This is a genomic window from Micromonospora sp. NPDC000663 (assembly GCF_042898105.1).
In the GTDB taxonomy this organism is placed as follows: domain Bacteria; phylum Actinomycetota; class Actinomycetes; order Mycobacteriales; family Micromonosporaceae; genus Micromonospora.
This window is the reverse complement of record NZ_JBIAYR010000006.1, coordinates 170,213-359,962: the sequence shown is the minus strand read 5'-3', so window position 1 is coordinate 359,962 and position 189,750 is coordinate 170,213. Positions and strand designations below refer to the sequence as shown.

General features: G+C 71.7%; 177 protein-coding genes, 3 tRNA genes and 2 pseudogenes (1 of these 182 running past the window's edge). 76 read left to right on the top strand and 106 right to left on the bottom strand.

The genetic code is table 11. The annotated features are described in order from the left end of the window. The first annotated feature begins 563 nt into the window (after positions 1-563). A complete protein-coding gene (locus ACFY1S_RS22250) occupies positions 564-788 on the top strand; it encodes a hypothetical protein (protein WP_364373437.1) in 225 nt (74 codons plus the stop codon). A 4-nt stretch (positions 789-792) separates the two neighbouring features. On the opposite strand, the gene ACFY1S_RS22245 is transcribed toward ACFY1S_RS22250, so the two are convergent. After that, positions 793-1,590: a carbon-nitrogen hydrolase family protein gene (locus ACFY1S_RS22245; protein ID WP_387121071.1), complete on the bottom strand. Its 798-nt coding sequence runs from the start codon at positions 1,588-1,590 to the stop codon at positions 793-795. Positions 1,591-1,629: 39 nt separating this feature from the next. Next, positions 1,630-2,463 (bottom strand): EamA family transporter, encoded by an 834-nt coding sequence (locus tag ACFY1S_RS22240; RefSeq protein ID WP_387121068.1) that lies wholly within the window; start codon positions 2,461-2,463, stop codon positions 1,630-1,632. 41 nt (positions 2,464-2,504) lie between these two features. On the opposite strand from ACFY1S_RS22240, the gene ACFY1S_RS22235 reads away from it, so the two are divergent. Beyond that, a complete protein-coding gene (locus tag ACFY1S_RS22235) occupies positions 2,505-3,131 on the top strand; it encodes a helix-turn-helix domain-containing protein (RefSeq protein ID WP_387121065.1) in 627 nt (208 codons plus the stop codon). Between the two features lie 24 nt (positions 3,132-3,155). Here ACFY1S_RS22235 and clpX read toward each other — a convergent pair whose 3' ends face one another. The 5 genes from clpX to ACFY1S_RS22210 form a co-directional block, all read right to left on the bottom strand. Then, the gene (gene clpX, locus ACFY1S_RS22230; protein ID WP_139588132.1) at positions 3,156-4,451 is read right to left on the bottom strand and encodes an ATP-dependent Clp protease ATP-binding subunit ClpX; all 1,296 of its coding nucleotides are present in this window, start codon (positions 4,449-4,451) and stop codon (positions 3,156-3,158) included. Between the two features lie 211 nt (positions 4,452-4,662). Continuing rightward, positions 4,663-5,325 (bottom strand): ATP-dependent Clp protease proteolytic subunit, encoded by a 663-nt coding sequence (locus tag ACFY1S_RS22225; RefSeq protein WP_121652300.1) that lies wholly within the window; start codon positions 5,323-5,325, stop codon positions 4,663-4,665. A 10-nt stretch (positions 5,326-5,335) separates the two neighbouring features. Further along, positions 5,336-5,977: an ATP-dependent Clp protease proteolytic subunit gene (locus ACFY1S_RS22220; RefSeq protein ID WP_007464111.1), complete on the bottom strand. Its 642-nt coding sequence runs from the start codon at positions 5,975-5,977 to the stop codon at positions 5,336-5,338. Positions 5,978-6,171: 194 nt separating this feature from the next. Further along, positions 6,172-7,518, bottom strand: coding sequence for a trigger factor (tig, locus tag ACFY1S_RS22215; protein ID WP_387121062.1), 1,347 nt, complete (start codon positions 7,516-7,518; stop codon positions 6,172-6,174). Between the two features lie 117 nt (positions 7,519-7,635). Further along, a tRNA-Pro gene (locus ACFY1S_RS22210) sits at positions 7,636-7,709 on the bottom strand. 285 nt (positions 7,710-7,994) lie between these two features. Between ACFY1S_RS22210 and ACFY1S_RS22205 the strand changes: the two genes are divergently transcribed. Further along, positions 7,995-8,068, top strand: a tRNA-Gly gene (locus ACFY1S_RS22205). A 268-nt stretch (positions 8,069-8,336) separates the two neighbouring features. Here ACFY1S_RS22205 and ACFY1S_RS22200 read toward each other — a convergent pair. The 5 genes from ACFY1S_RS22200 to ACFY1S_RS22180 form a co-directional block, all read right to left on the bottom strand. Continuing rightward, complete coding sequence (locus ACFY1S_RS22200; RefSeq protein ID WP_387121059.1) at positions 8,337-8,861, bottom strand: hypothetical protein; 525 nt, start codon at positions 8,859-8,861, stop codon at positions 8,337-8,339. 8 nt (positions 8,862-8,869) lie between these two features. Next, positions 8,870-13,402, bottom strand: coding sequence for a DUF6531 domain-containing protein (locus tag ACFY1S_RS22195; RefSeq protein WP_387121056.1), 4,533 nt, complete (start codon positions 13,400-13,402; stop codon positions 8,870-8,872). Between the two features lie 152 nt (positions 13,403-13,554). After that, positions 13,555-13,848, bottom strand: a complete 294-nt coding sequence (locus tag ACFY1S_RS22190) for a WXG100 family type VII secretion target (protein ID WP_357080017.1) — start codon at positions 13,846-13,848, stop codon at positions 13,555-13,557. 18 nt (positions 13,849-13,866) lie between these two features. Beyond that, positions 13,867-14,202, bottom strand: a complete 336-nt coding sequence (locus ACFY1S_RS22185; protein ID WP_167517510.1) for a WXG100 family type VII secretion target — start codon at positions 14,200-14,202, stop codon at positions 13,867-13,869. A gap of 65 nt (positions 14,203-14,267) precedes the next feature. Further along, entirely contained in the window at positions 14,268-15,137 is an 870-nt protein-coding gene (locus ACFY1S_RS22180; RefSeq protein WP_387121052.1) for a hypothetical protein, read from the bottom strand. A gap of 60 nt (positions 15,138-15,197) precedes the next feature. On the opposite strand from ACFY1S_RS22180, the gene ACFY1S_RS22175 reads away from it, so the two are divergent. From ACFY1S_RS22175 to ACFY1S_RS22165, 3 genes are read left to right on the top strand one after another with little or no spacing between them, the layout of a single operon-like run. After that, positions 15,198-15,491 carry a hypothetical protein gene (locus ACFY1S_RS22175; RefSeq protein WP_387121049.1) on the top strand — a complete coding sequence of 98 codons (294 nt, stop codon included), beginning with the start codon at positions 15,198-15,200 and terminating at the stop codon, positions 15,489-15,491. A gap of 9 nt (positions 15,492-15,500) precedes the next feature. Further along, a complete protein-coding gene (locus ACFY1S_RS22170; protein ID WP_387121047.1) occupies positions 15,501-16,220 on the top strand; it encodes a hypothetical protein in 720 nt (239 codons plus the stop codon). A gap of 47 nt (positions 16,221-16,267) precedes the next feature. Next, positions 16,268-16,618, top strand: a complete 351-nt coding sequence (locus tag ACFY1S_RS22165) for a hypothetical protein (RefSeq protein WP_387121045.1) — start codon at positions 16,268-16,270, stop codon at positions 16,616-16,618. A gap of 25 nt (positions 16,619-16,643) precedes the next feature. Here the strand turns inward: ACFY1S_RS22165 and eccD are convergent, their stop codons facing one another. Continuing rightward, a complete protein-coding gene (gene eccD / locus ACFY1S_RS22160) occupies positions 16,644-17,966 on the bottom strand; it encodes a type VII secretion integral membrane protein EccD (RefSeq protein ID WP_387121042.1) in 1,323 nt (440 codons plus the stop codon). A gap of 116 nt (positions 17,967-18,082) precedes the next feature. Here eccD and eccCa point away from each other — a divergent pair, with 116 nt between their 5' ends. From eccCa to ACFY1S_RS22145, 3 genes are all read left to right on the top strand, one after another. After that, positions 18,083-22,105 carry a type VII secretion protein EccCa gene (gene eccCa, locus ACFY1S_RS22155; protein WP_387121039.1) on the top strand — a complete coding sequence of 1,341 codons (4,023 nt, stop codon included), beginning with the start codon at positions 18,083-18,085 and terminating at the stop codon, positions 22,103-22,105. Positions 22,106-22,225: 120 nt separating this feature from the next. Then, positions 22,226-24,373 (top strand): M14 family zinc carboxypeptidase, encoded by a 2,148-nt coding sequence (locus ACFY1S_RS22150; protein WP_387121036.1) that lies wholly within the window; start codon positions 22,226-22,228, stop codon positions 24,371-24,373. A gap of 120 nt (positions 24,374-24,493) precedes the next feature. Next, entirely contained in the window at positions 24,494-24,760 is a 267-nt protein-coding gene (locus ACFY1S_RS22145) for a hypothetical protein (protein WP_387121033.1), read from the top strand. Positions 24,761-24,896: 136 nt separating this feature from the next. Here the strand turns inward: ACFY1S_RS22145 and ACFY1S_RS22140 are convergent, their stop codons facing one another. Next, positions 24,897-25,442 (bottom strand): hypothetical protein, encoded by a 546-nt coding sequence (locus ACFY1S_RS22140; RefSeq protein WP_364373487.1) that lies wholly within the window; start codon positions 25,440-25,442, stop codon positions 24,897-24,899. Positions 25,443-25,555: 113 nt separating this feature from the next. Here ACFY1S_RS22140 and ACFY1S_RS22135 point away from each other — a divergent pair, with 113 nt between their 5' ends. Beyond that, the gene (locus ACFY1S_RS22135) at positions 25,556-25,900 is read left to right on the top strand and encodes a hypothetical protein (protein ID WP_139586722.1); all 345 of its coding nucleotides are present in this window, start codon (positions 25,556-25,558) and stop codon (positions 25,898-25,900) included. Positions 25,901-25,911: 11 nt separating this feature from the next. Here ACFY1S_RS22135 and ACFY1S_RS22130 read toward each other — a convergent pair whose 3' ends face one another. The 4 genes from ACFY1S_RS22130 to ACFY1S_RS22115 all read right to left on the bottom strand — a co-directional run bounded on the left by ACFY1S_RS22130 (position 25,912) and on the right by ACFY1S_RS22115 (position 29,127). Beyond that, positions 25,912-26,379, bottom strand: a complete 468-nt coding sequence (locus tag ACFY1S_RS22130; RefSeq protein WP_387121029.1) for a ribose-5-phosphate isomerase — start codon at positions 26,377-26,379, stop codon at positions 25,912-25,914. An 88-nt stretch (positions 26,380-26,467) separates the two neighbouring features. Further along, positions 26,468-27,667 (bottom strand): DUF1015 family protein, encoded by a 1,200-nt coding sequence (locus ACFY1S_RS22125; protein ID WP_387121026.1) that lies wholly within the window; start codon positions 27,665-27,667, stop codon positions 26,468-26,470. A 90-nt stretch (positions 27,668-27,757) separates the two neighbouring features. Next, positions 27,758-28,306, bottom strand: a complete 549-nt coding sequence (locus tag ACFY1S_RS22120; protein ID WP_387121023.1) for a hypothetical protein — start codon at positions 28,304-28,306, stop codon at positions 27,758-27,760. Between the two features lie 194 nt (positions 28,307-28,500). Next, positions 28,501-29,127 carry a disulfide bond formation protein DsbA gene (locus ACFY1S_RS22115; RefSeq protein ID WP_387121020.1) on the bottom strand — a complete coding sequence of 209 codons (627 nt, stop codon included), beginning with the start codon at positions 29,125-29,127 and terminating at the stop codon, positions 28,501-28,503. Between the two features lie 224 nt (positions 29,128-29,351). On the opposite strand from ACFY1S_RS22115, the gene pepN reads away from it, so the two are divergent. Then, entirely contained in the window at positions 29,352-31,901 is a 2,550-nt protein-coding gene (gene pepN / locus ACFY1S_RS22110; protein WP_387121017.1) for an aminopeptidase N, read from the top strand. A gap of 64 nt (positions 31,902-31,965) precedes the next feature. Here the strand turns inward: pepN and ACFY1S_RS22105 are convergent, their stop codons facing one another. The 14 genes from ACFY1S_RS22105 to ACFY1S_RS22040 all read right to left on the bottom strand — a co-directional run bounded on the left by ACFY1S_RS22105 (position 31,966) and on the right by ACFY1S_RS22040 (position 44,983). Further along, positions 31,966-32,373, bottom strand: coding sequence for a DUF5130 family protein (locus ACFY1S_RS22105; protein WP_357990619.1), 408 nt, complete (start codon positions 32,371-32,373; stop codon positions 31,966-31,968). Beyond that, entirely contained in the window at positions 32,360-32,656 is a 297-nt protein-coding gene (locus ACFY1S_RS22100) for a hypothetical protein (RefSeq protein ID WP_357990690.1), read from the bottom strand. The genes ACFY1S_RS22105 and ACFY1S_RS22100 overlap by 14 nt, the downstream gene beginning before the upstream one ends. A 72-nt stretch (positions 32,657-32,728) precedes the next feature. Further along, the gene (locus ACFY1S_RS22095) at positions 32,729-34,192 is read right to left on the bottom strand and encodes an amidase (RefSeq protein WP_387121013.1); all 1,464 of its coding nucleotides are present in this window, start codon (positions 34,190-34,192) and stop codon (positions 32,729-32,731) included. 134 nt (positions 34,193-34,326) lie between these two features. Then, positions 34,327-35,328 carry an amidohydrolase family protein gene (locus ACFY1S_RS22090; RefSeq protein WP_387121010.1) on the bottom strand — a complete coding sequence of 334 codons (1,002 nt, stop codon included), beginning with the start codon at positions 35,326-35,328 and terminating at the stop codon, positions 34,327-34,329. Next, positions 35,328-35,852 carry a 3-hydroxyanthranilate 3,4-dioxygenase gene (locus ACFY1S_RS22085; protein ID WP_151491805.1) on the bottom strand — a complete coding sequence of 175 codons (525 nt, stop codon included), beginning with the start codon at positions 35,850-35,852 and terminating at the stop codon, positions 35,328-35,330. The genes ACFY1S_RS22090 and ACFY1S_RS22085 overlap by 1 nt, the downstream gene beginning before the upstream one ends. Continuing rightward, the gene (locus tag ACFY1S_RS22080) at positions 35,849-36,271 is read right to left on the bottom strand and encodes a RidA family protein (RefSeq protein WP_387121006.1); all 423 of its coding nucleotides are present in this window, start codon (positions 36,269-36,271) and stop codon (positions 35,849-35,851) included. Before ACFY1S_RS22080 ends, ACFY1S_RS22085 begins: the two co-directional genes overlap by 4 nt. Next, positions 36,268-37,041, bottom strand: a complete 774-nt coding sequence (locus tag ACFY1S_RS22075; RefSeq protein WP_387121003.1) for a 2-keto-4-pentenoate hydratase — start codon at positions 37,039-37,041, stop codon at positions 36,268-36,270. Before ACFY1S_RS22075 ends, ACFY1S_RS22080 begins: the two co-directional genes overlap by 4 nt. A 58-nt stretch (positions 37,042-37,099) precedes the next feature. Beyond that, positions 37,100-38,200, bottom strand: a complete 1,101-nt coding sequence (gene dmpG, locus ACFY1S_RS22070) for a 4-hydroxy-2-oxovalerate aldolase (RefSeq protein WP_387121000.1) — start codon at positions 38,198-38,200, stop codon at positions 37,100-37,102. Continuing rightward, entirely contained in the window at positions 38,197-39,132 is a 936-nt protein-coding gene (locus tag ACFY1S_RS22065) for an acetaldehyde dehydrogenase (acetylating) (protein ID WP_387120997.1), read from the bottom strand. The genes dmpG and ACFY1S_RS22065 overlap by 4 nt, the downstream gene beginning before the upstream one ends. Next, the gene (locus ACFY1S_RS22060) at positions 39,129-39,926 is read right to left on the bottom strand and encodes a 2-keto-4-pentenoate hydratase (RefSeq protein ID WP_387120994.1); all 798 of its coding nucleotides are present in this window, start codon (positions 39,924-39,926) and stop codon (positions 39,129-39,131) included. The genes ACFY1S_RS22065 and ACFY1S_RS22060 overlap by 4 nt, the downstream gene beginning before the upstream one ends. Before the next feature lie 20 nt (positions 39,927-39,946). Further along, a complete protein-coding gene (locus tag ACFY1S_RS22055; RefSeq protein WP_387121137.1) occupies positions 39,947-41,428 on the bottom strand; it encodes a 2-hydroxymuconic semialdehyde dehydrogenase in 1,482 nt (493 codons plus the stop codon). Positions 41,429-41,451: 23 nt separating this feature from the next. Further along, positions 41,452-42,789 carry an FAD-dependent oxidoreductase gene (locus ACFY1S_RS22050; protein WP_387120991.1) on the bottom strand — a complete coding sequence of 446 codons (1,338 nt, stop codon included), beginning with the start codon at positions 42,787-42,789 and terminating at the stop codon, positions 41,452-41,454. Next, positions 42,786-44,066, bottom strand: a complete 1,281-nt coding sequence (gene kynU, locus ACFY1S_RS22045) for a kynureninase (RefSeq protein WP_387120988.1) — start codon at positions 44,064-44,066, stop codon at positions 42,786-42,788. The genes ACFY1S_RS22050 and kynU overlap by 4 nt, the downstream gene beginning before the upstream one ends. A gap of 14 nt (positions 44,067-44,080) precedes the next feature. Further along, a complete protein-coding gene (locus tag ACFY1S_RS22040) occupies positions 44,081-44,983 on the bottom strand; it encodes a tryptophan 2,3-dioxygenase (protein WP_387121134.1) in 903 nt (300 codons plus the stop codon). A gap of 148 nt (positions 44,984-45,131) precedes the next feature. On the opposite strand from ACFY1S_RS22040, the gene ACFY1S_RS22035 reads away from it, so the two are divergent. The 3 genes from ACFY1S_RS22035 to ACFY1S_RS22025 all read left to right on the top strand — a co-directional run bounded on the left by ACFY1S_RS22035 (position 45,132) and on the right by ACFY1S_RS22025 (position 47,138). Next, on the top strand, positions 45,132-45,572 hold the full coding sequence (locus ACFY1S_RS22035; RefSeq protein WP_387120985.1) for an Lrp/AsnC family transcriptional regulator: 441 nt from the start codon (positions 45,132-45,134) through the stop codon (positions 45,570-45,572). Between the two features lie 195 nt (positions 45,573-45,767). Continuing rightward, entirely contained in the window at positions 45,768-46,289 is a 522-nt protein-coding gene (locus ACFY1S_RS22030) for a hypothetical protein (RefSeq protein WP_387120982.1), read from the top strand. 75 nt (positions 46,290-46,364) lie between these two features. Then, positions 46,365-47,138: a class F sortase gene (locus ACFY1S_RS22025; protein WP_387121131.1), complete on the top strand. Its 774-nt coding sequence runs from the start codon at positions 46,365-46,367 to the stop codon at positions 47,136-47,138. On the opposite strand, the pseudogene ACFY1S_RS22020 reads toward ACFY1S_RS22025, so the two are convergent. After that, positions 47,084-47,275: pseudogene (locus tag ACFY1S_RS22020) on the bottom strand (MerR family transcriptional regulator); the annotation flags it as partial. The gene ACFY1S_RS22025 and the pseudogene ACFY1S_RS22020 overlap by 55 nt on opposite strands. Here ACFY1S_RS22020 and ACFY1S_RS22015 point away from each other — a divergent pair. Then, entirely contained in the window at positions 47,225-47,533 is a 309-nt protein-coding gene (locus ACFY1S_RS22015) for a DUF6194 family protein (protein ID WP_387121128.1), read from the top strand. The pseudogene ACFY1S_RS22020 and the gene ACFY1S_RS22015 sit on opposite strands and share 51 nt — an antisense overlap. A 24-nt stretch (positions 47,534-47,557) precedes the next feature. Here ACFY1S_RS22015 and ACFY1S_RS22010 read toward each other — a convergent pair whose 3' ends face one another. Further along, entirely contained in the window at positions 47,558-48,094 is a 537-nt protein-coding gene (locus ACFY1S_RS22010; RefSeq protein WP_074313833.1) for an HNH endonuclease, read from the bottom strand. Positions 48,095-48,358: 264 nt separating this feature from the next. Between ACFY1S_RS22010 and ACFY1S_RS22005 the strand changes: the two genes are divergently transcribed. The 3 genes from ACFY1S_RS22005 (at position 48,359) to ACFY1S_RS21995 (ending at position 51,527) form a co-directional block, all read left to right on the top strand. Further along, the gene (locus tag ACFY1S_RS22005) at positions 48,359-49,417 is read left to right on the top strand and encodes a mechanosensitive ion channel family protein (protein ID WP_387120979.1); all 1,059 of its coding nucleotides are present in this window, start codon (positions 48,359-48,361) and stop codon (positions 49,415-49,417) included. A 232-nt stretch (positions 49,418-49,649) separates the two neighbouring features. After that, the gene (locus ACFY1S_RS22000; protein ID WP_387120976.1) at positions 49,650-51,023 is read left to right on the top strand and encodes an MFS transporter; all 1,374 of its coding nucleotides are present in this window, start codon (positions 49,650-49,652) and stop codon (positions 51,021-51,023) included. Positions 51,024-51,098: 75 nt separating this feature from the next. Further along, positions 51,099-51,527, top strand: coding sequence for a globin (locus ACFY1S_RS21995; protein ID WP_387120973.1), 429 nt, complete (start codon positions 51,099-51,101; stop codon positions 51,525-51,527). Positions 51,528-51,561: 34 nt separating this feature from the next. Here ACFY1S_RS21995 and ACFY1S_RS21990 read toward each other — a convergent pair whose 3' ends face one another. The 4 genes from ACFY1S_RS21990 to ettA form a co-directional block, all read right to left on the bottom strand. Then, positions 51,562-52,146, bottom strand: coding sequence for a YbjN domain-containing protein (locus tag ACFY1S_RS21990; protein WP_357990570.1), 585 nt, complete (start codon positions 52,144-52,146; stop codon positions 51,562-51,564). A gap of 131 nt (positions 52,147-52,277) precedes the next feature. After that, entirely contained in the window at positions 52,278-53,012 is a 735-nt protein-coding gene (locus tag ACFY1S_RS21985; RefSeq protein WP_387120970.1) for a hypothetical protein, read from the bottom strand. Further along, on the bottom strand, positions 53,009-53,455 hold the full coding sequence (locus ACFY1S_RS21980) for a thioesterase family protein (RefSeq protein ID WP_139585602.1): 447 nt from the start codon (positions 53,453-53,455) through the stop codon (positions 53,009-53,011). The genes ACFY1S_RS21985 and ACFY1S_RS21980 overlap by 4 nt, the downstream gene beginning before the upstream one ends. A gap of 12 nt (positions 53,456-53,467) precedes the next feature. Continuing rightward, complete coding sequence (gene ettA / locus ACFY1S_RS21975) at positions 53,468-55,144, bottom strand: energy-dependent translational throttle protein EttA (protein ID WP_364373553.1); 1,677 nt, start codon at positions 55,142-55,144, stop codon at positions 53,468-53,470. Positions 55,145-55,475: 331 nt separating this feature from the next. Between ettA and ACFY1S_RS21970 the strand changes: the two genes are divergently transcribed. Next, positions 55,476-56,876 carry a trehalose-6-phosphate synthase gene (locus ACFY1S_RS21970; RefSeq protein WP_139585604.1) on the top strand — a complete coding sequence of 467 codons (1,401 nt, stop codon included), beginning with the start codon at positions 55,476-55,478 and terminating at the stop codon, positions 56,874-56,876. A gap of 41 nt (positions 56,877-56,917) precedes the next feature. Further along, the gene (gene otsB / locus ACFY1S_RS21965) at positions 56,918-59,479 is read left to right on the top strand and encodes a trehalose-phosphatase (RefSeq protein ID WP_364374257.1); all 2,562 of its coding nucleotides are present in this window, start codon (positions 56,918-56,920) and stop codon (positions 59,477-59,479) included. 127 nt (positions 59,480-59,606) lie between these two features. On the opposite strand, the gene cobA is transcribed toward otsB, so the two are convergent. The 3 genes from cobA to cobC are packed head-to-tail and all read right to left on the bottom strand — an operon-like array spanning position 59,607 to position 63,000. Then, positions 59,607-60,836 carry a uroporphyrinogen-III C-methyltransferase gene (cobA, locus tag ACFY1S_RS21960; RefSeq protein ID WP_387120965.1) on the bottom strand — a complete coding sequence of 410 codons (1,230 nt, stop codon included), beginning with the start codon at positions 60,834-60,836 and terminating at the stop codon, positions 59,607-59,609. Further along, positions 60,833-61,918 carry a nicotinate-nucleotide--dimethylbenzimidazole phosphoribosyltransferase gene (gene cobT / locus ACFY1S_RS21955; RefSeq protein WP_387120962.1) on the bottom strand — a complete coding sequence of 362 codons (1,086 nt, stop codon included), beginning with the start codon at positions 61,916-61,918 and terminating at the stop codon, positions 60,833-60,835. The genes cobA and cobT overlap by 4 nt, the downstream gene beginning before the upstream one ends. Beyond that, entirely contained in the window at positions 61,918-63,000 is a 1,083-nt protein-coding gene (gene cobC, locus ACFY1S_RS21950; RefSeq protein ID WP_387120959.1) for an Rv2231c family pyridoxal phosphate-dependent protein CobC, read from the bottom strand. The genes cobT and cobC overlap by 1 nt, the downstream gene beginning before the upstream one ends. A 121-nt stretch (positions 63,001-63,121) precedes the next feature. Between cobC and ACFY1S_RS21945 the strand changes: the two genes are divergently transcribed. Next, positions 63,122-65,251, top strand: a complete 2,130-nt coding sequence (locus ACFY1S_RS21945) for a transglycosylase domain-containing protein (protein WP_387120956.1) — start codon at positions 63,122-63,124, stop codon at positions 65,249-65,251. Positions 65,252-65,263: 12 nt separating this feature from the next. Here the strand turns inward: ACFY1S_RS21945 and ACFY1S_RS21940 are convergent, their stop codons facing one another. Together ACFY1S_RS21940 and ACFY1S_RS21935 are read right to left on the bottom strand one after the other, a co-directional pair. Beyond that, complete coding sequence (locus ACFY1S_RS21940) at positions 65,264-65,833, bottom strand: GNAT family N-acetyltransferase (RefSeq protein ID WP_387120954.1); 570 nt, start codon at positions 65,831-65,833, stop codon at positions 65,264-65,266. Next, positions 65,830-67,233 (bottom strand): cobyrinate a,c-diamide synthase, encoded by a 1,404-nt coding sequence (locus ACFY1S_RS21935; protein WP_387120951.1) that lies wholly within the window; start codon positions 67,231-67,233, stop codon positions 65,830-65,832. Before ACFY1S_RS21935 ends, ACFY1S_RS21940 begins: the two co-directional genes overlap by 4 nt. Before the next feature lie 173 nt (positions 67,234-67,406). Here ACFY1S_RS21935 and ACFY1S_RS21930 point away from each other — a divergent pair, with 173 nt between their 5' ends. Beyond that, the gene (locus ACFY1S_RS21930; protein WP_387120948.1) at positions 67,407-68,225 is read left to right on the top strand and encodes an SURF1 family protein; all 819 of its coding nucleotides are present in this window, start codon (positions 67,407-67,409) and stop codon (positions 68,223-68,225) included. A 10-nt stretch (positions 68,226-68,235) separates the two neighbouring features. Here ACFY1S_RS21930 and ACFY1S_RS21925 read toward each other — a convergent pair whose 3' ends face one another. From ACFY1S_RS21925 to ACFY1S_RS21905, 5 genes are all read right to left on the bottom strand, one after another. After that, on the bottom strand, positions 68,236-69,828 hold the full coding sequence (locus tag ACFY1S_RS21925) for an ATP-dependent DNA ligase (protein WP_387120945.1): 1,593 nt from the start codon (positions 69,826-69,828) through the stop codon (positions 68,236-68,238). Between the two features lie 86 nt (positions 69,829-69,914). Beyond that, the gene (locus ACFY1S_RS21920; protein WP_139585616.1) at positions 69,915-70,121 is read right to left on the bottom strand and encodes a hypothetical protein; all 207 of its coding nucleotides are present in this window, start codon (positions 70,119-70,121) and stop codon (positions 69,915-69,917) included. Positions 70,122-70,192: 71 nt separating this feature from the next. Then, entirely contained in the window at positions 70,193-71,536 is a 1,344-nt protein-coding gene (locus ACFY1S_RS21915; RefSeq protein WP_387121124.1) for a dipeptidase, read from the bottom strand. 36 nt (positions 71,537-71,572) lie between these two features. Then, the gene (locus ACFY1S_RS21910; protein ID WP_387120942.1) at positions 71,573-72,715 is read right to left on the bottom strand and encodes a M48 family metallopeptidase; all 1,143 of its coding nucleotides are present in this window, start codon (positions 72,713-72,715) and stop codon (positions 71,573-71,575) included. Positions 72,716-72,783: 68 nt separating this feature from the next. Then, positions 72,784-73,431, bottom strand: a complete 648-nt coding sequence (locus ACFY1S_RS21905) for a uridine kinase (protein ID WP_387121121.1) — start codon at positions 73,429-73,431, stop codon at positions 72,784-72,786. 241 nt (positions 73,432-73,672) lie between these two features. Here ACFY1S_RS21905 and ACFY1S_RS21900 point away from each other — a divergent pair, with 241 nt between their 5' ends. Next, complete coding sequence (locus ACFY1S_RS21900; RefSeq protein ID WP_387121117.1) at positions 73,673-74,074, top strand: rhodanese-like domain-containing protein; 402 nt, start codon at positions 73,673-73,675, stop codon at positions 74,072-74,074. A 55-nt stretch (positions 74,075-74,129) separates the two neighbouring features. On the opposite strand, the gene ACFY1S_RS21895 is transcribed toward ACFY1S_RS21900, so the two are convergent. The 3 genes from ACFY1S_RS21895 to ACFY1S_RS21885 form a co-directional block, all read right to left on the bottom strand. Continuing rightward, the gene (locus ACFY1S_RS21895; RefSeq protein WP_387120939.1) at positions 74,130-75,671 is read right to left on the bottom strand and encodes a cobyric acid synthase; all 1,542 of its coding nucleotides are present in this window, start codon (positions 75,669-75,671) and stop codon (positions 74,130-74,132) included. After that, a complete protein-coding gene (locus ACFY1S_RS21890; protein ID WP_387120936.1) occupies positions 75,668-76,696 on the bottom strand; it encodes a cobalamin biosynthesis protein in 1,029 nt (342 codons plus the stop codon). The genes ACFY1S_RS21895 and ACFY1S_RS21890 overlap by 4 nt, the downstream gene beginning before the upstream one ends. Positions 76,697-76,967: 271 nt before the next feature. Beyond that, positions 76,968-77,738: a single-stranded DNA-binding protein gene (locus ACFY1S_RS21885; RefSeq protein ID WP_387120933.1), complete on the bottom strand. Its 771-nt coding sequence runs from the start codon at positions 77,736-77,738 to the stop codon at positions 76,968-76,970. 296 nt (positions 77,739-78,034) lie between these two features. Between ACFY1S_RS21885 and ACFY1S_RS21880 the strand changes: the two genes are divergently transcribed. Next, positions 78,035-78,475: an HPF/RaiA family ribosome-associated protein gene (locus tag ACFY1S_RS21880; RefSeq protein ID WP_387120930.1), complete on the top strand. Its 441-nt coding sequence runs from the start codon at positions 78,035-78,037 to the stop codon at positions 78,473-78,475. 163 nt (positions 78,476-78,638) lie between these two features. Continuing rightward, positions 78,639-79,691 carry an alpha/beta hydrolase gene (locus ACFY1S_RS21875; protein WP_387120927.1) on the top strand — a complete coding sequence of 351 codons (1,053 nt, stop codon included), beginning with the start codon at positions 78,639-78,641 and terminating at the stop codon, positions 79,689-79,691. A 10-nt stretch (positions 79,692-79,701) separates the two neighbouring features. Here ACFY1S_RS21875 and ACFY1S_RS21870 read toward each other — a convergent pair whose 3' ends face one another. After that, positions 79,702-80,397, bottom strand: coding sequence for a hypothetical protein (locus tag ACFY1S_RS21870; RefSeq protein ID WP_387120924.1), 696 nt, complete (start codon positions 80,395-80,397; stop codon positions 79,702-79,704). A gap of 158 nt (positions 80,398-80,555) precedes the next feature. Between ACFY1S_RS21870 and ACFY1S_RS21865 the strand changes: the two genes are divergently transcribed. Next, positions 80,556-80,628, top strand: a tRNA-Arg gene (locus ACFY1S_RS21865). 43 nt (positions 80,629-80,671) lie between these two features. On the opposite strand, the gene ACFY1S_RS21860 is transcribed toward ACFY1S_RS21865, so the two are convergent. Next, positions 80,672-81,382, bottom strand: coding sequence for an SDR family oxidoreductase (locus ACFY1S_RS21860; protein WP_387120922.1), 711 nt, complete (start codon positions 81,380-81,382; stop codon positions 80,672-80,674). 58 nt (positions 81,383-81,440) lie between these two features. On the opposite strand from ACFY1S_RS21860, the gene ACFY1S_RS21855 reads away from it, so the two are divergent. The 3 genes from ACFY1S_RS21855 to ACFY1S_RS21845 all read left to right on the top strand — a co-directional run bounded on the left by ACFY1S_RS21855 (position 81,441) and on the right by ACFY1S_RS21845 (position 84,678). Continuing rightward, the gene (locus ACFY1S_RS21855; RefSeq protein WP_387120919.1) at positions 81,441-81,803 is read left to right on the top strand and encodes a MerR family transcriptional regulator; all 363 of its coding nucleotides are present in this window, start codon (positions 81,441-81,443) and stop codon (positions 81,801-81,803) included. Between the two features lie 222 nt (positions 81,804-82,025). Continuing rightward, positions 82,026-84,107: a PQQ-dependent sugar dehydrogenase gene (locus ACFY1S_RS21850; protein ID WP_387120916.1), complete on the top strand. Its 2,082-nt coding sequence runs from the start codon at positions 82,026-82,028 to the stop codon at positions 84,105-84,107. Positions 84,108-84,210: 103 nt separating this feature from the next. Continuing rightward, on the top strand, positions 84,211-84,678 hold the full coding sequence (locus tag ACFY1S_RS21845) for a DUF3592 domain-containing protein (RefSeq protein WP_387120913.1): 468 nt from the start codon (positions 84,211-84,213) through the stop codon (positions 84,676-84,678). Positions 84,679-84,688: 10 nt separating this feature from the next. Here ACFY1S_RS21845 and ACFY1S_RS21840 read toward each other — a convergent pair whose 3' ends face one another. Together ACFY1S_RS21840 and ACFY1S_RS21835 are read right to left on the bottom strand one after the other, a co-directional pair. Continuing rightward, on the bottom strand, positions 84,689-85,120 hold the full coding sequence (locus ACFY1S_RS21840; RefSeq protein ID WP_387120910.1) for a VOC family protein: 432 nt from the start codon (positions 85,118-85,120) through the stop codon (positions 84,689-84,691). 45 nt (positions 85,121-85,165) lie between these two features. Beyond that, the gene (locus tag ACFY1S_RS21835; RefSeq protein ID WP_387120907.1) at positions 85,166-86,182 is read right to left on the bottom strand and encodes a hypothetical protein; all 1,017 of its coding nucleotides are present in this window, start codon (positions 86,180-86,182) and stop codon (positions 85,166-85,168) included. Positions 86,183-86,289: 107 nt separating this feature from the next. Here ACFY1S_RS21835 and ACFY1S_RS21830 point away from each other — a divergent pair, with 107 nt between their 5' ends. From ACFY1S_RS21830 to ACFY1S_RS21810, 5 genes are all read left to right on the top strand, one after another. Beyond that, positions 86,290-86,685, top strand: a complete 396-nt coding sequence (locus ACFY1S_RS21830; protein WP_387120904.1) for a VOC family protein — start codon at positions 86,290-86,292, stop codon at positions 86,683-86,685. Positions 86,686-86,803: 118 nt separating this feature from the next. Next, on the top strand, positions 86,804-87,982 hold the full coding sequence (locus tag ACFY1S_RS21825) for a sensor histidine kinase (RefSeq protein WP_387120901.1): 1,179 nt from the start codon (positions 86,804-86,806) through the stop codon (positions 87,980-87,982). A 37-nt stretch (positions 87,983-88,019) separates the two neighbouring features. Next, entirely contained in the window at positions 88,020-89,162 is a 1,143-nt protein-coding gene (locus ACFY1S_RS21820; RefSeq protein WP_387121114.1) for a hypothetical protein, read from the top strand. Next, the gene (locus tag ACFY1S_RS21815; RefSeq protein ID WP_387120898.1) at positions 89,135-89,848 is read left to right on the top strand and encodes a response regulator transcription factor; all 714 of its coding nucleotides are present in this window, start codon (positions 89,135-89,137) and stop codon (positions 89,846-89,848) included. Before ACFY1S_RS21820 ends, ACFY1S_RS21815 begins: the two co-directional genes overlap by 28 nt. A gap of 71 nt (positions 89,849-89,919) precedes the next feature. Then, on the top strand, positions 89,920-90,642 hold the full coding sequence (locus ACFY1S_RS21810; protein WP_387120895.1) for a hypothetical protein: 723 nt from the start codon (positions 89,920-89,922) through the stop codon (positions 90,640-90,642). Here the strand turns inward: ACFY1S_RS21810 and ACFY1S_RS21805 are convergent. The 6 genes from ACFY1S_RS21805 to ACFY1S_RS21780 form a co-directional block, all read right to left on the bottom strand. Further along, the gene (locus ACFY1S_RS21805) at positions 90,524-91,504 is read right to left on the bottom strand and encodes a GlxA family transcriptional regulator (protein ID WP_387120893.1); all 981 of its coding nucleotides are present in this window, start codon (positions 91,502-91,504) and stop codon (positions 90,524-90,526) included. The genes ACFY1S_RS21810 and ACFY1S_RS21805 overlap by 119 nt on opposite strands. A gap of 4 nt (positions 91,505-91,508) precedes the next feature. After that, on the bottom strand, positions 91,509-92,117 hold the full coding sequence (locus ACFY1S_RS21800; protein ID WP_387120890.1) for an isochorismatase family protein: 609 nt from the start codon (positions 92,115-92,117) through the stop codon (positions 91,509-91,511). A gap of 84 nt (positions 92,118-92,201) precedes the next feature. Beyond that, positions 92,202-92,954, bottom strand: coding sequence for a lysophospholipid acyltransferase family protein (locus ACFY1S_RS21795; RefSeq protein WP_387120887.1), 753 nt, complete (start codon positions 92,952-92,954; stop codon positions 92,202-92,204). Between the two features lie 93 nt (positions 92,955-93,047). After that, positions 93,048-95,108: a glycogen debranching N-terminal domain-containing protein gene (locus ACFY1S_RS21790; protein WP_387120884.1), complete on the bottom strand. Its 2,061-nt coding sequence runs from the start codon at positions 95,106-95,108 to the stop codon at positions 93,048-93,050. Beyond that, on the bottom strand, positions 95,108-95,479 hold the full coding sequence (locus ACFY1S_RS21785; protein WP_364373641.1) for an SCP2 sterol-binding domain-containing protein: 372 nt from the start codon (positions 95,477-95,479) through the stop codon (positions 95,108-95,110). The genes ACFY1S_RS21790 and ACFY1S_RS21785 overlap by 1 nt, the downstream gene beginning before the upstream one ends. Positions 95,480-95,683: 204 nt before the next feature. After that, positions 95,684-96,100: a CBS domain-containing protein gene (locus ACFY1S_RS21780; RefSeq protein WP_387120881.1), complete on the bottom strand. Its 417-nt coding sequence runs from the start codon at positions 96,098-96,100 to the stop codon at positions 95,684-95,686. 177 nt (positions 96,101-96,277) lie between these two features. Between ACFY1S_RS21780 and ACFY1S_RS21775 the strand changes: the two genes are divergently transcribed. Beyond that, complete coding sequence (locus tag ACFY1S_RS21775) at positions 96,278-96,856, top strand: nucleotidyltransferase family protein (protein WP_387120878.1); 579 nt, start codon at positions 96,278-96,280, stop codon at positions 96,854-96,856. 10 nt (positions 96,857-96,866) lie between these two features. Here ACFY1S_RS21775 and ACFY1S_RS21770 read toward each other — a convergent pair whose 3' ends face one another. The 4 genes from ACFY1S_RS21770 to ACFY1S_RS21755 all read right to left on the bottom strand — a co-directional run bounded on the left by ACFY1S_RS21770 (position 96,867) and on the right by ACFY1S_RS21755 (position 101,245). Further along, entirely contained in the window at positions 96,867-97,340 is a 474-nt protein-coding gene (locus ACFY1S_RS21770) for a PPOX class F420-dependent oxidoreductase (RefSeq protein WP_387120875.1), read from the bottom strand. A gap of 83 nt (positions 97,341-97,423) precedes the next feature. Further along, a complete protein-coding gene (locus ACFY1S_RS21765; RefSeq protein WP_387120873.1) occupies positions 97,424-98,449 on the bottom strand; it encodes an aspartate-semialdehyde dehydrogenase in 1,026 nt (341 codons plus the stop codon). A 163-nt stretch (positions 98,450-98,612) separates the two neighbouring features. Further along, positions 98,613-99,956, bottom strand: coding sequence for a M16 family metallopeptidase (locus tag ACFY1S_RS21760; RefSeq protein ID WP_387120870.1), 1,344 nt, complete (start codon positions 99,954-99,956; stop codon positions 98,613-98,615). Then, on the bottom strand, positions 99,953-101,245 hold the full coding sequence (locus ACFY1S_RS21755; RefSeq protein ID WP_387120867.1) for a M16 family metallopeptidase: 1,293 nt from the start codon (positions 101,243-101,245) through the stop codon (positions 99,953-99,955). Before ACFY1S_RS21755 ends, ACFY1S_RS21760 begins: the two co-directional genes overlap by 4 nt. Before the next feature lie 101 nt (positions 101,246-101,346). Between ACFY1S_RS21755 and ACFY1S_RS21750 the strand changes: the two genes are divergently transcribed. Then, the gene (locus tag ACFY1S_RS21750; protein ID WP_387120865.1) at positions 101,347-102,084 is read left to right on the top strand and encodes a phosphodiesterase; all 738 of its coding nucleotides are present in this window, start codon (positions 101,347-101,349) and stop codon (positions 102,082-102,084) included. Here the strand turns inward: ACFY1S_RS21750 and ACFY1S_RS21745 are convergent. Continuing rightward, positions 102,051-102,266, bottom strand: a complete 216-nt coding sequence (locus tag ACFY1S_RS21745) for a hypothetical protein (protein WP_354822616.1) — start codon at positions 102,264-102,266, stop codon at positions 102,051-102,053. The two genes, ACFY1S_RS21750 and ACFY1S_RS21745, sit on opposite strands and share 34 nt — an antisense overlap. Positions 102,267-102,540: 274 nt before the next feature. Between ACFY1S_RS21745 and ACFY1S_RS21740 the strand changes: the two genes are divergently transcribed. The 3 genes from ACFY1S_RS21740 to ACFY1S_RS21730 all read left to right on the top strand — a co-directional run bounded on the left by ACFY1S_RS21740 (position 102,541) and on the right by ACFY1S_RS21730 (position 104,347). Next, positions 102,541-103,635: a 3-deoxy-7-phosphoheptulonate synthase gene (locus tag ACFY1S_RS21740; RefSeq protein ID WP_387120861.1), complete on the top strand. Its 1,095-nt coding sequence runs from the start codon at positions 102,541-102,543 to the stop codon at positions 103,633-103,635. Positions 103,636-103,904: 269 nt separating this feature from the next. Next, on the top strand, positions 103,905-104,129 hold the full coding sequence (locus ACFY1S_RS21735; RefSeq protein ID WP_387120858.1) for a hypothetical protein: 225 nt from the start codon (positions 103,905-103,907) through the stop codon (positions 104,127-104,129). 23 nt (positions 104,130-104,152) lie between these two features. Beyond that, entirely contained in the window at positions 104,153-104,347 is a 195-nt protein-coding gene (locus tag ACFY1S_RS21730; RefSeq protein WP_387120855.1) for a hypothetical protein, read from the top strand. 53 nt (positions 104,348-104,400) lie between these two features. On the opposite strand, the gene ACFY1S_RS21725 is transcribed toward ACFY1S_RS21730, so the two are convergent. The 3 genes from ACFY1S_RS21725 to ACFY1S_RS21715 are packed head-to-tail and all read right to left on the bottom strand — an operon-like array spanning position 104,401 to position 105,638. Continuing rightward, on the bottom strand, positions 104,401-104,940 hold the full coding sequence (locus ACFY1S_RS21725; RefSeq protein ID WP_387120852.1) for a DUF1360 domain-containing protein: 540 nt from the start codon (positions 104,938-104,940) through the stop codon (positions 104,401-104,403). A 60-nt stretch (positions 104,941-105,000) separates the two neighbouring features. Continuing rightward, positions 105,001-105,333: a hypothetical protein gene (locus ACFY1S_RS21720; RefSeq protein ID WP_364373676.1), complete on the bottom strand. Its 333-nt coding sequence runs from the start codon at positions 105,331-105,333 to the stop codon at positions 105,001-105,003. Then, a complete protein-coding gene (locus ACFY1S_RS21715) occupies positions 105,333-105,638 on the bottom strand; it encodes a DUF6158 family protein (RefSeq protein WP_387120848.1) in 306 nt (101 codons plus the stop codon). Before ACFY1S_RS21715 ends, ACFY1S_RS21720 begins: the two co-directional genes overlap by 1 nt. Before the next feature lie 128 nt (positions 105,639-105,766). Between ACFY1S_RS21715 and ACFY1S_RS21710 the strand changes: the two genes are divergently transcribed. Both ACFY1S_RS21710 and ACFY1S_RS21705 read left to right on the top strand, forming a co-directional pair. Beyond that, positions 105,767-106,195 (top strand): hypothetical protein, encoded by a 429-nt coding sequence (locus tag ACFY1S_RS21710; protein WP_387120845.1) that lies wholly within the window; start codon positions 105,767-105,769, stop codon positions 106,193-106,195. A 26-nt stretch (positions 106,196-106,221) separates the two neighbouring features. Continuing rightward, positions 106,222-106,551: a DUF3817 domain-containing protein gene (locus ACFY1S_RS21705; RefSeq protein ID WP_354822632.1), complete on the top strand. Its 330-nt coding sequence runs from the start codon at positions 106,222-106,224 to the stop codon at positions 106,549-106,551. A gap of 16 nt (positions 106,552-106,567) precedes the next feature. Here the strand turns inward: ACFY1S_RS21705 and ACFY1S_RS21700 are convergent, their stop codons facing one another. Beyond that, entirely contained in the window at positions 106,568-107,089 is a 522-nt protein-coding gene (locus ACFY1S_RS21700) for a DUF6232 family protein (RefSeq protein ID WP_387120841.1), read from the bottom strand. A 493-nt stretch (positions 107,090-107,582) separates the two neighbouring features. Here ACFY1S_RS21700 and ACFY1S_RS21695 point away from each other — a divergent pair, with 493 nt between their 5' ends. Then, positions 107,583-108,560, top strand: coding sequence for an NlpC/P60 family protein (locus ACFY1S_RS21695; protein WP_387120838.1), 978 nt, complete (start codon positions 107,583-107,585; stop codon positions 108,558-108,560). Positions 108,561-108,625: 65 nt separating this feature from the next. On the opposite strand, the gene ACFY1S_RS21690 is transcribed toward ACFY1S_RS21695, so the two are convergent. From ACFY1S_RS21690 to ACFY1S_RS21675, 4 genes are all read right to left on the bottom strand, one after another. After that, positions 108,626-109,615, bottom strand: a complete 990-nt coding sequence (locus ACFY1S_RS21690; RefSeq protein WP_357993907.1) for a sigma-70 family RNA polymerase sigma factor — start codon at positions 109,613-109,615, stop codon at positions 108,626-108,628. A 378-nt stretch (positions 109,616-109,993) separates the two neighbouring features. Continuing rightward, positions 109,994-110,950, bottom strand: a complete 957-nt coding sequence (murQ, locus tag ACFY1S_RS21685) for an N-acetylmuramic acid 6-phosphate etherase (protein ID WP_387120836.1) — start codon at positions 110,948-110,950, stop codon at positions 109,994-109,996. After that, positions 110,947-111,861, bottom strand: coding sequence for a MurR/RpiR family transcriptional regulator (locus tag ACFY1S_RS21680; RefSeq protein ID WP_387120833.1), 915 nt, complete (start codon positions 111,859-111,861; stop codon positions 110,947-110,949). The genes murQ and ACFY1S_RS21680 overlap by 4 nt, the downstream gene beginning before the upstream one ends. Positions 111,862-111,937: 76 nt before the next feature. Beyond that, on the bottom strand, positions 111,938-112,954 hold the full coding sequence (locus tag ACFY1S_RS21675) for an NAD-dependent epimerase/dehydratase family protein (RefSeq protein ID WP_387120830.1): 1,017 nt from the start codon (positions 112,952-112,954) through the stop codon (positions 111,938-111,940). A 104-nt stretch (positions 112,955-113,058) separates the two neighbouring features. Between ACFY1S_RS21675 and ACFY1S_RS21670 the strand changes: the two genes are divergently transcribed. Further along, positions 113,059-113,751 carry an SDR family NAD(P)-dependent oxidoreductase gene (locus ACFY1S_RS21670; protein WP_387120827.1) on the top strand — a complete coding sequence of 231 codons (693 nt, stop codon included), beginning with the start codon at positions 113,059-113,061 and terminating at the stop codon, positions 113,749-113,751. Here the strand turns inward: ACFY1S_RS21670 and ACFY1S_RS21665 are convergent. Beyond that, a complete protein-coding gene (locus ACFY1S_RS21665) occupies positions 113,736-114,503 on the bottom strand; it encodes a dTMP kinase (protein ID WP_387120824.1) in 768 nt (255 codons plus the stop codon). The two genes, ACFY1S_RS21670 and ACFY1S_RS21665, sit on opposite strands and share 16 nt — an antisense overlap. A gap of 12 nt (positions 114,504-114,515) precedes the next feature. Here ACFY1S_RS21665 and ACFY1S_RS21660 point away from each other — a divergent pair, with 12 nt between their 5' ends. From ACFY1S_RS21660 to ACFY1S_RS21640, 5 genes and pseudogenes are all read left to right on the top strand, one after another. Next, positions 114,516-115,253, top strand: coding sequence for a nucleotidyltransferase (locus ACFY1S_RS21660; RefSeq protein WP_387121111.1), 738 nt, complete (start codon positions 114,516-114,518; stop codon positions 115,251-115,253). Next, positions 115,250-115,525 carry a hypothetical protein gene (locus ACFY1S_RS21655; protein WP_387120821.1) on the top strand — a complete coding sequence of 92 codons (276 nt, stop codon included), beginning with the start codon at positions 115,250-115,252 and terminating at the stop codon, positions 115,523-115,525. The genes ACFY1S_RS21660 and ACFY1S_RS21655 overlap by 4 nt, the downstream gene beginning before the upstream one ends. Before the next feature lie 10 nt (positions 115,526-115,535). Continuing rightward, the gene (locus tag ACFY1S_RS21650) at positions 115,536-116,312 is read left to right on the top strand and encodes a metallophosphoesterase (RefSeq protein WP_139583579.1); all 777 of its coding nucleotides are present in this window, start codon (positions 115,536-115,538) and stop codon (positions 116,310-116,312) included. Next, positions 116,303-116,446, top strand: a complete 144-nt coding sequence (locus ACFY1S_RS21645) for a GPGG-motif small membrane protein (protein WP_007464364.1) — start codon at positions 116,303-116,305, stop codon at positions 116,444-116,446. The genes ACFY1S_RS21650 and ACFY1S_RS21645 overlap by 10 nt, the downstream gene beginning before the upstream one ends. 138 nt (positions 116,447-116,584) lie before the next feature. Further along, positions 116,585-116,896, top strand: a pseudogene (locus ACFY1S_RS21640) (TspO/MBR family protein); the annotation flags it as partial. Positions 116,897-116,950: 54 nt separating this feature from the next. Here ACFY1S_RS21640 and ACFY1S_RS21635 read toward each other — a convergent pair. Next, on the bottom strand, positions 116,951-117,724 hold the full coding sequence (locus ACFY1S_RS21635) for a peptidoglycan DD-metalloendopeptidase family protein (protein ID WP_387120818.1): 774 nt from the start codon (positions 117,722-117,724) through the stop codon (positions 116,951-116,953). A 251-nt stretch (positions 117,725-117,975) separates the two neighbouring features. Here ACFY1S_RS21635 and ACFY1S_RS21630 point away from each other — a divergent pair, with 251 nt between their 5' ends. From ACFY1S_RS21630 to ACFY1S_RS21610, 5 genes are all read left to right on the top strand, one after another. Next, on the top strand, positions 117,976-119,322 hold the full coding sequence (locus ACFY1S_RS21630; RefSeq protein WP_387120815.1) for an ABC transporter substrate-binding protein: 1,347 nt from the start codon (positions 117,976-117,978) through the stop codon (positions 119,320-119,322). Positions 119,323-119,392: 70 nt separating this feature from the next. After that, positions 119,393-120,439: a carbohydrate ABC transporter permease gene (locus tag ACFY1S_RS21625; protein ID WP_387120811.1), complete on the top strand. Its 1,047-nt coding sequence runs from the start codon at positions 119,393-119,395 to the stop codon at positions 120,437-120,439. A gap of 1 nt (position 120,440) precedes the next feature. Continuing rightward, on the top strand, positions 120,441-121,409 hold the full coding sequence (locus tag ACFY1S_RS21620) for a carbohydrate ABC transporter permease (RefSeq protein WP_387120809.1): 969 nt from the start codon (positions 120,441-120,443) through the stop codon (positions 121,407-121,409). A gap of 66 nt (positions 121,410-121,475) precedes the next feature. Further along, positions 121,476-122,525 (top strand): LacI family DNA-binding transcriptional regulator, encoded by a 1,050-nt coding sequence (locus ACFY1S_RS21615; RefSeq protein ID WP_364373724.1) that lies wholly within the window; start codon positions 121,476-121,478, stop codon positions 122,523-122,525. 33 nt (positions 122,526-122,558) lie between these two features. Further along, positions 122,559-124,238: a glycoside hydrolase family 13 protein gene (locus ACFY1S_RS21610; protein WP_387121108.1), complete on the top strand. Its 1,680-nt coding sequence runs from the start codon at positions 122,559-122,561 to the stop codon at positions 124,236-124,238. A gap of 128 nt (positions 124,239-124,366) precedes the next feature. On the opposite strand, the gene ACFY1S_RS21605 is transcribed toward ACFY1S_RS21610, so the two are convergent. The 3 genes from ACFY1S_RS21605 to xylA all read right to left on the bottom strand — a co-directional run bounded on the left by ACFY1S_RS21605 (position 124,367) and on the right by xylA (position 128,499). Beyond that, positions 124,367-125,791, bottom strand: a complete 1,425-nt coding sequence (locus ACFY1S_RS21605) for an MFS transporter (RefSeq protein WP_387120805.1) — start codon at positions 125,789-125,791, stop codon at positions 124,367-124,369. Positions 125,792-125,874: 83 nt separating this feature from the next. Continuing rightward, positions 125,875-127,302, bottom strand: a complete 1,428-nt coding sequence (gene xylB / locus ACFY1S_RS21600) for a xylulokinase (RefSeq protein ID WP_387120803.1) — start codon at positions 127,300-127,302, stop codon at positions 125,875-125,877. 9 nt (positions 127,303-127,311) lie between these two features. After that, positions 127,312-128,499 (bottom strand): xylose isomerase, encoded by a 1,188-nt coding sequence (gene xylA / locus ACFY1S_RS21595; protein WP_387120800.1) that lies wholly within the window; start codon positions 128,497-128,499, stop codon positions 127,312-127,314. Positions 128,500-128,577: 78 nt separating this feature from the next. Here xylA and ACFY1S_RS21590 point away from each other — a divergent pair, with 78 nt between their 5' ends. Together ACFY1S_RS21590 and ACFY1S_RS21585 are read left to right on the top strand one after the other, a co-directional pair. Beyond that, positions 128,578-129,816 (top strand): ROK family protein, encoded by a 1,239-nt coding sequence (locus ACFY1S_RS21590; protein WP_387120797.1) that lies wholly within the window; start codon positions 128,578-128,580, stop codon positions 129,814-129,816. A gap of 125 nt (positions 129,817-129,941) precedes the next feature. Continuing rightward, positions 129,942-131,603, top strand: coding sequence for a SpoIIE family protein phosphatase (locus ACFY1S_RS21585; protein WP_387120795.1), 1,662 nt, complete (start codon positions 129,942-129,944; stop codon positions 131,601-131,603). 23 nt (positions 131,604-131,626) lie between these two features. On the opposite strand, the gene ACFY1S_RS21580 is transcribed toward ACFY1S_RS21585, so the two are convergent. Continuing rightward, complete coding sequence (locus ACFY1S_RS21580; RefSeq protein WP_387120792.1) at positions 131,627-132,310, bottom strand: MarR family winged helix-turn-helix transcriptional regulator; 684 nt, start codon at positions 132,308-132,310, stop codon at positions 131,627-131,629. A gap of 58 nt (positions 132,311-132,368) precedes the next feature. On the opposite strand from ACFY1S_RS21580, the gene ACFY1S_RS21575 reads away from it, so the two are divergent. Beyond that, a complete protein-coding gene (locus ACFY1S_RS21575) occupies positions 132,369-133,499 on the top strand; it encodes a PP2C family protein-serine/threonine phosphatase (RefSeq protein ID WP_387120789.1) in 1,131 nt (376 codons plus the stop codon). 9 nt (positions 133,500-133,508) lie between these two features. Here ACFY1S_RS21575 and ACFY1S_RS21570 read toward each other — a convergent pair whose 3' ends face one another. The 8 genes from ACFY1S_RS21570 to ACFY1S_RS21535 all read right to left on the bottom strand — a co-directional run bounded on the left by ACFY1S_RS21570 (position 133,509) and on the right by ACFY1S_RS21535 (position 143,909). Beyond that, positions 133,509-134,993, bottom strand: coding sequence for a sugar transferase (locus ACFY1S_RS21570; protein WP_364373747.1), 1,485 nt, complete (start codon positions 134,991-134,993; stop codon positions 133,509-133,511). 234 nt (positions 134,994-135,227) lie between these two features. Next, complete coding sequence (locus ACFY1S_RS21565; RefSeq protein ID WP_387120786.1) at positions 135,228-136,985, bottom strand: substrate-binding domain-containing protein; 1,758 nt, start codon at positions 136,983-136,985, stop codon at positions 135,228-135,230. 137 nt (positions 136,986-137,122) lie between these two features. Then, entirely contained in the window at positions 137,123-138,160 is a 1,038-nt protein-coding gene (locus tag ACFY1S_RS21560) for a lactonase family protein (protein WP_387120783.1), read from the bottom strand. Positions 138,161-138,293: 133 nt separating this feature from the next. Next, positions 138,294-138,896: an ATP/GTP-binding protein gene (locus ACFY1S_RS21555; RefSeq protein WP_387120780.1), complete on the bottom strand. Its 603-nt coding sequence runs from the start codon at positions 138,894-138,896 to the stop codon at positions 138,294-138,296. Next, positions 138,877-139,269 (bottom strand): DUF742 domain-containing protein, encoded by a 393-nt coding sequence (locus ACFY1S_RS21550; RefSeq protein ID WP_387121105.1) that lies wholly within the window; start codon positions 139,267-139,269, stop codon positions 138,877-138,879. The genes ACFY1S_RS21555 and ACFY1S_RS21550 overlap by 20 nt, the downstream gene beginning before the upstream one ends. Then, positions 139,256-139,678, bottom strand: a complete 423-nt coding sequence (locus ACFY1S_RS21545) for a roadblock/LC7 domain-containing protein (protein ID WP_387120777.1) — start codon at positions 139,676-139,678, stop codon at positions 139,256-139,258. The genes ACFY1S_RS21550 and ACFY1S_RS21545 overlap by 14 nt, the downstream gene beginning before the upstream one ends. Continuing rightward, the gene (locus ACFY1S_RS21540; RefSeq protein WP_387120774.1) at positions 139,678-142,179 is read right to left on the bottom strand and encodes a nitrate- and nitrite sensing domain-containing protein; all 2,502 of its coding nucleotides are present in this window, start codon (positions 142,177-142,179) and stop codon (positions 139,678-139,680) included. The genes ACFY1S_RS21545 and ACFY1S_RS21540 overlap by 1 nt, the downstream gene beginning before the upstream one ends. Before the next feature lie 239 nt (positions 142,180-142,418). Further along, on the bottom strand, positions 142,419-143,909 hold the full coding sequence (locus ACFY1S_RS21535) for a catalase (RefSeq protein WP_387120771.1): 1,491 nt from the start codon (positions 143,907-143,909) through the stop codon (positions 142,419-142,421). A gap of 186 nt (positions 143,910-144,095) precedes the next feature. Between ACFY1S_RS21535 and ACFY1S_RS21530 the strand changes: the two genes are divergently transcribed. The 5 genes from ACFY1S_RS21530 (at position 144,096) to ACFY1S_RS21510 (ending at position 148,290) form a co-directional block, all read left to right on the top strand. Next, positions 144,096-144,692: a hypothetical protein gene (locus ACFY1S_RS21530; RefSeq protein ID WP_387120768.1), complete on the top strand. Its 597-nt coding sequence runs from the start codon at positions 144,096-144,098 to the stop codon at positions 144,690-144,692. Positions 144,693-144,703: 11 nt separating this feature from the next. Then, positions 144,704-145,657, top strand: a complete 954-nt coding sequence (locus ACFY1S_RS21525; protein WP_387120765.1) for a hypothetical protein — start codon at positions 144,704-144,706, stop codon at positions 145,655-145,657. A 184-nt stretch (positions 145,658-145,841) separates the two neighbouring features. Beyond that, positions 145,842-147,500 (top strand): sodium:solute symporter family protein, encoded by a 1,659-nt coding sequence (locus tag ACFY1S_RS21520; RefSeq protein ID WP_387120762.1) that lies wholly within the window; start codon positions 145,842-145,844, stop codon positions 147,498-147,500. 15 nt (positions 147,501-147,515) lie between these two features. After that, positions 147,516-147,824, top strand: coding sequence for a hypothetical protein (locus ACFY1S_RS21515; RefSeq protein ID WP_354822689.1), 309 nt, complete (start codon positions 147,516-147,518; stop codon positions 147,822-147,824). Positions 147,825-147,903: 79 nt separating this feature from the next. Then, on the top strand, positions 147,904-148,290 hold the full coding sequence (locus ACFY1S_RS21510; protein ID WP_387120759.1) for a hypothetical protein: 387 nt from the start codon (positions 147,904-147,906) through the stop codon (positions 148,288-148,290). A 123-nt stretch (positions 148,291-148,413) separates the two neighbouring features. Here the strand turns inward: ACFY1S_RS21510 and ACFY1S_RS21505 are convergent, their stop codons facing one another. After that, positions 148,414-150,195, bottom strand: a complete 1,782-nt coding sequence (locus ACFY1S_RS21505) for a glycoside hydrolase family 6 protein (protein WP_387120756.1) — start codon at positions 150,193-150,195, stop codon at positions 148,414-148,416. 531 nt (positions 150,196-150,726) lie between these two features. On the opposite strand from ACFY1S_RS21505, the gene ACFY1S_RS21500 reads away from it, so the two are divergent. Both ACFY1S_RS21500 and ACFY1S_RS21495 read left to right on the top strand, forming a co-directional pair. Then, complete coding sequence (locus ACFY1S_RS21500; protein WP_387120753.1) at positions 150,727-151,821, top strand: hypothetical protein; 1,095 nt, start codon at positions 150,727-150,729, stop codon at positions 151,819-151,821. A gap of 1 nt (position 151,822) precedes the next feature. Further along, a complete protein-coding gene (locus ACFY1S_RS21495; protein WP_387120751.1) occupies positions 151,823-152,527 on the top strand; it encodes a class F sortase in 705 nt (234 codons plus the stop codon). Between the two features lie 70 nt (positions 152,528-152,597). On the opposite strand, the gene ACFY1S_RS21490 is transcribed toward ACFY1S_RS21495, so the two are convergent. Next, positions 152,598-157,679 (bottom strand): NAD-glutamate dehydrogenase, encoded by a 5,082-nt coding sequence (locus tag ACFY1S_RS21490; protein WP_387120748.1) that lies wholly within the window; start codon positions 157,677-157,679, stop codon positions 152,598-152,600. A 289-nt stretch (positions 157,680-157,968) separates the two neighbouring features. Here ACFY1S_RS21490 and ACFY1S_RS21485 point away from each other — a divergent pair, with 289 nt between their 5' ends. Together ACFY1S_RS21485 and ACFY1S_RS21480 are read left to right on the top strand one after the other, a co-directional pair. Continuing rightward, entirely contained in the window at positions 157,969-159,936 is a 1,968-nt protein-coding gene (locus ACFY1S_RS21485; RefSeq protein ID WP_387120745.1) for a penicillin-binding transpeptidase domain-containing protein, read from the top strand. An 11-nt stretch (positions 159,937-159,947) separates the two neighbouring features. Further along, a complete protein-coding gene (locus ACFY1S_RS21480) occupies positions 159,948-160,688 on the top strand; it encodes an alpha/beta fold hydrolase (RefSeq protein ID WP_387120743.1) in 741 nt (246 codons plus the stop codon). Positions 160,689-160,832: 144 nt separating this feature from the next. On the opposite strand, the gene ACFY1S_RS21475 is transcribed toward ACFY1S_RS21480, so the two are convergent. The 4 genes from ACFY1S_RS21475 to ACFY1S_RS21460 form a co-directional block, all read right to left on the bottom strand. After that, positions 160,833-162,149, bottom strand: coding sequence for an arginase family protein (locus tag ACFY1S_RS21475; protein WP_387120740.1), 1,317 nt, complete (start codon positions 162,147-162,149; stop codon positions 160,833-160,835). A 66-nt stretch (positions 162,150-162,215) separates the two neighbouring features. Next, the gene (locus ACFY1S_RS21470; protein ID WP_387120737.1) at positions 162,216-163,145 is read right to left on the bottom strand and encodes a tetratricopeptide repeat protein; all 930 of its coding nucleotides are present in this window, start codon (positions 163,143-163,145) and stop codon (positions 162,216-162,218) included. Positions 163,146-163,317: 172 nt separating this feature from the next. Further along, complete coding sequence (locus ACFY1S_RS21465) at positions 163,318-165,006, bottom strand: methylmalonyl-CoA mutase (RefSeq protein WP_387120734.1); 1,689 nt, start codon at positions 165,004-165,006, stop codon at positions 163,318-163,320. 95 nt (positions 165,007-165,101) lie between these two features. Beyond that, entirely contained in the window at positions 165,102-165,512 is a 411-nt protein-coding gene (locus ACFY1S_RS21460) for an Asp23/Gls24 family envelope stress response protein (protein ID WP_387120731.1), read from the bottom strand. Positions 165,513-165,668: 156 nt separating this feature from the next. Between ACFY1S_RS21460 and ACFY1S_RS21455 the strand changes: the two genes are divergently transcribed. After that, a complete protein-coding gene (locus ACFY1S_RS21455) occupies positions 165,669-166,235 on the top strand; it encodes a LemA family protein (RefSeq protein ID WP_387120728.1) in 567 nt (188 codons plus the stop codon). 3 nt (positions 166,236-166,238) lie between these two features. After that, positions 166,239-167,942, top strand: a complete 1,704-nt coding sequence (locus ACFY1S_RS21450) for a DUF2207 family protein (RefSeq protein WP_387120725.1) — start codon at positions 166,239-166,241, stop codon at positions 167,940-167,942. A gap of 31 nt (positions 167,943-167,973) precedes the next feature. Here ACFY1S_RS21450 and meaB read toward each other — a convergent pair whose 3' ends face one another. Then, a complete protein-coding gene (meaB, locus tag ACFY1S_RS21445; RefSeq protein WP_387120722.1) occupies positions 167,974-168,978 on the bottom strand; it encodes a methylmalonyl Co-A mutase-associated GTPase MeaB in 1,005 nt (334 codons plus the stop codon). A gap of 55 nt (positions 168,979-169,033) precedes the next feature. Continuing rightward, a complete protein-coding gene (locus ACFY1S_RS21440) occupies positions 169,034-170,233 on the bottom strand; it encodes an acetyl-CoA C-acetyltransferase (protein ID WP_387120719.1) in 1,200 nt (399 codons plus the stop codon). A gap of 62 nt (positions 170,234-170,295) precedes the next feature. Between ACFY1S_RS21440 and mce the strand changes: the two genes are divergently transcribed. From mce to ACFY1S_RS21415, 5 genes are all read left to right on the top strand, one after another. Continuing rightward, the gene (gene mce, locus ACFY1S_RS21435) at positions 170,296-170,772 is read left to right on the top strand and encodes a methylmalonyl-CoA epimerase (protein ID WP_387120716.1); all 477 of its coding nucleotides are present in this window, start codon (positions 170,296-170,298) and stop codon (positions 170,770-170,772) included. A gap of 344 nt (positions 170,773-171,116) precedes the next feature. Next, positions 171,117-172,472 (top strand): crotonyl-CoA carboxylase/reductase, encoded by a 1,356-nt coding sequence (gene ccrA, locus ACFY1S_RS21430; RefSeq protein WP_387121102.1) that lies wholly within the window; start codon positions 171,117-171,119, stop codon positions 172,470-172,472. A 285-nt stretch (positions 172,473-172,757) separates the two neighbouring features. Continuing rightward, a complete protein-coding gene (locus ACFY1S_RS21425; protein ID WP_387120713.1) occupies positions 172,758-174,023 on the top strand; it encodes a DivIVA domain-containing protein in 1,266 nt (421 codons plus the stop codon). 177 nt (positions 174,024-174,200) lie between these two features. After that, complete coding sequence (locus tag ACFY1S_RS21420) at positions 174,201-176,327, top strand: hypothetical protein (RefSeq protein ID WP_387120710.1); 2,127 nt, start codon at positions 174,201-174,203, stop codon at positions 176,325-176,327. A 154-nt stretch (positions 176,328-176,481) separates the two neighbouring features. Next, positions 176,482-177,687 (top strand): AI-2E family transporter, encoded by a 1,206-nt coding sequence (locus ACFY1S_RS21415; RefSeq protein WP_387120707.1) that lies wholly within the window; start codon positions 176,482-176,484, stop codon positions 177,685-177,687. A 4-nt stretch (positions 177,688-177,691) separates the two neighbouring features. Here the strand turns inward: ACFY1S_RS21415 and ACFY1S_RS21410 are convergent, their stop codons facing one another. From ACFY1S_RS21410 to ACFY1S_RS21380, 7 genes are all read right to left on the bottom strand, one after another. Then, complete coding sequence (locus ACFY1S_RS21410; protein ID WP_387120704.1) at positions 177,692-178,489, bottom strand: alpha/beta hydrolase; 798 nt, start codon at positions 178,487-178,489, stop codon at positions 177,692-177,694. A gap of 80 nt (positions 178,490-178,569) precedes the next feature. Beyond that, positions 178,570-178,899 (bottom strand): hypothetical protein, encoded by a 330-nt coding sequence (locus ACFY1S_RS21405; RefSeq protein WP_387120701.1) that lies wholly within the window; start codon positions 178,897-178,899, stop codon positions 178,570-178,572. Between the two features lie 50 nt (positions 178,900-178,949). Beyond that, entirely contained in the window at positions 178,950-180,014 is a 1,065-nt protein-coding gene (locus ACFY1S_RS21400; protein WP_387120698.1) for a hypothetical protein, read from the bottom strand. After that, positions 180,011-180,505 carry a SigE family RNA polymerase sigma factor gene (locus ACFY1S_RS21395; protein WP_387120695.1) on the bottom strand — a complete coding sequence of 165 codons (495 nt, stop codon included), beginning with the start codon at positions 180,503-180,505 and terminating at the stop codon, positions 180,011-180,013. The genes ACFY1S_RS21400 and ACFY1S_RS21395 overlap by 4 nt, the downstream gene beginning before the upstream one ends. Positions 180,506-180,545: 40 nt before the next feature. Next, positions 180,546-182,336, bottom strand: a complete 1,791-nt coding sequence (locus tag ACFY1S_RS21390; protein WP_387120692.1) for a 3-hydroxyacyl-CoA dehydrogenase family protein — start codon at positions 182,334-182,336, stop codon at positions 180,546-180,548. Between the two features lie 126 nt (positions 182,337-182,462). Next, a complete protein-coding gene (locus ACFY1S_RS21385; protein ID WP_387120689.1) occupies positions 182,463-183,536 on the bottom strand; it encodes an alpha/beta fold hydrolase in 1,074 nt (357 codons plus the stop codon). 109 nt (positions 183,537-183,645) lie between these two features. Continuing rightward, positions 183,646-184,062 carry an FHA domain-containing protein gene (locus ACFY1S_RS21380; RefSeq protein ID WP_387120686.1) on the bottom strand — a complete coding sequence of 139 codons (417 nt, stop codon included), beginning with the start codon at positions 184,060-184,062 and terminating at the stop codon, positions 183,646-183,648. A 255-nt stretch (positions 184,063-184,317) separates the two neighbouring features. Here ACFY1S_RS21380 and ACFY1S_RS21375 point away from each other — a divergent pair, with 255 nt between their 5' ends. Beyond that, positions 184,318-185,814, top strand: coding sequence for an aldehyde dehydrogenase family protein (locus tag ACFY1S_RS21375; protein WP_387120683.1), 1,497 nt, complete (start codon positions 184,318-184,320; stop codon positions 185,812-185,814). Between the two features lie 79 nt (positions 185,815-185,893). Further along, on the top strand, positions 185,894-186,553 hold the full coding sequence (locus ACFY1S_RS21370; protein WP_387120680.1) for an SAM-dependent methyltransferase: 660 nt from the start codon (positions 185,894-185,896) through the stop codon (positions 186,551-186,553). A gap of 4 nt (positions 186,554-186,557) precedes the next feature. Here ACFY1S_RS21370 and nucS read toward each other — a convergent pair whose 3' ends face one another. Next, positions 186,558-187,217 carry an endonuclease NucS gene (gene nucS / locus ACFY1S_RS21365; RefSeq protein ID WP_139582662.1) on the bottom strand — a complete coding sequence of 220 codons (660 nt, stop codon included), beginning with the start codon at positions 187,215-187,217 and terminating at the stop codon, positions 186,558-186,560. Between the two features lie 71 nt (positions 187,218-187,288). Between nucS and ACFY1S_RS21360 the strand changes: the two genes are divergently transcribed. Beyond that, positions 187,289-187,906 carry a DUF4126 domain-containing protein gene (locus ACFY1S_RS21360; protein ID WP_387120677.1) on the top strand — a complete coding sequence of 206 codons (618 nt, stop codon included), beginning with the start codon at positions 187,289-187,291 and terminating at the stop codon, positions 187,904-187,906. Between the two features lie 65 nt (positions 187,907-187,971). Here ACFY1S_RS21360 and ACFY1S_RS21355 read toward each other — a convergent pair whose 3' ends face one another. After that, entirely contained in the window at positions 187,972-188,532 is a 561-nt protein-coding gene (locus tag ACFY1S_RS21355; protein WP_387120674.1) for a hypothetical protein, read from the bottom strand. Positions 188,533-189,277: 745 nt separating this feature from the next. On the opposite strand from ACFY1S_RS21355, the gene ACFY1S_RS21350 reads away from it, so the two are divergent. Then, positions 189,278-189,574, top strand: coding sequence for a DUF1540 domain-containing protein (locus ACFY1S_RS21350; RefSeq protein WP_364373853.1), 297 nt, complete (start codon positions 189,278-189,280; stop codon positions 189,572-189,574). A gap of 7 nt (positions 189,575-189,581) precedes the next feature. On the opposite strand, the gene ACFY1S_RS21345 is transcribed toward ACFY1S_RS21350, so the two are convergent. Continuing rightward, positions 189,582-189,750, bottom strand: the 3' end of a protein-coding gene (locus ACFY1S_RS21345; RefSeq protein WP_387120671.1) for a protein meaA. It continues 1,832 nt past the right edge of the window; 169 of the gene's 2,001 nt are visible here — the last part of the coding sequence; its start codon lies beyond the right edge, outside the window; the stop codon is at positions 189,582-189,584.

Sequence of the window (189,750 nt, the reverse complement as noted above, 5' to 3'; positions counted from 1 at the left end):
CGGCCAGTCCGGGGTATAAATCATAATTGGCACTGGCTTTACAAGCACCCTGTTGAGTTCTCAAAGAACAACCACACACCGAACCAAACACCACACTCAGTGGCACCCGTTTCGGGGCAACCGCTCAAACTTACTTGGTCGAACTTTCATTGTCAACCTCGTATCCGAGGTGATCAATACTTGTTCGCCCGGGCCCACGATGACGCACGCCGTATCCGGCGGTCGCTACTGTCGTGGGAAGCCGCAGACCGGCCGATCGCCGCTTCGCGGCTCTCCGCCCGGCTCCTGCCGGCTTCCGAACTCTACCCGGTCGGCTTCGCGTTCGCAACCCCGTACCCGAGGTGTTCCGCACCGCCCGATCCTCAGTCTCGCTCGGCGTTCCCGCCACGAGCCTGGCGCCCGCTCTCGGCCGGTTTGTCCGGCCTCCCCCGTGCAGAGAGAAAGTTACGCGGACGGCCCGGAGAAGGCAAATCAGGGTTCATCACTGGTTCGGGCGATCCCGCTGCAGGACTCGTCGGCCCACCCGGCGACGCGGGACGGCCGGGCGTGCCAGAGTGTCAGGCATGGATGACTCCGGGCCTCGCACCACGGTGGTCGCCGAGGAGGCGCTGCTGGGTCTCCTCCTGCCGTTCTGGCAGGTGGTGATCGGCGCGGTCGTGCTTGTCGTCCTGGTGCTCTCGGTCGGGCGGCTGGCCCGACGGGGTCGATCGCGGATGACCACAGCGCTGCTGGTCACCGCCGCGGCCATCGCAGGGCTCGCGGTGATTGGCGTACTGCTCGAGGGCTGAGGGCTCAGAGCCGGCGGTTGGCCAGGCTGGGCAGTTCACTGCGGATGACCGCGAGCCGGTCGAGATCAAGGTCGGCCGCCACCACCCCCGGCCCGTCCGGCAGTTGCGTGAGGACGGTCCCCCACGGGTCGACCACCATGCTGCGCCCGAAACAGGTGCGGCCGGGCTCATGGTCGCCGGTCTGACCGGCAGCCGCCACGAAACACTGGTTCTCGATCGCCCGGGCCCGCAACAGGACCTCCCAGTGATCCCGGCCGGTGTGCATCATGAACGCCGCCGGGACCACAAGCAGCTGGGCGCCGCCGTCGGTGGCCAGTGCCCGGTACAGCTCCGGAAAGCGCAGGTCGTAACAGATCGACAGACCCACCCGCAGACCCTCGACGTCGACCACCACCGGCTGCGTCCCGGGTGCCACGGTCGCCGACTCCCGGTAGGAGACCCGACCCGGGATCTCCACGTCGTACAGGTGGATCTTGCGGTAGCTCGCGGCCAGGCTGCCGGCCCTGTCGAAGACCAGCGAGGTGTTCCAGGTGCGCTCCGGGTCCGGCCCGGCCTCGTGGAACGAGCCCGCGATCACCCACATGCCGAGCCGGCCGGCCACCCCGGCGAAGAAGCTGCCCACCTCGCCGTCGACCGGCTCGGGCTCCGGCAGCCCGGCGGCAGGGCCGAGATAGTCGACGTACTCCGGAAGGACGGCGAGATCCGCGCCGCCGGCGGCGGCGCGTTCCAGCAGGACCTCCGCGGCGGCCAGGTTGGCCTTGCGGTCATCCCGGGCGTTCAGCTGGCAGACGGCGACGCGCATGAGCCCAGGGTACGACCGCACGGGCCAATGGGGACAGCGTCAGATGCTCGCCAGCACCAGCGCTCCGGCGGCGAACCCGAGCCCGGCGACCTGGACCGGGCGGAGCCGTTCCCTGTCGACGGCGAGTGCGAGCAGCACCGTACTCGCCGGATAGAGCGCGGCGATCGCCGCGATGATGCTCAGGTGACCTCGGGACGCCGCACCCAGGAACAGCGCGTTCGCGGCGCCGTCGAGCAGGCCGGCGACGGCCGCCCAGACCAGTACGCGCCGGCCGAGCCGCAGGCGGACGCCGGTGCCCGCGGCCAGCGCGAGCCCGAACGCTATCGAACTGACCCGCAACGCCGCCACCGGCCACATGCCGGCGCTCTCGTCGGCCTGGCCGAGGAGCACGAAGAAGACGCCGAAGAGCGCCCCGGCGGCGAGGGCGAGCCCGACCAGCCGGGTCGGAGCGGCTCGCCGGCCGCCACCCTCCCCCAGGCTCACAAGCGCGATGGCAAGCACGGCGAGGCCCGCTCCGGTCAGGGCCGGGCCGCCCGGGAAGGTAGCCGTGAACAGGCCGGCGATGATCGGCACCACGGCGGCGGTGATCGCGGTGATCGGCGCGACGACGGCCATCATCCCGCCGGCGAGCGCGCGGTAGAGGAGCATGACCCCGGCCGCGCCTGCCACCCCCGCGGCGAGCCCCCAGACGATGTCCCCGGTCGTCGGGGTGCCGGGCACCAGCAGCACCAGGACGACCAGCAGCGGGACGCTCAAGAGCTGGGAGACCACTGTCACGGCGATCGGGTCGGCACGGCGGGAGGCCTTCCCGCCGGAGAAGTCGGCGGCACCGAACGCGATCGCGGACACTGCGGCGAGGACAATGGGAAGCATCTGTCTGTCGTACCATAATAGTGACCGTGGGGGATAGTTTAATGACCGACACCGGGGGCGACCGGGTGGGCGCGGTGACATCCGCGGTCGCCCGGCAGGTACGCGACCTACGGGCCGCCCGAGGCTGGTCCTTCGAGGAGCTGGCCGGCCGGTCCGGAGTGAGCAAGGGGATGCTCGTACAGATCGAGGGCGCCCGGACCAACCCGAGCGTCGGCACCCTCTGCCGGGTCGCCGACGCGTTCGGCGTCAACATCGCCCACCTGCTCGAACCGGCCGAGGAACACACCGTGAAGATCACCCCCGCCGCCGAGGTGCCCCTGCTCTGGCAGGGCGAGCACGGCGGCACCGGCCACCTGTTGAGCGGACTGGGCGAACCGGACCTCGTCGAGCTCTGGGACTGGCGGATGGCGCCCGGAGAGACCCACCGCTCCCTCGACCACCCGCGCGGCACCCGGGAGGTGCTGCACGTGCTGGACGGCGCCGTGGTCGTCCGGGTCGACGGGCAGGACCACCCCGTCCGCGCCGGCGAGACCATCGAATTTCACGCCGACCGCGAGCACGGATACCGCAACGACACCGACCAGCCGACCCGGCTGATGATGGTGACCGTCACCCCGTCGGGCGAGTGGGACCGCCGAACGCGATCACGCCGGCCGCGTCAGGAGTGAGCGACCGGCGTGACACGGGGAGGATCAGGCCGACTTCTCCTCGCGGTCCCGCCGGGCCCGACGCCCGGTGAACTCGCGCGGAACGATCGTCGGGTTGACGTTCTCCAGGACCACCTCGCGGGTGATCAGCACCCGGGCGGCGTCCGGGTTGCTCGGGACCTCGAACATCGCGGAGAGCAGAACCTCCTCGATGATGGCCCGCAGACCACGGGCACCGGTGCCCCGCAGCATCGCCTGATCGGCGATCGCCTCCAACGCCGGCTCGTCGAACTCCAGCTCGACACCGTCCAGCTCGAAGAGCCGCTGGTACTGCCGCACCAGCGCGTTGCGCGGCTCGGTGAGGATGCGCACCAGGGCGCTGCGGTCCAGGCTGCGCACGTTGGTGATCACCGGGAGCCGGCCGACGAACTCGGGGATCAGGCCGAACTTGAGCATGTCCTCCGGCATGACCTGGCTGAAGATGTCATCGGTCGACCGGTCGGACACCGACCGGAGCCGGGCGCCGAAACCGGTGCCGCCCTGGCCGGTGCGGGACTCGATGATCTGATCCAGACCGGCGAACGCACCACCACAGATGAACAGCACGTTCGTGGTGTCGATCTGGATGAACTCCTGGTGCGGGTGCTTACGACCGCCCTGCGGCGGCACGTTCGCCACAGTGCCTTCCAGCATCTTGAGCAGCGCCTGCTGCACACCCTCGCCGGAGACGTCCCGCGTGATCGACGGGTTCTCCGACTTACGGGCGATCTTGTCGACCTCGTCGATGTAGATGATGCCGGTCTCGGCGCGCTTGATGTCGTAGTCCGCGGCCTGGATCAGCTTGAGGAGGATGTTCTCCACATCCTCACCGACGTAGCCCGCCTCGGTGAGCGCCGTAGCGTCCGCGATGGCGAACGGGACGTTCAACATCCGGGCGAGCGTCTGCGCCAGGTGGGTCTTGCCGCACCCCGTCGGCCCGAGCAGCAGGATGTTGGACTTGGCCAGCTCGACGGCGTCACTGCCGGAGCCCGGCGCACCCGCCGCCTCGGCCTGGATGCGCTTGTAGTGGTTGTAGACCGCCACCGCGAGCGCCTTCTTGGCCTGATCCTGCCCGACGACGTAGTTGTCGAGGAACTGGCAGATCTCCATCGGCTTGGGAAGCTCTTCCCACTTCACCTCGCCGGACTCGGCCAGCTCCTCTTCGATGATCTCGTTGCAGAGATCGATGCACTCGTCGCAGATGTAGACCCCAGGGCCCGCGATGAGCTTCTTCACCTGCTTCTGCGACTTGCCGCAGAAGGAGCATTTCAGTAGGTCGCCGCCGTCACCGATCCGTGCCACCTACGTTCTCCCTGCACTCATCGGCCGGAGACCCGGCCCTGACCTGCGGACGCTGCGCGCCGCCCGGCTTGGTTCGCCACACCGGCCCAACCGGCGAAGCGGTACGGACCCGACGTTACCCGCTGGCGGGACATTCTCCGACCCCCAAAACGGGTGTGTCAGAGGTCGGCCGGGAACGAACGCCCCGGCCAACCCCTGACCCGGTACTGATTCAGCTGGCCGCGTTGGCCGCCAGCAGACCCTTCTTGCGGCTGGTCAGGATCGTGTCCACCAGCCCGTACTCCTTGGACTCCTCGGCCGTCATGATCTTGTCACGGTCGATGTCCTTGCGGACCTGCTCGATCGGGCGGTTGCAGTGGCGGGACAGCATGTCCTCCAGCTGCGTCCGCATCCGCAGGATCTCCCGAGCCTGGATCTCGATGTCCGAGCCCTGCCCGTAGCCGCCCTCGGTGGCCGGCTGGTGGATGATGATCCGCGAGTTCGGAAGAGCCATCCGCTTACCAGGCGTACCCGCCGACAGCAGCACCGCCGCCGCGCTGGCGGCCTGCCCCAGGCAGACCGTCGAGATGTCCGGACGGACGTACTGCATGGTGTCGTAGATCGCCGTCATGGCCGTGAACGAGCCACCGGGCGAGTTGATGTACATGATGATGTCGCGGTCCGGGTCGGTGCCCTCCAGCGTGAGCAGCTGGGCCATCACGTCGTTCGCCGACGCGTCGTCCACCTGCACACCGAGGAAGATGATCCGGTCCTCGAAGAGCTTGTTGTACGGGTTCGACTCCTTGACCCCGTACGACGTGCGCTCGACGAACGACGGCAGAACGTAGCGGTTGTGCACGGCCGCGAACTGGGGCGGCAAGCTCAGATCGGTCATCGTCAGCTCCTCAGCTCAGGGTCCCGGCGCCATCCGGAACCTGAGCGGCCCCGATGATCACCTTGTCGATGAAGCCGTAGTCCATGGCCTCCTGGGCGGTGAACCAACGGTCCCGGTCCGAGTCCGCCTCGATCTGCGACTGGCTCTGGCCGGTGTGGTGCGCGACCCGCTCCTGGAACATCCGCTTCGTGTAGAGCATCTGCTCCGCCTGGATGGCGATGTCGGACGCCGTACCGCCCAGACCGCCGGACGGCTGATGCATCATGATCCGGGCGTGCGGCAGCGCGTACCGCTTGCCCTTGGTGCCGGCGCAGAGCAGCAGCTGGCCCATCGAGGCCGCCATGCCCATCGCCACGGTCGACACGTCGTTGTCGATGAACTGCATGGTGTCGTAGATCGCCATGCCGGAGTAGACCGAGCCACCCGGCGAGTTGATCCACAGGTTGATGTCGCGGTCCGGGTCCTCCGCGGCGAGCAGCAGCAGCTGCGCGCAGATGCGGTTGGCGACCTGGTCGGTCACCTCACTGCCCAGGAAGATGATGCGTTCCTTGAGCAACCGGTTGTAGACCGAGTCGTCGAGGTTGCCAATGGAGTCGCCACCGCGCGCGTCAATCGCCCGGAGCGACTTCTTGGGGATGTGCATGTCGGTCATGGCAGCCCTTCGCTCTCCGTACCGTCTTTCCCGACACTAACCGCTGTGCGGGGCGGCAGAGTCCCGGTCGGGGCACTGTTCGCTCTCAGCGCAGCTGTGTCAGGCGCACCCGCGGCGCGGGCGTCCGGGCGTACCCCGGAACGGATTCGGCCGCCGCCCACCGCGCAGCGGCGGACGGCGGCCGCACCCGACGATCAGTGCTCGTGGTTGTGCTCCGCCTCGTTGGCGGCGCGCAGCGCGTCCAGGGTGACCTCGTTGCCGGCCGAGTCCTTGATCGTGATCCGCTCCATGACGGCCGCGAGCGCCTTGCCCCGCCGCACGTCACCGAAGACCGCGGCGGCCGCGCCGGAGCGCACCAGCTGGTCGTAGTACTGCTGCGGAGCCATGCCGGCGCGCTGCGCCCGGTGCACGATCTCGTGCCCGAACTCGTCGTCGGAGACCTGCACGTCCTCCGCGTCGGCGAGCGTGTCCAGCAGGAGCTGCACCTTGACGCCCTCGGTCGCCGCCTCGGTCAGCTCGGTGTCGATCTGCTCCTCGGTCTTCTCCTCGGCGGCCAGGTACTCCTCCAGGGAGGCGCCGATCCGCTCGAGCTGGTCGACCATCGCCTGCTTGCGGCTGGCGACCTCCTCGCGGACGACACCCTCCGGCGCCGGCACGTCGGCGGCCTCGACGAGCTGGGCCAGGGCCTTGTCCCGGGCGGCGTAGATCTGCTCGACCTGCTTGCCCTGGGTGACCCGCGCCCGCAGGTCGCCGCGCAGCTCCTCGATCGTGTCGAACTCGCTGGCCATCTGCGCGAACTCGTCGTTCAGCTCCGGCAGCTCCTTCTCCTTGACCGTGCGCACGGTCACCGCCACCTCGGCGTCCCGGCCGGCGAAGTCGCCGCCGACCAGCTGGGTGGTGAAGGTGGTGCTCTCACCGGCGGCGAGACCCACCACGGCCTCGTCCAGGCCCGGCAGGAGCTGCTTGCTGCCCACCTCGTGGGAGATGTTGCTGGCCTGGCCGCCCGGCACGTCCTCGCCGTCGACCGTGGCGTTCAGGTCGATCTGCACGTAGTCGCCCTCGGCGGCGGCCCGCTCGACCGTCTTGAGGGTGGCGAACCGCTCCCGCAGGTTCTTCACCTGCTCGTCGATCTCGCTCTCGTCGATCTGCAGCTCGTCGACGGTCACCTCGATGGTGCTCGCGTCGGGCAGCGTGATCTCCGGACGGACGTCGACCTCGGCGGTGAAGTTCAGCGAGTCACCGTCGTTGAACTCGGTGATCTCGACCTCCGGACGCCCCAGCGTCTTCAGGTCGTGCTCGCGTACCGCGGCCATGATGTTCTCCGGGATGGCGTCCTGGACCGCCTCGTTGAGGACGGTCCCCCGGCCCACCCGCTGGTCGATCACCGCGGTCGGCACCTTGCCCCGACGGAAGCCGGGAACCTGGACCTGCGAACCGATCTCCCGGTACGCCTTCTTGAGGCTCGGCTCGAGCTCGACGAACGGCACCTCGATGGCGAGCCGCACGCGCGTCGGGCTCAGAGTCTCGACGGTGCTCTTCACAGGCGTACTCCTTGACGGATCTGGGTTGTGATTCTGGGCCTTCGATCGGCCCATCGAGTGTAGGCGAGCCGGCGCGGCCGGCTGCTAGCGCCCGGGGCGACCGGACGCGGACAACAGTCGGGGTGGCGGGATTTGAACCCACGGCCCCTCGCTCCCAAAGCGAGTGCGCTACCAAGCTGCGCCACACCCCGTGGCGACGTGCAGTCTATGCCGTCCACGTGCCTCAGTAGGTGCCGGGGCATCCCCCACCCGGACAAATCCCCCGAGCCTGCCCTAACGCCGCCCTCGCGCGTCGCCCCGCCCTCGCGCGCCGGCTTCGAGATCCGCGCAACTTCGGGGAAAGTGCTGCTTCCGGACGCGTCGAGGCCACAACATCCCTGATGTTGTGGGGATCCTCAGCCTGTGCGTGGTGCGGCTGCGCGGTCGGCGCCGGGATTGGGTACGCTGTCGGCGCGTCCCGTTTCGGCGGGGTGCACGCGGGCGTAGCTCAATGGTAGAGCTTCAGTCTTCCAAACTGACTACGCGGGTTCGATTCCCGTCGCCCGCTCCACCCTTTCAGGCTGCGCAACGCCTGATCACCGACCGTCGGGCCACTCGACAGCTGTCAGTGCAGCGCCGTGTCGGGCAGCGACGCTCAACTAGGCGACGAGTTGGCGCCGTGGGGGCGCCGAAGAGGCCAGAGTGCGAGGTGGTGCTCTGGATGACGTCGCCAGGCGGCGGCACCAACCAACTCCGCCGGGTTCGCCAAGTGCCTGCGCTACGTTCTGATCTTCCGACTCGCCGACCGGATGTGGGGCCTACCGGCCAGCGACCCTGATTCAGCGGTAAGGGTCGGGGCTGAACTGTGGGTTGGTGCTGGGAAAATCCGGGGGGAAGATCGGGATCTTCAGGGATTTCGTCAGCAGCTCGAAAATCATACTCGGGGATTCGAGGCTAACGATCGAGAATCGCAGCCGACCGGCCTCCAAAACGAGGGTTGGCCACTCGTCCACCGGCCCCGTCGGAATCCAGAGGAGGAGGTCACCGTTGTCGGTCCCACCCCACTGCACGAGCTGGTCGGGAGTGATGTCAAGGCCCGACAGATGCTCCGCCAGGGACTCCGGAAGACCTCTGCTCAGTATCGATCGGGCGGCCCGGGTGTTTTCCTCGATGCTGAGGGCTTCGCGCTCGACACCCTCGCCATAGATCCACAGGAACTCGTCGAAACAGCCCGCCCCGTAGACCGCAAGCATCTGCCGATGACTGGAGGGCAGCTCCACACCCTCGGCAACCGTCGCGCGATGGGATCGATCCACTGCGGTCGGAGGAGGACAGAGGACGAGTAGCTCCGGCAGCCTATGCACCAGAAATCCTAAATGTTGCGCACTTTTTCATACACCGACCATCCGAAATCATCCACCGCTTCAATGATTACATGGCTAGGGACGACCCCACCATTCTCGTATACTGGCGTAACGCTCATGAAAACGCTGTTCTGGCTGCTGCTGACATGCTGGGCGATCCTGTTCTCCACGTCGGCGATCGGCCCGTTGTTCTGAGTCGCGCTCTGCGTGACGAGGTTTCGGATATCTCTTCCGTCGCCTCCGAACTGCCTACCAATCAGGTGGCCGCGAGAATGGCCACTCCCACCTCCGAGGAAGCCTGCCGGACGCATGCTCCGTCCTGCCTCGCTGCCGATCCTCCCCGCAGCGGCGTCGATGAGCGTCTGGGGGGAGACTTCCGCGTAGGCTGCACCCGCCCGACCATTGACGACATCACTGTAAATAGGGCAGGGCACCAGACCCAGGGGGTCGATCCACTGCAGTGGGTTGAAGACATAGCTTTGCGGGTTGAGACTTCCGCCGATTCCCAGTTTGTCGGTGGAAAGGTACTGGGCGGCGTCGGGATCGTAGTAGCGGTGATGGTTGTAGGAGACGCCGGTTTCCGGGTCGTGGATCTGACCGGGAAAGCGCAGCGGGCAGTCGACCCCAGTGGCGCTGACGTGGGTCGGGACGCCCCAGATGGTGGTTCGCTGCTGCCAGGCGACGTCGCCATCCGGGCTGACCAACTCGGTGGGCGTGCCGACCAGGTCGGTCACGATCGCGTAGAAGCGCCGGTCGATTTCGCCCTGCTCAGCCTGCGCATCGATCTGGGTGATGGGGCTGAAGGTGCCGGGGGTGTACTCCCAGGTGCTGGTCCGCCCTCCGCCTGCGCCGCGGTGGGTCTGCTCAATCAGGCGTGGGCCGTCCCAGGCGAAGTCGACCTGTTCGACCACACCGCCCCCGGCGTCGAGGCGCTGCTTGGCGACCCGGCGGCCGAGTGCGTCGTACCGATAACGCCAGCTCGTGCCGTCCGGTGTAGTGACGGCGATCAGCCGGTCCTCGCTGCCCCAGGTGTAGCGCCAGGTCAACGGCTTGCTAGAGCGCTGCTTGACCTGTCGTAGCGTGACCCGACCGGCTGAGTCGTGCTCGTAGCGCACCTGCCCGGCCCGACGGATCAGAGTGCCGGCGTATTCACGCTCGCCCCAGGCGCCATCGCCGTCCGCGCCCGTGGCACCGGGCCAGACCGCGCTGGTGACGTTTCCAGCCGCGTCGTAGGCGTACCGCTCGGTCCAGTCGGCGGCCTGCACGGCGGTGATCCGGCCGGCCCGGTCCACCTCCAGCCGGCGCTCACCGGTGAGCTGGTCGGCGATGTCGCTCAGATAGCCGTCGGGGCGATACCGGTAGGCCCGGTGGGCGAGGAGTTCCGGCACCCCCGTCGGACTGTCCGTGGCGGCGACGAGGATCTGGGAGAGCAGACGATGGTTGGCGTCCCAGCTCTGGGTGAGGGCGAGACCGCCGACCGCCCTTCGGGTCTCCCGGCCGACGGCGTCGTGGGTGAAGCTGACCGTCACGCCGCCGGTGCGCAGCGCCGTGGGCTGCTGACCGGCGTCGTACTCCCAGGCGCTTTCGACCCCAGCCGGGGTACGCCGCAGCGTCCGCCGGCCGAGCACGTCGTAGCACGACCTGACCTCATGACCGTCCCGGATCTCGGCGAGCACGCGGCCCAGCGGGTCCCGTTCGAAGTGGAGATCAACCTCGGGTGAGCTGGCCCGCAGCAACCGGCCGACCGGGTCGTACCCGAAGGTGGTGACGCCCTCGGCGGTGCGCTTCTCGACGACGTTGCCGAGAGGATCGCGGACCAGCTCGATGCTCCCCCCGGCGCCGTCGGTCCGGACGACCAGTTGGCCGGCGGCGTCGTACGAGTACGTCTGTACGCGGCCGTTGAAGTCGGTCTCGGCGACCAGCCGCCCGGCCGGGTCGTAGTCGTAGCACCACGTGAGCCCCTGCGGGTTCGTGACCGTGGTGAGGCGCAACTCGGTGTCGTAGTCGAAGGTCAACCGGCCGCCGTCCGGCCCGCTACGCGCCAGTGGAAGGTCGAAGTGGCCGATCTCGAACTCGGTGGTTGCCCCGGTCTGGTCGGTGTGGGTGACCAGGTTGCCTTCCGGGTCGTAGGTCCACTCCTCGCTCGCCCCGTCCGGGGTACGCCGCCAGGCCAGCCGCCCCTCGGCGGTCCAACCGAAATGGGTGACGCCGCCGACCGGGTCGATGACCTGCGTAATCTGGCCCGCCCGGTCACGCTGGTAGGTGGTCACCGCGCCGGTGGGGTCGGTGAGCTGGCTGATCAGCCCGGTCGCATCGGTGGTCACCCGCAGGGCGTTGCCAAGCGCGTCGGTCACCTCGGCGAGGTGACCGACCTCGTCATACCGGTAGCGGGTGAGCGCGCCGGTCGGGTCGGTAACCATGGTCAGGTTGCCGCGCTCGTCGTAGTCGCGCCGCCAGACCGCACCGTCGACGCCGGTGAGGACGACGGGCTGGCGCAGTTTGTTGTAGCCAGCAACAGCCCGCGCACCGTCCGGGCGGGTGACCTCGACCATGTTGCCGTCGTCATCGTAGGACCAACGAGTGGTCCGCCCGAGAGCATCGGTCTCGGACAGCTTCCGATCGAACCGGTCCCAGGTGAAGGTTGTGGCATGGCCCAACGGGTCGGTGACCCGCTCGATCTGGCCGCGCTCGGTCAGCTCGTAGACGGTGGTGTGGCCGAGCGAGTCGCCCACCGCGGTCTTCCGGCCGACCGGGTCATAACGCAGCCGCGCGGACAGGTATCCGCCGGAGCCGGTCGCGGCCACGCAGCGGCCCTGCTCGTCGTAGGTGTAGGAGTACTCCTGCTCGTTACGGTCCTGCCAGCGGACCAACCGGCCTTCGTCGTCGTAGGCGAACCGCAACGCAAGACCAGACGAGTTGATCACCTCGGCGAGGTGACCGCCCTCGTCGTAGCCGAACCGCACCAGGGTCCGGGCGTCACCCGAGGGCTCCGCGTCCAGCAGGCTCAGCGCCGCCACCTGCCCATGCAGGGTGTCCACAGCGATCCGATACCCACCACTGTGCCGAACCTCGGCGACCGCACCGTCTCGCCAGTCCACGTCGATCCGGTGACCGTTGCGGTCGGTGACGGCAACCAGGGGCAGCACCTGGACGGGCTCGCCCTCGCCCTCCGGAACAGGCTGGTCGGGCACCGTCAGGAAGTGCAGGGCCCGGCCAATCTCGGGCTGGTCGACGCGGTAGCCATCAGGGGTCGAGGTGAGCGGCCAGCGCGGACCCGTCACCGGCATGGTCTGCGCTTCGCCAGCGGCGGGCGTCGGGTAGGTGAGGACCATGCCGTCCTCGGTGACGAGGCAGACCCCCTGATCGTCGACCTCGAGGCGCTGGTCGAGGGTGCAAGCCCAGGACGGCCCGAACCACCGGCCAGTTCGATACGACGACAGGTGACTACGGCGCAGGACAAGCGCGAGCAGGCCGGGCAACTCAACGTCGGTCTGGGTGAGCACGACCTCGCCGCTGGCCACGTCGATCGGGTCAGCCGCGCAGTTGCGGGCTCTCATGGGGATGCTCGGGCGGGGCATGCTCGGCAGCGCCGCGCGCGCCTTCGTCAGGCCCCGACCGAGAGCCGGCAATCCCCGCTTGGCGAGGGCCAGGACCGGTCTGCCGAGCATCGCGAGCCTGCCGATGGGTACGACCGTCAGCACCGTATCGATCAACAGATTGGTGAGACTGCCCTTGCCGGTGGCCGCGTAGAGCGAGGCATCGATGAGCAGGGCGGCGGCGCCGGCCGCGATGGCGATCGGCCCCATGATCGGGGCGAGGATCGGAATGAAGGAGAGTAGACCCGCGACCAGGGAGACGATCTTCAGCGCGCCGGAGAGCTGCGCCAGCAACTCCTGGTTGTCCCGAACGAAGTTGGTGAACTGACCCTTCAGGTCCCACCACTTCGGGTTCTCCTTGAACCGCAGACCCTTCGCGTCGTTGACCACGCGTACGCAGTCGCGCACCGCCGTGGACAGCTCGCCTCGCAACGCGCCCGCCTGCGCCACACACTCGTCCCAGTCCCGCTGCGCCTGCGACAGGGCCGCACCCGCCGCCCCACTGTCGGAGCGGTAGGTGTCCGGCTCCGCCGCCGCCTCCGACGGCCGGTCCGCGACCTCCTGCTCGTGACGCTCATCAGCCTGCTTCGCCCGATCCGACCGCCCCCGCGCCGCCTGCAACGCCGCCCACAGACCCGGGGCGCGCTGCGCCAACGGGCGCATTCGATCCTGCAACGACGACAGCGCAAGCGCGAAGGTCGTCAACCCGGTCGACACCTTGCCGAACGCGTCACCGGTGATCCGGAGGTGCCCGGGCATCTGGGCGTTCAGCCCCTCCCGGAACAGATCAGCTTCCGGCCCCACGAACTGGCTGGTGTCCAGGCCAGTGATCTGCGCCGCAGCCTGAGTGGCCGCGGAACCGAAACCCTGCCATCTCGTCGCCGACGACCGGATCGCCGACGGGTCGCCGTCCATCCTGAACAGATGCGCCGGAAATTCAGCCATCCCGCCCGGACCTTCCCCGTGTCCACGTCTACGAGCCCGCAACCACTCACTGAGCCCCGACACGGGACGACCGCTCGCGCGCCGCCCCGCCCGGCACCACGTACCACGCGCCCGGACCCCGACCGACGCCCGGACACGGCCGCACGAATGGATCAGCCCTGCAGAGTCCCTCGCACCTGGCCGCGCATCTCCTGCACGGACGTCGTGGTCTGACCCAGGGCACCCTTGACGGAGTCGAGGATCTGCTTAACGGTGTCCGCCGCGGTGTTCCACTGCATCTGGATGCCGTTGTAGATCTCCATCTCGTCGCCCTCCCAGTTGGCCTTCACCCGGGTGACGAAGTTGGTCAGGTCATCGAGACTTGCCTGGACCCCGTTGGCGACCGAAGCAATGTCGCCCTGCGCCGACCCGGCGGTCGACTCGTCGTAACTGAAGACGTCGCCCATGATCCCCGTAACCCCCCGTCAGCCGCGGAACTTCGCGCCGTCCCAGTTGGCCGACCCCATGGTCGACTGCAACTGGCTGGTCTGCTCCGAGTGGTAGGTGTCGTAGAGCTGCCCCGCCGAACCGACCCGGCTCGTGATGTCGGTCAATGCCTTGTTGAGATCGGCCATCGCCGTGTTCCACCGCTGCGTCAGCTGGTCCCAACTCTGGAACGCCGCGCCCTTCCACACCGCCGGCAGCGGCTCGATCGCGCTGATGAACGACCGCGCTTGACTGTTCAGCGCGGCGACCGAAGTGTCCAGATTCGACGAGTGTTGGTTGACCGCATTGTCGGTGATCGAAAACTTTGCACCCATCCCAGGCCCCTCCCGTAGACTCGACCACAGTCATCCGAACATAGACGCGCGATAAGACCCAGGTGTTACCTCAGTCGCAAATCTCGCACAGTCTGAGCGGTTATATCGAGAGTCATCTCCCGGGTGCCGTTCGCGAAATCAGCCCATTTCAGCGCACCAGCGGCTCGCAGCGCCGGGTCGAACGGCAGCACGAAGGTCGGAACGTCACCGGGCACACCCGCCGAACGCCGCGCCGCGGGAACGACCGACTGTGCGTCCCGGCTGACCAGAACCTGCACGCCGACCTGGGCGAACGGCTTGCGCAGCAGAGGAGCAATCCACGATCCACATTCGGCCAGCCACCGGGGACCGCGCTCGTCGTTCGAGGCCACGAGCACCACGCGATCGGCCTGGGCCAGCACCGCCGGCACGACCGGATCGCTGGTCAACGGCGGGGTGTCAACGACCCGCACCGGAAACCAGCGACTGAGGGCGGCCGAGACCGTGCCGTACTCGGCTGCCGTCACCGGTCGCTCGCCGTCACCCGGAGGGCCGGCCAACAGCATCGCCCGCTCGGCCAGCGCGAGGTGCTCTCGCAGCCACCGATGACCCACCGCTGGCCGTCGGCCGGCGGTGTCGCCGCGCAGGCCGAGACCGGCCAGCACCACCTCGGCCGAACCATCGGACCGGATCGCCAACCGGGCGTGCAGGCCGCCGCCGTGGCCGGCGTCCACGGCGAGCACTCCCGCGCCCTGGTGGCGGGCCAGCGCCGAGGTCACCAGTGCCGCAACGGTCGAGCGGCCGGTGCCCGAGCCCGGCCCGACCACGGCGATCACGCCCGGCCGGAGCCGGGCGGAGAGGATGTCCCGGCGCTCGCGCTCGGCCCGCACCTGCGCGGTGATGCGGGGATCGAGGGCTCGGACCATTGTCCGGCCGATTTGTCGGTACTGGGTCATCGGGGTCCCCCCGCATAGACGTGAGTTGTTAGCCTTGCTGGGCGAGGACGGGGAGGCGGGATGACGTACGTTCAGTATCCTTACGCAACGCTTGTGAGCCTAGGTGGAAATTTGACCACCCTTTCTGATCAACTGCAGACGGACCATCGCGGGGTGGTCGACTGCGCCGGACTGACCGATGATCATTCCGATATTCAGGGCGCGATCTCCGATTTTCGCGACGAATGGAAAACCAGTCTGCTCGAGCTGATGAACAACATCGGCGAGTGGGGCGGGCTCTCCAGCGCGATCGGCAAGATGGTCTCCGACTTCGACACCCAGACGGCCGCCGCGCTACGACCGACCGAATCGTAGGGGTGGCGCGTGAGCGATCTCTCCATGCTCGATCCGCTGCCCGCCCACGACCTGAAGCTCAATCCCCATGCCCCGCACCCGGACTTTCCGTGGTTCATCGGGGTCCCCACCGACTGGGTGCTGCTCGACACCAACCCGGAGTCCTGGCAGCGCAGCGCCGCCCGGATGGTCGACGACAGGTTCTTCGGCCAACGGCTACGCGCCGCCGAGCGCCGGGAGGTCCTTCAGTTCGTCGAGCAGCTCGTCGCCGACTGTCAACGCGCCGGCGCGTCGCTGAGTCTGGTGCAGCTGGGGCGGATGTCCACCGGTGTCGTCGGCAGCGCCGGGCTGCACCTGGGCTGGTTCAACTCCGCGCCCCAGCCTGCCGGCCTCGCCCTGGTCCGGCAGACCCTGCCGCGCACGGGCACGACGGAGGAGGTCGAGACTCCGGTGGGGCCCGGTGTGCTGCACCGCGATGTGGCGTCCACCGTGCCGCCGGGCGGCCTGACCCGGGTCCGCTCGATGGTGTTGCAGCTGTTCCTGCCGCTGCCCGGCACCACCTGGACGGCCGTGCTCAGCGCCGCGACACCACACGCCGAGATGGAGCAGGTGCTCACCGACGTGATCGTGGCGGTGGCCCAGAGCATCAAGCCCGCCGACCCGGACGACGTGGCAGCCGCCACCGAGGCCGGGCAGGCCACCGACGCCGAGCGGACCACAAACGCCGAGCGGGACGACGACCATGGCTGACGGCCGGGCAGTCGCGACCATGACCGACGACGGGGCTGGGCTCGGCCGTGGCTGACCTCCGGGACCGGGTGGTGGTCGAGGCGCACGCACTGCGGACCGCCACGGCCAAGGCAGCGCTCCTGCACGGTTCGCGGCGCGGCCCGCGCGAGTTGCGCCGTCCCTACGCGACGGTGATCGCAAGCCTGGTCGTCGGTGCCCTGCTGCTGGTGGCGGTCTGGGCGATCACCAGCATCGGCGGGCTGCTCGCCCAGCAACGCCAGAAGCGAGGGCTGGCCCCGCCCGCCGCCACGCAGCCGGCGTCGGACGCGGCGCGCACCGTCCTCGTGCTGACGGCGGGGCCGGCAGACCGGGGCGGACCGGCCACGGCGATCACGCCCCGCACCGCACTGATCGGCTGATCAGCGGATGCGGTCGGCCCTCGGCTCAGCCGGCCGCCCAGTCGAAGCCACCGAAGACCGCGATCACCAGCGGCGCGAGGCTGACCACCGCGAGCACCTCGGTCAGGTCGAAGAGCTGCCGCAACCGGGCCGCACCGACGTCGTCCAGGCGGGGACGACCGGCCCAGAGCACCACACCCGCCACCACCAGGACACCGACCACGGCCAACCAGGCCCGCACCACCTCGTCGGCGTCGGTGAGCCGGACGGCACCGAGCACCGCCACGGCAGCCGCCGTCACCGGCGGGACGAGCATGGGCAGCACCTGACCGAAGCGGGTGAAGACCCGCGACCGCAGCGCGAACACCAGCCCCAGCACCGCACCGAGCAGCACGCCGACCCCGGCCGGGCCGGTCAGCAGCACCACGCAGGCGGCGGTGGCGGCGAGCGCGACACCGACCACGGCACCGGACAGCACACTCTGACCCCGGCGAACCGCCGCCGCGACCAGATGCCGGCCGACCCACTGGCTCTCTTCCTGTCGGCGCAGCAGGTCGACGAGGCGTGCGGAGCCGAGCGCGAGCTGCGGTGCCAGCCCCACCGCGAAGACGACCACGACAGACCCCACCGCCGCCACCTGCTGCGATTCGAGCCCGGCGGCGAGCAGCGCGGTGCCGAGCCCGCCGAGCACCGTCACCGCGAGCCCTCCGGCGGCGACGCCGTACCAACGCTCACCCGCCAGGACGAACAGGGCGGCACCGAGACCTGCACCGAGGGCACCGGCGGTGTACCAGGCCGGCCCGGGCCAATCGGCCGCTCGGGCCGCCGCAGTGCCGGCGGCCAGCCAGGCCGGCACCGCGGCGGTGATCAGGAGCGTGCCCCCGGACGCGCCCACCAGGCGGCCGGCCAGCACCGCCATCGCGGCCACCGTGAACAGCATGGCCGGGACCGCGGCCACCGGCACCGGCATGGTGGTGAGCGCGTACGTGAGGGTCAGCACCACGACACCGGCCAGTGCCGCGCTCCCCGTCACCCGGGCGGTGTCGCGCCACTCGCTGCCATCGCCATCCAAGGTGGTCTGCACCTCGTCGACCACGTCGTCGACCAACGGCGGCAGGGGCGCCTGCTCGGGTGGGGTCAGGTAGAGCGTCTCGGCGTCGATGACGCCCGCCTCGTCCAGGGAGCGGCGCGGGTCCAACCCGCCAGCGGCCACCGTGGACAGTTTCCACCGCCCGGCGGCCTCGGGATTGAGCGACAGCAGCTCGCACACCTGCGGCACGAACTCCAGCACCGGTCGGGCCGCGGGCAGGCTGATATCGAGGCTTCGCCCGCCGGCCACCACTGTCACTCGGGTGAATCGGGTTGCCATGACTCTCCGTCCCCGCGCGGTCGGCTCAGTGTGTCGACCGGTACTACTCTAGGCAGTCGGAGCACTACCGGTAACCCGGCCGGAGCACCGACCGGTCCGGCCCGGAAGGGGTCGCGATGACGCAGCGGGTGATCCACCGACCGGCCCGGGTTCCGCCAGCGGAGCCGGAGTTGACCGCGCTGGACGTGGTCTCACCACCGGCGATGCCCGACGGTGGAGGCGGGTTCGCGGGCATCATGCAGGTCTTCCTCCCGATCATGGGCGGCGCCGGCATGTTGCTCATGATGATGGCCAACCAAAACCCGATCATGATGATCGCCGGGTTCGGCATGCTCATCGCCACGGTGTTCGGAGGGATCGCCGCGTACGTCACCCAGCGCACGGGTGCGGCTCGACGCTTCGGTCGGCAACGGCAGCGCTATCTGGAGTACATCGACCGGGTACGCGACCAGATCCGGGCGGACGCGGTCACCCAGCGGGCCGCGGCCCAGCACCGGCACCCCGCCCCGGAGGTGCTCCCGGACCTTCTCCGTGACCCGCACCGGCGCTGGGAGCGGCGGCTGACCGACCCGGACTTCCTGGTGCTGCGTGTCGGGCACGGCCAGGATCGCCTCTGGCGCCGGGTCACCCTCCAGGCGGACGAGAACAATCCGCTCGTCGATCTGGACCCGGTGACCCTGGCCGCCGCACGCCTGGTGGTCGACCGGGACCGGCTGCTCGACGGCATGCCGATCGCGGTGCCGGTCACCGGCGTTGTCTCGGTGGTCGGCAGCCCGGCCGCCACCCGCAACCTGATCCGGGTACTGGTGGCGCAGCTCGCCACCCTGCACGCCCCGGATGACGTACGCCTCGCCTGGCTCCTCGGCGGCACCGCCGGGCTGGAGTTCGACTGGCTGAAGTGGCTCCCGCACTGCCTGCACCCCAGTGAGTACGACGGCCCGGCCCCGCAGCGGCTGGTGGCTTCCGAGCCGTCGGCGCTGGCGTCGCTGCTGACCGCGGAGCTGTCCCGGCGCGTCGGTGAGGTCAGCCGGGCCCGGCGACTGGGCGACCCGCAGCACCGGTTCCGGGGCAGCCGGCTGGTCGTCGTGGTCGACCAGATCTCGGCCGGGCGTGCCGACCCGCTCGGCCACCTCGAAGCCGGTATCGCCCCCGAAGACCTGGGCATGGCGGTGGTGGTGCTTGTCGACGACCGGCAGCACGAACCGTCCCATGTGGACGTACGTGTGCTCTGCGAGGACGACCGGGTCACAGTGCAGGACCTGCGGAAGGTCACCGATGCTCGGGCGTCGGCGATCCTGGCCCAGCGCGAGCGGCTGCGCGGCGCGCCCGCCGGCACTGTCGACCGGCTCGACCTGGCGGAGATGGAGCTGCTGGCCCGACGGGTCTCGCCACTGCGGCTGGTGGCCGAAACGGTGGACGACGCCCCGCTGGAGGCGACAGTCGACCTGCGTGGCCTGCTCGGCATCGTCGACGAGGCGAGCTACGACGTGCGCTCGCTGTGGGCGCCCCGGATGCTTCCGGACTTCCTCACCGTGCCGTTCGGGTTGGGCCCGGACGGCAACCCCGTGCACCTGGACTTCAAGGAGGCCGCGCTGGGCGGCATGGGCCCGCACGGGCTCTGCGTCGGCGCGACCGGCTCCGGCAAGTCGGAGGTCCTGCGGACACTGGTGCTCACCCTCGCGATGACCCACCCGCCCGAACGGCTGAGCCTGGTGCTGGTCGACTACAAGGGCGGCGCCACCTTCGCCGGGCTGGAACACCTGCCGCACACCTCGGCGATGATCTCGAACCTGTCGGACGACGCCGGGCTGGTGGACCGCCTGCACGACGCGATCCAGGGGGAGATGAAGCGCCGCCAGCAGATCCTGCTCGACGCCGGCCAACTGCCCAACATCACCGAGTACAACAGGCGGCGCGACGCCGGTCGGCCGCTGCCTCCACTGCCCAACCTGATGGTGATCATCGACGAGTTCAGCGAGCTGCTGACCGCCAAACCGGACTTCATCGAGCTGTTCATCGCGATCGGCCGGATCGGCAGGTCGATCGGAATCCACCAGATGCTCGCCTCGCAGCGGCTGGAGGAGGGTCGGCTGCGCGGGCTGGAGTCGTTCCTGTCGTACCGGCTGGGGTTGCGCACCTTCAACGAGCAGGAGAGCCGCACCGTGCTGGGGGTGCCCGACGCGTACCGGCTGCCGCCCCTGCCCGGTTCGGGGTACCTGAAGGTCGACACCACGGTCTTCGACCGGTTCAAGGCGGCGTACGTGTCCGGCCCGTACCGGCCGCCGGCCGGCGAGGAGGTGGTGGACGCCCCACCCGACCCGATGATGTTCCTGATGTACAACGTGGCGCCGCACCCGCCGAAACTGTTGACGACCGATGAATCGGCGGCGGAGACCGAGAGCGTCACGGCGCCGAGCACCCTGGACGTGGTGGTCAACCGGCTGCGCGACCACGGGCGGCAGGCGCACCGGATCTGGCTGCCGCCGCTGCCTGCCGCACTGCCACTGGACGCCGTCGTCGGCCCGTTGGAGACCGATCCGGCGTACGGCCTGGTGGCCCCGATGGAGCGACGCGGACAACTGCGGATTCCGCTCGGCCTGCTCGACCGGCCCACCGAGCAGAAGCAGGAGCCGTTCGTGCTGGACATCTCCGGTGGCGGGGGGCACGTCTGCGTCCTGGGCGCGCCGCAGACAGGCAAGTCGACGCTGCTGCGCAGCCTGGTGGCCGGTGCCGCGCTGACCCACACGCCGCAGGACATCGCGTTCTACTGCGTCGACGTGGGCGGCGGGGCGCTGAACGCGCTGGCCGGGCTGCCGCACGTCGGTGGGGTGGCCGGTCGGCTGGACCCGGACCGGATCCGCCGCACGGTGACCGAGGTCAGCATGTTGATGACCGAACGGGAGGAGCTGTTCGCCGCACACGGCATCGACTCGATCGACACGATGCGGCGGATGCACCGCGAGGGGCGGCTGCCCGAGTTGCCCGCCGCCGACGTGGTGCTGGTGATCGACAACTATCCGGTACTCAAGGCGGAGTTCGAGGATCTCGCCGACCTCGTACAGGACATCGGCGCCCGTGGGCTCGGCTACGCCGTACACCTGGTGTTGACTGCCGGTCGGTGGTCGGACCTGCGGATGCAGCTCCAGGCGGTGATCGGCTCGAAGATCGAGTTCCGGTTGAACGACCCGCTGGACTCGACGATCAAGCGGCAGGCCGCCGAGAACCTGCGCGCCGACACACCGGGCCGCTGCCTGACCCAGGACGCCCTGACCGCGCACATCGCGCTGCCCCGGATCGACGGCAGCGACGACGTGGGCACCCTGCCGAAGGGGCTTGACGATCTGGTGTCCCGGGTGGCGACGGCCTGGACCGGACCGTCGGCCCCGGCCATCCGGATGCTGCCGACGATGATCGGGTACGCCGAGGTGTCCGGCGGGCTCCCCGCCGACGGGCGGGTCCGGCTCGGGCTCGACGAGGCGGAGCTGCGGCCCACCCTGCTCGACCTGTTCGGCACCGATCCGCACCTGCTCGTCTTCGGCGACTCGGCCAGCGGCAAGACGTCCCTGCTTCGCCTGCTGGTCCGGGATCTGACCACGCAGTTCACCGACGACCAGGTGGTCTTCGCCGTCATCGACCTGCGGCGCACCATGCTGGACGCGGTACCCGACGCCTATCTCGGCGCGTACGCCGGCACCGCCACCGCCGCCGCGGGTCTCGTGCAGGGTGTCGCCAGCGAGGTGCGCAAACGGCTTCCTCCGGACACCCTGACCGTCGACCAGCTCCGGAACCGCTCGTGGTGGAAGGGGCCGGAGATCGTGGTGCTGTGCGACGACTACGACCTACTGCCCGGTGGCGGCGCCGGGCCGTTGGCGCCGTTCCTGGAGTTCCTGCCGCAGTCGAAGGACCTCGGCTTCCACCTCGTGCTTGCACGGCGCAGCGGAGGCGCGGGGCGGGCCGTGCACGAGCCGGTGCCGCAGCGGATGAAGGAGGTCGGCTGCGCCGGCCTGCTGCTCTCCGGCGAGCGGCAGGAGGGCCAGCTCTGGCCCCAGGCACACCTCTCCGTCCAGCCGCCCGGGCGGGGACGGCTGGTGCGGCGCGGCCGTCGTACCACCCTCGTCCAACTGGCGTACGTGGAGTAGACCTCCGCGCGCCACTGCGGGAGGGCGGCCCAAAGCGCGCCAACCACACTCCTTGACAGATGCCGATCAATGGACTGGTGTAAGGACCAAGCCACATCGACGTCCGTCACAGGAGGGCACATGATCGTCCGACGACGGTGGACAGCTGCCGCTACCACAGCGATCCTGATCAGCGCGGTGCTGTCCCATCCCGGCTCCGGATCGGCGGCACCCGCCGCCCCGGCCAGCCCGATCACCCTGACCGCCACCGAGACCGCCCTGGTCCGGGTGCAACTACGCGACCAGGCCCAGCTCGACCGGCTCGTCGCCACCGGCGCCGATCTCGCCAACCGGCCCCGGACACGGGACAGCCGGATCCTCGCCGACCTGGTGCTGACCGGCGCCCAACTCGCCGACCTGACCGCGCAGGGCGCCACGGCGGTGCAGATCGTGCAGCGCGCCGGGGACGGCAGCCGGCACTTCGCCGACAGCGTCCGCGCCGCGCAGACAAGGACCAGGGCCGGGCTGCGGGCCCCGGCCGCCGACCAGCGGACGACCACCGCCGCAGCAGTGGACACGCTGCAGGTGCAGCAGGCGTACTGGTGGACCGCCTCCGGGCAGACGTTCCTGCAGGCACAGGTCGCGACCACCGCCACCGACGACCCGGACGTCGAGATCACCGTCAGCTGGCGGACCGCCGACGGGGCCACCGGCTCGTTCCCGCTGTACCGCTTCGAGGACTCCGGCGAATACCAGTACCACTACAACCTTCCCCAGCCGGTGCCGAGCCGGCCGGTCCAGCTGACCGCCACGTCCAGCCTCGGCGGGGTCAGCCGGGTCGTCACGCCGTCGCTCTGGCCGAACGCCACCCCGCCTCCGCTGCCGGCCGGCTACCAGAGGGACTTCATCGACGCGTACCTGACGCCTGTGGACGTGCAGGCGCGGATCAAGCGGTTGGCCCGCCAGTACCGGGACCTGGTCGACGTGATCGACCTGCCGAACAAGACCCAGGGGTACCGGCGTAACGCCGTGGCGTACCTGGGGGACCCGGCGGTCGCCGCCGTGGTGGTCGAGTCGGTGCGCTTCGGCGACCAGGGCATGAACGGCGTGCAGGTGCGGACGGTCGACCCGGGCCGCCGGAACCGGCCGCTCACCGTCACCTACCGCGATCGCGTCCTCACCGTCTCACTGGCCACCGACACCGCCGGCAAGACGGTGAGCACCACCGACGAGGTCGCTGCGGCGATCACCGCACGGCACCCGAACCGGTTCCGGGCCACAGTCGAGGACGGCTCGACGGGTCTGCCGATGCCGGTCGCCGGCCCCGCCCGGCTCGACGACGGCCTCCAGGGCACCGAGGTGCCGGCGAAGCCGTGGACGGTGCAGGCGCTGCGCCTCGGCGTACACCGGGACGGCTCCCGCGTCGGTGTGCTGGCGTACTCGCAGGAACACGCCCGGGAGTGGGCCACGCCGCTGGTGACGCTTGAGTTCGCCGAGCGGATGCTGGCCAACGCCCGTACCGACCCGGCCACCCGGGCGCTGCTGGAACAGGTCGACGTGTTCGTCATCCCGACGGTCAACCCGGACGGGGCGAACTACTCGTTCAACGACTTCAACATGCAGCGCAAGAACCTGGTCAACCACTGCACCGGGGCGGCCCGCGACCCGAAGAACCGCAACTCGTGGGGTGTCGACGTCAACCGCAACTACACCGTCGGGTCCTACTTCGACGGCTATGTGGGTGCCAGCGCGAACTGCCTGTCCGGCACGTACGCGGGCACCTCGGAGTTGTCCGAGGCGGAGAGCCGCAACGTGGTCGCGCTCGCGAAGGCCCACCCGAACATCAAGTTCGCGATGAACGTGCACTCCTACGGCGGGTACTTCATGTGGCCGCCCGGGGCGTACCGGGCCGACGGGCGGGTCACCCTGCCCCGGCCGTCGATCGACGAGTCGACGCTGTTCCTGAACAGCGCCCGGCGGATCGTCGGCGCCATCGCCCAGGAGCGCGGCACAGTGACCTGGCCGTCGCAGACCGGCCCGGTCGCCGACGTGCTCTACTCCGCCGCCGGCAACTCCGCCGACCAGCTCTACTACGAGCTGGGCATCTTCGCCTGGGACTTCGAGGTCGGCAACGACCGCTGGAACGCGGAGACCGGCCAGTGGGAGGGCGTCGGCTTCCAGCCGCCCTTCGACGAGGCGCACGCCGAGTCCCAGGAGTACGCGGGGGGTCTCGTCGAGCTGGTCCGGGTGGCCCGCGACTACGCCGCGGCCGAATCCGCCGCCGGCTGACGCGCGACGGTGCCGCGCCCGGATCCACGGGCGCGGCACCACCGCCGGGCCGACGACGACCGGAGGCTATGGCCGCATTTGGCCCGTTTCCGATTGCGGGTGGCGGGGTACGGCTACGGCATGGACACGACGACAACGGCACACCTCATCGGCGGACCTCGTGACGGCAGCACCCTCGACGTCGGCGGCGACGCCCTCGTCGAGGTGGAGATCGACGGCATGATGCACCGCTACATCAAGACCACCAAGCAGCACGACGACGGTGGCCCGCTCTACAACTACGACGGGATGGTCGCCCCGGACGGCGGCGAGCCCGGCGTCGAGGACCCGGCCGCCCGGGTCGCCTCCCCCAGGGCCGACGCCGAGGGGCACGGCGGCAGCCACTGACGCTCCGCACGCACACGAACCGGCCGGCCACGGATGAACCGTGGCCGGCCGGGTAAGCAGCACCCCTGCCTGGTGGGGAGACGACCGGGTGCACGGGCGGGCGGCCTCGGGCCGACCGCCCGTGCGCGCCTCGTGATCAGTTCGAGGAGATCCAGTTCCAGGCCGAGACGACCCACTCGGTCTGCTGCAACCAGGCCACCCCGAGACCGACGAGGAAGATCGCGGTCGCCAGGTGCGCGCCTCGGGCGCTGCGCCGCACCCGCCCCAGCTGACGCTCCAGCACCACCCGGCCGACGAGCCGCGACAGCGCGAACAGGCCGACCGCCACCAGCAGGCTCAACACGAGCACCAGCAGCGGCCCGGACAGGTCACCTCCACCGGAGAGCGCCCAGATCCCCCAGCACACGAACGCGAACAGGCCGGCCGCCGTACTCCACTCGCCGCCCCGGCGCAGCTGCGCCAGGTGCCAGCTCAACGGGCGGCGCGGCGCCGGCTCGCCCGGCCAGCCCGTGCCTGTCGGCTCCTGCCCGACCACCGGGAACGGTTCGGTGCGCGGTGTGCGCGGCTGACCCACCGGGGCCACCCCACGCCGGAAACCGTCGCGCTGCGGTGGGACCCCGACGCCGGCCTGCGGTGGCACCTCCACGGTCCGCTCCGCCCACGGCTGCGTCTGGTCTGCCATCTCGTCCTCCCCCTGACCGACGGCACCACCACCGCCTGAATTCGAGGGTAGCCACCCGACAAACCCTCCCGCCGACCCCGTCCGAGCCGGGGCCGACAGGGTACGGTCGGCTGATGGGTGACCCGGACCGGCGACGGCGACGCCTGCGCCACCATTCCGACCCCGACCCGGGTGGACGGGGCGCCGACGGCTCGACCGCCAGCACAGCCGGGGTGCACGACGGTGACGAGCCGCCACCGCCGCGGCGTCGAGGCCAGGGCGGTGACGATCGCGACGGCGAACGAGGGCTGCGCGGGCTGGTCGGCTCCGGCTCGTCCCAGGTGGGGTTGAGCGCGGCACTACGGGCACGGGACGCGGCCCGACCCACCGACGACGACCTGGCCGAGGCCGAGGCGCGGGTGGTTGTCGTCCGCCGCAACTGGGTGCCCCGCGAGGACCTGCCCCGCTCGCCGCGCTGACCCGCCCGGTGTCAGGGCAGGTCGGGCAGCTGCCGGGTCCGCTCGTACTCGGCCACCTGGGTGATCCGCCGGGCGTGCCGGTCGTTGCCGGAGAACGGCGTGTTCAGGAACGCCTCGACGATGCCTGTGGCCTCGTCCAGGGTGTGCTGACGGGCGCCTACCGCCACCACGTTCGCGTCGTTGTGCTGCCGGGCCAACTGGGCGGTCTCGACGCTCCAGGCGAGCGCGGCACGGACCCCGGCGACCTTGTTCGCGGCGATCTGCTCACCGTTGCCGGAGCCACCGATGACCACACCCAGGCCGACCCCGTCGGCCACCACCCGGTCACCGGTGTGCAGGCAGAACGCCGGGTAGTCGTCGTCCGGGTCGTAGCTGTGCGGGCCGACGTCGACGACGTCGTACCCCTGCTTGGCCAGGTGGTTGGCCAGGTGCACCTTCAACTCGAAACCGGCGTGGTCGGATCCCAGGTAGACGCGCATACCGCGCAGTCTCTCAGGCCGCGCTCTCCGACGTCGCGGGGGCGGCGTCGGAGAGCCGGGTTCGTCACACGGCCGGGTGGGCGGGTCGTCAGCGGGGCAGCTCGGCGACCACCAGGCCACCGCGCGCCTTCGGGGTGAACCAGGTGCTCTTACGGGGCATCTTCTCCCGGGCCAGGTTCACCGCGACGAAGTCGTCGACGGTCACCGGGGCGATCAGGATGGCCAGCTCGGCCCGACCCGCATCGACCTCGCCGGTGAGCCAGCTCGCCGGGTAGTCCCCACCCACGTAGGTGATCCGCTTGTCGCCCGGGTCCAGGCCCAGCGCGTCCCGCAGCAGCAGCCGCTCGACCAGGGCGTGGTCCAGGTTCTCCAGGCGGCCGGCGGCGCCCGCAGGCAGACGCACCGCGTACCCCTGCTCGGCCAGCCGGAGGTGGACGACGCCGCCGGCGGTCGGGACCTCGACCGGGCCGTCGATCGGCTCGACCTGCGCGCCCGCCGCCCGCAACCGGTCCAGCAGCTCGGCCGGCGTGGTGGTCAGCTCGCTGACCAGCCTGTTGTACGGCTGGATGGCCACCGACGCCGGGGTGGTCACCACCGCCAGAAAGCGCGGCAGCCCGCCGGTCTGGGCGGCCAGGCTGCGGTGGTTGCCGTCGGCGACGACCAGCTCACCGCCGCCCGCCAGGGCGGTGAGCGCGTCCTGTTCCGGGCCGGGGCCGAGCAGCCAGATGGCGTGCGTACGCCCCGCCTGGTCGGTGTCCGTCGCGGCGGGCGCACCGCCCGCGTCGGTCGCCGCCGCGAGCGCGGCGTGCAGCTCGTCACCGCACCCGGTCTGGAGCAGGAGTACGGGTGAGAGCAGGTGACCGAGCGCCTCGGCGAGCGCCACCCGCTCGCGCACCTTGGCGATGAACACGTCCTCGTTGCGGATGACCAGGCCGGGCTCGTCGGCCCGGGTGGAGATCTGGTCGGTGTCCACCATCGCGAACAGCCCGTACGCCGGGGACTCGCCCGGGGCGCTGATCCGGTAGAGCACCACCACCTGCTCGGCGGGGGTGTAGCTGCCGTCCGCCTTGGCCTCGGTGAGGCGGGCCACCGCGTCCGGCAGGGCGTCGAGGAAGGACTTCCCCGCGCTCTCCGGCGCCCGGTGCGGCATCTCGATGCCGAGGGCACTGTGCGGGTTCGCCTCGATGATCGCGGTGATCTCCGCGTCGTCGGCGAACTCGTCGTAGTTCTGCGCGCCAGTGCCGCCAGTGGTGATCCAGGCCCGGTTGATCGGGTGCACGACCGTCATGCCCGCTGACGCTACCGGCGACCGCGTCGGAGCCGACGGGGACCCGCGCAGCGTCCACCAGATGAAAGCCCCGCGAGGGCGGCGCGGTGGTCAGCCAGCGCGGCCCGAGGTGCCCCGGCGGTGTCGGCCCGCCACGGCGGGCCCGCCGTTACCCCTGCGGCCGGTCGTGGCCGGCCCGGTGCCCGCGTTGCGGCGGGGTGACGCGGGCGGCCCCGGCACGGGACGCTCCGGGGGCGGCGCGGGCACGGGCCGCGGGTTCAGCGGCGGCGTCGGCACCGGCCGCGGGGGCGTCGGCGCGGGTGGCGGCGGCGCGGGTTCGGCCGGCGCGGCCGCCGACGACAGGACCGGAGCCGGCGGTACGGACGCGAGGACCGGCGCCATGGGCGGCGTGGGAGCCGTGAGCGACGCCGCCACGTCGGCCGACGCGTCGTCGGCGGGCGGGGTCAGGCGGGAGGTCACCGGAACCCGGGCCACGCCGACCACGATGGGTGGCGCGAGCAGATCCACCACGTCGGCGGGTAGGTCGGGACGGACCGCCGGCCAGCGGGAGTCGTCGACCGACCAGTAGGCCGCACCGGGAGTCTCGATCACCCCCTGCTGGGTCAACTGATCGTCACCGGACGCACGGTGCTTGGCCATTGGGAAAGCCTCCACGAGCTGCGGGGTGCGGCCCTGCGGGTCGCTGCGGCGGACACCGAGGGAAACGACGCCGCCCGCCCACCGGTGACGCCGCGGCCGCCTCCGGCCCCCGCAGCCGCACCAGGCGTCCGACACGACACGCCCCCGCCCGGGCAGCCGACGGTGTCCGGACGGGGGCGCGTGTCACAGGCGGATCAGTCGAAGATCGGCCCCTGCTCGCGGGTGCGCTTGAGCTCGTAGAAGCCTGGTGTGCCGGCGACCAGCAGGACACCGTCCCAGAGCCGGCCGGCGGCCTCCCCCTTCGGAGCGGGCGTGATCACCGGACCGAAGAACGCCACGGGGCTGCCGTCGGGGCCGGGCGCGTGCACGACGGGGGTGCCCACGTCCTGCCCGACCGGGCGCATGCCCGCCTCGTGACTGGCCCGCAGCGCCTCGTCGTACTCCGTGCCGTCGGCGGCCTCGGCCAGCGCCGGGTCCAGGCCGGCGTCGGTGAGCGCGGCCACGTACAGCTCGTGTCCCCGCTCCTCCTTACCGAGATGGATCCTGGTGCCCAACGCGGTGTAGAGCGGGCGCAGGACGTCGGTCCCGTACCGCTGCTCGGCGGCGATGCAGATCCGCACCGGCCCCCAGGCGGTCTTCAGGAACTCCTTGTACTCCTCGGGCAGTTCGTCTCGGCCGTCGTTGAGCACGGCCAGGCTCATCACGTGGAAACGGATGTCCACCTGACGAACCCGCTCGACCTCGAGCAGCCAACGGGACGTGATCCACGCCCACGGGCAGGCCGGGTCGAACCACATGTCGGCGGTGACGCGATCGGTCACTGTGAGATCCCTTCGCGGCGGGGTGCATGCGCCGGCGATCCGGCGTCTGGGGGAATCTTCGCCCCGTGCCCCACCGGTCGGCACCCGAATGGGACCGTGACCTCGGCCACCGCCGGACGCACCGTCATGGAAGACTCGGATCCGGACCGCCGCCACCAGCGGGCGGCAGACGGGCGCCGCCGGGCGTACGGCGAAATGTGGGATGGAGACGAACAGTGCCGGGAGTGCGCAACCTGACGCAGGTCGAGGCCACCGAGCGGTCACATCTGCTCGATGTGACCGGGTACGACATCAGTCTGGACCTGTCGACCGCCGTGTTGGCGGCCGACGGCCGCACCTTCCGGTCCACGACCGAGGTCCGGTTCCGCTGTGCCGAGCCCGGCGCGAGCACGTTCATCGAACTGGCCGCCGAGTCGGTGCGCTCGGCCACCCTGAACGGCACCCCGGTCGACCTCTCCGACTGGTCGGCCGAGAAGGGCCTGACCCTCACCGGGTTGCAGAGCGACAACACGCTCGTGGTCGACGCCGACTTCGCCTACTCGACAAGCGGGCAGGGGCTGCACCGCACCGTCGACCCGGTGGACGGCGAGACGTACCTCTACAGCCAGTTCGAGACGGCCGACGCACAGCGGGTGTTCGCCTGCTTCGACCAGCCCGACCTGAAGAGCGTCTACACCTGGCACGCGACGGTGCCGACGCACTGGCGGGTGGTGTCCAACATGCCGGTGCGCAGCGAGGACGCCGCCGGTGAGGGGCTCAAGACCCTCCACTTCGCCGAGTCGCCCCGGATGAGCACCTACATCACGGCGCTCTGCGCCGGGCCGTACCACGAGGTGCGCGACACCCACGACGGCATCGACCTGGGGTTGTTCTGCCGTGCGTCGATGGCGTCCTACCTGGACTCCGACGACCTGTTCCTGGTCACCAGGCAGGGCTTCGACTTCTTCCACGAGAAGTTCGGGGTGCGCTACCCGCTGCCCAAGTACGACCAGCTCTGGGTGCCCGACTTCAACGCCGGCGCGATGGAGAACTTCGGCTGTGTCACGCACGCCGAGTCGCACTACCTGTTCCGCTCGCAGGTCACCGACTACGAGTACGAGCAGCGGGCCAACACGATCCTGCACGAGATGGCCCACATGTGGTTCGGCGACCTGGTCACCATGCGCTGGTGGAACGACCTGTGGCTGAACGAGTCGTTCGCCGAGTGGGCCAGCCACTGGTGCAACACCCACGCCACCCGGTTCACCGAGGCGTGGACGACGTTCCTGTCCATCCGCAAGAACTGGGGCTACCGGCAGGACCAGCTCTCCTCCACCCACCCGGTCTACACCGAGATGCCGGACATGGAGGCCGTTGAGGTCAACTTCGACGGCATCACCTACGCCAAGGGCGCGAGCGTACTCAAGCAGCTCGTGGCGTACGTGGGTGAGGAGCCGTTCGTCGCCGGCCTGCGGGCGTACTTCGGCAAGTACGCCTGGGGCAACGCCACCTTCGACGACCTGCTCAGCGAGCTGGAGACGGCCTCCGGCCGGGAGTTGCGCAAGTTCGCGGCGCAGTGGCTGGAGACCGCGCAGGTCAACACGTTGCGCCCGGAGGTGAGCATCGGCGTGGACGGCCCGTACGAGCAGGTGGCGGTCCGCCAGGAGGCGCCGTCCGGGTACCCGACGCTGCGGACGCACCGGATCGGTGTGGGCCTGTACGACCTGGCCGACGGGCGGATGGTCCGCCGCGAGCGGTACGAGGTGGACGTGACAGGCGAGCGGACCGAGCTGCCCGAGCTGCGTGGCGTCCGCGCCGCCGACGTGCTGCTGCTCAACGACGACGACCTGACCTACACCAAGCTGCGCCTCGACGAGCGGTCGATGGCGAACGTGGTGCAGCACATCGGTGGTTTCGAGTCGTCGCTGGCCCGCGCGCTGTGCTGGACCGCCGCGTGGGACATGATCCGCGACGCGGAGCTGTCCGCCCGCGACTACGTGGCGCTGACGCTGAGCGGGCTGCCCGCGGAGACCGACATCAACCTGGTCACCGCCACGCTGCGACAGGCGACCACGGCGCTCACCGTGTACGCCGACCCGGCCTGGGCGCCGACCGGCTGGGCCGACCTGGCCCGTACGGCCCGTGACGCGCTCGCCGCCGCCGAGCCGGGCAGCGGGTTCCAGCTGGCCTGGGCGCGCGCGTTCACCTCGGCGGCCCGCTCCGAGGACGACCTGGCGACGCTGCGCGGCTGGCTGGACGGCTCCGGCGCGCCGGAGGGCCTGACCGTGGACACGGAGCTGCGGTGGACGGTGCTCAGCGCACTGGTGGCTAACGGCGCCGCCGAGCCGGCCGAGATCGAGGCGGAACTGGCTGGTGACCGTACCGCAAGCGGCGAGCGGGAGGCCGCGTACGCGCACGCGTTGGTGCCGACGGCGGAGAACAAGGCCGCCGTGTGGGAGTTGCTGACCGGCCCCGACGCGCTGCCCAACTGGCGGCACCGGGCGCTGTTGCAGGGCTTCGCGCACCCGACGCAGGTGGACCTGGTCGCCCCGTACCGGGAGCGGTACTTCGCGACCGTCGCGCAGGTGTGGGCCACCCGGGACAGCGAGCCGGCGCAGGAGTTCGCCCAGCTCGCGTACCCGATGTACCTGGTGGAGGACGACACGGTGGCGGCCAGCGACGCGTTCCTGGCCGAGGACGGGCACCCCGGTCCGCTGCGCCGGATGGTCGCGGAGGGCCGCGACGGTGTGGTGCGGGCGCTCCGGGCGCGCGCGAAGGACGCCCAGCAGAGCTGACCCGGCAGGCAGACCGAAGCCCGGCCCGCGTTCAGCGGGCCGGGCTTCGTCGTACGAGGTTGGGTCAGCCCTTGCCGGCGTGGCTGGCGAGCTGGTCGAGGCCGTTGATGATGCCACCGGCCAGGTCGCCGCCGCTGAACGCGCCGACCATGGAGAGGGCGGCCAGCTTGGCGTACGTGTCGGGGATGCGCTTGCGGGCGTGCCGACCGGTGACGATCTCCAGCTGGCGCTGGTTGGGCGACACCGCGATCAGCACCGACTTGTCGGGGTCGGCGAGCTGGCGGTGCAGCCGCTGGGCGTGCTCACGGATCGGCTCGTCGAGACCGCCGACGAACACCGAGAACACCAGGCCGGTGCCCTGGTCGGCCAGCCGCAGGGCTTCGTCGATGCGTAGCAGCTGACGGGTGGAGAACGGTCCGTCGAGCACCTCGGGCGGATTTTCCGACCCGGCCTGCTTCTCACCAACGGTCACTTGCGCCTCCGGTTCCCCCGGCCGGCGCCTCGACGCTGGCCTGCTCAAGCTTGCTGCTGGTCAGCGCGGGCGCCTGCGCGCCCGCCGTCAGCGCGGTGCCGGCCGAGTCGGCCAGCTGCTCCGGGCGGCCCAGGAACCACACCGGCGTGAAGTCGAAGGGTCGGCCCGGGCGGTAGCGCTTCGCGCCACCGCCACCGCCGGTGGCACCACCACGGCTACCCGCGTACGCCAGGCCGGCGATGACCAGCACTGCGGCCGCCGGGATGCCGACGAAGATCAGCAACGTCTCGGTAACAGACAATCCCAACGCCCCCAGGCGGAAGAAGGACCTCGAACACTCGGGTCGGATGGACGATCATGACGTCGACCTGTCGACTCCGTCTCCATTCACGTTAGCGGAGTCGACGGCCCGCCAGATTGCGGGGTGCCGATCCCATCCGCCACTGGAGTTCTCCAGTTGCGCAGCGGTCGCGATGAGGCGCGCGTCGTCGCCGTACCGGCCGGTGAGCAGCACCCCGACGGGCAGACCGTCGGTGGTGGTGCCCAGCGGCAGGGAGACGGAGGGATCGCCTGTGACGTTGAAGATGGCGCAGTAGGGCGAGAACCGGCGTTGCCTGTCGAAGTCGGCCGCCGGGTCTCCGTCGGCGGTGAACCAGCCCACCGGCGCCTGCGGGACGGCAAGGGTGGGGCAGAGCAGCAGGTCACAGCCGGCGGTGCGGCGGGCACCGAGGCGGACCTGACCCTGCAACTCGCCGAGGGTGGCGGCGAGCGTGCCGGCGGAGATGTCGGCGCCCCTGGCGCGCAGCAGCCGGGTCAACGGCAGCAGCTCCGCCTCCCGCTGCGGGGGCAGCGGGGAGAGCGCCAGCACGTACCAGATGATCTCGAACAGTGGCCACGCATCGGGCCCGAGGGGCGCTGGCACCTCGACCACCTCGTGGCCCGCCGCGGTGAGCAGCGCGGCGGCCCGGTCCACGGCGGCGACGCAGTCGGGGTGGACGGGCTCGTCGGCGAGCATCGGGGTGATGAACCGGCCGATCCGCAGTCGGCCGGGCGCGGCCCGGCGGGCGGCGGCCAGGAAGCCGTCCGGCGGCGCGGGGGGCGACAGGTAGGGCTCGCCAGGCACCGGCACGGCCATGACGTCGAGCAGCGCGGCGACGTCGGCGACGGTCCGTCCGAGTGGGCCGCTGGTCGGCAGGCCGAACGCGCCGGAGCCGACGGGCCCACCGGAGACGAGGCCACGGCTGGGCTTGTAGCCGACGAGGCCGCAGAGCGACGCCGGGATGCGCAACGATCCGCCGCCGTCGGAGCCCTGGGCGACCGGGACGAGGCCGGCCGCGATCGCCGCCGCCGCGCCGCCGCTGGAACCACCGGCGGTGTACGCCAGTTGCCACGGATTGCGGGCCGGCGGCGCGACGCGGCCCTCCGAGTAGAGCGAGCAGCCCAGCTCGGAGGTGGTGGTCTTGCCGAGGCTGACCAGACCGGCGGCCTTGATGAACCGGACCACGTCGGCGTCGACCGGCGGCACGAAGTCGGCGAAGGCTGCCGAACCGAAGGTGGTGCGGACCCCGGCGGTAAGCGTCAGGTCCTTGATCGCGGTCGGCACGCCGTGCAGGGGCCCGCGCTCCCCGACCGGCACGGCGTCGGCCGCACGGGCGGCCTCCCGGGCGAGGTCCGGTGTGACGGTGACGAACGCGCCCACTGTGTCGCCGAGCGCGGCCACCCTGCTCAGGGAGTACTCGACCAGGTCGGCGCTTGTCAGCTCGCCGCGGGCGATCGCGGCGGCCTGCTCCAACGCGGTCAGGTCGTGCGGCTCGGCCATGCCCTCATCCTGCCCGCCGGGACGGGCCCCAAGCGTCCGACACACGCCGGACTTCCCGCCCGCTCGACCCGTAGATCGTGGACAGTTCCGTCGGCGGCGGACGGAAACTGTCCACGATCTGGTGGCGGAGACGCTCAGCCGTGCAGGAAGCGCAGGGCGTTGGTGGTCAGGAGCTTGTCGCGCTGGGCGTCGGTGAGGAAGTCGGCCGCGTGAACCACCGCGCCGGCCGGGCGTTCGCCAAGCGGGTACGGGTAGTCGCTGCCCACCAGCACCCGGTCCTCCCCCATGGTGTCGACAAGCAGCCGCAGCGCCGGTGGCGTGAAGACGACCGAGTCGACGCTGAACCGGTCGACGTAGCTGCTGGGCGGGGCGGCGGACGCACCCCGGACCAGGTCGCCACGGCGGTGCCAGGCGTTGTCGGCGCGACCCAGCCAGAAGGGGAAGCTGCCGCCGCCGTGCGCGAAGCAGATCCGCAGCGTCTCCGGCACCCGGTCGAAGACGCCGCCGAGGATCATCGCCAGCACCGACAGGTGCGTCTCGGCGGGCATCCCGGTGAGCCAACGGGCCATCCAGCGGTCCAGTCGCGGGCCGCCCGGCATGTCCCAGGGGTGGACGAAGATCGGCGCCCCCACCTCGGCGCAGTGCGTGAGGAAGGTGACCACGCCGGCGTCGTCCAGGTCCCGGTCGCCGACGTGGTTGCCGATCTCCACGCCCACGTGCCCGGCGGCCAGGCTGCGGTCCAGTTCGGCGCAGGCGGCGTCCGGATCCTGCAACGGCACCTGGCAGAACGGCACCAGCCGGTCACCGCCGGCGGCGGTGACCTCCAGGGTCAGGTCGTTGAAGATCCGGGCGACCTTCACGGCCTGGTCGGCCGGTCGGTCGTAGCTGAAGAAGACAGGAGTCGGTGAGACGACCTGCACGGCCACGCCGTCGGCGTCCATGTCGGCCAGGCGGCGGGACGCGTCCCAGCACTCGGCGCCGACCGGGCGGAACTCCACCTCCCCCACCATGATCATGGCGGCGCGCTCGGAGTCCACCCGCAACCAGGGCCAGCCGGACCCACCGCACGCGGCGTCGAGGTCCGGCCACCCCCTGGGCACGACGTGCGTGTGCACGTCGACCAGGCCTGCGGGCATCAGCCCTTGCCCGGGTGCAGGGTGCCGCAGTTGGCGCAGGTACGCGCCGCCTCGTCGGCGTAGAACGCCTGGAACACCGGCGGCAGGTCGGCGGCGATGTCGCGGACCTGCAACTCCACCTCGTGCACCTTGTGCCCGCACTCGGGGCAGTACCACTGGAAGGTCTCCAGGGTGCCCTCCTCGCGGACCCGCTCGACGACCACACCTATCGAGCCGGCCTCGGGGCGCTGCGGCGAGTGCGGGGTGTTGCGCGGCAGCATCCACATCTGACCCTCGCGCACGTGCACCGTACGCGGACCCTCCGGGGTCATCAGGTTGATGTGCATGTTGCCCTTGACCTGGTAAAAGAACTCCTCGTACGGGTCGACGTGGAAGTCGGTGCGCTGGTTGGGCCCGCCCACCACCATCACGATGAAGTCGTCCCCGCCGGGGAACATCTCCTTGTTGCCGACCGGCGGCTTGAGCAGGTGCTGGTTGTCGGCGATCCAGCCCGGAAAGCTGAACGGCTCGGCGATCTCACTCACGACTGACCTCCCGAGGGAAGAAGGGCCACGGCCTGGATCTCGATGAGCAGGTGCGGGTGCGGCAGCTGGTGCACCGCCACCGTGGTGCGGGTCGGCCCGGACGCGTCGAAGAACTCCGCCCAGACCTCGTTGTAACCACCGAAGTCGTTCATGTTGACCAGGTACGACGTCACCTGGACGAGATCGGTGAGGTCCGCGCCGACCGAGCGCAGCAGGTCGCCGATGTTCTCGATCACGGCCCGCGTCTGCGCCCGGATGTCGAGGTTCGTGGTGCCGAACTCGTCGACCGACACACCCGCGAAGCTGTTGTCCGGCCGCCGCGACGACGTACCGGAGACGAACACGAACCCACCCGCGACCTTGACGTGCGGAAAAGCCCCCCGAGGCACGGCCTTGCCGGGCACCACCCGGGCGGTCACGCCGACGCCCGCAGGGAGGCCGTGCCGAGCTTCTCGACGACGGCACGGACATGCGCGCCGGGACGCAGCGGAACGGCGGCGGTGGCGGCGCCGGCCAGGAAGACCCAGCCGGATTCGAGCCGCACCCCGTGCCGACCGGCCAGCCGGATGCCCTCGTCGAGCGCCCGGCGCGGGTCGCCGAGGATCGCCGCCGTCGAGCCGACCTGCGCCACCCGACCGTCGACCTCCAGCAGCACGCCCAGGTTGTCCAGACCGGCCGGCACCGGCGACCACGGCCCGACCACGAACGCGGCGGCCGAGGTGTTGTCGGCGATCACGTCCGGCAGCGAGAAGCGGAAGTCCGCGTACCGGGAGTCGATCAGCTCGATGGCCGGGGCGACCGCGCGGACCGCAGTGGCGAAGTCGCCCACCGGCTCACCTGGCTCGGGCAGCCGGTCCAGCAGGAACGCCACCTCCGGCTCGACCCGGGGATGGATGTACGCGGCCGGGTCGACAGCGCCCCCGTCGGGCACCCGCATCGCGTTGGTGAGCCGCCCCCAGATCACCTCGTCCACGCCGACCTGGCCCATCTTCGCCCTGCTGGTGAGGCCCATCTTCAGCCCGACCACCCGCTCGCCCACGGTCACCCGGCGCTGGATCAGGGCGGCCTGCACGGCGTACGCGGCGTCCACGTCGAGGCCGGTCTCGGCGGCGAGCTGCGGGATCGCGGTGGCCGTGTCGGCTGCCGCGCCCAGCTTCTCGGCGATCCCCGCGATGTCCGGTCCGATCATGCTGCGCCACCTTCCGTTCGCGACTGCGGGGCTCGCAAACCCGGCTCACTCCTCGCGCTCACACTGAGCCACCTTCCGTTCGCGACTGCGGGGCTCGCGCACCGGCCTCTGCGCCGGCCAGGTCGAGTGCCACGTCCACGATCATGTCCTCCTGGCCGCCGACCATCCGGCGCCGGCCCAGCTCGACCAGGATCGACCGGACGTCCACCCCGTACTTCGCCGAGGCCCGCTCGGCGTGCCGCAGGAAGCTGGAGTAGACCCCGGCGTACCCCAGGGAGAGCGTCTCCCGGTCGACCTGGACCGGCCGGTCCTGCAACGGGCGGACGATGTCGTCGGCGGCGTCCATCAACGCGAACACGTCGCAGCCGTGCTTCCAGCCGTGCAGCTCGGCGACCGCCACGAAGACCTCCAGTGGCGCGTTGCCTGCGCCCGCGCCCATGCCGGCGAGCGAGGCGTCGACGCGCACCGTCCGGCCGTGGGGCGCGTCCGGGCCGACGGGTGTCGACCCGGAGATCCGGCCGTGCTCGACGGCGAGGACGCTGTTGGCGACGCCGAGGGACAGGTTGTGGTGGGCGTGGATGCCGATCTGCGTCTGCGGTTCCAGCACCTGCCGGTACGCGTCGACGCGCTGCGCCACGTCGGACATCAGCAGCCGACCGCCGGAGTCGGTGACGTAGACGCAGTGCGCCCCGTACGACTCCATGAGCTTGGCCTGCCCGGCGAGCCCCGCCGGGTCGTTCATGTGCGACATCATCAGGAACCCGGCCACGTCCATGCCGTTCTCCCGCGCCCAGGAGATGTGCTGGGCGGAGATGTCCGCCTCGGTGCAGTGGGTGGCGATGCGGACGCTCGTCACCCCGAGCGCCTTGGCAGCCCTCAGGTCGGCGATGGTGCCGATGCCGGGCAACAGCAGCGTGGTCAGCTTCGCCGTGGTGAGCACCTCGGCGGCGGCGGAGATCCACTCGGCGTCGCTGGCCGCCCCGTGCCCGTAGTTGACGCTGGAACCGGCGAGCCCGTCGCCGTGCGCCACCTCGATGGCGGCCACCCCTGCGGCGTCCAGCGCGGCGGCGATGGTGCGCACCTGCTCGACCGTGTACCGGTGGGCGATGGCGTGCATGCCGTCGCGCAGCGTCACGTCCTGGATGTACAGGTCGGTCATGACGCGGCCACCTCCGGAGAGCGCAGGGCGACGAGCCGCTCGGCGGTACGCAGGGCCGCGGAGGTCATGATGTCGAGGTTCCCGGCGTACGCCGGCAGGTAGTGCCCGGCACCGGAGACCTCCAGGAAGACCGACACCTGCAACGCGGTGAGCTGCCGTCCGAGCGTCGGCAGGTACGCCCGCACCCGGTCGAACTGCACGTCCTGCTTGAGCCGGTAGCCGGGGACGTACTCCTGGACCGTCGCGACCATGTCGGCAACCGAGGCGGCGATGGCGGCGGTGTCGGCGTCCGCGTCCGGGCAGAGGCAGTAGACAGTGTCGCGCATCAGCAGCGGCGGGTCCGCCGGGTTGAGCACGATGATGGCCTTGCCCCGCTCGGCCCCTCCGACCACCTCGATGGCCCGCGCCGTGGTTTCGGTGAACTCGTCGATGTTGGCCCGGGTGCCGGGCCCCGCCGACTTCGAGGCGATCGACGCGACGATCTCCCCGTACGCCACGGGGGTGACCCGGCGTACGGCGGCCACGATCGGCACTGTCGCCTGTCCGCCGCAGGTCACCATGTTGACGTTCGTCTCGTGCAGGTGCTCGTCGAGGTTGACCGGGGGCACCACGTACGGGCCGATGGCGGCCGGCGTCAGGTCGACGACCGTGCGGCCGTGCGCGCGCAGCACCTCGTCGTGGCGGCGGTGCGCGCCGGCGGAGGTGGCGTCGAAGACCAGCTCGACGTCGGCGAACTCGGGCATCGCGACCAGCCCCTCGACGCCCTCGGCGGTGGTGGCCACGCCGAGCCGCCGGGCGCGGGCCAGGCCGTCGGAGGCCGGGTCGATGCCGGCCATGGCCACCATCCGCAGGCTGTCGCTGAGCCGCAACACCTTGATCATCAGGTCGGTGCCGATGTTTCCCGACCCCAGCACTGCCACGTCAGTGGTCACTGGCCGCCCCTGTCGCTGAAGGATGTCCGTACCGAGCCGAGACCGGAGATCCGGGCCTCGTACGCCGCCCCGGGCGTGACAGGCACCATCGGGCCGAGCGCCCCGGAGAGCACCACGTCACCGGCGCGCAGCGGGTCGCCGGCGCGCGCGAGGGTGCTGGCCAGCCAGTGCAGGGCGTGCAGCGGGTTGCCGAGGCAGGCCGCTCCCGCGCCCACCGAGACCGGCTCACCGGCGTGCTCCAGCACCATTCCGCACAGCCGCAGGTCGACGTCGGCGAGCCGGCGCGGCGTGGTGCCGAGCACGAACAGCCCGCTGGAGGCGTTGTCGGCGACGGTGTCCACGATGGAGATGTCCCACCCGGCGATCCGCGAGTCGACGATCTCGATGGCCGGCAGCACGTGGTCGACAGCGCGGATCAGGTCGACTGTGGTGATCTGCGGGTCGGCCAGGTCCTTGTCGAGCACGAACGCGATCTCCGCCTCGACCCGCGGCTGGAGCAGCCGGTCGATGGGCACCTCGACCCCGTCGCCGACCGCCATGGCGTCGGTGAGCATCCCGAAGTCCGGCTGGAACACCCCGAAGGTCTCCTGCACCGCACGGGACGTCAGCCCGATCTTCGCGCCGACGCGGCGTTCGCCACGGCCCTGCCAGGCCCGCGCCTGGAGCTGCTGCACACGGTACGCGGACTCGACGTCCCCCTCGGGCAGCAGCCGGCCGCGCAGCGGCGGGCACGGCTTGCCGGTGCTGCGGGCGTCGGCCAACTCCCGGTTGGCGGCCTCGATGTCAGCTTCCATACCCGCTCCCTCGCTGGGGCTCACGACAGGTCCACGCAGACGTTTGTGAGTTCGGAGTAGAAGTTCAGCGAGTGCACGCCGCCCTCACGGCCGATGCCCGACGCCTTCACCCCGCCGAACGGGGTGCGCAGGTCACGCAGGAACCACGTGTTCACCCAGACGATGCCGGCGTCCAGCCGGGCGCCGGCCCGGTGCGCGACCCCCACGTCCCTGGTCCACACCGTCGCCGCCAGGCCGTACTCGGTGCCGTTGGCGAGGGCGTACGCCTCGTCCTCGGTGTCGAACGGCGCGACGTGCACCACCGGGCCGAAGATCTCCTCGCGGTTGGTACGGGCGTCCGGGCCGAGCCCGGTGAGCACTGTCGGCTGCACGTACGACCCGCCGTCGCGGGCGTCGCCGAAGGTGGGCGTGCCGCCCCCGGTCAGCACCTCGGCGCCCTCGGACCGGGCCAGCTCGTACGCGCCGAGCACCTTGGCCCGGTGCTGGTGGGAGATCAGCGGCATGGCGGCGGTGGCCTCGTCGGTCGGCCAGCCGTACGCCAGCTCGCCCGCCCGCTTCGCCAGTCGGGCGGTGAACTCCTCGAAGACCGGCCGCTGCACGTAGATACGTTCGGTGCAGAGGCACACCTGCCCGCCGTTCGTGAAGCTGGACCGCACCGACCCGGCCACCGCGGCGTCCAGGTCGGCGTCGGCGAAGACCAGGCCGGCGTTCTTGCCGCCCAGCTCGAAGCTGACCGCCTTCACCCCGTCGGCGGCGGCCCGCATGATCGCGCCGCCGGTGGCCGACTCGCCGGTGAAGGTGATCGCGTCCACGCCCGGGTGCCTGGTGAGGTGTTCGCCTGCCGAGTCCGGTCCGAAGCCGTGCACGAGGTTGAACACCCCGGCCGGTACGCCGGCGGCGGCCATCACCTCGGCGAGCACGGTCGCCGAGGCGGGAGTCTCCTCGCTGGGTTTGACCACGACGGCGTTGCCGCAGGCCAGTGCCGGGGCGACCTTCCAGGTGAGCAGCAGCAGCGGCAGGTTCCACGGCACGATGACCGCGACCACGCCCACCGGTTTACGCAGCGCGTAGTTCAGCGCCCTGCCGCCGGTCGGCGTGACGGTGGTGAACGACTCGGTGGGTGCGGTCGCCACGATCTCCGCGAACGCCCGGAAGTTCGCCGCGCCGCGCGGGATGTCAAGCGTGCGGGCCTGGGCGATGGACTTGCCGGTGTCGGCGACCTCGGCGGTCACCAGGTCGTCGAAGCGGCGTTCCAGCTCGTCGGCGACCCGGCGCAGCACCTCGGCGCGCTCGCGCTCCCCCATCCGGCCCCACGGCCCGCGCAGCGCGGCCCGGGCGGCGGCGACCGCGTCGTCCACGGTGGAGGTCGATGCCTCGACCACCTCGAACACCGGTTGGCCGGTGACCGGGCTGGCCTTGGTGAACGTCGACCCACCGTCGACGAACTCGCCGCCGACGAAGTTGGGTAACAGTCGCGGCCCGGACGGTGGGTGGCCGGCCATCAGCCGTGGATCCCAGGTGCCGGTCATGGGCGCCTCCCTCGGCTCAGTGCCGCACCGACGGCGCCGATCAGCAGCAGCGCGGCACCGCCGGCGACCGCGCCGAGCACCGCGTGCTGCCGGCGCACCCGGCGGCGCACCTCGGCGTACGGGGTGGTGGAGAAGGACACCAGCTCGTACTGCGAAACGTACCGGTCGGGCAGTGCCCGTTCCAGTGCGTGCTCGACCCTGCGGCGGAGCTGGAAGACCGGCGAGGCGACCTTGTCGCGCATCTCCACGAAGTTGGTGAGCGCCATCTGGGCGATGGCCTCCGCGTTCTCCTGGCGGCGCCGCTGGAACAGCGGCAGCGCCGCCGCCCAGTCGTCGGCGCACTCGTCGAGGCAGCGGTCCAGCTCGACCACGTCCTCGAAGGCGCAGTTGGCGCCCTGGCCGTAGAACGGCACGATCGCGTGCGCCGCGTCGCCGAGCAGGCCGACAGTGCCGTTCACCTGCCAGGGGATGCAGTGGACCGTGCCGAGCACGCCTACCGGGTTGTGCTGGTAGTCGTCGACGAGGGACGGGGCCAGCGGAACCACGTCCGGGTAGTGCTCGGCGAAGTGCCGTTCGATCGCCAGCGGATTGTCCAGGGCCGCGAAGCTGCCGGCGCCCTCGTTGGGCCAGAACAGCGTGCAGGTGAAGGAGCGGTCCGGGTTGGGCAGCGCGATCATCATCGAGGTGCCGCGCGGCCAGATGTGCAGCGCGTCCTCCTCCAGGGCGAAGTCCCCGCCCAGCGGCGGGATCGTCAGCTCCTTGTAGCCGTAGTCGAGGAAGTCCACGCTCTCGCGCAGCAGCCCGGACGCCAGCAACTGCCCGCGTACCACCGAGCCGGCGCCGTCGGCGCCCAGCACCACGGACGCCTTGGCGTCGACGGTGCCCTGCGGGGTCTCGAAGCTCAGCGCGCCGTCGGACGGGTCGAGCCCGACCAGCCGGTGGTCGAAGACGATCCGGACCCCGGGCAGCGCGGCGGCCGCGTCCAGCAACGCGTTGTTCAGCGCGCCCCGGCTGATCGAGTTGATGGCCCGGTCACCGCCCGCGCTGTACGACTGGAACTGCGGCTCCCCCTGCACCGGGTGGATCATCCGGCCGCGCATCGGCAGCGCGTCGGCCATCACCTGCTCGGCCAGGCCGATCCGGCGCAGCGCGTCCAGCCCGCGCTCGGAGAGCGCCAGGTTGATCGAGCGGCCCCGCTCGGCAGTGCCGGTACGAGGGTCGGGCCGCCGTTCGTACAGGGCCACCGGGTAGCCACGCCGGGCCAGGAAGCAGGCGGCCAGGCAACCGGCCAACCCGGCGCCGATGATCGCGATCTCGTCGGGCCGGGCGGTCATGAGGTCACCTGCCCCACCGTCGCGGCGAGCGCGGCGGCGGCCCGCCAGCAGTCGAGGTACGTGGAGTAGAGAGGCACCGGGGCGAACCGGACGACGTCCGGTTCGCGGGCGTCGGCGATGACGCCGTGCTCGTACCGGAGGCGTTTGGTCAGCTCGGCGGCGCTGCCGGAGCCGATGCGCACGGAGAGCTGGCAACCGCGCCGGGCCGGGTCGCGCGGGGTGACCACGCGCAGCGGCCGGCCGGCGGTGACCTCGTCGAGCAGCCACTCCAACCAGCCGGTGAGCCGCTGGCTGCGGGCGCGCAGCGCGGTCATCCCTACCGTGTCGAACAGCTCCAGCGAGGTACGCACCGGACCCATCGCGAAGATCGGCGGGTTGGAGATCTGCCAGGCCTCCACGGTGGCCGGTGGCCGGGACACGGGCGTCATCTCGAACCGGGTCGCCGCCGCGGTGCTCCACCAGCCCTCGAAGCGGGGCAGGTCCCCGTCGCCGAGGTGCCGTTCGTGCACGAAGACGCCCGCCAGGGCGCCCGGCCCGGAGTTCAGGTACTTGTAGGAGCACCAGGCGGCGAAGTCGACGTCCCAGTCGTGCAGCTCCAGCGGAACGTTGCCCACCGCGTGCGCCAGGTCCCAGCCGACCACCGCACCCGCCGCCCGGCCGGCGGCCGTGATCGCCGGGATGTCCAGCAGCTCGCCGGTCAGGTAGTTGACCCCGCCGAGCAGCACCAGCGCCACCCGGTCACCCTCGGCGGCCAGGTAGTCGGTCACGTCCTCGGTGCGCAGCGCGTCCTCGCCGTCGCGCGGGCGCAGCCGCACCACTGTGTCGTCCGGGTCCAGGCCGTGGAACCGGGCCTGGCTGCGTACCGCGTAGCTGTCCGAGGGGAACGCGGAATCCTCGATGACGATGCGGGTGCGGGCCCCCGCCGGGCGGTAGAAACTCACCATCAGCAGGTGCAGGTTGACCGTGAGCGAGTTCATCACCACGGTCTCCGCGGGCCGGGCGCCGACCAGTCGGGCGGCCGGCACCGTCAACAGCTCGTGGTACGGCAGCCACGGCCGTTGCGCCTCCAGGTGCCCCTCGACGCCGAGCCGCTGCCAGGCGTCCAGGTCGGCAAGGAGTTCGTCGCGGGTGGCCCTGGGTTGCAGGCCGAGCGAGTTGCCGGCCAGGTACGCCGCCTCGGGGTGGTCGCCGCCGTCGGCAGGCGGCACATGGAACAGGTGCCGGTGGCCCGGGTCGGTCTCGTCGAGGCGAAGTGCCTCCTGTGGTGGGGTGTGCATGTCTCGCTCTCCGGTCACATCGCGGTACGGGCCGACCACAGCTCCGGGAAGACCACCCGGGACATGCTGCGCTGCAACCAGGCCAGCCCGGCGGAGCCGCCGCTGCCGACCTTGGCGCCCATTGTCCGCTGAACCGCCTTCACGTGACTCCACCGCCAGTCGCCGAACTCCTCGGCGACACCGCTCAACGCCTCGCCGAGCAGCCGCAGGTGGTTGTCCGGGCCCGGGTCCGCGTAGATGCGCACCCACGCCGCCTCGACCGACGGGTGCCTGTCGTGCTCCACCGCCACGTCCCTTCCCAGCAGGTCGGCGGGGACGTCGAACCCACGCCGCGCGAGCAGCGCGACCACGTCGTCCCAGAGGCTGGGGGCGGCGAGCGCCGCCGTCAGCGCGGCGTGCACCTCGGTCTGCCTGCGGAACGGCCGGATCAGCGCCGGGTCGCGGAGCCCGAGCAGGAACTCCAGGTGCCGGTACATGGCCGACTGGAAACCGGAGCCCTCACCGAGCAGGTTGCGGAACCTGTTGAAGTCGGCGGGGGTCATCCACCGCAGGCCCTGCCAGGCGGCGTTCAGCCCCTCCAGGTGCAGGGCGGCGCGGCGCAGCGGTGCCAGCGCGTCCCACACCTGGTCGGCGCGGAGCAGGCGCTGGGTCTCCCGCAGCTCGTGGCAGGTCAACCCGAAGTACAGCTCCATGATCTGACTGACCATGAGGAAGGACATCTCGCCCGGGTCGCTGCTGAGCGGTTGCTGCAACTGGTGCAGGGTGCTGGCCTGCACGTACGCGTCGTACGGCACGCGCTCGGCGAACTCGAGCGTCGGCTCGCCCCCGTTGCGGGCGGCCCGGGCGGCCCGCTGCCTCGGGGTCACCGGTCGCACCGTGGCGGGGCGGTTCGGCGCCCGCCGCTCCGTCTGATCCACCATCGTTCTCCCTCCCCCGGACTGGCCGACATCATGATCCCGCGGTCGGATCGGCCTACGGAATGCCGGATCAACGGCGCTGAAGGGGCTCTGGCTGGCAAGCCAAAGGCAGCTAGGCGAGTCGAGTTCACGAAAGTAAGGTCTGAGCGTGGACGACATGGACTGGGCGCTGCTGCGCGAGCTGCAGGCCGACGCGCGGCTCTCCTTCAGCGAGCTGTCGCGGCGGGTGCACCTGTCCCCACCTGCGGTCGCGGAGCGGGTCCGCCGGCTCGAGGAGTCCGGTGTGATCACCGGGTACCACGCCCACGTCGACCTGACCCGGGCCGGCCGCACCGTAGTCGCGATGATCCGGATGTCCTGCTACGGGGCGCGCTGCATTCTGCACGACCCGACGGTGGCCGGCTGGCCGGAGATCCTGGAGATCCACCGGATCACCGGGGACGCGTGCAGCATGTTGAAGGTGGCCGCCGGCTCCATCGGCGAGTTCGAGAGAGTCATCGACAGACTCGCCCCGTACGGCCAACCGTCGAGCACCATGGTCCTCTCCTCCCCCCTGACCTGGCACCCCCTGACCCCCCAAACCCCCTGACCCCACCCCCTGCACGCGCCGATCTCGCACATGCTGTCGCCCATGTGTCCTCTCCTGCCACGTTCGTCGAGGCGGAAAGTGCAAGATCGCGCGGGGCCGGGGCGAGGTCGGGCGGGGTTTGGGGGCTGGGTGGGGGGAAAGCAGGCGCGTGCCCAGGGGAGGGTTCCGGCGGTCGTCGCCGGTTGGGGGGAAATCATGCAGGGAATCCGCACGATCAACCGCACGCTCTCGTCCGCACTGACACTTGTCGGGCTGGTCGCGGCGTTCGTCCTGATGACGGTCACGCCGGCACGCGCCGGTGAGAACACCTTCGTCGAGGTGACACCTAACAGCGTCCCGGCCGGCAGCCGGGTCACGATCCGCGCGAGCTGCGACAACAACAACGAACGCCAGGCCAACGTGCACTCCGACGCGTTCGGGCACGTGATGCTCAGACCGGACAACGGCTTCCTCAAGGGCGAGGTCACCGTGCCGGGCAACAAGGAACCGGGTGACTACCCGGTCGACCTGCGCTGCCAGAACGGCCAGACGGCCTCCACGATGCTGACCGTGCTGAACATGGCCTCACCCAGCAAGGGACCGGCGACCGGGGGCGGCGGCACCGCCGGGGGCCGGGGCACGGGCTCCCTGCTGGTGCTCGGCGGCGTGGCCCTGGTGGCCACCGCGGTGGCGCTCGGCGTGGCGGGCGGACGGCGCCGGGCCGGAGCCGGCTCCTGAGCCGGACCAACGATGACCCGCAGATCCGCGCGTACGCGGTCGGATCGCCGCGCCCGCTTCCGGGCCGGGCCGGCGCTGCGCGCGTCCGGCCGGCTGGTGGCCCGCGCGTCGCGCCGGCTGCGCCGGGTCGCCGGGCAGGCCGTGTCGGCGAGTGTCGCCACCACCGACCCGGCCGCACGGCCGCTGCCGCCGACGCGGACTGCCGCACCGCCGCTGCTGCGCGGCCGGTTCGGCACCGGACCGGGACTGCCGGTGCTGGCCATCGCGGGGCTGATGGTGCTGATCGTGGCGATGCTCGGCGTCGAGCAGGTCACCGGGGTCAGCATCCTGCCCGACCGGCTCAGCGCCGGCCTGCGGCCACCGCCGAAGAAGTTCCCGGTCCTGCCGGCCAGCCACCCGGTGAGCCTCAGCATCGACACGATCGACCTGCGGGCGCCTGTGCACGACGTGGGCATCGCCGCCGACGGCACAATCGCCGTGCCCGACGCGGCCCGCGCCCAGGAGGCCGGCTGGTACGACCAGGGCCCCACACCCGGGCAGTACGGCCCCGCGGTGATCGTGGGCCACGTCGACACCACGACCGGTCCGGCGGTGTTCCACCAACTGCGTGAGCTGCGCTCCGGTGACCGGATCGAGGTGACGCGCACCGACCACAGCGTGGCGGTCTTCGAGGTGGACTCGGTGCAGCGCTTCGACAAGGGGCGACTGCCGGTGGACGAGGTGTACGGCGACTTCAGCCGCCCGAGCCTGCGCCTGATCACCTGTGGCGGTCGCTGGGTCGGCGGGGAGACCGGCTACTCGGACAATGTCGTGGTCTTCGCCTCGCTGGTCAAGGCCCGTGGAGGGTGAGCGTCCGCGACGGCGTCGACGTACTCGGCGAGCCGGGCGGCCCCGGTGAGCATGGCCCGGCCACGCCAGGTGAGCCGTAGGCGCCACTGCCCGAGGGACGCGGCGAGCGGTTCGGCGCCGCCCGCGTCCCGCACCCGGACCTGGGCCGGGTCGAGTTCGAAAGGGCGTTCGGCTTCGCGCCGAAGGCGTTCGAGGAGCACCGGGACGACTTCGACCACGCCCGGCTGGACACTCTCACGCCGCACCCGGGCTACGCGCTGCACGGCTTCGCCGGGATCGTGATGCCGGGCCCGCAGACGCTGCCCGAGATCGACAGGCTCCTCGCCATCGCGTACGGACGGGCGGTCGACCGTCACGAGCGCGCCACGCGGCGGGCCGCCGACCGGCGGGACTGAACGCCAGGGCCGGAGCGGGTGCGGTCAGGCGGCCGCTTCGGGCTCGCGCAGGTCGAGCCAGTCGGCCCAGCGCGGGTCCGGAGCGCGGTGCCCGAGGACCCGCCACGCAGTCCCTTTCGGCGCGGCCGGCAGCGCGTGCAGCCGCCAGCCCAGCTCGGCGGGGGTCTTGTCGCCCTTCGTGTGGTTGCAGCGGGCGCACGCTGCCACCACGTTCTCCCACGCGTGCCGGCCACCCCGGCTGCGCGGGAACACGTGGTCGATCGTCTCGGCCGGGCCCCGGCAGTAGGCGCACCGCCAGCCGTCCCGGGCGAAGATCGCCCGGCGGGACAGCCCGACGTGCGTGCGGTACGGAACGCGGACGAAACGGGTCAGCCGGACCACCGACGGCACCGGGAGCGCGTCGCGGGCACTGTGCAGGATGCCGTCCCCGTCGGCGACGCAGACCGCCTTCGCGGACAGCACGAGGATCGCGGCTCGACGCACCGACACGACACACAGCGGCTCGTAGGTGGCGTTGAGGACAAGCGCGCCGGAGCCCACCGTGGGTCGTATGTCAGGCATCGCGCTCACCCTCCCGGTTCAGCGGCTGCTGCGTACCGCCGTCGACCGGGGTCGGGCATGACGACCCACACGGTCGACGCCGGCCGATCACCGACGTCCGTTGCGCCAATAGTCCCTGATCGGACCCCGGATTGCACGCACTAATCCGGGGCCGGACATGAAGCTCTCTACCGCACCTGTCAGGATGGCCGGTTCGCCCCGTTCCGGTGCCGCCGTCGGCGGCACGTCACCCGCCGGTGGGTCGGCGACTGGCGGTCCGGTTCGTTGCGGTACGAAGACAGGGTGAGTGCCGCCAGCGTGATGCCCCTCGCCCTGTCCACCGTCGGGTCGGTGAACTGTCAGGGCAGTTCCTCCTGCGAGTTCATCTACGAGCTCACCCGGTCGCAATGGTTCGCCGAGGGCAGTTACTGGATCCTGCTCAAGCCGCTGCGGGTGCTGCTGATCCTGGTCGTGGCGATGGTGGCCCGCTGGGCGCTGCACCGGACGATCAACCGGCTGGTGCGGACCACCACCGACGGCGCGGTGCCGACGATGCTGCGGCCGCTGCGCGAGCGGGTGCCCACCGCCGCTGTCGACCCGGCCGAGTTCGTACCGGAGCGACGGCGGCAGCGGGCCGAGGCCATCGGCTCGGTGCTGCGCAGCCTCACCACGGCGTTCGTCTTCGGGATCGCGCTGCTGATGATCCTGCGCGAGTTCAGCTTCGACCTGGCCCCGCTGCTGGCCAGCGCCGGAATCGTCGGCGTCGCGCTGGGCTTCGGCGCGCAGAGCCTGGTCAAGGACCTGATCGCCGGTCTGTTCATGCTCATCGAGGACCAGTACGGCGTGGGCGACAACGTCGACCTGGGCGAGGCGACGGGTGTGGTGGAGTCGGTCGGACTGCGAGTCACGACGGTCCGCGACGGACGGGGCGTGCTCTGGTACATCCGCAACGGCGAGATCATCCGGGTGGGCAACAAGAGCCAGGGCTGGGCCCTGGTGGTGGTGGACCTCCCGATCGGGTTCAGCAGCACCGAGGAGGCCACCGCCGTGCTGCGGACCGCGGCCGCGTCGATCGCGATGGACCCGGAGCTGTCGCCGGAGATCGTCGAGGCGCCCGAGGTGCTGGGCGTCGAGCAGATGACTGTGGACGGCGCGGTGATCCGGACGGTGGTGAAGACGACTGCCGACGGGCAGTTCGCGGTGGGCCGGGAGCTGCGCCGGCGGCTTGCCGAGGCGCTGGAGAACTCGGGGATCACCGCCCAGATCGCCGCTGCCCGCATCTATCCCGGCGTACCGAGCCGGCCGCTTCCCGAGGGTGAGACCGGTCAGGGCGGCGCCACCTGACCGGGACGGCCTGTCCGGTCGATACAGGGGTCGCGGTCCGCCCGGCCCCTCAGGTATCGTCCGTTCGTTCAGTCGGGGATGCGACGAACGAGCCGTTCGCCCTAGCTAGTTGTCAGACGATCGGGCAGAATTCGGTGCACGCGTTCCCGCCGGAGCGTGGTCACATCCTCGCTGATCCGTAGATCTGACGAGTGTTCCCGGCCGGCTGCCACGAGCGGTGCGCCGGGAGCCGATGGAGGCGACGGTGCCCGACGAGCGACCTTCCGCGGAAGGCCCGGCCACATTTCGCGAAGTGTTCGCCCAGCGCGACTTCCGGGCTGTCTTCGCGGCCGGTGCCCTCTCGTGGATCGGTGACTACGTGGCGAAGGCCGCCGTCACCCTTCTCGTCTACCAGCAGACCGAGTCCGTCGCGCTCTCCGCCGCCGCCTTCGCCGTTAGCTTCCTGCCGTGGCTGCTCGGTGGCCCCCTGCTCGCTGCGCTCGCCGAGCGGTACCCGTACCGGCGGGTGATGGTCGCGTGTGACCTGATCCGGATGACGCTGATGCTGCTCATCGCCATCCCGGGCCTGCCGGTCCAGGCGGTGCTCGTGCTCATCTTCGCCGCCACGCTGGCCAACCCGCCGAGCCAGGCGGCGAAGTCCGCCCTGATGCCGCAGATCCTCGCCGGCGACCGGCTGGTGGTCGGCCTGTCGCTGAACAGCAGCGTCGGGCAGGCCGCGCAGGTCCTCGGCTACCTGCTCGGCACGGCCGTCGCCGCGGTCAACCCGGCCCTCGCACTGCTGATCAACGCGGCGACGTTCGCCGCCTCGGCGCTGCTCGTGCGTTTCGGCGTCCGGGACCGGGCCCCCGTGATGACCAGCGCCCACCGCAGCCACCTGCTGCGGGAGACCACCCAGGGGTTCCAGATCGTGTTCGGCACGCCGGTGCTGCGGGCCATCGCGGTGCTGGTGTTCAGCGCGATGCTCTTCTCCATCGTCCCGGAGGGGCTGGCGGCGGGCTGGGCCAACCAGGACGGCGGCGGCATGGACGAGGGCCTCGCGCAGGCTCTGATCATGGTGGCCAACCCGGTGGGGTTCATCCTCGGCGGGCTGCTCGTGAGCAGGTTGTTCGGCCCGTCCCGGCGGCGGGCCCTGATGCGGCCACTTGCCGTCCTCGCCCCGCTGGCGCTGGTGCCGGCACTGCTCAACCCGGCGCCACCGGTGGTGGCGCTGCTCGCCGCGCTCTGCGGGTTCGCGGTCGCGGGCATGCTGCCGATGGCCAACGGCCTGTTCGTCCAGGCCCTGCCCGCCGAGTTCCGGGCACGCGCCTTCGGTGTGATGGCCACCGGGGTCCAGGTCATCCAGGGGGTCGCGGTGCTCGTCACCGGCCTGCTCGCCGACCGTTTCTCGATCCCGCTGGTGGTAGGCCTGTGGAGCGCCGCCGGGGTGCTGCTGATGCTGGTGGCCTCGCTGCGCTGGCCGGACCGGCAGACGGTGGACAGCACGATAGCGGCGGCGGTCGCGGCCAACGCCGAACAGGCGGCGAACCAGGGCGACCGTCCCTCCGGCGGCACGTCTGCCGCCGACCCCCAGACGGGCACGGGCCGCCGCCGGCACGCCCTGAGCTGACGTACGGGCCGGGCGTGATCCGACGCACGGCGTACGGGTCCGGCCGGTGCGGGGCGCACCTGGCAGGATGGAACGGTGAACCCCGCAGGTGAATCCGACCGTCCCGCTGCGTCGATGACCCTCTTCGAAGCGGTCGGCGGCGAGCCCACCTTCCGCAAGCTGGTGGACGAGTTCTACGTCGGTGTCGCCACCGACCCCCTGCTGCGACCCATGTACCCCGAGGAGGACCTGGGGCCGGCCGCGGACCGGCTGACCCTGTTCCTCATGCAGTACTGGGGTGGGCCGAACACGTACTCCACCCAGCGGGGCCACCCGCGGCTGCGGATGCGGCACGCCCCGTTCCGGATCGGCGTGGCCGAGCGGGACGCCTGGCTGCTGCACATGCGCCGCGCCGTGGACCGGCTCGACCTGGAGCCGGAGATCGCCGGTGCGCTCTGGGACTACCTGGAGCGGGCCGCGTACTTCATGGTCAACGCCATGGACGACCCGGCCGAGCCCGCCTGACGGCCCCGGCCGGACACCAGGCCCGCGCGGCGCCTCAGAGCAGAGCGCCCTCGTCGTGCAGCCAGTCCACGAAGCTGGTGGCCACCGCCGCGCCGCAGTCGAGCATCTCGACGAGCAGCGCGTCGTGGGTGCCGGCGCCGAGTGGCACCTGAAGCTCGGCGTAGATCGGCAGCTGCCCGCGCTCGGTCGGGTCGCCGATGTACGCCTTGCAGAACCGGCGTGTGTGGTTCCACTCGTTGACCACCCGGTAGGCCCGGTCGGCCCAGTCCGGTGGGACGGTGGCGTGCGGGCGGGCCCGCATCACCAGGATCTCGTCCTCCGGCCCCTCCAGGGCGACCAGGACGGCGTGCCGCTCCCACATGGCCAACAGGTTGCCGTCGCCGTCGGCCAGGTACCGGACGTCGAGCAGGTCGAGTGCGTCGCAGACCCGACGCAGGCTGACCGGCTCGACGGTGGCGGGCATCTCCGTCAGCACGGGCCGCTCATTGGACGGGCAGTCGTCCCCCGGCTGGCGGGGGCTTGGCGGTCCGACCCGGACCGCGCTCTCCACTGTGATCCCGCTTCGGGTTTCCGGATCGCCGCCGTCGGCGGGACCGGGGCGCCATGACCACCACGGCATCGCTCGCGCACCTCACTCCCCAGCGGATCCAGTCGCCTACGGTGCGTTGGATCCGAGGATGGACGGTACCCGGACAGCCGAGTTGAAGCACCCCCCCAACGACCGCCCCAGCCCAGAAGAATGAGCCGGGGTCATCCGTTCGGACGAGTCATGAGGGGTGTTACGGCGAGATCGGTGGCCTTCTGCAACCAGGCCGCTCCGTATGGTCCCACCAGGCCGACCCAACGGCCGGCCACCCGCACCTGTACGGCCGGCTCGTCCACGGCGGTGCCCGGGCCGGCGGCGCCGAGGAAGCCCATCCGGACCAGCCCCTGCACCAGCCGCTGCGACACCTCCACCGACGGCGCGGGCGGCCCGTCGGGCGTGACCACCACCGCGACGTGATCCAGCAGCGCGTCCCGCAGGGCACGCTGACCGACCGCCCGGCCGGCCACACCCTGCTCGCTCGCCGTCCGCAGGGTGCCCGCCGCGGCGTCCGCGATCCGCCGCAGCTCGGCGGCGGGCAGCACCTCCACCGGTTTGCTGCGCGCCGGCGGGAGCGGCCACCGCCACTGCGCGTCCCGACGCGTCGGCAACGACGTACCGCCGCGTTCCAGCTCGGCCAGCAGTTCGGCGGCGGCCACCGTGACGTCGTCGTCGGCGACGCCGTCGGCCGGGCCGCCGGCCACCGTCCGCACCACGAGCACCTGCCACGGCAGCCGCGCCCAGAGCGCGACGCGCCCGGTCGCGCCGGCCGGACGCAGCCGGACCGGCGCGGCCGGGTCGAGTCGGACCAGCCGGGCCAGGAACGCGCCGGCGTCGACCGCGCCGGTGAGGCCGTGCGCCGCCGAGGCCACCCGGCCCGGTTCCGTGCCCGGCCGGGTCACGCCCCGCCGCCCTGCGGGGCGTACGTCAGCAGGAAGTCCCGCTCCTCGGCGGTGATCCGCCGGGGCACCTGACGCGTCAGGTCGAACGGCACAAGCACCGAACGGGCCCGGCTGGCGAGCACGTCGCCGTCGTACAGCTCGTAGGCGACGGTGAAGCGGGAAGCCTTGATCTCCTCGACCCACAGCTCGATCCGGACGGTGGGTGCCGCCTCCGCGGTGGCCCGACCCAGCGCGTAGTCGACGGGGCGCAGGTAGTCGACCTCGTGCCGGCGGATCACCACACCGTCGGCGAACGAGCCCACCCCCCAGGCCCGGCCGCCGGCGAACATCAACGCCACCCGCGCCTCCTCGTACAGGGTGAGGAAGCGCGAGTTGTTCACGTGGCCGTACGCATCGAGGTCGGACCAGCGCAGTGTGCAGTGGTAGACGAACCGGTCAGACACCGTCTCGGCCGGTCAGTCGCGGGTCAGCTTGCGGTACGTCACCCGGTGCGGCCGGGCGGCCTCCGCGCCGAGGCGGTCGATCTTGTTCTTCTCGTACGCCTCGAAGTTGCCCTCGAACCAGAACCACTTGGCCGGGTCCTGGTCGTCGCCCTCCCAGGCCAGGATGTGCGTGGCGACCCGGTCCAGGAACATCCGGTCGTGGGAGATGACCACGGCGCAGCCGGGGAACTCCAGCAGCGCGTTCTCCAGGCTGGAGAGCGTCTCCACGTCCAGGTCGTTCGTCGGCTCGTCGAGCAGGATGACGTTGCCGCCGATCTTCAGGGTCAGCGCCAGGTTGAGCCTGTTGCGCTCGCCACCGGAGAGCACCTTCGTCGGCTTCTGCTGGTCCGGTCCCTTGAAGCCGAACGCGGCGATGTACGCACGCGACGGCATCTCGACCTTGCCCACCATCAGGTAGTCCAGCCCGTCGGAGACGACCTCCCAGACGGTCTTGTCGCCGTCCAGGCCCTGCCGGTTCTGGTCGACGTACGACAGCGAGACGGTCGGACCGACCCGTACCTCGCCGGCGGTCGGCTCCTCCAGCCCGACGATGGTCTTGAACAGCGTGGTCTTGCCGACGCCGTTCGGACCGATGATGCCGACGATGCCGTTGCGGGGCAGCGAGAACGACAGGTTGTCGATCAGCAGCCGGTCACCGAAGCCCTTGCTGAGGCCCTGCGCCTCGATCACCGTGCTGCCCAGGCGCGGGCCCGGCGGGATCTGGATCTCCTCGAAGTCCAGTTTGCGGGTCTTCTCCGCCTCGGTGGCCATCTCGTCGTACCGGTCCAGGCGGGCCTTGGACTTGGTCTGCCGGGCCTTGGCGTTGGAGCGGACCCACTCCAGCTCCTCGGTGAGGCGCTTCTTCATCTTCGCGTCGCGGCGACCCTCGACGGCCAGGCGGGCGGCCTTCTTCTCCAGGTAGGTGGAGTAGTTGCCCTCGTAGCCGATGGCCCGGCCCCGGTCCAGCTCCAGGATCCAGCCGGCCACCTTGTCCAGGAAGTACCGGTCGTGGGTGATCGCCATGACGGTGCCCGCGTACTTGGCCAGGTGCTGCTCCAGCCAGGAGACGCTCTCCGCGTCCAGGTGGTTGGTGGGCTCGTCGAGCAGCAGCAGGTCGGGGGCCTCCAGGAGCAGCTTGCAGAGCGCCACCCGGCGGCGCTCACCACCGGAGAGCTGGGTCACGTCGGCGTCCGGCGGCGGGCAGCGCAGCGCGTCCATCGCCAGTTCGAGCTTGGAGTCGATGTCCCACGCGTCGGCGTGGTCCAGCTCCTCCTGGAGCCGACCCATCTCCTCCATCAGCTCGTCGGAGTAGTCGGTCGCCATCTGCTCGGCGATCTTGTTGAACCGCTCCAGCTTGGCCTTGGTCTCGGCGACCGCCTCCTCGACGTTGCCGAGCACGGTCTTGGCGTCGTTGAGCGGAGGCTCCTGGGCGAGCATGCCGACTGTGTAGCCGGGCATGAGCCGGGCCTCGCCGTTGCTCGGCTTGTCCAGCCCTGCCATGATCTTGAGGAGGCTGGACTTACCGGCGCCGTTCGGGCCGACCACACCAATCTTGGCCCCCGGCAGGAAGCTCAGCGTCACGTTGTCGAGCACGACCTTGTCGCCGTGCGCCTTGCGCGCCTTTTCCAGGACGTAGATGTACTGGGCCACGGTGCGGGCTACCTCCGTCGGTTTGCTGTCGCCTGATCGGCGGCGCGGCGCGGGCTCGGACCTCCACCCGCCGCCGCCGGCCGGGAGCCGGCCGCGCGCACGCCATCGTCAATCCTGACAGGTACGGCGAGCTTCGCCCACATCACCCCGCCCGAGGAGTACGCGGCGAGCCGGATCGTCGCCTCCGAGCGGTGCCGCTGTCGACAAGATCACCTCAAGGATTCGGCGAGTCCGAGGCGGGTAGGAGACTCCGGCACGGGGGCCCAGAGGCCGCAGCTACGCTCAGTACGCTCATCGCGGTGGACCCGTCAGTACCCGGAGGTGGCCGATCGTGACCGTCCGTAGCTCCTTTGTCGTAGTGGCGAACCGTCTGCCTGTCGACGAGGTGAGCACACCCGAGGGACGGCAGTGGCGACGCAGCCCCGGAGGGCTGGTCACCGCGCTGCATCCCGTACTCGCCGAACACCAGGGCACCTGGGTGGGCTGGGCCGGTGGCACAGGCGCCGCCCCCGAGCCCTTCGACCTCGAGGGCATCCGGCTGCACCCGGTGCCGCTGAGCGCCGAGGAACTGGAGCGCTACTACGAGGGCCAGTCCAACGCGACGATCTGGCCGCTCTACCACGACGCCGTGGAGACACCCGCCTACAAGCGCCGCTGGCGCGAGGCGTACCGCCTGGTCAACGCCCGGTTCGCGGAGGCCGCGGCGGACGTGGCGGCCGAGGGCGCGACGGTCTGGGTGCAGGACTACCAGCTCCAGCTCGTCCCGGCGATGCTGCGGGAGCTGCGACCGGACCTGCGGATCGGGTTCTTCCTGCACATCCCGTTCCCGCCGATCGAGCTGTTCATGCAGATGCCGTTCCGCACCGAGATCCTGCGCGGCCTGCTCGGCGCCGACCTGGTCGGCTTCCAGCAGCGGCTGGCCGCGCAGAACTTCGTCCGGCTGGCCCGGCACCTGCTCGGGCTGCGCTACGAGGGGCAGATGATCCAGGTCGACGGGCGGCAGGTGAAGGCGGGCGCCTTCCCCATCTCGATCGACACGCAGGAGATGGAACGGATGGCCGCCGATCCGGCGGTCCAGGCCCGCGCCAAGCAGATCCGCGCCGAGTTGGGTGACCCGAAGACGATCATCCTTGGCGTGGACCGGCTGGACTACACCAAGGGCATCGAGTTGCGGCTCAAGGCCTTCCGCGAACTTCTGGCTGACGGAAAGTTGACAGTTCCCGATGCGGTTATGGTGCAGGTCGCCACACCGAGCCGTGAGCGCGTCGAGCACTACCAGGCACTTCGAGTCAAGGTAGAGCGCGAGGTTGGTCGGATTAATGGCGAATTCGGCAGGGTCGGCGTGCCGGCGGTGCATTACCTGCATCAGTCGTACAGTCGCAGTGAGCTGGCCGCGATGTACGTTGCTGCCGACGTGATGATGGTGACACCGCTGCGAGACGGAATGAACCTGGTAGCCAAGGAGTACGTCGCATCGCGCGCCGACCAGGGCGGTGCGCTCGTGCTCAGTGAATTCGCTGGCGCCGCAACGGAGCTGCGCCAGGCCTTTCTGTGTAACCCGCACGATCCGGACGCGGTCAAGGACGCCCTGCTCCGGGCAGTGCACGTGGAGAAAACCGAGGCACGCCGCCGGATGCGGACAATGCAACGTCACCTGCGTACCCACGACGTGGGGCACTGGGCCAAGTCTTTCCTCTCCGAACTGGGAGTTTCCGAGGCGGAGGCCGAGTGAACACGTCCGTCAACGACGGAGCGCCGATCGTCACCGAGGTGATGGACCCTGAGCTGCGCTCCGCCATCGGCCGGATCGCCCGGGTCCCCCAGCTCCTGATCGCCTGCGACTACGACGGCACACTGGCGCCGATCGTGGAGGACCCGAGCACCGCCGTACCCCTGCCCGAGTCGGTGGCCGCGATCCGCGCGCTCGCCGCGCTCCCGCAGACCACCGTGGCTGTCGTCTCCGGCCGGGCGCTGCGCGACCTGGCCGCGCTCTCCCGCCTGCCCAGCGAGGTGCACCTCGTCGGCAGCCACGGCTCCGAGTTCGACATCGGCTTCGTCGAGCGACTCTCCCCCGAGCTGGTGGCGGTACGCCAGCGGGTGCGCAACGCGCTTCGCGAGATCGCCGCCGAGCACCCCGGGATCCGGCTGGAACGCAAGCCGGCAAGCGTCGCCATGCACACCCGTGGGGTCGACCCGCAGGTCGCCGCCGCCGCCATCGAGGCGGTCCGCACCGGCCCGGCCACCTTCGACGGGGTCACCGTCACCCAGGGCAAGGAGGTGATCGAGCTCTCCGTGGTGGCCACCCACAAGGGCACCGCCATCGACCAGCTCCGGACCCAGCTCGCGGCCAGCGCCGTGCTGTTCATCGGCGACGACGTCACCGACGAGAACGCGTTCGGCAACCTGCACGGTCCGGACCTCGGCATCAAGATCGGCCCCGGCGAGACCCAGGCCGCCTACCGGGTGGCCGAGCCGCTCGACGCGGCCCGCACGCTCGGGCTGCTGCTGGAGACCCGCCGGCACTGGCTGTTCGGTGAGCGGGCGGTGCCCATCGAGCGGCACTCGATGCTCTCCAACGGCCGTACCGTCGCGCTGCTCACCCCCGAGGCCAAGGTCAGCTGGCTGTGCCACCCCAAGCCCGACTCCGCGGCGATCTTCGCGGACCTGGTCGGCGGCAGCCCGGCCGGTCACTTCAGCGTCGCCCCGGAACGCGGGGGCATCCCGCTGGGTCAGCGCTACCGCTCGGGCACGATGACCGTGGAGACCCGGTGGTCCGGGCTCACCGTCACCGACTGGCTGGACAAGCCGGCCCGGGAGACCACCCCCGACGGTCCGGCCGTCGTCACCGGAGACTCGACCCTCGTCCGGGTGCTCACCGGCCACGGCAAGGCCCGGCTGGAGTTCGCCCCTCGGCCCGAGTTCGGCCAGGTCGCCGTGCAGTTGCAGCCGCTCGGCGACGGCCTGCTGGTGCTCGGCTCCAACGAGCCGATCGCCCTCTACTCCCCCGGCGTCGAGTGGCAGGTCAACAACGACGGCGGGTACGAGACCGCCAAGGCCGTCGTCGACCTCTCCGCCGCCGGTGGGCAGGTCGTCCTGGAGCTGCGCTTCGGCACGCACAGCCTGGAGCACCACCGGGTGCCGATCCACGAGCGGCAGACCGCCGCCGAGCAGCCGTGGAAGGACTGGGTGGCCTCGCTGCGGCTGCCCTCGACCTCCCGCGACCTGGTCGCCCGCAGCGCGCTGACCCTGCGCGGCCTCTGCCACGAGGCCACCGGTTCGATCCTGGCCGCGGCCACCACCTCGCTCCCCGAGGAGCTGGGCGGCGTCCGCAACTGGGACTACCGCTACTGCTGGCTGCGCGACGCGGCGCTTACCGCCCGCGCGCTCGTCGACCTCGGCTCCATCGAGGAGGCCGAGGCGTTCCTGCGCTGGGTGGACGGCTGCATCGAGCGCACCGGCGGCCACCCGGAGCGCCTGCACCCGCTGTACACCATCGACGGATACGAGCTGGGCGCCGAGGCCGTCATCGACACACTGCCCGGGTACGCCGGCTCCCGGCCGGTACGCGTCGGCAACCTCGCCAACCACCAGCTCCAACTGGACGTCTTCGGCCCGATCGCCGACCTGATCGCGGCAGTCGCCGACGCCCGTGGCTCGGTCCGCGACGACGAGTGGCGGGTCCTGGAGAACATGGTCGAGGCGGTCCGCCGCCGCTGGCACGAGCCCGACCACGGCATCTGGGAGGCCCGGCTGCCACCACGGCACCACGTGTTCTCCAAGGTGATGTGCTGGATGACAGTCGACCGGGCGCTGCACGTGATGCGCCAGCACGGTGGCGAGGACCGACCCGAGTGGAAGGACCTGCGCGACCGGATCGGCGCCAACGTGCTGGAGCACGGCTGGCACGACGAGGTCGAGGCGTACAGCGTCGCGTACGGCGACGAGGACATGGACGCGTCGTCGCTGTGGATCGGCCTGTCCGGTCTGCTCCCGGGGGACGACCCGCGTTTCCTGTCCACCGTGCTGAAGATCGAGGCGGACCTGCGCAGCGGCCCGGTCGTCTACCGGTACCACTGGGACGACGGCCTGCCCGGCCGTGAGGGCGGCTTCCACATCTGCACGGCGTGGCTGATCGAGGCGTACCTGCGCACCGGCCGCCGCACCGACGCCGAGGAGCTGTTCGCGCAGATGGTGCTCACCGCGGGCCCCACCGGCCTGCTCCCCGAGCAGTACGACCCGCTCGCCGAACGCGGGCTGGGCAACCACCCGCAGGCGTACAGCCACCTGGGGCTCATCCGCTGCGCCCTGCTGCTGGACAACATGCTCAAGCAGTAGTTCGAGTACGCATCGGGGCCGGAGCGCACACGCTCTGGCCCCGATCTCGTCGATCTTGCGCTTTGTGTCGTCAATATGGCGGGATACGTCCCTCTTGCCGGGACAGCAAGTGCAAGATCGCGGCGGGTTACGGCTCCAGGGCGTGCACCACGTCACCCACCACGACGACGGCGGGCGGGCGCAGGTCGGCGGCGGCCAGGTCGGCGGCCACCGCGTCGAGCGTGGACCGCAGCACCCGCTGGCCGCCAGTCGTGGCCTCCTGGACCACGGCGGCCGGTGTCTGCGGCGACCGGCCGTGGGCCATCAGGGTCGCCGTGATGACGGCGAGGTTCTTCAGCCCCATGAGGATCACCAGCGTGCCGCGCAGGCCCGCGAGGGCGTCCCAGCGCACCAGCGACGCCGGCGAGTCGGGTGCCAGGTGCCCGGAGACGACTGTGAACTCGTGCGCCACCCCCCGGTGGGTGACCGGGATGCCGGCGGCGGCCGGAGCGGCGATCGAGCTGGTCACCCCCGGCACGACAGTCACGGGTACGCCGGCCTCCGCGCACGCCAGCAACTCCTCCCCGCCCCGCCCGAAGACGTACGGGTCACCGCCCTTGAGCCGGACCACGAAGGCACCCGCCAGGGCACGGTCGACCAGGATCTGGTTGATCTCCTCCTGCGCCCGGGACGGCCCGTAGGGGATCTTCGAGGCGTCCACCAGCTCGACGTCGGGGCGCAGCTCGTCCAGGAGCAGCCCGGGGACCAGCCGGTCGGCGACCACCACGTCGGCCTCGGTGAGCAGCCGCCAGCCCTTCACCGTGATCAGCTCCGGGTCGCCCGGCCCGGCGCCGACCAACGCCACACGCCCGACCGTCGCAGCGGAGGTGGCCTCGGCGTCGGGCCGGTCCCGGGTGGGAGCGGCGTCGCGCACGGCGAGCAGGTCGCGGATCGCGTCACGCACACTCATCGCCCGCCGGGGGTCACCGCCGCCGAGCACCGCCACGGTGACCGGGCCGTGCCGGGTCACGGCCGGGGTCCAGGCCGTGGCGGCCGCCCGGTCGTCGGCCCGTACGCAGAAGATCCGCCGCTCGGCGGCGACGGCGCTCACCGACGCCGCCGCGATCGGGTCGTCGATCGCGACCTGGACCAGCCACGCCCCGTCCAGGTCCTCAGGCGCGAACCGGCGCGGTGCCCAGCGCAGCCGGTCGGCGTTCACGTGGGCGCGCAGCGCCGGGGTCAGCTCCGGCGCCACCAGCAGGACGTCCGCGCCGGCGTCCAGCAGCGCCGGCACCCGCCGGGTGGCGACCGCGCCGCCGCCCACCACCACCACCCGCCGTCCGGCCAACCGCAGGCCCAGAGGGTACGGACTCGTCACTTCTCGGCCACGCCTGCGGAGTCGAAGGTGGCCACCTCGTGCAGCACCCGGACCGCGCCGGTGACCACCGGCAGCGCCAGCAGCGCACCGGTGCCCTCGCCGAGGCGCAGCCCCAGGTCGATGAGCGGGTCGAGACCCAGATGGCGCAACGCCACGGTGGCGCCCGGCTCGGCCGAGCGGTGACCGCCGACCATCGCGCCGACCGCGTTCGGGGCGAACGCGGCGGCGGCGAGCGCGGCGGAGACCGCGATGACGCCGTCCAGCAGCACCGGCGTACGGCGGGCCGCGGCGCCCAGGATCAGCCCGGCCAGCGCGGCGTGCTCCAGCCCACCGACGGCGGCCAGCACACCCAGCGGGTCGGCCGGGTCGGGCGTGTGCCGGGCCAGCGCGGCCCGCACCACCGCCACCTTGTGCGCGTACGTCGGGTCGTCGACCCCGGTGCCCCGGCCCGTGGCGTCGAGCGGGTCGGCGCCTGTGAACGCCGCGATCAACGCGGCGGCCGGGGTGGTGTTGCCGATGCCCATGTCCCCGGTGAGCAGGATGCCGGCACCGGCGTCGATCAGCTCGTCGGCGATCCGGATGCCGGTCCGCACGGCCGCCAGTGCCTCGTCCCTGGTGAGCGCGGCGGTCACCGTGAAGTCCCGGGTGCCCCTGCGGACCGACGCGGTGACAAGTCGGGGCGCGGACGGGTCGAGCACCGCCGTGCCGGAGACCTCGGGGGCGGGCAGCGGGGTGGCCACGCCGACGTCGACGACGGTGACCGACGCGCCTGCCTGCCGGGCGAACGCGTTGACGACCGCCCCGCCGGCCAGGAAGTTGCCGATCATCTGCCCGGTGACCTCCTGCGGCCACGGGGACACGCCCTGGGCGTGCACCCCGTGGTCACCCGCGAAGATCGCGACCGCGGCCGGCTCGGGCAGCGGCGGCGGGCAGGCGCCGGCCAGGCCGGCGAGGCGTACCGACAGCTCCTCCAGCAGACCCAGCGAGCCCGCCGGCTTGGTGAGCCGGCCGTGCAGCTCCCGGGCGGCGGCCATCGCCGACTCGTCGAGCGGTCGGATCGCGGCGATCCTGTTCTCCAACATCATGCCTCCATGGTCTCGCGCAGCACCTCGACGAACGCTTCGGTGGTGTTTCGGTCGCGTACCGCCACCCGCAGCCAGTCCGGGCCGAGGCCGGGGAACGTGTCGCCCCGGCGCACCGCCCAGCCCCGGTCCCGCAGGGCCGACCGGATCCGGCTCGCACCGGGCAGGTGCAGCAGCACGAACGCGCTGGCGGGGCGGCCTGCGACGCGTACACCTGGCAGGTCGGTCAGGCGGGCGACCAGATGGTCGCGGTCGGCGGCGAGATCGGCGGCGATCGCGCGTTCGGCCCGGACCGCGACGGACGTGGCGCAGGCCGACGCGGCGGCCAGCGCCGGGGTGGAGACGGCCCACAACGGCTGGACGGCGGACAGCCGGGACAGCAGCTCCGGCGCGCCGAGCAGGTAGCCGATCCGCAGGCCGGCCAGGCCCCACGTCTTGGTGAGGCTGCGCACCACGAGCAGGCCGGGCAGGTCGGGCCGCTCGGCCAGCGACTCCGGCTCGCCGGTGCTCCCGGGCGCGATCGTGGTGTCGGCGAACGCCTCGTCGACCACGAGCACCCGGCCGGGGCGGGCCAGCGCGGCCACCGTCTCCGCCGGGTGCAGTACGGAGGTGGGATTCGTCGGGTTGCCGATCATCACCAGGTCAGCGTCGGCGGGCACCCGACCGGGGTCGAGCCGGAAGTCCTCGGTGGGATCCAGCAGCACCCGCTCGACCTGGTGGCCGGCGGCCCGCAACGCCGCCTCCGGCTCGGTGAACTGGGGATGCACCACGACCGGGCGGCGGACGCCCCGCAGCGCCTGGGCGATCAGCACGAAGCCCTCGGCGGCCCCGGCGGTGAGCAGCACCTCGTCCGGGTGACGCCGGTGCCGGGCGGCGATCGCGGCGCGGGCCGGCGCCGGGTCCGGGTATCGGGCCAGATCGGTGAGGCTGTCGGTGATCGGCCCGGCCAGCCACTGCGGCAGGGGCGCCCGACGCACGTTGACGGCGAGGTCGACCAGGCCGGCTGTCGCCTCCGCGTCGCCGTGGTGCGCGAGGTCCGGCTCGGTCCCGCCGGCGGTCGGCGCGCTCGGCTGATCGGGCATGTCCGCGATCCTGCCGGGAAGGCGGCCCGTGGGACAGCCGATCTCGACGTAAGCCGCGTCACCACTCGCCGGTTTAAGAGTTCTTCTCATGTACGTATCGGAAATGTCATAACTTGGCCATGTGAGCAACCGACCCCTTGCTGCCGCTGGTCGACTCGTCCCTCTCCTGCGCGCCGGACTGATCGCCGGCATCGTGATCGCCGCCGCCGCGTACCCGCTTGTCGCCCTCACCGGGCTCGGCGCCAAGGCCACCGCGCACGCCGTGGAGCAGAAGACCAAGCTGCTGACCACAGCCCTGCCCGCCGAGACCTCGTACCTCTACGCGCCAGACGGCAAGACCGTGCTGACGATGTTCTACGAGGAGTACCGGCAGTACACGAAGCTGTCGGACATGTCGCCCAACATCCAGCAGGCGATCGTCGCCGCCGAGGACTCCCGCTTCTACCAGCACCACGGCGTCGATCCCAAGGGCGTGGCCCGCGCCTTCGTGGCGAACGCCCGCTCCGGCGGCTCCCAGGGCGCGTCGACCCTGACCATGCAGTACGTCCGGATGGCCCTGCGGGACAGCGCGACCACCCCCAAGCAGGTCCAGGAAGCCACCCAGCAGACCAGCCTGCGCAAGGTCAAGGAAATGCGGATGGCCCTGGACCTGGAGAAGGAGATGAGCAAGGAAGACATCATGGAGCGGTACCTGAACTCGGCGTACTTCGGTCACCGGGCGTACGGCATCTACGCCGCCAGTGAGATCTTCTTCTCCAAGACCCCCAAGGACCTCACCCCCGTCGAGGCGGCCACCCTCGCCGGGCTGGTCAAGTCGCCGTCCGAGTACGACCCGGCCGACTCCGACCAGAAGGAGGCCACCGGACGGCGCAACTACGTCCTGGACCGGATGAGCCAGCTCGGCTACATGTCCCCCGACTCGGCCGCCGCCGCCAAGTCCGAACCGATCCGGCTGAAGCTCACCAACCCGCCGAACGACTGCGCCGCGATCCCGCAGAAGTACAACAGCTGGGGATTCGCCTGCGACTACCTGAAGAACTGGTGGAGCGCGCAGCCCGCGTTCGGCGCGAACCGGCTGGAACGGATCGACAAGCTGCGCCGCGGCGGCTACCGGATCGTGCTCAGCGTCGACCCCAAGATCCAGGAGGCGGCCGAGAACAACGTCGGCGCCAAGGACGCCACCGGCAGCCCGTTCGCCAACGGCATCGTGGTCGCCGAACCGGGCACCGGGCGGGTCAAGGCAATGGCCGTCAACCGCACCTACTCACTGGACCTGGCCGAGAACCCGCAGAGCTCCAATCCCGAGGCCGGGCCGAACGTGAAGGCCAACTACCCGAACACAGTGGCACCCCTGCTCGGCGGCGGCGACCTGCCCGGCTACCAGGCCGGATCGACGTTCAAGATGTTCCCGATGCTCGCCGCGCTGGACTCCGGCATGACACTCTCCACGTCCTTCAACGCCCCGTACCGCTACAAGTCGTCCGTGTACGACGGCTGGGCGCCCTCCAACGCCAGCGGCGCGATGACCGGCCAGCAGACCATGTGGTCCGGCTTCGGCAAGTCGGTGAACACCTACTTCGTGTGGCTGGAGGAGAAGGTCGGCGCGGACCGGGCCGTCCGGCTGGCCGAACAGCTCGGGCTGCGGTGGCGCACCGACGTCGACCGGGAACAGGCGTCCCCGGGCAAGGCGAAGAAGTGGGGCGCGTTCACCCTGGGCGTCTCCGACGCCACCCCACTGGAGATGGCCAACGCGTACGCCGCCATCGCCGCCGACGGCAGGTACTGCGAGGCGATCCCCGTGCAAGCGATCATGAACCGGGACGGCACACCCGCCACGTACGCCACCCCCGGCGGCATCCACCGTGAGGTCGCCAAGCCCCGCTGCCGGCAGGTGGTGAGCGCGGACGCCGCCCGGGCGGCCACCGACGCGGCCCGCTGCCCGACAGGTGACACCCCGGCACGCGGTGGCTGCGGCGGCTGGTCCACCGCCGACAGCGTGCGAGGAACCGTCGGTCGCCCGGTCGCCGGCAAGACCGGCACCACCGACAGCACCCGGTCCGCCTGGTTCGTCGGCTACACACCGGAACTGGCGGCGGCGAGCTTCATCTCCGACCCCGACAACCCGTTCAACGCGGTAGGTGACGGGCAGTCCCAGATCCCCATCGCGGCGGTCGCCAAGACGCTGCGGGACGGACTGAAGGGACAACCCACCCGCCAGTTCACCCCACCGTCGGACGCCATCGTCGGCTGAGAACGGCGGGACTCAGCGCAGGTCGGCGGCCACGAACGACCACAGCTCCAGGTCCACCCGGCCACCGCGGACGAACCCGGCGTTACGCAGCAGGCCCTCGTAGCTGAAGCCCGCCTTCTCGGCGACCCGACGCGAGGCAAGGTTGCCGGGGGCCACCCGCAGCTCGACCCGCTGGAAGCCATGCTCCAGGATCAACGCGATGGCCACCGCGTCCACCGCCTCGGCGGCCAGCCCGAAGCCACGCGCGTGCGGCGCCATCGCGTACGAGACCTCGGTGGCCCGGGCACCCCAGTCGGTACGCCGCGTCCACAGCGCACCCACCACCAGGTCGTCCTCACGGCGGAGCACCGACCAATGGTCACCGTCGCCGCTGTCGCGCCGCTGCCGGGCCAGATCGGTGCACCAGGCGTGCCCGTCGATCGGGCCGGAGTCGTCGGCCAGCGGCAGCCACCGCCGGGTCAGCCGGTCGGCGAAGATCTCCCCGGCCGCCGCCGCGTCCGCGGCGGTGACCCGCCGCACCTCCGTACGCGGGGTCGACACTGTCAACTCCGGGAAGCGGCGTACCGCCACCTGACCGATCATGCAGGCACCCCACCGGGCTGCGCGGGCACCACCTCGTCCACCGGTTCGGCCGCCGCGGCGGTCACCAACCGGGCTGCGGTCGCCGGGTGACCCGCCCAGTGCAGGGTGAGCTGCGAGGCGTGCACGTTGCGCCACACGAAACCCTCGGGCGTGCCGCCGTCCCAGCTCCAGGCCGGACGCTGACCGGCGCGCGGCGTCAGCACCGCCCGGTGCTCCTTGTGCCCCACCAGCACCGTGCCGGTCGCGGCGACCACGCTGTCCGTCTGGGCCGTCGCCTCCCGGTAGCCCACCACCAGGCCGTCCCGGCTGACACCCACCGCGTCGAGGACCCCGCACATGGGCAGCCCGTCCAACTCGCGGGCCAGCCACAGCAGGCCCGCGCCCTCGGCGACGACCGGCCGGCCGGTACGCGCCAACTCGGCCACCGCGATGCAGAGCCGCCGGTTCGCCGACAACTGCTCGGCGTACGCCTCGGGCAGCGCGCCGCCGACGACGAGCGCGCGGGTGCCCGCCGGCAGCGCCTCGTCGCGCAGCGGATCGACCGTCACCACCTCGGCGCCGGCGGCCCGCAGCAGCTCGGCGGTCTCCGGATGGCTGAAGCTGCCACCCGGGCCACCGGCGAGCGCCACCAGCGGCCGGTCCGCCGGAACGGCCAACGCGCCGAGCGCCTCCTGCGGCGACCAGGCCGGCGCCGGAAGGGGCGGGGCGGACCGGGCCAACCCGAGCAGCCGCTCCAGATCGACGGTGGCGGCGACCGCCTCACCGAGCCGGCGCACCGCGCGGACCGCGTCGGCGGAGGACTCGACCACAGGTGCCACGCCGTGCCGCCGGGACGGCAGCACGGCCGGCAGGTCCTGCCGGCGCAGCGCCCCGTAGACGGGCACACCCACGTCGTCGAGCGCCTCGCGCAGCATCCCCTCGTGCCGGGACGACGCCACCCGGTTGAGGATCACCCCGCCGAGCCAGAGCTGCTCGTCGTACGAGCGGAAGCCGTGCACGAGGGCGGCCACCGACTGGCCCATCGCGGCGACGTCGACGACCAGCACCACCGGGCTGCGCAGCGCGGCGGCCGCGGCGGCTGTGGACTCCTGCTCGGGGCGGCCGCCGACCGAGTCGTACAGCCCCATGCTGCCCTGTACCACGGCGAGGCCGGCGCCCGCCGCGCCGTGCGCGACGAGTGGGGCGAGACGGTCGACACCGACCAGGCGGGGATCGATCACGCGGCCGGGCCGGCCGGCGGCGAGGCCCAGGTACGCGGCGTCGACATGATCCGGGCCGAGCTTGAACCCGGCGACGTCGACACCCCGCTCGGCCAGTGCGGCGAGCAGCCCGATCGCCAGCGCGTTCTTACCGTGCCCGGAGGACGGCGCGCTGAGCACCAGGCGCGGCACCACGGTCATCATCGACTCCTCGCGGGCGGCGGCGGGTACGCGACGGACAACCGAGGAGGTCGATCCGTCGGCGTGACGATACCCGCCCGTCCCGACTGGCGAGCACCGCCAACCACTGCCGCGCGCACCGTCCCGGCCCGGTCGCGGACAGTGGCCCCGGTCATACGGGTAGCCTCGGTGCCGTGTACCGGTTCCTGCTGAGCCCACGCTGGCTGGGCGCCCTCGCGTTGACCCTGGTCGCCGCCGCCGTGATGGTGTGGCTCGGCAACTGGCAGCTGGACCGCTACCGCGGACGTACCGAGGTCAACGAACGGATCGACGCCGGCCAGCGGATGGCCCCGGTGCCGTTGACCGAGGCGCTGAGCGCGCCCACCGGCGGCGCGGGCAAGGCCGGCCCGGCCCCCGCGAAGGAGAAGGTCTGGACCCGGATCACCGTCACCGGCCGGTACGACCCCACGAACACGGTGCTGGTGCGGGGCCGGACGGTGGACAGCCGGGTGGGCTTCGAGGTCCTCACGCCGCTTGTGCTCTCCGACGGCACGGCGCTGCTGGTGGACAGGGGTTGGATCCCACCGGCGCCGGGTGGCGCGACAGCCCAGCCGCCGGTGCCCGCCGCGCCCACCGGCGACGTGACAGTCGTGGGCCGGGTGCACGAGACCGAGAGCGGCGCCGGCACTGTCGACCGGCGGGACGGGCGGCTGGAGACCCGACGGATCGCCGTCCCGCGGCTCGCCGGGGAGCTGCCCTACCCGGTGTACGGCGCGTACCTGCTGCTGGACGAGCAGACACCGGCCGCCGACCCGGCGTTCAAGGCGGTGACGGTCGGGCACGCCAACAACTGGCAGAACTTCGGCTACGTGGTGCAGTGGTGGCTCTTCGCCGTGATGGCCCTGTTCGGTTACGGCTGGGTGGCACGCCGGGAGGCCCGGCGGGCCGCCGGCCTCGACACCGAGCGCAGGCCCCTGGACCGGGCGGCCGAGCCGACGAGCACGCCCGCCTGACCGGGCCCGGTCAGCCGCTCACCCGGCCGGCGTGGATGGCACGGACGGCGTCGATGGTGTCCGCCTCGGCGGCGGACTTGTCGTCGCGGTACCGCAGCACCCGGGCGAACCGCAGCGCCATCCCGCCCGGATAACGCGAACTCGTCTGCACCCCGTCGAAGGCGATTTCCACCACCTGCTCGGGGCGGACCCGGACCACCCAGTCACCGCGGTCCACCGCGAGGTCGAGGAACCGTTCGGTCTGCCAGCGCAGCAGCTCGTCGGTGAGCCCCTTGAACGTCTTGCCGAGCATCACGAACCCGCCGGTGCGCGGGTCACGGGCGCCCAGATGAAGGTTGGACAGCCAGCCCTTGCGTCGGCCACTGCCCCACTCGACGGCGAGCACCACCAGGTCGAGGGTGTGCCGAGGCTTGACCTTGACCCAGGCGGCGCCGCGCCGGCCGGCGTCGTACGGCGCGCCCGGGTCCTTGACCACCACGCCCTCCTGGCCGGCGTCGACAGCGGCGGCGTACGCGGCGCGGGCCCGCTCCGGGTCGTCCACCCCGACCCGCCCCACCAGCAGTGACGCGTCCACCGTGCCGGCGAGCGCCGCCCACCGGTCCCGGCCGGGCAGGTCGATCAGATCCTCCCCGTCGAGGTGCAGCAGGTCGAAGAAGTACGGGGTGAGCACACTCGTGCCGGTGGTGGCGGCGGCCGCGAGCACCGCCGGGGCGACAGGGGTACGCCCCGTGGTGCTGGGCGTGGTGCGTCGGGCCGCCCGGCTGGAGGTCTGCTGGAACGGCAGCGGACGGCCGGACTCGTCCAGGCCGATGGCCTCGCCGTCGAGCACCAACTCCCGGCCGGGCATGGCGCGGACCGCGGCGACGACCTCGGGCACCCGGGTGGTGATCTCGTCGAGGCTGCGGGTGAAGACGGCGATGTCGGCGCCGGACCGGTGCACCTGGATGCGGATGCCGTCGAGCTTCACGTCGACCACCGCCGGCGTGCCGGTCGCCGCGAGCGCCTCGTCGACCGAGGGGGCGCTCTGCGCGAGCATCGGTGCCAGCGGCCGGCCGACCCGAAGGCCGAACCCGGCCAGCTCGGCGGCACCACCGGAGAGCGCGGCGACCGCCACCGCCCGCAGGTCACCGGCGAGCAGCAGGGCGCGACGCACCGTCGCCACGGGCACGTCGGCGGCACGGGCCACCGCGTCGGCGAGCAGCCCCGCCTGGGCGCCCTGCCTCAGCTCGCCGCCGAACAGGGCGGTGAGCAGACGTTGCTCGTCCGCGGTCGCCGCGCCGTAGAGGGCGCCGAGCAGCGCCCGCCGCCGGCCCTGCGAACCGGTGCCCTGCACCGCGGCGAGCTGCTCCATGGCGGCGTCGACGGCGGCCACGGTCAACGTCGCCTCGGCAGCCGGGGGCGGCAGGTCACGCAGACTCGCGTAACCCACCCCGGTCTGCCGCTGGCGTAGCTCGCCGGCGAGGTAGCCCGCGCCGGCCTCCACCTCGGCCGGGTCGAGCCGGCGCAGCGCGTCCGCCAGCAACTCCACCTTGGCCCGACGGCCGCTGGTGGCGGTGACGGCGGCGGAGGTGGCCGCCAGATCGAGGAACCGCACGACGCCCATCCTGCCAGTCGCCTCCGACACCGCCCGGGCATTGCCGTGCCCGGGCGGTGTCGGCGTGGTGCCGCCGCCCGCGAGCGGCGGCGGGATCAGGCGGAGACGGGCTCCTCGATGCGCAGCCCCCGCGCGCGGACCTCGCCGGCGACCCGGGCGAGCACCGAGTCGAGGGCGACCAGGGCGGCAGAGAGATCACCGAGCTGTTCGTTGAGCGTGTCCTCGGACCACGCGGAGACGTCGACGTCCCCCAGCGCGCTGACGGCGGCCCCCAACCGGGCCATCACCTCGTTCGTACTCATGTTCGAAAGCCTATAGCAATCCCAGCGGCGACACGCCGCAAACAGGCAGATCAGACGCGAACTTGCCGTTCTCAGGTGGCGGCCGCGGCCACCCGGCCCAGCAGCAGCGCCTCGGCGAGGCACACGCGGGCGAACTCCCCCAGGTGCAGGCTCTCGTTCGGGCCGTGCGCGCGGGCGTGCGGATCCTCCACACCAGTCACCAGGATCGCCGCCTCCGGGAACATCTCCTGGAACGTCGCGATGAACGGGATCGAACCACCGATGCCGATGTCCACCGGGTCGGTGCCGTCCCAGGCGGCCCGGAACGCCGACCGGGCCGCGTCGAACATCGGGCCGGACGCGTCGATCACACACGGGTCGCCGTCGTGCTCCAGGCTGACGGTCACCTGCGCGCCCCACGGCGCGTGCCCCTCCAGGTGCGCGCGCACCGCCTCGTACGCCCGCTTGGGGTCGTCACCCGGGGCGAGACGGACGCTGAGCTTCGCCTTCGCGGCCGGGACCAGGGCGTTCGGCGCCTCACCCGTGGCCGGCGCGTCGATGCCGAGCACGGCAACCGCCGGCTTGGTCCAGATCCGGTCGGTGATCCGGCCGGTACCGATCAGGTTCACGCCCTCGACAAGCCCCGCCTCGGCCCGGAACCGGTCCTCCGGGTAGTCGACAGTCGCGCCCACCCGGCCGACCAGCCCCTCGACCGCCACGTCACCGGCGTCGTCGTGCAGCGTGGCCAACAACCGGACCAGCGTGGTGAGCGCGTCCGGCACGGCACCGCCGAACATGCCGCTGTGCACGGCGTGGTCCAGCGTGCGCACCTCGACGAAACAGTTCACGACGCCGCGCAGCGAGGTCGTCAACGCCGGTACGCCGACGTCCCAGTTGGTGGAGTCGGCGATCACGATGACGTCCGAGGCGATCTCGTCGTGGTGCTCGACGAGGAGCCGCTCCAGCGAATCGGAGCCGAACTCCTCCTCGCCCTCGATGAAGAGCACCACACCGACGGGCAACGCGTCCCCGTACGCGCGCAGCGCCGCGATGTGCGCCATGATCCCGGCCTTGTCGTCCGCCGCACCCCGGGCGTAGAGCCGACCGTCCCGCTCGACCGGCTCGAACGGGTCGGACTCCCACAGCGACCGGTCGCCGACCGGCTGCACGTCGTGGTGGGCGTAGAGCAGCACGGTGGGCGCACCGGGCGGGGCGGCCCGGCGCCCGATCACGGCGGGCTGACCGCCGGAGCGCACGATCTCGACGTCCAGGCCGCAGCCGCGCAGCAGTTCGGCGACCGCCTCGGCGGACCGTTCCACGTGCGAGTGGTCGAAACCGTCGAAGGCGATGCCGGGGATGCGGACGAGGCGTTCCAGGTCGGCCCGTACGCCGGGCATCTCCCGCTCGACGGCGGCCCGCACCTCGAACTCGGACATGATCGGTGAGGTCATGACCGGAATCGTATGCCGGCCTTACCGGGGCGTGTCGGCGGAGCCCGTACCGTCGCCGCCCGACGGGCCGGAACCCGCCCGCGCGCCTGGGGCGGTCCGGCTGGCGCGCTGCGCGCGGCCGGCGGCCTCGGTGGCGGCATCCATCCAGGACCGGGCCCGGCCGGCGGTGCCGCCCACCCACTCGCCGACGTCACTGGCACCGTCGCCGAGGCGGCGCAGCAGACCGACGAGCGGGTCGGTGGAGCGGCCGAACTCCTCCCGGTACGACTCGGCGGCGGCCTTGATCTCCTCCGAGACGCTTGTCGAGGAGTCGTCGTCGCGGCGCGGATAGTCCCCGGCCAGCACCCGCCCGTACGCCCCGGAGTCGATCCACTGCCGCAGCTGCGCCGCCCGCGCCACAGGCACCGGGTGGGTGCTCCACGCCGTCATCCGGATCTTGTGCAGGCTGTCGCGCAGGTCGCCGCCACCGGCGTACTCGGCCGCCTGCTCCAGGAACGCGGTCGTGTCGATCTGGGACAGGTCACCGCCACCGGCGAGCTTCATCAGCAACCGCAGCGCGGCGGCCGGGTCCTGCCCGGCGAGCAGGCCGGCCCGGTCGGCGGAGAGTTCCGCCTTGCGCCACCACTCGAGCATCGCCGCGATGATCGCCCGCAGCGCGAACGCACCCACCGGCAGCCAGCTCAGGTTGGCCGCCCACCGGGTGAGGATCATGAGCATGGTCTTGTAGACCGCGTGCCCGCTGCCCACGTGCCCCAGCTCGTGGCCGAGCAGGCAGCGCAGCTCGTCCTCATCGAGCTGCTGCACGCAGGCGGAGTTCACCACGATGAACGGCCGGTCCAGCCCGACCGCCTCGGCGCCCAGCCACGGCGACTGCGTCACGTACACCTCGGGCAGCTCCGCCAGGTCGAGCGCCGCCGCCGCCTCGGTGTAGCGCTGCCACACCGCCGGATACTGGCGGTGGTCGACCCGGATGCCTGACGCCAGCACGGACAGCCGGAAACCGCGCTCGTTCCACATCCCGAAGAACGCGCGCACCACGTCGTCGAACCCGCGCAGCTCCCGCAACGCGACGAGAGCGCCCCGGTCGGCCGGATGCTCCCAGGCCCGCGAACTGATGCCGGTGAGGGTGATCCGACGCCGCGCTGGCGCGTCCGCTGCCGTCATGGTGGGCTCCCCGTTTCGCCGTAGCTCCTCGCATCGTGCCCCAGCCGGTGGCCGACGTCCATGCCCGCTCAGCGGATCCGCACGTAGTACCGGTCCCCGTCGAGCGGCAGGGTCGGCGCCCCGTCGACCACCAGATCGGCCTGGGCGGCGGTTTCGTCTGCCTCGAAGTGCGCCCGCTCCCCCACGTGCCACCGACGCAACTCGGGCAGGATCTCCGGGCCGTCCCGCCGTACCGCTCGCGCCAGCCGCAACGGGGCGGGCGCCGTCACGAACACCGCGAGCGTCACCTCCGGCCGGACCACCGCGCGGGCGGCACTGACCCCCTCCAGCAGCAGCACCGGCGCCACCGGCACCGACACCGGGCGGGGCAGGAAACGTCGCCGCACCCAGCTGTAGCGACGGTAGGCACCCGCCCTCCCCTCGCGCAGCGGCGCCAGCACCTCCTCGTCGAGCCGGGGCCAGAAGGTGAGCTGGTCGTCCCAACCGTCGAGCAGGTCGTCGGTGTGCACCACCGGCGGCGGTCCACCGGGCAGCGCCGCCAGAGCCTCCGCGAGGCGCGCGGCGAACCGGCTCTTGCCCGCGCCGCTCGGCCCGTCCACCGCCACCAGCCGGGTCCACCCCAACCGCGCCGGGCCCGCGAGCACCCGACGCGCCAACTCGGCGTACGCCTCGACGACCGCCACCGGCAGCCTCCCGGTCCCGCCGTGGGCCGTCACCCCGTCCGGCGTCGACCCACCGCGGTGAGCGGTCGGTGGGCTGGCGGATTCGGACACGGTCGCAGTATGCCGTCGCCGCCGTGGGCCAGGTGATCGAGCCACTGCGACACGTGTGGTTGACCGTCCAGGTCTGCCACACGTCACGTCCGGGGGAATTGGGGTAGCGGCGGGTGACGCCAGACCCGTTCGCCGTCCCTGGTGGCATCGGAATCGGCATCATCGGGTGGTGCTCCGAGACGTGATGAGCCCCGGCATCGACGCCCTGCTCGAACAGGCCCGAGCCGGGCTGCACCGACTGACTCCGCAACAGACCGTCGAGGCGGTCCGGGGCGGGGCCCTGCTTGTCGACACCCGCACCGAGACACAGCGCCGCGAACAGGGGGACCTGCCCGGAGCGATAGTCATCGACCGGACCGTGCTGGAGTGGCGCCTCGACCCGGCCAGCGCCTGGCGCATCCCGGAGGCCACCGGCTACGACCGGGAGATCATCCTGGTGTGCCGGCAGGGCTACAGCTCCAGCCTGGCCGCCGCCAGCCTCCAGACCCTCGGCCTCCGCCGGGCCACCGACATGATCGGCGGCGTCGACGCCTGGCTCGCCGCGGGTCTGCCCACCACCGACCGTCCCGTCGACATCCGCCCCTGAATCCCGCGCCCGACGCCCGCCCGTGCCGCACACTGCCGGCGTCCCGCCGGGTGGGTCAGGAGGGTGGAGGGCCGGGTGGGATGAAGGGGAGGCCGGCAGGTGGGCCGGACTCGACGAGCCGCCAGAGGGCGTCGGTGTCGAGGTGCTCCTCGACCAGGTCGCCGAGCAGGTCGAGTGAGCGTTCCCGGGCCGCGGCGAAACTGGTGTCCGGTGCGACCTGGAAGCCGGTACGCCCGGCCAGCCGGGCGGCCTCGGTGAGGAACCAACGGCGGAACGCGTCGGACTCGAACGCACCGTGCCAGTGCGTGCCGTGCACCGCACCGAGCACGGCGCCCTCGCCGGCACCGTCGGCACCTGTCAGCAGCGGGGCCAGAGCGGGATCGGTCTGCGAGACGTAGCCGTGGTGGATCTCGTAGCCGCGTACCGGAAGGCCGCCGTGGGCGGTGCCCACCGACTGCCGGAGGGTCTTGCGTGGATCGAAGGTGATCTCGATGGGCAGCATTCCGAGCCCCGGCACGCTGCCCTGCCGGCTCTCCACCGGGTCGTGGATGGCGCGGCCGAGCATCTGGAAGCCGCCGCAGAGACCGAGCAGAGGCTTACCGGCGGCCACGTGTGCGGCAACCGCGTCGGCGAGTCCTGTCTCGCGTAGCCAGGCGAGGTCGGCGACTGTCGACTTGGAGCCGGGCAGGACGACGAGGTCGGCGGCGGCCAGTTCGGCTGGTTCGACGGTGAGGCGTACGCGGACACCCGGCTCGGTGGCCAGCGCCTCCACGTCCGTGGCGTTGCTGATCCGGGGTAGCCGCACGACCGCCACGTCCAGCCATTCGGTGCCGTGTGGGGCGGCCGGCCGGCCGAGCACCCGGCCGTAGGCGAGGGAGTCCTCCGCGTCGAGCCACAGGTCGAGCGCCCACGGCACCACCCCGTAGGTGGGACGGCCGGTGACGTGACGCAGCATGTCCAGTCCGGGTTGGAGCAGGCCGAGATCGCCCCGGAACTTGTTGATCACGAAGCCGGCGATCAGCGCCTGGTCCTCGGGGTCGAGCAGGGCCACCGTGCCGAACATCGACGCGAAGACGCCACCCCGATCGATGTCCCCGACCACGATGGTGGGCAGGTTGGCGTGCCGGGCCAGCCCCATGTTGACGTAGTCACCGGCCCGCAGGTTGATCTCGGCAGGGCTGCCGGCGCCCTCGCAGATCACCACGTCGTACGTGGCGCGCAGCTGCGCCAACGCCGCGTACGCGGTCTCGGCGAGCCGGGGACGCAACTGCCGGAACGTGCCGGCGGTGATCGTGTCGACGGCCTCGCCGAGCAGCACCACCTGGCTGGCCAGGTCACTGCCCGGTTTGAGCAGCACCGGGTTGAACCGCAGGTCGGGTGCCAACCCGCAGGCGGTGGCCTGCATGGCCTGCGCGCGCCCGATCTCGCCGCCCCGCCCGTCCGGCCCGACGACGACAGCCGAGTTGTTCGACATGTTCTGCGCCTTGAAGGGCGCCACCCGCACGCCCTTGCGGTGCAGCCAGCGGCAGATGCCTGCGGTGAGGACGCTCTTGCCGGCGTCGGAGGTCGTGCCGGCGACGAGCAGTCCGCCGCTCACCGCCCGGCCCCCCGCCCGACGGCGCCGAACCCACGGCGAGCCGCGCCACCGAGCCCGCGGCGACCCACGGCGGCGACCAGACGGCCGACTGTCACCGGGTACGCGGCGGCCAGCCCCAGCGCGGCCAGACCTACCGCGCCGGAGATCCGGGCGGCCCGCTTGAGGTGCCGCGCCTCGGGGCGGGGGCCGTCGCCGAGGAAGGGACGCACCTCGGAGCGGCTGAAGTAGACGTTGCGTCCGCCGAGACGGACCCCGAGCGCACCGGCCATCGCCGCCTCGCACTGCCCGGCGTTGGGGCTCGGGTGGTCGTTGCGGTCCCGCCGCCACACCCGCCAGGCCCGCTCCCGGTCGCCGTTCGCCACCGGCGCGACGGCGACTGTGAGCAGCCCGGTGAGCCTCGACGGCACCAGGTTGAGCAGGTCGTCCAGGCGGGCGGCCGGGGTGCCGAAGCGTTCGTAACGCGCCGAGCGGTGCCCGACCATCGCGTCGAGGGTGTTCGCCGCCCGGTAGCCCAGCAGGCCGGGCAGGCCGGCGATCGCACCCCAGAACAGCGGGGCGACGACCGCGTCGGAGGTGTTCTCGGCGACCGACTCGACGGTTGCGCGCGCCAACTCCGGCTCGTCCAGCATCGACGGGTCCCGGCCGCAGAGGTGGCCGAGGCGTCGCCGCGCGGCGGGCAGGTCGCCGGCGCGCAGCGTACGACCCATCACGGTCGCCTCGTGCCGCAGCGTACGACCGCCAAGCACGGCCCACGTGCCCGCTGCCACGAGCACCGCCCGGGTCACCGGCCGGTGCCGGGTGGCTGCCGTGGCGACCACCCCGAGCACCACCGGCCCGCCCACGGCCAGCGCGGTGAATGCCGTACCCGCCGTCCGGTCCGGCCGGTAGAGGCGGCGCTCCAGCGCTCCGGCGGCCTGCCCGAAGCCGGCCACCGGGTGCCACCGGCGCGGGTCGCCGATGAGCCTGTCCAGCGCGTACCCGGCCAGCAGACCCACCGCGTTCGCCACCGGCGCTGTCCGTCGCACGCGCACCACCTCCGGCCGGCCAGCCTAGACGAGTGCCCGGTGCGCCGGCCGGGGCAACCGCGCGTGCCGCTGGCCTGCCCGGGGGCCCGCCCACAGGGACGCCGCGCGCCGAACGGTGGCCCACGCGGGGTGACGACGCCGACCGCGTCGCCACCCCGCCCCCGTCGTGCCACGGGCGCCGGAGCGCCACCAGCGGCGTCAGCGGACCCGTCGCCCGGAGCACCGCAGCGACGTCAGCCGGCGGCTCTGCCGCTCGGCCCGCACCTGTCGGTCACGCCGGCTGCGGAACCCGGCCGCGTCGCCGCCGACCGGTAGGCGCGGCAGCCGGCTCGCCTTCGTCCGGCACCGGCCCCAACTCGTCGTCCGAGTCGTCGGCCGGGTCACTGTCGGGCGCTTCGGCAGGGGTCGCCAGCTCGTCGTCGTCGAGCCCGGCCGGGTCGTCGGCCCGCCCACCCGGCACGTCACCCCCGAACGAGCCGCTGAACGAGCCGCCGCCGGCCAGGGTGGCACCCATCGGGCCGGTGCCTGGGGCCCCGAAGTCGGACAGCTCGAAGTCGTCGTCCAGCGGGCGGTCGTCGGGCAGCACCGGGGCCTCGCCGGCGGGCACCGGCTCGGTCGACTCGCCGTGCACCCGACTCTCGGCCTCCGCGTCCTCGACGGTGCTGGTGGTCATGCTCGGGCGGTTACGCAGGAAGCGGGCACGGCCTCGGGACAGGTCGTGACCGACGGCGACCGCCTCCAACTCGTAGAGGGTGCGGTGGTTGCCGGCGTCGTCGGTCCAGTCGCGGGTGTAGAGCCGCCCGCAGACCACCACGGGGTCGCCGACCATCACCGAGGCGGCCACGCCTTCGGCGAGCTTGCGCCAGCAGTTGACGCGTACGCGAAGGGAGTTTCCGTCGACCCAGCGACCGCTGTCGCGGTCGAGGCGGCGGGCGGTGGAGGCGACCTTGAAGTTGGCCACCAGGGTGTTGCTCTGGGTGGTACGACGCCACTCGGGCGTGGTCAGCACATTGCCGACGATCGTGACGTACGTGTCGAACATCGTCCCTCCAGGGGATCGGGAAGCCTGCCAGCGCGAGTCGACTCGCCACCGAGCCTGGGCGTCGGCGCCGGACGTCGCCAGTGCGATCGCCGGGCCTGTGGACGACGAGGCCACCTGTGGACAACGGCCTGATCACGTCCGGATGTGGTACGGCCGACGCGCCGTCGGCGGTTTCCGCTGCCGACCGAACTGGGTAAGGACTTGATCAACGCACCACCGACAGCACCACGTCGACGAGAGGTCAGCGTCATGATGATCACCACCATCGGCTCCGCACACGTCACCGAGGCGCAGCGATGAGCGCCGTGGCGAACCCCGCCACCGTGGCCGAGTGCCTGCGGGTGGGTGCCGGGTTCTCGCAGGGCGACCGCAACTGGATCGCCGAGCAGTTCGCCACCCTCGACGCCCGGCTGGCCGGTTTCCACGCCGACGCCACCGAGCTTGAGGTGTCGGTGAAGGACCGCGAGGCCCGGGGGCAGAAGGTCACCCTGGAGTGCTGGATCGCCGGCCGGCAGAAGATCGTCACCACCTCCGCCGAGGAGGATCTGCACGCCGCCCTCAACGACGTCCGCGACGACCTGCGCCGCAAGCTCAACGACGCCAAGACCCGCCAGGAGCCCCGGCACAACAAGCACCTGCGCGACGTCCCGCCGCCGCAGAGTGAGCTGGACCTCGCCGACGACCAGGAGCAGCTGCCCGCCGCCGACCCCAGCCGCGCCGACGCGGAAACGGTCTGACCCACGCCTCGTGCCCCGCGATCCTGCACCTTCGGGGCCGCGCACGCAGCTCGTAGAGGCTGCGCCGCGGCAACAGGAGCAGGATCGCGGGGGCAGGCCAGCATCGCGGGGCGGGCCAGGCGCGGGCTACCGCTCGGTAGGTTCGCGGCGTAGCGTCGCGGTCGTGGAACCGGACGTGTTGGGGCCGCCGTACGAGCGGCAGACGATCGATCTGGGCACCGACGACGAGGGGCCTGTCGTCGCGACACTGGTCCGGCGGCGGGCAGAACGTCCCACCGGGCGGGCAGTGCTCTACGTGCACGGCTTCGTCGACTACTTCTTCCAGACCCACCTGGCCGACTTCTTCGCCGAGCGTGGCTGGGACTTCTACGCCCTGGACCTGCGCAAGTACGGCCGCAGCCTGCTTCCGCACCAGACCCCGAACTTCTGCCGCGACATCAGCGACTACTTCCCGGAGCTGGACGCCGCCGCCGAGATCATCCGCACCGAGGACGGGCACGACACCCTGCTGGCGATGGGCCACTCCACCGGCGGCCTGATCATCTCGCTCTGGGCGGACGCCCGCCGTGACGCCGGCCTCATCGACGGCCTGGTGCTCAACAGCCCCTTCTTCGACTTCAACGCGCCCTGGGCGGTGCGTCGACCCATCGCGGCCGCCGCGGCCCGGCTGGGCCGCAGGGCGCCGCACCGCATCGTGCCGCTCGGGCTGGGCACGGTGTACGGCGAGAGCCTGCACGCCGACCACCGCGGCGAGTGGACCTATGACCTGGCGTGGAAGCCGCTGGCCGGGTTCCCCGTGCGGGCCGGCTGGCTGAACGCGATCCGCACCGGTCAACGCCGGCTGCGCGCGGGGCTGGACATCCAGGTGCCGGTGCTGCTGGCCTGCTCGACCCGCTCGTTCCGGGGCACGAAGTGGCACGACAACGCGACCCTCGCCGACGCGGTGCTGGACGTCGAGCACATGGTCCGGTACGCGCCCCGCCTCGGCCGCCACGTCACACTGGCCCGCTTCGACGGCGGGCTGCACGACCTCACGCTCTCCGGCCCCGCTGTCCGGAAGAAGGTCTTCGACGAGGTGGGCCGCTGGGCCGAGGCGTTCCTGGCGGCCGGCCCGACCGCCCCGGCCGACGAGCCCGCCGACACCGGTGGGACCTCCATCCCGGCGGGTCGGCAGCCGACGGCCGACCCGGCGGGCCTGGCGACGCATAACGGCTGAGCCAGTCGGTTCAGGCGTCGCCGGGCGTCGCTGGCAGGACCCCGCCGATCCGGTCGAAGGTCGCCACCCGGTGACCGTCGACGCCGGGCAGGACCAGGCCCAGGCAGTACAGCGACACCTCACCGGTGGCGTCGACCTGCACGACGAAGACGGGCGCGCCGACGTACCCCGGTGGCAGTTCGTCGGTGATCCGCACGTCGTCCCCGTCGCGGACCACCCGTTCGATCGCGACCTCCAGCGGGCGCGATCCGTCCTCGCGTACCCCATGGGCCAGCACGAAGGCGGAACTGGCGTCGGCGCCGAGGCGCGCGACGACCTCGGCCCCGGCGGCGATCGCGGCCGGCACCGGCTGCACCCGCCACCGCCAGCCGCCGTCGCCGGCGTGCCGGTGCAGGCCGGCGGTAGGCAGCACCGCCACCCCGTCGCCGGGGTAGCGGGACCAGCCGGGCACGATGTCGCCGTCGGCGAGCGCGTCGGGGGCGAGCCCGTCCGGCTCGGTGACGCTCCCCCGCAGGCCCAGCTCACCGTCCGGAAAACCGACCAGGTCGGCCGCCGTCACCAGCGCCTCCCCCACCGGGTCGTCACCGCTGCGGAAGAAGAACGCGGTGCCGAAGCCCGCCGACGTACGGTACGGAAGAATGGCACGGCCGACGACCTGGCACAGCTCGTAGGCGACGCCGCTCTCGGCGTCCGGATCCAGCAGCACCAGCCGAGGGTACGGTCCGGCGCCGGGCCAGCCAGCGGGAACCCGGATGCCCGCCGCCCCACCCCCGTGAGACCCTGCTCGGCAATGTGGACGCGGCCACCCGTTGGCCCGACGCGCGGTGGGTTGGCGGTACCCTTCTGGCGCGACATTCACGCCGCGCGCCCGTAGCTCAGCGGATAGAGCAGGGGACTTCTAATCCCAAGGTCGTAGGTTCGAACCCTACCGGGCGCACAGGTACCTTCCCCTCCTGACCGGCTGAGCAGGGATGGTGGGGTCAGCCGAAGAGGGCGCCGGGGATGTCGGCGTAGAAGAGGGCGGGATCACCGGAGAGCGACGCCTTCACATTGGCGGTGGGCTTGTCGGCGATCACTTCGAGCTTGCCCGCTTCCAGGCCGTCCAGGGCGATGGCCACCACCTCGTGGGGTGGGAGCTTGGGGATGTCGACGGCGGCCATCATGTCGGTGTCGGCGATGGCCAGCGCCAGTGCGGTGACCTGGGTTCCCTGGTCTGCCAGCTCAAGTCGGATGCCGTTGGTGAGAGACCATTCCGCGGCCTTGGAGGCGGCGTAACCGTTGCTGGCGGGGGCGAAGGCGTACCAGCTCAGCGCCGAGATGACGTTGAGGATGGCACCCCCGGCGAGCCTCGGGGCGAAGGCGCGGACGACGTTGAGGGTGCCCCAGAAGTTGGTGTCGAACTCGCGGCGGATGTTCTCCGTGGAGGGCCCGAGCAGGGGCGCGTTCGTGGAGATGCCGGCGTTGTTGATGAGGATGTCCAGGTCGCCCACCTCGGCCGCGGCGGCGTCGATGGACGCCGGGTCCGTGATGTCCAGCTGGAGTGGTACGACGCCGGGGATGTTGATGTTCTCGGGGCGGCGGGCGGTGGCGTAGACGGTGGTGGCACCGCGGGCGACGAGAGCCTCGGCGAAGGCCTTGCCGAGCCCACGGTTGGCGCCCGTTACGAGGGCTTTCGTACCGTTGATCTGCATGGAGCTAGGCTAGAACCTCACGTTGACGTCAGAGGCAAGTATTGCGAGGTGGGTCACTGTGCGGATCGGGGACCTGGCGAACCAGACGCGGGTCAGTGTCCGGGCTCTGCGGTACTACGAGGAGCAGGGCCTGTTGGCCTCGACGCGGTCCGAGAGCGGGCAGCGGCGCTACGGGCACGCGGCAGTCGACCGGGTGCGGCTGATCCAGCAGTTGTACGGCGCGGGACTGTCCAGCAGGACGATCGCGGAGCTCCTGCCGTGCGTGGACGCCGGGGTCAGCACTCCGAAGTCGCGCGGACGCCTGGCGGCGGAGCGAGACCGGATCAACGCGCAGATCGCCGAGCTGACAAGCACCCGAGACAGGCTCGACGCCATCATCGAGGTGACGTCGGGGCCGAACCCCCAGTGCGACTACGTGTGAGCGTGGCGAGCTGACACTGACCCCGGGGCGGCGTCGAGCCGTACCGGAACCTTCAGGCGATTCTCTTCGGCGCGGACGTCGCGTTGGCCTCCGGTTTTGTCCATCATCGAGCGACATTGTTGACCTGGGTGGGTAATTCATCTTTGATGGTCGATGCCAACTGTTCGACATGGTCGGGCGACAGGTCGCCTGGGGCGGCCGGTCGACGATCCTGGAGGACGGATGCGATTCTTCGCGCGCACCAAACCACGCCAATCCCGCCGACGGCTGCTACCGGCGGCGGTGGCGGCCGTGACACTGCTGACCGTGGCGGTCGCCGTGCCCGCTGCGGCGGCAGCTCCCGCGACTGTGGTCGGCGTGGGCAGTGGCCGCTGCCTGGACGTGGTCGGCAACGTCCGGACGGCAGGCACCGGCATCAACATCTACGACTGCAACGGTCAGGCGAACCAGTCGTGGACCTTCACCTCGGGCGGTGAGTTGCGGGTGTACGACGAGACGATGTGCCTGGACGTGGTCGGGCAGGACACCACCTCGCCCGCCGCGATCCAGATCAACGGGTGTACGGGTGGCGCGAACCAGCGCTGGCGGATCAACACCGACGGGACCATCGTCGGCGTCCAGTCCGGCCTCTGCCTGGACGTGACGGGCGCGGCGACCGCCAACAGCACCCCCGTCAATCTCTGGACCTGCCACGGGCAGGCCAACCAGCGGTGGACGACGGCCCTGGGCAGTGCCGACAGCCAGCCGCCCACCGCACCGGGCAGCCCGCGGGTGAGCGGCCTGACCTGCAACTCGGTGACCTTCGCCTGGAACGCCTCGACCGACAACGTCGCTGTCGCCTTCTACGACGTCTACCACGACGGTCAGCTCATGAAGTCGGTGAGCGGCACGACGCTGTCCACAAGCCTCACGGTGGTCGCCGGCGCGACCTGGGGACTGTACGTCAACGCCCGCGACGCCGCAGGCAACGTGTCGCAGGCCAGCACCACCGTGTCGATCACGCCGCCGCCGTGTCAGGCAGACACCCAGGCACCGACCGCTCCGCAGCAGCTCACCGGCACCGCCTCGGGCACCACTGTGACGCTGCGGTGGACCGCGTCGACGGACAACATCGGGGTACGGGCGTACGACGTCTTCCGCAACGGCGTGAAGGTCGGCACGGTCACCGGCGCTCCCCCGGTCACCACGTTCACCGACAGCGGCCTCGCGGCGAACACCGCCTACCAGTACCAGGTGGTGGCCCGGGACGCGCAGGACAACGTGTCGCCGCGCAGCGGCACCGCGACGGTGACCACCGGCGCCGGATGCGGCAACCCGGTGTGCGGGGTACGGCAGGTCACCACCGACACCGACATCCCGTGGGGGCTTGTGACGTTGCCGGACGGCAGCGTCCTCTACAACCGCCGCGACGCGCACGACATCATCCAGCTCAACCCCACCACCGGGGCGAAGACCAACCAGGGCACGGTGCCGAACGTGCAGAGCACCGACGGTGAGGGCGGCCTGTTGGGTCTGGCCATCTCGCCGAGCTTCACCAGCGACAGGTGGCTGTACATCATGCACACCTCCCCCACCGACAACCGGGTGGTCCGGATCAGGTTGGAGAACGGTGCGCTCAACACGGCCAGCGAGCAGGTGCTGATCAGCGGCATCCGGCGCAACAAGTACCACGACGGCGGTCGCCTGCGGTTCGGCCCGGACGGCAAGGTGTACGCCAGCACCGGCGACGCGCAGAACGGCAACTACGCGCAGGACCGGTCGAGTCTGGAAGGCAAGATCCTGCGGCTCAACCCGGACGGCACAGTCCCGTCGGACAACCCGTTCGGCAACTACGTGTGGAGTTACGGCCACCGCAATCCGCAGGGGTTGGCGTTCGACTCGCAGGGTCGACTGTGGGAGCAGGAGTTCGGCAACTCGGTCATGGATGAGACCAACCTGATCACCAAGGGCGGCAACTACGGCTGGCCCGCGTGCGAGGGCACCAGCGGCACCTGCGGCACGGCCGGATTCATCGCACCGGCACGCACCTACCCGACCGCGGAAGGGTCCTGCTCCGGCATCACGATCGTGCGGGACGCCCTCTACGTGGCCTGCGCACGGGGTGCTCGGATGTATCGCGCGGTGATCAGCGGCAGCAGCCTGACGAACGTGCAGACCTACTTCAGCGGAACGTACGGCAGGTTGCGGACGGTGGAGCCCGCCCCCGACGGTGGGCTCTGGCTGACCACCACCAACCAGGGTGACAAGGACAGCACTCCGAACAACAGCAACGAACGCATCCTGCACGTCACCCTCGGCAACTGACCGGTGGGCCACCTCCGGCGCGGGCGGCTGGTTGCGCCCGCGTCGGAGGATGTGCACCGTGACGAGACGACGGCGCGGATCCCCGGCACCGACCCCGGCTGGCATGCGCCCGCGAATGCGGATCCTGCTGATCTCGATGGCGATGCTGCTGCCGGGGCTGGGCCTGACCGGTGGCGCTCTGGCGTACCGGTGGCACGTGTCGTCGGAGGCGGACCGGTTGCGGGCCGACGGCGTGCCGGTCACGGCCCACGTGTCCGACCGGGCAGGAGGCGGTGGCCGGGGCAGCGGCATCGACCGGATCGAGGTCTCCTACCTGTACGAGTCGAAGCAGTACAGCACCTGGATCCCCTGTGCCGGTGGGACCGGCTGCCACCGGACTCCCGGACCGAAGATGGCCCTGTGGGTGGACCCGGCGGCCCCGGAGAAGTTCGTGGCGGCGAACGGGCACACCAACGGCTCGTTGTCGTTCCTGATGTCGTGGACGGCCATCCCGGCCGGGCTGGTGTTCGCCGTCCTCGGCGGCGTCGGGGTGGTGCTGGTCATCCGCACCCGAGACGACCAGTGGGCGTAGCGCCGCCCCGTCAGGCAGCGGTCGCGGCGACGCAGAACTCGTTGCCCTCGGGGTCGGCCATCACCACGTGGTGCCTGTCGACCTCCTCCAGGACGAGCCCGCCCGCCTCGACCAGGCGGTTGGCTTCCGCCAGGATCCGCGCCCACCGCTCGTCGGGGGTGCCGCTGCCCTCCACCCGGATGTCGATGTGGAGGCGGTTCTTTGCCGTCTTGGGCTCGGGGACGTCGAGAATGGAGAGGTTCGGGCCGACTCCGTCGGGATCGCACAGCCACGCCCCGTCCTCCGGGTCGTCCTCCGGCAGGTCGAACTGGGCGAGCCACTCGGCGCGGGTCGCGAAGGGCGGTGGCGGCGGTTCGTCGATGTAGCCCAGGGCCGTCTTCCAGAACGCGGCGAGCACCTGCGCGTTCGTGGAGTCGAGTGTGAGGTCGATTCTGGCTGGCATGGTCGGACCGTACGGCACACCTGCGACGTTTTCACCTGCGCCGACTCAGAGGGGACCGAGCAGGCCGGCGAGCGTGCTGTCGCCCTGACCGAGCCCCGCCCCGCCGGTCGGCGACACCACCAGGAAGCGCCGGCAGCCGTCGAGTTCCACGTATCTGTCGGGGCCGCCGGTGCCGTCCAGCGGTCGCAGCACGGCGAAGCGGGACGCCGGGGTGGCACAGTCGACAACGGCCCGCCGGTTGCCCAGCGCCCGCAGCACGCCCGCCTGGCGCTCGCGCGGCAACGGTCCGCCGTACATGAAGTCGCCCGCCGGCTTGCCGCCGCCCTGCTCGGACGGGGGCACCTGGTAGACGCAGAGGCGCAGCGGTCCGTCGGTCGGCGCGGCGGGTGGCACGGGCGGTCCCGGGCGGCGGCCGTCCGTGGTCTCCACCCACACCATGTCCGCCCAGTGTTGGGCGCAGCCGGCGGCGGCCGCCTCAGGCGATTCGACGAACCCGACGGTACGGGTGTCCACAATGGTCAGTCGCAGTCCGGCGAGCGCGGTTCGCACCTCGGCGCGCGGTTTGCCGCAGGCGTCGGTCGGCAGGTACGGACGCAGCCAGCGGCCCCGTTCGTCGAGCAGGGCGAGCCACGGCGGGACGATCATGTCGAGGGTGCAGGCGAACTCGCCCCTCGGCCGCTGCTGGTCGGGCAGGCGCAGCGCCTCGACGAGCGCGTCGATCTCGTCGGCGTGGCGCTCGGTGGCCACCTGCTCCTGCCCGCCGCCGGGACGCGGCCGGATCTCCCTGCCGCAGAGCACCGCGGAGGCCGGGGTGAACGCCCTGTCGATCCGCCCGATCTCCGGCCCGATCCGAGCGGAGGCCGGCGGTGCCGGCGAGCCGGTGTCCGCCGGCGGGGCCGGTACCTCCGCGCCCGCCTGCGGGGCCGCCTCGGCACAGGAGATCCACGACCCGACGATCTCGGCCGGGCCGGGATCGTCGACCGGCCCGCCAACCGTTCCCCCGCAGCCACTCAGGGTCACCCCGAGCAGCGCCACCACCAGGACATTGCGACCTTTTGGCATGACTGTGGGACGACCGCGGGCCGGGCCTGGTTCCCGGGCGGCGTGACGTCTCCGACCATCGCTGACGCCGCCGGCCGGCCCGGCGGGGCAGTGGGCATCATGACCCCATGGCGCATCTGGGACTTGTCGCGTTGCTGGTCGGGGAGTACGACGAGGCGGTCGACTTCTACGTCGGGAGTCTCGGCTTCGAGTTGGTGGAGGACACTCCCCGAGCGGACGGCTCGCGCTGGGTGGTGGTGCGCCCGCCGGGTGCCCGGGAGACGGCGTTGCTGCTGGCCCGGGCGCGCGGTCCGGAGCAGCGGGCCCGGGTGGGCGACCAGACGGGTGGCCGGGTCGCCCTGTTCCTCTACACCGAGGACTTCGCCCGGGACCACGCGCGGATGGTGGCGGCCGGGGTGCGCTTCCTGGAGGAGCCGCGGCACGAGCCGTACGGCTCGGTGGCGGTGTTCGCCGATCTGTACGGCAACAAGTGGGATCTGCTCCAGCCTCGCAGCACAGAGTGACACATTAACGACACTCCGCGCACATAGGATGATCGACGGTCACCGGTCGTGCTATTCTCCGGCGTCGATCTCTGCCGCGCGGACCCGGACCGGGTCGTTGTCGGAAGGACACTTCCCGATGCCGGCCGTTGCCGCCCCGAGCGTGCCGCCGCCCGCGCTGGACAATCCGGCCGGTGGCGTGCTGAGCCTCATCTTCACCACGACTCCGGCGCTGCTGCGGCTGACCTGCGGGTTGGTCAGTGCGGCGGTGGCCCTGTCGGTGCGTACCCCACCTGTCGAGACGGCAGTGCTGCTGCCGGTCGTGGCCGCGCTCACCGGCTGGTCGTTGTGGTACGCGATCCGCGCGCTGCGGCACGGATTCACCCCGGCCCTGACCGCCGCTGACGTCGCGATCACCGCGGTGGTCTGCCTGCTCATCCCCGTGCTGGTGGCGCCCGGGGTCCTTCCCGGCGAGGGCAGCTGGATCGCGGTGCTCGCCAGCACCACGGTGATCAACGCACAGGCCACCGGCACGCCGCAATGGTCGGTTCCGGCCGGGCTGCTGGTCACCGCCACGTACGCGGTGGGCACGTACTCCGCAGGCAACCCCACCGAGGCACGCGCCCACGCGGCCACGCTGCTGGTACAGACCGGCTGCACGGCGATGATGACAGCGGTGATGCGCCGGCGGATCGGCCGCGCCGACCGGGCGTTCGCCGAGCATCAGCGGCTGACCAGGGAGGCGCTTGTCGCCCGCGCCGCCCGGGAGGCCGAACGGCAGCAGAACCGCGACCTACACGACACGGTGCTCGGCACGCTGACCATGGTGGGGCTCGGCGCGGTGGCCGGGCCGTCGGCCGCGTTCCGCGAACGGTGCGCGTCCGACCTGCGTACCCTCGTCGCAGTGGCCGACACCGGCCCGGTGGCCGGCGACGGCCCGGTGTCCCTCGACGTTCGGCTGCGCAGGGTGCCCGACCGGCTGCCCGAGCTACCGGTGAGCGTGGAGCTGGCACCCTGCGCGGTGCCCGCCGGGGTGGCCGACGCGATCACCGAGAGCACCTACGCGGCGCTGTCGAACGTGGCCAGGCACGCCCCGGGGGCGCGGGCCTCGCTGCGGCTCACCCGCGATGCGATCGCCGTCGTGGTCGAGGTCGCCGACGACGGCCCCGGTTTCGACCCGGCCACCGTCCCCGCGCACCGGTACGGGCTGCGCGAGTCGATCCGCGGCCGGATGGCGACGGTCGGCGGACGGGCCGAGGTGGACTCGGTGCCCGGTCAGGGCACCCGGATCCGGCTGGAGTGGCCCGGTGCCGGCTGACCTCGACGCCACCGCGCCGGCACCCGTCCGGCTCGACGTGCCGGCGCCCCGCGAGTCGACCCAGGCGGAGGCTCTCGCCGCGCCTGCCGCCGTGGCCCACGCGTCCGACCGGGGTGCCCGGATCGTCGCCGTCGCCATCGCGCTGGCCTGGCACCTCGCCATCGGGCTGCCCGCGGTGCTGGCCGCGCGCGCGGATTTCGCCGCGCCGGTGGCGGTGATCGGCGGCTGGGTGCTGGTCCTCGCGGCCGGTACGACGGCCGGGGTGCTCCTGCTACGTGACACACCGCTGCCACCGTGGCCGCTTGCCGGTTTTCTGGTCGTCGTCGACGCGGCAGTCTTCGCCGCCGCCGGCGAGCGCCAGCTGTTCACGGCAGCCAACTGGGTGTGGGGCACGCTCGGTTGGTTCTTCCTGCTGGCGCTGTGGGGGCGGCGGGTCACCGGGCTGGTGGCGCTGCTGACCGTGCACGCGTTGATCGCACTGGTCGCCGTCCTCGGGCACGGCATCGACGAAGCCGACCTGGCCCGGTACGTCATGTACGTCTACGGCACGTTCTCGCTCCCGGTGGCGATCTTCGTGGGCAGCACGATGATCGTCGGGTTGGGTCGGGACCGGGCCGCCGCAGCGGCCGCCATGCACACGATCGCCGCGGAACGGGACGCCGCCGAACGGGGCCTGCGCGAACGCCGCGACCGGCTCGCGCTGGTCGGGGCGACGGCCGGCCGGGTACTCGGCGAGTTGGCCGCCGGAGAGGCCGACCCTGACGACCCGGAGGTGCAGCGGCGGTGCGTGCTCGCCGCCGCCCGGCTACGCCGCCTGATCGCCGAGTCCGACGACGTGCCAGACCCCCTGCTGCACGAGCTGCGGGCAGCCGCCGACCTGGCCGAACGCAACGGGCTCCCGATCGACCTGGTCACCATCGGCAGTCCGCCGCCGCTGCCGGTGGAGATCCGCCGCCAGTTGGCCGACCCGCTCACCGCCCTCCTCGCGGGCGCCCGCGACTGGGCCCGGCTGACAGTGGTGTCCGGCCCGGACGAGGTGGTGGTCAGCCTCGTCACGCCGGACCGGCCGGCGCCGGAGGCGACCGGTCAACCGCCTGGGGAGTACGACGACAGGCCGGTGCAGCACCTCTACGAACGGGACGGGAACATCAGATGGGCGCAGACCCGGTGGCGGAGATGACCGGCGGGCGTCCGGTCGGCGTGGCGATCGTCGACGACCATCCGGTGGTCGTCGAGGGGGTCCGCGCGTGGCTCGCCACCGAGGCGCGACTGACGGTGCTGGCCACCGGGGACGACCCGGACGAGGTGCTGCGCGCCGCCCCGCACGCCGACGTGGTCCTGCTCGACCTGCGGCTGCACGGCAGGATGGCGCTGGACAAGCTGGCCGAGCTGAGCGCCGCCGGGCGGCGGGTGGTGGTCTACTCCGAGCACACCGACCCGGACACGATGCTCGCGGCGCTGGACGCGGGAGCGGCGGCGTTCCTGGCCAAGCACGAGGGCCGGGAGCACTGCGTGGCGACCGTGCTGGCCGCCGCGAGCGACCGCCCGTACGTGCCGCCGGCGCTCGCCGGCGCGATGGTCGGCGACCCACGACCGGACCGGCCGATGCTGTCGGACAAGGAACGGGAGGCGCTGCTGCTCTGGTTCCAGTCCATGTCCAAGGCGTCGGTGGCCCGGCGGATGCAGATCAGCGAACACACGGTCAAGCAGTACGTGGACCGTGCGCGGATCAAGTACACCCGGGCGGGGCGTCCGGCTGCCACAAAGGCGGCGTTGCTCGCCCGGGCGATCGAGGACGGCCTAGTCCGCCCGGAGGAGATTGGCATCTACCGGTCACAGGCGATGCACGACCGGCCGACCCCCTAACGGGCGTCATGACAGCGGCTGTCGCGTCCGCCACGCTTTGGAGACAGCCAGCTGACCGGAAGGTCGTGACGATGCACTGCGACGCGTCTCCCTTCTTCATCGGGCCGCACCGGTTCGACACCATGGACGACGACGTGGGGCCGGTCCTGGACCGCCGGTACGACCTGCGTCCCAGGCCCGGTGAACGGGTGCTCGGCCGGTACAAGATGCTTGTCGCCGGCTACCTGCTCGGGCCGACCGAGGCGCGGCGGGGCTGGGGGTTGCCCGGTCCGGTCTCGGTGACCGTCACCGACCAGCGGGTCTGCTGGGTGGGCACCGGTTCGCAACTCTCCCTGGTCGCCGACGACACGCCCCGCACCCGGCTCGCCGGTCGACTGCCGGGGCTGATGAGCGGGCAGATCCGCTGGCAGTGGCCCTCCCGTCTGGAGCTGCCGCCGGCCGCCGGGGACACCCCCGCGCAACTGCTGATCGTCTGCGACGCGCTGCGCACCATCCAGCAGCCGGCGTTGGCCCTCGGCGGGCCGGTCGGCGAAGTCACCGCGCTGGCCCAGCAGGTCCGCCGCGCGGTGGCGATGTTCCGGCTCACCCGGCCACAACTGGTCGACCTGTCGGCGCAGGAACGCGACGTGCTGCTGCTGCGGGCCGGCCCCGGCCTGCTCGCCGGGGACACCCGGGTCACGCTGCCGGGCTCACTGCCTGTGGAGTTCCGTTCCCGCGACGACTACTACCGGTCCGGGCCGGAGCAGACCCCGTGGACCGGGCTCGCAGGCGGCGCAGCATCCGGGCATCGGTGAACCCGACCGTTCGGGCGGCCGACTCCACTGTCGTGCCGTGGCCGATGAGGTGCTCGGCGCGTTCCACCCGCAACAGCTGCTGGTAGCCGAGCGGGGTCAGCCCGGTGGCGGCACGGAACAGCCGGGTGAGCGTCCGCTCGGCGACGCCACCGGCGGCGGCCAGCTCGGCCAGCGGCAACGGCTCGGCGTACCGGCTGTCGATCAGATCCTGCACCCGGTGCACCGCCTCGGACAGGTGCGAACGGTGCCGCATCATCGCGCTGGCCTGAGGCTCGTGCCCGTTGCGCCGGGCGTAGACGACAAGCGTGCGGGCGATCCGGGCGGCGGTCGACGGGCCGTGCCGGGTGGCCACCAGGTGCAGCGCCACGTCGATGCCGCTGGCGATGCCGGCGGAGGTGACCACCCGGTCGTCGACGACGTACAGCACGTCGCGGGTCACCCGCGCCGCCGGATGACGACGGGCCAGGTCGTCCTGTACCTCGTGGTGGGTGGTGCAGCGGCGGCCGTCGAGCAGGCCGGCCCGGCCGAGGGCGTACGCGCCGGCGCAGACGCTGGCCACGGTGCCACCGGCGGCGTGGTGCTCGGCGAGTCTGCGCAGGTCGTCCGCCGACACCGGTCCCTGTGGCCCGTGCGCCGACGGCCGCCAGCCCGGCACCAGCACCAGGTCGTCCGGGGTCAGCTCGGGCCACCGGGTGTCGGCCACCAGGGGTACGCCCTGAACCGTCGACACCTGCTCCCGCTCGGCGACGTAGTGCAGCCGGTAGTCGTGGCCGAGGTCGGCGGCGCTGGAGAAGACCTGGGCCGGCCCGGCGAGGTCCAGCAGGTGCAGCTGCGGGACCAGCAGGAAGACGACCCGGGTCATCGGCTCAGCCCCGGGTGCCGGCGAGTGCCGCGCCGGTCACCTCGTCCACGGTCCGGATGGTCGCGAAACGACCGGCCAGCGCGTACTCGGTGCGGGTCACGATCTCCTCGTTGCCCAGGGTGCGCGGGTCGGCCAGGATCTCCGCGACGGTGGCGGTCTCCGGCAGGTCCCGGTGCGGGATGGGGAAGGTGAGCGTGGCGTCGGTGACGACTGTCATCCGGTAGCCGAGGTCCGCCCCGACCCGGGCGGTCGTCTCCACGCACTGCTCGGTCCGGATCCCGCACACGGTGACGTCAGCGACACCGGCCAGCGTGAGCACCTGCTGAAGGTTCGTGGTGGTGAACGCGTTGTGCGCGGTCTTCACGAGCGTCGGCTCACCCTCAGCCGCTGCCAGACCGTCGATCAGGCGCACGAACCCCTGGGCCGGGTCGAACACGCCGCCCGTTCCGGGCTCGGAGTGCAGGACCCAGACCACCAGGTCACCGCGCTCCCGGGCGGCGGAGACCAACCGCTGCACCTGCCCGACCAGACCCGGGTTGGAGCCGTACGCCCAGATCGGGCGCTGCCGGAACGATTCCTGGACGTCGATCACCACGAGTGCCGCTCTGCTCATGACATCGATCCTGACCGGCCGGTGACCGTGGCGGCAGACACCATCGCGCCCGGATGCGGACCGATCTGGTCACCGGCCCGCTGCTCAGACGCTGGGGCTGCGCTGCTCCCCGGCCGTGTCCATGGCGGCGGCCTCCTCGGGCGTCGGGGCGCTGCCACCCAGGTGCGCGGGAAGCCACCAGGTGTCGTCCGGGCCGGAGGGGGCGTCCGGGTACTCCCGCTGGGCCCGCTCGACGAGCGCCGTGAGCCGGGTCGTCAGCTCGGCGGCCAGCACGTTCGGGTCCGGATAGTCGGCGGGGTGGATCGGCTCGCCCACCAGGATCGTGATGGGCGTGTGCCGGCGGGTCAGCGTGCGCGGGCGACCCTTCGTCCAGAGTCGCTGCGTTCCCCACAGGGCGACAGGCAGCACCGGCACCTTCGCCGAGCGGGCCATCCGCACCGTGCCGCTCTTGAGCTCCTTCACGGTGAACGACCGGCTGATCGTCGCCTCCGGGAAGACACCCACCACCTCGCCGTTCTTGAGCGCGGCCACCGCCGCGCGGAACGACGCCGCGCCCGCGTCCCGATCCACCGGGATGTGCTTCATCCCGCGCATCAACGGCCCGCCGATCCGATGCGCGAAGACCGACTGCTTGGCCATGAAGCGGACCATCCGACCGGAGGGGTTCGCGCCGAGGCCGGCGAAGATGAAGTCGAGGTAGCTCACGTGGTTGCTGGCCAGCACGGCCCCACCGGTGCGGGGTACGTGATGGGCGCCCTCGATGTTGATCTTCAGGTCGAGGACCCGGAACATCGTCTTGGCGGCGGCGATAACGGGCGGGTACACGAGCTCCGGCATTGGCAGAATCTACCCTGCCCAGCTGGGGATCGCCTGGGTGCCGACCGGCGGCGACGCCTGTGCCCGCCGCCGCCCGGTCGGCCGCCCGTCCGGTCAGTCGGCGAGGTTGTCCAGGTCCACCCGACCCCGGGCGAACGCGTCCACCCGACCCCAACGACCAGGAATGTCGAGCACCTCGATGCGGCCCATCCCCACCGGCAGCCGCGGCTCGACCGCCAGGTGCCCCTCGTGCGGCTCCAGGCCCAGCATGGTGCGCAGCAGCAACAGCGGCGTACCCGTCGACCAGGCCTGCGGGCTGCACGCCGTCGGGTACTCCACAGGGAACTTGGTCAGCTCCCGGGGGTAGCCGCCGAACGCCTCCGGCAGCCGCCCGTCGAAGTAGGTGGCCGCGTCCAGGATGCCGTTGGCGATGCAGGCCGCCTCCTCGGCGAAGCCGTACCGGCGCAGACCCCAGGCGATGAACGAGTTGTCGAACGGCCAGACCGTGCCGTTGTGGTAGCCGATCGGGTTGTACCGGGCCTCGCCCTCGGCAAGGGTGCGTACGCCCCAACCGGTGAAGAGCCGCGGCCCCACCAGGTGCTCCGCGAGCTTCTCCGCCCGCTCCGGCTCGGCGATCCCGCTCCACAGCAGGTGACCGATGTTGGAGCTGAGGACGTCACACTGGTGGCCGTCCGGGTCCAGGGCCAGGGCGTAGTACTCCCCGTCGGCCACCCACCAGTCCCGGTTGAACCGCTCCTTCAGCTCTGCGGCCTCGCGCTCCAACTGGTCGGCGAACTGCGGGTCACCCCAGAACTCGCGGGCCATTCGGGCCGCGCGGACCTTCGCGTCGTACGCGTAGCCCTGCACCTCGCAGGTGGCCCTCGGGAACGGCGGCAGCGTGCCGTCGGCGTAGGAGATCGAATCCCACGAGTCCTTCCAGCACTGGTTCTCCAGGCCGGTCTCGGTGTTGCGCCGCTCGTACCAGATGTAGCCGTTGCCGATCAGGTCGGCGTAGCTGTCGATCCACCTCAGGGCGGCCCGGGACTCCTGCTCCAACTCCTTGACCAGCGCGACGTCCCCGGTCCACCGCTCGTACTCGTCGAGCAGCACGACGAACAGCGGGGTCGCGTCCACCGAGCCGTAGTACGGCGAGTGCGGCTGCTCCTCGAACGCGGCCGTCTCGCCGTACCGCATCTCGTGCAGGATCCGACCGGGGTCCTCGTCGCGGAAGTCGTCGAACCGGCTGCCCTGCAGCGACGCCAGGATGCGCAGCGTGGTCTTCGACAGCTGCGGGGTGAACGGCAGCGTCTGAAGGCAGGTGAGGATGCTGTCCCGGCCGAACATGGTCATGAACCAGGGCAGGCCGGCCGCAGGCAGTGTGGCGCCGCCGAGCGACAGCGGCGAGAAGCGCAACGCCGCCAGGTCGATGAGACTGCGCCGGTACGTGCTGGCGACCCGACCGTGCTCACTGTTGACCTTCGGGGCGTCGGCGATCCACTGCTCCAGGTCGTGCTGGAGGGCGAGCCGCTCGGCGCCGTGCGCCCGGACTCCCATCCGCAGGTCCCGGCCTCCGGGCCCGAGCGCGTGGGTTCGCACGTCGATCGCCGTGTTCCACTGCTCGTTGGGTTCCAGATGGACGGTGTACGCGAAACCCCTGCTGTCGTAACGGGCCTCGGTTGACGAGGAGATGACCGTCTCGCGCCGGAAGTTGCCCCGGCGGTAGCCCAACCGCAACCTGTCCGGCTCGACCTCGGAGTAGTTCTCGCCCTTCTTGTTCAGGATCTCGTCCTTGACCTGGAACAGGTCGGCGAAGTCCGACGCCGCCTCCATCCGGATCTCCAGGTCGACGGGCTTCTCGTCGTGGTTGAGGATGGTGAGCTGCTCCCGGAAGCTGCCGCCCACCGCGCGCTCCCGGATGATCGACAACTTCGCGTCCACGTAGTGCGTGGCCATGCCCGGCACCAGGAAGAACCGGGACTCGAAGTACTGCAGGTCGTCGAAGGAGAGGGAGTTGAGGCGCTCACCGTTCACGGTGAGCACCCAGGTGGACAGGAACCGGGTGTCCAGCGAGAACAGCCCGGTCGGCTCGCTCGGTGTCGCCTCGATGTCGCCGGTATCCTCGCAGACGACGAACGTGCTGCCGTCGAGGATCCGGACCGTGTTGCTCTGCCCCATCAGTACACCTCCTCGGTGAAGCGCCGACGCGGCCCGCGCGCGTCCGGGGAACCCGGGAAGATCCGCTCCACCTGCACGACGAGCCGCGCGTCACCGGAGACCGTCATGTCCCCGCGCAGCAGGGCCGCAATGCCGTGTTCACGGCCGGTGGCGATGTCCTCGAAGAGGGCCGGGCTCGCCCCGATGACGGTGTCGGCCTCCTGGTCCTCCTGACTCACCTCCAGCCGGCCGTGGTCGATGGCCAGCAGCCAGTGCCGGGTCTGCGCGCCCTCGTGCAGGTCGATGCGCAACGTTCCGGAGGCCTTCGCCAGCAGGGGCTCGTACCCCCGCCGGTCCAGGTCCTCGAAGAACCTCGTGGTCGCGTCCACCATCGGGTCCACTCCTCCCAGTTCGCCGGGCCCGGGATCCCACCCGGCGCGCTCGCGTCGCGCGCACGGCCGGCTTGGCACGTCCCCGTACGGGTCCCCGCCGGGTACACCGTCAACCTCGCCCGGATCGGGTGAGCCCTGCGGGCCCCCTGACGCGCGACGCCGGCCCTCCCGCGAGGGGAGGGCCGGCGTGCCCGCGGCGGACGGTCAGTTGTTCGGGTCGTCGGCGCTGATGTCGGCCAGGACCGACTGCGGTTCGCGCTCGACCGCGAGGTCACCCATCGAAACCAGGCCCACCAGGCGTCCGTCGTCGATCACCGGCAGCCGGCGTACGGCGTACGTGCGCATGAGGTCCGCGGCGGCGACCGCGTCGTCGTACTGGCTCACCGTGATCACGTCACGGGTGGTGATCTCGTTCAGCCGGGTCGACCCCGGGTCCATGTTCTCCGCGACACCCCGAACGGTGATGTCCCGGTCCGTGACGATTCCGACCACGTTGTCGCCGTCGGTCACCACCACGTCACCAATCGCGCCGTCCCGCATCTCCTGCGCGGCCGCGATGAGCGTGTCGTTGCCGTCCATCGTCACCAACCGGGTCGTCATGAACTCTCCGACCGTTGTCATGGTGCTCCCCTCTCGGTGTCGGCACGGCCCGTCTACCCGCCGCTCGGCAGGGGGTAACGCCACCGGTTATCCGATGTCCCGTGACGTCCGCGCGGCAGGCAGGCATACCCGCCGGTTCACGTGACACCCGCCCCGCCGGGGCGGCGCGCCCCGGGTTCCGCCGCCTACGGTGGACCGGTGGCGCACGAGCGGGAACTGCGGGAACTGGTCGCCGGCAACAGGTGGTTGACCCGGGCGCTGACAGTGGTTCGCGACTCGGGTCTGCCGGACGCGTGGATCGGCGCGGGCGCCCTGCGCGACCTGGTCTGGGGCGAGCGGTACGGCGACGGGTTCGACCCGGCGACGGTCCGGGACGTGGACGTGGTCTTCTTCGACCCGACCCGGCTGACCCGCGAGGACGACGACCTCGCCACCGCCCGGCTCACGGCGGCGTGGCAGCAGCCACCGTGGGAGGCGCGCAACCAGGCGGCGGTGCACACCTGGTACGCGGCGAAGTTCGGCGGCGACCCGATCGGCCCGTACCGGAGCGTGGCCGAGGCGGTCGCCACCTGGCCGGAGTACGCGACGGCGGTCGCCGTCCGCCTGGACGCGGCCGGCCGGTTGGAGATCTGCGCGCCGTACGGTCTGGCGGACCTGCTGGGCGGGGTATGGCGGCGCAACCCGGCCCGGGTGGATGTGGCTCTGTCCCGGCGGCGGCTGGCCCGGCACCGCCCGGCGCAGCGCTGGCCCGGCGTGACAGTGATCGAGCCGGGGTGAGCGGTCGGGCTCAGCCCCGGGGCGGCATCCCGTAGACGCGCTCCACGTGCAGACGCAGCACCAGCCGCCGGTCGTCGACCATCACCTGGCGGTATTCGTCCCAGTCCGGGTGCTCGCCGCTCAGCGCCCGGTAGAGGTCCACCAGTTCCTCGACCGTGGCGTCGCCGGGCTCGGCGGCGGGCGGGGTCAGCTCGGCGCGTCCCTCCACCACCGCGTACGCCCAGCCGTCCTCGCTGCTGACGTGGAAGCTGGCCCGCGGGTCCCGACGCAGGTTGGCGGTCTTGGCCCGCCCCTCGGTGACGGAGACCCGGATCAGCCCGGCGTCGGTGTCGAACGAGTAGACCACGGTGGACAGCTGCGGCCGGCCGTCCCGCTTGATCGTCGCCAGCACGCCCATCGAGCGGCCGGCGATCAGATCGGTCAACGCCTGCTGGGTGCGGTCGTCCGGCACGGTTTCCTCCAGGGGACGTCGGGCTCCGTCCATCCAAGCACGCCCGGCCGGCAGGAGCCCGGAACGTGACCGAGCCCCCGCCGGCGACCGGCGGGGGCTCGGGGTGACGCGACGGGTCAGCGGCGCTCTTCGGCGACCAGCTCGGCGAGCTGCACCGCGTTGAGTGCGGCGCCCTTGCGCAGGTTGTCGTTGGAGCAGAACAGGGCCAGCCCGTACTCCACGGTCTCGTCGGCGCGGATCCGGCCCACGTAGGTCGGGTCCTGACCGGCGGCCTGCAACGGCGTCGGAACGGCGGTCAGCGCGACCCCGGGGGCGTCGGCGAGCAGCTCGTGGGCCCGTTGCGGGGTGAGCGGCCTGGCGAAACGGGCGTTGATCTGGAGCGAGTGGCCGGTGAATACGGGCACCCGGACGCAGGTGCCGGACACCTTGAGGTCGGGGATCTCGAGGATCTTGCGGCTCTCGTTGCGGAGCTTCTGCTCCTCGTCGGTCTCGAACGAACCGTCGTCGACGATCGAGCCGGCCAGCGGGAGCACGTTGAACGCGATCGGCTCGGCGAACGACCGCGGCGCGGGGAACTCCACAGCCGAACCGTCGAAGGCGAGGCCCGCGGCGTGCTCGGCGACCTTGCGGACCTGCTCGTCCAGCTCGGCGACGCCGGCCAGCCCGGCGCCGGAGACCGCCTGGTACGTCGACACGACCAGGCCGACCAGGCCGGCTTCGGCGTGCAGCGGGCGCAGCACCGGCATCGCGGCCATCGTGGTGCAGTTGGGGTTGGCGATGATGCCCTTCGGGCGGTCGGCGGCGGCGTGCGGGTTGACCTCGGCGACCACCAGCGGGACCTGCGGGTCCATCCGGAACGCCGAGGAGTTGTCGATCACGACGGCGCCGGCCTCGGCGACCCGGGGGGCCAACTCCCGGGCGGTGCCCTTACCCGCCGAGAAGAGCACGATGTCCAGCCCCGAGTAGTCGGCACTGGCCGCGTCCTCGACGACCACCTCGCCGTCGCGCCACGACAGCGCACGCCCGGCGGACCGCGCCGAGGCGAACAACCGCACCTGCTCCGCCGGGAACTCCCGCTCCGCCAGCACCTGCCGCATTACGCCACCGACCTGGCCGGTGGCCCCCACAATGCCGATCCTCATGACCGCGAGGCTACCGAGCCCTCCCCCACAACCGGGAGCCCTTTCCCACCTCCCGGGTCCCGCATCACACCGCCCCCACCCCGGTTGATCATGAAGTTGTTGTCACGACACGCCGCGACGGAGGACAACAAGCTCATGATCAACGAAGGAGGGCGGGGAGGGGTCAGGGGTGGTTGATGAGGTTGCCCAGGGCGGCGGCCTCCAGGTCGTCCCGGATCACCGCCGCGTCGCCCTCGATCACCAGGGTCAGCGCGTCGGGGTGCAGGTGGGTGGAGGCCGCCGCGGACACCTGGTCCACGTCGGTGGCGAGCAGGGCCTCCCGCAGCTGCGCGTGGTAGTCGTCAGGCAGGTCATGCACCACGAGCGTGGTCAACGCCGAAGCGATCGCCCGAGGGCTCTGCAACTCGACCGAGAGCTGCCCGGCCCGCCAGGACCGGGCCACCGCCAGCTCCTCCTCGGTCACCCCGCCGGCCTGCGTACGGGTGATCTCACCTACCGCCTCGACCAGCGCCGGCGTGGTGACCGCCGTCTGCACACCGGAGCTGACCGCGAACCGGCCGAACCGCCGAGACGACGCGAACTCGCCCCGGATGCCGTACGTGTAGCCGCGCACCTCGCGGATCAGGTGGTTGAGCCGGGAGGTGAACGCCCCGCCGAGGACCGTGCCGGCGAGCGTCATCGGCACGTGGTCGGGGTGCGCGCGGTGCGGTGACGGGTGACCCAACCGCAGCGTGGACTGCACCGAGCCGGGCCGGTCCACCAGGATGATCCGCCGCTCGGTGTGCAACGGCACCTCGATCGGACCACCCCTGTCGACCGGACCACCGCCGGTGCCGGCGAACGCCGCGGCGGCCAGCGCGTCCAGGTCGATCCGGTCCAGGTCACCGGCGACGACCAGGGTGCCGGGGCGCAGGAACCACTCGGAGTGGAAGACCGTCACGTCCTCCACGTCCAGCCCGGCCACCGAATCCGGGTCGCCGTACATCGGGCGTCCCCAGCGGTTGTCCGCGCCGAACAGGTCGGCGCGCAGCGCGGCGTCGGCACGCGGACCGGGGTTGGCCCAGTCCATCCGCAGCGCTGTCGCCTCGTCGTCGCGGACCCGCCGGACGTCCGCCGGGTCGAGCCGGGGTGTGCGGACGGCCTCGGCGAGCAGTTCCACGGCGGCGGTCAGCCGGTCCACCGGCACCTGGACGCTGACCTGGAACGAGTCCCAGTCCAGCCCGGTCACCAGCTCGGTGCCGAGCGCCTCGATGGCCAGCGCGTACGTCGTGGCGTCCCGCTGCGCGGTGCCCTCCTCCAACGCCTTGGCCAGCACCCCGCCCAGCCCTTCCTTGCCGTTGCGTTCCCGGCCGGCGCCGGCGTCGAGCAGCAGCAGGGCGACGGCGAGGGTCTGCCCGGGCAGGTGCGCGGCGACGACCTGGCCACCGGCCACGGTGCGGCGGACCACCGGCGGGAACCGGTACGGGCGGGCGGCGCCCGGGCCGGGACGGTCGGCGATCAGCGTCATGCGGTCTCCTCGGGCAGGTAGGTCAGGGTCACCCGGTCGGCGGCACCGAGCACCTCGGCGGCGGTCTCGGCGATCTGCTCGGCGGTCACGGCGAGCCAGGCCGGCAGCCGCTCGCCGGCACGGGCCGGATCACCGAACTGGGTGGCGTACCGGCCGAGCGTGTCGGCGCGGCCGTCCACCGTCGACATCTGCCGCCACCACGCGGTGCTCAGCAACGCCTTGGCGCGGTCCAGTTCGGCGGCGGTCACCGGCACGGTGGCCAGTTCGTCAACGACCTCGGCCAGCCCCTCGGCGAGCCGTTCGGCGCTCACCCCGGGGCGGGCGGTGGCGGTGGCGATCAGCGGCGCGGGGGCGTGCGCGAGGTCCACCCCGTACGCGCCCACCAGGTCCGGCTGGGCGATCCGCTCGCCGTCGGCGAGCCGCTGGTAGAGCCGGCTGCCCCGGCCGCTGCCGAGCACGGTGGCCAGGACGGTGAGCACGTCGTACCCGGGGCTGCCGAAGGGGTGACCGCGGTGCGCGACGTACACGCGGGGGGCCGGCACGTCGGCGGTCACCGTCTCGGTGGCGGGCTGCCCGGTCGCCGGGACGGTCCGGCCGTCGGGTGCGGGCGGGATGTCGTCGCGGGCGGGCAGCGCTCCGAAGTACTTGTCGGCCAGCGCGAACACCTCGGCGGCCGGGGCATCCCCGACGACAGTGAGCACCGCGTTGTTCGGCGCGTAGTACATCTCGTGGAACGCCTGGAAGGTTGCGAGGTCGGCGGCGTTGAGGTCGGCCATCGAGCCGATCGTCGAGTGGTGGTACGGGTGCCCCGGCGGGTAGAGCAGCGGCAGCAGCCGAAGCCAGGCGTCGCCGTACGGGACGTTCTCGTAGCGCTGGCGCCGCTCGTTCTTGACCACCTCGCGCTGGTTGTCGAGCGTCTCCTGGGTGAGCGCGGGGACCAGACCGCCCATCCGGTCGGCCTCCAGCCAGAGCGCCAACTCCAGGTGCTCGGCCGGGACCGTCTCGAAGTAGTTGGTCCGGTCCGGGTTCGTGGTGGCGTTCAGCGAGCCGCCGGAGCCCTGGATCAGCTTCATGTGCTCGGTCTTCGCCACGTTCACCGAGCCCTCGAACATCAGGTGCTCGAAGAGGTGGGCGAAACCGGTCTGCCCGGCCGGCTCGTGCCGGGAGCCGACGTCGTACCAGAGATTGACGGCCACGGCGGGCGCGGTGCGATCCTCGCTCACCACCACGCGCAGGCCGTTGTCCAGTCGGGACGTCTCGATGGGCCAGGGGTAACCGCTGTCGGGCATGGCACGACGCTATCCGATCTCGGGGGCGGAAAGGTGACGTGCGGTCGGTCGGCGAGCCGACCGACCGGCATCGGGGCCGCCGCTCGGGGTACCGGAGGGGCATGACCGTCACCCCACGCCCGTCCCGGCCCGCCGGCACCGTCGAGCGCGCCTCCGCCGCGCTCGGCAGGCTGCGCCGCGGTCGGTTGCTGCATCCCGCCGGTCGCTCGTTCACCGGGGAGGTGTTGATCTGGGGTACGCCCGGGCCACCCACAGGTGTCGCAGTGCTGGACGACCCCGGCCGGTACCAAGCCACCGTCCGGCTGTCCAAGGGGACGCCCACGCCCGGCAGTTGGCCGGACGTGCTGGGCCTGGCGCTGCGCCTGCGCACCGACACCGGACGCCCGTTCGACCTGCTGGTCAGTTCCAGCGGCGCGGCCCCGCTGGTGCGGAACCTGCCGCTGCCCCGCCGCGCCTTCAGCGGGACGTACAGCACGATCACGTGCTACCGGGTGGGCAGGCGTCGGCTCTGGCTGGCCGTGCTTGCCGACCCCGAGTCGGTGGACCTCGGCCGCAGTCTGACGGCGGTGGCCGCCGCGACCCGGGCGGACGCGCCGCGCCTGGTGCTCGCGGTCGCGTCCGCCGTGGGGCCGTGGCGGCCGGTCGGGCAGGTGAGCATCGGCGCCCAGCTCAGCGCCCGGGAGGACGCCGCGCTCGCGTTCGACCCGGTGCGCAACCTGCCACCCGAACTGCGGGCGACAGGCCCGCTGGCCTGGTTGCGGGACCACACCTACCGGGGGTCACGCCGGGCGCGCGGGGTGGACGGTCAGTCGGGGGGTTCGACGGCAACCACCGTCTGATCGGAGGTGCGGCGCTCCAGCACCGTGTCCGGTGCCGCGTTCTGGTCCGCCTCGCGGATGTCCGACTCGGCGAGGATGGCCTCCGCCTGCGCCTGCGGGTCGTCACTGCCCACCGCCGCCTCCTCGGGAAGGAGGTGCGCGCGGGACTCCACGCGGTCCTGGTCGCTCTGCTCGTCAGTCATGGCTCCCCAGTTACCCCGAGCCCGGCCCTGGCACGCGGTGTTCACTCCGCATCTTGGGACGACACACCGGTCCTCGCCGTCGGGTCGGGTACGCTGGCCCCCGTGACGCGTTCGTATCGATGGTTTAGGCAGCCGGCTCGCACGCCGGTGACTTCACCATGATCTGACGTCACCACGGACCGAGCCGGCTGGGCAGGAGCTGTCGTTCCTGCCCTTTTGCGTACGAGCAGCCGGCTCGTCCCGGGCACCGGCCCCGGGCACGGTCGGCGGAAGGATGCCCACCGTGACGACCCCGGAGACCGATCGGGTAAGCGATCAGCGGATCGACCGTGTCGTGCCGTTGACCACGCCCGCCCTGCTGCACCACGAGCTGCCCCTGGACGCCCCGCTCGCCTCGGCCGTGCTGACCGGCCGGCGCGCGGTCGGTCGCGTACTGGACCGCGAGGACGACCGCCTGCTGGTGGTGGTCGGCCCCTGCTCGGTGCACGATCCGGCCGCCGCCCTCGAGTACGCCCACCGGCTGCGCACCGCCGCCGACCGGCTCGCCGACGACCTGCTGATCGTCATGCGTGTCTACTTCGAGAAGCCCCGCTCGACAGTCGGCTGGAAGGGGCTCATCAACGACCCCGGTCTGGACGGCAGCGGCGACGTCAACACCGGCCTGCGACGGGCCCGGGCGCTGCTGCTCGACGTGCTGCGGGTCGGCCTGCCGGTGGGCTGCGAGTTCCTCGACCCGATCACGCCGCAGTACATCGCGGACACTGTGGCGTGGGGCGCGATCGGCGCCCGGACGGTGGAGAGCCAGGTGCACCGGCAGCTCGCCTCCGGCCTGTCCATGCCGATCGGGATGAAGAACCGCCCGGACGGCAGCATCGGCACCGCCGTGGACGCCATCCGCGCCGCAGGCGTGCCGCACGTCTTCCCCGGCATCGACTTCTCCGGCACCCCGGCGATCATGCACACCCGGGGGAACACCGACGGGCACCTCGTGCTGCGCGGAGGGGGTGGCCGGCCCAACTACGACGCGGGATCGGTCGCCGGCGCGCTCGACCTGCTCCGCGCCGCCGGACTGCCGGAGCGGCTGGTGATCGACGCCAGTCACGCCAACAGCGGCAAGGACCACCGCAATCAGCCGCTGGTGGCTGCGGACGTGGCCGCCCAGCTGTCCGACGGGCAACGCGGCATCACAGGCGTGATGCTGGAGTCGTTCCTGCTGCCCGGCCGGCAGGACCTCGACCCGACCCGGGAGCTGGTGTACGGCCGTTCGGTCACCGACGCCTGCCTCGGCTGGGACGAGACGGCGGACGTGCTCGACCACCTGGCCACCGCCGTGCGGGCCCGCCGCGCCACGCTCCCCACCCCCGCCTGACCGGTGTGACGGCCGGCACGGCGGTGCGCGGAACACGGACGGGCGTGGCCTGGTTAACTGAGGTGTCGGTGTGTCAAGTGTCCCCGGGCCTCACCTAAATTGCCCTCGCGGAATACCGTTCGGCTGGAGCCGCGTCGTGCCACTCGCCGAGAGGCGACCTGCACACCGACACCAGCGCCGCCCCCGGCCCACAAGGCCGGGGGCCGCGCTGTCTGTGCGCGGGCCACGGGGTGACGTTTGACCGATTCCGGCCCGGGTAGCTGATCGAGGTGACCGATGACGCATCCGTGGCCGGCGAGCCGGACAGCCGGGCCCTCGACGACCTGCTCGACGACATCTACCGGGGACAGGAGCGGGTCACCCAGGCGGAGATCTACCGCCGGGCGGTGGCCACCGAGCTTCCGCCGGACCTGCTCGCCCGGATCGACGCGCTCCCCGAGGGCGAGTACGCGGTGGACGAGGCGAGTGAACTGCTGGGCGGCTCCGTCGCCTGAGCGACCACAGAAGGGACACCGTCATGACGCACCACGAGGACCACGAGGAGAAGGTCCCGGCACTGGGACAACCGCCGAAGGGCATGGACACCACCCCCGAGCCGGACTTCGCGAACGAGCACGACCGCACGGCGGTGGACCGGGACATCATCACCGACGCCGACAAGGACGAACGGGAACCGGAATCGCCGCACGGCTGGTCGGGCATGCAGCGTTGACGGACAACGAGAAGGGGCTCGCGGACGCCGGCCCCTTCTTCGTGTCTTCTCCGTCAGTCCTCGTCGTGCCCGCCCTCGGCGGCCTGCTGCGCGGCCGCGTACGCCATCTGGAGGAAGTCGGACGCGGCCACCGCGGTCAGCGCGGTGGCCACCAGCCGGGTCAGCCGGGGCGCGAGCACCAGGCCGCCGGTCAACCCCGTGGCCACCCAGACCGCCAGGCAGAACGGGCAGCTGAGCAGCTCGCCGATGGCGTGCCGGGTGGAGCTGCCCGAGTCGCGGACCTGTTCCATCACCTCGCCACTGCCGATCGGCCTGTCGTACCTGGTGAACGGCGCCCGCAGAGGGCTGGTCACGGCGTCCTTGGAGAGCAGGCGGCTGAGCTTGTGCGTGGCGATGGAGAGCAGCACCACGTCGGCCGGCGCGGGACGCTCGGGCACCGGCCGTCCGGTCGCCTTGACCAGGCCGGCGAGCGCCCCGGCCACTCCGGCGTAGGTGCCCATCGCGGCCAGGTAGCCGCCGAGTGGCCGGTGCTCGTGCGGCGCGTACGCCCGGCGTAGCCGCGTCGCCTTCTGTCGCAGGCCGGTGTCGGTCACCCGGTCTCCTCCCAGGTCGTGGTGTGCGTAGGTGGTGATTCGGTACGGCTGACGACTGTGTCAGCCGGCCTGGAGGTTGTCCGCGACCTCGCGGATCAGGTTGGTCAACGCCTCGTCGACGAGCTGGTCGGGATCGGGCCCGCCGTTCCCGTCGGCCAGGTCGAGCTGGATCCGGGCACCACCGGAGTCCGCCGGATCCACCCGGATCTCGGCGGACCAGTCCGCGTCGCCGCTCCAGCGGGCCCGCAGTTCCTCGCCGTCGACCTCGGCCGGCGGGCTGCCGTCGGCACGGAGCGCCTCCGGCAGCCAGGCCGAGGCGCGGGCGGGGTCGGTGGCGGTGTTGAACACCACCTCGGGTGGCGCGGACATGCCGCGCACCGCGCGGGCCGGCATCAGACGTCCCGCAGGCGGCTGGGGTCGACCTCGCGACCCGGGTGCCGGGCCAGGTACTCGGTCTCCAGTTCGGCGGTCCGCCGAAGGTGGTTGGCGAGCGCCGAGTCGGCGGCGTGCCGAAGGGTGTCCAGCCGGGTGCGGTGCAGGCTGTGCATCTCGCGGATCAGATCCTCGTCGCTCAACTCCGTCGGGTCGACGCCGAGCGTGTCGCCGTCGGTGTCGGCGCCTGCCGGGTCGGCAAGGTGGTCGCCGCCCCACTCGGGCACCCGCTGCTCCGGGCTCATATCGGTGCTGCCGGTCATCATCGCCCCCCTGGTCTCGTTTGGGCTGGCGTCTAGACGGATGCCCACACCGGGTGACGCCAAACCATCTGACCGCGCGGCACCTACGACACGGTGTCGGAGAGCGCGTCCTCCCCGGTACCCTCGACACCATGAGGTGGCTCTGGACCCCGGCGTGGATCGCACGCCACGTGGCCATGGTCGTGCTGGTCGTGGGCTTCCTCGGGCTGGGCTGGTGGCAGATCAGCCGGGCCACCGCCGGCAATAGTCTGAGCTGGGGGTACGCGGTCGAGTGGCCGGTCTTCGCCGGCTTCGTGGTCTACGTGTGGTGGCGTGAGGTGAAGCTGGCCCGACGCCGCGCGCAGGGGGACGCAGGGGCCGACCCCTCCGAGGTCCCGGCCGTCGAGCCGGCGCCGGCCGACGCCCCAGGGTCCCGACCGGCGGTACGCCGACCGGTGCGGGTGGCCCGGGTGCCCACCTCCGCAGCGGGTGCCGAGGACGCCGACCTGGCCGCCTACAACCACTACCTGTCATGGTTGAACGCCAATCCGGGCGCCCGGCCCGGTGACTACCCCGGCTGAGCCGGGCTTCGGAAGGACGGACGAAGGTGGGCGCTGCCCTTACCCGGTACCGCGTGATCGCCTGGATCGTGGGCGTGGCGCTGATCCTGCTGGTCGTGATCGGCATGCCGATGAAGTACGCGTTCGACAACCCGGTCGTGGTGGAGACGGTGGGGCAGGCGCACGGCTTCCTCTACATGGTCTACCTGGCGGCCGCGTTCGACCTGAGCCGCCGGGCCGACTGGCCACTGAAGCGGATGATCCTGGTGATGCTGGCCGGCACCGTGCCGTTCGTCTCGTTCTACGCCGAGCGTCGGGTCAGCGCCTGGGCGGCCGCCCCGCGCGAGGAGCGGACCCCGGAGCCGGTCGCCGGCTGAGCGTCCCCGGGGACGCTCAGCGGCTGGGCCGCCACGGGTCGGTCCCGGCGAGCGGATCGACCCAGCCGCCGTACCGGTTGACCTCGCGGGCGCGCAGCAGCGCGCGGGTGACCTGGCCGAACTGCCGCTCGTCGTCGGCACTGAACAGCAGCACCTCGGCGCCGCGGTGCCACCCCCACAACTCGTACGGCGGTGGCCGCCACCGGTCGCCGACCAGGGCGAGGGCCGCCGGCAGCAGGAACACCGCCCCGAGGATGAGGTACGCCCCGGCGGTCAGCCGTTGCAGGCCGCCGGTGAAGCCGAGCAGCAGTCCCACGCCGCCGAGCATGGTGGCGGTGATGACGACGGCTCGGACGGCGATCCGGTCGTGCGGGCCTCTGGTGGTGCGCAGGTGGGTCAGGTCGGCGACCCGGTAACTGGTCCGGCCGACGGTGAACCTGTCGACGGTGACGATGATGCCGGGTCGCGCGTACAGCAGGGTCGACCTGGCGCCGGGCACCGTTCGCGGCGGTCGCGTCTTTGCGCCTTCACGATTCACGGTTCCTCCCGTGGGGCGGTTCGTCGGGTTGCCCCGTCGCGGATGCCGCGTATCGACGGGAATCCCGACTCCGGTCCCCATTGTGTTGTGGCACTGCCACCTCACCAGGGCATTTACCGGCTTCCGACAGGTCAGCCGGGCGGACGACATCGACCGGAAACCGCCTCCATTTCACCTTTTATCGGTTATGGAGCCCTGCTATCCGGCGGCATACGCCGGGAACGACGAAAGTCGTATATCCGTCAGACTTCGTGAAAAGTGCGGAACTCCTCCCGTCGGCGAGCGTCACCAACAACCGCAGATCCACCTGACGCACCCGCCCGACGGACCACTCTGCCAACATTGACCCCTGCTTCAACTGCGCGTAACAGGCGTCCCGGGTTAGGTTGGGCGAGCCGGCCCGGCCCAGCGCCGTCCACCCGGATGGCCCCGGACGGTGCCGCCGAGGGCGTCAGCAGCCCGACGGCGGCCGTGGGAGAGGGGCTTTCCGCTCTTGTCATCCCTGAGAAACGTGCTGCGTATCGTCGCGTTGGCCGGGATGTCGGCCGCGCTGATCGCCCCGCCGGTGGTGGCCCGCGCAGAGCCGACCCCCGCCGACCTGACCCGCCAGATCGAAGCGTCCTCGGGCGAACTCGAGCGGGTCGTCGAGGCGTACAACAAGCTCCGGGAGGAGATCAAGACCAACGAGGCCTCGGTGGCCCGATTACAGGCCCGCATCGGCCCACTGGAACAGCAGGCCGAACAGAGCCGGGCCGACGTCGCCGAGTTGGCGACCACGGCGTACAAGAGTGGCGGTCTACGGACCGCCGACGCGCTGCTGCGTCCCGGCGGATCGGCCGCGCTGCTGGATCGTCTCGGCGCCCTCGACCAGCTGACCCGTCAGCGGCAGGAGCGCATCTCCGGCTACACCGCGAACCAGCGGCGGCTGCTCGACGAGAAGACCCGCCTCGACGCCACGCTGACCAGGCAGGCCGCACAGGCCCGCCAGTTGGCGGCCGGCAAGAAGCGCATCGAGGAGGACCTGGCGAAGCTGTACGAGCTGCGCCGTCAGGCGTACGGCGCCGCCACCGAGCGTCCCGAACCCAGGGCCGCGGCGGCGGAGGCCAGGAACGTGCCGAACGTATCCGGTAGCGCCGGGGTCGCGGTGCGATACGCCTTCGGCGCGTTGGGCAAGCCGTACGTCTGGGCGAGCGACGGACCCAACGGGTACGACTGCTCGGGGCTGACCTCGGCCGCGTGGCGGGCCGCCGGGAAGTCCCTGCCGCACAACACCCGGATGCAGTGGGGAGCGGTCGCCCACATCGGCCGGGGCGACCTGCGCCCGGGCGACCTGATCTTCTACAACGGGCTCGGCCACGTCGCTCTCTACGTGGGCGACGGCCAGGTGATCGACGCGCCGAGCGCCGGTCGCAACGTGCTCAAGCGCGGCATGAACATGATGCCGATCCAGGGCTACGGGCGGGTCCGCTAGCGGAAACGGCGAACGGCCGGCGTCCCCCTATCGGACGCCGGCCGTTCGCCGTCATTACTAACAGGTCAGGCGGCCTGCAGACCCTCCGCCCGGGCCAGCTCGCGGAGCCGGCCGAGGGCCTGGATCTCCAGCTGCCGGATCCGCTCGCGGGACAGCGAGAACCGGGACGCGACCTCGGTCAACGAGTGCTCGCGGCCGTCCTCAAGCCCGTAGCGGGCCCGCATGATGCCGGCCGACCTGTCGTCGAGGTGGTTGAGCAGCCCTTCGATGCGCTGCCGCTCCAAACCGCTGAGGACGATGTCCTCCGGCGACGGGGCGTCACTGTCGGCGACCAGGTCACCCAGGTTGGTGTCGCCGTCGTCGCCGACCGGGGTGTCCAGCGAGACGGTGTCCTGCGACCAGCGGCGCAGCTCGTTGACCCGCTCGACGGTGACGCCGAGCGACGCGGCGATCTGCTCCGGCTCCGGGTCGCTGCCCAGTTCACGGGTGAGCTGCCGGGTCACGTTGCGCATCCGGTTGACGTCCTCCACCAGGTGCACCGGCAGACGGACGGTGCGCTCCTGCTGGGCGATCGCCCGGCTGATGGCCTGGCGGATCCACCAGGTGGCGTAGGTGGAGAACTTGTAGCCGCGCTCGTAGTCGAACTTCTCGACCGCCCGGACGAGGCCGGTGTTGCCCTCCTGGATCAGGTCCAGCATGGGCATGCCCGAACGCACGTAACGGCGGGCGATCGACACGACAAGTCGCAGGTTGGCGCGGATGAAGAGGTCCTTCGCCCGCTCGCCCTCGACGACAAGCCGATCCAGGTCGTCCCGGTCGACACCGTCGGGAACGGCGTCCTCACCGAGCAGGTGCTCGGCGTAGAGGCCGGCCTCGATCGCCTTGGAGAGATCGACCTCCATGGCGGCGTCCAGCAGTGGCGTCCGGGAGATCTCGTGCAGGTAGACGCCGACCAGGTCGCGCTCCTCGGCAACCTCGTCGGTTCGCATGCCGATGTTCTTGTCCACGTTGCCCACGGTCCCCTCGCTCGCGCCGGTTGCCCGGTTCCTTGCCATTCCCCACGTCCGTCAGCCCCTGGTAACTTCCGTTGTGCCCATCGGTGCTGACACCTACACAACAGATGAGACGTGTCGGGGATTCCATGTGGTGAGTCGAAAGTGTCACGAATGCCTGAGTAGTAGCTGAGAGCGCGGTCCATGTTTGCTGTCAGCACCCCGGCGGGTGGCTCGCCGCTGCACACACCACGTACGGGTCGCAACCATGGCAACACCGCCCGCCGCGGGGGCACAGCGACCCGGGTCACCAGCGTAGGTGCGATCCTGGTCACTGCCAGATACGCACCGGTGGACCGGTCGGTTCATCCACGGGGGTGGTATTACCCCCCGCCCCGATGAACAATCCGGAGCCCCGTTCGCTTCCCGGGGTGTGCGGGGCTAGGAGGAGAGCAGGGCGAGGGCGCCGCGTACCTGGTCGGCGGAACGGGCCAGGGCGGCCCGGGCGGCACCGATCTCGGCGCCGGAGACCAGCGACACCAGGGCGGTCTTCAGGTCGCCGTCGGCCTCGGCGAGCGCCCGCCGGGAAACCTCCTCGGAGCAGCCGGTCGCCTCCATCAGGATCGAGATCATTCGCCCGCGGAGCTTCGCGTTGGTGGCCACCATATCGATCATGAGGTTCGAGTAGACCCGCCCGAGGCGCACCATGACGGCCGTCGAGAACGTGTTGAGCACCAGTTTCTGTGCGGTGCCCGCCTTCATCCGGGTCGACCCGGTGACCACCTCCGGTCCGGTGTCCACCCCGATGAACACGTCGACCGACCGGGCCGCCTCCGCTTCCGGATTGGCGCAGAGGAGCACCGTCGAGGCGCCCTTGGCGCGGGACGTGGCGAGCGCCCCGAGGACGTACGGCGTGCGTCCGCTGGCTGCCAGACCGACCACCAGGTCACCGGCGCGCACACAACTGGCGGCCTCGACCGCACCGCCCCGCTCGTCGTCCTCGGCGTCCTCCACGGCCCGCCACATGGCGTCCGGGCCACCGGCGAGGTGGGAGCAGAACCAGTGCCGGGGCGAGTTGAAGGTGGGGGCCAATTCGGCGGCGTCGAGGACGCCCAGCCGGCCGGACGTACCGGCGCCGAAGTAGTGCACCCGGTGCCCCCCGCGCAGCGCGTCGACGGCCAGGTCGACAGTGGCGGCGATCTCGTCGAGCACCGCGGCGACCGCCGCTGGCACCCGCCGGTCGGCGTCGTTGATCACGGTGAGGACGTCCCGGGTCGACATCAGGTCGAGGTCGGCGCTCAGAGGGTTACGCCGTTCGGTGGGGGCGCCCACCCGGACCGTCGGGCGGGCGGGCGGTGCGGGCGTGTCCTCGTCCGGCTCGATCGCACCGGCCGTCATGCCCGCCTCCGGTTGGCGCCCACCCGGTGCGACTGGACCGCCTCGGCGGTCGCCTCGAGGGCCTTGCGGGCCCGGGACCGGTTGCGGGCGGCCACACCGACGAAGAGGCAGTCCACCACTGTGAGCTGGGCCAGGCGGCTGGCGGTCGCGCCCGAGCGGTAGGTGGTCTCCCGCGCCGCGGTCGTCAACACGAAGTCGGCCACCTCGGTGATCGGCGAGCGGGGGAAGTTGGTGAGCGCCACGGTGACGGCGCCCCGCGTCCGGGCCTGCTCCAGCACCTCGATCACGTCGGAGGTGGTGCCGGTGTGCGAGATGCCCACCGCGACGTCGCCCCGGCCGAGCAGCGCGGCGGACGTCAGCGCGGTGTGCACGTCCGGGAAGTAGAAGGCGATCCGGCCGATGCGGTGCAGTTTCTGCTGGAAGTCGGAGGCGACGAACCCGCTGGCGCCGGCGCCGTAGATGTCGATCCGGCCGGCGCCGCTGATCGCCTCGACGACCTGCTCACAGATGGCCGGGTCGAGTTGCTCGGCGGTCTCCTCCACGGCGCGGGCGTCGTTGAACGCGATGGTGGCGATGATCTGGGCGAGGTCGGCGCCGGGCGGGATGTCGCCGCCGACCACCCGGGCGTCCGGAGGCTCGATGCGGCGGGCGGCCTCGGCGGCGAGCCGGATGCGCAGTTGCGGGTAGCCGTCCATGCCCACCGAGCGGCAGAACCGGATGACTGTCGCCTCCGACGTCTCCGCAGCGGTGGCGAGGTCGGTGATGGTCCGCCGTGCGGCGGCGGCCGGGTCGGACACGACCAGCCGGGCGACGCGCTGCTCGGCGGGCGACAGCGACGGCAACAGCCCGCTGATGTGGACGATCAGCCCACCGGGCTCGTGACTCGCAGAAATCTTCGCACTCTTCGCCACGGATGAAACTTACTTTCACCAAGCGTGAGCGTCAACTATCACTGTCAGGGGTGGGAAAAAGTGTCGTCGACCGGCATCACCCGTCCCGTACAGCCTGCCACTCCCGCAGGACCACCGCCTCCTCCGCCGGGTCCAGTCCACCCTGCCGTACGTCGTCGGGCCGTGCTGTCATCCAGGTCGCGGTCGCCCGAACGGTGTCGGACAGCGGCCGGACCGTCAGTGAAGCGTCCAGCGCCGGCCGGGCGTCCCGGTCCATCAGGCCAGCCCACTCCGGCAGCCGCGCCCAGAGCGGCAGCGCCCGCTCCCCCGACCACTCGCGGACGTCACGGGCCAGCAGGAAGTCCTGGTCGACCCAGGTGAGGTGCGGATAGGCGACGCCCAGCCCGGCCGCCACACCGGTCAGCATCTCCTCCCGGGACATCGCCGGGCCGACCCCGTCGTACGTGCCGACGAGGTGGGCACCGGCGGCGTGCAGCAACCAACCGGCCAGGTCGGCCACGTCCACGAACTGCACCCGGTCGGTCGGCCGTCCCGGCGCGAGCACCTCCCCGCCGCGCGCCAGCCGTCGCACCCAGTACGGGAAGCGGTCGCTCGGATCCTCCGCGCCCACGATCAACCCGGCCCGGCAGATGAACGAGCGGTCCTCGCCCATCCGTTCCCGGACCAGCCGCTCAATGCTGACCTTGCACTCGCCGTACCAGCGGTTGTCCGGGTCGACCGGGGCGTCCACGTCCGGCGGGGCGGGCGGCAGCACCGGCGCGTCCGCCGCGGTCTGCCCCGGCGTGGCGTTGTCCGCGTACACCGAGATGGTCGACACGAACGACCAGTGACCCACCTGGTCGGCGAGCGCGGCCAGCGCGTGCCGGGCGTGGCTGACCTGGCGGGTCACGTCCACCACCGCGTCGAAGCCGTCGCCTGCGAGCGACGCCGGCGCCGCCGGGTCGTCGCGGTCGATCGCAACGAACCGCGCCCCACTCGGCGCGACGCCTGACACACCCCGGGCCGCGCAGGTCACGTCGTGGCCCCGCGCGACGGCGAGCCGCGCCAGCGCCCGGCCGAGGAACCGCGTGCCACCGAGAATGAGGATCCGCATCCGCCGATCCTGCGCCGCCGCCGCCCGAGCGCGCCAACAACTCTGCTGCGGGCAGAGCACGGGTCGTCCGACGGGCCACCGGAGCGGACGCTAGCGTGTGGCGCATGGCGGAGCGCAGCGTGCTGGTGACCGGAGGCTCCGGAGGGCTCGGCGGAGCGGTCGTCGCGTCGTTTGTCGAGGCGGGCTGGCGGGTGGTCGTACCCCGGCGGGGTGCCCTGCCCGGGTCGGAGCCGGCGGCGGGCGCGCTGGTCCCGGTCACCGCGGACCTGACCGACCCGGCCGGCGCGGCCCGGGCCGTCGAGGCCGCCGCCGGCGAACCGGCGGCGCCGCTGCGGGCGGTGGTCAACCTGGTCGGCGGGTACGCCAGCGGAGGCCTGGTCCACGAGACACCGATCGAGGAGTTCGAGCGGATGCTCACCCTCAACCTGCGGCCCACCTACCTGGCCACCCAGGCCGCGCTGCCGCACCTGGTGGCCGGCGGTGGCGGCGCGGTGGTCTGCGTCTCGGCCCGCGCGGCTGTCGCCCCGTTCCCCGGCGCGGCCGGTTACGTCACGGCCAAGGCGGCGGTGCTGGCCTTCGCCAACGCCGTAGCGGTCGAGTACCGGTCCCGCGGCGTGCGCTGCAACACCGTGCTGCCCAGCGTCATCGACACACCTGCCAACCGGGCCGCCCAGCCCACCGCCGACCACTCGCGCTGGGTCACTCCCGCCGAGATCGCGCCGGTGATCCGCTTCCTCGCGTCAGACGACTCCGCTCCGACCAGCGGCGCCACCGTTCCCGTCTACGGACGGGCCTGAGCCACGAGGGGGGTCGGGCCACCGCGTGCCGGCAGGTCGGTGCGGGGCGGCGGCTCCGACGGCGTCGGCGCGGGCGGCGGCAGGTCGGACGGCGGGCGGGTCAGGTCGGACCGCGCGTCCGACGGCAGCCAGGTCGCCAGGTGGGCCTGGATCTGCTCGGTCACCTCCTCGGCCGGGCGTCCCGCGTCCACGAGCACGAAGCTCGGGTACTCGGGCAGGGTCCGGTAGGCGGTGTCGGCCGCAGTCAGCCAGCTGATCGTCTCGTGGTCGGTGCCCCGCGCCTCGATCCGCCGGTACGCCTCGGCCGGGTCGACGGTCAGCAGGAAGGTCACCTGCGGCGTCGGGAAGAGTCGGTAGCCGGCCCGGGCCAGCCGCTCCCAGCGGTGCCCGCCGTGCGCGCGGATGCTGGCGTACTGGCAGGCCGAGTAGCGGTCCATCACCGCTGTGCGGCCGGTGAGCAGGCAGCTGAGCAGGGCGATGGCGATGGCGAGCCAGCGCAGCACGGACTCCACAGCGAGCACGCCGTCGCGCCCGACGAGCCGCTGGGCGTCGGATCGGCCGAGCCGGTTGGCGACCCGGCCGAGCCAGCGACGTCCGCTGGCGTTGCGGCGGTACGCGGCGGGGCGGCCGGCGGCTGTCAGCGCGTCGGCCAGCCGGTGGGCCTGAGTGGTCTTGCCCGAGCCGTCGATGCCGATCAGGGCGACCGTACGCAACCGGGCCTTGCGGCGTCGCATCCCCGATGATTTGGCCACCCTCGAAAGGCTATCCGATCGACGCACTCGCTCCGTCGGCTTTGTCCCTGTCTGACACGGTCCGCACCCGACCGGGATGCTGGCAGGTGTGGCGGACCGGAATGCCGGGTACCGGAGTTTGAAACCCAACCGCCTGTCCACCAACACGACCGACGGGAGAACCAGATGGCTGAGCGCGGGGACGAGAGTCTGGTGCACACCCTCAAGAAGGTCGCCGCCGTGCTCAAGCAGTCCGAGATCCCGTTCGCCCTGGGCGGCAGCTTCGCCGTGTACGCCCACGGCGGCCACTCCAGCGAGCACGACGTCGACTTCCTCATCCGGGAGGCCGACGTGGACCGGTCCCTGGAGGCACTTGTGGCCGCCGGCTTCGTGGCCGAGCGCCCGCCGGAGGACTGGCTGGTGAAGGTCTTCGACGACGGACGGATGGTCGACCTGATCCACCGGCCGATCGAGACGCCGGTGACCGAGGAGACGTTCGCCGACACGGTCATCCGGCCGGTGGACGCCATCCAGATGCCGGTCCTGTCCGCGACCCAGCTGATGGTGCACAAGCTGCTCAGCTTCTCCCAGCACTACTGCGACTTCGCCCGCGGTCTGCCGCTGGCCCGGTCGCTGCGGGAGCAGATCGACTGGGAACGGGTACGCAAGGAGACACAGCATTCGCCGTACGCCGAGGCGTTCCTGGTGCTGCTGGACAGGCTGGAGGTGGTGCCGACGGCCGGCACCCAGGCAGGAGAGGGGACATCGTGACCCACCAGAGCGACAGCGGCGCCGGGCCGCCGGACGAGTACGTCGAGGCGGAGATCCAGCGGCTGCTGGCCGAGGACCCCTCCGTCGCCGAACAGGGGATCACCGTGGTCCGGCGCGAACGCGTCCTCGTGCTCTCCGGCGAGGTCGAGAGCCCGCACCGACGCGACGAGATCCTGCGCCGCGTGTCCGAGCGCTTCCCGGACGTGCCGATCACCACCGACATCGGAGTGATCCGCGCCCAGGCGCCCACGGAGATCGAGCAACTGCCCTGAGGGAGGTTCCATGGTGATCCGGATCGCCGCCGTGGGCGACGTGCATCTGGACGAGGACGTGGTCGGCCGGTTCCGCCCGGCGCTGGAGGAGCTGCCGGACTGCGCCGACGTGCTGCTGCTGGCCGGAGACCTGACCCGGCACGGCACCGAGGCCGAGGCGCGCTGCGTGGCGCAGGAGTTCGGCGGGTTGGCCGTGCCGGTGGTGACCGTGCTGGGCAACCACGACCACCAGTGCGACCAGGTGCCGCAGGTGGTCAAGGTGCTCGAGGACGCGGGCATCACGGTGCTGGAGGGCAACGGCGTGGTGCTGGACTGCGCGGGCGGCCGGCTGGGCATCGCCGGCGTCAAGGGCTTCGGCGGCGGGTTCGCCGGACGCTGCGCCAGCGACTTCGGCGAACCGGAGATGAAGGCGTTCGTCCGGACCACCACTGACAGCGCCGACCGCCTCGGCGCGGCGCTGCGCTCGCTGGACTGCGACATGCTCGTCGCGCTCACCCACTACTCACCGGTACCGGACACCCTCGCCGGGGAGCCGCTCGAGATCTACCCGTTCCTCGGGTCGTACCAGCTGGGGCAGGCGATCGACTCGGCGCCCACGGCGCTGGCCCTGCACGGGCACGCGCACGCCGGCAGCGAGCGCGGCACCACCCCCGGCGGCGTACGCGTCCGCAACGTCGCCCACCCCGTGATCAAGCAGGCGTACAGCGTCTTCCACGTCGGCGATCAACTTGATACGGACCAGGTTTCCCCGATCGGCCAGTCGGGTAGTCAGAGGTCATGGAGCTGATTCTCTGGATACTCGCAGTCGTACTCGTGGTCGCCGGCATCCTCGCGCTGTTCCGCCGGCAGATCCTGTGGGGCATCGTCCTCATCGTTGTCGGGCTGTTGGTCGGCCCGGGTGGTGTCAGCATCTTCAATTGACGTCCGCACGACCTGAAAAAAACCGGGACCCGTCGGGGTCGCCGCGACCGGAGCTTCGTCCTCCCGACAGAAGCAACGGCCGCAGCGACCCCGGCGCCTTTTCGTGCGCCGGGTTTGACCTGACCCCTGGCGGAAACGGTCTGGACGCTGCTCTACGCGCTGATCGCGGTGGCCGGGTGGCTGGTCTGGCGGCGGTTCGGCTTCTCCCCCGCCCTCTGGGCCTGGACGGCCCAGCTGGTGCTCAACGCGATCTGGACACCGCTGTTCTTCCGCGCGGGGCAGTACGGGCTGGCGTTCGCCGAGATCGTGGTGATGTGGCTGGCGATCGCACTGACCGTCGTGCTGTTCGCCCGGGTCTCCCGCGTGGCGACGGCGCTGCTGCTGCCGTACTGGGCGTGGGTCACCTTCGCTGCCGCGTTGAACTTCTCGATCTGGCGGCTGAACGCCTGAGACCGGGCTGGTCCCCGGCGGGCGGTACCCGCCGGGGACGCTGTCGTTCGCCGGTCAGCAGCGAGGTATGCCAGGGATGTAGCCGTCGTACCCGGTGTAGACGTACGCGTCGGCGATGAAGCGGCCGGCGCCGATGCGGTCCCAGATCGTGCTGGTGCCGTAGGTGCCGGTGACGCTGGTGCCGCTGGTCTGACACGCGATGGTCACCCGGGTGCCGTCGGCCACGGTGCCCACCGAGGCGTACCCGGTGCCGGGGCCGGAGCGGACGGTCAACGGGGTGCCACTGGTGTCGACGGTGGCGTTGCCGGTGCCCGAGGAGCAGCCGTTGTTGCTCGTGTAGCTCTTGGTGCCCCAGTACAGCGCGAGGTTGCCGTTGAACCTCACCTGGATGTCGCTGCCGTTGAGGCGCTGCTCGTAGTGCAGGTGCGGGCCGGTCGACCCGCCGGTGCTGCCCACCCAGCCGAGCACCTTGCCGTAGCCCACCGTCTGCCCGACGGAGACGTTGAAGCCGTTGAGGTGCGCGTAGTAGGTGCTGTAACCACCGCCGTGGTTGATCCGGACGTACTTGCCGTAGCTCGTGTTGCCGAGGTCGGTCACCCGGTCGACGGTGCCGGGGGCGCTGGCGACCACCGGGTCGCCGACGTCGTCGGTGCGGTTGAAGTCGACGGCGTACGCCGGGCTGTGGTCTGACCGGGTCTGCCCGGACCACGACTGACCGCACGGGAACGGCACCTTGAAGGTCGGCGCGGCCAGCGCCGGGCTCGCCGGTGTGAGCACTCCGCCGACGAGCAGACCGGTCACGAGCAGGCTGATCCACCGCTTGCGCATACAGCTCCTCCTATGTCGAAAACCTTCGATGAGGTGGTATCAGCCTGACAGATATCGTCAATCTTGAAAAGAGTCGAAGAGGTGGCCCGGGAGCACGCCCATCAGGCGGTCCCGAGGTTTCCGGATTGTTACTCGCTCGTGTCTGACAGGGGGTGGACCGGACCGGATGCAAGCGCTTACATGTGTGCACGCCCAATCGGACCGGCGACTGGTCATCGAGCACGACCGCGCCGGCTAGGAAGGAGGACGGCATGGCGGTCTTTGCCAGACCACGCCAGGCCTTCGTGATCGCCGGCGTACTCGGGCTGGCGCTCAGCGCCACCGCTTGCGGTACCGGCGACGACAAGAAGAGTGACAAGGCGGGCTCCGCGGAGTGTGCCGCATACGAGAAGTACCAGGGCAACGACGGCAAGAAGGTCTCCATCTACGCGTCCATCCGTGACGCCGAGGCCGACCTGCTGGAGCGCTCCTGGTCGCAGTTCACCGACTGCACCGGCATCGAGATCGCGTACGAGGGCAGCGGCGAGTTCGAGGCGCAGCTCCCGGTCCGGGTCGACGGCGGCAACGCCCCCGACATCGCCTTCGTGCCCCAGCCGGGCCTCGTGAAGCGCTTCGCGGACGCCGGCAAGCTGAAGTCCCTGGGCGCCGACACCAAGGCCCTGGCCGAGCAGAACATGCCTGCCGACTGGCTGAAGTACGGCACCGTCAACGGGACGCTCTACGGCGTGCCGCTCGGCGCCAACGTGAAGTCCTTCGTCTGGTACTCGCCGAAGACGTTCAAGGAGAAGGGCTGGGAGGTTCCGACCAGCTGGGACCAGCTCATCGCCCTGAGCGACAAGATCGCCGCCAGCGGCATGAAGCCGTGGTGCGTGGGCGTCGAGTCCGGTGACGCGACCGGCTGGCCGGCCACCGACTGGATCGAGGACGTCATCCTGCGTACGCAGGGCCCCGAGGTCTACGACCAGTGGACCACCCACGCCATCCCGTTCAACGACCCGAAGATCGTCGACGCGGTCGACCGCGCCGGCAGCATCCTCAAGAACGAGAAGTACGTCAACGGCGGCTTCGGCGGCGTCAAGAGCATCACCACCACCGCCTTCCAGGAGGCGGGTCTGCCGGTGACCACCGGCAAGTGCGCGATGCACCGCCAGGCGTCGTTCTACGCCAACCAGTTCCCCGAGGGCACCAAGGTGGCCGAGGACGGCGACGCGTTCGCGTTCTACTTCCCGGCCATCGACGCGGCCAAGGGCAAGCCGGTGCTGGGCGCTGGCGAGTTCGTCGTCGCCTACGCCGACCGTCCCGAGGTGCAGGCCGTGCAGACGTACCTCGCCTCCGCCGAGTACGTGAACAGCCGCGCGAAGCTCGGCAACTGGGTCACGGCGAACAACAAGCTGGACATCGCCAACGTGGCCAGCCCGATCGACAAGCTGTCCGTCCAGATCCTCCAGGACAAGACGGGCACCTTCCGCTTCGACGGATCCGACCTGATGCCGGCCGCCGTCGGCGCGGGAACGTTCTGGAAGGGCATGGTCGACTGGCTGAACGGCAAGCAGACCGCCCCGGTGCTCCAGGGCATCGAGAGCAGCTGGCCGAAGTGATCCCGGCGGTGGCCCGGCCCGTGTTCACGGGCCGGGCCACCGGCCGATCCGGACCCGAAATGGAGGGTTGATGGAGTTCGACTTCGCCGATGAGCAGCCGAAGCTCCTCATGCTGATGTACGGGCTGCTCGCCTTCGTGCTGGTGGTGGGCGGTCTGCTCCTGCTGCTCGACGTCGTGCCGGCCTGGTTCGCCCGGCGGCGGGAGGCGCAGCTCGTCGCCGCCTCCGTGGGAGGCGCTCCGCTGCCCCGCCGGCCCAAACAGCGGGAGGGGCTCTTCGCGCTCTTCTTCCTGCTGCCGACGCTGCTGCTGCTCACCATCGGTCTGGTCGTGCCCGCGATCCGCACCATGCTGCTCTCCCTGATGAACGGGAGCAGCACCGAATGGGTGGGACTACGCAACTACGGCTGGATGTTCTCCGACAACTCGATGATCCGGGTCCTGATCAACACCCTGGTCTGGGTGCTCCTGGTCCCGCTCGTGGCGACCGGCTTCGGCCTCCTGTACGCCGTACTCGTGGACAAGGCCCGCTTCGAGTCGGTGGCCAAGTCCCTGATCTTCCTGCCGATGGCCATCTCGTTCGTCGGCGCGAGCATCATCTGGAAGTTCGTCTACGCCTACCGCGGCGAGGGCGACCAGATCGGCCTGCTCAACCAGATAGTCGTCAGTCTCGGCGGCGAGCCGAAACAGTGGCTGCTGGAATCACCACTGAACACGCTGCTGCTGATCGTCATCATGGTCTGGATCCAGGCCGGTTTCGCCATGGTGGTGCTCTCCGCGGCGATCAAGGCGATCCCCGGTGACATCGTCGAAGCCGCCCGGCTCGACGGGGTCAGCCCGTGGCAGATGTTCTGGCAGATCACCATGCCGAGCATCCGACCGGCGCTGATCGTCGTGGTCGTGACGCTCACGATCGCCACGCTCAAGGTCTTCGACATCGTCCGGACCTCGACCAACGGCAACTACGACACAAGCGTGATCGCCAGCGAGATGTACAACCAGGCCTTCCGGTACGGCCAGAACGGGCAGGGCTCCGCGCTCGCGGTGTTCCTCTTCCTCCTGGTCATCCCGGTCGTGATCTACCAGATCCGCAACCTCCGTCAACAGCGGGAGGGCTGAGATGACGACCGCAACGCCCACCGTCGCCGCCGGCACCCAGAAGACCGACGGCGGCCCGTCCACCACCGCCGGCCGAGTCCGAAAGCGGCTGAACAGCCGTACCGCGACGCTCGTGTCGATCGTCATCGCGGTGGTCTGGACCATCCCGACCTTCGGTCTGTTCATCTCCTCCCTCCGGCCCGAGGACGAGATCAAGACGACAGGTTGGTGGACCGCGTTCACCAATCCGCAGTTCACCCTTGAGAACTACGAGCAGGTCCTTTTCGGACGGTCGGCGTCCTCCGGGCAGCTCGCCAGCTACTTCATCAACTCGCTGGCGATCACCATCCCGTCGGTGCTCTTCCCGCTCGCCTTCGCGGCCCTCGCCGCGTACGCGCTGGCGTGGATCAACTTCCGAGGCCGGGACTGGCTCTACATCGCGATCTTCGCTTTGCAGATCGTGCCGTTGCAGATGGCCCTGGTGCCGCTGCTGAAGTTCTTCTCCACAGGCGTCACCCTCGGCGGCGTCACCCTGATGCCGGCCTGGGACCTGGTCGACGAGCAGAAGTTCGCCCAGGTGTGGTTCGCGCACACCTGTTTCGCGCTCCCGTTCGCCGTGTTCCTGCTGCACAACTTCATCTCGCAGCTCCCGGGCGACCTGATGGAGGCGGCACGTGTCGACGGGGCCACCCACCCGAAGATCTTCCGCACCATCGTGCTGCCGCTGATCACCCCGGCGTTGGCCGCGTTCGGCATCTTCCAGTTCCTCTGGGTCTGGAACGACCTGCTGGTGGCGCTGATCTTCGCCGGGGGCGGCAACGAGACCGCCCCGCTGACCGTCCGGCTGGCCGAGATGGCCGGCACCCGGGGCAACGAGTGGCAGCGACTGACCGCCGGAGCGTTCGTCTCGATCGTCGTACCCCTCATCGTGTTCCTGTCCCTGCAGCGCTTCTTCGTACGAGGTCTGCTCGCCGGCAGCGTCAAGGGCTGACCGCGCGCCCGCCGCCGTCCGGCCCCTTGGACGGCGGCGGGCGGCGGGCACCGAGCGGGGGAAACCGTGACGAGGATTGATGATGTGGCCCGGCTGGCCGGGGTGTCCACGGCCACCGTCTCGCGGGCACTGCGCGGACTGCCGACGGTCTCGGCAGCCACCAGGCGCAGGGTGCTCGCCGCCGCCGAACAACTCGACTACGAGGTGTCGCCGAGCGCGTCCCGGCTGGCCGGTGGCCGGACCGGCACGGTGGCGGTGGTGGTCCCCCGGATCACCCGCTGGTTCTTCAGCACCGTCGTCGAGGCGGTCGAGGAGTACCTCCACGAGTCCGGCTACGACCTGTTGCTCTACAACCTGGGCGGCCGGGAGCAGGTACGCCAGCGGGTGCTGCGGACGGCCAACCTGCACAAACGGGTCGACGCCATGATGCTCGTCGCCACGCCGCTGCGGCCGGCGGACCTGACCGCGCTGGCCAGCCTGGACCTGCCCGGGGTGACCATCAGCTCGGGCAGCCGCGTCCCCAGGTGGCCGTGCGTACGGATCGACGACGTGGCCGCCTCGCGGACCGCCACCCGGCACCTGCTCGACCTCGGCCACCAGCGGATCGCGCACATCTCCGGCGACCCGGACGACGAGTTGGCCTTCACCACCCACCTCGACCGTCGCCGGGGCTACCAGGCGGAGCTGCGGGCGGCAGGCCTGCGCCCGGACCCGAGCCTGGACGTCGAGTCGACGTTCACCATCGACGGCGGCAACCGGGCAACCGCCGAACTGCTGGCGCGTGGCGGCCCGCCGCCCACCGCGATCGTGGCGGCCTGCGACGAGATGGCGATGGGCGCGTTGACCGCGCTGCGTGACGCCGGGCTGCGGGTGCCGCAGGACGTGAGCGTGATCGGCATCGACGACCACGACCTGGCGGGCGTGCTGGGGCTCAGCACCGTCGCCCAGCCCGCCGCCGAGCAGGGCCGGCTGGCCGCGCGGATCCTGCTCGACCCGCTCGGCGCCCGTACCCTGGGCCCGATCGTCGGCCAACGCGGCGCGGACGGCGACTCACCGGTGATCCTGCCCACTCGGCTGGTCGTCCGGGACTCCACCGCACCACCCCGGGCACACTGACACATCAACCACAGCGCGACACGGGAGACGACCCTGAACACCGATCCGACGCAGCAGCCCTCCTCCGGTCACCCGGTCACCGGCTGGTGGACCGAGGCCGCCATCTACCAGATCTACCCCCGCTCGTTCGCGGACTCCGACGGCGACGGGATCGGTGACCTGCCGGGCATCACCGCCCGCCTCGACCACCTGGTCGAGCTGGGCGTGGACGCGGTGTGGCTCTCCCCCTTCTACCCGTCGCCGCAGGCCGACGCGGGCTACGACGTGGCGGACTACCGCGACGTCGATCCGCTGTTCGGAACCCTCGCCGACGCGGACAAGCTGATCGCCGAGGCGCGCTCGCGCGGCCTGCGGGTGATCGTCGACCTCGTGCCGAACCACACGTCCTCGGCGCACCGCTGGTTCCAGGCGGCGCTACCGGCCGCCCCGGGCAGCCCTGAGCGGTCCCGTTACATCTTCCGGGACGGCCGTGGCCCGGACGGCGACCAGCCGCCGAACGACTGGCAGAGCGTCTTCGGCGGTCCGGCCTGGACGCGCACCGTCGACCCGGACGGGCGCCCCGGCCAGTGGTACCTGCACCTGTTCGACACCGGGCAGCCGGACCTCAACTGGGACAACCCGGAGGTGCACGCGGAGTTCCTCGACGTGCTGCGATTCTGGCTGGACCGTGGGGTGGACGGCTTCCGGGTCGACGTGGCGCACGGCCTGGTCAAGCAAGCCGACCTGGCCGACTGGCAGGAGCCGCAGGAGATCCTCTCCGGCAACGAGGTGGACAAGCCGCGCCCGCCGATGTGGGACCAAGAGGGCGTGCACGAGATCTACCGGCAGTGGCGACAGGTCCTGGACAGCTACCCGGGTGAGAGGGTCCTCGTCGCCGAGGCGTGGGTGGAGCCGGCCGAGCGGCTGGCCCGCTACGTCCGCCCGGACGAGATGCACCAGGCGTTCAACTTCGAGTACCTGCTGGCCACCTGGAGCGCACCGGCCCAGTACGCCGTGATCACCCGCTCGCTGGAGGCCACCGACTCGGTGGGCGCGCCGACCACCTGGGTGCTGTCCAACCACGACGTGGTGCGGCACGCCTCCCGCCTCGGCCTGCCTGTCGTCTTGCCCGGTGGCCGGCCCAACGGCATCGGCATCGGCGACCCGCAGCCGGACGCCGCGCTCGGCCTGCGCCGGGCCCGCGCGGCCACCCTGCTGATGCTCGCCCTGCCCGGCTCCGCGTACCTCTACCAGGGCGAGGAGCTGGGGCTTCCCGAGCACACCACGATGCCCGACGAGGCCCGCCAGGACCCGACCTGGGTACGCAGCGGGCACACCCAGCGTGGCCGGGACGGCTGCCGGGTCCCGATCCCGTGGGAGGCCGACGCCCCGTCGTACGGCTTCGGGCCGACCGACGCGAGCTGGCTGCCGCAACCCGCTTCCTGGGCGGAGTACGCCCTGGACCGGCAGCGTGGCGTACCCGGCTCGACGTACGAGCTGTACCGCACCGCGTTGCGGCTGCGCCGCGCCCACGGGCTCGGCCGGGGCACGCTGGAGTGGCTGTCCTCAGGCGACGAGGTGCTCACCTTCCGCAACGGCGGGCTGACCGTGCTCACCAATTTCGGCGACGCCCCGGTGCCGGTCCCGGCCGGCGCAGAGGTGCTGGCCGCGAGCGGGCCGCTCGACGACGACGGCGCGGTCCCGACCGACGTGACGGTCTGGCTCCGCCCCTGACAGACCCACCCCCGCCCGGCCCCGTCCCGCGCCGATCTTGCAGTTTCGGCTGGCGGAATGGAATGTATGCCCGTTTTGCCGTGACAGAATGTGCAAGATCGCGGTGGGCCGGGGCGGGCGGGGCGGGGTCAGAGGCGGTCGGCGCGGGTGTGCAGGAGGTCGTGCACGTTGTCGATGTCCGCCGGTGAGGTGCGTGAGGCGAGCCAGTACATGATGCCTGTGGGGATGAAGAACAGCTGGAACGCGGCAAGCCCGACGGCGAAGTTCAACGGCGGCGGGAACGCCGAACGCAGGCCATGGAAGGCCGCCCCGACCAACCCGTTGCCGGCCGCCCGCCCGACCCCGTTGACCAGGTTGCCCATGCTGTAGACGGTGCCCCGGTGCTCCGGCGGGTTCACGTCGGCGATCAACGCGAACCAGTTCGGCGAATTGGCCGAGGTCAGCGCGAGCGCCACGACGGCGGTGAGCAGGCTCAACCCGACAGTCGGTTCGGTGAACACACTTGCCAGCACCGCACCGACCACCGCTCCCCCGCCCGCGCCGTCGGGCACGTCGATGGCCACCGGAACGAAGAACAACACCAGGTAGAACGGCAACGCGGCGAGGATGCCGACGGCTGCGACAAGCGCACGGCCCCTCGGGGTACGCCGCTGCACGGCGTCACCGACCAGCCCGCCCACGATGGAGAGCACTCCGCCGAGCTGGAACAACGTGGCGAAGACGCTGCCCACCACCACGGCTGTCGACTCCGAGTACCCCTGGGCCTCGGCCCGCTCGGCGAACAGCACAGGCAGCCAGACCAGCGAGCCGAACGCCGCCTGCGCGGTCAGCCCCTGCAGGATCAGCCACAGGTTGGTCCGCCGGGCCAGGATGCGCGGCAGGTCGGCCCGGCTGATCCGGTAGTCGTACTCGGCGCCGGCGAGCTCCGGTTCGCTCTGGCCCCGCCGGATGTCGTAGGTGAACAGGTACGCCAGGGTGGCGACCAGGCCCACACCGGTCAGCAGCAGGAACGGCCGCCGCCAGTCGCCGGCCCCGAGCAGCCCTCCGAGGAGGGTTCCCGCGAGGGTCCCGACCCCCTGGGACAGCCCCCAGAAGCTCATCACCAGCCCTCGCCGGGTCGGCGAGATCAGGTCGGTGACCACCGAGTAGCCCACCGAACCGACAGCACCGAGGCCCACCGCCGCGACGAGTTGGGCGGCCAGGAACGTCACGTACCCGCCGGCGAGCGCGCTACCGCCGGTGCCCGCCGCCCACAGCAGCGTGCCCACCATGAGCAACGGCTTGCGGTTGGTCCGGTCCCCGACGTACGCCCAGCCGACCGCGGCCACCGCACTGATCAGGAAGCTGACCGCGGTGACCAGACCCAGCAGCCCCGTCGACACGTCGAACTCGTCGGCGATCGGCCCGTACAGCGGCGGGACCAGCCCGATCGCCACGTTGTCCAGGGAGGCGAGCAGCACGAACACGGCGACGCTGTACAGCCGGTGGGTCCGGCCACCGCCCCGGCCGTGCGGGCGTCGGCCGGGCTGCGTCCCGCCACTGCTCACGGTCATGACGGGCAGCCAACCAGACTCCGGTACGGCGATCGTCACGCGGGTGGGTGCCGCCGGCCCCCACCCGCGTCGACTCCGACAGGTCAGCGGCGGTCGAGGACCAGTCCGCTCGCTGCCGCGTACCGCTCGCGGACGGCTGGCACGGGTTCGGCCGCGTACTCCTCGGTGCCCTTGAGCTCCCACACCGGTGGCGTCGGACCGCCCAGGGCGACCCAGGCGGCCTGCCGTGCGGCGCCGTCGGCGACGTACTCCCCGGCCGGTGGGACGACCACCGGGCAGCCGAAGACCTGCGGTGCGATCCGGCGGACGGCGGCGGACCGGGCGCCGCCGCCGACCAGGATGACCCGGCGGACCGTGGCACCCTGCGCGGTAAGCGCGTCCAGGCCGTCGGCGAGCGCGCAGAGCATGCCCTCCACGGCGGCCCGCGCGAGGTGCGCGGGGGTCGACGTGCGCAGGGTCAGGCCGTGCACCGCGCCGGTGGCGAGTGGACGGTTCGGCGTCCGCTCCCCCTCCAGGTACGGGACCATGACCAGCCCGTCGGCGCCGGCCGGCGCGGAGAGCGCCAGCTCGGCCAGCTCGTCCAGGCCGACGCCGAGCAACGCGGCGGCGGCGTCCAGCACCCGGGCGGCGTTGAGCGTGGCGACCAGCGGCAGGAAGCGACCGGACGCGTCGGCGAAGCCCGCCACCGCACCGCTCTCGTCGGCGGCCGGCACGTCGGCGACACTGAACACGGTGCCGGAGGTGCCGATGGAGACGATCACGTCACCCGGTACGGCGCCGACGCCGAGCGCGGCGGCCGCGTTGTCCCCGGTGCCCGCACCGAGCAGCGCGCCGCCCGACCCACTTAGCTCGTCGGCGAGTCTGCCCGGCGACTCCGCCGGACGGAGCACCTGGGGCACCACCAACCGCCTGCCGAAGCCCCGCTCCAGCAGGTCGAACCGGTAGTCGCCGGTGGCCGGCGACCAGTAGCTGGTGCCGCTGGCGTCACCCCTGTCGGTACGCAGCGCGTCCAACCCCGCCGCGCCGGCCAGCCGCCAGGTCAGCCAGTCGTGCGGCAGGCACACCGCCGCCACCCGGGCGGCCAACTCCGGCTCGTGGGTGGCAAGCCACCGCAGCTTGGTGAGGGTGAAGCTGGCGACCGGCACACTTCCGGTGGCGTCCGCCCAGAACCGACGCCCGGCCGCACCGCCGCCGGCCTCCTCGATGAGGTCGGCGGCGGCGTCGGCGGACCGGGTGTCGTTCCACAGCAGCGCCGGGCGGACCACCCGGCCGTCCTCGTCGAGGCAGACCATGCCGTGCTGCTGGCCGGCGACGGAGACCGCCGCCACGTCGGCCAACCCACCGGCCTGGTCGGCGGCGCTGCGCAGCGCCTGCCACCAGGCTTCCGGGTCGACCTCCGTGCCGTCCGGGTGCGGTGCCCGGCCCTGCCGGAGCAGGGCACCGGTCTCCGCGTCCCGGATCACCACCTTGCAGGACTGGGTGGACGAGTCAACGCCCGCGACCAGCGGCATGGCGGGGCCTCAGCGGGCGCCGAGCAGGTGCTCGACGGCGAGCTGGTTGAGCCGGACGAAGGCGAAGCCCTTCGCGGCCACCGCGTCCACGTCGACGTCCTCGAACGCGGACCGGTCGGCCAGGAACTCCTCGTAGCCCTCGCCCTCGCCGAGCGTCGGCGTGCTCAGCTCGCCGACCTTGCTGGCGGCGAGCGCCTCGATGACCTCGGGGTCGGCGCGGAACGCCGCCGCACGCTCCTTGAGCAGCAGGTAGGTGCTCATGTTGGCCGCCGCGGAGGCCCACACGCCGTCCATGTCCTCGGTGCGGGAGGGCTTGTAGTCGAAGTGCCGCGGCCCGTCGTAGGTCGGCCCGCCGTTGGGGCCGCCGTTCTCCAGCAGGTCCACCAGGGCGAACGCGTTCATCAGGTCACCGTGGCCGAAGACCAGGTCCTGGTCGTACTTGATGCCGCGCTGGCCGTTGAGGTCCAGGTGGAACAGCTTGCCCTGCCAGAGCGCCTGGGCGATGCCGTGGGCGTAGTTGAGCCCGGCCATCTGCTCGTGGCCGACCTCCGGGTTGAGGCCGACCAGCTCCGGGTGCTCCAACTGCGAGATGAAGCCGAGCGCGTGCCCGATGGTGGGCAGCAGGATGTCGCCGCGCGGCTCGTTGGGCTTGGGCTCCAGGGCGAACCGCAGGTTGTAGCCCTTGTCGATGGAGTACTGGGTGAGCAGGTTGACGGCCTCGCGGTAGCGGTCCAGGGCGGCCTGGACGTCCTTGGCGAGGTCGTACTCGGAGCCCTCGCGGCCACCCCACATCACGAAGGTGCTGGCGCCCAGCTCGGCGGCCAGGTCGAGCTGGCGCAGGACCTTGCGCAGCGCGTACCGGCGCACGTCGCGGTCGTTGCTGGTGAAGCCGCCGTCCTTGAAGATCGGGTGGGTGAAGAGGTTCGTGGTGACCATGGGCACCACCAGGCCGGTCTCGTCGAGCGCCTTGCGGAACCGCGCGATGTGCTGGTCACGGGTGGCGGCGTCGGCGCCGAACGGGATCAGGTCGTCGTCGTGGAAGGTGATGCCGTACGCACCCAGCTCGGCGAGCCGGTGCACCGCCTCGACCGCGTCGAGCTCGGGACGCGTCGCGTCACCGAACGGGTCGCGGGCCGGCCAGCCCACGGTCCAGAGCCCGAAGGAGAACTTGTCGGCGGGGGTGGGACGGGGTGCCATGAGCAACCTCCGGGATGGTGGTGTCCGCTATTTGTTCAACGATTGAATTATTTGCCCGCCCTATGGCACTGTCAAGGGGTGAGCCCCACCCACGCCCCGGCCGGCGCAGTCCGTCAGGGCAGCCTTCGCGAACTCAACCTCGCCCTGGTGCTCGGCCGGATCGCCGCCGCCGACCGCCCCCCGTCCCGGGCCGACCTGGCCACCGCGACAGGACTGACCCGGGCCACCGTCTCCGCGGTGGTCGAGGACCTGCTCGGCGGCCGGCTCGTCGACGAGGCCGAGCCCGCCCCACGGGCTGGCGCCGGACGACCGGCCCGTGGTCTCGTCCTGGCCGACCAGGGCCCGGCCGGGCTGGGCCTTGAGGTGAACGTCGACTACCTGACGGTCTGCGTGGTGGACCTCGCCGGGCAGGTGCGGCACCGCACCGTGCACCGCGCCGACCTGCGCCCGGTCGCGCCCGCAGACGCCCTCGCCCGCCTCGTCGAGCTGGCCGGGCAGGCCCGCGCCGACGCCGCCAGCCAGGGCCTCACCCTGGCCGGGGCGGCACTCGCGGTGCCAGGTCTGGTGGACGACGCCGGCCTCGTCCGGCTCGCGCCGAACCTGGGCTGGCGCGACGTCGCCGTACCCGCGCTGCTCGCCGAGCACCAGGCGCTGACCGAGCAGGTGCCCGGCGTACCGGCCCTGGTGGTGGACAACGAGGCGAACCTCGCCGCCCTCGGCGAGCTGCACTCCCGGCCTCCCGGCCCGGCCAGCTTCCTGCACATCTCCGGCGAGGTCGGCATCGGCGCCGGCATCGTGCTGGACGGCGCGCTGTTCCGGGGCGTCCGGGGCTGGAGCGGCGAGATCGGACACCTGCCGGTCAACCCGCAGGGGCGTCCGTGCCGCTGCGGAGGACGGGGCTGCCTGGAGCAGTACGCCGGTCAGGAGGCGATCGTGGCCGCCGCCGGGCTGGCCCGCGCGGAGCTCCCCGCGGACACCGCGACGGCCCGGCTGGCCGAACTGGCAGACGCCGGCGACCCGGGCGCGCTGCGGGCGCTGCACGACGCAGGGACGGCGCTCGGTGTCGCGGTGGCCAGCGTGGTCAACCTGCTGGACCTGGACACCGTGGTCCTCGGCGGCGGGTACGCCCCGCTGGCGCCCTGGCTGTGCCCGCCGGTGCTCGCCGAGATCGCCGGCCGGGTCCTGACCGCCGCCTGGTCACCCGTCACAGTCCGGCCGTCGACGCTCGGCCCGGAGGCGGCAGCAGTGGGAGCCGCCGGTTCGGTGGTCCGCCACATCGTCGCCCGGCCCGCCGGGTGGCTCTCCCGCCCGAGCTGACCGGCGCTGGACGCTGGGCCTCGGTCACCGGGCCTCGGTACGCTTGCCGACAGGCAACGAACCGCAGGCGAGGAGTCCAGGAGCAGCATGCGCACAGGTGGTCAGACGCGGGCCGGCGTCGGACGGTGACCACGACCCGACGGGGCGGCACCACCGGTCCGGTCAGCGGCGGTGGGCGCGTCCCCCGCCGGAGGGTCGAGCAGCCGCTTCCGACCGACTCCCGACTCGCCCGCGAACTGCTCGACGGGCTCGCCGAGGCTGTGCTGACGACCGACGAGGCCGGCCGGGTCACCCTGGTCAACGCGATGGCGGCGGAACTGCTCCCGGAGATCACGGCGGGCACCGAGCTGGGCCGGTGCCCGGTGCCGGCGCTGGCCCGGGCGGTTCGGGACGACGCCGAACACTTCGACGGCGAGCACGGCGGCCGCCGGCTGCGCGGCGCACGGCGACAGCTCGCCGGCCCCCGGTACGCCTGGTACATCCGGGACGTCACCGAGGAGCAGACCCGCAGCGACGCCCTGCTGGCCGAGCGCGCGCGCACCGCGTTCCTCGCCCAGGCCGGCAGTCGACTCGGATCGTCCCTGCACCGGGACCAGACGCTGCGGGCCGTCACGACCCTCGCCGTCCCCTTTCTGGCCGACGCCGCGGTGGCGCTGCACCGGCCGTCCACGCCCACCGACCCGCACCTGCGCTGGGTCCGGTACGCCGACGGTGAGCCCTCTCCGAGCGCGGGGCTCGCCGGGGCGGAGCTGACCGGCACCGTCCCCGGGCTGGCCGAGGCGCTGGCCGGCCAGCTCACCGAGCCGAGCCCGTGGCTGGACGCCGACCTCGCCGACCTGGCCTCCGTGCTGCCGCCCGGGTTCGGCCGACCCGGCACCGTGCTGGTGAGCCCGATGCGCACCGCCGGCGGCCCGGCCGGCGCCCTGCTGCTGATCCGCCAGACCGGGCGAGCGGGCTTCGACAGGCGCGACATCGACCTGGCGCGCGAGTTCGCCGCCCGGGCCGGCGCCGCGCTGGCCACCGCCGAGCTGTACGGCGAACAGGCCCACCTGGCCCGGGTGCTGCAGACCAGCCTGCTGCCACCGGAGCTGCCCACGGTGCCCGGGTTGCGCCTGGCCGGCGGTTACCGGGCCGCCGGCGACACCCTGCGCATCGGCGGCGACTTCTACGAGGTCTTCCCGCACCGCGACGGTGCCCTGTTCGCCCTCGGCGACGTGTCCGGCAAGGGCGTCGGCGCGGCAGTGCTGACGGGCCGGGTCCGCCAGTCGTTGCAGACACTGCGGCTGGTCGAGCAGCGCCCGCTGGAGCTGATCCAGCTGCTCAACCGGGCGTTGCTCGACGCACCCGACGCGGCGCGGCGCAGCCAGCTCACCACCCTGCTGCTCGGCTTCCTGGAACGGGGGCCGGCCGGCGTGGACGTCCGGATCGCCGGTGGGGGGCACCCGGCGCCGCTGGTGGTCACGCCCGCCGGCACGGTCACCCCGGTGTCGGTCGGCGGGATGCCGGTAGGGGCGCTGCCCGCACCCCGGTTCGCCGAGGCCCGGGTCCACCTCGACCCGGGCGACCTGCTGCTGGCGTACACCGACGGGGTGACCGAGGCTCGGGGCGGCCGGGGCGACGCGGAGATGTTCGGTGCCGAGCGGTTGCGTGCCGCGCTCGCCTCGGCGGCCGGCCTGCCGCCGACCGCGCTTGTCGACCGGCTGCTCCAGTTGGTGGACGAGTGGTCGGACGGGCGGGCCCACGACGACATCGCGATGCTGGCCGTGTGCGCGGCGGCACCGGCCTGACCGGCGACGCCCACCGCCGCGGCTCAGGCGGTCCGGGCTACCGGTGGCTCGCCGGTGGGCCACTCCCGGTGACCGTCGACCGTCCGCTCCGGCCCGCCGGGCGCGCCAGTCCACGTTTCGCGGGTCTGCCGGTCCGCATCGCCCGACCGGTCCCCCGCCCGGCCGGTGGGCCGGTCCGGGTCGTCCGGCCAGTCCGCCCGGCCGGTGGGCCGGTCCGGGTCGTCCGGTCCGTCCGGCGCCGGCACGACCTGCGCCTGCTGCCGGCGGGCGGTCTCGTCGAACTCGCGCATCCCGCGCAGAAGCGCGTCGCGACCCTCCGGACTCATCGCGGCCAGCACGGTGGCGAGCCGCGCCTGACGGTCGGCCCGCAGCTCGGCGAGGAGCCGGCGGGCGTCCCAGGTGAGGTGCAGGGAGATCTCCCGCCTGTCGAAGCGGCCGGGCTCCCGCTCCAGCATCCCGGCGGCGACCAACCGGTCACAGAGCCGGCTGGCGGAGCTGAGCAGCATGTCGAGCCGGTTGGCCAGACGACGCAGGTTGATGCCGTCGGACTGCTCGACCACCATGACAGCCCGTAACTGGGCTCCGGAGAGCCGGTTGGTGGTCTCCTCGCGGGCGGATTCCCACACGCTCACGAGGGAGGCCGCCACCGCATCCAACGCGGCAGCCATACTCGTCTCGGGGTCCGACGGACCGTTCAGTTCGGCCATGGTGGCCCGAGAGTACTCCGAACCCACTGGTGGTCGAGCTGTGAGCGAGGGAGTGGTGATGAGCGAACCGGTCAGTCAGGCACGACGTGCCCTGAACCAGACACCGGCCGACCGGATCGTCGGTGGTGTCGCGACCATTCTCGCCCGCTCGTACGGGATCACCGACGTCGAGCTCTACCAGGTCGACTACCGGCTCTCACACCTGCTGCCCCTCACCGAGGGTGACCCCATCACGGGCCCTGGACATCCCGCCTGGCGCTCGTTCGACCACCAGTCGCCGCTGCTCGTCGACGGTGTGGGCTGGTTCCCGGTAAGCATGCGCGGTGAGCGACGGGGAGTGCTGCGGCTCGCGCCGGTCCCGGACGACCCGACAGTTCTCGGCGAGCTGGACGAGATCGCCACCGCGCTGGCCCACGAGCTGGCCGCCGTCTCCGCCGGCACCGACGTCTACAGCACGGCACGGCGCAGCCAGCGCCTCACCCTGGCCGCCGAGATGCAGTGGGACCTGCTGCCCGGACGCAGCCGGATCCGGCCGTCGTTCAGCCTGGCCGGCCAACTCGAACCGGCGTACGCGGTGCGCGGCGACAGCTTCGACTGGTCCGACGACGGGCAGCGGCTGTGGCTGTCGACGGTCAACGGCAGCGGCGAGGGTGTCGCGGCGTCGCTGCTCACCTCACTTGCCACCCACGCCCTGCGCAACGCCCGCCGGGCCGGTTTGAGCCTCGCCGACCAGGCGGCCCTCGCCGACCAGGCGCTCTACGACCTGTACCGGGGCGAGCAGCACCTCTCCGCGCTGCTGATGGAGCTGGACCTGCGCTCCGGGCTGATGACAGTGGTGGACGCCGGCTCCCCCCGACTGGTCCTGCTCCGCGACGGCGAGGTGACCGAGCAGCCCCTGGAGGCGCAGTTCCCGCTTGGCATGTTCGAGGCGACGGACTACCACGAGCAGACGTTCACGCTGGAACGCGGCGACCGGCTCTTCGTGGTCAGCGACGGGGTCCTGGAGGCCACCGGGCAGGACATCCGCTACGGCGAGACGGCGCTTGACCGGTTCCTGCGCAGGACCGGGCCGATGGAGCCGCTGGACGCCGTCCGGTCGCTGATCGGCGACCTGCGGGCGTTCGTGGCCGGCGACCTGGTCGACGACGCGGTGGTGGTCTGCCTGGACTGGACCGGGCCGCAGGCCTGACCGACGCCGTCAGTACGCGCCGCGACTGTTCACCACCGCGCCGAATGTCTTCCACAGGATGGTCAGATCGGCGGCGAGGGACCAGTTCTCCACGTAGTAGAGGTCGAGCCGGATGCCGTCCTCCCAGCTCAGGTCGGACCGGCCGCTGACCTGCCACAGGCCTGTCATGCCGGGTTTGACGAGCAACCGTCGCGCCACGTCGCCGTCGTAGCGGGCCACCTCCGAGGGCAGCGGCGGGCGCGGCCCGACCAGGCTCATCTGCCCCAGCAGCACGTTCGCCAGTTGCGGCAGCTCGTCCAGGGACCACTTGCGCAGCAGCCGGCCGACCCGGGTGACGCGAGGGTCGTCGCGCATCTTGAACATCAGGCCGTCGGTCTCGTTGCGGGCGGTCAGCTCGGCGAGCAGCGCGTCGGCGTTCACCACCATGGTGCGGAACTTGAGAACCCCGAACTCCTGCCCGCCCCGACCGACCCGGACCTGGCGGAACAGCACCGGACCCCGGCTGTCCACCTTGATGGCCAACGCGATGAACACGATCAGCGGCAGCAGCAGCGCGAGCGCCAGTGACGACACCGACCTGTCGACGAAGCCCTTGACCAGCTTGCGCGCGCCCCGGAACTCGGGCGCCTCGACGTGGATCAGCGGCAGCCCGGCGACCGGCCGGGTGTGGATGCGGGGGCCGGCCACGTCGGTGAGCGCGGGTGCCACGACCAGGTCGACGCCCGTCCCCTCCAACTGCCAGCCGAGGCGCCGCAGCCGCGCCGCCGTCAGCTCACCTGAGGCGGTGACCGCCACAGTGTCCGCCCCGATCGCGGTGGCGGCCTCCGGGATGCCCCGGAACGATCCCACCACCGGTACGTCACCGAGACGCTGCGCCACCGGTGCGAGCAGCGCGTCGGGGATGCACGCCCCGACCACCTGGTAGCCGGCGTACGGCTCCCGGCGCAGCGTGTGCACCAGCTCCAACACGTGCGCGGTGTCGCCGACCACGAGCACCTTGCGGGACCAGCCGGCACCACGGGAACGGGCCCGGTGCAGGCGCTTGCGGGCGGCGAAGCGGGTCACCTCGAGCCCTACCGTCCCCACCGCGAAGGAGATGCCGAGGAAGCCTCGGGAGACGCCGACGTCGGCGATGTACCCGGCGATGGCGATCGCCCCGGCCAGCCGCAGGCTTGCGGAACTGACCCGGCGGTACTCGTCCGCGCCGTAGCCGACCACCCGGTCGTCGTAGCAGCCCAACGCCTTCAGCGAGAGCAACCAGGCAAGCACCAGACCAGGGGCCACCAGCACGTACGGGATCTTGGAACCGCTCGGTTCCTCGTCACCGAAGCGGGCGACGTACCCGACGAGCAGCGCGATGATCAGGATGGTGGTGTCCAGCACCACGAGGACCCGGACGTACGAGCGTTCGTCGGCGCGCGCCACCAGGCCACGCGGGCGGGTCTCCGGCGTCGCCGACGTGCTCGACGGGGTCAACAGTGTCGCCGCGCTCACCGGCCCTCCCACTCTGCTCAGGACGGCCCCGGCCGACAGGGCCGACCGGAGGCGGACCGAGGATGCCGGAACACCTCGACATCCTGCCCCGACAACTATGACTGCCGATTGCTTCGGACGTATTGCCGTCACTTTTCTCCACTGCCGGAGCCCCGAATCTTCACCGCCGCAGCAGCGAGAAGGGCCCGTCGTACCGATGGCGGTACGACGGGCCCTTCTGGGCTGTGCGTCGGATCAGCGCGGCGCCGGGGGGCGCCGCGCGATGGCGCTGAGGAAGATGCTGCCGATCTCGCTCGGGTCCTTCGTGACGAAGACGTCGCCACCTGTCACCTTGGTGATCGACTCCAGCTCGGCCTTGCTGACGCCCTCGCCGATACCGATCATGATGACCTGAACCGGCCGCTCCGGATCGGCGATCCGCTTCAGCTCGGCCAGCAGCTGCCCCTGGGAGATGCCGTTGCTGTCCTCGTTCTCGCCGTCGGTGAACAGCACGATCGAGTTGACCCGGCCAGGCTGCCAGTCCTCCTGCACCGCCTTGTACGCCGCCAGGGTGGTGTCGTACAGGCCCGTGTCGCCGCTGGAGGGCTTGATTGTGGCGAGCGCCCCCTCCAGCTGGGCCCGCTGACCGGAGAGCGGACCGATGCCGACCAGCTCCTTGTAGTCCCGGTTGCCTACCAGCTTCGTGGAGAAGGTCCACAGGCCGATCGACCAGGAGTCGTCGAAGAGGCCGAGACCGCGACGGGCCGCGTCCACGGTGACCTCCTCCCGGCTCCGGTTGTTGGCGCTGGGCACCGCTTGCTTCATCGAGCCGGAGACGTCGATGACGGCCAGCATCCGACCGGACTGGGTGGCGATCGACCAGCTGGAGACGACACGCTGTATGGCGGCCGGGTCCAGGCCACCCGCGGCGGTGCCGCCGTTCGCCGGCGCGGTCGGTGCGCCACCGGAGGGACTGGGCGCGCCCTGCGGCGCCTTGAAGCCGTCACCCCAGTTGCCGTCCGGGCCGCGCAGCGACTGCGCGGCCAGCCGGTCACGGAAGCTGGGGCTGGTGAGCAGCTCGAACAGCACCCGGGCCGCGGACGCCTTGCTCGGCTCGATGCCGGGCAGGACCGCGTACGGGTAGTCCAGTGGCATCGGCGCCGGCTCCATGTAGAGCGCGGCGAGCGGCACCGGCGGCTTCTTGCTGTTGTACGCGATCACGTCTTCCTCGGAGAGCGCCGCCGCGCCGAGGCCGCTGGCGATCGACGTCGCGTCGTTCGAGGTCGGGAAGCGGGCCAGCAGGTCGTTGCGCAGCGAGGAACGCCCCGTGGCCAGTGCCCGCAGCGCGCCTACGGTGTTGCGCTGGGCGTTGCCGCCGGCGGCGCTGGCGGCCGCGGTCAGCGAGAGCAGACCGGACAGGCCGGCCGCGTCCCGGGTCGGCTCGACGATGCCGGTACGCAGCGGAGCACCAGTGTTGTTCACCTGCTTGAGCAGGTCCGTCCAGTTGAACTTCTTGTTCGGCCAGCCCAGCCGCGTGGCGATCGGCTGGGGCATCGCCACGACGATCGGACTGCGCGCGATGGACGCGCCGTTCGTCGGGGCGAACGCGCTCGCCTCCTTCTTCAACCTCAGCAGCCAGGTCGAGGAGTCGGGCACCCAGACGTCCGGGCTCACGGCGGTGCCGCTGGCCTGCCCCACGCCGGCGAGTACGGCGCCGTGCTTGGCCGCCACCACCGCTGCCACGTCGACCGGGTCGGACGCGGACACGTCCACCCGGATGCAGGTGGGGCCCACCGCCGCGCCGTCCTTGACCCACTGCGACGCGGCGGCGTCCACAGCTGGCGCGAGTTCGGAGGCGACCGCCACGGCGAGCCTGATCTCGCCCGAGCAGCTGGGCTGGATCAGCTCCCGATAGCCGAACCAGACGCCGGTCGTGACGACGAGCACCGTCGCCGTCGCGGCGGCGGCTGCTAGATGGAGTTTCGAACGCATGCGATGGCGGCCTGCTGACACGGTGACCATCTTGCGTACAACGTGCCGTCCGTGCCACAACCGTTCGGACTAAAGTTACGCAGGAGAGACAGTTGATCGCTGATTAACGACTCAGCGTGATGACGCGGCGTCGGGGTGTTGCCAAACCGGCATAACGTTCACGGCAGCACGCACGTCGGGCTCGGCACCGGCACCGGTTCGCCGACCGGCTCCGGGACACCCGTGTCGGCGTCGAGCCGGAAGATGCGCACCATGTCCGCCCGCTCGTCGGCCACGTACAGATGCTCCCCGATGAACACGAAGTGCCGGGGCCACTCGCCGTCGGTGTCCACCTCCGCCACCAACTCGGGCGACTCCCCCGCGAGGGCGAAGACGGCGATCGTGCCCACCCCCCGGTTGGCCACGTAGAGGAAACGTCCGTCCGGGCCGACGGCGACCTCCGACGGCTGCACGTGACCCGAGCGCTCGCTCGCCTCCACCCGCGCCCGCTGGTGCAACGCGCCGTCGTCGCTCAGCTCGTACGCGGTGACCGAGGCGTCCAGCTCACCGACGAGGTAGCACCGCCTGCCGTCCGGGTGCCGGGCCAGGTGCCGGGGACCGGTGCCGGGCGCCGTGCGTACCCGGGGCGCGCGGGGCACCAGCCGCCCGGTCGCGGCGTCCAGGTCGTACCGGTAGACCGAGTCCGTGCCGAGGTCGACCGCGAGCAGCGGCCCCCGGCCCGGGCCCGGCGAGACCATGTGGGTGTGCGCCTGTTCCTGACGCTCCGGGTCCGGGCCGTGCCCCTCGTGCACCACCAGGTCGCTGCGCTCACCCGGCACGCCCTGCGCGTCGAGCGGGAAGACCGCGACGCTGCCGCCCCCGTAGTTGGCGGCCACCAGGTGACCACCGTCGGGGAGCACCGCCAGGTGACAGGGTTCGGCGCCGCCGGTCGGCCGGCTGCCGAGCGGGTCCAGTGCGCCGTCCGCGCCGACCCGCCAGGCGCTGACCTCGCCGTCCTTGAGCTCGTTTACCGCGTAGAGGACGGGCTGGGTGGGGTGCCGCGCCAGGAAGGAGGGGGACGGGGTGACCGCCACCGTGCCGAGCGGGGTCAGCTCCCCGGTGACCGGGTCGCGGCGGGCCGCGACGATGCCGCTGCCCCGTCCGCCGCTCTGCGCGGTGTAGCCCCCGATGTGGACGACCTCGCTCTGCGCACTCACGTCTCGCCTCTCCGCCGGCTTCCTTCGTCGATCCAACCAGAGGCTGCCCGCGAATCCCGCGCGTTAACCGCTTTGCGGCACCCGGATCGGCGGCGACATCCCGCCGACGCCGATCCAGGTCGACGCGCGCGACTCAGGCGGTCGGCACCGGCTCCCCACGCTGCCGGGCCACGTGCTCCACCAGAGAGATCAACACCATCTTGCCGGACTGCCGGTCCCGGGCGTCGCAGAGCACCATCGGCACGTCCGGGTCCAGGTCGAGCGCCCGGCGTACGGTCTCCAGGTTGAACCGGCGGGCGTCGTCGAAGCAGTTCACGCCCACCACGAAGGGGATGCCCCGCTGCTCGAAGTAGTCGATGGAGGGGAAGCAGTCGGCCAGCCGCCGGGTGTCGGCGAGCACGACCGCGCCGAGCGCTCCGAAGGCCAGCTCGTCCCAGAGGAACCAGAACCGGTCCTGGCCCGGGGTACCGAACAGGTACACCTGAAGGTCCTCGTTGATGGTGATCCGGCCGAAGTCCATCGCCACGGTGGTGGTCGACTTCCCCTCCACACCGGAGATGTCGTCAGTGCCGATGCCCGCCCCGGTCAGCACCTCCTCGGTCTGCAACGGGCGGACCTCGCTCAAGGCGCTGACCAGGGTCGTCTTGCCGGCCCCGAAGCCGCCGGCGATGAGGATCTTCAGCGCCAACGGGATGGTGACGTCGGATTCCGCCTGGTCATAGCGCACGCAGTCCACTGACCACCGCCTTGAGAATGTCGTCGTCGGGGAGGTTGCCGGCCACCGGCGGCTCGTGCACCGCGACCAGGCCCTGGGCGAGGAGGTCACCGAGCAGCACCCGGACGACCCCGACCGCGAGATCCAGCTCGGCCGCCAGCTCGGCCACCGACACCGGCTGGCGGGCCAGCGCGACAAGCCGCCGATGCTCCGGGAGCAGCCGGGGGTGGGCCGTCGGGTCGAGGTCCGAGTCGGCCAGCACGAACGCGACAAGGTCGAAACCGTCGGTCGCGGACCGCACCCGGCCGCCGGTGATGATGTACGGACGCGCCACCGGCCCGGCGTCGCCATCCAGCCACTCGTGCTGGGGCCCGGGCGGCTCAGCCCACGTCACCGTCACCCGCCGACGGTCGGGCCGGCGCGGTGAGGTTCTCTCCCACCCGGATGACGAGCATCGCCATCTCGTAGGCGACCAGGCCGATGTCCGCGTCTGCGTCGCTCACCACGGCCAGGCAGGTGCCCTGCCCGGCGGCGGTGACGAAGAGGTACGCCGACTCCATCTCCACGACGGTCTGCCGGACCGGACCACCGTCGACGTGCCGGCTGGCACCCCTTGCCAGGCTGGAGAACCCGGCGGCGAGGGCGCAGAGGTGTTCGGCATCGGAGCGTTCCAGCTCGGCCGAGGAGCCGAGCAGCAGCCCGTCCGCCGAGAGCACGACGGCCTCCCGGGCGGCTGGGACCCGTTCCACCAACTCGTCGAGCAGCCAGTCGAGGCTGGCGCTCTGCTTCGTCGAATGCGGCACTAGGCGTCCCTCTCAGTCGCGGTAGGGGATTCGGGGGCGGGCGTCGGGGAGGCCACGGGTGCGGCGGCCTCCTGCTCGGCGGCCGTCCCCGGGGGCGGATCGGCGCTGACCCGGCTGGTCGGATCTGCGCGGACCCGTTCGGTGGGGTTCGCCCGGTCGGCCGGGGCCGCCGTGGTGGTCGGGTTCGCCGCGACGGTGGGCGTGTCCACACCCGACGTCGTCGGCGCGGGAGCCGGGGTGACGACCGTGGCGCGCCCCCGGGCGGTGCCGGCCTGGAGGGCCGCCATCACCTGGCGTACCTCCTCGGGCGAGCGGGGCGACGGGGTGTCGTTGACTGTCGAGCGCGGTCGGGTCGCGGGGGTCTGCCGGCGGACCCGCCGGGGCAGGCCGTCCAGTTCGTCACCGGCCGGCGGGGACGCCTCCCCGTCGCCCGGCCCGCGGGCCGGGCGAGCAGGCACGGCGGCGGGCGCGGGACCGGCCGCCGGGGCGTCGGCGGTGACCGTCCGGCCACGGGCGGCCCGGGGGCGCGGAACGCCACCGCGACGGGCGCTGCGGGCCAGCCGTCGGTCCGCGCCGGCCGGCTCGGCGCCCAGCGTGGCCGGGTCGGGACCGGCAGGCGGCTCGCTCGTGATCAGGTCGGCGGGGAGCAGCACCACAGCCGTCACCCCGCCGTCCCCGGACGGGCGCAGGCTCACCCGGACCCCGTGCCGGGCCGCCAGTCGGGCCACCACGAACAGGCCGAGTCGGGCGCTCTGCGCCGGGTCGAACTCGGGCGAGCTGGCCAGCCGGGTGTTGGCGCTCTCCAGCGCCGCGGCGGACATCCCCAGCCCCCGGTCGGTGATCTCCAGGGCGTACCCGTTGGACACCTGCTCCCCCGCGACGGTGACCCGGGTGTCCGGCGGAGAGAACGCGGTCGCGTTCTCGATCAGCTCGGCGAGCAGGTGGATGACGTCGCCGACGGCCCGGCCCAGCACACCGGCCGGCTGTACGGCGGTGATGTCCACCCGGTCGTACGCCTCGACCTCGGACGTGGCGCCCCGGATCAGGTCGACCATCGCGACCGGGTTGCGCCACCCCCGACCGGGCGCGGAGCCGGCGAGGATCACCAGGTCCTCGGCGTGCCGCCGGAGTCGGGTCGCCAGGTGGTCCACCTGGAAGAGCTGGGCCAGTTCGTCCGGGTCCTCGGCGCGGCGCTCCATCCGGTCCAGCAGGTGCAGCTGTCGGTGCACCAGGCTTTGGCTGCGGCGGGCGATGTTGAGGAAGACCTCGTTGAGCCCGCGCCGCAGAGCGACCTCGTCCACCGCGGCCTTCACCGCCGTTCGCTGCACCTCGGTGAAGGCCCGCCCGACCTCGCCGATCTCGTCGTTGCCGTACTCCAGTGGGGGCGCCTCCCGGGCCACGTCTACCTGCTCGCCGCGACGCAGCCGGGCCACGACGTCCGGCAGCCGGTGCTCGGCCAGCTCGAGCGCGGCGGTGCGGACCCCGCTGAGGCGGCGGACCAGCGTGCGACCGACCCGTACGGCCACCAGCACCGAGACCACCACCGCGGCGAGTCCGAGCACACCGGCGGCGGCCAGCCGGACCAGGATCCGGACCGCCATCGGCACCGAGCGGTCGGTGAGGCGGTCCGCCTCGGACAGCTCGAAGTCCCGTAGCTGCTGCTGTACGGCGTCGTGGCTCTCCTGCCACGACGCCGCGTCGACAGGTGGCCGGCCGGTCCGGTTGGCCGCGATCAACGCCTCCTGCATGGCGCGCAGGCTGGTGAACGCCGGGCTCTCGGTCAGCCGCTGGTACGCGACGCGCCCGGCCTCGGGCAGGTCGGCCACCGCGCTCTCGGTGAGCCACCGCTGGTTGCCGATGGCCTGCACGAGCTGGGCGTGCTCGCCCTGGGTGAACCGGCCGGCGGTCAGCACGCCGGCCAGCATGGCGTCGGTCTGGCCGAGCAGTTCCCGGGACCGGCCCAGCGCGGTGAGCGCCAGTGCCTGCCGGTTGATGTCGGGGTCGGTCAGGTTGGCCATCGCGGCGAACGCCTGGAAGGCCGCCGAGACCATGCCGCTGTAGAGGCCGACCGCGCCGGGGCGGTCCATCATCCGGTCGTCGATGAAGTCCCGGCCGCTCGGCAGTGCCGCCAGGGCGGTGAGCAGCCGGTCGACGCGGTCCTCCAGCAGGTCGTCGGCGGCGTCGCGCAGTGCCTCCCCGTCGACCCGGCGACGCAGCTCGGCGACCGCCCGGTCGGTGCGCTGACGCTGCTCGACCAGGGCCGGCAGGTCGGTGGTGCCGGCGAGCTGCACCACCGAGAGTCGGCGTTCGCGTTGCAGTTCGGTGACCACTGCCTCGCCGGGTCGGCCGAGGTCGTACAGCAGGGTGCGGGCGGAGAGCAGATTCAGGGCGGGGCCGAAGGTCAACGTCGTCGCGAAGATCCACAGGGCCAGCAGCGCGGTCACCGGCGCGACCACGAGTGCGGTCAGCTTCGAGCGGATCGGCCAGTCGCGGGTTCTCATCAGACCTCGCCCGTAAGGGGTGGCAGGAGGGGCGCCGGCACCGCCGGGCAACGCACCGGCCGGCTGCGCCCGGCGGCGACGCCGGACACCGGCGCGGGCGCCTTGGGCAGGATACGTAATGACAGCCCTTTGCACTACCGCCCGTCGCGCCGAGATCGACGCTCCGACATTCGGTGGGTCGAGAATGGCCGAACGCCCCGCCGGTGGCCGGCGGGGCGTTCGTCGTGGTGCGGGACGGGTCAGGCGTCGTCGGCGATGCCGAGCCCCTCGGCGACCCGGCGGCCGTAGCTCTCGTCGCACTGGCTCAGGTGCCAGACCATCTTCTCCTGGATGTGCTTGTCGCACTGGCCCAGCAGGTTGGTCATGTTCTTCACCAGGTCGTCGCGCTCCCACTCGGGCATGGTGCGGAACCGCTCGCCGGCCTGGCCGTAGTTGTTCTGCCGCTCGATCGGCGCCCGCATGACCTGACCCGAGACGAACGGGCGGTACTCCCGGTACGAGTCGTCGGCCTCCTGGAGACCGGCCACAGAGGACGGCTCGAAGTTGATGTGCGGGTCGCCGCCCCGGTTGTCCACCCCGTACGACATCTGACCGCCGTCCTGGTTGGTGTTCACCTGGACGTCGGAGCGCGGCGCGTTGATCGGCAACTGGAGGTAGTTCGGACCGACCCGGTAGCGCTGTGTGTCGGAGTAGGAGAACGTGCGCCCGACGAGCATCTTGTCGTCGGAGAAGTCCAGGCCGTCGACGAGCACACCGGTACCGAAGGCGATCTGCTCGTTCTCGTTGTGGAAGTTGGTGACGTTGCGGTTGAGCGTCATCATGCCGACCGGGCGCAGCGCGAAGACGTCCTCCGGCCAGGTCTTGGTGTCGTCGAGGGGGTCGAAGTCCAGCTCGGGGTGCTCGTCGTCGCTCATGATCTGGACGTTGAGCTCCCACTGCGGGTACTCGCCGCGCTCGATGGCCTCGTACAGGTCCTTGGAGGCGTGGCCCAGCTCGCCCGCCTGGATGGCGGCGGCCTGCTCCTCGGTCAGCGACTCGATGCCCTGCTGCGACTTCCAGTGGTACTTGACGAGCACACCCTCGCCTGCCGCGTTGACCATGCGGTAGGTGTTCACCCCGAACCCGTCCTGGGTCCGGTAGTTGGCCGGGATGCCGCGCGGGCTGAACAGCCAGGTCAGCATGTGCATGGACTCGGGCGTGTTGGACATGAAGTCGAAGATCCGGTTGGGCTCCTGGCGGAACGTGACCGGGTCCGGCTTCAGCGAGTGGATCACGTCGGGGAACTTGATCGCGTCCCTGATGAAGAAGACCGGCAGGTTGTTGCCGACCAGGTCCCAGTTGCCGTCCTCGGTGCGGAACTTCACCGCGAAGCCGCGCGGGTCGCGGGTCGCCTCGGAGGAGTCCCGACCGCCGATGACCGTGGAGAACCGCAGGCTCACAGGCGTCTTCTTGCCCCGGGTCTGGAAGAGCTTGGCGCGGGTGTACGTCGAGGCCGGCTCGTCGCCGATCGTCCCGTACGCCTCGAACTCGCCGTGCGCGACGAAGCCGCGCGCGTGCACCACCCGCTCCGGGATGCGCTCCCGGTCGAAGTGGCTGATCTTCTCGAGGAAGTGGTAGTTCTCCAGCGTCGCGGGACCGCGTGACCCCACCGTCCGCTGCTGCTGGTTGTTGTGCACGGGGTGACCCTGCCGGGTGGTGAGGGTCGGCTTGCCGGCCGGTGACTCGCTCATCGCCCCACTCAAGCGCGCTTTCTGGAATGAGTCAAGTTTTTGCCCGCCGCAGGGACGTGGGCCACGTCAGCAAGGGGACGGGCGGGCGTTATCCGGACAGCGGACACAGCGCGGCAAGGAAATTGCCCCGGATCGGGATTGGCGATCAGTGCGCCGAGGGAATACCAGGTGACGAAGGAGGAGCCCATGTCGTCCACGCAGATAATCGTCATCGTGCTCGTCGTGCTGGTGGTCGTCGCGGCGCTGGCCGTGGCCGTCCGGTCGCTTGGTCGCCGCCGCGCGTTGCGCGACCGTTTCGGCCCGGAGTACGACCGGGTGGTGGCCGAGCAGGACAGCCGGTCCGCCGCGGAGCGCGAACTGCGCGACCGGGAACGCCGGCACGCCGAGCTCACGCTCACCCCGCTCACCCCTGAGTCCCGGGCTCGGTACGCCGAGGCCTGGGAGGAACTCCAGGTCCGCTTCATCGACTCCCCGGGCGAGACCGTTGGCGACGCCGATGAGCTGGTCACCCGACTCATCGAGGAGCAGGGCTACCCCACCGGGGACTTCTCCGACCAGATCGCCCACCTCTCCGTCGAGCACGCCCGCACCCTCACCAACTACCGGGACGCGCACGAGATCCACCTGCGCAACTCGCGGGGTGAGGCGAGCACGGAGGAGCTGCGCCAGGCGGTGGTGCACTACCGGGCGCTCTTCACCGACCTGCTCGGTACGGAGTCGGCAGGTCACCACACGCCCGAACAGCGCCACCCGGACACCCCGCACGACGCCACGAGCCGCTGAGGAGGCCACCGATGCGCCAGGAAGAGCAGCAGGTGAGCAACGACCACCCGGAGGCCGTGCGGTCCGCGCCGGTTCCGGTACCACCATCAGGTGACCGTGCCGGCCACGCCGACCTGCCCGAGGACGCTCTGGACGAGCGGGGCACCTTCGACGAGTCGGCCACCGGTCACGAGCGGGCCGACGACACCGAACGGGGCACCCTGAACGACGACGAACGGGGCGACGACACCGACCTGCGCGACAGGCGGGACGACCGGGCCACCGACGAGGGCGGCTTCCACGAGCCGGGGCCGCTGCCGACCGCGTTCGGCGCCACCACTGTGGCTGACGCGGTGGCCGCGTCCGCGCTGGCCAGCCCTCGTCCGCAGGACCAGCCGGACCCGCGGGCCGAGCGGACCGCCGAGCCGGGCGACGGCGCCGAGGATGGCGAGCGTGAGGGCCTGCGGGCCGACCCGACCGCCGAGCTGCACCGCCGCGACGTCGACGTGGACGACACCGACGTCGACCGCACCGCCGCCCACCGCGCCGACGTCGACCGGGTCGACGCGGCCACGGCGGGCGCGGCCGGCTACGGCAGCGCGGCGCCGGAGATGGTCGACCCGGACGCCGACGCCGAGCCGGTCACCACCGACGACACCAGCACCTCGCTGGAGTCGGCCGGGACGTCGCGGCCCGTCGGTTCGACGGTCGCGGCCGAGCCGGCGACCCTCCTCGACGCGGACTCCGCGCAGGGCTTCCGGGACCGCTGGCGCGACGTGCAGCTGCGTTTCGTCGACGATCCGCACGCGGCGGCCGGCGAGGCGCAGGCGCTTGTGGAGGAGGCCATCCAGGCTCTCTCCTCGGCGCTGGCGGCGCAGAAGACCACGCTGGGCGGCTGGCAGGACGCCGGCTCGGCGGACACCGAGCAGCTGCGGATGGCGGTCCGCAACTACCGCGACTTCCTGGACCGGGTCCTGGGTCGCTGAGTCACGGACGACCACCGAGCGCCCCCGCCGCAACGGCGGGGGCGCTCATTGCTGTCGACCCGACGTGACCGCCCGAGACCGACCGGAACACACCAGAGAGGGCGTGCAGGCGTGAGACGGCGCGAACGGGGTAATAGGGCGCGCGCGCTAAACCGGTGACATCGTCGGGACGAGGGGTGACGGGATGGACGGCGGCGGTCTTCGGCTCAACATGAACGGGTTGGACTACCTGATCCTGGCGCTGTACTTCGTCACCGTCCTCGGAGTGGGCTTCGCGGCGCGCCGGGCGATCCGGACGAGCGTCGACTTCTTCCTCTCCGGCCGGTCCCTGCCGGCCTGGGTGACAGGTCTCGCCTTCGTCTCGGCGAACCTGGGCGCGCTGGAGATCATCGGCATGGCCGCGAACGGCGCCCAGTACGGCGTGATGACCGTCCACTACTACTGGATCGGCGCGGTGCCGGCCATGGTGTTCCTGGGCATCGTGATGATGCCCTTCTACTACGGCTCCAAGGTCCGCAGCGTCCCGGAGTACCTGCGGCTGCGGTTCAACCGCCCCACGCACCTGCTCAACGCGCTCAGCTTCGCCGTCGCCCAGGTGCTGATCGCCGGCGTGAACCTGTACGCGCTGGCGCTGGTGATGCAGGCGCTGCTCGGCTGGCCGCTCTGGACGGCGATCGTGGTCGGCGCGGCGATCGTGCTGGCGTACATCACCATCGGTGGTCTGTCGGGGGCGATCTACAACGAGGTTCTCCAGTTCTTCGTCATCCTGGCCGGTCTCATCCCGGTCACCGTGATCGGCCTGGTCAAGGTCGGCGGGGTGAGCGGGCTCATGGACGCCGTACGCGACTCCAAGCTCGGCGAGGCGGGCCTGCACGCCTGGCAGGACACCGGCAGCACCGCCAACCCGCTTGGCGCGCAGTGGATCGGCATCGTCTTCGGCCTCGGCTTCGTGCTGTCGTTCGGCTACTGGACGACGAACTTCGCCGAGGTGCAGCGGGCGCTGTCGGCGAAGAACATGAGCGCCGCCCGGCGTACGCCGATCATCGCCGCGTACCCGAAGCTGTTCATCCCGCTGGTCACGGTGATCCCCGGCCTGGTGGCCCTGGCGACGGTCAAGGGTCTGGGCGCGGAGAGCGGCGACCTGCAGTACAACAACGCGATCCCGCTGCTGATGCGCGACCTGCTCCCCAACGGTGTGCTCGGGGTGGCGGTCACCGGTCTGCTCGCCTCGTTCATGGCCGGCATGGCCGCCAACGTGAGCGGCTTCAACACGGTCTTCACCTACGACATCTGGCAGGCGTACATCCGTCGTGACCGGTCGGACGAGTACTACCTGCGGATCGGCCGGTGGGCGACGGTCGCGGCCGTGGTGATCGGCATCGGCACCGCGTTCATCGCGGCCGGATTCAGCAACATCATGAACTACATCCAGGCGCTCTTCTCCGTCTTCAACGCGCCGCTGTTCGCCACGTTCATCATCGGCATGTTCTGGAAGCGGATGACCGCCCTGGCCGGCTTCTGGTCGTTGCTGCTGGGCACCCTCGTGTCGCTGAGCCTCTACCTGCTCTACAAGGGCGGCGTCGTCGACTTCAACTCCGACCTGGAGGAGAGCTTCTGGGGCGCCGGTCTCGCGTTCGTCACGGCGGTGGTGGTCGCCGCGATCATCACCCCGCTCACCGCGCCCAAGCGCGACGAGGAGCTGCGCGGGCTGGTGTACGGCATGGGCGGCATCGACCTGAAGGGCGACGTGCTCGCCGGGGACGCCGCCTGGTACCGCTCCCCCGTTCTGCTCGGCCTGGTCGCTGTCGCGCTGGCCGCCCTCTTCTACATCCCGGTCTTCTAGGAAAGGAGTCGGCAGATGAGCAACGACGGCCAGCCGGCGCAGGACCCGCTTATCGACGAGACGCAGGCGGAGCAGCGCCGCTCCGCCGCCGCCCGACTGTTCGACATCCGCCGGGTGATCGGTGGGCTCTTCGTGGCGTACGGGGTCATCGTGACGTTGATCGGCGTCTTCGACAGCCGGGCCGAGATCGACAAGGCCCAGGGGGTACGGATCAACCTGTGGGCGGGGTTGACGATGCTCGCCTTCGGGCTGCTCATGCTGCTCTGGCAGTGGCTGCGCCCGGCGGAGCCGCCGGCCCCCAACGAGCGGGAACCGGGCAGCTGACCGTCTCGCGCGCATGGCCGTGGCCGCACCGGGTAGCCGAGGGGGATAACGCACCGCGCCGGACACAGGAGGCGACACCATGACCGATCGCGACGGCCGACGGCCGCTGGAGGAGAGCCCGGAGATGGCCGCGGCGGTGGACGACGACAGCACCGTCCCGCAGTTGAGCGGTGGCGGCGGGCCGGACCGGGACACCCCGTCCTTCGCCGAGCCCCGCAACCGGCCCGAGGACCTCGCACCGGACACCGACGACCTGATCGGCGACCCGTACGCCGCCGGGACCGGTGCGACCGGGACGGGCACCGGGGCCGGTGGCGACAACATCCGTACCGGCGCCGAGCAGCAGTGGGAGCCGGAGGACCTGGTGATGGCCCGCGGGCAGGACCTCACCCCGGAGAACCTGGACAGGGCCCGCCGCGACCTGGCCGAGCAGGGCCGGGCCGCGATCGAACGCACGGTGCCCTGACCGGGACGTGACAAGGGGGGTCCCCGACCCGACCTGTGACGGTCGGACCGGGGACCCCGGGGAACCTGCCGCCGGCAGTGCCTCACCTACTGCCGGCGGCGGGTTGGTGTGAAGGCGATCCGGTCAGAGGGCCGGGTACGCGTTGCGCATGAGCTCCTGGAACTGGGCTGAGAACCACGCACCGGAGATCGGCGCGTTCGGCAGCGCACCGGTCGGGTTGTTGCCGTTGCGGGCGTTGCCGCCGTACGTCGGGTCGCACATCCGGTCGAAGCCCTTGCCCTCGTTGTTCGGGATCTCCGAGCTGGAGCCGTCCGACTCACCCGGGGGCTTCACCCAGACGTAGGCGTCGATACCCGTCGCCGGGTTGGCCCGGGGCCGCTCACCGAGACCGGCACCAGCCTGGTTGCACCAGTTGCCGGCGTGGGCCCGGCGGTCGATCCGGCCACCGTTGACGTAGGTGTCCACGCTCGTCGTCGCACCCGGGCCGGTGGGCCGGGCGGAGCCGCCCCAGCCGTTGCGGGACGTGTCGATCAGCATGCCGATGTTGGAGTTGAAGCCGACCGAGACCAGCTTGTCGCGGAACGCCTGGGCGAAGGACAGCTCGTCGACGTAGTAGTTCCAGTCGATCCACTTGGACTGCCGCACCGTCTGGCCGTTCACGGTGTCGGTGACCTTGAAGTACGGCTCCGTGAGCGCCGAGTAGTTGGCGGTGTTGGTGATGAAGCCGTGCACGTTGTTGACAGTGCTGCCGGAGGCGACCGCGGCGGTCTTCAGGATGTCGGCGGTCGGGCCGAAGTTGCTGTCCCAACCCAGCCAGCCGTGGTGCCCGGCGTCGATGTAGTTGTAGACGTTGCCGATCGCTCCGAGCTTCGCCAGGGCGTAACCGACACCGTTGACGTACGCGCCGTTGGCCTTGACCGTGTCGCACATGACCGTGCCGCCGGCCTGACCGGAGGTGTTGGTCACCAGGTTCGGCAGCGAGTCGATCTCGATGACGTTGATGATCCGGATGTTCCGGTACTTCGAGTCGCTCTGGATCGCGGCGATCGGGTCGATGTACTCGGCCTTGTAGCGGGGCAGCTCGTCCGGGCCCAGCTCACCGTTGGAGGCGAGCGCCGAGCAGTCCCGGCCGGGCAGGTTGTAGATCACGAACTGGATGTACCCGGCACCCTGGCGCAGCGCCTCGTCCAGGTGGTCCCGCACGCCGAAGGCGCCGTTGGAGCTGCTGTTCGGGGTGCCGTTGATGGCGGCGATCCGGTCCAGCCAGACGGCTGTGGGGTTGTTGGAGACGCGGCTTCCGCCCGGCTCGGCGTCCGCCTTGGCCTTCCACTCCGGGTTCACGTAGCCGGGCACTCCGGCGTACGGGTTGTCCACCTTCGTCCCCGGGGGCGGGGTGGTGGTCGGCGGGGGCGTGGTGGGCGGCGGCGTCGTGGTCGGTGGCGGCGTCGTGGTCGGTGGCGGCGTCGTCGGCGTGGTGCCACCGTTGCAGGCCACGCCGTTCAGAGTGAACGAGGTCGGCTTGGGGTTGCTGCCGCTCCACGCGCCGTTGAAGCCGATGCTCGTCGACGCGCCGGTGGCGAGGCTGCCGTTGTAGGACAGGCTTCGCGCGGTGACCTGGCTGCCGGACTGGGTGAACTCGGCCGACCAGCCCTGCTGCACCCGCTGGCTGGAGTTGGGGAACGTCCAGCCGAGCGTCCAGCCGTTGAGCGGGTCGCCGATGTTCTTGATGGTGATGTTCGCGGTGAAGCCGCCTTGCCAGTCGTTCGAGGTGTAGGCGATGTCGCACTGCGTGGCGGCCTGCGCCGCCGTGACGGGAATCGTCACCAGCCCGCCGGCGACCAGGGCACCCGCGCCGGCGAGCGCGAGGGCCCGGCGTGGGCCGGACAGCCTTCTCCACACATTCATGCCACTGATCTCCTTGGGCGAGACCGGGCCCGCGTACGGCCCGGCGGGACGGCACGGTGGGCGTCCTGCACGGACGGCCGCCGACGCCAACGGGATTTTTGGGGGGTGCCCGACCCGGACGGGCGTTTGGTGGTGGGTGATCGAACGGCACGCGGCCGGACGGTCGGCGGCAGAGCGTCGTCCGGCGGACCGGATGCCCTCGACGGTGACTGCCTGTGCGGTGTGGCTCCCCGAACCGCGTGCGCCGATTCTTGCATGGGAGCGCTTCCATGGCAATGGCTCGATGCGTGGAGGCGGAGGAACTGGACGATACCTCCGAGCGGCCCCGTGTGGCACGAGCAGGCCGGGCCGGCGCTACCGGGCCGCAGCGGTACGGCGAGCCGTGAAAGCCGCGTATCACCCCTTCACCTCTTACCACCAGTAAAGGTCAAAACGCGAATCTTTCCCTTCATAGGTCATGAAACGGTCTAACGTCGGTCTTAGCTCGGTTGTCGCCGGGCTCAGGACAACAGGGATGGAGTGACGCAGGTCATGGCTAAGAAGATGCTCGGGAAGGTCGTTGCGGGCGCCGCGCTCGGCGGCGCCTCGCTCCTGGTGTTCACGCCGGGAATGGCGTTCGCGGACGGGCACCACGACGGCGGCAAGGACCGTGACGGCAAGGTCTACGCCAAGCCGCACGTCGTCAAGGCTGGCGAAGAGGTCAAGCTCCTCGAGATCTGCCCGGATCGGCAGGAGCACGCGTACGTCTGGTCCAAGGTCACCGGCAAGGTCAAGCTCAAGCCGGCACGCGACGACCGGGGTGAGGACCGCGGCGAGTGGCGCGAGGAGGAGAACTCCTCGGGCCACGACGACAAGGGCAAGGACGAACACGGCAAGGACGAGCACGGCAAGGACGACAAGGGCAAGGACGAGCACGGCAAGGACGACAAGGGCAAGGACCACGAGGGCAAGGACGACAAGGGCAAGGACGAGAACGGCAAGGGCGAGAACGGCGAGGACAAGCCGCAGCCGCCCGCCGACGGCGCCCAGCCCGGTGGTCAGGGCGGCGGCGCTGCCGCCGACGCCTACGGCGACGAGGACAGCAAGGACTGGAAGGGCGAGGAGCACGGCCAGGACGCCGAGGACAGCCGCGGCGACAAGGGCCACGAGGACAAGAAGGACTGGGACTCGAAGGGCTCCGACAAGTACGGCTCGGACGAGCGCGGCTCCGACGAGTACGGCTCGGACAAGGGCTGGGAGAACAAGGGCCACGACGAGTACGGCTCGGACGAGCGCGGCTCCGACGAGTACGGCTCCGACAAGGGCTGGGAGAACAAGGGCCACGACGAGTACGGCTCGGACGAGCGCGACTCCGACAAGGGCTGGGAGCGCGAGCGGGAGTTCGTCTACTACGGCGAGGCCAAGGTCGACCGTGACGCGAAGCCGGGTCGCTACGAGCTCAAGGGCTCGTGCGGCGAGGGCGAGCTGGTCGTGCTGCCGCACGGTGGCGTCGACGGCGGTGACGGCGGCGTCAGCACCGGCACCGACCGTGGCCTGGCCACCGGTGGGGCGAGCCTGCTCGGCGCTGCCGCGCTGGGCGGGATCGTGCTGATGCGTCGTCGGCGGACCGATGGTTCGCTCGTCTGACGTGACGACGACACGGGCCGGCGGCCGTCACGGGAGACCGTGGCGTGCCGCCGGCGCGGCCGTCGTCGTCACCGCCGCCATGATCGGGGCCGGCATGATCGGCGCGGCCCTGAAGACCACTCCCGCTCCCCGCCCACCACAGCCGCAGTCCCAGGTCGGCCCCGAGGTCACCGGACCGACGGCCACCGACACCGACGTACCGCCGCTCGACGATGCGCCCGCCGGCCAGGGGGACGCCATCCCCGCACTGGCGCGTTCCGCCCCGACGAGCATCGAGATCCCCCGGATCGGCGTCAACGCGACGATCATGTCGCTGGGCACCAACCCGGACGGCACCGTCCAGGTCCCCCCGTTGGAGCAGGCCGACCAGGCCGGCTGGTACGAGCCGGGGGCGAGCCCCGGCGAGACAGGCAACGCGGTGATCGTCGGGCACGTGGACTCGGCGAAGCTCGGCCCGGCCGTCTTCTTCGACCTGGGCGCCCTCACCCCCAGCGACACGATCACCGTACGGCGGGCCGACGGCCAGCCGGCCACCTTCCAGGTCGACTCGGTGAAGTCGTACCCGAAGACGGCCTTCCCCACCGAGCTGGTGTACGGGCCGAACGACAGGCCCGGCCTGCGGGTCGTCACCTGCGGCGGCCAGTTCGACGAGGCCGTCCGGAGCTACCCGGACAACGTGGTCGTCTTCGCCACCCTGGTGGCGTGAGCCGCCGACACGAACGCGGTCCGGCCGGTCGGGGTGACCCGACCGGCCGGACCGTGTGCGGCGTACCGGATCAGGCCGCGGCGGAGGTCCGCACCAGGGTGCGGATCTGGCGCAGCAGCACGGACAGTGCGGCGAGGTCGGCCCGCGACTCGTCGAACTCCCCCATCGCCCGTTGGGCGCGGTGGATCGACGTGGCGTTCGACTGCTCCCACTGCTGCACCCGTTCGTGCGGTGGCAGGTTCTCCGGCGTGGAGTCGAGCACCTCGGCGGTGAGCGCGGCAAGCGCGGCGTACAGGTCGTAGCGCAGCGCCATCCGGGCCAGGGTCTGCCAGCGGTCCTCCCTCGGCAGCAGGGAGATCTTGGACAGCAGCGAGTCCACCCGGAACAGGTCGGACAGCACGAAGTAGACCGGGGCCACCTCGCCGACGTCCCGGCCGCTGCGGGTCGCGGTCTCCACCACGTCGAGCAGGCCGAAGCTGTACATCAGCCGCGTCGCCCGCTCCGCCAGCTCGCGGGGCAGCCCACGTTCGGTCATCGAGTCGATGTGCGCCGCGATGCCCTGCCGTTCGCTGCCGTAGAACAGTTCCTCCAGCCCCGGCAGCAGCCGGGCCACGCCGTCCCGCAGGCGGGCGATCTCCGCCGGCACGTCGATGGGCGAACGCCTGTTGGTGACCAGCCAGCGCACCGCGCGGTCCAGCAGTCGACGGGTGTCCAGGTAGACGCTTGTCTGCAGCTCCGGCGAGACCTTGTTGTCCAGGGCTTCGACGGCGTCCCAGACGTCCCGCAGCCCGAACACCTCGCGGACCACCACGTACGCCCGGATCACGTCTGCCGCGCTGGCCGCGGTCTCCTCGACGACCCGGAACACGAACGAGATGCCGCCCCTGTTGATCGCCTCGTTGACCAGCACCGTGGTGACGATGTCCCGGCGCAGCCGGTGCCGGCCCATCCGGTCGGCGAACCGTTCGCGCATCGGCGTCGGGAAGTAGTTGACCAGCACCTCGGTCGTCCACTCCTCGTCGGCCAACCCGTCGGTGAGGATCTCCCGTTCCAGGACGATCTTCACGTACGCGAGCAGCACCGCGAACTCCGGCGCGGTCAGGCCGGACTCACTACGGACCGCCAGTTCCTCGTCCGGCGGCAGCGCCTCCAGCGAGCGGTCCAACGCGCCGGAACGTTCCAGCTCGTTGATCATGCGGCGGTGCACCGGCAGCAGCGAGGCGGCCTGGGCCTGAGCGTTGTTGATCGCCCGCGCCTGGTCGTAGTTGTCCCTCAGCACCAGCTCGGCGACCTCGTCGGTCATCTGCGCGAGCAGCTCGTCCCGCTCGGCAGTGGTCAGCTCACCGTCGGCCACCGCGGTGTTCAGCAGGATCTTGATGTTGACCTCGTGGTCGGAGGTGTCCACACCTGCCGCGTTGTCGATGAAGTCGGTGTAGATCCGGCCACCGGTCAACGCGTACTCGATCCGGCCGAGCTGGGTCCAGCCCAGGTTGCCGCCCTCGCCCGCCACCCGGCAGCGCAGGCTGCGCCCGTCCACCCGGATCGCGTCGTTGGACTTGTCGCCCACCTCGGCGTTGGTCTGGCTGGACGCCTTGACGTAGGTGCCGATGCCGCCGTTCCAGAACAGGTCGACAGGAGCGGTGACGATCGCCTTCATCAGCTCCTGCGGCGAGAGCTGCGTGACGTCGTCGTCCAGGCCGATCGCCGCCCGGACCTGCGGCGTGATCGGGATGGACTTGGCGGTACGCGGGAAGATGCCACCCCCGGCCGAGATCAGCTCAGGGTTGTAGTCCTCCCAGGAGGAACGGGGCATGTCGAACAGCCGCCGCCGCTCCGCGTACGAGGTGGCCGCGTCCGGTTCCGGGTCGAGGAAGATGTGCCGGTGGTCGAACGCGGCCACCAGGCGGATGTGCTCGGACAGCAGCATCCCGTTACCGAACACGTCACCCGACATGTCACCGACGCCGACCACTGTGAAGTCCTCGGTCTGGGTGTCCACGCCCAGCTCCCGGAAGTGCCGCTTCACCGACTCCCAGGCGCCCCGGGCGGTGATGCCCATCTTCTTGTGGTCGTACCCGGCCGAACCACCGGAGGCGAACGCGTCGCCCATCCAGAAGTGGTGGTTCTTGGAGATCTCGTTGGCGATGTCGGAGAACGTCGCCGTGCCCTTGTCCGCCGCCACCACCAGGTACGGGTCGTCGCCGTCGTGCCGCACCACGTCCTCGGGCGGCACGATCTGCCCGCTGACGATGTTGTCGGTAACGTCCAGCATCGCGCCGACGAACTCCTGGTAGCAGGCGACCGCCTCGTCCCGGTCGCCCGGCTTCTGCTTCAACACGAAGCCGCCCTTGGCGCCGACCGGCACGATCACCGTGTTCTTGACCATCTGCGCCTTGACCAGGCCCAGCACCTCGGTACGGAAGTCCTCCCGGCGGTCGGACCAGCGCAACCCGCCCCGGGCCACCGGCCCGAACCGCAGGTGCACACCCTCGAACCGGGGCGAGTACACGAAGATCTCGAACTTCGGCCGGGGCGCCGGCAGGTCCGGAATGGCCTGCGGGTCGAGCTTGAACGCCACGTACGCCTTCGGCCGCCCGTCGGCGCGCTTCTGGTAGAAGCTGGTCCGCAGGGTCGCCTCGATCAACGTCAGGTACGAGCGCAGGATCCGGTCCTGGTCGAGGCTGGCCACGTCGTCCAGCGCCTCCCGGATCGTCTCCACCAGCTCGCCGCTGCGCTGCTGACGCTGCTCGGCGCTCATCTCGCCCGGCGCGAACCGGGTCTCGAACAGCTCCACCAGCAGACCGGCGACCTTCGGGTACGCGATGAAGGTCTGCTCCATGTAGTCCTGCGAGAAGACGGTGCCGGCCTGCCGCAGGTACTTCGCGTACGCCCGCAGCACCACCACCTGCCGCCAGGTCAGGCCGCCGCGCAGCACCAGCTCGTTGAACCGGTCCACCTCGGCCTCGCCACGCCACGCCGCCGCGAACGCGTTCTCCACGTGCGGGCGCACCTCGGACAGCTCCTGGTGACCCTCGGGCAGCATCAGGCCGAAGTCGTACAGGTAGACCCGGCCGTCGATGCGGTCGACCTCGTACGGGTGCTCGTCGACCACCCGGACACCGAGCGAGTGCAGCACCGGCAGCACGGCGGACAGCATCATCGGCTCGCCGTACCGGTAGACCTTGAACCGGACGTTCATCGTCTCGGCCAGGTCGGTGCCGGGCGTCCGCGTGCCCGGCCGGGGCGCGAGCTGCTTGCGGAACAGGTGCATCTCCAGCTGGCCGGGCTCCTCCAGCAGCTCCAGCTTCGCCAGGTCCTTCATCGCCTCGTACGGCGTGTGCCCGTCCTTGTAGCCCTCCGGGAACGCGTCGGCGTACCTGGCGAACAGGTGCTTTGCCTGCTCGTCGCCGAGCTTGCGCTCCAACACCAGCCGGTAGTCGTCGTCCCAGAGCCGGGTGGCGTCGGCCAACTCCTCGGCCAGCAGGTCGGCGTCGATGTCGCCGGGCGGCCGGGTGGGGTCGGTACGGACGATGAAGTGGATCCGGGCGAGCATCGACTCGGTGACCCGGGTCGTGTAGTCCACCCCGACGCCGTTCAGCTCGCGCAGCAGGATGTCCTGCATGCGCAGCCGGTTCTGCGTGGTGAACCGGTCCCGGGGCAGGTAGATGAGACAGGAGATGAACCGCCCGTACGCGTCGCGGCGCAGGAACACCCGCAGCTGCCGGCGGCCCGCCATGCGCAGCACGCCGATCACCGCGTGGTACAGGTCGTCGGTCTTGATCTGGAACAGCTCGTCGCGCGGGTACGTCTCCAGGATCTGGATCAGGTCCTTGCCGGAGTGGCTGCGCTGGCTGAGGCCGGAGCGGTCCAGCACCTCGGCCACCTTGCGGCGCACCACCGGAAGCTCGCGGACGCTGGTGCGGTACGCGGCGGTGGAGAACAGGCCCAGGAAGCGCCGTTCGCCGATCACCTCGCCGACCTCGTTGAAGATCTTGAAGCCAATGTAGTCCAGGTACGCGGAGCGGTGCACGGTGGCCCGCGAGTTGGCCTTGGTGATGATGAGCAGGCGCTTCTCCAGCACCTTCTCGTGCGCCTCGGGAGTCATCGAGGACAGCGACCGGGCCTCCGGCGAGTCGGAGCGCAGGACGCCCAGGCCGGTGCCGAGCACCGCCTCCAGCGCCTTGCCGTCGACCGGGTCCGCGGCGTTCCCGCCCGGAGCGTCCACCAGCCGGTACTCGCGGTAGCCGAGGAAGGTGAAGTGGTCGTGGGCGAGCCACCGCAGCAGCTCCACCGAGTCCGTGATGTCCTTCTCCGGCACCGGTGGGCGATTCTCCGAGGTGCGGGCCGAGGCCAGCTCGTCGGCGAGGGCGAGGGCGCGCTGGCGCATCTTCGGCCAGTCCTCCACCGCCTCGCGCACGTCGGTGAGCACCCGTTGCAGCTCACGGCGCAGCCGGTCCCGCTCGGCCGCGTCGCGGACCGGGTCGATCTCGATCCGCATCCAGCTCTCGATGATGTCGCCGGCGATCGCGTCGTCCGGCTCCACGTCGGCGGAGACCTCGGTGAGCCGGCCCAGCGGCTCGCGGCGGACCACCACCAGCGGGTGCACCAGCAGGTGCACGTCCAGGTGGTACGAGTTGAGCAGCGCGGTCACGGAGTCGACCAGGAACGGCATGTCATCAGTGACGATCTCGACGACCGTGTGGTGCTGGTCCGCGTGCGGCTCGTGGATCCGCAGCTTCAGCTCGCCGGGCACCCGCTGCTGGGCGAGGTCCCGGTGCGCCCGGGCCGCGTCGAGCATCTCCTCCGCCGTGAAGCCGACCAGCTCCTCGTCCGGGGCGAACCGCCAGAAACGACCCACCAGGGTCGCCGCGTCGTGGTCGTCCCCGGCGAGCGCGACAGCCTGGGCCACCAGGCGCTCCGCGTTCGGTACCGGCTCGTCGAGCTCGGCGTCCTCCACGTCGTCGGCCAACGCCTCGGTCGGCAGGCCCAGATCGTAGATGGTGTCGATGCTCGATCCGGTGAGGCCTGTGACGCCTGTGTCGAGTCGGCCGTAGCCGTCCCCGTCGGTCGCGGAATCGAAGCTGTCGTCGTCCCGGCCGGAGTCATCCTGCCGGAGGTCGGGTTCCGGTTTGATCGCCGGACGCCGGTCCATCGGTGCCACTCCCCTCGACCCACCGCGTTGTGGGTCACTCTGCCGCCCAGCCTAGGCCTGCCGGATTGCGCGTTCGTCGGCGGACCACTGGCCGGACGTCCGGATCGGGACTCTGTCCTTTCACCCGTTGCGGGTCCGAGGTTGGCCGGTTGCCGGATACCCCGCCACGCGATGTTCATCACAGCGGCGTGGTCCGTCTTTCCGCACGTAGGCCCACTTCACGGGACGTTGGGAACAGCGTTCTCGTACTACCGTGCAGGGCAGCCCGAGATCGGAAGGACCTCGCGTCATGCTCCTGTCGTACCCCCGAGCCCACCCACCGAACCCCGCCCGCAGGCGGGTGGCCGCCGCCACGGCGGCGCTGCTCACCGCTGGCGTCCTGGTCGCCTGCTCCGGCGACGACGGGCCGCAGCGCACCGTCGACGCCTTCCTCGCCGGCTGGCGCAGCGGCGACCTCCAGGCGGTCGGACTGGTCGACCCCACCGGCAACAAGGTTCCGGCCGGCGACGTGAGCCGCGAGATCAAGGAACTCTCCGGTGAACTGGCGGGCACCCCTCCAAAACTGACCCGCCGCGGCGACCCGAAGATCACCAAGGACATCGCGACCGCGACGGTGCAGGTGGAGTGGACCCTGCCCGGTCAGACCCGCTGGGCGTACGACCGGGAGGTGCGGCTCGCCCAGGGCGACGACGACCAGTGGCAGGTGATCTGGGAGCCCCGTGTCGTCCACGAGCGGCTCACCACAGGTGACCGGCTGGGGTTGCGCCGGGAGGCCAGCCCTCGGGCCGGCGTGCTGGACGCCGCCGGGCAGCCGATCGTCGCCCCCCGCCCGGTGGTCCGGGTGGGTGTGCAGCCCGACGGGGTCGCCGACATCAAGAAACTGGTCAAGGACCTCGACGGGGCCTTCAAGGCGATCCGTCCGGCGCTGGTCCCGGCTGTCGACCTGGCCGACCTGCCCGAGCGGGTGGCCAAGGCCGAGCCGGGCGACCTCGTCGAGGTGGTGACCCTCCGCGAGGAGGCGTACCGCCAGATCAAGCCCCGGATCTACGACCTGCCCGGCACCAAGTTCGTCTCCGACAAGCTCGACCTGGCGCCCACCCGGGAGTTCGCCCGCGCGCTGCTCGGCTCGGTCGACCCGGCGCAGGCCGACGACCTGGCCGCGCACCCCGACCGGTACGTGGTGGGTGACCTGGTCGGGCATGGCGGGTTGCAGGGCCGGTACGACGAGCGGCTGCGCGGCAACCCCGGGCTGACGGTGGTGGTCGAACGCCCCGCCGAGGGCGGCAAGCTGGAGCCCACCGGCACCGAGTTGTTCCGCCGCGAGCCCCAGGCCGGGCAGGCGCTCAAGACGACACTGGACGTGGCCGCCCAGAACGCCGCCGACGCCGCGCTGCGTCCCGAGGCGCGCCGGGCCTCGCTGGTGGCGGTACGGATCAGCGACGGCTCCGTGCTCGCCGTGGCGAACGGACCCGGGCCAGCCGGCGAGAACCTGGCCTTCAACGCCCAGGTGCCGCCCGGTTCCACATTCAAGATGGTCAGCGCGCTCGGCCTGCTGGACCGGGGCGCGGTCACCCTCGACGGGCCGGTGGACTGCAAGAAGACAGTCACCGTCGACGGCCGGTCCTTCAAGAACTCGGACAACTTCGAGTTGGGCTCGGTGCCGTTCCGCACCGATTTCGCCAAGTCCTGCAACACCGCGTTCGCCACGCTGGCCCCGAAGTTGGGCGGCGACGGGCTGGCCGCCGCCGGTCGTACGCTGGGCCTGGAGGGTCAGTGGGACCTCGGCGTCGACGCTTTCACCGGCAAGGTGTCGACCGGCGGGAGCCCCGCCGAGCAGGCCGCCGCCTCGTTCGGGCAGGGCACCACACTTGTCAGTCCGCTGGCCATGGCCGGTGCCACCGCGGCAGTCGCGCGCGGCCGGTTCGAGCAGCCGCAACTTCTTGTGGACCCCGCGCCGGCCAAGCCGGCCCCGGCCGGCGAACAGCTCAAGCCGGAGTCCGTCTCGGCGCTGCGCACCATGATGCGCGAGGTGGTGACCACCGGCACCGGCACCGCGCTCAGGGACGTGCCGGGCGGCGAGGTGTACGGCAAGACCGGCACCGCCGAGTACGACAACAACCCGGCCCACACGCACGCCTGGTTCGTGGGCTGGCGGGGCGATGTCGCGTTCGCCGTGTTCGTCGAGAAGGGCGGCGCCAGCACCGCCTCAGCCATCCCGATCGCCGAACGCTTCCTGCGCGCCCTCCCGACCCCCTGAGGCTCGCCGCCATGAGGGAGTTGATCAATCTGGGGGACGGGTGCGTCTGGGCCGAGGACACCGGGGGCGGCCTGCCACCGGTCGTGCTACTGCATCCGGGCGTCGGCGATTCCCGCATCTGGAACCCCGTCTGGGAGCGACTCGCCGGGCAGCACCGGCTGATCCGGTACGACGCGCGGGGCTTCGGCCGCTCCGCGCCGGCCGGGCGATTCTCCCGGTTGGACGACCTGCGTCGGGTGCTTGACCGGCTCGGCGTCGGGCCGGCGTTGTTCGTCGGTTGCAGCATGGGTGGCGGAACAGCGCTCGACCTCGCCCTCGCCGAGCCGGATCGGGTTCGCGGGATGGTGCTGGCATGTCCCGGCATTTCCGGCGCCCCGCCCTCCCACGATCCCGATGACGAGCCGGACAGCGCCGACCCGGAGACCTTCGTCGAGCAGGGTGTCGCCCGCTGGGCCCGGGCCGGCCGCGACCCGCTCGTCGTCGATCTGCTGCGTTCGGCGGTCCGGTTCTGGCTCAACTGGGGCGATACCTTCGTCGACGACGGCGACGCGTGGTCCCGGCTGGAGGACGTTGCTACTCCCTGCGTGCTGCTGCTCGGCGATCTCGAACGGCGGTCGTTCGTCCCGTCCTGCGTCGAGGCCGCGCGGCGCATTCCCGGCTGCCGCCTTGTGCGAATACCCGGCGCCGACCACTTCGTGCCGCTGCGGACGCCCGATGCCGTGGTGGAGGCGCTGCGCTCGCTGCCGCGCTGACCGGACCGGCTACCAGTTGCTCAGATCGCCGACAGGGCTGCGGGAAACCTGGCCGCGACCAACATCCGAGCGGCGCTACCGCGGTGGGATGGTTGACGTCCAGTGGGGTGCCGCCTCGGCGACGGCGACGCTGGACCCGTCGGTCTAGGCGGGTGTGGGGTGCTCGGGGGTGGAGGGCGAACTGCGGCGTAGCAGGCCGGGGCCGGCCGACGCCGGTGGGCCCACCGGCTCCGGTTCGACCGGGGTGCCGGCCGGCCCGGAGTGGACCGGCGCGAGGACATCGGCCGGCCCGAGGTCAGCTGGCGACTCGCTGTCCGTTGGCGTACCGGCGCCGGGCTGCTCGGCCGGCGCGGGCACTCCGGCCAGCGACCGGACGGCGGTGTCGGTACCGTTCCGCGCACCCGCCAGGTCGCCCAGGTCGTGCTGCCCGTCCCCGGCTGCGGGTCGCGGCGTCCCGGACCGCTCGGCGGCGAACGTGGTGCGGCCGGTGTCGCGTCGGGAGGCGGGGGTGGGCCGGGCCGGGAGCAGGCGCGGCGGCACCGCCTCCGGGGCGGTGACCGGTGCCAGACCCGCGACCACGGTGTTGACGATCTCGGCGGCGTACGAGCCGTCCGGGTCGTAGTCGGGGTCGAAGACGGTCAGCTCGACGCCGAGGCAGTGCGGGGTGTCGACCAGGCCGGCGAGCAGGATCTCCAGCTCGGCGAAGGCGATGCCGCCCGGGTCGGGGGCGTCCACGGCGGGCATCACCGCCGGGTCGAGCACGTCCACGTCGATGTGCACCCAGTAGCCCGCGCAGTCGGCGAGCTGCTCGTGTGCCCACTGCGCCGTGCGGGCTGCGCCCTCGGCGCGCAGCGCCGGCACCGGCCGGGTGGTGATCCCGGCCGCCTGGAGGTCGAGTCGGTACTCGTCCTGCGCCCGGATGCCGAGCACCACCACGTCGATGTCGCGGAAGTAGGGTCGGCGTCCCTCCAGGGCGGCCAGGTCGGCCTGGCCGCGCCCGGTGACCAGGGCCAGGTCCTCCCCCGCGGCGGCACCAACGTAGGAGGCGTTGCCGGGGTGCCGGAAGTCGGAGTGCCCGTCCACGAAGACCAGGCCGATCCGCCCGCCGACCGCCTCACCGAGGCGGTGCATGGCCAGCGCCGAGCCGAGCAGCACCGAGCAGTCGCCGCCCAGCACCACCGGGAACTCGCCCCGGTCGATGATCGAGCCGATCCGCTCGGCGAGGGCGAGGGAGTAGTCGGCGATCTCCCGCGCGTGGCACACCCCGTCGCCGGGCCGCCAGTCACCCGGGTCGTAGCGGGGTGGGGTGATGCATCCGGCGTCGCGGGCGCGCAGCCGGGGCAGCAGGTCGTGGTCGCGCAGCGCTCCGGGCGCCTTGGCGCAGCCCGGGACCGACGTGGGCGTGGGCGGCCGTAGACCGAGATTTGTCGGCGCGTCGAGGACGGCGATCCGGCGCATCATGAGCTCCCGTCCTCGGTGGTCGGGCGGGCCGGCCGGAACGCCGGCCCGCGCTGGCGTGCTAGGAACTCAGAACAGGGCGCTGGCCAGGGCACGACGTGCCGAGGCGACCGCCGGGTCGTCCGGCCCGGCGATGGTGAACAGCGACACCAGGTGCTGGCGGACCGTCTCCCGGTCCTCGCCGGCGGTCCGCCGGACCAGGCCGACGAGCCGGGCGTACGCCTGCTCGGCCAGGCCGCTGAGCACCTCGATGTCGGCGGCCAGCAGCTGGGCGGCCACGTCGTCGGGGGCACTCTCGGCGGCGGCCAGCGCGGTGGCCGGGTCGGCGCCGGCCACCCGGCGGGCCACCCCGACCTGGGCGAGGCCGGCCTCGGCCGCGGCGTCCGCCGGGGAGTCGGCGAGGATCTTGCGGTACGCCCGCTCGGCGGCGTCCAGGTCACCGCTCATCAGGGCGTCGTCCGCCTCGTCGAGGCGCGGGTCCTCCGGTTCGGCGACGGTCACGCCGCCGGCCTTGAGCACGGCCTGGAGCCATTGGCGCAGCTGCGCCTCGGGGACCACGCCGGAGAAGGCGTCGATGGGCTGGCCGCCGACCACCGCGTACACCATGGGGATGCCCTGGACCCGGAACATCTGGGCGATCCGCGGGCTCTGCTGCACGTCGACCCGGGCGAGCACCCAGGCGCCGCCACTCTCGGCGGCCAGCCGCTCCAGCACCGGGGCGAACTCGTCACTCTCGGGGAAGCCGGCTGCGCCGAAGAAGACGACGACGGGCATGGCCATCGACCGTTCGAGCACCTCGGACTGGATTGTCGCTTCGGTGACGTCGACGATGGCGCCGTCACCGCCGTCACCGCCGGCGCCGGCGCCTGGCGCGCCGGTGGACGGGCCGCCCTGCGGGGGTGCGCCGGGGCGGGTACTGGCTGGTGCGGGGCCGCGCAGCGTGCTGAGGTCGACCGCGCCGCGGGTGAAGATCGACGAGGTGATCCGTGGGTCGCTCATGGTTACCTAGTCTCGCACGCGAGCCCGGGTTCTCAGCTCACCCGCAACTCCGACGTTGCAACTCTCACCCCCACCCGAACACCCCCGCGATCTTGCACTTTCGTTCGCCCACAAGAGCCGCATACGGCATATCTCGGGGCAGCAAGTGCAAGATCGCGGGGAGAGTGGGGCCTCAGAAGCGCGCCGGCTCCCGGTAGGTGCCCCACTCGGCGCGCAGCGCGTCGCAGATCTCGCCGAGGGTGGCCTCGGCGCGGACGGCGTCGAGCATCGCGGGGATCATGTTCTCGTCGGTGCGGCTGGCCTCGACCATCCGGGCGACCGCGGCCTTGACCGCTGCGTCGTCCCGTCCGGCCTTGCGCTCGGCGAGCACCCGGCGCTGCTCCAGCTCCACCTCGTGCGAGATGCGCAGGATCTCCAGCTCCTTGGCGACGGTGCCGGTGTGGCAGTTGACGCCGACGATCTTCTTGTCGCCCTTCTCGAGGGCCTGCTGGTAGACGAAGGCCGACTCGGCGATGTGCCCGGTGAACCAGCCGTCCTCGATGCCGCGCAGGATGCCCGAGGTCATCGGGCCGATCTGGTGCGGCCCCTCCCCGCCGAGCTGCCGGATCCGGGCGAAGATCTCCTCCGCCTCGGCCTCGATCTTGTCGGTCAACGCCTCGACGTACCAGGAGCCGCCGAGCGGGTCGGCGACGTTCACCACGCCGGTCTCCTCCATCAGCACCTGCTGGGTCCGCAGGGCGATCTCGGCGGACTCGTCGGTGGGCAGCGCGAGTGTCTCGTCGAGGGCGTTCGTGTGCAGCGAGTTGGTCCCGCCTAGCACCGCCGCGAGGGCCTCCACGGCCGTGCGTACGACGTTGTTGACCGGCTGCTGGGCGGTCAGCGACACCCCTGCGGTCTGCGTGTGGAACCGCAGCCACAGGGCCTTCTCGCTGGTGGCGCCGTAGACGTCACGCAGCCAGCGGGCCCAGATCCGGCGGGCGGCGCGGAACTTGGCGATCTCCTCGAAGAAGTCGAGGTGCGAGTCGAAGAAGAAGCTCAGACCCGGCGCGAAGACGTTCACGTCCAGCCCCCGCGACAGGCCCAGCTCGACGTAACCGAAGCCGTCGGCGAGGGTGTACGCCAGTTCCTGCGCGGCGGTCGAGCCGGCCTCGCGGATGTGGTAGCCGGAGACCGACAGCGGCTTGTACCGCGGGATCTCGGCCGCGCAGTACTCCATCAGGTCGCCGATGAGGCGCAGGTGCGGCTCCGGGTCGAAGAGCCACTCCTTCTGCGCGATGTACTCCTTGAAGATGTCCGTCTGGAGGGTGCCGTCCAACGTGGACAGGTCGGCGCCCTGCCGCTCGGCGGCGACCAGGTACATGCAGAACACAGGCACTGCCGGGCCGGAGATGGTCATCGACGTGGTGACGCCGGCCAGGTCGATGCCGTCGAAGAGCGCCTGCATGTCGGTGGCCGTGTCGATGGCGACGCCGCAGTGCCCGACCTCGCCGAGCGCCTGCGGGTCGTCCGAGTCGCGGCCCATCAGCGTCGGCATGTCGAACGCGACGGACAGGCCGCCACCGCCGGCACCGAGGATCATCTTGTAACGCTCGTTCGTCTGCTGGGCGTTTCCGAAGCCGGCGAACTGCCGGATCGTCCAGGTCCGCCCCCTGTAGCCGGTCGGATACAGACCCCTGGTGTACGGATACTCGCCGGGCCAGCCGATCCGCTCGAAGCCCGGGTACGCGCTGCCCTCCGGCGGCCCGTAGACCGGCTCGACAGGCATCCCGGAGAGCGTGGTGAAGTCGGCGTCACGCTTGCGCGCGCCGTCGTACCGGGCCTGCCAGCGTGCCCGTCCGGCGTCGATCTCGTCGGCGTCCATGCGCGGGGCTCCTCCTCGGGTCCTCGATTGCCCATCGAGTGTAGAGCCCCGACCTGAACGATCGCTAAGTCAACTCGTACCGGTGGGTAACCAGGTCAGGAGGTCGGAGTCGCGGGCGCGCCCATCGCCACGTCGTCGACCCGGATGTTGACCTCGTCGACCCGCAGCCCGTACGCCTCGACCGCCTCGGTCACGCGGGCCCGCACCTGGCTCGTCACCTCGGGCACGGGCTGACCGGCCTGGATCACCAGCACCAGATTGATCACGGCCGCGTCCCCGGAGACGTGGGCCGAGCAACCCCGCCGGGCGTCGCCGACCTGGTCCAGCCCGACACGATCGAGGACCGCGTTGAAGAACCTCGCGATGTCCCCACCCATCTCGGCCACCCCGGGCACCGAACTGGCGGCGGCGACGGCGATCTTCTCGATCACCTCGTCGGAGACCTTCGTCGTCCCGCCGGCCACCGCCGGCACCGTGCCCAGCTCGCGCGTCGCCTCGTCACTCACGTACCGCTCCCCTGCCGTCGTCCCGCGCCGGCCCCGGCCGGGGCCCCGCACGGGCGGAGCCCGCGCGCCGCGAGCCTACTGCCTCCCGGCGCGCGGTAACCGTCCCCCGTGGACACGTGCGCGCACTCCTCGCGGCGGTTCGCTATCTTGCCCGCCATGGCATCGATTACCGCCGCCGCTCTGGCGGGCTCCACGGTCGTCCTCCTGGTCGGGGTATGGCTGGTGCGGGTCTACAACAAGCTGGTGCGGATGCGTAACCAGGTGGATGCGTCCTGGTCCCAGATCGACGTACAACTCAAGCGCCGCCACGACCTGATCCCGAACCTGGTCGAGACCGTCAAGGGGTACGCGTCGCACGAGCGCGACACCCTGGCCGCCGTGCTGGCCGCACGCGGCGAGGCGATCACGCACACCGGTGGTGACCCGGGCCGGGCCGACGCCGAGAACGCGCTCGGTCAGGCTCTGGGTCGTCTCGTCGCGCTCGCCGAGGCGTATCCGCAGTTGCGGGCGAGCGAGAACTTCACGGCGATGCAGAGTGAGCTGGCGACCACCGAGGACAAGATCGCTTATGCCCGGCAGTTCCTGACGTACGCCGTGCAGCAGTACAACACGGCGATCCAGAGCTTCCCCACGAACCTGGTCGCCGGCCCGCTCGGCTTCCACAGGCGCGAGTTGTTCACCTCCGACGACTCGGACCGTTGCGTCGTCGCGGTCGGTCTCTGAGCCGTGGCGGACCTCATCCTCGCCGGCGTCGCCGTCGGGCTCTGGTTCCTCGCGTACGGAGCTTGCCGGATCGCCACCCGTCCGGCCCCACGAGCGGCCGGACCGGCGACGATGGACCTCGGCCCGGAGCCGCCGGCCGTGGTGAGCCTGCTGGTCAACGGCGGGTCGACGGGCACGGGAACGACGGAGTCGATCCTGCTCGACCTGGCCGCGGCCGGCTGGTACGAGCTGCGACAGCCGGACGCCGACCCCCGTGGCACCACCATCCATCTCGCCGGGGCGCACCCGGACGAGAGCGGCCTACGACCGTACGAACGGCAGGTCCTCGCGCGGGTCCGTGGGCTCGCCGTCGACGGGGTGGTGCCGCTCACCGCGCTGGCCTTCCGCGACGCGGACGAGTCGAAGGACTGGAACGGCCACCTGCGCGCCGCAGTGGTGGCCGACGCCCGGGCGGCCGGGTTGTCCCGGCGTCGGTTCGGGCGGACGATGATGACCGCGCTGTACCTCGGGGCGGTCACGGTGGGCGTGGTCTGCGGCCTGGTGGCCGTGTACCGCACGCACCTGCGCTGGACGTTCCTTCTCTCGCTCACCGTCGCCGTGGTGCTCGCGGGCCTCGTGCAGCGTGTCGGCGAGCGCGCGACCCCGGCGGGACTGGACGCCACCTCCCGGTGGCTCGCGGTAGGCACCTGGCTGCGTAACCACGAGCAGTTCGCCGAGCTGCCACCCTCGGCGGTGGCGGTCTGGGACCGCTACCTCGCGTACGGGGCCGCGCTGGGCGTCACCCGCCGCGCCCTCGACGTGCTCGGCCTCGACGCCGGCGACCAGCGTGAGCTCTGGTCGTCGTACCGGGGCGGCTGGCGCCGGATCCGGGCGCGCTGTCCACGGCTACGGCCCGGGTACGGCAGCACCACCCGTGCGCTGCTCGGTCAGGCGCTGCTGCTCGTGGTCGCGGGAACGTTCGTGCTGGGCGTCGCCGGTCACTCCGGCTGGTATGCGCTGCCGGGGTACGTGCTGCTCGCCGGTGCGGCATACCTGCTGGGCGGCGCGTTGGTGGACCGGACGCGGTCGGTGACCGTCACCGGTCAGGTGCTGGCGCTGCGCCCACACTGGCGGGACAGCCGGCGACTGATCCACCTGGTACTCGACGACGGGACCGCCGACGAGACCACCGCATGGGGGCTGCCCGGCGGGTGGGGAGGCCGCTGCCGGCCGGGCGACGTCGTGACGATCACCGGGCGGCCGTGGAGCAGGCGGGTCGGCGCCCTGACCGTCCGCTCGTCGGCGGACCCGGAACCCGAGCAGACCGGCGTGCTGGTCACGGACGTGTTCGGCGAGGTGGATCATATGCGTGCCGGGCCGCTTCCGATCTCCGTCGAGGACGTGGCACGGGTCGTCGGTCAACAGGTACGCGTGCGACGCCTGCCGCGACGCGTCGACTTCCGCTCCGAGCGCGACAACAGCACAGTGCTGCGCGCCGCCTGGGCGGACGGTACGGCCGGGCAGATCGCGTGGCGGGCCAACGCCCGTGGCGTCGCCACCCCGCTGCCGGGCATCGGCGACGAGGCGTACGCCAGCGGCGACAAGGTGGTGCTGCGCGTCGGTGACATCACGCTGGTCCTCACCGCGCTCGGCAGCGGGCGGATCGGGACGCCGCACCTTCCATGGCTGCTCACCAGATGCGCACGCGACGCCCTCACGGCCGCCTGAGCCACCGCCCGGTGCGCCGTCGGGCTGCGGATCAGGAGCCGAGCTGATCGAGCAGCTCGTCCGCCGCCGCGTACGGGTCGAGCGAACCCTCGGCGACCTTGGCGGCGAGCGTCGACAGCTCCGTACCGTCGCGCAGTGAACCGATCCGGGCGCGGAGGGTGCCCAGCGCGATGGCCTCGATCTCGGCGGCGGCCCGCGCCTCCTGCCGGCGGCGCAGCTCGCCGTGCTCCACCAGCCAGCCGCGGTGCTTGTCGATGGCGGCGGCGATGTCGTCGATGCCCTCACCCCGGGCGGCGACCGAGCGGACGACCTGCGGTCGCCACTGCCCCGGCCCGCGCTCACCGAGGGCGATCATGCCCTGGATGTCGCGGACGGTGGCGTCGACGCCGTCCCGGTCGGCCTTGTTGACGACGAAGACGTCGGCGATCTCCAGGATGCCGGCCTTGACCGCCTGGATGGCGTCACCCATGCCGGGGGCGAGCAGCACGAGCGTGGTGTCGGCCAGCGAGGCGACCTCCACCTCGGCCTGCCCGACGCCGACGGTCTCCACAAGCACCACGTCGCAACCGGCGCCCTCCAGCACCCGGACCGCCTGCGGCGTCGCCGCGGCCAGCCCGCCGAGATGCCCCCGGCTGGACATGGACCTGATGTAGACGCCGGGATCGGTGGCGTGGTCCTGCATGCGCACCCGGTCGCCGAGGATCGCGCCGCCGGTGAACGGGCTGGACGGGTCCACGGCCAGCACGCCTACGCGGTGACCGCGTGCCCGCAGCGCGCGGACCAGCTCGTTGGTGGTCGTCGACTTGCCCACGCCCGGCGAGCCGGTCAACCCGACCACCTGGGCCTGCCCGGCGTACGGCGCGAGCGCGGCGGCGATCTGCGGCAGCAGCGCGTCGCCGTTCTCGACAAGGGTGATCAGGCGGGCGACCGCGCGGGGGTCACCCGCGCGGGCCCGCTCCACGAGCTGGGGTACGTCCCGGCTGCGGCGCACCGATCCGGTGGCCGCGGTCGGGACGTTCTCGACAGCTTCGCTCACTGAACAATCCTTGTTCGCGACTGCGGGGCTCGCAGACCCGGCTCACTCCTCGCGCTCACTGCGCCGACTCGGCCTTGCCCGGCACATGGATGATCAGCGCGTCGCCCTGGCCACCGCCACCGCACAGCGCCGCCGCGCCGGTGCCGCCGCCGCGCCGCTTCAACTCGAGGGCGAGGGTGAGCACCAGCCGAGCGCCGGACATGCCGATCGGGTGACCCAGCGCGATCGCGCCGCCGTTGACGTTGACCTTGTCCGCGCTGATTCCCAGGTCCCGGGTGGACTGGATGCCCACCTGCGCGAACGCCTCGTTGATCTCGATGAGGTCCAGGTCCTCCACGCTCAGGCCGCCCTTCTTCAGGGCGTGGTTGATCGCGTTGGACGGCTGCGAGTGCAGGGAGTTGTCCGGGCCCGCCACGTTTCCGTGCGCGCCGATCTCGGCGAGCCAGGTCAGCCCCAGCTCCTTGGCCTTGGCCTTGCTCATGACGACCACTGCGGCAGCGCCGTCGGAGATCGGCGAGGAGCTGCCTGCGGTGATCGTGCCGTCCTTGGCGAAGGCGGGACGCAGCTTGGCAAGCGACTCGACTGTGGTGTCCGGGCGGATGCCCTCGTCGTCACCGATCACCAGCGGGTCGCCCTTGCGCTGCGGGATCAGCACCGGGGTGATCTCCTCGGCGAAGTGGCCGTTCTTCTGCGCGGCGGCGGCCCGCTGGTGGCTGGCGGCCGCGAAGGCGTCCTGCTCCTCGCGGGAGATGCCGTGCTTCGTGCCGATCCGCTCGGTCGACTCGCCCATCGAGCAGCAGTCCCAGGCGTCGCTGAGCCCGTCGTGGGCCATGTGGTCCTTGACCACCACGTCGCCGTACTTGTAGCCGGAGCGCTGGCCCATCAGCAGGTGCGGGGCGTTGGTCATCGACTCCATGCCACCGGCCACCACGATGTCGAACTCGCCGGCCCGGATCAGCTGGTCGGCCAGGGCGATGGCGTCCAGGCCGGAGAGGCAGACCTTGTTGATGGTCAGCGCGGGCACCGACATCGGTACGCCGGCCTCGACCGCCGCCTGCCGAGCCGGGATCTGGCCCGCGCCGGCCTGGAGCACCTGCCCCATGATCACGTACTGGACCTGGTCCGGGCTCACGCCGGCCCGCTCCAGGGCCGCCTTGATGGCGATGCCGCCGAGCTTCGTGGCGGGAAGGTCCTTGAGGTTGCCCAGCAGCCGCCCCATGGGGGTGCGCGCGCCGCTGACGATCACCGAAGCCATGCCTGCCTCCGAGGGGGGTGCCGAGCTGTACGCCTTAACGATTGTTCGGCCAGACTAGCGCCATGACTGAGAACTCCCCCGTCGAGCCCGGTGCGGACTACGTCACAGACATCGGGCTTCGCAAGATCGACCACGTCGGGATCGCCGTGGCCGACCTGGACGCCGCGATCGACTTCTACCAGCGGACGTTCGGGATGCGCTGCGTGCACGTCGAGACCAACGCCGAGCAGGGCGTACGGGAAGCGATGCTGGCCGTCGGCCCGGGCGCCGAGGGTGGCTGCGTGCAGTTGCTCGCCCCGCTCACGCCCGAGTCGACGATCGCGAAGTTCCTGGACCGCAACGGGCCGGGCGTGCAACAGGTCGCGTACACGGTGGCGGACATCGACGTGGCGTGCGCGGCGCTGCGCGAGCGGGGCGTACGGCTGCTCTACGACGAGCCGCGGCGCGGCACCGCGGACAGCCGGATCAACTTCGTGCACCCCAAGGACGCGGGCGGCGTCCTGGTCGAGCTGGTCCAACCCGCCCCCACCCCCCACTGACCCCCGGACCCACGCCCGAACCCCCTGTTGATCAAGAGGGTTTGCGTCATCCCGCGCGTCGCAGGTGACCGAAAGCTCTTGATCAACGAGGGGTGGCGTCCCCTGGAGGACGGGGTGCGCGCACGTCAGTGCGCGGTTGGCGGGTTGGTTGGACACCTTCACGCATCGGCGGATGCAGTTTTTCACAGAGGACTTCCGGCTTTAGCTACCGTTCAGTAACGTCCCGGCCCACAGGAGCGCGACCGGTGCCGGATGTGTCGAATGCCGACATGGCGGTCGTGCCCACCGGCGCCGACGATGGCAGCACCCGGGCCCGTGCGGGTGCGGACGAACCGGAGGTCACCGTGCAGGACATCCTCGAAGCGATCATGGCGGCGGAGGAATCGAATGATCCGGACCGCGAGCTGGCCGGCGTCGCCGGGCTGCCCGTACCGGAGAGCTACCGGGGTGTGGTGGTCCGCGCCGAGGAGTCCCGGATGTTCGACGGCATGGCCACCCGGGACAAGGACCCGCGCAAGGCCCTGCACGTGCAGGAGGTGCCGACGCCGGAGCTGGCGCCGGGCGAGGCACTGATCGCGGTGATGGCCAGCGCGATCAACTACAACACGGTGTGGACGAGCATCTTCGAGCCGGTGTCCACCTTCAAGTTCCTCAAGCGCTACGGCCGGCTCTCCGAGCTGACCCGCCGGCACGACCTGCCGTACCACGTGGTCGGCTCGGACGCCGCGGGCGTGGTGCTACGCACCGGCCCCGGGGTCACCAGGTGGGCCGCCGGCGACGAGGTGGTCGCGCACTGCCTCTCGGTCGAGTTGGAGGACGCGGCCGGGCACGACGACACGATGCTCGACCCGCAGCAGCGGATCTGGGGCTTCGAGACCAACTTCGGTGGGCTGGCCGAGCTGGCCGTGGTCAAGGCCAACCAGCTGATGCCCAAGCCGCGCCACCTGAGCTGGGAGGAGGCGGCGAGCCCGGGGCTTGTCAACTCGACCGCGTACCGGCAGCTCGTCTCGCACCACGGCGCCAACATGAAGCAGGGCGACGTCGTGCTGATCTGGGGCGCGTCCGGTGGCCTCGGCGGGTACGCCACCCAGATGGCGCTCAACGGCGGCGCGATCCCGGTCTGCGTCGTCTCCTCGCCCGAGAAGGCCGAGCTGTGCCGCAGCATGGGCGCGGAGCTGGTCATCGACCGGGCCGCGGAGGGCTTCCGCTTCTGGAAGGACGAGGAGACCCAGGACCCGGACGAGTGGCGGCGGTTCGGCGAGCGGATCCGCGAGCTGACCGGCGGCGAGGACCCGGACATCGTGTTCGAGCACCCGGGTCGGGAGACGTTCGGCGCGAGCGTCTACGTGGCCCGGCGCGGCGGGACGATCGTGACCTGCGCGTCCACGAGCGGTTTCCAGCACCAGTACGACAACCGCTACCTGTGGATGCACCTCAAGCGGATCGTCGGCAGCCACTTCGCCAACTACCACGAGGCGTGGCAGGCCAACCGTCTGGTGGCGCTCGGCAAGGTGCACCCGACGGTGTCGCGTACCTACCCCCTGGAGCAGACCGGCCAGGCGGCGTACGAGGTGCACCGTAACGCCCACCAGGGCAAGGTCGGGGTGCGCTGCCTCGCCCCCACCGATGGGCTCGGTGTCCGGGACGGGGAGATGCGGGCCCGGTACGAGGACGCGATCAACCGGTTCCGGGGGCACTGACGGGCCACCGTCCGGACGGATGAGCAGCGGATGGCCAATGCCGTGATCGGCCATTGTTCTTCCGCCCCCAATAGCGCGACATCGCTTCGGATCGAACAAAGGGCCACGGGTCGTCCCCGTGGCCCTTTTCCATGTCACGCTGCGTGGCGTCCGTCCCGCCCGGGACCTGCCAAGATCGGCGATTGGTCCGGCATCGCCGAACGCGGAAGTTGACCATGTAAAGAGGACACGAAAGCTGCGCACCGCTCTTGCGAAGCACCCTGGGGCGTCTGCCAGTATGTCCCAATGCCCCAGCAGCAGTCCTCCCCTCTCGCGTTCTTCGATAACGCGAACTCGCAGCCAGATTTCACCGTTGGCCTGCGCGGATACAACACTCACCAGGTCGATGACTTCCTCGGCCGGATGACCGCCGCGCTGACCCAGTCCGAGCAGGCCCGTGCCGAGGCCGAGCAGCGGATGAACGACGCCCAGCGTCGCCTCCGCCAGGCCGAGCAGCGCATGAGCGCGCTGGAGCAGAAGCTCGCCGACACGAACAAGCAGCTCGAAGAGAACAGCCGGCCCACCCTCTCCGGGCTCGGCACCCGCGTCGAGCAGATCCTCCGGCTCGCCGAGGAGCAGGCGAACGATCACCGCAACGAGGCAAAGCGCGAGTCGGAGGGCATCCTCTCCGCCGCCCGCCTCGAGGCGCGCGAGATCACCGACAAGGCCCGCGCCGAGGCCGCCGCGATGAAGGCGAGCGCCGAGCGCGAGGCCGGTAACCTGCGCACCGCCGCCGAGCGCGAGGCCGCCGAGGTCCGGGTGCAGGCCCGCCGCGAGGCCGACACCCTGCGCGCGGACGCCGACCGCGAGACCAAGCAGCTGCGTACGGTCACCGCGCACGAGGTGGCCGAGCTGAAGTCGACCGTGGAGCGGGAGGTCGCCACCCTGCGCGCCACCGCGGAACGGGAGATCACCCAGCAGCGGGCCAAGGCCGCCCGCGAGGCGGAGGAGAAGCGGGCCGAGGCGACCAAGCTGCTCACCGACGCGCGCGACAAGCGCGACAAGGATCTGCAGGCCCTGGAGCTTCAGCTGGCCGAGCGTCGGGAGAAGGCGGAGCGCGAGGAGTCCGAGCGGCACGCCGCCCAGGTCGCGCAGACCCAGAAGCTGGTGAGCGAGGCCGAGCAGCGGGCGCGTGCAGCGCAGGAGCGGGCCAAGGAGATCGAGCAGCGCGCCGAGGCCCGTCGGGTCGAGTCGGAGCGCAACGCCGCCGAGACTGTCGACAAGGCCAAGGCCCTGTCGGAGAAGACGCTCAACGAGGCCAAGGCCGAGTCGCAGCGCCTGCTCACCGAGGCCCGCACCGAGGCGGAGCTGACCACGCAGGCCGCCCGCCGCGAGGTCGAGGACCTCACCCGGCAGAAGGACGCGGTCACCTCGCAGCTCGGCCAGATGCTCTCCGGGCTCGCCGGCATCGTGCCCGGCGTGCCGGCGGCGGCCGCTCCGGCTGCCAAGCCGGCGGAGGCCAAGAAGACCGAGGCCGGTCAGGACCGGGTCACCGCGGAGACCGCCGGCTGACGCCAGGCGTCAGGTTGGGGCATCGACGGCGCGAGGTGACACCGGGTAACCGGTGTGACCTCGCGCCGTATGCGTTTCCCAGCCCTTGGCATTCGGTGCCGGCAACGGAGTGAACTAGCTCCCACAAGGGGCGTCCGTATCGCCCCAGCCGGGGGCGATGCGTGTGAGGATGGGGGCATGTCGCACGGCGAGGAACTGTTCGCTCTCGGCGGGGACGTGACGACGGAGCCCAGCTTCGAGTCCGCTCTGCGGGGGTACGAGAAGAAACAGGTCGACAGGTACGTCGCGCGTGCCGAGCACGAGATCGCGACACTCGCCGCCGAACGGGAACAGGCCTACACACAGATCCACAAGCTCGCCGGCCAGGTCGAGGTGCTGCAACGCGACCTCACCCAGGTCCGCAAGCAGATGAACGTGGTGGACCGGGCGTCGTTCCGACACCTGGGCCCCCGGGTCGAGTCGATCCTCACTCTCGCCGAGGAGCAGGCCGAGCAGATCTTGTCGGCGGCCAACGAGGAGATCGAGGCCCGTCGTGCCGCCGCCGAGCACATCGTCGAGGAGGCCCGCGAGCAGGCTGCGCGGGCGCTGAAGGACTTCGAGATCGCGCTCGCCGCGCGGCGCGCCGAGGAGGATCGGCACAGCAACGCCCGGCGCGCGGAGGCGGAGGCGACGCTCCAGGCGGCGAAGGACGAGTCGGCGAAGCTGCGCAAGGCCGCCCAGGACGCGTTGGCGAAGGCCCAGCAGGAGGCCACCCAGCTGCGGGACACCGCCAAGGAGATCCACACCCGGGCCCAGCAGGAGGCCACCAAGCTGCGCGAGGCCGCCCGCGAGGCGCTTACCACCGCGCGGCAGGAGGCCGGCGAGCTGCGCGAGGCCGCCAAGGAGGTGCACGCCAAGGCGCAGCAGGAGGCCAAGCGGCTCACCGACACCGCTACCGAGGCTGGTCGGGCCACCCACGCCAAGGCGCAGCAGGAGGCCAAGCAGATCATCGACGACGCGTCGATGGCCGGCCGCGCCACCCGGGCGAAGGCGCAGCAGGAGGCGGAGCGGGTGACCACGCAGGCCACCGAGTCGGCCAAGCGCAGCCGGGCCGAGACCGAGGCGTACGTGCAGCGGATGCGCACCGAGACCGAGGCGTACGTCAAGCACGCCCGGGCGCAGACCCAGCAGGAGTTGGGCGCGTGGCGGGCCGGGGTGGAGCAGGAGGTCAACTCCCGGCGGGAGGCGGCCGACCGGGAGCTGGCCCAGCGGCGCGCGACGGTCGAGCAGGAGTACGCGAAGCGCCGCGACGAGCTGGACAAGCAGCACAAGGCCCGCCAGCAGGAGTTGGAGGCCGGGTTCGCAAGCCGCCAGCAGGAGCTGGAGTCGGGCGTCACGGCTCGCCGCGACGAGCTGGAGAACGAGCACTCCACGCGTAAGGACGCCCTGGAGACCGAGTACACCACCCGCAAGAACGAGATCGAGCAGGGCGCCGAGGCGATCCGCCAGGCGGCCGAACGGGACGCGGCGGCGATGCGCCAACGCGCCGAGTCGGAGGCCGCCGAGCTGCTGAGTCGCGCCGAGACCGAGGCGGGCGACAAGCGCCGCAAGGCCGACGAGCACGTGGCGGCCTCACGTCGCCAGTTCGAGGAGTACGCGGCCACCACCCAGCAGCACCTCGCCACCACCCAGCAGCACCTGGCCGCCACCCAGCAGGAGGCGGCGGCCGGCCGGCAGCAGCTCGCCCAGGTGATGTTGGAGATTGCGCAGGCCCAGCAGCAGCTCGCCGACCTGCGGCAGGAGACCTGGAAGTCGCGGCAGGAGTCCGACGAACTCCAGCGGCAGATGGCCGACCTGCGGTTGCAGAGCACCGCCGGCCCGCTGGACGGCCCGACCGCGCCGGACACCGGCGACGATGCGAGCACGAGCGCAGCCGACGACGGCGCGGCTGTCTCCGACGCGGCGACCGTCGGCGCGGGCACGTCGCAGGGGTCGGGTGCGGCCACCGGCCTCAAGACGTCGGGTGCGACCACCGGCCTCAAGACCGAGCCCGCCGACGGCCGTCAGCCGGTGAACGCCGGTGCCGAGGACGCCGGGCAGTCCACCACCCGGCCGGTGGCCGAGCCGGTGACCACAGTCGACGGAGGCGCGGCCAGCGCCGGGGTGGACGGGGAGCCGACCGTGGCCGCCGTTCCGGGCGTGGGTGGTCGGGACGCCAAGCCGACCAAGATCACCAGCACCGGTGAGAACGGCAAGCGGCCCAGCAAGCCGACCACCGACGAGCGCAGCGCCAAGCCCAGCAAGGTCACCATCGAGAAGGACTGACGGGTACGGCCTCCACGCGTGCCCGTGGGTCGGCTCGGGGCAGGTACGGCAGCGGATTGACGGTCTCGTGGTCGGTCGCGACCATGAGGTGACTACGCTGCTGGCGCGTCGAGAAGAGACGTCGCCCGTCCCACCGCCTGCCCCCGGAGGTCCTGTGCCGCAGCACGATCCGTCGGCCGACGACCCGGACGTGACCCCCGGTCCCCCGCCCGCCGACCAGCCACCGATCGACCCCACGCCTGTCGAGACACCGGCGCCGGTGCCGGTTCCCGCGCCGGGCATCGACCCGGACGAGCCGCCCGCTGTCCCGTCGGGCAAGTTCGGCACTCCGGGGCGGCCGCTGCGGCGCAGCAGCTTCCTGATCGGCTTCACCGGCGCGTTGGGTGTGCTGCTGGCGTACACCCTCTATCTGGGGATTCGCAACGCCGGCGGCATCCTGGTGCTTGTGGTGATCGCGCTCTTCCTGGCGGTCGGCCTCAACCCGGCGGTGGTGCGGCTACGCCGCTGGGGCGTGCCGCACGGCCTGGCGGTCGCGGTGGTCGCGTTGACAGTGGTGCTGCTGCTCTGCGGCGGCGTGGTGGCGCTGGTCCCGCCGATCGTGACGCAGTCCGGGCAGTTCATCGACCAGATCCCCAGCCTGCTCGACGAGTTGCGCCGCAATCCGACTGTCAACGACCTGGTGGAGCGGTACGACGTGGTGGAGCGGGTGCAGAGCGCCGCGAACGCCGACACGATAGGTCGGGCGCTCGGCGGGGTGCTCGGCGGCGCTCAACTGATCTTCGGCACGGTGTTCCGGACGCTCACCGTGCTGGTGCTGACCATCTACTTCCTGGCGTACTTCAACCGGCTGCGGTCTTTGGGCTACGCGCTGGTCCCCCGGTCCCGGCGGGAGCGGGTGCAGCTGATCGGCGACGAGATCCTGACCAAGGTCGGCGCGTACATGGTCGGGGCGTTGAGCATCGCGGTGCTGGCCGGCGCGACCACATTCGTTTTCGCGTTGATCGTCGGGTTGCCGTACCCGTTCGCGCTGGCAGTGGTGGTCGCGGTGACCGACCTGATCCCGCAGATCGGCGCCACCCTGGGCGCGGTGATCGTGAGTCTTGTCGGCTTCGCCTCCGGCCTGCCCGTCGGCATCGCCTGCGTGGTGTTCTTCCTGATCTACCAGCAGGTGGAGAACTACCTGATCTACCCGAAGGTGATGCGGCGCTCGGTGGAGGTCAACGAGGTGGCCGCCCTGCTGGCCGCGCTGCTCGGGGTGGCCCTGCTTGGCGTGGTGGGCGCGTTGATCGCCATCCCCACGGTGGCGGCGCTGCAACTGATCCTGCGCGAGGTGGTGCTCCCCCGCCAGGAGCGGCGCTGAGCCGTCAGTCGCCCGGCTGCGGGACGGGTGTGTCGGCGAAGGCGGCCACCGTGCGGTCGGCGTACGCGCTGACGTCGCCGGACTCCATCGGGCCGTCCCAGCTGGTCGGCAGCGGCACCTCGACGGCCGGGTTGACCCGGCGGACGATCTCGTCGAGCACGGTCTCCGCGTCGCCCACCCAGAGGTGCTTGGCGCCCGGCACCCCGACGACCTCGGCCTGTGGCACTGCGGCGAACCGCTCCCGGGCCTCCGCCGGGCGCAGGTAGTCGTCGAACTCCGGCACCAGAGCCGTCAGGGGTCGACCCGAGGCAGCCCAGGTGGCCAGGTCCTCCGGGGCCGAGAAGCGCAGCGGCGGGGAGAGCAGGATCGCCCCGGCGACGGCCGGATCGCACCCGTGCATGAGGGCCAGGTCGGTGCCGAACGACCAGCCGACCAGCCAGATGTTCGGCAGTTCGGCGAACTCCGCGTACTCGATGGCGGCGGCCACGTCGTACCGCTCGCCCACCGCGCCGTCGAAGGCCCCCTCGCTGGTGCCGCGCACGCTGCTGGTGCCCCGGGTGTTGAACCGCAGCACGGCCAGGTCGGCGAGCGCGGGGAGCCGCCAGGCCGCCTTGCGGAACACGTGGCTGTCCATCATTCCGCCGTGCGTGGGCAGCGGGTGCAGGCAGACCAGTGTGGCGACCGGCGGCCGCTCCGCCGGCAGGGCCAACTCGCCGACCAGCCGCAACCCGTCGGCGGTGTGCAGCTCGATGTCCTCCCGGCGGCCGGGCAGGATCGACGACGCGCGGATCGGTGTGCTCACCGTCCAAGTCTGTCGCGAAGTGGCCGCCACCGCCCGCCCAGGCACGAACAGGGTGATCCAGGTCGCTCGACGCCAGCGTTTCAGTAGCGCGGTGCGCTCCGGCCGCGCTGCACCGCCGGGCCGCGCCGCTCCCGGGCCCGCCAGCAGCCGCTGTGCCAGTGCCGCCGGTCGGTCAGGTCACCAAGGCCGTCGGCCGGCCAGGCCACCAGGTGCGCCACCCCGGGTCGGATCTCCTGGTCGCAACCGGGGCAACGGTACGTCTTGACCGATGCTCCCGCCCCGATCCCGCGTACCTGCCAGGCGCCGTCGGTCCACTGCTGCACCGAGGCGACGCCCTGCCGGACCCGATCGGCGTCCAGGTTGGCGTTCTCGTCCCGGCGAGGGCGATTGCGACGGGGGCTCACAGTCACCAAGCGTACGGTCCGCCCGGCGGGACGACCTCCCGGCCCGGCGGTCGAGGTCACTGCCAGCTCTGCGGCCGGGTCGGGTCCTCGGACAGTTCCAGGTCCGCCAGCAGGGCTGTCGCGTCCGCCTCGGTGAAGATGTTCGCCGGTGCCTCGCCGTCCCAGGGCCAGCCGAAGTCGGCGTACACGGTTGTCCCGGGGATGCCGGCCAGCTCCAGCCTCGTCCCCCTGGCGGAGAGCAGCGCGGGTCGGCCGGCGATGGTCCGGTCCGCCTCGGTGTGGGTGCCCCCCTGGCTCGCGTACCGGTACTCCACCGACATGTTCTCCATCGGGGACCGCTGAAGGTGGAACCGGGCGGTGACCAGTCGCGGGTACGAGGCGACGTCGACCGAGCAGACGGTGATCTTCGCCCCGTCGGGCAGGGCTCCGAGCCGCAGCGGCGCCGCGCATCGTCGGGCCTCTCCCCAGCGCAGGGCCTTGACCGCCCGGTCCAGGACGGCACGGTCCCCGTGCAGCATGACGGCACGGGCGTACAGGCCCGGCGCGGGCTGCCACAACGTGACAAGCCCACGGGCCATGCCGCTGGCCGGGCGTACCGTACCGTCGAAGGTCGGGCGGCCCGACTCCGTCACCTCCACGGAGGTGCCGTTGATGGTGACGCTGCTGGGCAACTCGATCGACGTGCTCACGTCGACGCGCACCTCTTCGCTGCCTGCCACGCTGAGCCGTACCGTCTCGACCTGGTCCCGGATCACCTCCCAGCCCAGGTAGCGGGCCCGGTCCGGGTCGAGGCCGACGTGCAGCACCTGCGGATCAGCGCCCACAAGTGTGGGGTCGGTGGCTGCCCCGGGCACTCCGTCGGCGCGCGGCGGGACCACGGTGGGCGTGGGCGTGGCGGTGCTCCAGGGCATCCGGCCGGCCAGTTCGTCGAGACCCGTCCCGGTCATCCCGACGAAGCCGAGCACTCCGACGAGGCACAGCGCGGTGCCCACTGCCGTCCGGCGGTGCACCTGTCGGCGGCGGCCGCGGGCACGCGAGCCCCGCAGCAACCGCCCGGTGTCCACGTCACCCTCGGCACGCTCCCGCAGGGTCTGGGCGATCTGGTCGTCGAGGTCGATCACGGCCGGCTCCCGTCCTTGGCCGGGACGCCGCAACGCCCCCGGAGGTTCGCGAACGCCCGCATCGCGTGGGTGCGGACGGTGACCGGCGAGCAGTCCAGGATCTGGGCGATCGTGGTGTCGTCGAGGTCCTCGTAGTAGCGCAGCACCAGCACGGCCCGCTGACGGTCGGGCAGGGCGAGGATCAGCCGCCACATCTCGTCCCGGTCGGCCACCTCGCCATCGAGGTCGCCACGCTGTGGCCGGTCGACGAAGGTGTCGACGGCCAGCTCGCGGTTCGACAGGCGACGCCACCAGGAGTTGTTGGCGTTGACGAGCATCCGGCGCACGTACACGTCGGGTCGGTCGGCGCGGGAGATCCGGCGCCAGTGCACGTACGCCCGGGACAGCACCTCCTGGGTGAGGTCCTCGGCCCGGTGCTCGTCACCGGTCAGCAGCCGCGCCAGCCGGACCAGGGCCGGGCCGCGGCTGGCGACGTACTCCTCGAAGGTCACATCCCTCAGACGCGACCGGGACCCTGCCGCGTTGACCCGGTCAGCGGTGCGAGTGGTCGCGGAAGCCCCGGCGGGTCTTGCGGCCCAGGTAGCCGGCGGTGACCAGGTGCTCCAGCAGCGGCGCGGGGGCGAAGCCCGGCTCGCGCAGTTCCAGGTACAGCTCCCGCTGGATGGCCAGCGAGACGTCCAGCCCCACCACGTCGAGCAGCTCGAACGGGCCCATCGGATAGCCGCAGCCCAGCTTCATCGCGTGGTCGATGTCGTCGGCGGTGGAGTAGCTGGCCTCCAGCATCCTCACCGCGTCGTTCAGGTACGGGAAGAGCAGCGCGTTGACGATGAACCCGGACCGGTCGCCGCAGACCACGCCGGTCTTGCCGAGCGTGGCGCAGACCGCCCGCGCGGTGGCGGTGGCCTCCGGGGAGGTGCGGATGGTGCGGACGACCTCGACAAGCGGCATGACCGGCGCCGGGTTGAAGAAGTGCAGCCCCACCACGTCGGCCGGCCGCTGGGTCGCCATCGCCACGTCGATCACCGGCAGGGACGAGGTGGTGGTGGCGAGCACGACGCCCGGCTTGCAGATCTCGTCGAGGCTGGCGAAGAGCGCCTTCTTGACGCTCAGCTCCTCCACCACCGCCTCGACCACCAAGTCGACGTCGGCGAGGTGGTCGAGCGTGGCGGACCAGCTGATCCGGCCGAGCGCGGCGTCCCGGTCGGCCTCGGAGAGCTTGCCGCGCACCACGCCCTTGTTCAGCGAGGTCTTCACCGCCTCGCAGACCTTCGCGGACTTCTCCGCACCACGGGTCACCGAGACGACCTCGTAGCCGGCCTTCGCGAACACTTCGATGATCCCGGTGGCCATCGTCCCGGAACCCACAACGCCCACCTTGGCGATGGCGCGCGCGCCGTCGGCGAGCGCGGCCTCCGTGGCCGGCGGCGTCGCCTCATCGGGTACGACCACCGGGGAGCCGGGCCGTTCGTAGGTGTAGAAGCCCCGGCCGGACTTCCGGCCGAGCAGTCCCGCTGTCACCATCTGCTTGAGCAGCGGCACCGGGGCGTGCCGGCGGTCCCGCCCGCCACGCCGGTACATGGTGTCGAGGATCTCGTACGCGGTGTCCAGGCCGATGAGGTCCATCAGCGCCAGCGGGCCCATCGGCAGGCCGCAGCCCAGCTTCATGGCGGCGTCGATGTCCTCCCGGGTCGCGTAGTGCGACTCGAACATCCCGACGGCGTGGTTGAGGTAGCCGAAGAGCAGCGCGTTGGCGATGAAGCCGGCCCGGTCGTTGATGGTGACGTCGACCTTGCCGAGCCGGGCGCAGAGCGCCTCGACGTCGGCGACCACCTCGGGCGAGGTGACGACCGTGCGGACCACCTCGACCAGCTTCATCACCGGCGCCGGGTTGAAGAAGTGGATGCCGATCACCTGGTTGGGCCGGGTGGTGGCGACCGAGATCTCGGTGACGCTCAACGAAGAGGTGTTGGTGGCGAGGATGGCCTCCGGCCGGCAGACCCGGTCCAGCTCCGCGAAGATCCGCTGCTTCAGGTCCAGGTGCTCGGGCACCGCCTCGATGACCAGGTCGACGGAGTGCAGCGCGTCCAGGCCCACCGCGAAGTGCACCCGCTCGTGCAGGGCGTCCCGGTCCGCCGCGGCCAGCTTGCCCTTGGCGACCGCCCGGTCGGTCGAGCCGGTGAGGGTGGCCCGGCCGCGTTCCAGCGCGGGCTCGGAGATCTCGACCGCGACGACGTCGATGCCGTTGCGGGCGAAGACCTCGACGATGCCGGCACCCATGGTGCCCAGCCCCACCACACCCACGGTGCTGAACTCGCGCGCCACGACCGGCCTCCCCAGACACTCCGTACGGCCACTGAACGGCCGCTAAGGTTATGCGCGCGAGTCTGCCACGTGACGCACGGTTGTCGAGACGCCGTGGCATATTTCACCCACCGCGCCCCAGCTCCGCTACACGGCGGGCACGTCGGTCAGGGCCAGCAGCTCCGCGACGAACTCCGCCGGGCGTTCCAGGTGCGGAGTGTGCCCGCAGCCGGGCAACACGACCTCGTGGTACGCGCCGCCGGCCCCCGCGTACCACTCCAGCACCGCCCGGGTCTGGCCGACCATCGGCTGCGGCGGGCAGTCCTGCTCACCGGGCCAGCCGGGCACCACGCCCAGCGAGCCCAGGTACGCCAGGTCGAACAGCGAGGTGTCCGACACGATCACGTCGGCGTCACCGCGTACCCAGGTGACAGGCGGCTTGTCGACCACGGCGACCAGCTCGTCGGCGAGCCGGAACCAGGTGGGCGCGAGCGCGTTGAGCACGCCCCGCTCCCCCGGCGCGACGCCCGGCCAGTTCTCCGACGGCGCCGACGTGCCCGGGTAGTTGTCGTCGCCCGTTCTGGTGGAGAGCAGGCTGTCCAGCAGCAACTCCTCGTCGGTGCCCAGCGCCCCCGGGTCCGCCACGTAGGTCGCCCGCAGCACGGCACGGGGGCTGGCCTGCGCCTCGGCGCTCCGGTCGCCGGCGGCGAGCCGGGCGACGAAGTCCCGGTTCGCCGTGCCGGCGCCCGTCCCGGCGAAGTCGGGGGTGGTAGGCGTGCCGGTCAGGTCCCGGGTGCCGCCGAAGCCGTACGGGGAGACCGGCGCGGCGAGCAGCAGCGCGCGTACCCGCTGCGGGTGGTCGACGAGCAGCCGCATCGCCACGCCACCGCCGAGGGAGTGCCCGACCACCACCGGACGCGCGGCGCTGGCGCCGAAGAGCGCGGGGTCGTCCAGCAGGGCGGCCACGTCGTCGGCGAAGTCCCGCAGGCCACGGGTGGCGTCCACCGGCGCGGTCCCCGTGTCGCCGTAGCCGCGCAGGTCCGGTGCGACGATCCTCAGCGTCGGCGGCAGCCGCCGGATCAGTGGCTCCCAGAACAGCGAGGACGAGCAGTTGCCGTGGATCAGCAGCACTGGCGTGCCGTCCGGCGGGCCGGCGACGCGTACCGCCTGGGTGATGCCGTTGGCCGTGACGGTCCGCTGCTCGGTTTCCATCCGCGGCATGCTGCCACGGCGGTACGCGCCGGTCCAGGTGCGTCGGCCCCACTCGGTACTTCCGCCCGGTGTGGCCGTCAGCCAGGTGCGGTGCCCGCTCGTCGCGGTGTGCGACCGCCTAGCGCCGGGCGGTGGGCGGCGCGGCCAGCGGCAGCGGCAACGTCGGCCGGACGTCGCGCCGGGGCGGACCGAACCGGAGCCCCACCGGGTCGGTGTGCGCGACCCCCGGGTCGAACAGGCGCAGCTCGGTGCGACCGATCCGGATCACGTCGCCGTCGGAGAGCAGCTCGGTCCCGGTGATCCGGCGGTCGTTGAGCCAGGTGCCGTTCGTCGAGCCGAGGTCGCGCAGCGACGGGCCCTCCGGGGCCAGCCACACCTCCGCGTGCCTGCGGCTCAGGTGCGGATCGTTGATGACCACGTGACCGGTCGGCGCCCGCCCGATCACCTGAGCTTCGGCCCGCAGCCGAAAGCTCGCCCCGCGCATCGGCCCACCGGCGACCGTCAACAGCGGCATCAGTTCCGGATGTTCCTCCATGGACAGTCAGCCCTCCACCCCACACCGTCACTCCGCGCGTCAGCCTGCCATCAGACAGTAATCGTCAATACCGACCGGCCGGTCAGCTCCTCGTCACCTCCCGGCTACCCACCGTTCGACGATTCGGGCGGCCGAGTTTCGATACCCGGGGCCTGACCTGCACTGATCAACGAGCGGGCGGGTAGGTGGGACTCCCGTCCCACCTACCCGAATCGCGGCCTACCAGTGAGTAGTATTCGGGTCTAAGCTTCCGCCATGACGGCAGTGCATGTCCCCGGCGCCCCTCTCGTCGAGGCGGGCCAGCTGATCTCGACAAGTCCCGCCACCGGCGCCGAGGCCGGTCGCTTCCCGGTCGCCACCGACGCCGACGTACGACAGGCCGTCGAGCGTGCCCGCGCCGCCGGCGAATGGTGGGCGGGGCTCGGCTTCGCCGGCCGTCGCGCGCGTCTGCTGCGCTGGCGGGCCCTGCTCGCCAAGCGGATCGAGCAGCTCGCCGAACTGGTACACGTCGAGGGCGGCAAGCCTGTCGCCGACGCCATCGTCGAGATCGTCACCGCGATCGAGCACATCGACTGGGCCGCCCGCAACGCCGGCCGGGTGCTCGGCTCGCGTCGGGCGCGGTCGCGGCTCATCCTCGCCGAGTTCTCCGGCATGCTCGAATACCAGCCGTACGGGGTGGTCGGCGTGATCGGGCCGTGGAACTATCCGGTCTTCACCCCCATCGGCTCGGCCGCGTACGCCCTGGCCGCCGGCAACGCCGTCGTGCTCAAGCCGAGCGAGTACACGCCCGCGAGCGGCCAGTGGCTGGTGGACAGCTTCGCCGAGGTGGTGCCCGAGCATCAGGTGTTCACCGCCGTACACGGGATGGGCGACGTGGGCGCCGCGCTGTGCCGCTCCGGGGTCGACAAGGTGGCCTTCACCGGCTCCACGGCGACGGCCCGCAAGGTGATGGCCGCCTGCGCCGAGACGCTGACCCCGGTGCTGATCGAGGGTGGCGGCAAGGACGCCATGATCGTCGACAGCGACGCGAATCTGGACGCCGCCGCCGAGGCGTGTGTGTGGGGCGGCATGACGAACGCCGGTCAGACCTGCATCGGCATCGAGCGGGTGTACGTCGTCGACCCCGTCTTCGACGCCTTCGTCGACAAGGTGGTGACCCGCGCCGGCCGGCTGACCGTAGGGCCGGAGGGCGCCGACATCGGCCCGATCACGATGCCCACGCAGCTCGACGTGATCCGCCGCCACATCGACGCCGCCATCGCCTCGGGCGGACGCGCCGTACTGGGCGGCCCGGACGCGGTGCAGCCGCCGTACGTCCACCCGACAGTGCTCGTGGACGTCCCGGAGGAGTCGGCGGCCGTCCGGGAGGAGACCTTCGGCCCGACGCTCACCATCAGCCGGGTCCGCGATGCCGACGAGGCCGTCACGCGTGCCAACGCCCTGCCGTACGGCCTCGGGGGTTCGGTCTTCGGCCGGCGCCGGGCGGTCTCCATCGCCCGGCGGCTGCGCTCCGGGATGGCCTCGGTCAACTCCAGCCTGACCTTCGCGGGGATGTCCACGCTGCCGTTCGGCGGGGTCGGCGACTCGGGCTTCGGGCGCATCCATGGAGAGGACGGGCTGCGCGAGTTCGGCAGGGCCAAGGCCATCACCCGGCGGCGCGCCCGGTCGCTGCTGCCGTCGATGACCTTCGACCGCACGCCGACCGACGTGGCACGGCTCGTCCGCGTCATCAAGACGATGTACGGCAGGTGAGTGTCGGATAACCGATCTCCACCGGGATCGGCGTATCCACATGTTTGTACCCGGTAGGCACGGCGGTACATTGCGTTAAATGGGCCCTAATCGATTGCGCTACCGCCTTGTCGACAGTGACCAGTCGTGGAGCGCTCGACGGCGGCGGCACCGCGCGGACTGGCTTGCGCGTACCTTCCCCGACCTTAGGGACATGCACGTCGTCGACCTCGGTGGCCGGCTCGGCACCTGGCACCGCGCCACCGTACGACCGGCCCGCGTGACAGTCGTCAACCTGGAACAACCGCCAGTCGCCGTGCCGGAATGGGCCCACGTCGAGCAGGCCGACGCCTGCGAACTGCCGGCACGCCTCGCCAGGGGCGACTACGACCTGGTCTTCTCCAACTCGGTGCTGGAGCACGTGGGCGGGCACGAACGCCGCCTACGATTCGCCGCCACCGCCCGTGCGCTGGCCGAGCGGCACTGGGTGCAGACGCCCTACCGCTACTTCCCCATCGAGCCACACTGGATCGCGCCCGGAATGCAGTTCCTCCCGGTACGACTGCGCACCGCGCTCGCCCGCCGCTGGCCACTTGGCCACAAACCCACACGCAGCCACGAGGCCGCGATCCACCAGGTGCTGTGGACCGAGTTGCTGGACCGCTCGCAGATGCGGCACTACTTCCCCGACTCGCGGATGCTCGTCGAGCGCGTGGTCGGCCTGCCGAAATCGCTTATCGCGGTACGGACCGGCGCGTGACCGGTCAGAAGAGGGTCAGCTCGTCCTTCTCGATGCCGCGCAGCTTGTCGTAGTCCACGACCACGCACCTGATGCCCCGGTCGGTGGCGAGCACCCGCGCCTGCGGCTTGATCTCCTGCGCGGCGAAGACACCGCTGACCGGGCTGAGCAGCGGATCACGGTTCATCAGTTCGAGGTAGCGGGTGAGCTGCTCCACCCCGTCGATCTCACCGCGCCGCTTGACCTCGACGGCGACCGCCCCGGAGTTGGCGTCCCGGCAGAGCAGGTCGACCGGACCGATGGCCGTCATGTACTCGCGGCGGACCAGCGTGTACCCCTCACCCAGCACACCCGGGTTGGCGGCCAGCAACTCCTGCAGATGCGCCTCCACCCCGTCCTTGCGCAGGCCCGGATCCACACCCAGCTCGTACGAGGTGTCCTGGAAGATCTCCTCCAGGGTGATCCGCAGTTCCTCGCCGGCCTTGTTGACGACCCGCCACACGCCCGGCGCCTCCTCCAGCCGACAGGGCGGGCTCATCCAGTTCAGCGGCTTGTACGCCCGGTCGTCGGCGTGGATCGACACCGACCCGTCCGCCTTCACCATCAACAGCCGAGTGGCCGGCGGCAGGTGAGCCGAGAGCCGTCCGACGTAGTCCACCGAGCACTTCGCAATGACCAACCGCACCCGACGAGGGTAGCCGAGCACCCGCCGGTCGCCACCGAGCGGCACTGGCGCGTCGATGCGATGCTGAGACCGTGCTCGAAGTTCTCACCGGTACCGGCCTCGCCGCCTCGGCGGGGTTGAACGCCTACATACCCCTGCTCACCCTCGGCCTGCTCGCCCGCTACAGCGACCTCATCGACCTGCCCAGCGGCTGGACGTGGCTCGGCAACGGCTGGGTCATCCTCATCCTCGCCGTCCTGCTCGCCGTGGAGATGGTGGCCGACAAGGTGCCTGTCGTCGACCACATCAATGACGTCGTGCAGACCGTCGTCCGCCCCACCGCAGGCGGTCTGGCCTTCGGTGCGGGCTCGTCGTCGGAGACGGTCACGGTCAGCGACCCCGGAAGCTTCTTCTCCAGTCACCAGTGGGTGCCGGTGGCCACCGGCGTCGCGCTCGCGTTCGGCGTCCACCTGCTCAAGTCCGCCGCACGCCCGGTCGTCAACGCGGCCACCGCCGGGTTCGGCGCCCCGGTGGCCAGCACCGCCGAGGACGCCACGAGCGTTGTCGTCTCGCTGGTGGCGATCATCCTGCCGGTGCTGGTCCTGGCGTTCCTGCTCGGCCTGGTGTTCTTCGTCTTCTGGTTCGTACGCCGCCGCTCCGAACGTCGCCGCGAACGGGAGGCGGCCCGCGCCGCCGGCTTCCGCGTCTGATGTCGAACATGCCGATGGCCGGCACCCCAAGTGTGGGGGTGCCGGCCATCGGTTGTTTCACGGGGTCAGCTGTTCCAGTGCTGGGCCACGAGGTCGGTGGCCTGCTGTTCCCACTGGGCGTAGGCGTCCGGGTAGGCCGAGACCTGCACGGTCTGCGCGGCGTCGGTCAACGCCATGTCCTGCCACCCGTCGACCTGCTTCAAACCCTTGAGGAACGCGGTGGTGGAGTACTCGGGGTCAGTGATCTGCTCCGGCGTACCCCAACCACTGGACGGGCGCTGCTGGAACAGGCCCAGCGAGTCGTGGTCGTTGCGGTCGCCGAGGTGCCCGAGGTTCTCCAGCTTCGACTCCTGCAGGCTCGTGGCGATCGAGATGACCGCGGCCCGCTCGGGCAGGCCGGCCTTCTTCGTCGCGGCGATGATCGCCTTGACGTTCGCGCTCTGCTCGTCGTTCAGGGTGATGTGCGACTGCTCGCCCTGCGGCTTCGGCGCGGCCGTCTGCACCGCGGCGGCGGCGGGCTTGGCGTCGACCGGGTTGGCGTGGGCGGCGACGGGGCCGGCGAAGACGCCACCGGCGAAGGCCAGACCAGCAACGGACAGCACACTCTTGCGCATGATCGTGTTCATGGGGGTAGCTCCTTCGGGGGTAGGAAACACCCGCGTGACAAGCCGGGTGTGAGCACCTCGTCCGGCGCTGCACAAAGTCGGGGGGTCGGCGGCCAGCGAGCCGGGGGCTCACGGCGCCGGGGTCCGGGTGTAACGACCCGGGGGCCGGGGTCATTCCGGGGGTGGCCCATCCGGCGGCACCCGCATCGAGGCGGTGCCCGGGGGTCGGTGTAACGACCGGCCGACCGGGGTCATTCCGGGGGCGGCCCATCCGGTGGCACCCACATCGAGGCGGCGCCCGGGTTTGCAACGAGCGGGCCAGGTCGGGCATTCCAACCCGTCGCGGGTGCCGAGTGGCCGTGGTCCTGCGTTCGTCAGTGTGTGTAACGACCCCCGGCCGGCCACCATTCCGCCGCACCGGTGCGACCGGGCACCACCCACACGACCCCAAACCGGACAAACACCCCCCCAGACGCGCCGGGCGGGGGCATGCCGGGCGCTCAGGGCGATGATCCACTCCATATCGCCGATACGGCGCCATTCGGGATGCCCAGACACCGCCACATCGGCGACATGGCGTCGATCATGATCGTGCGATTGCGCCCGGCGACGGAGAAATGCCCCCTCCCGGGCGGGCGAGGGCATCGGGTCGCCCCGAGGAGCACGGGCACCGGCCCTCCGGAGCCGCCGATTGGGGGGCGGACATATCGCGGTACGCAAGGCCGACAAATGCCTAGGATCAGACAAGAGCCTAGAGGAGGTTGGCATGACCACAGCGATGGAGATGCCCCGGGTCCAGGAGTGCGTGGTCGCGGCGTGTGCGTACAACCAGTCGGGCGACTGCCACGCCTTTGCGATCACGATCGGCAGCATGGATCACGCGCACTGCCACACCTTCGTCGAGTCACCGGTGCGGGGTGGCGTGGACAGCCTGATCGCCCAGGTGGGCGCCTGCCAGCGCTCCGACTGCCGGCACAACGAGCAGTTGGAGTGCCACGCGTCGTCCATCAAGGTCGGCCCGGACAACGACCTGGCCGACTGCATGACGTACTCCGGTCGCTGACCCCACCTCAGGGCAGGTCGTTCGCCCGCCGGATGACCGTCACCAGGTCGTCGATGATGCCGGTGAGCGCGAAGTCCTTGGGCGTGAAGACGCGGGCCACTCCGGCGGCCCGCAGCGTGTCGGCGTCGCCGGCGGGGATGATGCCGCCGACCACCACCGGAAGGTCGCCCCGGCCG

What these genes read in the sequence shown, in the direction of transcription:
- ACFY1S_RS22250 (WP_364373437.1), top strand. Translation starts at nt 564, where the DNA reads ATGGATGACTCCGGGCCTCGCACCACGGTGGTCGCCGAGGAGGCGCTG.
- ACFY1S_RS22245 (WP_387121071.1), bottom strand. Translation starts at nt 1,590, where the DNA reads ATGCGCGTCGCCGTCTGCCAGCTGAACGCCCGGGATGACCGCAAGGCC.
- ACFY1S_RS22240 (WP_387121068.1), bottom strand. Translation starts at nt 2,463, where the DNA reads ATGCTTCCCATTGTCCTCGCCGCAGTGTCCGCGATCGCGTTCGGTGCC.
- ACFY1S_RS22235 (WP_387121065.1), top strand. Translation starts at nt 2,505, where the DNA reads ATGACCGACACCGGGGGCGACCGGGTGGGCGCGGTGACATCCGCGGTC.
- ACFY1S_RS22225 (WP_121652300.1), bottom strand. Translation starts at nt 5,325, where the DNA reads ATGACCGATCTGAGCTTGCCGCCCCAGTTCGCGGCCGTGCACAACCGC.
- ACFY1S_RS22220 (WP_007464111.1), bottom strand. Translation starts at nt 5,977, where the DNA reads ATGACCGACATGCACATCCCCAAGAAGTCGCTCCGGGCGATTGACGCG.
- ACFY1S_RS22195 (WP_387121056.1), bottom strand. Translation starts at nt 13,402, where the DNA reads ATGGCTGAATTTCCGGCGCATCTGTTCAGGATGGACGGCGACCCGTCG.
- ACFY1S_RS22190 (WP_357080017.1), bottom strand. Translation starts at nt 13,848, where the DNA reads ATGGGCGACGTCTTCAGTTACGACGAGTCGACCGCCGGGTCGGCGCAG.
- ACFY1S_RS22185 (WP_167517510.1), bottom strand. Translation starts at nt 14,202, where the DNA reads ATGGGTGCAAAGTTTTCGATCACCGACAATGCGGTCAACCAACACTCG.
- ACFY1S_RS22180 (WP_387121052.1), bottom strand. Translation starts at nt 15,137, where the DNA reads ATGACCCAGTACCGACAAATCGGCCGGACAATGGTCCGAGCCCTCGAT.
- ACFY1S_RS22175 (WP_387121049.1), top strand. Translation starts at nt 15,198, where the DNA reads ATGACGTACGTTCAGTATCCTTACGCAACGCTTGTGAGCCTAGGTGGA.
- eccD (WP_387121042.1), bottom strand. Translation starts at nt 17,966, where the DNA reads ATGGCAACCCGATTCACCCGAGTGACAGTGGTGGCCGGCGGGCGAAGC.
- eccCa (WP_387121039.1), top strand. Translation starts at nt 18,083, where the DNA reads ATGACGCAGCGGGTGATCCACCGACCGGCCCGGGTTCCGCCAGCGGAG.
- ACFY1S_RS22150 (WP_387121036.1), top strand. Translation starts at nt 22,226, where the DNA reads ATGATCGTCCGACGACGGTGGACAGCTGCCGCTACCACAGCGATCCTG.
- ACFY1S_RS22145 (WP_387121033.1), top strand. Translation starts at nt 24,494, where the DNA reads ATGGACACGACGACAACGGCACACCTCATCGGCGGACCTCGTGACGGC.
- ACFY1S_RS22140 (WP_364373487.1), bottom strand. Translation starts at nt 25,442, where the DNA reads ATGGCAGACCAGACGCAGCCGTGGGCGGAGCGGACCGTGGAGGTGCCA.
- ACFY1S_RS22135 (WP_139586722.1), top strand. Translation starts at nt 25,556, where the DNA reads ATGGGTGACCCGGACCGGCGACGGCGACGCCTGCGCCACCATTCCGAC.
- ACFY1S_RS22130 (WP_387121029.1), bottom strand. Translation starts at nt 26,379, where the DNA reads ATGCGCGTCTACCTGGGATCCGACCACGCCGGTTTCGAGTTGAAGGTG.
- ACFY1S_RS22125 (WP_387121026.1), bottom strand. Translation starts at nt 27,667, where the DNA reads ATGACGGTCGTGCACCCGATCAACCGGGCCTGGATCACCACTGGCGGC.
- ACFY1S_RS22120 (WP_387121023.1), bottom strand. Translation starts at nt 28,306, where the DNA reads ATGGCCAAGCACCGTGCGTCCGGTGACGATCAGTTGACCCAGCAGGGG.
- ACFY1S_RS22095 (WP_387121013.1), bottom strand. Translation starts at nt 34,192, where the DNA reads ATGGCCGAGCCGCACGACCTGACCGCGTTGGAGCAGGCCGCCGCGATC.
- ACFY1S_RS22090 (WP_387121010.1), bottom strand. Translation starts at nt 35,328, where the DNA reads ATGCCCGCAGGCCTGGTCGACGTGCACACGCACGTCGTGCCCAGGGGG.
- ACFY1S_RS22075 (WP_387121003.1), bottom strand. Translation starts at nt 37,041, where the DNA reads ATGATCGGACCGGACATCGCGGGGATCGCCGAGAAGCTGGGCGCGGCA.
- dmpG (WP_387121000.1), bottom strand. Translation starts at nt 38,200, where the DNA reads ATGACCGACCTGTACATCCAGGACGTGACGCTGCGCGACGGCATGCAC.
- ACFY1S_RS22060 (WP_387120994.1), bottom strand. Translation starts at nt 39,926, where the DNA reads ATGGAAGCTGACATCGAGGCCGCCAACCGGGAGTTGGCCGACGCCCGC.
- ACFY1S_RS22055 (WP_387121137.1), bottom strand. Translation starts at nt 41,428, where the DNA reads ATGGCCGGCCACCCACCGTCCGGGCCGCGACTGTTACCCAACTTCGTC.
- ACFY1S_RS22050 (WP_387120991.1), bottom strand. Translation starts at nt 42,789, where the DNA reads ATGACCGCCCGGCCCGACGAGATCGCGATCATCGGCGCCGGGTTGGCC.
- kynU (WP_387120988.1), bottom strand. Translation starts at nt 44,066, where the DNA reads ATGCACACCCCACCACAGGAGGCACTTCGCCTCGACGAGACCGACCCG.
- ACFY1S_RS22030 (WP_387120982.1), top strand. Translation starts at nt 45,768, where the DNA reads ATGCAGGGAATCCGCACGATCAACCGCACGCTCTCGTCCGCACTGACA.
- ACFY1S_RS22010 (WP_074313833.1), bottom strand. Translation starts at nt 48,094, where the DNA reads ATGCCTGACATACGACCCACGGTGGGCTCCGGCGCGCTTGTCCTCAAC.
- ACFY1S_RS22000 (WP_387120976.1), top strand. Translation starts at nt 49,650, where the DNA reads ATGGAGGCGACGGTGCCCGACGAGCGACCTTCCGCGGAAGGCCCGGCC.
- ACFY1S_RS21990 (WP_357990570.1), bottom strand. Translation starts at nt 52,146, where the DNA reads ATGCCGTGGTGGTCATGGCGCCCCGGTCCCGCCGACGGCGGCGATCCG.
- otsB (WP_364374257.1), top strand. Translation starts at nt 56,918, where the DNA reads ATGGACCCTGAGCTGCGCTCCGCCATCGGCCGGATCGCCCGGGTCCCC.
- cobT (WP_387120962.1), bottom strand. Translation starts at nt 61,918, where the DNA reads ATGTTGGAGAACAGGATCGCCGCGATCCGACCGCTCGACGAGTCGGCG.
- cobC (WP_387120959.1), bottom strand. Translation starts at nt 63,000, where the DNA reads ATGCCCGATCAGCCGAGCGCGCCGACCGCCGGCGGGACCGAGCCGGAC.
- ACFY1S_RS21940 (WP_387120954.1), bottom strand. Translation starts at nt 65,833, where the DNA reads ATGATCGGTCAGGTGGCGGTACGCCGCTTCCCGGAGTTGACAGTGTCG.
- ACFY1S_RS21935 (WP_387120951.1), bottom strand. Translation starts at nt 67,233, where the DNA reads ATGACCGTGGTGCCGCGCCTGGTGCTCAGCGCGCCGTCCTCCGGGCAC.
- ACFY1S_RS21925 (WP_387120945.1), bottom strand. Translation starts at nt 69,828, where the DNA reads ATGGGCGTCGTGCGGTTCCTCGATCTGGCGGCCACCTCCGCCGCCGTC.
- ACFY1S_RS21920 (WP_139585616.1), bottom strand. Translation starts at nt 70,121, where the DNA reads ATGAGTACGAACGAGGTGATGGCCCGGTTGGGGGCCGCCGTCAGCGCG.
- ACFY1S_RS21915 (WP_387121124.1), bottom strand. Translation starts at nt 71,536, where the DNA reads ATGTCCGAGTTCGAGGTGCGGGCCGCCGTCGAGCGGGAGATGCCCGGC.
- ACFY1S_RS21910 (WP_387120942.1), bottom strand. Translation starts at nt 72,715, where the DNA reads ATGACGGCAGCGGACGCGCCAGCGCGGCGTCGGATCACCCTCACCGGC.
- ACFY1S_RS21900 (WP_387121117.1), top strand. Translation starts at nt 73,673, where the DNA reads ATGAGCCCCGGCATCGACGCCCTGCTCGAACAGGCCCGAGCCGGGCTG.
- ACFY1S_RS21885 (WP_387120933.1), bottom strand. Translation starts at nt 77,738, where the DNA reads ATGTTCGACACGTACGTCACGATCGTCGGCAATGTGCTGACCACGCCC.
- ACFY1S_RS21880 (WP_387120930.1), top strand. Translation starts at nt 78,035, where the DNA reads ATGAGCGCCGTGGCGAACCCCGCCACCGTGGCCGAGTGCCTGCGGGTG.
- ACFY1S_RS21860 (WP_387120922.1), bottom strand. Translation starts at nt 81,382, where the DNA reads ATGCAGATCAACGGTACGAAAGCCCTCGTAACGGGCGCCAACCGTGGG.
- ACFY1S_RS21850 (WP_387120916.1), top strand. Translation starts at nt 82,026, where the DNA reads ATGCGATTCTTCGCGCGCACCAAACCACGCCAATCCCGCCGACGGCTG.
- ACFY1S_RS21845 (WP_387120913.1), top strand. Translation starts at nt 84,211, where the DNA reads ATGCGCCCGCGAATGCGGATCCTGCTGATCTCGATGGCGATGCTGCTG.
- ACFY1S_RS21840 (WP_387120910.1), bottom strand. Translation starts at nt 85,120, where the DNA reads ATGCCAGCCAGAATCGACCTCACACTCGACTCCACGAACGCGCAGGTG.
- ACFY1S_RS21835 (WP_387120907.1), bottom strand. Translation starts at nt 86,182, where the DNA reads ATGCCAAAAGGTCGCAATGTCCTGGTGGTGGCGCTGCTCGGGGTGACC.
- ACFY1S_RS21830 (WP_387120904.1), top strand. Translation starts at nt 86,290, where the DNA reads ATGGCGCATCTGGGACTTGTCGCGTTGCTGGTCGGGGAGTACGACGAG.
- ACFY1S_RS21825 (WP_387120901.1), top strand. Translation starts at nt 86,804, where the DNA reads ATGCCGGCCGTTGCCGCCCCGAGCGTGCCGCCGCCCGCGCTGGACAAT.
- ACFY1S_RS21815 (WP_387120898.1), top strand. Translation starts at nt 89,135, where the DNA reads ATGGGCGCAGACCCGGTGGCGGAGATGACCGGCGGGCGTCCGGTCGGC.
- ACFY1S_RS21810 (WP_387120895.1), top strand. Translation starts at nt 89,920, where the DNA reads ATGCACTGCGACGCGTCTCCCTTCTTCATCGGGCCGCACCGGTTCGAC.
- ACFY1S_RS21805 (WP_387120893.1), bottom strand. Translation starts at nt 91,504, where the DNA reads ATGACCCGGGTCGTCTTCCTGCTGGTCCCGCAGCTGCACCTGCTGGAC.
- ACFY1S_RS21800 (WP_387120890.1), bottom strand. Translation starts at nt 92,117, where the DNA reads ATGAGCAGAGCGGCACTCGTGGTGATCGACGTCCAGGAATCGTTCCGG.
- ACFY1S_RS21795 (WP_387120887.1), bottom strand. Translation starts at nt 92,954, where the DNA reads ATGCCGGAGCTCGTGTACCCGCCCGTTATCGCCGCCGCCAAGACGATG.
- ACFY1S_RS21790 (WP_387120884.1), bottom strand. Translation starts at nt 95,108, where the DNA reads ATGGGGCAGAGCAACACGGTCCGGATCCTCGACGGCAGCACGTTCGTC.
- ACFY1S_RS21785 (WP_364373641.1), bottom strand. Translation starts at nt 95,479, where the DNA reads ATGGTGGACGCGACCACGAGGTTCTTCGAGGACCTGGACCGGCGGGGG.
- ACFY1S_RS21780 (WP_387120881.1), bottom strand. Translation starts at nt 96,100, where the DNA reads ATGACAACGGTCGGAGAGTTCATGACGACCCGGTTGGTGACGATGGAC.
- ACFY1S_RS21770 (WP_387120875.1), bottom strand. Translation starts at nt 97,340, where the DNA reads ATGGACGGAGCCCGACGTCCCCTGGAGGAAACCGTGCCGGACGACCGC.
- ACFY1S_RS21765 (WP_387120873.1), bottom strand. Translation starts at nt 98,449, where the DNA reads ATGAGGATCGGCATTGTGGGGGCCACCGGCCAGGTCGGTGGCGTAATG.
- ACFY1S_RS21760 (WP_387120870.1), bottom strand. Translation starts at nt 99,956, where the DNA reads ATGACGCTGATCGCCGACCGTCCCGGCCCGGGCGCCGCCCGCCCGTAC.
- ACFY1S_RS21755 (WP_387120867.1), bottom strand. Translation starts at nt 101,245, where the DNA reads ATGCCCGACAGCGGTTACCCCTGGCCCATCGAGACGTCCCGACTGGAC.
- ACFY1S_RS21750 (WP_387120865.1), top strand. Translation starts at nt 101,347, where the DNA reads ATGACCGTCACCCCACGCCCGTCCCGGCCCGCCGGCACCGTCGAGCGC.
- ACFY1S_RS21745 (WP_354822616.1), bottom strand. Translation starts at nt 102,266, where the DNA reads ATGACTGACGAGCAGAGCGACCAGGACCGCGTGGAGTCCCGCGCGCAC.
- ACFY1S_RS21740 (WP_387120861.1), top strand. Translation starts at nt 102,541, where the DNA reads ATGCCCACCGTGACGACCCCGGAGACCGATCGGGTAAGCGATCAGCGG.
- ACFY1S_RS21730 (WP_387120855.1), top strand. Translation starts at nt 104,153, where the DNA reads ATGACGCACCACGAGGACCACGAGGAGAAGGTCCCGGCACTGGGACAA.
- ACFY1S_RS21720 (WP_364373676.1), bottom strand. Translation starts at nt 105,333, where the DNA reads ATGCCGGCCCGCGCGGTGCGCGGCATGTCCGCGCCACCCGAGGTGGTG.
- ACFY1S_RS21715 (WP_387120848.1), bottom strand. Translation starts at nt 105,638, where the DNA reads ATGATGACCGGCAGCACCGATATGAGCCCGGAGCAGCGGGTGCCCGAG.
- ACFY1S_RS21710 (WP_387120845.1), top strand. Translation starts at nt 105,767, where the DNA reads ATGAGGTGGCTCTGGACCCCGGCGTGGATCGCACGCCACGTGGCCATG.
- ACFY1S_RS21690 (WP_357993907.1), bottom strand. Translation starts at nt 109,615, where the DNA reads ATGGCAAGGAACCGGGCAACCGGCGCGAGCGAGGGGACCGTGGGCAAC.
- murQ (WP_387120836.1), bottom strand. Translation starts at nt 110,950, where the DNA reads ATGACGGCCGGTGCGATCGAGCCGGACGAGGACACGCCCGCACCGCCC.
- ACFY1S_RS21675 (WP_387120830.1), bottom strand. Translation starts at nt 112,954, where the DNA reads ATGCGGATCCTCATTCTCGGTGGCACGCGGTTCCTCGGCCGGGCGCTG.
- ACFY1S_RS21670 (WP_387120827.1), top strand. Translation starts at nt 113,059, where the DNA reads ATGGCGGAGCGCAGCGTGCTGGTGACCGGAGGCTCCGGAGGGCTCGGC.
- ACFY1S_RS21650 (WP_139583579.1), top strand. Translation starts at nt 115,536, where the DNA reads ATGGTGATCCGGATCGCCGCCGTGGGCGACGTGCATCTGGACGAGGAC.
- ACFY1S_RS21645 (WP_007464364.1), top strand. Translation starts at nt 116,303, where the DNA reads ATGGAGCTGATTCTCTGGATACTCGCAGTCGTACTCGTGGTCGCCGGC.
- ACFY1S_RS21635 (WP_387120818.1), bottom strand. Translation starts at nt 117,724, where the DNA reads ATGCGCAAGCGGTGGATCAGCCTGCTCGTGACCGGTCTGCTCGTCGGC.
- ACFY1S_RS21630 (WP_387120815.1), top strand. Translation starts at nt 117,976, where the DNA reads ATGGCGGTCTTTGCCAGACCACGCCAGGCCTTCGTGATCGCCGGCGTA.
- ACFY1S_RS21625 (WP_387120811.1), top strand. Translation starts at nt 119,393, where the DNA reads ATGGAGTTCGACTTCGCCGATGAGCAGCCGAAGCTCCTCATGCTGATG.
- ACFY1S_RS21620 (WP_387120809.1), top strand. Translation starts at nt 120,441, where the DNA reads ATGACGACCGCAACGCCCACCGTCGCCGCCGGCACCCAGAAGACCGAC.
- ACFY1S_RS21605 (WP_387120805.1), bottom strand. Translation starts at nt 125,791, where the DNA reads ATGACCGTGAGCAGTGGCGGGACGCAGCCCGGCCGACGCCCGCACGGC.
- xylB (WP_387120803.1), bottom strand. Translation starts at nt 127,302, where the DNA reads ATGCCGCTGGTCGCGGGCGTTGACTCGTCCACCCAGTCCTGCAAGGTG.
- xylA (WP_387120800.1), bottom strand. Translation starts at nt 128,499, where the DNA reads ATGGCACCCCGTCCCACCCCCGCCGACAAGTTCTCCTTCGGGCTCTGG.
- ACFY1S_RS21580 (WP_387120792.1), bottom strand. Translation starts at nt 132,310, where the DNA reads ATGGCCGAACTGAACGGTCCGTCGGACCCCGAGACGAGTATGGCTGCC.
- ACFY1S_RS21575 (WP_387120789.1), top strand. Translation starts at nt 132,369, where the DNA reads ATGAGCGAACCGGTCAGTCAGGCACGACGTGCCCTGAACCAGACACCG.
- ACFY1S_RS21540 (WP_387120774.1), bottom strand. Translation starts at nt 142,179, where the DNA reads ATGAGAACCCGCGACTGGCCGATCCGCTCGAAGCTGACCGCACTCGTG.
- ACFY1S_RS21535 (WP_387120771.1), bottom strand. Translation starts at nt 143,909, where the DNA reads ATGAGCGAGTCACCGGCCGGCAAGCCGACCCTCACCACCCGGCAGGGT.
- ACFY1S_RS21530 (WP_387120768.1), top strand. Translation starts at nt 144,096, where the DNA reads ATGTCGTCCACGCAGATAATCGTCATCGTGCTCGTCGTGCTGGTGGTC.
- ACFY1S_RS21525 (WP_387120765.1), top strand. Translation starts at nt 144,704, where the DNA reads ATGCGCCAGGAAGAGCAGCAGGTGAGCAACGACCACCCGGAGGCCGTG.
- ACFY1S_RS21520 (WP_387120762.1), top strand. Translation starts at nt 145,842, where the DNA reads ATGGACGGCGGCGGTCTTCGGCTCAACATGAACGGGTTGGACTACCTG.
- ACFY1S_RS21515 (WP_354822689.1), top strand. Translation starts at nt 147,516, where the DNA reads ATGAGCAACGACGGCCAGCCGGCGCAGGACCCGCTTATCGACGAGACG.
- ACFY1S_RS21510 (WP_387120759.1), top strand. Translation starts at nt 147,904, where the DNA reads ATGACCGATCGCGACGGCCGACGGCCGCTGGAGGAGAGCCCGGAGATG.
- ACFY1S_RS21505 (WP_387120756.1), bottom strand. Translation starts at nt 150,195, where the DNA reads ATGAATGTGTGGAGAAGGCTGTCCGGCCCACGCCGGGCCCTCGCGCTC.
- ACFY1S_RS21500 (WP_387120753.1), top strand. Translation starts at nt 150,727, where the DNA reads ATGGCTAAGAAGATGCTCGGGAAGGTCGTTGCGGGCGCCGCGCTCGGC.
- ACFY1S_RS21490 (WP_387120748.1), bottom strand. Translation starts at nt 157,679, where the DNA reads ATGGACCGGCGTCCGGCGATCAAACCGGAACCCGACCTCCGGCAGGAT.
- ACFY1S_RS21485 (WP_387120745.1), top strand. Translation starts at nt 157,969, where the DNA reads ATGCTCCTGTCGTACCCCCGAGCCCACCCACCGAACCCCGCCCGCAGG.
- ACFY1S_RS21480 (WP_387120743.1), top strand. Translation starts at nt 159,948, where the DNA reads ATGAGGGAGTTGATCAATCTGGGGGACGGGTGCGTCTGGGCCGAGGAC.
- ACFY1S_RS21475 (WP_387120740.1), bottom strand. Translation starts at nt 162,149, where the DNA reads ATGATGCGCCGGATCGCCGTCCTCGACGCGCCGACAAATCTCGGTCTA.
- ACFY1S_RS21470 (WP_387120737.1), bottom strand. Translation starts at nt 163,145, where the DNA reads ATGAGCGACCCACGGATCACCTCGTCGATCTTCACCCGCGGCGCGGTC.
- ACFY1S_RS21465 (WP_387120734.1), bottom strand. Translation starts at nt 165,006, where the DNA reads ATGGACGCCGACGAGATCGACGCCGGACGGGCACGCTGGCAGGCCCGG.
- ACFY1S_RS21455 (WP_387120728.1), top strand. Translation starts at nt 165,669, where the DNA reads ATGGCATCGATTACCGCCGCCGCTCTGGCGGGCTCCACGGTCGTCCTC.
- ACFY1S_RS21440 (WP_387120719.1), bottom strand. Translation starts at nt 170,233, where the DNA reads ATGGCTTCGGTGATCGTCAGCGGCGCGCGCACCCCCATGGGGCGGCTG.
- mce (WP_387120716.1), top strand. Translation starts at nt 170,296, where the DNA reads ATGACTGAGAACTCCCCCGTCGAGCCCGGTGCGGACTACGTCACAGAC.
- ACFY1S_RS21425 (WP_387120713.1), top strand. Translation starts at nt 172,758, where the DNA reads ATGCCCCAGCAGCAGTCCTCCCCTCTCGCGTTCTTCGATAACGCGAAC.
- ACFY1S_RS21420 (WP_387120710.1), top strand. Translation starts at nt 174,201, where the DNA reads ATGTCGCACGGCGAGGAACTGTTCGCTCTCGGCGGGGACGTGACGACG.
- ACFY1S_RS21385 (WP_387120689.1), bottom strand. Translation starts at nt 183,536, where the DNA reads ATGCCGCGGATGGAAACCGAGCAGCGGACCGTCACGGCCAACGGCATC.
- ACFY1S_RS21380 (WP_387120686.1), bottom strand. Translation starts at nt 184,062, where the DNA reads ATGGAGGAACATCCGGAACTGATGCCGCTGTTGACGGTCGCCGGTGGG.
- ACFY1S_RS21375 (WP_387120683.1), top strand. Translation starts at nt 184,318, where the DNA reads ATGACGGCAGTGCATGTCCCCGGCGCCCCTCTCGTCGAGGCGGGCCAG.
- ACFY1S_RS21370 (WP_387120680.1), top strand. Translation starts at nt 185,894, where the DNA reads ATGGGCCCTAATCGATTGCGCTACCGCCTTGTCGACAGTGACCAGTCG.
- ACFY1S_RS21355 (WP_387120674.1), bottom strand. Translation starts at nt 188,532, where the DNA reads ATGAACACGATCATGCGCAAGAGTGTGCTGTCCGTTGCTGGTCTGGCC.
- ACFY1S_RS21350 (WP_364373853.1), top strand. Translation starts at nt 189,278, where the DNA reads ATGACCACAGCGATGGAGATGCCCCGGGTCCAGGAGTGCGTGGTCGCG.